Source organism: Exiguobacterium sp. s102 (assembly GCF_018618635.1).
Classification (GTDB): Bacteria; Bacillota; Bacilli; order Exiguobacteriales; family Exiguobacteriaceae; genus Exiguobacterium_A; species Exiguobacterium_A oxidotolerans.
This window is the reverse complement of record NZ_JACSML010000001.1, coordinates 1-230686: the sequence shown is the minus strand read 5'-3', so window position 1 is coordinate 230686 and position 230686 is coordinate 1. Positions and strand designations below refer to the sequence as shown.

Annotated in this window: 211 protein-coding genes, 3 pseudogenes, 2 riboswitches and 1 other annotated feature (1 of these 217 cut by a window edge); of the genes and pseudogenes, 66 read left to right on the top strand and 148 right to left on the bottom strand. The window is 46.5% G+C overall.

The genetic code is table 11. The features are described from left to right. The 6 genes in view from KNQ02_RS01070 to KNQ02_RS01045 are tightly spaced (at most 24 nt apart) and all read left to right on the top strand, a layout consistent with a single transcriptional unit that may run on beyond the window. A protein-coding gene (locus tag KNQ02_RS01070; protein WP_214807197.1) for a hypothetical protein crosses the window boundary here: on the top strand, window positions 1-263 show its 3' portion. Its footprint begins 1582 nt before the window's first position; only the last 263 of its 1845 coding nucleotides appear in the window; its start codon lies beyond the left edge, outside the window; it ends in the stop codon at window positions 261-263. A gap of 9 nt (window positions 264-272) precedes the next feature. After that, the gene (locus KNQ02_RS01065) at window positions 273-560 is read left to right on the top strand and encodes an EscU/YscU/HrcU family type III secretion system export apparatus switch protein (RefSeq protein ID WP_088837768.1); all 288 of its coding nucleotides are present in this window, start codon (window positions 273-275) and stop codon (window positions 558-560) included. Further along, window positions 560-952, top strand: coding sequence for a flagellar export chaperone FliS (locus KNQ02_RS01060; protein WP_214766826.1), 393 nt, complete (start codon window positions 560-562; stop codon window positions 950-952). The genes KNQ02_RS01065 and KNQ02_RS01060 overlap by 1 nt, the downstream gene beginning before the upstream one ends. Then, the gene (locus KNQ02_RS01055; protein WP_214807196.1) at window positions 952-1845 is read left to right on the top strand and encodes a flagellin N-terminal helical domain-containing protein; all 894 of its coding nucleotides are present in this window, start codon (window positions 952-954) and stop codon (window positions 1843-1845) included. Before KNQ02_RS01060 ends, KNQ02_RS01055 begins: the two co-directional genes overlap by 1 nt. Window positions 1846-1863: 18 nt before the next feature. Further along, entirely contained in the window at window positions 1864-2304 is a 441-nt protein-coding gene (locus KNQ02_RS01050) for a YaaR family protein (protein ID WP_029331409.1), read from the top strand. Between the two features lie 24 nt (window positions 2305-2328). Then, window positions 2329-2997, top strand: a complete 669-nt coding sequence (locus KNQ02_RS01045) for a DUF2225 domain-containing protein (protein ID WP_214807195.1) — start codon at window positions 2329-2331, stop codon at window positions 2995-2997. Between the two features lie 44 nt (window positions 2998-3041). Here KNQ02_RS01045 and KNQ02_RS01040 read toward each other — a convergent pair whose 3' ends face one another. From KNQ02_RS01040 to KNQ02_RS00990, 11 genes are all read right to left on the bottom strand, one after another. After that, window positions 3042-3218: a hypothetical protein gene (locus KNQ02_RS01040; protein ID WP_204251403.1), complete on the bottom strand. Its 177-nt coding sequence runs from the start codon at window positions 3216-3218 to the stop codon at window positions 3042-3044. A 27-nt stretch (window positions 3219-3245) separates the two neighbouring features. Continuing rightward, complete coding sequence (locus KNQ02_RS01035) at window positions 3246-3632, bottom strand: hypothetical protein (RefSeq protein ID WP_251135016.1); 387 nt, start codon at window positions 3630-3632, stop codon at window positions 3246-3248. After that, the gene (fliS, locus tag KNQ02_RS01030) at window positions 3596-3964 is read right to left on the bottom strand and encodes a flagellar export chaperone FliS (RefSeq protein WP_214807194.1); all 369 of its coding nucleotides are present in this window, start codon (window positions 3962-3964) and stop codon (window positions 3596-3598) included. The genes KNQ02_RS01035 and fliS overlap by 37 nt, the downstream gene beginning before the upstream one ends. 15 nt (window positions 3965-3979) lie before the next feature. Continuing rightward, window positions 3980-5554 carry a flagellar filament capping protein FliD gene (gene fliD / locus KNQ02_RS01025; RefSeq protein WP_214807193.1) on the bottom strand — a complete coding sequence of 525 codons (1575 nt, stop codon included), beginning with the start codon at window positions 5552-5554 and terminating at the stop codon, window positions 3980-3982. A gap of 18 nt (window positions 5555-5572) precedes the next feature. Further along, window positions 5573-5929, bottom strand: coding sequence for a flagellar protein FlaG (locus KNQ02_RS01020; protein WP_214807192.1), 357 nt, complete (start codon window positions 5927-5929; stop codon window positions 5573-5575). 510 nt (window positions 5930-6439) lie between these two features. Further along, a complete protein-coding gene (gene hag, locus KNQ02_RS01015) occupies window positions 6440-7387 on the bottom strand; it encodes a flagellin Hag (RefSeq protein ID WP_214807190.1) in 948 nt (315 codons plus the stop codon). 226 nt (window positions 7388-7613) lie between these two features. Continuing rightward, window positions 7614-8897 carry a methyl-accepting chemotaxis protein gene (locus KNQ02_RS01010; RefSeq protein ID WP_214807188.1) on the bottom strand — a complete coding sequence of 428 codons (1284 nt, stop codon included), beginning with the start codon at window positions 8895-8897 and terminating at the stop codon, window positions 7614-7616. Window positions 8898-9105: 208 nt separating this feature from the next. Beyond that, a complete protein-coding gene (locus KNQ02_RS01005) occupies window positions 9106-10620 on the bottom strand; it encodes a peptide ABC transporter substrate-binding protein (protein WP_214766811.1) in 1515 nt (504 codons plus the stop codon). A 94-nt stretch (window positions 10621-10714) separates the two neighbouring features. Beyond that, window positions 10715-10951, bottom strand: a binding site (T-box leader). Window positions 10952-11013: 62 nt separating this feature from the next. Further along, window positions 11014-11406: a hypothetical protein gene (locus KNQ02_RS01000; protein WP_214807187.1), complete on the bottom strand. Its 393-nt coding sequence runs from the start codon at window positions 11404-11406 to the stop codon at window positions 11014-11016. 622 nt (window positions 11407-12028) lie between these two features. Then, window positions 12029-12859, bottom strand: a complete 831-nt coding sequence (locus KNQ02_RS00995; protein ID WP_029331434.1) for a GNAT family N-acetyltransferase — start codon at window positions 12857-12859, stop codon at window positions 12029-12031. A 63-nt stretch (window positions 12860-12922) separates the two neighbouring features. Next, window positions 12923-13405: a hypothetical protein gene (locus KNQ02_RS00990; protein WP_214807186.1), complete on the bottom strand. Its 483-nt coding sequence runs from the start codon at window positions 13403-13405 to the stop codon at window positions 12923-12925. A gap of 138 nt (window positions 13406-13543) precedes the next feature. Between KNQ02_RS00990 and KNQ02_RS00985 the strand changes: the two genes are divergently transcribed. After that, window positions 13544-14047 (top strand): hypothetical protein, encoded by a 504-nt coding sequence (locus KNQ02_RS00985; RefSeq protein WP_029331436.1) that lies wholly within the window; start codon window positions 13544-13546, stop codon window positions 14045-14047. Window positions 14048-14095: 48 nt separating this feature from the next. On the opposite strand, the gene KNQ02_RS00980 is transcribed toward KNQ02_RS00985, so the two are convergent. Together KNQ02_RS00980 and KNQ02_RS00975 are read right to left on the bottom strand one after the other, a co-directional pair. Next, window positions 14096-15358, bottom strand: coding sequence for a HAMP domain-containing sensor histidine kinase (locus tag KNQ02_RS00980; RefSeq protein ID WP_214807185.1), 1263 nt, complete (start codon window positions 15356-15358; stop codon window positions 14096-14098). Further along, window positions 15355-16017: a response regulator transcription factor gene (locus tag KNQ02_RS00975; RefSeq protein WP_088837783.1), complete on the bottom strand. Its 663-nt coding sequence runs from the start codon at window positions 16015-16017 to the stop codon at window positions 15355-15357. Before KNQ02_RS00975 ends, KNQ02_RS00980 begins: the two co-directional genes overlap by 4 nt. Before the next feature lie 131 nt (window positions 16018-16148). On the opposite strand from KNQ02_RS00975, the gene KNQ02_RS00970 reads away from it, so the two are divergent. The 4 genes from KNQ02_RS00970 (at window position 16149) to KNQ02_RS00955 (ending at window position 22194) form a co-directional block, all read left to right on the top strand. After that, entirely contained in the window at window positions 16149-17288 is a 1140-nt protein-coding gene (locus tag KNQ02_RS00970; RefSeq protein WP_214807184.1) for a hypothetical protein, read from the top strand. Window positions 17289-17471: 183 nt separating this feature from the next. Continuing rightward, the gene (locus tag KNQ02_RS00965; protein WP_214807183.1) at window positions 17472-20297 is read left to right on the top strand and encodes a sensor domain-containing protein; all 2826 of its coding nucleotides are present in this window, start codon (window positions 17472-17474) and stop codon (window positions 20295-20297) included. 86 nt (window positions 20298-20383) lie between these two features. Next, the gene (locus KNQ02_RS00960) at window positions 20384-21265 is read left to right on the top strand and encodes a YitT family protein (protein WP_088837786.1); all 882 of its coding nucleotides are present in this window, start codon (window positions 20384-20386) and stop codon (window positions 21263-21265) included. Between the two features lie 32 nt (window positions 21266-21297). Further along, entirely contained in the window at window positions 21298-22194 is an 897-nt protein-coding gene (locus KNQ02_RS00955; protein ID WP_088837787.1) for an alpha/beta hydrolase, read from the top strand. 834 nt (window positions 22195-23028) lie between these two features. Here the strand turns inward: KNQ02_RS00955 and KNQ02_RS00950 are convergent. The 14 genes from KNQ02_RS00950 to KNQ02_RS00885 form a co-directional block, all read right to left on the bottom strand. Next, a complete protein-coding gene (locus KNQ02_RS00950) occupies window positions 23029-23853 on the bottom strand; it encodes a squalene/phytoene synthase family protein (protein ID WP_214807181.1) in 825 nt (274 codons plus the stop codon). A 137-nt stretch (window positions 23854-23990) separates the two neighbouring features. Further along, window positions 23991-24215: a carbon storage regulator CsrA gene (gene csrA / locus KNQ02_RS00945; protein WP_214807180.1), complete on the bottom strand. Its 225-nt coding sequence runs from the start codon at window positions 24213-24215 to the stop codon at window positions 23991-23993. Then, complete coding sequence (gene fliW / locus KNQ02_RS00940) at window positions 24215-24655, bottom strand: flagellar assembly protein FliW (protein WP_251135015.1); 441 nt, start codon at window positions 24653-24655, stop codon at window positions 24215-24217. The genes csrA and fliW overlap by 1 nt, the downstream gene beginning before the upstream one ends. Before the next feature lie 4 nt (window positions 24656-24659). Next, entirely contained in the window at window positions 24660-25238 is a 579-nt protein-coding gene (locus KNQ02_RS00935) for a DUF6470 family protein (RefSeq protein ID WP_088837790.1), read from the bottom strand. Between the two features lie 14 nt (window positions 25239-25252). Then, window positions 25253-26212, bottom strand: coding sequence for a flagellar hook-associated protein FlgL (gene flgL / locus KNQ02_RS00930; protein WP_029331458.1), 960 nt, complete (start codon window positions 26210-26212; stop codon window positions 25253-25255). Between the two features lie 7 nt (window positions 26213-26219). After that, window positions 26220-27746 (bottom strand): flagellar hook-associated protein FlgK, encoded by a 1527-nt coding sequence (gene flgK, locus KNQ02_RS00925; protein ID WP_214766797.1) that lies wholly within the window; start codon window positions 27744-27746, stop codon window positions 26220-26222. A gap of 12 nt (window positions 27747-27758) precedes the next feature. Then, complete coding sequence (locus KNQ02_RS00920; RefSeq protein ID WP_088837792.1) at window positions 27759-28166, bottom strand: flagellar protein FlgN; 408 nt, start codon at window positions 28164-28166, stop codon at window positions 27759-27761. Between the two features lie 89 nt (window positions 28167-28255). Then, window positions 28256-28504, bottom strand: a complete 249-nt coding sequence (gene flgM / locus KNQ02_RS00915) for a flagellar biosynthesis anti-sigma factor FlgM (protein WP_088837793.1) — start codon at window positions 28502-28504, stop codon at window positions 28256-28258. A 36-nt stretch (window positions 28505-28540) separates the two neighbouring features. Further along, window positions 28541-28702, bottom strand: coding sequence for a hypothetical protein (locus KNQ02_RS00910; protein ID WP_159173375.1), 162 nt, complete (start codon window positions 28700-28702; stop codon window positions 28541-28543). Window positions 28703-28963: 261 nt separating this feature from the next. After that, the gene (locus tag KNQ02_RS15600; RefSeq protein ID WP_239456913.1) at window positions 28964-29326 is read right to left on the bottom strand and encodes a ComF family protein; all 363 of its coding nucleotides are present in this window, start codon (window positions 29324-29326) and stop codon (window positions 28964-28966) included. Window positions 29327-29598: 272 nt separating this feature from the next. Beyond that, window positions 29599-30813, bottom strand: a complete 1215-nt coding sequence (locus KNQ02_RS00900; RefSeq protein WP_214766796.1) for a helicase-related protein — start codon at window positions 30811-30813, stop codon at window positions 29599-29601. Between the two features lie 140 nt (window positions 30814-30953). Next, window positions 30954-31799: a DegV family protein gene (locus tag KNQ02_RS00895; protein ID WP_088837797.1), complete on the bottom strand. Its 846-nt coding sequence runs from the start codon at window positions 31797-31799 to the stop codon at window positions 30954-30956. 134 nt (window positions 31800-31933) lie between these two features. Further along, the gene (locus tag KNQ02_RS00890; protein ID WP_088837798.1) at window positions 31934-32629 is read right to left on the bottom strand and encodes a response regulator; all 696 of its coding nucleotides are present in this window, start codon (window positions 32627-32629) and stop codon (window positions 31934-31936) included. After that, window positions 32626-33798 (bottom strand): sensor histidine kinase, encoded by a 1173-nt coding sequence (locus KNQ02_RS00885; RefSeq protein ID WP_088837799.1) that lies wholly within the window; start codon window positions 33796-33798, stop codon window positions 32626-32628. Before KNQ02_RS00885 ends, KNQ02_RS00890 begins: the two co-directional genes overlap by 4 nt. Before the next feature lie 88 nt (window positions 33799-33886). Between KNQ02_RS00885 and KNQ02_RS00880 the strand changes: the two genes are divergently transcribed. From KNQ02_RS00880 to KNQ02_RS00870, 3 genes are all read left to right on the top strand, one after another. Beyond that, the gene (locus tag KNQ02_RS00880) at window positions 33887-34525 is read left to right on the top strand and encodes a YigZ family protein (protein WP_214768858.1); all 639 of its coding nucleotides are present in this window, start codon (window positions 33887-33889) and stop codon (window positions 34523-34525) included. An 86-nt stretch (window positions 34526-34611) separates the two neighbouring features. Continuing rightward, window positions 34612-35649, top strand: a complete 1038-nt coding sequence (locus tag KNQ02_RS00875) for an LCP family protein (protein ID WP_214768860.1) — start codon at window positions 34612-34614, stop codon at window positions 35647-35649. After that, window positions 35624-36064, top strand: a complete 441-nt coding sequence (locus KNQ02_RS00870; protein ID WP_214807178.1) for a GNAT family N-acetyltransferase — start codon at window positions 35624-35626, stop codon at window positions 36062-36064. The genes KNQ02_RS00875 and KNQ02_RS00870 overlap by 26 nt, the downstream gene beginning before the upstream one ends. A 687-nt stretch (window positions 36065-36751) precedes the next feature. Here the strand turns inward: KNQ02_RS00870 and chrA are convergent. From chrA to KNQ02_RS00850, 4 genes are read right to left on the bottom strand one after another with little or no spacing between them, the layout of a single operon-like run. Beyond that, window positions 36752-37918 carry a chromate efflux transporter gene (chrA, locus tag KNQ02_RS00865; RefSeq protein WP_214807177.1) on the bottom strand — a complete coding sequence of 389 codons (1167 nt, stop codon included), beginning with the start codon at window positions 37916-37918 and terminating at the stop codon, window positions 36752-36754. A 54-nt stretch (window positions 37919-37972) separates the two neighbouring features. After that, window positions 37973-39094, bottom strand: a complete 1122-nt coding sequence (locus tag KNQ02_RS00860) for a DUF418 domain-containing protein (protein ID WP_088837804.1) — start codon at window positions 39092-39094, stop codon at window positions 37973-37975. A 59-nt stretch (window positions 39095-39153) separates the two neighbouring features. After that, window positions 39154-40197 (bottom strand): glycosyltransferase family 4 protein, encoded by a 1044-nt coding sequence (locus tag KNQ02_RS00855; protein WP_214766783.1) that lies wholly within the window; start codon window positions 40195-40197, stop codon window positions 39154-39156. Window positions 40198-40254: 57 nt separating this feature from the next. Then, window positions 40255-40656, bottom strand: coding sequence for a Rok-like winged helix domain-containing protein (locus KNQ02_RS00850; RefSeq protein WP_029331484.1), 402 nt, complete (start codon window positions 40654-40656; stop codon window positions 40255-40257). Window positions 40657-40947: 291 nt separating this feature from the next. Here KNQ02_RS00850 and KNQ02_RS00845 point away from each other — a divergent pair, with 291 nt between their 5' ends. Then, window positions 40948-42441, top strand: coding sequence for an N-acetylmuramoyl-L-alanine amidase (locus KNQ02_RS00845; protein WP_214807176.1), 1494 nt, complete (start codon window positions 40948-40950; stop codon window positions 42439-42441). 696 nt (window positions 42442-43137) lie between these two features. Here the strand turns inward: KNQ02_RS00845 and pgmB are convergent. After that, the gene (gene pgmB / locus KNQ02_RS00840) at window positions 43138-43800 is read right to left on the bottom strand and encodes a beta-phosphoglucomutase (RefSeq protein WP_214807174.1); all 663 of its coding nucleotides are present in this window, start codon (window positions 43798-43800) and stop codon (window positions 43138-43140) included. A 295-nt stretch (window positions 43801-44095) separates the two neighbouring features. Between pgmB and secA the strand changes: the two genes are divergently transcribed. After that, the gene (gene secA / locus KNQ02_RS00835; RefSeq protein ID WP_214807172.1) at window positions 44096-46456 is read left to right on the top strand and encodes a preprotein translocase subunit SecA; all 2361 of its coding nucleotides are present in this window, start codon (window positions 44096-44098) and stop codon (window positions 46454-46456) included. Further along, window positions 46440-47198, top strand: coding sequence for an SLAP domain-containing protein (locus KNQ02_RS00830; RefSeq protein WP_214768868.1), 759 nt, complete (start codon window positions 46440-46442; stop codon window positions 47196-47198). The genes secA and KNQ02_RS00830 overlap by 17 nt, the downstream gene beginning before the upstream one ends. A 47-nt stretch (window positions 47199-47245) precedes the next feature. Here the strand turns inward: KNQ02_RS00830 and KNQ02_RS00825 are convergent, their stop codons facing one another. Next, a complete protein-coding gene (locus tag KNQ02_RS00825) occupies window positions 47246-47578 on the bottom strand; it encodes an Asp23/Gls24 family envelope stress response protein (protein ID WP_235195173.1) in 333 nt (110 codons plus the stop codon). 51 nt (window positions 47579-47629) lie between these two features. Continuing rightward, window positions 47630-48697, bottom strand: coding sequence for an acyltransferase family protein (locus KNQ02_RS00820; protein WP_088837812.1), 1068 nt, complete (start codon window positions 48695-48697; stop codon window positions 47630-47632). Window positions 48698-48740: 43 nt separating this feature from the next. Between KNQ02_RS00820 and KNQ02_RS00815 the strand changes: the two genes are divergently transcribed. Together KNQ02_RS00815 and KNQ02_RS00810 are read left to right on the top strand one after the other, a co-directional pair. Continuing rightward, on the top strand, window positions 48741-49481 hold the full coding sequence (locus KNQ02_RS00815; RefSeq protein WP_088837813.1) for an SGNH/GDSL hydrolase family protein: 741 nt from the start codon (window positions 48741-48743) through the stop codon (window positions 49479-49481). A gap of 424 nt (window positions 49482-49905) precedes the next feature. Continuing rightward, a complete protein-coding gene (locus KNQ02_RS00810) occupies window positions 49906-50373 on the top strand; it encodes a hypothetical protein (RefSeq protein WP_088837814.1) in 468 nt (155 codons plus the stop codon). A gap of 52 nt (window positions 50374-50425) precedes the next feature. Here KNQ02_RS00810 and KNQ02_RS00805 read toward each other — a convergent pair whose 3' ends face one another. Continuing rightward, a complete protein-coding gene (locus tag KNQ02_RS00805) occupies window positions 50426-51034 on the bottom strand; it encodes an alpha/beta hydrolase (RefSeq protein ID WP_088837815.1) in 609 nt (202 codons plus the stop codon). 324 nt (window positions 51035-51358) lie between these two features. Between KNQ02_RS00805 and KNQ02_RS00800 the strand changes: the two genes are divergently transcribed. From KNQ02_RS00800 to KNQ02_RS00790, 3 genes are all read left to right on the top strand, one after another. Beyond that, a complete protein-coding gene (locus KNQ02_RS00800) occupies window positions 51359-52252 on the top strand; it encodes an ABC transporter ATP-binding protein (RefSeq protein ID WP_088837816.1) in 894 nt (297 codons plus the stop codon). Further along, window positions 52242-53444 (top strand): ABC transporter permease, encoded by a 1203-nt coding sequence (locus KNQ02_RS00795; RefSeq protein ID WP_088837817.1) that lies wholly within the window; start codon window positions 52242-52244, stop codon window positions 53442-53444. Before KNQ02_RS00800 ends, KNQ02_RS00795 begins: the two co-directional genes overlap by 11 nt. Before the next feature lie 64 nt (window positions 53445-53508). Continuing rightward, the gene (locus tag KNQ02_RS00790; protein ID WP_088837818.1) at window positions 53509-53943 is read left to right on the top strand and encodes a hypothetical protein; all 435 of its coding nucleotides are present in this window, start codon (window positions 53509-53511) and stop codon (window positions 53941-53943) included. A gap of 57 nt (window positions 53944-54000) precedes the next feature. Here the strand turns inward: KNQ02_RS00790 and KNQ02_RS00785 are convergent, their stop codons facing one another. The 8 genes from KNQ02_RS00785 to KNQ02_RS00750 form a co-directional block, all read right to left on the bottom strand. Beyond that, window positions 54001-54630 (bottom strand): helix-turn-helix domain-containing protein, encoded by a 630-nt coding sequence (locus KNQ02_RS00785; RefSeq protein WP_214767127.1) that lies wholly within the window; start codon window positions 54628-54630, stop codon window positions 54001-54003. Between the two features lie 25 nt (window positions 54631-54655). Further along, window positions 54656-56497: an FtsX-like permease family protein gene (locus KNQ02_RS00780; protein WP_251133054.1), complete on the bottom strand. Its 1842-nt coding sequence runs from the start codon at window positions 56495-56497 to the stop codon at window positions 54656-54658. Between the two features lie 55 nt (window positions 56498-56552). Continuing rightward, window positions 56553-57317 carry an ABC transporter ATP-binding protein gene (locus KNQ02_RS00775; protein ID WP_088837820.1) on the bottom strand — a complete coding sequence of 255 codons (765 nt, stop codon included), beginning with the start codon at window positions 57315-57317 and terminating at the stop codon, window positions 56553-56555. Continuing rightward, window positions 57310-58302, bottom strand: coding sequence for a sensor histidine kinase (locus KNQ02_RS00770; RefSeq protein ID WP_214807171.1), 993 nt, complete (start codon window positions 58300-58302; stop codon window positions 57310-57312). Before KNQ02_RS00770 ends, KNQ02_RS00775 begins: the two co-directional genes overlap by 8 nt. Then, window positions 58299-58985, bottom strand: a complete 687-nt coding sequence (locus KNQ02_RS00765; RefSeq protein WP_214807170.1) for a response regulator transcription factor — start codon at window positions 58983-58985, stop codon at window positions 58299-58301. The genes KNQ02_RS00770 and KNQ02_RS00765 overlap by 4 nt, the downstream gene beginning before the upstream one ends. Before the next feature lie 81 nt (window positions 58986-59066). Continuing rightward, the gene (locus KNQ02_RS00760) at window positions 59067-60983 is read right to left on the bottom strand and encodes an ABC transporter permease (protein WP_214807169.1); all 1917 of its coding nucleotides are present in this window, start codon (window positions 60981-60983) and stop codon (window positions 59067-59069) included. Then, complete coding sequence (locus KNQ02_RS00755) at window positions 60970-61731, bottom strand: ABC transporter ATP-binding protein (RefSeq protein ID WP_214767119.1); 762 nt, start codon at window positions 61729-61731, stop codon at window positions 60970-60972. Before KNQ02_RS00755 ends, KNQ02_RS00760 begins: the two co-directional genes overlap by 14 nt. Before the next feature lie 489 nt (window positions 61732-62220). Next, entirely contained in the window at window positions 62221-62724 is a 504-nt protein-coding gene (locus KNQ02_RS00750) for a PTS sugar transporter subunit IIA (protein ID WP_088837825.1), read from the bottom strand. Window positions 62725-62900: 176 nt separating this feature from the next. Here KNQ02_RS00750 and KNQ02_RS00745 point away from each other — a divergent pair, with 176 nt between their 5' ends. After that, a complete protein-coding gene (locus tag KNQ02_RS00745; RefSeq protein WP_214767117.1) occupies window positions 62901-64607 on the top strand; it encodes a M3 family oligoendopeptidase in 1707 nt (568 codons plus the stop codon). Between the two features lie 183 nt (window positions 64608-64790). On the opposite strand, the gene KNQ02_RS00740 is transcribed toward KNQ02_RS00745, so the two are convergent. Next, on the bottom strand, window positions 64791-67589 hold the full coding sequence (locus tag KNQ02_RS00740; protein ID WP_214767115.1) for a putative bifunctional diguanylate cyclase/phosphodiesterase: 2799 nt from the start codon (window positions 67587-67589) through the stop codon (window positions 64791-64793). A 128-nt stretch (window positions 67590-67717) separates the two neighbouring features. Then, window positions 67718-68140 (bottom strand): CBS domain-containing protein, encoded by a 423-nt coding sequence (locus KNQ02_RS00735; protein WP_029331512.1) that lies wholly within the window; start codon window positions 68138-68140, stop codon window positions 67718-67720. A gap of 174 nt (window positions 68141-68314) precedes the next feature. Between KNQ02_RS00735 and KNQ02_RS00730 the strand changes: the two genes are divergently transcribed. Both KNQ02_RS00730 and KNQ02_RS00725 read left to right on the top strand, forming a co-directional pair. Then, a complete protein-coding gene (locus KNQ02_RS00730; protein ID WP_214768880.1) occupies window positions 68315-70564 on the top strand; it encodes a methyl-accepting chemotaxis protein in 2250 nt (749 codons plus the stop codon). A gap of 120 nt (window positions 70565-70684) precedes the next feature. Continuing rightward, window positions 70685-71842 (top strand): helix-turn-helix domain-containing protein, encoded by a 1158-nt coding sequence (locus tag KNQ02_RS00725; protein WP_214768883.1) that lies wholly within the window; start codon window positions 70685-70687, stop codon window positions 71840-71842. 89 nt (window positions 71843-71931) lie between these two features. Here KNQ02_RS00725 and KNQ02_RS00720 read toward each other — a convergent pair whose 3' ends face one another. The 10 genes from KNQ02_RS00720 to KNQ02_RS00675 form a co-directional block, all read right to left on the bottom strand. Continuing rightward, window positions 71932-72441 carry a DUF6933 domain-containing protein gene (locus tag KNQ02_RS00720; protein ID WP_214807168.1) on the bottom strand — a complete coding sequence of 170 codons (510 nt, stop codon included), beginning with the start codon at window positions 72439-72441 and terminating at the stop codon, window positions 71932-71934. A gap of 38 nt (window positions 72442-72479) precedes the next feature. Further along, entirely contained in the window at window positions 72480-73838 is a 1359-nt protein-coding gene (gene rlmD, locus KNQ02_RS00715; protein ID WP_029331518.1) for a 23S rRNA (uracil(1939)-C(5))-methyltransferase RlmD, read from the bottom strand. 30 nt (window positions 73839-73868) lie between these two features. Continuing rightward, on the bottom strand, window positions 73869-74831 hold the full coding sequence (locus tag KNQ02_RS00710; RefSeq protein ID WP_029331519.1) for a diacylglycerol kinase: 963 nt from the start codon (window positions 74829-74831) through the stop codon (window positions 73869-73871). Window positions 74832-74987: 156 nt separating this feature from the next. After that, entirely contained in the window at window positions 74988-76421 is a 1434-nt protein-coding gene (gatB, locus tag KNQ02_RS00705) for an Asp-tRNA(Asn)/Glu-tRNA(Gln) amidotransferase subunit GatB (RefSeq protein WP_088837831.1), read from the bottom strand. A gap of 12 nt (window positions 76422-76433) precedes the next feature. After that, window positions 76434-77876 (bottom strand): Asp-tRNA(Asn)/Glu-tRNA(Gln) amidotransferase subunit GatA, encoded by a 1443-nt coding sequence (gene gatA / locus KNQ02_RS00700; protein ID WP_214807167.1) that lies wholly within the window; start codon window positions 77874-77876, stop codon window positions 76434-76436. 16 nt (window positions 77877-77892) lie between these two features. Then, entirely contained in the window at window positions 77893-78183 is a 291-nt protein-coding gene (gatC, locus tag KNQ02_RS00695) for an Asp-tRNA(Asn)/Glu-tRNA(Gln) amidotransferase subunit GatC (protein WP_088837833.1), read from the bottom strand. Window positions 78184-78384: 201 nt separating this feature from the next. Next, complete coding sequence (locus KNQ02_RS00690) at window positions 78385-79605, bottom strand: Nramp family divalent metal transporter (RefSeq protein WP_088837834.1); 1221 nt, start codon at window positions 79603-79605, stop codon at window positions 78385-78387. A 446-nt stretch (window positions 79606-80051) separates the two neighbouring features. Then, window positions 80052-81563 carry a sodium/proline symporter PutP gene (putP, locus tag KNQ02_RS00685; protein WP_285800494.1) on the bottom strand — a complete coding sequence of 504 codons (1512 nt, stop codon included), beginning with the start codon at window positions 81561-81563 and terminating at the stop codon, window positions 80052-80054. Between the two features lie 79 nt (window positions 81564-81642). Further along, window positions 81643-83187, bottom strand: a complete 1545-nt coding sequence (gene pruA / locus KNQ02_RS00680) for an L-glutamate gamma-semialdehyde dehydrogenase (RefSeq protein ID WP_029331525.1) — start codon at window positions 83185-83187, stop codon at window positions 81643-81645. 130 nt (window positions 83188-83317) lie between these two features. Next, the gene (locus KNQ02_RS00675; protein ID WP_088837836.1) at window positions 83318-83605 is read right to left on the bottom strand and encodes a HesB/YadR/YfhF family protein; all 288 of its coding nucleotides are present in this window, start codon (window positions 83603-83605) and stop codon (window positions 83318-83320) included. 126 nt (window positions 83606-83731) lie between these two features. Between KNQ02_RS00675 and KNQ02_RS00670 the strand changes: the two genes are divergently transcribed. The 4 genes from KNQ02_RS00670 to KNQ02_RS00655 all read left to right on the top strand — a co-directional run bounded on the left by KNQ02_RS00670 (window position 83732) and on the right by KNQ02_RS00655 (window position 88281). Continuing rightward, a complete protein-coding gene (locus KNQ02_RS00670; protein WP_214807166.1) occupies window positions 83732-84574 on the top strand; it encodes a hypothetical protein in 843 nt (280 codons plus the stop codon). A gap of 14 nt (window positions 84575-84588) precedes the next feature. Continuing rightward, complete coding sequence (gene bcp / locus KNQ02_RS00665; protein WP_214807164.1) at window positions 84589-85038, top strand: thioredoxin-dependent thiol peroxidase; 450 nt, start codon at window positions 84589-84591, stop codon at window positions 85036-85038. A 664-nt stretch (window positions 85039-85702) separates the two neighbouring features. After that, window positions 85703-87352: a peptide ABC transporter substrate-binding protein gene (locus KNQ02_RS00660; protein ID WP_214807162.1), complete on the top strand. Its 1650-nt coding sequence runs from the start codon at window positions 85703-85705 to the stop codon at window positions 87350-87352. 278 nt (window positions 87353-87630) lie between these two features. Next, window positions 87631-88281 carry a homing endonuclease associated repeat-containing protein gene (locus tag KNQ02_RS00655; protein WP_088837840.1) on the top strand — a complete coding sequence of 217 codons (651 nt, stop codon included), beginning with the start codon at window positions 87631-87633 and terminating at the stop codon, window positions 88279-88281. A 207-nt stretch (window positions 88282-88488) separates the two neighbouring features. On the opposite strand, the gene KNQ02_RS15780 is transcribed toward KNQ02_RS00655, so the two are convergent. Then, window positions 88489-90183 (bottom strand): GGDEF domain-containing protein, encoded by a 1695-nt coding sequence (locus tag KNQ02_RS15780; protein ID WP_214807160.1) that lies wholly within the window; start codon window positions 90181-90183, stop codon window positions 88489-88491. Between the two features lie 123 nt (window positions 90184-90306). On the opposite strand from KNQ02_RS15780, the gene KNQ02_RS00645 reads away from it, so the two are divergent. After that, window positions 90307-90915 carry a YktB family protein gene (locus tag KNQ02_RS00645; RefSeq protein WP_029331532.1) on the top strand — a complete coding sequence of 203 codons (609 nt, stop codon included), beginning with the start codon at window positions 90307-90309 and terminating at the stop codon, window positions 90913-90915. A 33-nt stretch (window positions 90916-90948) separates the two neighbouring features. Here the strand turns inward: KNQ02_RS00645 and KNQ02_RS00640 are convergent, their stop codons facing one another. The 6 genes from KNQ02_RS00640 to KNQ02_RS00615 form a co-directional block, all read right to left on the bottom strand. Beyond that, window positions 90949-91458: a hypothetical protein gene (locus KNQ02_RS00640; RefSeq protein ID WP_029331533.1), complete on the bottom strand. Its 510-nt coding sequence runs from the start codon at window positions 91456-91458 to the stop codon at window positions 90949-90951. Window positions 91459-91587: 129 nt separating this feature from the next. Further along, complete coding sequence (locus KNQ02_RS00635) at window positions 91588-92649, bottom strand: ABC transporter substrate-binding protein (protein ID WP_371816049.1); 1062 nt, start codon at window positions 92647-92649, stop codon at window positions 91588-91590. A gap of 15 nt (window positions 92650-92664) precedes the next feature. Beyond that, window positions 92665-93468 (bottom strand): ABC transporter permease, encoded by an 804-nt coding sequence (locus tag KNQ02_RS00630; RefSeq protein WP_088837844.1) that lies wholly within the window; start codon window positions 93466-93468, stop codon window positions 92665-92667. Beyond that, a complete protein-coding gene (locus KNQ02_RS00625; RefSeq protein WP_214807158.1) occupies window positions 93465-94274 on the bottom strand; it encodes an ABC transporter permease in 810 nt (269 codons plus the stop codon). The genes KNQ02_RS00630 and KNQ02_RS00625 overlap by 4 nt, the downstream gene beginning before the upstream one ends. Continuing rightward, window positions 94271-95365, bottom strand: a complete 1095-nt coding sequence (locus tag KNQ02_RS00620; RefSeq protein WP_088837846.1) for an ABC transporter ATP-binding protein — start codon at window positions 95363-95365, stop codon at window positions 94271-94273. The genes KNQ02_RS00625 and KNQ02_RS00620 overlap by 4 nt, the downstream gene beginning before the upstream one ends. A gap of 12 nt (window positions 95366-95377) precedes the next feature. Beyond that, the gene (locus tag KNQ02_RS00615) at window positions 95378-95923 is read right to left on the bottom strand and encodes a helix-turn-helix domain-containing protein (RefSeq protein WP_088837847.1); all 546 of its coding nucleotides are present in this window, start codon (window positions 95921-95923) and stop codon (window positions 95378-95380) included. Window positions 95924-96115: 192 nt separating this feature from the next. On the opposite strand from KNQ02_RS00615, the gene KNQ02_RS00610 reads away from it, so the two are divergent. The 3 genes from KNQ02_RS00610 to KNQ02_RS00600 are packed head-to-tail and all read left to right on the top strand — an operon-like array spanning window position 96116 to window position 98148. Further along, entirely contained in the window at window positions 96116-96961 is an 846-nt protein-coding gene (locus KNQ02_RS00610) for a DegV family protein (RefSeq protein ID WP_214807155.1), read from the top strand. A 59-nt stretch (window positions 96962-97020) separates the two neighbouring features. Further along, the gene (locus KNQ02_RS00605; protein WP_214767096.1) at window positions 97021-97749 is read left to right on the top strand and encodes a tryptophan-rich sensory protein; all 729 of its coding nucleotides are present in this window, start codon (window positions 97021-97023) and stop codon (window positions 97747-97749) included. A gap of 51 nt (window positions 97750-97800) precedes the next feature. Continuing rightward, window positions 97801-98148 (top strand): iron-sulfur cluster biosynthesis family protein, encoded by a 348-nt coding sequence (locus KNQ02_RS00600; RefSeq protein ID WP_088837850.1) that lies wholly within the window; start codon window positions 97801-97803, stop codon window positions 98146-98148. 263 nt (window positions 98149-98411) lie between these two features. Here KNQ02_RS00600 and KNQ02_RS00595 read toward each other — a convergent pair whose 3' ends face one another. Continuing rightward, entirely contained in the window at window positions 98412-100454 is a 2043-nt protein-coding gene (locus tag KNQ02_RS00595) for a putative bifunctional diguanylate cyclase/phosphodiesterase (RefSeq protein ID WP_214768905.1), read from the bottom strand. Between the two features lie 202 nt (window positions 100455-100656). Between KNQ02_RS00595 and tnpB (KNQ02_RS00590) the strand changes: the two genes are divergently transcribed. Next, window positions 100657-101829: an IS200/IS605 family element RNA-guided endonuclease TnpB gene (gene tnpB, locus KNQ02_RS00590; RefSeq protein ID WP_214807154.1), complete on the top strand. Its 1173-nt coding sequence runs from the start codon at window positions 100657-100659 to the stop codon at window positions 101827-101829. A 159-nt stretch (window positions 101830-101988) separates the two neighbouring features. Here the strand turns inward: tnpB (KNQ02_RS00590) and KNQ02_RS00585 are convergent, their stop codons facing one another. Beyond that, a complete protein-coding gene (locus KNQ02_RS00585; RefSeq protein ID WP_214767092.1) occupies window positions 101989-102747 on the bottom strand; it encodes an anti-sigma factor in 759 nt (252 codons plus the stop codon). Then, window positions 102747-103292: an RNA polymerase sigma factor gene (locus tag KNQ02_RS00580; protein ID WP_088837853.1), complete on the bottom strand. Its 546-nt coding sequence runs from the start codon at window positions 103290-103292 to the stop codon at window positions 102747-102749. Before KNQ02_RS00580 ends, KNQ02_RS00585 begins: the two co-directional genes overlap by 1 nt. 229 nt (window positions 103293-103521) lie before the next feature. Here KNQ02_RS00580 and KNQ02_RS00575 point away from each other — a divergent pair, with 229 nt between their 5' ends. The 3 genes from KNQ02_RS00575 to KNQ02_RS00565 all read left to right on the top strand — a co-directional run bounded on the left by KNQ02_RS00575 (window position 103522) and on the right by KNQ02_RS00565 (window position 105643). After that, window positions 103522-103785: a metal-sensitive transcriptional regulator gene (locus KNQ02_RS00575; RefSeq protein ID WP_088837854.1), complete on the top strand. Its 264-nt coding sequence runs from the start codon at window positions 103522-103524 to the stop codon at window positions 103783-103785. 239 nt (window positions 103786-104024) lie between these two features. Beyond that, on the top strand, window positions 104025-104828 hold the full coding sequence (locus KNQ02_RS00570; protein ID WP_214768907.1) for an SMP-30/gluconolactonase/LRE family protein: 804 nt from the start codon (window positions 104025-104027) through the stop codon (window positions 104826-104828). Between the two features lie 107 nt (window positions 104829-104935). Further along, entirely contained in the window at window positions 104936-105643 is a 708-nt protein-coding gene (locus tag KNQ02_RS00565) for an MBL fold metallo-hydrolase (protein WP_214807153.1), read from the top strand. A 650-nt stretch (window positions 105644-106293) separates the two neighbouring features. Here the strand turns inward: KNQ02_RS00565 and KNQ02_RS00560 are convergent. Further along, entirely contained in the window at window positions 106294-107901 is a 1608-nt protein-coding gene (locus tag KNQ02_RS00560) for an alpha-glucosidase (RefSeq protein ID WP_214807152.1), read from the bottom strand. A gap of 166 nt (window positions 107902-108067) precedes the next feature. Between KNQ02_RS00560 and KNQ02_RS00555 the strand changes: the two genes are divergently transcribed. The 4 genes from KNQ02_RS00555 (at window position 108068) to KNQ02_RS00540 (ending at window position 112025) form a co-directional block, all read left to right on the top strand. Next, complete coding sequence (locus KNQ02_RS00555; RefSeq protein WP_214807151.1) at window positions 108068-109255, top strand: aminotransferase class I/II-fold pyridoxal phosphate-dependent enzyme; 1188 nt, start codon at window positions 108068-108070, stop codon at window positions 109253-109255. A gap of 62 nt (window positions 109256-109317) precedes the next feature. Continuing rightward, window positions 109318-109424: riboswitch (SAM riboswitch) on the top strand. Window positions 109425-109507: 83 nt separating this feature from the next. Continuing rightward, window positions 109508-110521, top strand: coding sequence for a methionine ABC transporter ATP-binding protein (locus tag KNQ02_RS00550; protein WP_214807150.1), 1014 nt, complete (start codon window positions 109508-109510; stop codon window positions 110519-110521). Continuing rightward, on the top strand, window positions 110511-111176 hold the full coding sequence (locus tag KNQ02_RS00545) for a methionine ABC transporter permease (protein ID WP_214767083.1): 666 nt from the start codon (window positions 110511-110513) through the stop codon (window positions 111174-111176). The genes KNQ02_RS00550 and KNQ02_RS00545 overlap by 11 nt, the downstream gene beginning before the upstream one ends. 33 nt (window positions 111177-111209) lie before the next feature. Beyond that, a complete protein-coding gene (locus tag KNQ02_RS00540; RefSeq protein ID WP_214768917.1) occupies window positions 111210-112025 on the top strand; it encodes a MetQ/NlpA family ABC transporter substrate-binding protein in 816 nt (271 codons plus the stop codon). A gap of 797 nt (window positions 112026-112822) precedes the next feature. On the opposite strand, the gene KNQ02_RS00535 is transcribed toward KNQ02_RS00540, so the two are convergent. Continuing rightward, window positions 112823-113701 carry a CAP domain-containing protein gene (locus KNQ02_RS00535; RefSeq protein WP_214767081.1) on the bottom strand — a complete coding sequence of 293 codons (879 nt, stop codon included), beginning with the start codon at window positions 113699-113701 and terminating at the stop codon, window positions 112823-112825. A gap of 359 nt (window positions 113702-114060) precedes the next feature. On the opposite strand from KNQ02_RS00535, the gene KNQ02_RS00530 reads away from it, so the two are divergent. Then, complete coding sequence (locus KNQ02_RS00530) at window positions 114061-114417, top strand: hypothetical protein (protein WP_214807149.1); 357 nt, start codon at window positions 114061-114063, stop codon at window positions 114415-114417. Window positions 114418-114439: 22 nt separating this feature from the next. Here KNQ02_RS00530 and KNQ02_RS00525 read toward each other — a convergent pair whose 3' ends face one another. Beyond that, window positions 114440-117187 carry an FN3 associated domain-containing protein gene (locus tag KNQ02_RS00525; RefSeq protein ID WP_214807147.1) on the bottom strand — a complete coding sequence of 916 codons (2748 nt, stop codon included), beginning with the start codon at window positions 117185-117187 and terminating at the stop codon, window positions 114440-114442. A gap of 765 nt (window positions 117188-117952) precedes the next feature. On the opposite strand from KNQ02_RS00525, the gene KNQ02_RS00520 reads away from it, so the two are divergent. Continuing rightward, on the top strand, window positions 117953-119986 hold the full coding sequence (locus tag KNQ02_RS00520; RefSeq protein WP_214807146.1) for a thioredoxin domain-containing protein: 2034 nt from the start codon (window positions 117953-117955) through the stop codon (window positions 119984-119986). Window positions 119987-120186: 200 nt separating this feature from the next. Then, complete coding sequence (locus KNQ02_RS00515) at window positions 120187-123768, top strand: SH3 domain-containing protein (protein WP_214807145.1); 3582 nt, start codon at window positions 120187-120189, stop codon at window positions 123766-123768. Between the two features lie 74 nt (window positions 123769-123842). On the opposite strand, the gene KNQ02_RS00510 is transcribed toward KNQ02_RS00515, so the two are convergent. Continuing rightward, on the bottom strand, window positions 123843-124037 hold the full coding sequence (locus tag KNQ02_RS00510) for a hypothetical protein (RefSeq protein WP_088837867.1): 195 nt from the start codon (window positions 124035-124037) through the stop codon (window positions 123843-123845). Window positions 124038-124221: 184 nt separating this feature from the next. Between KNQ02_RS00510 and KNQ02_RS00505 the strand changes: the two genes are divergently transcribed. Continuing rightward, window positions 124222-124701, top strand: a complete 480-nt coding sequence (locus KNQ02_RS00505) for a glutathione peroxidase (RefSeq protein WP_214807144.1) — start codon at window positions 124222-124224, stop codon at window positions 124699-124701. Between the two features lie 57 nt (window positions 124702-124758). Here the strand turns inward: KNQ02_RS00505 and KNQ02_RS00500 are convergent, their stop codons facing one another. The 3 genes from KNQ02_RS00500 to tnpB (KNQ02_RS00490) form a co-directional block, all read right to left on the bottom strand. Further along, complete coding sequence (locus KNQ02_RS00500) at window positions 124759-125328, bottom strand: hypothetical protein (RefSeq protein ID WP_088837869.1); 570 nt, start codon at window positions 125326-125328, stop codon at window positions 124759-124761. A gap of 102 nt (window positions 125329-125430) precedes the next feature. After that, window positions 125431-126480: a glycerate kinase gene (locus tag KNQ02_RS00495; protein WP_214807407.1), complete on the bottom strand. Its 1050-nt coding sequence runs from the start codon at window positions 126478-126480 to the stop codon at window positions 125431-125433. Between the two features lie 76 nt (window positions 126481-126556). Further along, a complete protein-coding gene (gene tnpB, locus KNQ02_RS00490; protein ID WP_214807143.1) occupies window positions 126557-127729 on the bottom strand; it encodes an IS200/IS605 family element RNA-guided endonuclease TnpB in 1173 nt (390 codons plus the stop codon). A gap of 268 nt (window positions 127730-127997) precedes the next feature. Between tnpB (KNQ02_RS00490) and KNQ02_RS00485 the strand changes: the two genes are divergently transcribed. Together KNQ02_RS00485 and KNQ02_RS00480 are read left to right on the top strand one after the other, a co-directional pair. Beyond that, the gene (locus tag KNQ02_RS00485; protein WP_088837871.1) at window positions 127998-128699 is read left to right on the top strand and encodes a zinc ribbon domain-containing protein; all 702 of its coding nucleotides are present in this window, start codon (window positions 127998-128000) and stop codon (window positions 128697-128699) included. Further along, a complete protein-coding gene (locus KNQ02_RS00480) occupies window positions 128696-129334 on the top strand; it encodes a hypothetical protein (RefSeq protein ID WP_214807142.1) in 639 nt (212 codons plus the stop codon). The genes KNQ02_RS00485 and KNQ02_RS00480 overlap by 4 nt, the downstream gene beginning before the upstream one ends. Before the next feature lie 92 nt (window positions 129335-129426). Here the strand turns inward: KNQ02_RS00480 and KNQ02_RS00475 are convergent, their stop codons facing one another. Further along, window positions 129427-130326, bottom strand: a complete 900-nt coding sequence (locus KNQ02_RS00475) for a Gfo/Idh/MocA family protein (protein WP_214768933.1) — start codon at window positions 130324-130326, stop codon at window positions 129427-129429. A gap of 159 nt (window positions 130327-130485) precedes the next feature. Between KNQ02_RS00475 and KNQ02_RS00470 the strand changes: the two genes are divergently transcribed. After that, entirely contained in the window at window positions 130486-131736 is a 1251-nt protein-coding gene (locus tag KNQ02_RS00470) for an SH3 domain-containing protein (protein ID WP_088837874.1), read from the top strand. Window positions 131737-131879: 143 nt separating this feature from the next. Further along, on the top strand, window positions 131880-132491 hold the full coding sequence (locus tag KNQ02_RS00465; RefSeq protein WP_251132058.1) for an AmiS/UreI family transporter: 612 nt from the start codon (window positions 131880-131882) through the stop codon (window positions 132489-132491). Window positions 132492-133714: 1223 nt separating this feature from the next. Here KNQ02_RS00465 and KNQ02_RS00460 read toward each other — a convergent pair. From KNQ02_RS00460 to KNQ02_RS00400, 13 genes are read right to left on the bottom strand one after another with little or no spacing between them, the layout of a single operon-like run. After that, a complete protein-coding gene (locus KNQ02_RS00460; protein ID WP_214807140.1) occupies window positions 133715-134605 on the bottom strand; it encodes an LCP family glycopolymer transferase in 891 nt (296 codons plus the stop codon). 28 nt (window positions 134606-134633) lie between these two features. Beyond that, window positions 134634-135377, bottom strand: coding sequence for a hypothetical protein (locus tag KNQ02_RS00455; protein ID WP_088837877.1), 744 nt, complete (start codon window positions 135375-135377; stop codon window positions 134634-134636). A gap of 23 nt (window positions 135378-135400) precedes the next feature. Then, window positions 135401-136555, bottom strand: a complete 1155-nt coding sequence (locus tag KNQ02_RS00450) for an aminotransferase class I/II-fold pyridoxal phosphate-dependent enzyme (protein ID WP_159173133.1) — start codon at window positions 136553-136555, stop codon at window positions 135401-135403. Further along, on the bottom strand, window positions 136552-137619 hold the full coding sequence (locus tag KNQ02_RS00445) for a lipid II:glycine glycyltransferase FemX (RefSeq protein WP_214767057.1): 1068 nt from the start codon (window positions 137617-137619) through the stop codon (window positions 136552-136554). Before KNQ02_RS00445 ends, KNQ02_RS00450 begins: the two co-directional genes overlap by 4 nt. Beyond that, a complete protein-coding gene (locus tag KNQ02_RS00440) occupies window positions 137600-138220 on the bottom strand; it encodes a sugar transferase (RefSeq protein ID WP_088837880.1) in 621 nt (206 codons plus the stop codon). The genes KNQ02_RS00445 and KNQ02_RS00440 overlap by 20 nt, the downstream gene beginning before the upstream one ends. Window positions 138221-138235: 15 nt before the next feature. Then, on the bottom strand, window positions 138236-139345 hold the full coding sequence (locus KNQ02_RS00435) for a glycosyltransferase family 4 protein (protein ID WP_088837881.1): 1110 nt from the start codon (window positions 139343-139345) through the stop codon (window positions 138236-138238). Then, window positions 139333-140676, bottom strand: coding sequence for a nucleotide sugar dehydrogenase (locus KNQ02_RS00430; protein WP_088837882.1), 1344 nt, complete (start codon window positions 140674-140676; stop codon window positions 139333-139335). The genes KNQ02_RS00435 and KNQ02_RS00430 overlap by 13 nt, the downstream gene beginning before the upstream one ends. A gap of 12 nt (window positions 140677-140688) precedes the next feature. Then, window positions 140689-142038: a phenylacetate--CoA ligase family protein gene (locus tag KNQ02_RS00425; RefSeq protein ID WP_214767053.1), complete on the bottom strand. Its 1350-nt coding sequence runs from the start codon at window positions 142036-142038 to the stop codon at window positions 140689-140691. Further along, the gene (locus KNQ02_RS00420; RefSeq protein ID WP_214804267.1) at window positions 142028-143065 is read right to left on the bottom strand and encodes an NAD-dependent epimerase; all 1038 of its coding nucleotides are present in this window, start codon (window positions 143063-143065) and stop codon (window positions 142028-142030) included. Before KNQ02_RS00420 ends, KNQ02_RS00425 begins: the two co-directional genes overlap by 11 nt. Further along, complete coding sequence (locus tag KNQ02_RS00415; RefSeq protein WP_214807138.1) at window positions 143055-144347, bottom strand: hypothetical protein; 1293 nt, start codon at window positions 144345-144347, stop codon at window positions 143055-143057. Before KNQ02_RS00415 ends, KNQ02_RS00420 begins: the two co-directional genes overlap by 11 nt. 13 nt (window positions 144348-144360) lie before the next feature. Continuing rightward, window positions 144361-145623 (bottom strand): oligosaccharide flippase family protein, encoded by a 1263-nt coding sequence (locus KNQ02_RS00410; protein WP_088837886.1) that lies wholly within the window; start codon window positions 145621-145623, stop codon window positions 144361-144363. A gap of 12 nt (window positions 145624-145635) precedes the next feature. Then, entirely contained in the window at window positions 145636-147498 is a 1863-nt protein-coding gene (locus KNQ02_RS00405) for a polysaccharide biosynthesis protein (RefSeq protein ID WP_214804265.1), read from the bottom strand. Between the two features lie 21 nt (window positions 147499-147519). After that, on the bottom strand, window positions 147520-148161 hold the full coding sequence (locus tag KNQ02_RS00400) for a YveK family protein (protein WP_251133099.1): 642 nt from the start codon (window positions 148159-148161) through the stop codon (window positions 147520-147522). Window positions 148162-148495: 334 nt separating this feature from the next. Here KNQ02_RS00400 and KNQ02_RS00395 point away from each other — a divergent pair, with 334 nt between their 5' ends. Both KNQ02_RS00395 and KNQ02_RS00390 read left to right on the top strand, forming a co-directional pair. Next, window positions 148496-149785, top strand: coding sequence for an O-antigen ligase family protein (locus KNQ02_RS00395; protein ID WP_251135013.1), 1290 nt, complete (start codon window positions 148496-148498; stop codon window positions 149783-149785). Between the two features lie 31 nt (window positions 149786-149816). After that, window positions 149817-150575, top strand: a complete 759-nt coding sequence (locus KNQ02_RS00390) for a homing endonuclease associated repeat-containing protein (RefSeq protein ID WP_088837889.1) — start codon at window positions 149817-149819, stop codon at window positions 150573-150575. Window positions 150576-150905: 330 nt separating this feature from the next. Here KNQ02_RS00390 and KNQ02_RS00385 read toward each other — a convergent pair whose 3' ends face one another. Further along, complete coding sequence (locus KNQ02_RS00385) at window positions 150906-151898, bottom strand: ATP-grasp domain-containing protein (RefSeq protein WP_214807134.1); 993 nt, start codon at window positions 151896-151898, stop codon at window positions 150906-150908. 91 nt (window positions 151899-151989) lie between these two features. After that, window positions 151990-152487 carry a VanZ family protein gene (locus KNQ02_RS00380; RefSeq protein WP_088837891.1) on the bottom strand — a complete coding sequence of 166 codons (498 nt, stop codon included), beginning with the start codon at window positions 152485-152487 and terminating at the stop codon, window positions 151990-151992. 339 nt (window positions 152488-152826) lie between these two features. On the opposite strand from KNQ02_RS00380, the gene KNQ02_RS00375 reads away from it, so the two are divergent. Continuing rightward, window positions 152827-153246, top strand: coding sequence for a helix-turn-helix domain-containing protein (locus KNQ02_RS00375; protein WP_214767037.1), 420 nt, complete (start codon window positions 152827-152829; stop codon window positions 153244-153246). A 61-nt stretch (window positions 153247-153307) separates the two neighbouring features. Here KNQ02_RS00375 and KNQ02_RS00370 read toward each other — a convergent pair whose 3' ends face one another. From KNQ02_RS00370 to KNQ02_RS00355, 4 genes are all read right to left on the bottom strand, one after another. After that, window positions 153308-153625: a hypothetical protein gene (locus KNQ02_RS00370; RefSeq protein WP_088837893.1), complete on the bottom strand. Its 318-nt coding sequence runs from the start codon at window positions 153623-153625 to the stop codon at window positions 153308-153310. Window positions 153626-153821: 196 nt separating this feature from the next. Next, window positions 153822-154565 (bottom strand): hypothetical protein, encoded by a 744-nt coding sequence (locus tag KNQ02_RS00365; RefSeq protein WP_214807132.1) that lies wholly within the window; start codon window positions 154563-154565, stop codon window positions 153822-153824. Next, entirely contained in the window at window positions 154558-155769 is a 1212-nt protein-coding gene (locus tag KNQ02_RS00360) for a hypothetical protein (RefSeq protein ID WP_214807131.1), read from the bottom strand. Before KNQ02_RS00360 ends, KNQ02_RS00365 begins: the two co-directional genes overlap by 8 nt. An 87-nt stretch (window positions 155770-155856) precedes the next feature. After that, window positions 155857-156003, bottom strand: coding sequence for a hypothetical protein (locus KNQ02_RS00355; protein WP_157898498.1), 147 nt, complete (start codon window positions 156001-156003; stop codon window positions 155857-155859). A 147-nt stretch (window positions 156004-156150) separates the two neighbouring features. Here KNQ02_RS00355 and KNQ02_RS00350 point away from each other — a divergent pair, with 147 nt between their 5' ends. Continuing rightward, a complete protein-coding gene (locus tag KNQ02_RS00350) occupies window positions 156151-157038 on the top strand; it encodes a helix-turn-helix domain-containing protein (protein WP_214807130.1) in 888 nt (295 codons plus the stop codon). Here the strand turns inward: KNQ02_RS00350 and KNQ02_RS00345 are convergent. Together KNQ02_RS00345 and KNQ02_RS00340 are read right to left on the bottom strand one after the other, a co-directional pair. After that, a complete protein-coding gene (locus tag KNQ02_RS00345) occupies window positions 157035-157397 on the bottom strand; it encodes a hypothetical protein (RefSeq protein ID WP_214807129.1) in 363 nt (120 codons plus the stop codon). The genes KNQ02_RS00350 and KNQ02_RS00345 overlap by 4 nt on opposite strands. 302 nt (window positions 157398-157699) lie before the next feature. Then, on the bottom strand, window positions 157700-157873 hold the full coding sequence (locus tag KNQ02_RS00340) for a hypothetical protein (RefSeq protein ID WP_167331091.1): 174 nt from the start codon (window positions 157871-157873) through the stop codon (window positions 157700-157702). 129 nt (window positions 157874-158002) lie between these two features. Between KNQ02_RS00340 and KNQ02_RS00335 the strand changes: the two genes are divergently transcribed. Next, window positions 158003-158584: an LOG family protein gene (locus tag KNQ02_RS00335; RefSeq protein ID WP_088837898.1), complete on the top strand. Its 582-nt coding sequence runs from the start codon at window positions 158003-158005 to the stop codon at window positions 158582-158584. Window positions 158585-158628: 44 nt separating this feature from the next. On the opposite strand, the gene galU (KNQ02_RS00330) is transcribed toward KNQ02_RS00335, so the two are convergent. The 4 genes from galU (KNQ02_RS00330) to KNQ02_RS00315 form a co-directional block, all read right to left on the bottom strand. Further along, a complete protein-coding gene (gene galU / locus KNQ02_RS00330) occupies window positions 158629-159507 on the bottom strand; it encodes a UTP--glucose-1-phosphate uridylyltransferase GalU (RefSeq protein WP_159172349.1) in 879 nt (292 codons plus the stop codon). Between the two features lie 133 nt (window positions 159508-159640). Then, window positions 159641-160594 (bottom strand): ABC transporter ATP-binding protein, encoded by a 954-nt coding sequence (locus tag KNQ02_RS00325; RefSeq protein WP_159172348.1) that lies wholly within the window; start codon window positions 160592-160594, stop codon window positions 159641-159643. A gap of 15 nt (window positions 160595-160609) precedes the next feature. After that, entirely contained in the window at window positions 160610-161419 is an 810-nt protein-coding gene (locus tag KNQ02_RS00320; RefSeq protein ID WP_088837901.1) for an ABC transporter permease, read from the bottom strand. 291 nt (window positions 161420-161710) lie between these two features. Continuing rightward, window positions 161711-161866 carry a hypothetical protein gene (locus tag KNQ02_RS00315; RefSeq protein WP_214802609.1) on the bottom strand — a complete coding sequence of 52 codons (156 nt, stop codon included), beginning with the start codon at window positions 161864-161866 and terminating at the stop codon, window positions 161711-161713. Between the two features lie 373 nt (window positions 161867-162239). On the opposite strand from KNQ02_RS00315, the gene KNQ02_RS00310 reads away from it, so the two are divergent. Then, window positions 162240-164336 carry a 5'-nucleotidase C-terminal domain-containing protein gene (locus KNQ02_RS00310; RefSeq protein WP_214807128.1) on the top strand — a complete coding sequence of 699 codons (2097 nt, stop codon included), beginning with the start codon at window positions 162240-162242 and terminating at the stop codon, window positions 164334-164336. A gap of 53 nt (window positions 164337-164389) precedes the next feature. On the opposite strand, the gene KNQ02_RS00305 is transcribed toward KNQ02_RS00310, so the two are convergent. Further along, entirely contained in the window at window positions 164390-165811 is a 1422-nt protein-coding gene (locus KNQ02_RS00305; protein ID WP_251135011.1) for an ankyrin repeat domain-containing protein, read from the bottom strand. Between the two features lie 386 nt (window positions 165812-166197). Between KNQ02_RS00305 and KNQ02_RS00300 the strand changes: the two genes are divergently transcribed. Beyond that, window positions 166198-166392 carry a hypothetical protein gene (locus KNQ02_RS00300; RefSeq protein ID WP_214802606.1) on the top strand — a complete coding sequence of 65 codons (195 nt, stop codon included), beginning with the start codon at window positions 166198-166200 and terminating at the stop codon, window positions 166390-166392. Between the two features lie 59 nt (window positions 166393-166451). Here KNQ02_RS00300 and KNQ02_RS00295 read toward each other — a convergent pair whose 3' ends face one another. From KNQ02_RS00295 to KNQ02_RS00265, 7 genes are all read right to left on the bottom strand, one after another. After that, on the bottom strand, window positions 166452-166964 hold the full coding sequence (locus tag KNQ02_RS00295; protein ID WP_214807127.1) for a VanZ family protein: 513 nt from the start codon (window positions 166962-166964) through the stop codon (window positions 166452-166454). Between the two features lie 113 nt (window positions 166965-167077). Continuing rightward, on the bottom strand, window positions 167078-168097 hold the full coding sequence (gene desA, locus KNQ02_RS00290) for a Delta(5) desaturase DesA (RefSeq protein WP_088837905.1): 1020 nt from the start codon (window positions 168095-168097) through the stop codon (window positions 167078-167080). A 262-nt stretch (window positions 168098-168359) separates the two neighbouring features. Next, window positions 168360-169889 carry an FAD-dependent oxidoreductase gene (locus tag KNQ02_RS00285; RefSeq protein WP_214807126.1) on the bottom strand — a complete coding sequence of 510 codons (1530 nt, stop codon included), beginning with the start codon at window positions 169887-169889 and terminating at the stop codon, window positions 168360-168362. A 211-nt stretch (window positions 169890-170100) separates the two neighbouring features. Further along, entirely contained in the window at window positions 170101-170544 is a 444-nt protein-coding gene (locus KNQ02_RS00280; protein WP_088837907.1) for a hypothetical protein, read from the bottom strand. Then, entirely contained in the window at window positions 170541-171152 is a 612-nt protein-coding gene (locus tag KNQ02_RS00275) for an ABC transporter ATP-binding protein (protein WP_214807124.1), read from the bottom strand. Before KNQ02_RS00275 ends, KNQ02_RS00280 begins: the two co-directional genes overlap by 4 nt. Beyond that, the gene (locus tag KNQ02_RS00270; protein ID WP_214802600.1) at window positions 171149-173107 is read right to left on the bottom strand and encodes a hypothetical protein; all 1959 of its coding nucleotides are present in this window, start codon (window positions 173105-173107) and stop codon (window positions 171149-171151) included. Before KNQ02_RS00270 ends, KNQ02_RS00275 begins: the two co-directional genes overlap by 4 nt. Window positions 173108-173129: 22 nt before the next feature. Next, window positions 173130-173456 (bottom strand): mediterrocin family bacteriocin, encoded by a 327-nt coding sequence (locus KNQ02_RS00265; RefSeq protein WP_088837910.1) that lies wholly within the window; start codon window positions 173454-173456, stop codon window positions 173130-173132. Window positions 173457-173984: 528 nt separating this feature from the next. Here KNQ02_RS00265 and KNQ02_RS00260 point away from each other — a divergent pair. Further along, entirely contained in the window at window positions 173985-174419 is a 435-nt protein-coding gene (locus tag KNQ02_RS00260) for a sigma factor (protein WP_029331656.1), read from the top strand. Then, complete coding sequence (locus tag KNQ02_RS00255; RefSeq protein ID WP_214767004.1) at window positions 174416-175267, top strand: tyrosine-type recombinase/integrase; 852 nt, start codon at window positions 174416-174418, stop codon at window positions 175265-175267. Before KNQ02_RS00260 ends, KNQ02_RS00255 begins: the two co-directional genes overlap by 4 nt. Here the strand turns inward: KNQ02_RS00255 and KNQ02_RS00250 are convergent. Together KNQ02_RS00250 and KNQ02_RS00245 are read right to left on the bottom strand one after the other, a co-directional pair. Next, window positions 175227-176054 carry a tyrosine-type recombinase/integrase gene (locus KNQ02_RS00250; protein WP_214807122.1) on the bottom strand — a complete coding sequence of 276 codons (828 nt, stop codon included), beginning with the start codon at window positions 176052-176054 and terminating at the stop codon, window positions 175227-175229. The two genes, KNQ02_RS00255 and KNQ02_RS00250, sit on opposite strands and share 41 nt — an antisense overlap. 92 nt (window positions 176055-176146) lie before the next feature. Then, the gene (locus tag KNQ02_RS00245) at window positions 176147-176833 is read right to left on the bottom strand and encodes an EcsC family protein (protein WP_251135010.1); all 687 of its coding nucleotides are present in this window, start codon (window positions 176831-176833) and stop codon (window positions 176147-176149) included. Between the two features lie 146 nt (window positions 176834-176979). On the opposite strand from KNQ02_RS00245, the gene galE (KNQ02_RS00240) reads away from it, so the two are divergent. Further along, window positions 176980-178002 (top strand): UDP-glucose 4-epimerase GalE, encoded by a 1023-nt coding sequence (gene galE / locus KNQ02_RS00240; protein WP_214807120.1) that lies wholly within the window; start codon window positions 176980-176982, stop codon window positions 178000-178002. Window positions 178003-178066: 64 nt separating this feature from the next. On the opposite strand, the gene pelG is transcribed toward galE (KNQ02_RS00240), so the two are convergent. Genes pelG through KNQ02_RS00215 form a run of 5 tightly spaced genes read right to left on the bottom strand, consistent with a single transcriptional unit; the run spans window position 178067 to window position 184889 of the window. Next, complete coding sequence (pelG, locus tag KNQ02_RS00235; protein ID WP_214802582.1) at window positions 178067-179527, bottom strand: exopolysaccharide Pel transporter PelG; 1461 nt, start codon at window positions 179525-179527, stop codon at window positions 178067-178069. Next, the gene (gene pelF / locus KNQ02_RS00230) at window positions 179508-180926 is read right to left on the bottom strand and encodes a GT4 family glycosyltransferase PelF (RefSeq protein WP_214807118.1); all 1419 of its coding nucleotides are present in this window, start codon (window positions 180924-180926) and stop codon (window positions 179508-179510) included. Before pelF ends, pelG begins: the two co-directional genes overlap by 20 nt. Continuing rightward, window positions 180923-182761, bottom strand: a complete 1839-nt coding sequence (locus KNQ02_RS00225) for a DUF2194 domain-containing protein (protein WP_214807116.1) — start codon at window positions 182759-182761, stop codon at window positions 180923-180925. The genes pelF and KNQ02_RS00225 overlap by 4 nt, the downstream gene beginning before the upstream one ends. After that, window positions 182758-183666 (bottom strand): hypothetical protein, encoded by a 909-nt coding sequence (locus tag KNQ02_RS00220; protein WP_214807114.1) that lies wholly within the window; start codon window positions 183664-183666, stop codon window positions 182758-182760. Before KNQ02_RS00220 ends, KNQ02_RS00225 begins: the two co-directional genes overlap by 4 nt. Further along, the gene (locus KNQ02_RS00215; protein ID WP_214807112.1) at window positions 183663-184889 is read right to left on the bottom strand and encodes a hypothetical protein; all 1227 of its coding nucleotides are present in this window, start codon (window positions 184887-184889) and stop codon (window positions 183663-183665) included. The genes KNQ02_RS00220 and KNQ02_RS00215 overlap by 4 nt, the downstream gene beginning before the upstream one ends. 79 nt (window positions 184890-184968) lie before the next feature. Next, window positions 184969-185053, top strand: a riboswitch (cyclic di-GMP riboswitch). A gap of 107 nt (window positions 185054-185160) precedes the next feature. Between KNQ02_RS00215 and KNQ02_RS00210 the strand changes: the two genes are divergently transcribed. Then, window positions 185161-185952: a glycoside hydrolase family 191 protein gene (locus KNQ02_RS00210; RefSeq protein WP_251135009.1), complete on the top strand. Its 792-nt coding sequence runs from the start codon at window positions 185161-185163 to the stop codon at window positions 185950-185952. 627 nt (window positions 185953-186579) lie between these two features. Here the strand turns inward: KNQ02_RS00210 and istA are convergent. After that, on the bottom strand, window positions 186580-187800 hold the full coding sequence (istA, locus tag KNQ02_RS00205; RefSeq protein WP_371816391.1) for an IS21 family transposase: 1221 nt from the start codon (window positions 187798-187800) through the stop codon (window positions 186580-186582). A 294-nt stretch (window positions 187801-188094) separates the two neighbouring features. Here istA and KNQ02_RS00200 point away from each other — a divergent pair. Then, window positions 188095-188334: pseudogene (locus tag KNQ02_RS00200) on the top strand (ATP-binding protein); the annotation flags it as partial. Window positions 188335-188369: 35 nt separating this feature from the next. Here the strand turns inward: KNQ02_RS00200 and KNQ02_RS00195 are convergent. Together KNQ02_RS00195 and KNQ02_RS00190 are read right to left on the bottom strand one after the other, a co-directional pair. Then, window positions 188370-188567, bottom strand: a pseudogene (locus tag KNQ02_RS00195) (IS3-like element ISBsp3 family transposase); the annotation flags it as partial. A 539-nt stretch (window positions 188568-189106) separates the two neighbouring features. Continuing rightward, on the bottom strand, window positions 189107-189955 hold the full coding sequence (locus tag KNQ02_RS00190; protein WP_214807108.1) for a hypothetical protein: 849 nt from the start codon (window positions 189953-189955) through the stop codon (window positions 189107-189109). Window positions 189956-190198: 243 nt separating this feature from the next. On the opposite strand from KNQ02_RS00190, the gene KNQ02_RS15775 reads away from it, so the two are divergent. Continuing rightward, a complete protein-coding gene (locus KNQ02_RS15775; protein ID WP_214807107.1) occupies window positions 190199-191212 on the top strand; it encodes a transposase in 1014 nt (337 codons plus the stop codon). Window positions 191213-191228: 16 nt separating this feature from the next. Further along, on the top strand, window positions 191229-191690 hold the full coding sequence (locus KNQ02_RS00180; RefSeq protein ID WP_214807402.1) for a transposase: 462 nt from the start codon (window positions 191229-191231) through the stop codon (window positions 191688-191690). A 160-nt stretch (window positions 191691-191850) separates the two neighbouring features. On the opposite strand, the gene KNQ02_RS00175 is transcribed toward KNQ02_RS00180, so the two are convergent. The 19 genes from KNQ02_RS00175 to KNQ02_RS00085 form a co-directional block, all read right to left on the bottom strand. Beyond that, window positions 191851-193017, bottom strand: a complete 1167-nt coding sequence (locus KNQ02_RS00175) for a nucleotide sugar dehydrogenase (protein WP_214807106.1) — start codon at window positions 193015-193017, stop codon at window positions 191851-191853. A 19-nt stretch (window positions 193018-193036) separates the two neighbouring features. Beyond that, complete coding sequence (locus tag KNQ02_RS00170; RefSeq protein WP_214807105.1) at window positions 193037-194764, bottom strand: phospho-sugar mutase; 1728 nt, start codon at window positions 194762-194764, stop codon at window positions 193037-193039. A 28-nt stretch (window positions 194765-194792) separates the two neighbouring features. Then, a complete protein-coding gene (gene manA / locus KNQ02_RS00165; protein ID WP_214807103.1) occupies window positions 194793-195746 on the bottom strand; it encodes a mannose-6-phosphate isomerase, class I in 954 nt (317 codons plus the stop codon). Window positions 195747-195770: 24 nt separating this feature from the next. Then, window positions 195771-196742, bottom strand: a complete 972-nt coding sequence (gene galE / locus KNQ02_RS00160) for a UDP-glucose 4-epimerase GalE (protein ID WP_214807102.1) — start codon at window positions 196740-196742, stop codon at window positions 195771-195773. A gap of 4 nt (window positions 196743-196746) precedes the next feature. Beyond that, a complete protein-coding gene (locus tag KNQ02_RS00155) occupies window positions 196747-197820 on the bottom strand; it encodes a hypothetical protein (RefSeq protein WP_214807101.1) in 1074 nt (357 codons plus the stop codon). Window positions 197821-197877: 57 nt separating this feature from the next. Continuing rightward, on the bottom strand, window positions 197878-199269 hold the full coding sequence (locus KNQ02_RS00150; protein ID WP_214807100.1) for a sugar phosphate nucleotidyltransferase: 1392 nt from the start codon (window positions 199267-199269) through the stop codon (window positions 197878-197880). Between the two features lie 61 nt (window positions 199270-199330). Continuing rightward, a complete protein-coding gene (locus tag KNQ02_RS00145) occupies window positions 199331-200632 on the bottom strand; it encodes a flippase (RefSeq protein ID WP_214807099.1) in 1302 nt (433 codons plus the stop codon). A gap of 38 nt (window positions 200633-200670) precedes the next feature. After that, entirely contained in the window at window positions 200671-201504 is an 834-nt protein-coding gene (locus tag KNQ02_RS00140) for a glycosyltransferase (protein ID WP_214807098.1), read from the bottom strand. A gap of 2 nt (window positions 201505-201506) precedes the next feature. Further along, window positions 201507-202244, bottom strand: a complete 738-nt coding sequence (locus tag KNQ02_RS00135; protein ID WP_214807096.1) for a WecB/TagA/CpsF family glycosyltransferase — start codon at window positions 202242-202244, stop codon at window positions 201507-201509. Beyond that, window positions 202241-203461 (bottom strand): O-antigen ligase family protein, encoded by a 1221-nt coding sequence (locus KNQ02_RS00130; protein WP_214807095.1) that lies wholly within the window; start codon window positions 203459-203461, stop codon window positions 202241-202243. Before KNQ02_RS00130 ends, KNQ02_RS00135 begins: the two co-directional genes overlap by 4 nt. Window positions 203462-203474: 13 nt before the next feature. Then, the gene (locus KNQ02_RS00125; RefSeq protein WP_214807094.1) at window positions 203475-204713 is read right to left on the bottom strand and encodes a glycosyltransferase family 4 protein; all 1239 of its coding nucleotides are present in this window, start codon (window positions 204711-204713) and stop codon (window positions 203475-203477) included. 2 nt (window positions 204714-204715) lie between these two features. Then, complete coding sequence (locus tag KNQ02_RS00120; RefSeq protein ID WP_214807093.1) at window positions 204716-205870, bottom strand: glycosyltransferase family 4 protein; 1155 nt, start codon at window positions 205868-205870, stop codon at window positions 204716-204718. Between the two features lie 53 nt (window positions 205871-205923). Beyond that, window positions 205924-207003 carry a GDP-mannose 4,6-dehydratase gene (gmd, locus tag KNQ02_RS00115; RefSeq protein WP_214807092.1) on the bottom strand — a complete coding sequence of 360 codons (1080 nt, stop codon included), beginning with the start codon at window positions 207001-207003 and terminating at the stop codon, window positions 205924-205926. A 17-nt stretch (window positions 207004-207020) separates the two neighbouring features. Next, a complete protein-coding gene (gene fcl, locus KNQ02_RS00110; protein WP_214807091.1) occupies window positions 207021-207965 on the bottom strand; it encodes a GDP-L-fucose synthase in 945 nt (314 codons plus the stop codon). Between the two features lie 21 nt (window positions 207966-207986). Continuing rightward, window positions 207987-208739 (bottom strand): sugar transferase, encoded by a 753-nt coding sequence (locus KNQ02_RS00105; protein WP_251135007.1) that lies wholly within the window; start codon window positions 208737-208739, stop codon window positions 207987-207989. A gap of 14 nt (window positions 208740-208753) precedes the next feature. Next, a complete protein-coding gene (galU, locus tag KNQ02_RS00100; protein ID WP_159173348.1) occupies window positions 208754-209641 on the bottom strand; it encodes a UTP--glucose-1-phosphate uridylyltransferase GalU in 888 nt (295 codons plus the stop codon). Between the two features lie 189 nt (window positions 209642-209830). Then, the gene (locus tag KNQ02_RS00095) at window positions 209831-210595 is read right to left on the bottom strand and encodes a tyrosine-protein phosphatase (RefSeq protein ID WP_214807088.1); all 765 of its coding nucleotides are present in this window, start codon (window positions 210593-210595) and stop codon (window positions 209831-209833) included. Window positions 210596-210606: 11 nt separating this feature from the next. After that, entirely contained in the window at window positions 210607-211302 is a 696-nt protein-coding gene (locus KNQ02_RS00090) for a CpsD/CapB family tyrosine-protein kinase (protein ID WP_214807087.1), read from the bottom strand. Further along, the gene (locus KNQ02_RS00085; RefSeq protein ID WP_214807086.1) at window positions 211295-212026 is read right to left on the bottom strand and encodes a YveK family protein; all 732 of its coding nucleotides are present in this window, start codon (window positions 212024-212026) and stop codon (window positions 211295-211297) included. The genes KNQ02_RS00090 and KNQ02_RS00085 overlap by 8 nt, the downstream gene beginning before the upstream one ends. Before the next feature lie 197 nt (window positions 212027-212223). Between KNQ02_RS00085 and KNQ02_RS00080 the strand changes: the two genes are divergently transcribed. Then, a complete protein-coding gene (locus KNQ02_RS00080) occupies window positions 212224-213384 on the top strand; it encodes a hypothetical protein (RefSeq protein ID WP_214807085.1) in 1161 nt (386 codons plus the stop codon). Window positions 213385-213428: 44 nt separating this feature from the next. On the opposite strand, the gene KNQ02_RS00075 is transcribed toward KNQ02_RS00080, so the two are convergent. From KNQ02_RS00075 to KNQ02_RS00045, 7 genes are all read right to left on the bottom strand, one after another. Beyond that, window positions 213429-214355, bottom strand: coding sequence for an LCP family glycopolymer transferase (locus KNQ02_RS00075; protein WP_371816390.1), 927 nt, complete (start codon window positions 214353-214355; stop codon window positions 213429-213431). Between the two features lie 464 nt (window positions 214356-214819). Continuing rightward, window positions 214820-215512, bottom strand: coding sequence for a hypothetical protein (locus KNQ02_RS00070; RefSeq protein ID WP_214807084.1), 693 nt, complete (start codon window positions 215510-215512; stop codon window positions 214820-214822). A 31-nt stretch (window positions 215513-215543) separates the two neighbouring features. After that, window positions 215544-217112, bottom strand: a complete 1569-nt coding sequence (locus KNQ02_RS00065; protein WP_214807083.1) for a S8 family peptidase — start codon at window positions 217110-217112, stop codon at window positions 215544-215546. Between the two features lie 171 nt (window positions 217113-217283). Then, window positions 217284-219965: a glycoside hydrolase family 70 protein gene (locus KNQ02_RS00060; RefSeq protein ID WP_214807082.1), complete on the bottom strand. Its 2682-nt coding sequence runs from the start codon at window positions 219963-219965 to the stop codon at window positions 217284-217286. A gap of 210 nt (window positions 219966-220175) precedes the next feature. After that, entirely contained in the window at window positions 220176-223475 is a 3300-nt protein-coding gene (locus KNQ02_RS00055; RefSeq protein WP_214807080.1) for a hypothetical protein, read from the bottom strand. Window positions 223476-224064: 589 nt separating this feature from the next. Beyond that, the gene (locus KNQ02_RS00050) at window positions 224065-224475 is read right to left on the bottom strand and encodes a hypothetical protein (protein ID WP_251135006.1); all 411 of its coding nucleotides are present in this window, start codon (window positions 224473-224475) and stop codon (window positions 224065-224067) included. Window positions 224476-224534: 59 nt separating this feature from the next. After that, window positions 224535-225779: a UDP-glucose dehydrogenase family protein gene (locus KNQ02_RS00045; RefSeq protein ID WP_214807078.1), complete on the bottom strand. Its 1245-nt coding sequence runs from the start codon at window positions 225777-225779 to the stop codon at window positions 224535-224537. A gap of 110 nt (window positions 225780-225889) precedes the next feature. Between KNQ02_RS00045 and KNQ02_RS00040 the strand changes: the two genes are divergently transcribed. Further along, window positions 225890-226141, top strand: coding sequence for a hypothetical protein (locus KNQ02_RS00040; protein WP_251132259.1), 252 nt, complete (start codon window positions 225890-225892; stop codon window positions 226139-226141). 97 nt (window positions 226142-226238) lie between these two features. Here the strand turns inward: KNQ02_RS00040 and KNQ02_RS00035 are convergent, their stop codons facing one another. From KNQ02_RS00035 to KNQ02_RS00010, 6 genes are all read right to left on the bottom strand, one after another. Next, a complete protein-coding gene (locus tag KNQ02_RS00035) occupies window positions 226239-226682 on the bottom strand; it encodes a helix-turn-helix domain-containing protein (protein WP_088837940.1) in 444 nt (147 codons plus the stop codon). 117 nt (window positions 226683-226799) lie between these two features. Continuing rightward, a complete protein-coding gene (locus KNQ02_RS00030; RefSeq protein WP_214807077.1) occupies window positions 226800-228299 on the bottom strand; it encodes an SdrD B-like domain-containing protein in 1500 nt (499 codons plus the stop codon). Between the two features lie 157 nt (window positions 228300-228456). After that, window positions 228457-228783, bottom strand: coding sequence for a four-helix bundle copper-binding protein (locus KNQ02_RS00025; RefSeq protein WP_214807076.1), 327 nt, complete (start codon window positions 228781-228783; stop codon window positions 228457-228459). A 131-nt stretch (window positions 228784-228914) separates the two neighbouring features. After that, entirely contained in the window at window positions 228915-229337 is a 423-nt protein-coding gene (locus KNQ02_RS00020) for a hypothetical protein (RefSeq protein ID WP_214766941.1), read from the bottom strand. Window positions 229338-229344: 7 nt separating this feature from the next. Next, the gene (gene fabZ / locus KNQ02_RS00015; RefSeq protein ID WP_088837944.1) at window positions 229345-229767 is read right to left on the bottom strand and encodes a 3-hydroxyacyl-ACP dehydratase FabZ; all 423 of its coding nucleotides are present in this window, start codon (window positions 229765-229767) and stop codon (window positions 229345-229347) included. A gap of 26 nt (window positions 229768-229793) precedes the next feature. Next, window positions 229794-230093, bottom strand: a complete 300-nt coding sequence (locus KNQ02_RS00010) for a DNA-directed RNA polymerase subunit beta (protein ID WP_214807075.1) — start codon at window positions 230091-230093, stop codon at window positions 229794-229796. Between the two features lie 405 nt (window positions 230094-230498). Here KNQ02_RS00010 and KNQ02_RS00005 point away from each other — a divergent pair. Then, window positions 230499-230686: pseudogene (locus tag KNQ02_RS00005) on the top strand (copper amine oxidase); the annotation flags it as partial.

Sequence of the window (230686 nt, the reverse complement as noted above, 5' to 3'; positions counted from 1 at the left end):
ATGTCCAGCTTGAGACACCGCGGCTCGGCGATATCGGCGTCCGCGTCGAAACGGTCAACCGAAAGATGCAGATTACGATTGAAAATGATGTGCCGATTCTCGAGCGACTGGCCACCCCGTTCCTCGAGCGGACGACCGAGGCGTTAGCAGCGACCGGCTTCCAAGATGTCCGGATTCGCTTCAGTCCATTTACAAAAGAACAGGCGACGCCAGAACCTGCCAAACCGGCAGAGACACCAGCTGGCTACGATTACCGGATTTAAGGAGGAGTCATGTATCAAAAAATTGATTTAAAACATCGGAAATCAGCTGCCGTCCTGCGGTATGATGAACATTCAGGCAACGCTCCCGTCGTCGTCGCCCGGGCGACCGGGCAAGCCGCCGACCGGATTTTACAGGAAGCGCGCGCCAGTGGTGTCGCGATTGAACAGGATACATCGTTGCTCGGTCACTTACTCGACCTCGATCTTGGAACGGCGATTCCGCCACAACTCTACGACGTAATGGCCGAATTATTGTTATTGATTGAAGAACTCGATCACGCGAAAGGACGAGACTGATGACAGAACAAGAACTGTTTCAAATGACACCGCAACAATTGACGGAAACGATGCTCCAGGGACTCGTCCTCCAATATGACCGGTCGTTGCTCGCCCGCGACGACAACCGGTTCGATGAAATCAACGAACGGTTGCAAAAAGCCTATCAACTCTTAACGAAACTACAAGCAGGGCTCCATGACGACGGTGGCATCATCACCGGTCAACTCGACGCCCTTTACCAGTACTTAGCAGACCAGACGTTACAGGCCTATCGGACGCCACTCGTGTTAGACGAACTGCTTCAACTCGCAGAAGAACTGCTCGTCACGTGGCAAGCCGCAAGTCTGAAAAAAGAACGACCGCTCGTCCGGGCGGCACACCATGAACGGTATGAAGGGATGGATTATTAATGCGGATCACCAATAACGTACAGGCACTGAAGGCGTACCGGAATTTAAGCGCTAACCAACTGAACGTCAAGACGACGATGGATAAGCTATCGAGCGGACAAAAAATCAACCGCGGAGCAGACGATGCAGCGGGTCTCGCCATCTCGGAGAAGATGCGGAACCGTCTCAAAGCGCTTGATAAAGCGGAACAAAACGTCCTCGACGGAATCTCGATGGTCCAGACACTTGAAGGCGGGATGAGCGAAACCCATAACTTATTACAACGGATGCGCGAGCTTGCCGTCCAGGCCGGAAACGGGACACTGGCGATCGAGGACCGGACGGCCATCCAGGAAGAAATCAACCAGTTGACGAATGAAGTCTCACGGATTGCGCAAACGACGCAGTTCAATGGCAAAGACTTATTGACGGGTAACTTCAGCACGGAAGACAATGCGATCTTCATCCAGACGAATGCCGGGGCGAACGAAGGGATTTCCTTGACAATCGACGATGTCCGCGCTCTGAGCATCGGCATCAGCTCGACCGTTCAACCGAACGCCGACGTCCGCAAGCTCGATGTCCCGAGCGTCGACGGTACACCGGAGTATGCGCTCAGCATGATGACGGAACAGGACGCGAATGATGCCATCAGCCGTTATACGCAAGCAATCGACACGATTTCAGCGCAACGGTCGAAACTCGGTGCCATCCAAAACCGCTTTGAAGCGATGTCGTCCGTCCTCAGCGTCAGTAAAGAAAACTTAACGGCGTCAGAGTCGCGGATTCGTGATACGGATATGGCGCGTGAGATGATGGAATATGCAAAATACAACATTTTGAACCAATCCGGGATGGCAATGATTGCTCAAGCGAACGCTTTACCGCAAGGCGTCTTGCAACTACTCAACTAATCAAGGAGGACGACAGCTATGGACATCCGGCGCATCCAAGAAACGAGCCGCCTGCAGACACCGAAGACCGGACCACGCGAGGTCGAGGCGTCGACGACGTTTTCTGCGTTGATGCAAGATAAACGCGAGCATAAAGGCTACGAACGGCTCCAACAAAAATTGACGCTCGTCGAAGAGCACGGACAATTGCTCGCTGAGAGCCAGACGATTGAGAACCTCGAGAGCTACAAAGAGAAAATCAAGGACTTCTTAAAAGATGCCCTTGATCAATCGCAACAACTCGAGGAAAAACGCGGCTTCAATCGCCGCGGACGGACGAAAATCTACAAAGTCGTCGAACAGGTTGACGCGAAGTTGCTCGAACTGACGAACACCGTCATCTCCGGTGAGTCGCGCCGTCTCGACATTCTCGACCAAGTCGGAGAAATCAAAGGGATGCTCGTCAACGTCTTTGTCTAAATCGATTCCGAGGAGTTTTATCTAATGCCTGCTATCTACTCAAAAAAATGTAAATGCCCGTATTGCTTGAAGGAAACGGAAACGAAGCGTGTCTTAAGTCGGCATATCCGTGTCGCGAAGACCGACTTCGACGGTTTCATTCACTATGACGGACCAAATGTCTATTATTACGAACCGGTTCAATGCACGCATTGCCGCTTCATCTTCCATGAAGCGTTCGAGAAGCTCCGTCCGGATGTCCGGGAACGACTGACGACGGACATTCTTCCCGCTTTACCGGTGTTAGCGTTCGCTACGACTGAGCGGACAGCGGAGCAGGCAATCCAGCTTTATAAGCTTTGTCTTTATAGTGCTCAAGTGACACTCCAAAAAGAGAGTATCCTTGCGATGCTCGGCGTCCGAATCGCCTGGTTAAATCGTTTGCTTGCAAACAAAGAGCAGGAAGTGCTCTGGATGGAGCGGTCGGTCGAGAAATACGAAGCGCTTTATCTCAATTATACCGATGCTGTCCGGACCGGGATTCCGCATGATGTTTTATTGTTACGAATTGCCGATCTCTATGCGAGTTTGGAGCGGACGGATGACGCGAAGCAATGGTATAGCCTCATCTTCCAAAGTCAAAAAATATCTGACCGCATCAAAAAAGATGCCCGGGAACATTGGGAACTGTATCGGGAACGGCACCAAATCTAAATATCATAACAAAAAAGGACATCCATACAGGATGCCCTTTTTTGTTACGACTCGCGTCGATACTTTTCTTCTTCGTAGACGTCTGGCCCGTCCGAGATCGGGCGTTCCGCCTCTTCCCAAGATTCGGACTCGACGTCCGGTTCGATGAATTGATCATACGAACCATCTGATCGGTAAAACGGTTTCGGCACGGTACGTTTTTTCTCTTCACGTTTAGTCACGCAAGATCCCTCCCTAGAATAAGAAAGTTACTGACGAGAATCAAAATATGGTGAAAAACTACCTTCGACTTCTTCATACGGGTCAATATACGATTTCCGGCTGACTTTTGCCTGTCGGAGTTGATTGATTTGTACCCCTAATTTAGCGGTTTCTTCAGATAATTTCAAGTCCAGTTTCCGACTTTCGGCGACGAGCTCTTGAATGACCGCTTGATTGGCCCCGGCAAGTAAGTTCGAATGAGCGGCAATAAACGCTTCCCGTTCATTCAGTAGGTTTTGAATCTTGACGACCCACTCATCGTAAACTTCTTCCTCCGGTGTCTGCTCAAGCAATTCCATCAAGTGTTTCGTCTTCAGACGCAGCGGATCGAGTGGACTCATCGTTGACGGGCGAGCTTCATCGCTTCTTTCCATGTTTCACGAAATTCTTCCGCGAATCCAATCACTTCATCGATTGCCGTCACATCATTTTTGATGTTTGCGTCAATCAAGCGTCCCTGCATGTAATCATATAAGTTATTTAAATCGGTTGATAAACTGATTGATTTATTGAGTGTCAGTTGAAGCTCCATAATGATCGCTTGTGCTTTTTGAATGTACGTATTTTTATCTTGAATGTTTCCTTGTTCGATATTGCGCTTCGCCATCATCGCAAACTTAATCAGTCCTTCATAGAGCATCAACGTCAAGTCTTGCGGTAATGCTGTCGTCACCGAGTTCGTTTGGTACGTCGCATATGGGTTCATCGTCAGAAGCCCTCCTTATTGTCCTAAGTATGAAGCGAGTGTCGCTGATTGGCTGTTCGCTTGGTTCATCGCTTGTTCCATCGCCGCGAAACGACGGTAATAGGCATTTTCTTTAGCTGTCAATTTGTCTTCCCAAGACAGGATACTCTTATCGACGTCAGCAAGTGATTTTCCGAGCCGGTACGTTGTCGCGACGGCGCCATCAAGTCCAGCGACTTGTGAAATTTTACTACGCATCGTAGTGGCAAACCCTTGAATTTGGCGCGCAAATCCATCAAGTCCACCAGGATTCGGAGTAACAGAACCATCAGGATTGGTAACTGGGTCTGGTGCATCCGCTGTAAACAGCTTGTAGACACCTTCAGGTTGTTCCTCAAGCATTTTCTTCAGCTTTGTTTCGTCAATTTTAAGCTTTCCGCCGTCACGGAAATCACTCGTCGTCGTAATTCCGATTTGCGACATATAGTTCAAAGCAATCGTATCCGTCCCTGATTGGTACGTATAACCTGTATCGATTTTTGACGAAATGGCACTGCGGAATTGGTTCATTCCGCTTTGTAAGTAACTATCGTTTTTCAGAACCCCACTCATCGCTTTTTCTTCCCACTTCTTGACTTCATCTTCACTTAGTTCTTTGCGCTGGGCATCCGTCAACGGTTGGAAATCACGATACTTCTCTTCTCGCACTTTAGAATTCATTTTATCAATCATATCGTTGTATTTATCGACAAATTTTTTGATTGAGTCAAAGTTGGCTTGCGTGTCAACTTTTGTATTTAAAGTGATTGGTGAGTCCGACGTATTATTTAATGTAATTGTTAAACCATTTTGTGAAAACGTATTCGTCGTTTGTTCGAGTTGTGTTCCACCGATTGTATAAATTGCATTTTTTCCAGCAACGCCAGTCATTACAGGTTCAGCACCAGCGACTGGTGTGTTCTTATCCGTCCAAGAAATTTCATTGGATGCTCCAAGTTGTCCCGTACTTTGTCGTGTTACGACTAGTTTTCCTGTAATGTCATTAAAGACAGCATTCAACCCTAGCGATTTGTCACTATTGATTTTTGAGACGAGGTCGCCAACTGTTGCCGTTCCATCAAAGTTCATTGTCACCGGTGTCGCAAGCATGCTTCCATCTGCTTGGTACGTATTTAGCTCAAGTGAGACGTTACCAGAAGCATCTTTAGCGACGAGACCACTGTCAGCGAGTTTCGTTAGACTTGTTATCTTTTCGGTAGCAGAAGCATTCCGAGCAATCGTTAAAGACGAAGCAGAAGCAAGCTGATTCACACGATCAATTGTGATACTACCTGAAGTCGCAGCTGCGCTTGCTGTTACTGAGATTTTCGACGAATCAGAACTCGTGACAGTCTTTGACATATAGTTTTTTGATAACAACATGTCGCTCGCTGCTGTCCGTAAATCAAGTAATCCCCGATTCATCTCGCGGTAGGCATCGCGTTGCCACGTTAAGGTTTGTTTCTTTTGCGCTAAGCGATCGACAGGTGCACGTTCCACCTGCATCAATTGTTTAATCATCGTTTCTGTATCGATCCCGCTCGCGAGACCACTTATTCGAATCCCTGCCATCCAATCAGTCCTTTCCCATTAAATCCGTTTATCGATCAGTTGATTAAATTCCATGAACGCCGCAAAGAAATCAAGTTCTTTTTTACTCGGGATTTCTTGCACGACATGATTGTTCGTATCAACGACCTGAATATAAAATTCATTCAGTTTTTCATGTTTGACGAACTTTAGACCGGTGCGTTGCGTTTCTAATTGTATATTTGCTTTATCAATCGCCGTCTCAAGTTTCGTTACGTGTTGCGGTGTCGGTAAGATGACGATCCCTTCTTGCGCCAGTTCTTCTTGATTCGCTTCAACGAAGACGTTCCGCGTTGCTTCGTAAGGTAAGACATTTGCAGGCAGGTGAAGCCGAATTTCCGTATTGATGGAATTCATAGACAAACACTCCTTATTTATTCTCTATGTAGTATATCGGCATCTTCTGTTAACTTGTAATACCTGTTGATAAATTACATAAAAAAAGGCCATGGAACGAGTCCATGACCTTGAAGTAAAAAGTATGACCAATTACGATTAACGGAGTAATTGGAGAACGCCTTGCGGCTGTTGGTTCGCTTGCTACGCGCATTAACTTTCGCTAATGATAAGACTATATCTTCATCCTAGTTTTTACTAGGAGCTGGGCGCTTCCCCCGCCGTTTACGGAGTACGGATTTCATAACCATCGGACATGTCCATTAGGTCGTCTATCCTAGTCGTTGAACCTTCACCAAGGTTTCCCTACAGGTGCTTGGCTGCTGATTGTCCAATCCTTGACGTTTTTCAGAACGGTCACGCTCGCCGTTTCCAGCCACGTTGTCGTACATCAAGGCTCTAAAGGAGTTCCAGCAATTCACCCAGTCATGCTCTGATCAGTTGCCCGATCAGACGCCCGGTGGAATCAAATTACCGAAGGAGTTGAAGCACGCCTTGGGGTGTTTGATTCGATTGAGCCAACATTGCTTGTGCAGCTTGTCCAAGAATCGAGTTCTTCGTTTGGTTCATCATTTCTTTCGCCATATCAACGTCACGGATACGTGATTCCGCAGCTGTTAGGTTTTCAGAAGATGTTTTGAGGTTGTTGATTGTGTGCTCGAGACGGTTTTGGTTTGCACCGAGCTTCGAACGTTCAGCAGAAACACTATCGATTGCTGTCTGGATTTTAGTCACAGCAGAACCAGCAGTAGCTGAGGTAGAAAGATCTAATGCCATTTCGGCTGGTGTATTATTTGTTCCATCTGTTACCGTATTAGCTCCCGTAAATCCTGTACCAGTTCCTGTAATGCCAAGTGCTGCCGCACGCATATCAGTAAACTCTAGCGTCATCGTTTGGTTTTCGTTCGCACCAATTTGTGAAGTGAAAGATGATTTGGCTGGAGCTGCGGCAACAGCTGGAGGTCCAGCTGCTGCGGCAACTGCTGGAGTAACAGTACCTGCAGTTGCATTCAACAGTTTTTGACCATTAAACTCAGCTGTGTTACCAATGCGGTTGATTTCACTTGTTAATTGGTTAACTTCTTTTTGAATTTCTCCACGATCCGAAGTTGTGTTTGTATCGTTACCAGCTTGGACAGCCAATTCACGCATCCGTTGAAGGATATCGTGCGTTTCGTTCAAAGCACCCTCAGCTGTTTGAATCATTGAGATTGAATCTTGTGCGTTACGTGAAGCTTGGTCGAGACCACGAACTTGACCGCGCATTTTCTCAGAAATTGCAAGACCAGCAGCATCGTCGCCTGCTTTGTTGATGCGAAGACCTGAAGCCAGTTTCTCCATTGATTTCCCTTGAGCAGCAGTTGCGCTCGAAAGTTTGTTGTGTGTGTTAAGTGCTGTAATGTTGTGATTGATAATCATTGTAAGTTTCCCTCCATAGGAATAATTTTTTTGTCTCTTTGAAGATCCTTCTTCTCCGAGATGCGCCCCCTGGCCGGCCCAAGAGTAGCGCGGTGGTTGTAGTCGATGACTGCTTCCACTCTATATATCGTCGCCGTGCCGAAATCTTTAACAGTTTCACTCAAAAAAAAAATAAAAAAATTCAAAAGAAAAATCGCAGACGGGACTTCCGCCTGCGATTTCTAAATTAGAGACGCGTTGCTCCTGTTTCTTCCTGCAGTTGTTCTGCGACTGCGACCAGCTCTTCCATCGCGCCGTTGACTTCACTGAGTGACGCCGCCTGATGACTAGAAGCCTGCAAGACTTGCTCCGCATGTTTTGACGCTTCTTCGACCATCGCCAGGATATTCGCCGTCGTCAAACCGACTTGGTCAATCTCTTTGTCCGATTTCACGACAAGCTGGTCAACCGATTTAACGCGTGAATAAACATGTTCTGTCGAATGGTGAATTTCTTCGAATGACGACCCTGCCTGTTCGACGAGTCCGACACCGGTCGCGACTTCTTTTTGGACGTCCGTCATTGCATTCGCCGTATCATTGACAAGACGTTTAACACCGGAAATCAAATCGGTGATTTCTTTTGCTGACGTCGCTGTTTGTTCAGCCAGTTTCTTGACTTCCGCCGCAACGACGGCGAAACCACGACCGGCTTCTCCGGCACGTGCTGCTTCAATCGAGGCATTCAAACTGAGTAAGTTCGTCTGTGCTGAAATGTCACTGATGACGTCCGTGATTCGTGAAATTTCACCCGTCATATCCGTCAAACGACCATTGAGTGTCGCGGATTGTTCCATTTTACTTGAAATCATATGCATCGCTTCAACGGAATCCGTCGCGAGCGTCTTACCGTTCTCAGCTTCTGTCTGCATGACCGTCGCGGATTTCAAGGCTTGGTTCATTTCTTGTGCGACTTCATCCATCGTTCGTTTGACCGTACCGAGTGCATCCATCGAGAGGTACGCTTGATCGACGTTTTCGTTCATCTTCGTCGAGAGCTCCGCCATTGCAGTCCGGATGCTTTCACCTGACGCGTTGCCTTCCTGGACGGCTGCCGCGATTTCCTGAGCAGACGCCGTCAGCTTATCGCTTGAGCTGCCCATCTGTGTCGCTTGCTTGCGGATATGTACTACCATCACTTCAAGTTCATGCATCAATTGATCGACTTCGTCGCCACGCTTCGCTTCTTCGAAATCCACATCAAAGTTACCGCTCGCGACTTCGCGTGCCGTTTGTGTCGCTTTTTCGATTGCTTTGATCGGCTGACGGAGAATCAATTGAATCAACAATGAACCGAGAATCGACAAAACTAACCCGATGCCAGCTCCAAATAAAATCGCCTGGTTTTCTGCGACGTCGACTCCACGCGTGAGGAATAATGTCAGCTGGGCAGAAATTCCGCCTGTAATGATTGAAATCACGAGAACCCATACAAATAACCGAATCTTTAAATTGCTACGTAACTTGCTCATATCCGTAACTTCCCTTCCTGATTCTTTTCTCAACATTCTCCTTATCGGCAAGATATGAGAACGCTTTAATAGGATTGACCTGATTTCAAAGTCGGTTATAGGATTTACTTGTCACAAAATAACAATTTGATTTGTGACAATGACAGATCGACACAAAAAAACCGTCCGCTTTGTCATCTGAACATGACAAGGCGGACGGCTGATCTTTTTACTTCCGGTCAATTTCGACGTACTTATAAGAGATGTCTGTCCCGACGTTGTGTCGGGCGAGGTGCGTGACTTCCGTGTTTTGCAAGAAGGCGTTTTTGCGTTGGTAGACCGGCGAAATCGCTTGATCGTCGAGTAACAGCGATTCAGCCTGACTCAACAGTTCCAACCGTTTATCTTGATCGAGTTCTTTTTCTGCCTGTTGCAAGAGACGGTCATACTTTTTGTTCGAGTAATCCATCATGTTGAACGGATTTCCCGTCATGAACAAGTTCAAGTATGTCGTCGCGTCTTGATAATCCGGTGCCCAGCTTGCAAGTGACAAATCATAGTCCCCTCGTCCTTCACGGGCAAGACGTTCCTTCTTCGGCAATGGCAAGAGTTTGACGTCGAGGTTTTGACGCTTTAACGTTCCTTGAATGTACTCCCCAATTTTTTTCGAGACGTCATCGTCCTCGATGATCATCGTCAATTCTAGATTTTGCGGTTCGAGGACTTTCTTCGCCTGCGCTTCGTCGAATGATGACGTGATTTGACGTGTTTTATCGTACTGCGGATCAAGCTCTTGCGGGACGATATAGTCGGCCGGTAACGAGCCGTTTCCGAGTAACGTTTCCGTCAACGCTTCTTTATTATAAGCAGCGTCAATCGCTTGGCGGGTCTGCTTGTCTTTTAAAGCGTCCGTTTTTTGATTCATCCGGATGAAGAACATCCGTGAATCACTGAACGTGTTGTACTCTTTTTTATCTTTATAGTTGATGACGTTTTCCGAGTTGAGCGGTGCGACATCGAGTTCGCCTGTTTCAAACAAGTTGATCGCAAGCATCGGGTCCTTGATGATTTTGACGTCGACTTCGTCAATCTTGACTTGTTTTTGGTCGGCGTAGTCAGCATTTTTCGCGAGCGTGTAGCCTTGCTCCGCTTGATACTTCTTGAACGTGAACGGTCCGTTGTAGACATTCGTCTCCGGATCCGTCCCGAACTTGTCGCCTTGTGCTTTGACGATGTCTTCACGGACCGGCATGTACGTCCCGAACGTCGTCATGCTGAGGAAGTACGGCGTCGGTCGTTTCAGTTCGATTTGTAACGTTTCGTCGTCGATGACTTTCGTTTCTTTGACGGGCTCAAGCAAGTACGCAAACGGGGAGTTCGTCTCGATGACGCGCTCATAAGCATAGCGGAAGTTTTCTGCCGTGACGGGTTTTCCGTCAGACCATTTCGCCGTCGGGTCGAGCTTGAACGTATAGACTTTACCGTCTTCCGATACGCTGTGTGACGCAGCAGCTGCCGGGACGAGTTCATTGTTTTCATCGAAGCGGTACAGTCCTTCATAAATTTGGTTGAAGATGTTCGACGTGATGGCATCTGCCGGGTCAACCGACAGGAGATCATAACTTTCCATCGTGTGCAGGACTTTCTTTTCGTTTTCATTTGGTGCTGCCTGTTCTGTGTCTGTCGTCGAGCATCCTGCGAGTAGGAACGCCGTGCTTGCCGCCGCGATCAATGTCTTCTTCATAAAAAATTCCTCCTAAAGATAATGTGCGTTGGATGATTCGGCGTTCCTTGACGTAAAACAAAAGGCGCCCTCTATGCATAGCAAAAGCTGCTGCATAGAGGACGCCTATATCCGCGCGGTGCCACCTCTAGTTGAGATTAAAAATCTCCTCTTGTCGCTGGTCCAACAACCAGCTAGCCTTGTAACGGGGGCAACCGTCCTGTCTACTGCAATCGTTCAACAGGCTCTCAGCGGTCCATTCCCTAATCAGCTTACCGCGTCAGGCTCTCACCTTTCCTGACTCGCTTTGTCGGCAGTGTTGACGGTACTTACTCCGCGTCGTTGATTTGTTTGATATGGCTTAACTTGGTCTTTACTTTACACGGCTCGGATTTCACTGTCAATCAAAAGTGCTCAAAACGGATGATCTTCCTGTTTCTCCTGTTCTTTCCGGACCGGACGGGGACGAATCGGTTCGACCCGCTCGACGTGGGTCCGTGTAATAATCCGGTTACCAAATGCCGCGTCAAGTAAAATCGTGATGGCCGCTACGATGTGCAATAACATCCCGACGATCGGAATGACACCGACTGTCGATGCGACGATTCCGACGATGTTTCCTTTTGAGACAGTGCCGGCCCGCGCCGTCAACACGACAACCACGATGTGAAACGCAAGCATCAACCATAAGGCGTTATAACCTGACCCGATAACAATCAATCCACCGAGAATCGGAATCCCGAGGATGGCCTCTAAACCACCTGACATCCACTTCAACGTCCGTAATGATTCCTGTCGATCATTCATGTCGTCGCCTCCTCTATTTTTCCATATGTCTAGTATACGACAAAACACGGGAGAGGTTTCAGACTTCCTTTAGATTATGAACTTATTTTTTTCAGCGGTTTCCTTCTCTCCTTATCACTGGATTCCTAACAAAACAGTTTCCGTCGTCCGGGCGCGACTCCTACGGGAAAAGGAAGGGCTCGTCCCTTCCGTCAGGAACAGGCAAGACACGGTCGGCTGCAAGTCGATCGCGGCTTGCGTTCCGCCCGAGGAAAGCGCGCCAACGGACAATAGGAAACGATACTCTATTTTTTTAAAAGAGTAGTAAGACCTAAGGTCTATGCTTACTATACGAGTTCATAAAAAAAGCCCGGTCATTAGACTTTACGTTAAGCTGCTTATGCTCCTATCGTCCGGGCGCGACTCCTGCGGGAAAAGGAAGGGCTCGTCCCTTCCGTCAGGAACAAGCGAGACCCGGTCGGCTAAAAGCCGATCGCGGCTTGCGTTCGGCCCGAGGAAAGCGCGCCAGCGGACGATCAGAAACGATATTCTATTTTCTTAGAGAGTAGTAAGACCTAAGGTCTATGCTTGCTATACGATTTCACAAAAAAAGCCCACTCCCGTGGACTTTCGTTCAACCTTCTTATAATTCAAGCACGTGGAACTGATAACCGCGGCCAACGACGAATCCGGCATCTTTATAGAGATCCAGTGCCCGTGCGTTATCCGTCTCGACATCGAGTTCAAGCTGCGTTCGACCTGTCCGGAACATCGCTTGGACCATCAGTTTCAACATCTTCTTCCCGTAGCCATTGCCCTGCGCTTCCGGACGAACGGCGAACGCATGGATGCTCGCTTGTGTCTCGGATGCTAAATATGCACGGACGACACCGACCGGCTGACCGTTCGCCACACCGACATACGTGACGCGATCCTCTGTCTCAATCGCTTGATAAATCGCTTCCGCCTCGTCCGCTGTATTTCCGAACGACTGTCCGAGCGTCTCGACGATGAACGGACGGTCCGATGCCGTCGCTTCGCGTAATTCGAAATCAGGGTCTGCTTTTAAGAACAATTGCGCTTTTTTCAGCACCATATTGTATTCCGTCATCCGGTACTCTGCCCCAAGCTTGCCCAAGACTGCTTTACCGGATTGACTTGCATCATCAATCACGAACGTAAAGGCTTCCGCGCCCGTTTCGCGCGCTACGCCAGCCGCCGTTTCGACGAGCGATTTAAAAATCCCTTGCTGCCGGTAATCGGGATCAACGAAGACGTTGACTTCCCATTCTGTCGGTAGATACGCGAAGGCTTGCAGGTAGCCAATCAATTTTGAGCCGTCGTAGACAGCAAAATCATTCTCGCCGACATAATCTGCCGCCACCTTCAATTCAATTCCATCATGATCGTTGACACATTTCTCAAGTTGCAAGACATCTGTCGTTTGTAAGACTTTCGTTACTGTAAATTCCATCTCTCTTCACCTCAATCTTTACTATAGCGAACCACTAAAAGAAGCACTAGCAAAAGCTAATGCTTACTGCAGTTTAAATGTTTTCATCATCCGCGGAACGTGATATGTGATCAAGCGTTCGATTGTTTTGTTCCCGACCGCACCTTTAACGGCTTCCGTCGGTTGGACATAATAGTACGTTTTATTGCCCTTCGTCCCAAGATACGTGCCGTACCCGACTTGACGGTCGAACTGTTTTTCCGACAGTTTCTTCGGTTCATAGTTCAAGTTGACGAGCAACTGATCTTTTCCCTTCACCTTATAATAGAGCGAAAACGTTCCACTTCGCGTGACGGTACCGTACTTCGTCTTGACCGTCTTGTTTTTGATCAGCTCGACTTTGTCTTGCGCGATCGCTTTCTTCAGCGTCTCTGTCGCCTTGACGGTATAACCAAGCTGTTTGTTTTGAACCATCCCTTTTTGATAAGAGACGTTCGTCGCACCAAAGGCCGTCACCGGAATCAGACATGCCCCGATTAATAGTCCTGTCATTGCGATTCGTTTCATGCTGATTCCTCCTTTATGTATGCGATAATAGTAAAATTCCCTTTCGTACAATAGGTAAACCTTATTCTCGAAAAAGATTTGACGGAATTGTCTAAATTTCTTACGATAAGAGTAACGAAACGAAATGGGGTTAAAAGGATGGCTGAACAAGAACAATTAACACAAGAACAGCTCGATAATCTGCTCAAGAACTCATTCGCGATGCAGGTACCAATCCTCGAGAAGTTCATGAAAGATACACATGACCGCTATGCACTCGCAACGACTTCTTTCAAACGGGATATGGACGCGATGAAAGAATCGGAATGGCATCAATTCTTCGCCGGCAAATTGTTACCGCACTTCTTCCTCGAGCATCTTGGATTCGGCGCTTCGTTCCGCTTCAACGGACACGATAAAGAAGTCGACCTCCCGGAAAACGTCGTCCCTGTCCGTAATGATGCAGATGACCAAATCGCGAAAGTCGTCCTCGGCGTCGAAAAAGCGATGAAAGACATGCACATCAAAAACCACAGCCTCGTCGCGAAATTTTACCAAGAGACACTCGAACTCGCTTGCCAAATGGGCAGCCGTGTCGGCATGAGTGATGAATTCTATACACTCGTCAAACCGAGTCTCGTCCACGAAAACGAATCAAAATAAGCACTGACAGCCCCGCTCCTCTCGACGAGGAACGGGGCTGTTTTTACATTATAGACGAATAAAGAAACACGCTCCGCCTTGCGGACTCGTTCGAACGCCATAGACCAGTTCATGGCTGTCGAGAATCAAGCGGCTAATCGCAAGCCCGAGCCCGTGCCCGGAACTGCCGTCTTGTTTGACGTATAAATCCCAAATCGTCGCCCGGTCGGACTCCGGGACACCATGCCCCGCGTCCTCGACCGTCAATTCAGTCTCCGTCAGCCGAATGATGACCCGGCTATCAGGCGGAGCTGCCGCGTGGGCATTCATCAGGAAGTTGACGAGGACCCGTTCGAACATGTGCCTGTCAACACGACGCGTGACGGGCACAGCTTCAGCGAAAAGTGCCACCCCCTCCTTCGCAAACGTCGCCTCTAACCGTCCGACCGTATCGAACACCAGGTCATCTAGTCGCGTCTCAATCCGTTCGAGCGGCATCATCCCTCCGGCAAGCTTCGAGTAGACGAGCGTCTCATCAATCAATAGGCCGAGGCGATCCGTCTCCTCGATGATGCTGTCCGTGACATCCGGTAGTTCGTCTAGCGGAATCACTCCTGCTGCGAGCGCCTCCGTTTCGTTGCGGATGATTGCGAGCGGCGTCCGCAAATCATGGGTGATACCGGCGATGAATGACTTTTGCAACGTTTCTTTTTGGAGGAGTTGTTCCTGCATCTCATCGACGGCAGCAATTAACTCACCGACTTCATCATTCGGTCGTTCGGGTAGCGGGACGCTTTTTTTTCCTGCTCCGATTTGCTGGGCGACGGACCGTAAGTTGACGATCGGCCGCGTGAACTGTCGTCCCATATAATAAGCAAGTCCTGTCGCAAGCAACAAGGTCACGAGGAGCGCGACACCAATCGCCAAGTAGACACCGTTCAACGCACTACTCGCGAGCGGTGCATTCCGAATCGTCGTGATGACCGTGTCCCCCTCCTTCAGCTGATAGGTCAACAAACGTTGATTCTGGACATCAATCACGTCTTGTTGCTGCAACTTCTCGAGCGCCGGTAAGTTGACCGGTTGCGGTCCTCGTCCACCGAGGCGTTGCGTTTGTCCGTCGATCGTGATGAAACCTTGAATGTCACGGGGAAGCGGTTGATTGCCGTCGATCGCTTCTTGAATGATATTTGCTTCACGTGCGAGTTGACTGTAGCGTTCGTCTTCCGCAAACCGATTGACGAGCACCGCCGTCAAGACAAAACTCAAGCTACCCATGACGAGGAGCGGTGCGACGACCGCCAGTAAAAACTTCCGCATCAATTTACTCATTCCATCGCCTCCAGTCGATATCCGACCCGGTGGACCGTCTTTAACTGTTGTTTGATCGTCGGTAACTTATCACGCAATTGTTTGACGTGCGTATCGACGGTCCGGGTATCGCCACCGAATGTATATCCCCAGACATCATCCAGGATTTGATCGCGACTGAGTGCTTCACCGATATGTTCGACGAAGTATGTCAACAGCTCAAACTCCATCTTCGCCAGACTGAGCGACTGCTCGCCGTTTTTGACGAGACGCGCTTTCGGATCCAGTGTTAAATCACCCAACCGGAAGGCGGTGTCTTTCGGACGCTGGTTCAGCGCCCGCTCGAGCCGAATCGTCAGTTCTTTCAAGACGACAGGTTTGACGAGGTAATCGTCTGCTCCGAGCTCAAGTCCGAATACACGGTCATCCGCTTCACCACGCGACGTCATCATGAAGACGACGGGCGGCATAGCGACTGCTTTAATCGACGGGACGAGCGACCAGCCGTCCCCATCCGGGAGTCGAACATCGACGAGGACCGCGTCAAACGTCGTTTTGCTTAAGGCGTCCTTCGCTTGTCCAATCGACATCGCGAGTGTCACTTCATATCCGTGGTGCCGTAAAAAACGTTCTGTCACGTGCGCTAACTTTACTTCATCTTCAATCAATAAAATATTCATCGTTATCCCTCCACATGCTTAGTGTACCGCCTTTTCCAGCCGATTTGCTTTTCTTGGCAATTTCTTTGCAACTTCCTCACAACTTCGTTTTCGATCCACGCTAACATACAAGGTGAAAGGAGTGATCAACCATGAAATTCAAAAAACAATGGATCACCGCACTTACAATCAGCGCATTAACAGTAGGAGGAGCTTCTGCTCTCGCTGCAACAAATGATAGCGATGCATCGAAAACGAAATCCGAGCGTCATCACTTCGAAGGTATGAAAAAAATGGACGTTACAATCCTCTTAGATAAACTCGGCATCACAGAAGACGAGGCACAAACAGCACGGGAAGCGAAGACATCGATCGCTGAGCTTGCAGAAGAAAAAGGCATCTCGTTCGCCGACTACAAAGCCGCTGAACTTGCAGCAACAAAAGAACAACTTGCTAGTCTTGTCGCGTCAGGGGATCTTACGAAAACACAATCCGCTGATATGTTAGAACGTCAAACGGAGCGCTTCAGCAAAGTCTCGAGCTATGACGAATTGAAAGAACAGCAGCCTAAAGGGCAACGTCACGGTAACAAGGGCGGTTTCTTTAATAAAGAACTCGTCGCAGATGTCCTTGCCGCACTTAACTTAAATCAAGAGGACTTCGATGCTGCAAACCAATCACTCGCCGCGTTCGCGAAAGCCCAATCAATCCAGTTCGCCGACTACAAAAAAGCGGTCATCGCCTCACAATCAGAACAACTTGACCAATTCGTCAAAGACGGTAAGATGACGGAAAAACAGGCGACGACGATTAAAGAACGGATGACGGAAGAGTTCTCAGACATGACGAGTTATGACGAGTTGCCGGATCGGGAAAAACAAGGACAAGGCAAACGTGACGGCGGAGCACGCGACGTCTTCGGTGACACGACTGCAACGGTCTTAGCGAGTCTCAAACTCGATGAAGCGCAATTCGAAGCTGCCGATCAAGCACTTCCTGAATTTGCGGAAGCGAACGATATCGCCTTCGACGACTTCGAGCAAGCAGTCCTCACCGCTCAAACGGCTGCAATTGATGCGAAACTAGCAGACGGTTCCATCACAGAAAAACAAGCGACGTCGATGAAGGAACGGATGCAAGAACGTGCGGATCAGGTCTCAAGTTATGACGACCTTAAGCAAGGACCACGCGATGGTAGACAAGGTGGTCGTCACCACGGAATGAACGAAAAGAATACGGATCAATCAACGGACCCGAATGCAAGCGAGACATCTGTCGATCTTGCCATTTAATCCATTCAAAAAGAACAGGTGCTTCTGTACCTGTTCTTTTATTTGTTTTTTGATATTCCGATTCTCTTTTTTTGAAAAAACAGTCTATTTTTCGAACTTTAATTGCAATTGTCGCCACTTAGAACCGATACTAGAAATAGGATTACAGATTCTTGAATTACATTCTAGTGAGGAGATATAGCTATGACTTTTTTCGACGCTATGCAACGACTAAGTCGTTCATCGACATCCCCTCTATTCATTGGTGGATTAGAACTCTCACATCCCGATAGCGCAGAATTCTTTTTCCATCAAAACGCGGATGCGATTTTCTTTTTTAACCATCTTGGTGAAATCATATATTTCAATGAAAAATTGCCTGCAATGCTTGGGTATTCCACGGAAACACTGTATGAACACTTTGGAGTATTTAATCCCCCTGAACAAATTGATGCAGTCACAGCATTTTTTGAACGTGCTCTTACAGGAGAGACCGTTCACTACACCGCCCAAGGCCTCCATAACGATCATTATCGGCTGACCTTAAAGATTACGAACATGCCCATTCTTCAAGATAATCGAGTCATTGGTGTATACGGGATCGCACGTGATATCACTCGAGAAAAACAACTTGAAGAAGATGTTGTTCAAATTCGATCACAGCTCGAACTAACGGAACACATTCCAGAACTTGTTGTCTTCCATTACGATCCTTCTACGAGGAGCATCGAACATTCCGCCTCTTTGATAAATTACTTAGGCGTTTCATCTGACGAGTTGGGGACATTATCACGCGAACAGTTACATAACCTCATTCACCCGCGCGATTTTGACCCGCTTCTGTTTAATATGGAGCGACTCATTGATTGTGAAGTGGAGATGTTTGAACAAGAGGTTTCTGTCTTAAATGCCTCAAACGGATATCAATTATTACGCTTAAAAGCATTTCGCCGCCCGGAAAACAATGAACTAATTTCCGTTATCCTGTATGACTTATCGGAAGTCAACGAAGCGCGACGCCAATTAACGCTTGAACGGGAACAGACACGTGAAATTTACGAAGCGCTTGATGCAGCCATTTCGCAAATCGACCCTTCTACTGGCCGAGTCCTCTTCCACTCCCAGGGGTTTCTTCAAATTTTTGAAGAATTGCCAGAGGATTTGTGCTTAAGTCAAAAATGGCTATTCGAGCGAATAGACGAACGGGATCACCTGGCGATGAAACATTTTATCCAACAACTGCTTTCTGGAAAATCCGGAACGATTCAATATCGTCTCCGCTTTCCAGATGGACGACGGAAATGGATTGAAGATCAACAGTTACCTGTTTTCCACCTGGATGGGAACATTGCCTATTCAAACAGTATCATGCATGACATCACGCTTCAAAAAGAGTATGAGGAACGGCTGCAGCAACTCGCATTGATTGATGCAATCACCGAATTGCCGAACCGTCAATTATTAACGGACACCATTGAGGAATGGATGAAGAACGATCAATCTTTCTCCGTTCTTTCGGTTTCCTTCAACCGGATTTCTGAAATCAATAACGCGTTCGGCCATGCATCCGGTGATCAATGGTTACAAGCGACGAGTCGCATTCTGTCGATCACTAAACCGGAAGAAGTATTCCTTGGCCATCTTGGGGGAGATGAGTATGCCATGCTCGTACCCTCCAGTTACAGTGATGACATTACTTCCTGTGCGGAAAAACTGCTCGCACTCTCGGCAAATCCGATTTTGATTGAACCGTATGAATTGTTCGCCCGTATTTCTGCTGGGGTTAGTCGTTTCCCGGGAGACAGTCAGGATGCGATTGAACTGCTAAAACATTCCTACACTGCTTTACGCCGTTCACGACGGGAAGATCACAGTACGTTTCATCATTACGCTTCGAATCTTGACATCGATTACTACAGACGTTACCGACTCGAACAAGACTTACACTATGCCATTGAACGCAACGAGCTATTCCTTGAATACCAACCGAAAGTCGATAGCTGGACCGGAAAAATCATTGGACTTGAAGCTTTAATCCGTTGGCAACATCCAGAATGGGGACGGATTCCGCCAAATGACTTCATCCCCCTTGCTGAGGAAAGCTCACTTCATCTTGCAATTGGCGACTGGGTCATTGAGACCGCATGCCAAGCAATGAACTCTTGGGCACGGGCCGGTTCAAATCTTATTCCAATTTCAGTGAACGTCTCACCAAAACGTTTCTTGATTCCCGGTTTTGAACATCAGATTGAGCAGGCATTGCTAAAATACAATTTATCCCCTCATTTATTTGAACTCGAAATCACGGAAGCAGCACTTATTATGGAAGACCCGAACACGAACCGTATGCTCGAACACTTAAGTCACCTCGGTGTTCGAATTGCATTGGATGACTTTGGTAAAGGTTACTCATCGATGGTTTATTTACAGCGATATCCGATTGATGTCGTCAAGATTGACCGTCAGTTTGCAACGCACATTGCTGATGACGCAAAAGCACAGGCCATTGTTAAAAGCATTCTTTATATGGCGTCCGTCTTCAATCTTTCCGTCGTTGCAGAAGGTATTGAAACGATACGACAGCTGGAAACGTTCCGTGACCTCAATTGTCCGAACATTCAAGGATATTTGTTCAGTCGTCCTGTTTCAACAGAAATCATGCAAAGTTATTTGTTACGGGAAATTTTGTATCCGATTGAAGCCTGCGCCCTGACAAGTGAAGGTACTCCCAGTTTTTCGATTGAAGGGAAAATTAAGATGTTGACGCACCATGAAATGGCGCTGGATTTCGATTATTCGGACATTCATGCGCATCAGACGGATACACGCCACCTCTATTTCACAACAGAAGTCCCGCTGCCTTTAAACACAGCGACCTTCGAAGTCCGTTTATCCGAAGGGTTACAACTTGTCAGCTGCACACTGACCGTCATCGGTTTCGAACATGGACAATATATCGGTGCCTATACGAACACTTCGGAAGCAGAACTCGTTTTACGGTTTTTCCAATCAATTCGACCGTTTATCTAATTATTCGCACTAAGGTTGCTCTCGCATGCCTTAGTGCTTTTTTGTTATAGTAAACACAGAAACACTTTTCAAAAAGGGGGAATTCGATGAGTGGTGCGATCCAAACGAAAGCTCACCGACGAACGACGAAATGGCAACTTATACGCCGCCTTTTGTTATTGACGATTGGTGCCATCGTCTTCGCAATCGGTTTGAAAGGATTCCTTGTTCCGAATAATATCATCGATGGTGGGATTGTCGGAATTTCCATCATTGGGTCAAAACTGACGGATACGACACTTGCATTATGGCTCTTCTTTTTAAATATCCCGTTCATCTTTTTTGGTTATAAACAGATTGGTAAGACCTTTGCCCTGTCTACGCTTTATGCAATTTTCATCATGGCGGTCGCGACGAAATTACTCGAAGGCATCGGACCGATGACGAACGTCGATCTCCTTGCGACCGTCTTCGGTGGTTTAATTCTCGGAATTGGCGTCGGTATCGTCATCCGGGCCAGTGGATCGCTCGACGGAACGGAGATTCTTGCTGTTTCCTTCAGTCGCTCGACCCCCTTTTCCGTCGGTGAAATTGTAATGTTCTTTAACGTCTTCATCCTCGGAGCAGCCGGATTCGTCTTCGGTTGGGACCGGGCGATGTACTCGCTGATTACGTATTTCATTGCCTTCAAGACAATTGATGTCGTCATTGACGGACTCGATCAATCAAAGAGTGTATGGATCATTTCTGAGAACTACGAAGAAATCGGCCTTGCCATCATGGACCGGCTCGGTCGGAGCATGACGTACTTACACGGAGAAGGATCCTTTTCCGGAGATGATAAGAAAGTCATTTTTTGTGTCATCAGCCGGCTCGAAGAAACGAAATTAAAAGAAATCGTCCGCGACTTCGACGAACAGGCCTTCATCGCCATCGGCAACATTCATGACGTCCACGGTGGCCGCTTCAAGAAAAAAGATATTCATTAATTCACAGTTGTTCGAGAAAGGGAGTCGCGCCGTTGTTGAAGAAACATCGCAAGAAAATCATCGGGGGATTGATCCTCGTCATCGTTCTTTTGTTGATTGCTCTCGTCGGAATTTCTGCTTATGTCGGTTCGTCCTTAACGAAACCGGAACGGGAAGCATTGACGACGAATCCTAAAAAAGCAGAAAAACTGGCTTATGAAGACGTCTCCTTCCGCTCGCTAAAAGATCGCACGCGGCTATCCGGCTGGTGGATTCCGAGTGAGGATGCGAAACTGACAATCGTCTTTGCTCACGGCTATGGGAAAAACCGGGAACAGACGGATGTCCCCATCTTCCCGCTCTTCAAAAAATTTCATGATGCCGGCTATAACGTCTTAACATTTGATTTCCGCGGGTCCGGGATCTCGGAAGGAAAACGTGTCACGGTCGGGGCAAAAGAACAAGATGACTTGCTGACAGCTGTCAGCTATGCCAAATCACGTGCTTCAGAGCCGGTTGTTCTTTATGGTATCTCAATGGGCGCTTCGACTGCCCTTGTCACGGCTCCAAAAGCAGATGTCGCCGGTGTCATCGCGGATAGTCCGTTCAGTGATTTAGAAAATTATTTAGAAACGAACCTCCCCGTCTGGAGCGGGTTGCCGAACTTCCCGTTCACACCCGTCATCCTGCAAGTGACGCCTCCACTGACAGGGCTGAACCCGGAACGTGTCAAACCGATTGAAGCGATTCGACGGATTGATCTTCCCATCCTGATGATTCATGGCAAGGACGATGATGCGATTCCGGTCACGGAAAGCATGCGCCTTCAAAAAGCGGCGCCACATTCTGAGCTTTATGTGACGGAAAACGGCGGACATGTCCAGTCTTATGCCCATGACCGCAAAGCCTATGAAGACAAGGTCCTATCTTATTTAGAAGACATCAAATGATTTCACATCAATAATCGCAGCAACTCTTTAATTAAGGAACAGTCGCTGTACCTTCAATCTCTTAATCCAGAAAAAAGAGTCAATCCAAGCTGATCTTGTATCAGTAGGTTAGACTCTTTTTTGTTTGGGACGACTTCACTAAAATGATTCGAAGTAGAGAAAAACACGGCGACTACGCTCAGACCTTAGACAAATGCTTATGAAGCGTGAACATGCTATAACGAGATGCGATCCGTTCGCGCTTCCCTGTCTCGCCTCGTCTTCAAAGCGGCAATCTTCCGCGCCGCTACAGCAAAGCTGCAGGGTCGCGACCGATTGCTTTTCGCGGTTCTAAGCGATTCGAGACGGATTGCGCTCTAAACCGCCTGCATGCCTGGATTTCTGTCACGGTATTACCTAAAAAGCGTCACGTTTCGTTGACTCCTACGGGAAAAAGTGCGTTTTTAACGCACTTTCAGAGGCAGGCAAGACCCTGCTCGTTGTCCGTAAGGACCAAAGAGCAACGGCTTGCGCCTCGCCCGAGGAAAGCAACGAAAAAAGAGACGCTTTCTCTCCCGATTACACGTTGTCTACAGTCTGAGTACGTTTTTAACGCACTTTCAAAGTCAGACAAGACCCTGCTCGTTGTCCGTGGGGATTAAGGAACAACGAACAAGGAAGACGCCTTCTCTCCCGATTGCACGTTGTCCACACGTTTAAACCCAGCTACTACACTGTTCAGAAACCGCGGCAGAACATTAAAGTTCTGGACTCCTGCTAACGACAAAAAACACTTACCCACACGCCTCATCCTGCCAAGCGTCATGTGTAAGTGTTTCTCTTTTAGTCAGTTCATTATCGTTTTAAAACCGCACTTCCGACGATTTTCAAGACTTCTGGTCGACTGAGCTTCTCTTTTCCCCGAGCGAGCGCATCCAGCGTTCCATGTGCGAGGGCAAGTGGAATCTTACAAAACTCGTAGATCGTCGTCTCTTTCGGAATCGACGCGAGATACAGGTCCGCTTCTGCCAAGTTATCCTGCGCGTACGTAAACATCGTCTCCGTCGTCCAACCGGGTGGGAAGTACCCGACACCGCGTTCTGCATCTTCTTGTTGATTCCGTAAGATGTTAACTGCTTGGAGTCCCCGACCAAAACCAATCGCCTGTTGTTTATCCGTGACGATACCCGCTTTCCAGTACCAAATATCTGACAACATGACACCGACAAGTCCTGCAACATAATAGGTGTACTCATCAAGATCAGCTTCCGTCTCGACCGTCCAGTCACGCTCTGCCCAGACAGCCATCCCTTCTGCCATCTCTGCCGTTGATTCAAGGACTTTCGCTCGGATACCACTCGGGCAGTAAGCAATCCATTCTGAAAGACGAAGTGTCACTTCCGGCAATTGATTCGCATACGGTGCAATCAATGCTTGATAAGCAGCACCCGAAAACGTTCCACGCATCTGGAGGGCCGTCTCCCGAAGGAGCGTCGTCTTGACGTCTGTCGGCAAGTCTTCATGGTCCTCAATCTCATCAATCGCACGCATGCACAGGTAGGCAGACCCGACTGCCTCTTGCAGTTCTTGCGATAGGCGACTGATTGGTATATAAAAGGTTCGGCTCGTCGCTTTTAGTACACGATTCGCATCTTTTTTCAGCTGCTTCGTCTCATTCATTTCTTACACTCCCTCTTTGTCTAAAAAGGTTTCTTTTCTCTACATTACTATACACGATTCGAAAGGAATGAGCATTTTTTTCGTGGAAATGAAAAAAACTTCTTTTGGTCGCGTGCGCACAAAAGAAGTTCACCTCATTATTCAGAACGCTGTTTTAACAACTGACTCATCAATCCGGTACTGCGAGATGCTTCCGCATTTTCATCTTGGATTGCAAGATAAATTTCTTTCCGATGGATGTCGATGTGACGTGGTGCCTCGATTCCAAGTTTGATTTGGTCCCCTTCGATTGCAAGAACCGTCAACTCGATGTCATCCCCGATTTGAATCGCTTCCCCCGTTTTACGTTTTAAGACGAGCATCAGCGACCACCTACTTCCGTTAGACTACCAATCACATGCCGGTTTGAATACGTTTCATCAAGGATGACCTGTTTCGCTTGCCGACGTTTCGTCTCCATGACGAACGGTGCGCGTAAGTTCGTCGTCGACTCCTCGAACCGCTCACGTAACGTGACCGTCGTATAGACAGCGACTTGTGCCGTATCTTGGATACCGAGTTGTTCTTTCGCTGATTCTGGTAATTCAAAGACATACTCCGGATCAATCCAAAACGGATTCGTCACGACGAATGCGCATTCTGCTTGATCAATCGATTGGAAGGACCAGAACGGAATGCCTTCTCCGAACGGTAATAAGATAAAACGACGTGCCTCTGGAAAACCGGGTACTTCGGAAGCGAACGTGATGATTTCACTTTCCTCGATTTGAACCGTTCCAAAAAAATCTGTTTCGATATGCATGTGATTATCCTTCCCCATCGAATATGCCGCCGACCGGCCACATATCCAGTTGATTTTGTTCCCGTAGGTAAATTTCTGTCGTGCCTGGCGTGACGTTTAATTCCGGTCGATGTATCTCAACATCGATTTGCGGTTTTTGCGCCGTATAGTTGACACGCACCTCTGCCGGTGTGTAATTGATTTTGACCCGGTCGAGACTGCGTGGCGTAAAGCCGAGCGTCGTCACTTCTGCCGGTGGCGCTTGCCGGGATGTCGCGATGCGAGCAACGGCATCTCCCCGTTGCTCGATCCGCATCAACTGATCCCCTTCAGCTGCTGCCCGCCCGACTGCCTGTTGTCCCATTTGTCGTCCGTAATCAGCATAACGCTGAACGGATTCAAATGCCGGGATTCGTCCGATTTCAATCCATGCCTGGGATGAATCAATTTCGAGTCGTGCCGCGACCGTTTCGAGCGACAGCTCGCCTTTCGGTTGCTCGATTGACAAGGACGCTTGTTGTTGGTGTTGTTCAAGCGTCGCCCGTGTCGTATTGATACCGATTTTAGCAGACGTTTGACGCATTTCAAGATGCGGAAGGTTCATCTCCCGTCACCTCCTTAACGTAGGAAATCGAGTAGTGTCGGTTGAATGATTCGCGCACCGGCACTGAGTGCGGCCCGGTGAAGCGTCTCGTACGATTTGAGTTCCATGATGACTTTTTCCGCTTCGATGTCTTCGTTATCCGACATGACGGATTTCGCGATGATTTCTTGATCTTCAAGGCGTGACGCATTCAGTTCAAGACGATTGACGCGTGCTCCGAGATCCGCTCGTGTCTCGACCGTTTGATTCAGCATCGTGTCTAAATCCTTTAGCATCCCTGACAACTCGGCTCCATTGTTTGAGCTATCGACGGCTCCCGTGTCTGAGACACCACCAAGCGCATCATATAATTTTTTTAGTGTTGTAAACGTCTCTGCGCTAAACACGCTCGTCGGCGAGACATTGACCTGGACTTCGATTCCTGACGACACTTCATAGCGGATTACTTCGCTGTCTTTACCGGCCGGGTTCCCGTCCGTAAAGACCGTATCGACAGACTTACCAGGCGTCGCTAAATACTCTTTTAGACCTTCCATCGAAACGAACGGTTGATCCGTCTTCGTTCCGTTGAAGATGACTTTTTCATTGTATTTCGTGTTGGCGAGTGTCCCGATGTGTTCAATCAGCTGCCCGACCTCACTTTGAATTGCTTTTCGTTGTGTCGCGTCATACGTATCCGTTGCTGCTTGCGTCGTCAATTCACGAACACGACTCATCGCTGACGTCACTTCGTTCAGTGCCGAATCGGTTAAGTCCATCCAACCTGTCGCTTCGTTGACGTTCTTTTTGAACTGTTCGACTTCACGGACTTCTGTCCGGTAACGGATTCCTTGCATCGCGACGACGGGGTCTTCCGAGGGACGTTGGATTTTTTTACCGCTGATCAATTGCTCTTGTAATGTGCTTAATTTTTGGTAGCTTGACGATAAGTGTCCGATATTCGTTTTCGTCAGCATCGTTTGTGTTACTCTCATTTAGTCATCACCGTCCTACGATTCCCATACCGTTGATGATTTTATCGAGCATCTCATCAACCGTCGTGATATTACGCGCTGCCGCGTTGTAAGCATGTTGGTACTGAATCATCATCGTCATCTCTTCATCGATCGAGACAGCCGAGACTGACATACGGCGCTGTTCTGCGCTTTCCATCAAGACGGCTGAGCTTTTCCCGAGTCGCGCGACTTGGTCGGTCGCGACCGCCATGTCACCGATGACGTTTTGATAAAACGAACCGATTGTCGTTGTCGTACCCGACTGGTCGAAACGAATGCTTGCCGTCTTCATGTTGGCGAGCTTCAAGGCACCGGCGCTGTCCCCGATGTTTCCATCCGTCGACGTCGCGATGTTATCGAGACTCCTCTTGATTTCGCTTCCTAGTGCGATCGTCTTCGCTGTGATCGGACCGTTGGATGAACCGAAAAATTCGTTTGTCCCATTCGTCCCGTCTTTTTTAAGATTCCCTGCGTGGGCTGTGTTGAAGGCTTCGGCAAATGTTGCTGCCATCTCATCGAGGTGCCCTTGCATGTTGACGTATTCGCCCGTTGCTTGACCATTCTCGACATGACCATACATCTCGATCAGACCGATTAACCGCCCTGATGAGAAGCCGCCTGCTGTGTCAAATGAAATCGTTTGTGAATCTGTTTTAAACCCTGTATAGAGTCCGTTCGCATCGGTCGTAAATGTGAGTGTACCGGCCTTCGGTAAATCCGAGTCGACTGCAAGCAACTTATCGCCGTTTGGTAGTTTAATCCGGACATCGATTCGTCCTTCTGCCGTTTTGACGGTATTTCCGAGCTGCCCTTGCTGGATCGCATCGCTGTCGACGGAGACTTTTTCAAAGTCGACATATTCAGCGAGCTCATCAAAGTAACGGTCCCGCTCATCGTATAGCGCATTCGGTAAGACGCCGAGCGGCTCAACCGTATGGATTTCCGCATTGATATTGTGAATTTTTTTGAACAAATCGTTGACTTTTTTCGTCGAGACGTCGATTTCGCTTTTCAGGTCGCCTTGCACTTGATTAAGCGCCTTCGCCATGTAGTTGAACGTTTGCGTCAAGGTTTCTGCTTTTTGACGGACGACACTGCGCGCCCCGGAATCTTGCGGATTCGTCGACAGTGTTTGGAGCGACTCCCAAAATCCATCAAAAGCTTTTGATAGACCGGTATCCGACGGTTCATTGATGATGTCTTCCATTCGGCCGAATGCCGCTTCTTTCGTACCATAGTACGATGTCTTCGTCGCTTCGTCGCGATACTGTTTATCGAGCATCACGTCACGCACCCGTTCAAGCAATTCCCCTTTGACCCCTGTGCCGATTTGCCCCATCTTGCCCGTTCCGATCGACATCGAGAGTTGCTCTGTCGTCGCCATGATTAAGCGCTGACGTGAAAAACCAGCCGTTCCGGCGTTCGCAATATTGTTTCCTGTGGATTGGAGCGCCCATTGGTTCGTCGTCAGTGCCCGACGTCCTGTCTCAAGCCCCATAAAAGTTGATGCCATTCGTCTACCTCCTTAAGCATTCCGGTTAAAGTGTGTGCGGTCGAGTGCGGACTGACCATATGTAAAATCATCGGCTTCCGGGATCAGCAATTGTAAGTGCCAATCGAGATAATGAAGCGATTGTTCGAGTAATTCAGCGTTCAGGTCGTTCAGTCGTTTGAGTTGACCGATCGTCTGTAACAAGCGGCGTAATGAAGCGACATCCTCCGGGTGATCTTGTAACCACTCGGTCATCGTCACCTGTCCCATCCGTTCAAGCCGTTGTTGTTCGAGCTGTTCAATCCGTTTCAGATGTACCGGTTCTTCTTTGACGATTTGTGAGAGTCGCTTCATATCATTTTGAATCAAAATTGTCTTTTTTTCTTTTGCAAGATCCAATAAAGCATCGTGCTCACTTACGAGTTGTTCAAGGATTTCCATCCGATTGCCTCCTCACAGTTTGCTCTTCATATAAAAAGCGACCCGCGCATCCGTGCCCCGAGTCGCCTCTACTGTCATAGTTGTCCCTCTTACAAGTTCAAAAAACGCTCCGCGATTTTTTTCGCGTCTGGTTTATAGGTTCCATCCTGAATGGCTTGACGAAGGGATTCGATTTTTTCGGTCCGTGATGTTGGTGTCTCATTGAAACGCGCACGCGCTTCACTCGAGATCGTCACTTCATCCGGCCGATTCGTACGTTTTGCTTCTGTTCCTTCTACTGCTTGATTTCTTTCGTACGCTTTAGGCATATTCACCCATTTCGTAGAATCAATTCGCATGTGAACACCTGCTTTCTAGATTACAAGATTCTTAATTCATGTTCGATACGTTCTCGGTTTCGAAGGGGCAGAAGAATCTAGCATCGCTTGGGCGAGGTCGCGTCGTAATTTCTCACGACAATCGGCACAGATCGTACCGTCACGGGAAGGTTTCCCGCAACTCTCACACGTGATTTCCATCTGTGTGATTTCTGACATCAGTAAACGCCCATCCCTAATGTACCGGAGGACTGTTTCTCGTTTGACCCCGACCGCTTGCTCAACATCAATAGGTGAGGTTCGGATTTTCCGCCGTTCTCGCAGGAACTCACGCACCTTCTCAAAATCAGTATGATCTTTCCTAATGCAATCGATGCACAGGTCAGAAGATTGACGAACAAATAATTTCCCGCAAGATTTGCAGTTTAACACATCCATTTCCTTCACCTCATTATGAATATCGGCAGAAATGAAGAATTCTTAAACACTTCGAAATAAAGTTACGGCAGAAATTTCTTTTGCACCTGCTTCACGTAGTCGCAAAGCCGCTTGATGCAAGGTCGTTCCCGTCGTATACACATCATCGACGAGTAAAATCGTTTTCCCCTCGACGGAAGTGATCACTTCATACGGATTGGCCCGAGACAGGCGCTCTCGCCTCGCCTTGCGACTTTGCGCCGGACCATCTGAACGTGCCAAACACAATGTGACCTTTCCACGCATCATCCGGGCGATGCCTTCCGCCTGATTGAAACGCCGTTCGCTCAGTCGCTCTCGACTGAGCGGAATCGGCACAATGAAATCCTGTTTCACTTTTACCTTCTTCAGCTCTTCTTTAAACACGTCCAACAGCGCCGTATCCCCTAAAAACTTATAGCGCTTCAAAAAATCCTTTGCGGTTGCCTCATATAAAAATAATGGGTCCGTCTTCAAATCATAACCGAGTCGCCGCCACTGCTGACAATCGCTGCAAAGGGTGAGACCCGGTTTTCCACAATCCGTGCATTCCCCTCTTTTTACAAACTTTATTTTACAGGTTCGACATACCGTTTGCCTAGTCCATACGTTCGACAATGACCAGCTCGGTAAAAAAAATTGTTGGCAAAGCAGACAATTCATCGGAAACCCTCCCGGTTCGCACGCTGAATATCAGCGATTGCTTCGTATAACGCATTCGATCGATCATTTGCGAAAAAGATGATGTCCCCACTCGGGAAATCGACATCTCGCCCGACACGTCCACTGATTTGAATCAATGCCGCTGCCGTAAACGACACGTCTGCATCGACGACCGCGACTTGGACGTTCGAAAAGGTGACGCCACGTTCTAAAATCGTTGTCGTCAATAAAATCGTTGCCGTCGTCCGAAAGCGTTCGACCTTAACGATCCGGCCAGGATCTGCCGCGTGGACCGTTTCAGCCGTTAATCCCGCTTGTTCGAGTCGCTCCTGCCATAACGCGAGTACGGCAACGGTCGGCACAAAGACGAGTCGTGGTTTGTCTGCGTGACTGTGAAGCCATTCAATCAAATGGGCTGGTGTATAGGAAAAGTGGAGTTGCGGAACGGGTAACGGGAAGCCGTGATACCGCCGCATCAGGCGGACGGTCGGCAGGCGTTTGTTCCTAAAGGAAGGGGTTGCACTGAGAAGGATGAGTGATGCCGAGCGGCACATCACCCGTTTGACGTAGCGATGTAGCGTCCGGTCCGTACTATAGGGAAAGGCATCGACCTCATCGATGAAGACGACGTCAAAGCAAGCACGGTAATGAATCAATTGATGGGTCGTACTGATCGTGATATCTCCAAGCTGAAGACGTTCCTCCGAGCCGCCGAACAACGAGACGATTCGCGCGTCCAAAAAAGCACGTTTGACGTGTAACGTTAATTCTCGGACGACATCCGCCCGTGGCGTCGTGATGAGGACACGTTTCTTCAGACGCAGTGCCGTCTCGATGCCGGGAAACAGCATCGGTGTTTTTCCGGCACCGCAGACAGCGTGGACGAGCAAACGTCCTTGTTGCTCAATCGTTCGTTCAATCGCCGTCGCAATCCGTTGTTGGTCGGGTGTTAATGCGAGCACCTCGTGCCGACTCGGCAGGACGGAGTCAAGCGGACGGGCATCCGTGACGAGCGTATCACACGTTCTTAATTTACCGAAGATGAGGCAGTGTCGACAATAGTAACAGCGTTTCCCGCATGTACATGGTCCGCGTGTCGGCAGTCCCCCGCATCGTTGACACCGCCACGTCACAGCAGGGTACCGACGTTCATTCGAACCAAGCGAAACCTTTACTTGATCGCTCGGAATCAGGCGTCCTCGAATATCCATGACTCACTCCCTTTCTTGATGAGACTCCCCTTCCTTTCGTCAGTCTTGCGTGCGCTTCCTGCCGGCAGTGTAAAGACCAGTCAAAAAAGAAAGAACATCCCATTGAAGTGATGTTCTTTCCCGGTGCAACACTTATTTCATTAATCCGCTTTGTACCACGTGATCCCGATCGCACCAGGACCAAGGTGTGTCCCGATAACCGGACCGAACACGCTCATTTCAATTTGCGCTTTCGGGAACCGTTGCTCGAGCACTTCGATTTCAGCGCGTGCTTTGGCATCGTCTTCGGCATGGATGACACCGATGACATATCCTGCACCCTCATTATGAATCGTATCTTCCATCATCTCTTCAATCCGTTTAACCGCCCGTTTGAACGTCCGAATCTTTTCGAACGGAACGATTTTCCCATCGACGAAATGAAGAACCGGTTTAATCTTTAAGAAAGAACCAACGACGGCTTGCGTCATACTGAGACGTCCGCCCCGTTGTAAATGCTCTAAATCATCAACGACGAAATACGCACGAATCATCACTTTAAGATTTTCAAGACGTGCGACGATTTCTGTTGCCGTCGCCCCGGCATCACGCATCCGAACTGCCTCCTTCACTAAGAATGCTTGCGGCATACATGAAATTCGTGAGTCGACCGGGTGAACTTGAACGTGATCAACCATCATATTAATGGTATGTAAAGCTTGATACGTTCCACTAATCCCGCTTGATAACGTAATTCCGATGATATCCGTTCCCGCCGGTAGTCGTTCAAAGGCATCCGTGATGTCACCGATGTTCGGCTGCGAAGTCGTTGGCAGACTTCCCGTTTGAATCTTCGCATAAAACTCAGGGACTGAGATATCGAACCCTTCCCGGTATGCGTCACCATCAAAAATGACGCTGAGCGGTGCGACATGAACATTATTTTCTTCACAATAGGTAGTTGGCAGATAGGCTGTACTATCCGTTAAAATCACAATCTGGCTCATCCGTGAATTTCCTCGCTTTTAAGAGTTCCGTCGTGACTTGTAATTTTCTGACACGTCACAATCGTTATTAAGTGTATCATAGTTCATTTCGATACAAAAACAAAGACGGCGCCGCTTTGGCAACCGTCTTTTTATTATACGACGACGACCCAGCCGCGTCGAATTGCTTCGACGACAGCACCTGTCCGGTCGGGTACATTCATTTTCCGCAAAATTGAGGAAACATGATTTTTAACTGTTTTCTCACTGATATAGAGCGTATCACTAATCGCCCGGTTCGAGAAACCGTCAGCAAGCAACTGCAGTACTTCGCACTCACGACGCGTCAAGACGTGTAACGGCGCTTCCGCGACACGTTTTTCAATCGGTTGGGAAGACATCGTTTGTTTCATCTTCATCAAACGACGGTACTCTTGCAAAAGGTTTGGTGTGACTTTCGGGTGGACGTATCCCCCTTCGCGATAGACGGAACGAATCGCATTCACGAGTTCATCCGTCGCCATTTCTTTCAGAAGATAACCAACCGCTCCTGCGCCTAACGCGTGCATGACGTACGTCTCATCGTCATGAATCGACAAAATGATGACGCGGACATCCGGATGGACCTCCATGAGACGTTTTGTCGCTTCAACACCATTGACTTGCGGCATATTAATATCCATTAAGACGATATCCGGTTGATGGGCTTCGACGAGCGGAATCACTTCCGCTCCGCTCGCTCCTTCCGCGACAACGATGAATTCTTCTTCAAAATCAAGAATCCGTTTAACGCCTTCCCGGAATAACTGATGATCGTCGATGATGACTACTTTTACTTGCTCGTTATTCACTGTGTTTCCCCTCTCGCTTCGGATTCTTCGATCGGAATCCCTACCTTGATGACCGTCCCTTTATCTGGTTTCGTTTCGATTTCAAACGAACCATCAATCAATTCAATTCGCTCACGCATGCCAACAAGTCCGAACGACTCATCGCACGAAGCAAAAATTTCATCAAAGTCAAACCCGATCCCATTGTCCTTCACATGAATACGGACAGAATGTTGATACTGTTCTATGATAATACGAATGTCACTCGCTTTGGAATGCTTAACTGCATTTTGGACGGCTTCTTGAACAATTCGGAAGACAGCGACTTCATACGTCGACTCAATCCGCTCCCCACCGCCAAGATAATTAAAATGAATCGGAATGTTCGAAATTTCCTGCATATGACGAAGATAACGCTCGAGTGTCGGAACAAATCCAAGATCATCGAGTGTCATCGGACGTAAATCATAAATGATCCGGCGAATATCCGCGAGCCCGTCACGAATCAAGATCCGGAGGCGATGTATTTCTTCAAAGGCTGCTTCTGCTCCGTTATGCTGGTGAATCTTTTCAATTAAATCTGCACGAATCAAAACGTGAGCAAGCGTTTGTGCTGGTCCATCGTGCATGTCTCGAGATAAGCGCCGTCGCTCATTCTCAGCCGACTGAAATACTTTTAAACCCATCTCTTGTTTTTGCATCGCCTTTTCATACTTTTCATTCATGACCTGCATATCGTCCGTCAAAAAATTCAGGACAACCGAGACGCGACTGATCAGCATATCGGCTCGCTCAATCGTCTCATCAAGGTGGACTAAGCGACGCTCGAGTTCATCCCGCCGCTTTCGGCAGTTCATTTCATCCCGTTGGTTGATGAACGACTCGAGTTGAAGGGCATTCGCCGTTTCGTAGGCGCTTCTGACGTCTTGTTCGGAGTAATGATCGAAGTTCTTGCTGACGACGACGAGTCGTGCTTTTGAATCCTTGATCAGTCGTTCCAGTCGTTCGGCTTCTTTAATATAGTCATGAACACGCGTCTTCAAATCCCGTAACTCCTGTTGGATTTCTGCGTATTGTTCTCTTGAATCTTCTGTAATTCGAACGATTTCTTCCCGACTTTCTTCTACGACACCAATGATGTTCTGTACGATATCATTCAAGGACAGCCGCTCCCTCATCTCATTCGTCATGCTACTCCCTCCAGTCCCCGTGGTTGTCTCTCTCCCGATTCGTCGTTATGCTAGAAAGAACTAGTTAACGAGGAGGACATTTTTGATTATGTCATTATTTAATTATTATACAGTAAAAGAAAATGGTTTCCATGAAATCATTATACAAAAGTCACGATTTATTACATATTTAGCACGCGCTACCTCTGAGCAAGAAGCACAGGGCTTCATCGCGGCGATTAAAAAGCAACACCATGACGCCAATCACAATTGTTCAGCGTACGTCATCGGTGAACGAAATGACATTCAAAAAGCGAATGATGATGGTGAACCGAGTGGAACGGCCGGCGTTCCGATGCTCGAAGTGTTGAAAAAACGTAATCTCCGGAATACGGTTGTCGTCGTCACCCGCTACTTCGGAGGAATCAAGCTCGGTGGCGGTGGTTTAATCCGTGCTTACGGCACAAGTGTCTCAGAAGGATTGAATACAATCGGCGTCATCGAACGCGTTTCCCACGACCTCCTTGAAGTGACGGTCGATTACACATGGCTCGGAAAATTAGAAAATGAACTCCGGGCGACGCGTCACCTCATCGACCAAATCCATTACCTCGATCATGTTCAAATCGACGTCCTCGTCAATTCAGACGATGTCGCCCCATTCATCGAGTGGATGACGAACTTGACGAATGGGCAAGCGAAGATACACGAAAATGGTTCTCGCTACATCGAGCACGATGTGACCTGACGTGACATTCTGTCTCGACCTGCTATACTGTTTGTAAAGAATTTAAAATTTTTTTAATTATTCAGTAAAGTTAGGGGCAATGAACAGTGGAGGATTCTACACGATCTCGTTCTAATAACCGAAAATCAAAACGCTCTTGGTTTAAGATTTTCGTCACCGTATTTCTCATCGTCTTAGTCACAGGTGGCGCTACGTTCGCCTACGTCGCATATAAAACCTTTCAAACAGCCAACAAAACAGAAGTAAAATTATCCCGTGGTGAAAAATCAGAAAAACGTCCAGCGGCCGTCGATTTGACGAAAGATCATTTCTCCGTCCTGCTCGTCGGGACGGACGAACGCCCTGGTGACACTGCTTCACGATCAGACACGATGATTGTCGCCACCTTCAACAAAGCGGAAAAGAAAGTCAGCATGTTGAGTATCCCCCGGGATTCCCTCGTCATGATTCCGTCTGTCGGCTACGAAGATAAAATTAATCACTCGTATGCGTTCGGAGGAATCGATTCAACGATTGAGACGGTCGAGAACTTGCTCGATATCCCAATCGACTATTATGGCTCAATCAACTTTAATGGTGTCGTCGCGATTGTCGATGCAATTGGCGGAGTCGACGTCGACGTCAAGTTGCCGATCGACACACTCGATTCATCTGATCAACAGAGCGGCGTCAAGCTCGATCCCGGCGTTCAGACATTAACCGGTGAAGAAGCACTCGCCTATGCCCGGATGCGCTACGAAGATCCCGAAGGTGACATCGGCCGTACAAAACGCCAACAACAAATTTTACAAGCCATCATCGATGAATCGACTTCGCTCGGTTCAATCACAAAGTTGAATCAATTGATGCAAGCGACCGGCGATAACTTCCAAACAAACATGTCGTTAACGGAAGCATTCCAGCTGCAGCCGTTCGTCAAGTCACTCGCGACCGTCAACCGGATCGACTTAGAAGGATCGGATGCCCGAATCAACGGCGGCTATTACTACAAGCTGGATGAAGAGTCGCTCCAAGAAGCAAAAAACATGTTAAAAGAACAACTCGCTCTGCCGACGAACCAGGCAAGTGAGGCATCGGCTGACGATTCAGGGACAAAAGATGATACGTCGACTGAAGCAAACTGACTTTGAGGCGTTGTTCGCATTACAAAAACGTGCTTATCAAATAGAGGCGGAGTTAATCGGTACGACCGATTTTCCACCTTTGCGCCAAACATCGGCTGAATTGATGCGAGAAGCTCCGCTCGGTTACGTCTTGACGTCCGAATCTAGACTCATCGGTTGCCTGACGTTTTCCGATCGGACGATTACACGTCTGATCGTCGCACCCGATTTTTTCCGGCAAGGTGTCGCCTCTCGTTTACTGCGCCATGCGCTTGAAGCAGAGGATTTGCAATTCGTCTCAACTGCAAAAATGAACGCGCCGGCGATTGCGCTTTATCATCAATTCAATTTCATCGAAGACGCAACGACCGTCCGGCAAGACATCGTCCTCGCCCACCTCAAGCGTAAGACTGAAAACAATGGAGCTGACTCATAAGTCAAATCAAAATCAATATTTGTGTCGTACGTCTCCGACAACAATCAAACGGCCGATGATTCTGTCTTTTCATGGAATCATCGGCCATTTCTATAACTATTCTTTTCGCTCATGCCGTCTTGAAACCTATCCAAGTCACATATGGAAAAGTTCGCATTCCTTGTCCAAAACGATTACGCGCTGTCTATTAGAAAGACAGCGCGTTCAGGCTGTAGACAAAGTGCCATCGGGAGATCAAGCGTCTTTTTTCGTTGCTTTCCTCGGGCGAGGCGCAAGCCGTTGCTCCTTGATCCTAACGGACAAGAAGCAGGGTCTTGCCTGCCTCTAAAAGTGCGTTAAAAACGCACTTCTCCCCGCAGGAGTCAACGAAACGTGACGCTTTTTAGGTAACACTATGACGGAAATCCAGTCATGCAGACGGTTTAGGGCGCAATCTGTCTCGAATCGCTTTTAAAGCGAAAAGCAATCGGTCGCGACCCTGCAGCTTTGCTGTAGAGGCGCGGAAGATTGCCGCTTTGAAGACGAGGCGAGACAGGGAAGCGCGACCGGATTGTCTCTCGTTATCGCATGTTGACGCTTCATAAGAGTTTGTCTACACGCTGTACGCGCTGTCTATTAGAAAGACAGGGCGTTTTTAGTTTGTATCATACCTAGATGAAGTAACGGCCGGTTAGACACTCCTCTGTGTTAAGCGAGACCAATCCCGCTTAACACCATTCCAATCACTGCTCCAAGTAAAACGATGCGTAACGGCGACTGGTTATAAAAACGAAGTAAACAAAAGAGCCCGAAGGCGACGAAGAAATCGAGACCCGTCTCGACGCTCGATGTAAAGATGGGGTCATATAGGGCGGCTAACAACAAACCAACGACTGCTGCATTGACGCCGATCAACATCCGTCCGACTTGTTTGTTCATCCGGACGCGATCCCAAAACGGGACGACGCCAATCACGAGCAGAAAACCGGGTAAAAAAATCGCCAATGTCGCGAGCAGACCACCCGACACACCTGAAATAACCGTCCCGAGATACGTCGCAAATGTAAAGAGTGGACCGGGAACGGCTTGGGCCGCGGCATACCCCGCCAGAAAGTTCGTTCCGTCCATAAATCCTGGTACGAGTGCCTGGTTGAGAAACGGTAAGACGACGTGACCGCCCCCAAACACGAGTGCACCGGCATTGTACATGATGCTTGCAAGCTGCACGTTTCCCGTCGCCACCGTCGCTAAAATCGGTGTCGCGACTAACAAACCGAAAAAGAGTATGAGCGCACTGATGCTCCACACGCGTGATACGTGAATGGCTAACGGCTGACCAGATTGTGGTTCAACTTTAAACAAGAGTAATCCGAACAATGCCGCCAGTAGTAAGACACCGACTTGCGCAAGCGGATGATCGAAGATTAAGACACCTGCAAGCGCAAGCAACATCAACGCTAACCGCTTCGGTCCAACAGCAAGCTTCATCCCCATTCCGAGTACAGCATCGGCAACAATCGCCACCGCGACGAGTTTCAGACCGTGAATGAATCCCGCATCGGTCAAATCGTAAGTTGTCGCAAGCAGTGCGAACATGATCAATAACAGACTCGACGGTAATGTAAACCCGATAAAGGAAATGATTGCACCGACGACGCCACCACGAATCAACCCGATTCCCATCCCGACTTGACTCGATGCCGGACCGGGAAGAAACTGGCAAAGTGCCACAAGATCGGCGTAGCCTTTCTCGTCAATCCACTTCCTTCGTTTGACGTATTCTTCATAAAAGTATCCGAGATGCGCGACAGGACCTCCGAACGATGTCAAGCCGAGCTTCAAAGAGACGATGAAGATTTCTATCCATCTACTCATTTCTCCACCTCCAACACCTAGTATACGAAACGTTTGTAAATTTTTTGTGACAGCTTACAGTTCAGTCGACTTTTGTTTTCCGTATGTCCCCTTTCTCCACAATGCTTCGATTGGCCCTTGGTGATGGTGTCGCAAATACCAACGCGAGAAAAACGTTTGGCAGGCTAATAAGATGAGAGCTCCTAACGTCCCTTGCCACAGCGGAATCGTGCCGTATGTCCCGGATAAGAAAACAAGGACTGTAAAAACGAGTGTGTGCGTCAAATAATTCGTTAGCGCCATCCGTCCGAGCAAGCGGAACCCTTCCATTCGCAGGCCGGCCCGAACAACCAAGGCGATGGCTGTCGCATAAGTAATGGCGAGCGTTCGTCCGGACAACCAGACGAAAAAGTAATTGATTAGTCCATCTGCAACCTGCCCTTGGTGAACGCGAATAATTTGCGTTAGTGCAGGGAGTGACAAAATCAAGCTTACGAGGAACCCTACGATGAGTAATCGTGTTGTCGGTGGCCGCACTGAAAAGCGTTCCATCAAATAGGCGCCGATTAAAAAGAGAGATAAAATTTCCGGCCAAAGCATCAACGTATTTCCGAGTGCATCCGGCAATTGGACGGTCGCATGATAAATGAAATAACCTCCGAGATCACGTTCGGCAACAAGATCGGTCAATCGACCGTCCGGTTCAATGATGGAACGATCGCCTTCTGATTGAGCAAAGAGATAAATTGAAAGATAGAGAGAGACCGTATACAGTTGGAGGGCAAGACCGATGAAGAGTTTGGTCAGCGGTCGTGTTTTGACGAAGAGCAACAAAAGGAATCCGCAAAACGCATACGTTTGGAGGATGTCACCTTCCCAAAACAATAAATGAATGAGACCAATCGCAAATAAAATCGTCAAACGGCGAACAAAAATCCACAGCGAACGCTTTTTTTGACGGAGCCGGTCGATGAAGAGGATAAAGCCGGCACCAAACAACGCGCTAAACAACGTATAAAACTTCGTTTGAATGAACAAATCAAAGAAAAGCCGGAGCAATCGGTCGACTTGTCCCATATCGGACACGAACCGTTCCCCGAGAAAACTCGGCATGTTGACGAGCAAAATCCCACACAGTGCAAAACCACGGAGGACATCCAAATAAATAATCCGTTCTTTTTCCGCTATCGGATTCATAATAGTCTCCTTAATCGTCAATCAGCCGCCCAAAAATCAAATTTTGAGCGGCTGATTGGTCATTTTGATGTAAGTCGTTCGAGTAAATTCAATAACGGACGATAGCGTTCGCCAAGTAGTCCCAGCGATTCGACTAAGATATCGAGCACAATCAATAACATGATTAACGAAACGAGTGCCCCGACGGAATTCGTTTGTGAAAATAAAATCGCCGTCATGCCGAAAATCGCACACAACCCATAAATCACGAGCACAGCTTGGCGCATCGTAAATCCAAGATCGAGCAGACGATGATGCAGGTGGGCTTTGTCTGGTGCGAACGGTGGTTTCCCTTGAAGAACACGCCGGACGATTGCAAACAACGTGTCGGAGATCGGAATCCCGAGCAAGATGACCGGAACGGCAAGCGAGAACAAGGTCACGTTTTTAAAACCGAGTAACGATAAGACACCAAGCATGTATCCAAGGAACAAGGCCCCTGTATCCCCCATGAAAATCTTCGCCGGATAAAAATTGTGGAACAAAAAGCCGAGCGTGCTCATCAAGAGTAAAATTGCGACGATCGTCACGTAAACATTTCCTTGGATGACAGCGAGGCTGATCAACGTCAACAACACGATGCTCGAGACACCGGCTGCGAGTCCATCCAGTCCATCAATCAAGTTGACGGCATTCGTAATCCCGATGACCCAAAGAAACGTCAACGGCACACTCCACCAACCGAGAAATAACTGCTGGTCAAACGGCAAATTGATGAATTCGATTCGAATACCTCCATTTAAGACGATGACGGCAGCAACAATTTGTCCCATCAGTTTCAACCGGGCATTCAATTGGAATCGGTCGTCGAAGGCCCCCGTCAAAATGATGACGAATCCTCCGACTAGAATATGAGTCGCATAGGGACTCGAAGGTTGCAAAATAAAATAGCCAATCATGAACGCGATATAAATCGCCAAACCACCTAGACGTGGCATGATTCGCACATGTACTTTTCGCGCGTCCGGACTGTCAACGGCACCGACTGCAATCGCAAAGCGTTTTACGACGGGTGTGATCAGTAAGGCCGCGATAAAACAGACGATGGACGCAGTCCATAACATAATAACATCACGCTCCTGCGCGAATTATATCATAAAAAAAAAGAGCCGACGAGCGGCTCACATGAAGATCGGGACTTCAGCAGACGGATCATATGTATAAATCCCACGGCCAACCTTTTTGATCGCCGGGTTCGCTTGCTCGACTTTCGCCATCAATTGATAGATGTTACTGATTTGATGACGGTAACGTAATTCAAGTTCCATTTGAATGTCACGTGCCGACATCGATTCACGTTCACGCATCAAATCACTGATTTGGTGGACGTACACTTCAAGCGGGTAACGCTGATTGACACGCCGTTGTTTTAGAGGGCGTTCTTGTGCTACGGCGATTTCTTTTGAATACTCTCCAGCACCACGACTCAACTCTGCAATCAAGTATTCTGCACGCCGTTGAAGACGGCGGTATTCCTCTTCAATCTCCATCAACTCACGATAAATGTGTTCACTCGTTCCCATGTTTACCCTACCTTCCAAAATTAAACATAAATATTTCAATTATGTTTCAATTGTATGTTTATTGAAATATTACAGACTATAAATTGTCTGTGTAATATATAATTTTTTTAAATATTTAATTATCCTGTAATATTTTCATCAAACACCCGATACAATGGTTACACCTCATATTAACAGAAAGGAGCTAGAACGGAACATATAAATTATAAATTAAACTATCTCAAAAGCACTTATTTTATTCGTAAAGGTGTTCTAACTATTGATTTTACACAAAAGGAGACTGGAAAATTAATGGACAAATTAACTAAAATATTGTCGTTTGCACTAGTACTTTTGCTTCTACTCACGGTTGCGTTTCCGTCTTCTTTAGTATCGGCAGCTAGCGGTACTTCTTTTACGAAAACGACTTATAAAACAACAGATTCTTTAAATCTTCGGACATCCAATACAACCACGTCGAAAAAGTTGACGACGATTCCGAAAAACACACAGATCAGCTCCTCTTATCGTAAAGGGAATTGGTACAAACTGTCTTATCAAGGAAAGACGGGCTACGTGCTAGGAACATACTTAAAGAAAGTCGTCACGGGGACTGCTTTCGCGAAGACAACTTATCAAACAACCGCAGCACTTTCTTTACGCAAAGCAGCGACGACTTCTTCGACACGGCTGTTGACGATTCCAACAGGTAAAAAAATCAGCTCAAGCTATAAAGATGGAAACTGGTACAAAGTCACGTACAGTAATAAAACCGGTTACGTCTCCGGCTCTTACTTAAAAAAAGTCGCGGCTTCGACAACATCGAAAACGACTGCTTATACAACAACCGAACGGTTAAATCTTCGTACCGCACCGAGTGCATCCGGGAAACTGATCTTGACGATTCCGAAAACTCAAGTCGTTCAGTCGCTATCTACAAGTGGCGCGTGGCATAAAGTGACCTATAACGGATCGACGGGTTATGTCATCGGTACTTACTTGAAAAAAGGGACTTCTTCTCCCGCCTTTTCTTCTACGGCGAGCGTCGATTACAGCGGTTCAAAAATGTATGTCCTCATCAGCTCAGGTAGTACGGTCACATTACGCTCCGGTCCGTCTTCTTCAAGTAGCCAACTCGCTCGTCTCGAACGCGGTACGCCGGTCGCCGTCTCAAACAGTACACATAAAACACGTGGTTATGTCGCTGTTAAAACAGCGGACGGACGCTCCGGTTATGTCGAGTCGATGTATTTAACCCTCTTTCAACCCGCTCCTTCGAATCGACCATTGATCGTCCTTGATCCTGGTCATGGTGGTTATGACCCTGGTGCTACACGGGTCGGACTAACAGAACGCGATATCGTCCTCGCCGTCGCGCGTCAGGTCGCAAGCCTTCTCGAAGGAAAAGTCGATTTACAATTAACGCGGTATACGAATGACTATTATCCGACATTGACTGACCGCAGCGTCATGGCGAACTCGCATGCAACTGCTCGCTTCGTCAGCATCCATATCAATGCCTCAAACGCTACGAGCGCTTCCGGTGCCGAAAACTATTACTATAGCGGATCAACATCCATTCAATTAGCAAATGCGATTCAACAACGGCTGGTCAGTTATGCCGGTATGCGAAATCGCGGTGTGGATTTCGGTAACTTAGCGGTCATCCGAGGCACGAATGCTCCCGCCGTTTTGACAGAACTCGGATTCCTTTCAAACAGCACGGATCGTTCGAAGTTAACGAACGCTGCCTACCAGGCACGTTACGCACAAGCGATCGCAGATGGAATTCTCGCGACACTTTAATTTTCCACAACACTTCGAGCCGACTAAAAAATATGACATACAATCACAAAAAAGGATTGCCATCTACCGATGCGCAATCCTTTCAGCGTGTAGACAAACTATTAAAAAGCGTAAACATATGGTATCGAGATGCAATCCGTTCGCGCTTCCCTGTCTCGCCTCGTCTTCAAAGCGGCAATCTTCCGCGCCGCTACAGCAAAGCTGCAGGATCGCGACCGATTGCTTTTCGCGGTTCTAAGCGATTCGAAACGGATTGCGCTCTAAAACGTCTCCATGCCCGGCTTTTTGGTCACGGTATTAGCTAAAAAGCGTCATATTTCGTTGACTCCTACGGGAAAAAGTGCGTTTTTAACGCACGTTCAGAGGCAGGCAAGACCCTGCTCGTTGTCCGTAAGGACCAAGGAGCAACGGCTTGCGCCTCGCCCGAGGAAAGCAACGAATAAAGACGCTTTTTCTCCTGATAGCACTTTGTCTACAGTCTGCACGCTAAAAGGATTGCCATCTACCGATGAATTTTGCGAAAAAAATTTGTTTTGAGAAGAAGCAGGAAAGCAACTTTTCACCATCCGTTAAGATTAAAAACCGCTTAATTTGTCTATACGCGAAAAGGACCGCTCAGGGAAGCGGTCCTTTTCCTCACATGAAAAGAGATCAATCAGATGAAACAACGAACCATCAGGGAATGGAACGTTGTCGTTAGCGACTAGCTAAGATTTGCTCAAGGGAAAGCAAATCTGTCGAATCGACACGATAGTCTGCCTCATGTAACGTCGTTTCCGGTCCAACGCCGACAGCATACATGCCTGCCGCGTGGATGGCTATAATACCGGCTGCTGCATCTTCTACACCGATACAGCGACTCGGATCGACGTCAAGCGCTTCAGCTGCCCGTAAAAACACTTCAGGGTGTGGTTTAGACTGAGCAACTGTTGCCGCATCGACGATATCATCGAAATAGTGTCGGACCTTTAGTGCCTCAACGACCGTCAGCGCATTTTTCGAAGCCGACGCCATACCGATTTTCAGCCCAGCAGCCCGAATCTCATCCAAAAATGAAATAATTCCCGGAAGAAGATCTTGTTCTGAGATATGTTGAATCAACTCGACGTAGTGCTCGTTCTTTTTCGTCGCAAGCTTATTTTTCTCGGCTTCCGTGAAAGCATGCTGCTTTCCACCGAGCGCCAAGATCCGCTCTAACGAATCGGTCCGACTTACACCTTTAAGTGTTTCGTTGAAATCCCGGTCGAACGGAATCTCAAGCTCCTCTCCGAGTTGCTTCCACGCTAAGTAATGATACTCGGCTGTATCGGTAATCACGCCGTCTAAGTCAAAAATAACCGCTTCAATCGTTGGTGCCATCCGACATCCATCCTTTCATCCATCGTACATGAAAGACAAGAAATCGAATGATTTGCGCAAACGATTGCACTTGCCTCAAGAAATATTTTACCTCTTCATACACCTCTTTGCAAGCGTTATCAAAAATTTCTTCATTTAGACCTTTTGAAGTTATCAGGAAAAATTAGTTTGCATTGATAACGCTTTCAAATAAGCATAAATGTTTTCTCTATTTATCTCTTTACTATTCGTTTTACATTTTTTAACTGGTATAATCAGGTTAGTTTTAGAATCGGAATTGAAGGAGTGACTTAGTATGTTTCAACGTGTCAAACAACTACTCGACGAACAGAGCCGTCGGATGCGACGTTATGAAAAAATCGTCCTGTCGATCAATAGTCTAGAAGCGGAAATGCAACAGAAGACCGATGACGAACTCTGCCGCTTAACCGCTTCTTTAAAAGAACGTCTTCAGACGGGTGAGTCGGTCGAAGCGATTACTGCGACTGCATTTGCGCTTGTTCGGGAAGCGAGTAAGCGGACGCTCGGATTCCGCCATTACGATGTCCAGCTGATTGGTGGCCTATCGCTACTTGAAGGACATATCGCCGAGATGGCGACCGGGGAAGGAAAAACCCTCGTCGCTTCGCTCGCCAGTTTTACACAGAGTCTGTACGGGCAAGGCGTCCATGTCATCACCGTCAATGAATATTTGGCCCGCCGTGACGCGGAACAAATCGGACAAATCCATCGCTTTTTAGGACTGACGGTCGGCATCAATCATTCCGACTTATCATTTGACGAGAAGCGAGCCGCCTACGCTGCCGATATTACATACGGAGTCGGAACGGAGTTCGGTTTTGATTACCTTCGCGACCATCTCGTCATGCGCAAAGAAGACCGGTTGCAACGCCCTCTCCGCTTTGCTCTGATCGATGAAGTCGATAGCATCTTGATTGATGAAGCTAAAACCCCTCTCATCATGGCGGAACGTGACACCGTTCACGAAGCGCTACAACAACTCGTCCGTCGTGTCATCGAAGCGTTCCAGCCAGAGGAAGATTATACGTTTGACGATGAAATTAAAGCGGTTGCCTTAACCGACCAAGGCATCGAGACGATTGAGCGAACGTTCGGAGTCGATCAACTCTTTGCGGCAGAACATGCTGTCTTGTTTCATTATGTCATCCAGGCACTTCGCGCGCATGTCGTCTTGACACGCGATATCGACTACATCGTCAAAGATGATAAAATCGCCCTCGTCGACTTATTCACAGGTCGCTTAATGGAAGGGCGCAGTTTATCTGACGGCCTACACCAAGCACTCGAGGCAAAAGAGAATGTTACCGTGACTGAAGAAAACCGGACGACAGCCCAAATCACGATTCAACATTATTTCCGCCTCTACCGTCATGTTTCGGGTATGACGGGAACCGCGTCGACCTCACGCGATGAGTTCCTGAAAACTTACCGGATGGATGTCGTATCGATTCCACCGAATCGCCCGAAAATCCGAATCGATGAACCAGACGTCCTTTTTTCGACGCGTCAGGAAAAATATCAGGCCATCGCACAGGCAACACGACTCGCACATCAAACAGGACAACCCGTATTGATCGGGACGACTTCAATCGAACAATCCCTAAAAGTCGCTCACGTCCTGGAGCGCGAACAGTTGCCTTATGAGATTTTGAATGCAAAGACGGTTGATCAAGAAATCCGAATCATCGAGTCAGCCGGACAAGCCGGCCGGATTACGATTGCGACGAACATGGCCGGTCGTGGAACGGATATCGTCCTCGATGCCTCTGCCAAACAGCAAGGTGGATTGTTGGTCATCGGGACAGAACGCCACGAGTCGGTCCGCATCGATAATCAACTTCGCGGCCGGGCCGGTCGCCAAGGTGATCCAGGATTGACGCGCTTCTATTTATCGCTCGAAGACGAGCTTCCCCGCCGCTTCGCAAAAGACCGCCTCACCCGTGTTCAAAAAAAGCTTCCCGATGTCGCAGGTCCTGTCACGTTAAAAGAGGCGCGTCAGTTGATGTGCTATGCGCAGGAGACATGTGAATCCGTCAACCGGAGCGTCCGTGATGAACTCGTCCAGCTAGAAGATGTCATCAGTGAGCAACGCCTCGCGATCTATCGTCTTCGCAATCAAATTGTTGAGTCCGAGTCACTTGAAGGGTTCGTCCAGTCCTTTGCTGCTCGTGTCATTCATGCCTTAGTCGATGAGCATCTCCATGACGCGCTCGTTCCAGAAGAATGGCCACTGGCATTACTGACATCGGAACTTGAACAGCTCGTCCAACAACCGGTCCTGCTCGAGCGCGTCGAATCGCGTGAAGAAATGAAACAACGATTGACTCCACTCATTGCAGAGACCGAGACCACGATGGCAGACCATCTTGCGTCCCATGAAGAAACAGCACGTCGCTTCATGCTGCTCGCACTCGATGAACAGTGGACGGGTCACTTAACGGCGATGAATTCATTGAAGGAAGGGATTCATCTTCGCGGTTATGCGCAGGAACAACCTGTTCGTATCTTTGAACAGGAAGGAATGGACTACTTCACTTATGCGATTTCTACTTTTGAAAAACAGATTGTCTCTAGTCTTTGTCGCTTCGAAAGTGTTACGACTGAAGGAGGAATGCTTCATGCAACCGTCGACTGATTCACCGGTTATTCAACCTGCGCTCTATTTCACGGACGATATGCCAATCGTCAAAGAAGATGAGTATGTCTTCCGCTACGTCGCGGCACAACTACCTGGACTCGCTCCTGGTCAAATGGCAATCCACCTCTTCCAAAGGTTAGAAAACAAGCCGTTGCGCTTGATTGCCTTGTTCCAAAATACACTTGACCAAGCTTTCCAGCTGAATGATTTAGTCGTTCTTGCACTGTCCGGCGACCAGTTGATTGCCCGGAAAACGCTTAGTATCGAGGAGATACCGGTCCTTTTACCAATGGTAACAATTCCGCTTTGGCTTGAGTTTGCGGAAGAAGATGTGTTTGTCGACCTTGATTTACTTACTGATCCGGTCCAACTTGTCTTTTCGAACGAATTATTGACCGATGTGCTGATTGATTCGTCCTTCTCGGAGACTGAACGCCAACGGATCCGCCAAATCGCTTTTTCTCACCCGATTCCTCCGACAGACGGTTGGTCGCTCCTTCCGGTATCGATTCTAAAAAAAGAGACTTCCGTTGAAGCGATTGTCTTAGTGCGTAATCCAAGTAATCAGCTTTTGACACTCGATCAGTTGGCATTCGAACTCGTGACCGGAGAAACGACGCTTGCGCAGACCGAGCACCCCGCTGTATCTGTTTTTTCGACGAGCGAATATGCCATTCGCCTCCAGTTTGACTATTCGGCAAAGGCAACTGAAACGTTCGCCCTCCGCTACCTCCCCTAATCAACAACGAGGCGCCTCGTCCAATGACGAAGCGCCTCGTTCCTTTTTTATCCTTTTAACAATCCGATGACGCGGACGTCGACTGCTTTCGGTGGGAATGCCAACATGTTTTCCATGTCTTGCACAATCCGTTCTTGCACTTTACCCGCTGTCTTGATGATCGACATACCATACTTGATATGAACAGCCAGGCTGACCGTAATCTCGCCTCCGACATCTTCGACCTTAACGAGTTTGACCATTTGTTTTTCTTGCAGTTTCGAATCATCTTGCGTAAATGCGATACCTTCTGTTTCCTTGACGGCAACTCCGGCGATGACCTCGATTACCTGCTGAGAAACGTTTACGACACCATCCGCGTTGTTTAAGTTATATGACATACTTTCCACGCCCTTCATCTATTAATCCATCTACTTTAAAGTGTATAGCATTTAACCTTTTTTTGAAAGGTCTTCCCGCTTCTCGACAATCGGACGGATGTCAATTTCAATCAATGGGCGTAACATCCGAACAACTGCCGGGTGAACGATGATTCCGACGATTAAAATCGCAACGCCAAAAATGATCAACAAAGCGACCCAAGGTTCTGTTACAAATGCACCCGTTACATATTGTCGCCAAGCCATGACGAAGAAGACGTGTAAAAGATAAACGTAGAGACTCAGCTCCCCTGCCCGGGTCACGAGTGGAAGCCTGCGCATCGGCACAAGCATCATGAACCCGAGTGACGCCGTGATCGATAAGAAATAGATGACGCTATGCTTCAGTACCCCGACCCAGGCATCGCTATCATATTGTTCGACGTAAGGAAAACGGTGTTTAAAGGCATTTGCAAGATCGACGACTTCTTGCGGTGTATCCCGCCAGGCTTGAAACAATAAAAAACCGACGACGGAAGTAAACGCGAGTCCGCCCAGTAAGCGGACGTTCATCCGGCGTTTGAAATTTTTCGGCATCTCGAAAATCCGGATAAACTCGTGTTCCGAGAGATAGTTCCCTAATAAGAAATACGGATAGAACATGATTAACTTCCGTAATGCCAGGAATCCTGTATTCTCAAGTTCGAAGCCGTATAACAGGGCGAACGCTAAACCGAACCAGATATATCCTCTCAAGTGCACGACGTATGGTGTGACAATGTACCAGACGACCATGACGAACAAATACCAAAGCGCCCAGTACGGACGCAACAAGTGCGTCCCGATATTTTGACCGGAAAATAAGGGTAACCCTTCCCCAAAGGTTGCCCACGACCCGATTAAAATTTGCCAGACACAATAGACGGCAAATAATTGAATCACCCGTAAGTACTTGTTTTCGCGAAAGAAGTAGCCACTCAAAATGATGAACAATGGCATGTGGAACGAATAAATAATTAAATAGACCGTCTCGAGTACCTTGCCATCATAGTCGAACCGAATATCAGTCAGCATATGACCAATGACAACGAAAATGACAAGAAATCCTTTAATATTGTCGAACCATGGATTTCGATTCATGTTACACTACCCCTTATACTCCTCTGAAAGGAACGATTGTTTTATGAAAAAAGCACTATTGATTCTCTCGGTTGTCATAAACATCGTTCTCCTTGCACTACTGTTCGGACGTAAACCACTTGATTTAATCGAAGACGTCTTCCCTGCAATGAGTTCGAAACCGGTTACGACATTCCAATACACAAAAAACTCCAACTATGTCCGATTGAATAGTCTCTTCCATACTTATCAATACCCAAAATCTCCGAATGCTGTCATGTTAGGTGATTCGATGACACATTTTGGTGACTGGCGGATTTTGATGAATGATTCATCGATCGTTAATTTCGGGATTCCCGGTGATACAACGGAAGGATTTTTGACACGACTTGACCTAATTCTTGAGTTAGAACCAAAACAAGTTTTCGTGATGGGTGGTATCAATGACATCCGGCACTTCACACCCGTCTCTAAGATTACAGAGAATATGACGACGATCGTGACGACACTCCGAAAAAATAACATCGACGTCGTCATCCAGTCAACGGTCCCCGTCGCACCGAAATATTCCGACTCCGTCCGGGTCAACCGTGAAGTCGAAGCGTTGAACCGTAATTTGAAGCAGCTCGCAGAATCGGTCGATGCCGACTTCGTCGATTTACGGCCGGTCTTGACGAACGATCAAGGATACCTCCAAAATCGGATGACGTATGATGGGTTGCACCTCGTCGGTGGCGGTTACTTGCGGTGGAGCGATGCCTTAAAACCGTATGCAGAAAAGATAGATGTGACGGAAAATAAATAAGCTCTACTCGGCCGACCCGAATGATGCGCTTGTCATTCGGTTGGCTTTGATTGTATTCAAAAATCTAAAAAGGACGATTCCGACAGCGGAATCGTCCTTTGAGCTTGTAAAGATTCGGTGAGGCTGATGCCTGACCAATTCTTAGTCTTCTTGATTTTTAACGCCCATGTACGCAGCAACGCTTGAAGCTGTGAACACAGCGATTGCGACGATACCAACCGCGATCCAAACGACTTGATCCACCATCTGTTTTCCTCCTTTAATGTAACCGCTCACTTTCTTTTTTTAGCGTACACGAAAATCGTCAAGAAAGAAACACATTTTCCATGTCTAATGACTGGACGTTTAGGGAAAAAGTAACTATAGTAGAAGGACAACTATAAATTGTCAGAAAATTCGATTATTTCACAAGGAGGTGATTCTGATGGCCACTCCACTCTTGAAACCGAAACTCATGATGCAACGACGAAGTACACTCAACTTTGGTTATTGGCTCGTCATCGGGCTCATTGGTTGGATGATGCTCAGCTTAGTCACAGGACTTCGCGATGTCCTGACAAGTCTTCCTTTGTATGAAACAATTCCACTGACATTTCTGATCGTCTTTGTTACCGGCGTTACTTTAAAGATGCTTCGCGATGAATGGTGGATTCGTTATCTCAATCGGCAAAAGCAATTCTATATCGGTCAAGAAACCGTCCTGACGTGGTGTTCGATCATCGACAGCATGTGGCTCGTCCGCAAACCGATGCGTCGCGAACTACGGCACCTGTACAAACATATCACACAGACGAAAATTTCTGAAGAAGCAAAAGAGACACTCGCAATGCAACTCGTTGAGCGAGGAATCTTGATTGTTTATTCTCGTCCGAAAAGTGACCATCCAGCTTAATAAAAAAGCATTGAGAACTCAGGATTCTGCCCCTTGAGTTCTCAATGCTTTTTTATTGTGTCAATTGATTGTTTAACCAGGATGCCGCGCTTTCAATCGTCGGCATGACGAGCTGATGTCCGTGGTTTGACCATGTCACGTCGACATGCGCTCCGGCACCTTCAAATAGTGCTTTTAGTTCTTCCGTCTCACTTGCGGCACAAATCGGATCATTTGCCCCCGCTCCGATGAAGACGTTGACGCCTTCACTATTTGGCAACGGGATGCCACGACGCGGTACCATCGGATGGAGCAAAATCGCTTGTGCGAACAGCGCTTCTTCAAACATCATGTTCGCTGCGATATTCGCACCGTTCGAGTAACCGACGGGAATTAATTCCTGAACGGAAAATTGATACGTCTCACTTTTTTCTTTGATGAATGCCATCAATTCTTTTGTCCGTAAGGCTAAGTCGGCTTCGTCAAAGACGCCTTCTGCCAAGCGTTTAAAGAAACGCGGCATCCCATTTTCCGTGACTGCTCCACGAACGGAGAGATAACCGGCATCTGGATGAAGCAATTGGACGAGTCCGATTAAATCTTGTTCCGATCCACCCGTGCCATGGAGAAGCAAGAAAATCGGTGCGCCTTGTTTTTTAGGTTGTTCAAAAAGATGTATCATACGAGTCTCCCCTTCTTGACTGTGATTGGTGCGGCATGTTGCGCGATTTGCACCCGGTGCGCCTCAAATTGTTCCGGCAACTTTAAGTCTTCACCGAGTGCTTCGAATGCTTCATCAATGGCAAAACCAGGATTGTCCGTTGCGCTTTCATGACGATTACCTAGTTACTCCCTTTTATCCTTAATATAATAATAGTAACTAAATTACTAAAAGTAAACAAAAATGCTCAATTATATAAATTTTAAAAATGGAACCTTTAACCAGTTTTAACGTAAGGGTACAATGTAAAGAGAAGTGACTACTTAGTCTACCAAGGAGGTTCACATGCTAGAACTACAGAACATCACAAAACAGTTCGGCGATTTTACAGCCGTCGATGAGCTATCGTTTCAAGTTCCGGAAGGACAGATTTTCGGATTACTTGGCGCGAATGGTGCCGGAAAGACGACGACGTTCCGGATGTTGCTCGGTATCTTACAGCCGACGACAGGATCAATCACCTGGAAAGGAAAAGCCATCCCCCTCTCGCAAATCGGCTATTTACCAGAAGAACGCGGTCTTTATCCAAAGATTCGGGTGGACGAGCAATTAATCTTTTTAGCCGAGCTTCGTGGGATGCGGCGTAAAGAGGCTAAAGCATCTCTAGTGGCGTGGTTGGATTACTTTCAAATTCCTCAATATGAAAAGATGCGTGTCGAACAGCTTTCAAAAGGGAATCAGCAAAAAATTCAATTGATTTCTGCCGTCCTGCACAAGCCGGATCTGTTGATTCTCGATGAACCGTTCAGCGGACTTGACCCTGTCAACGTCGAACAACTTAAAAAAGCGGTCCGGAAACTGACGACGGACGGGACGACGATTGTCTTCTCGAGTCACCGGATGGATCATGTCGAAGAATTATGCGAACATGTCGCGATTTTAGATCACGGAAAACCTGTTGTCGCCGGTTACTTACCAGACATCAAAGCAGGCTACGGAAAAACGCGTGTTTTGTTAGCAACCGATGCCCCACCATTGTTATGGGATGCACTGCCTGGTATTTTACAGGTCGAGACGGAAGGCACCGGCTACACGCTCCAAGTCGAATCGAAAGAAGCCGCCGACGGATTACTTCGCCATTTAATTACAGAAGGTTTCCACGTCGAACGTTTCGTCTGGGATCAACTCTCCCTACAGGACATTTTCATCGAGGAGGTCGGAAAACGTTATGAACCGTAAATTTATGACCCTGTATCGCTTTAGTTTATTACAAAAATTGCGGGCAAAAAGTTTTCTTATCTCAACCGCTTTAATGATTGTTTTTTTGATTGGATTTTCGAATATCGAACGAATCATTGACTGGTTTGCAGGAGACGAACCTAAAATCGCTGTTGTCAGTTCACTGGATGCGGACATCGTTCCTGTTCTAAAAGAAAGTGGGATAAAATCCGAAATCGATCAGAAAGATTATTCATTACAGGAAGCACGAGATGCCGTTAAAGACGGCACATATGAAGTGGTTGCGTTGATGACGAGCGATCCTTACGCTGTCACATTAATTAGTGAGAGTCCGGAACAATCCCTGAAAACTCAACTGTCAACGGCACTAAAACTGGTTCGTGATCAAAAAATCATTTCTGAATCAAATGTTGATCCTGCGATTCTCGCCGCATTGGCTGCTCCTATTACAACAAAACAAGAGTTAACATCCACTGGCGGAAAAAATGAGGACGAACTGTTTGCCGCTTCTGCCCTCGTGTATGTTTTGCTGTTCTTAATGTATTTTACGATTGTAATTTATGGCGGAATGATTGTAACCGAGATTGCCAATGAAAAATCATCACGTGTCATGGAGCTGTTAATCTCTGCTGCCAGTCCGATTCAACATATGCTTGCAAAAATTTTATCCATTGCAACGGTCAGCATCATTCAACTTTCTTTGCTTGTTGGCGTTGGTTACTACAGTGGACAAAAAAGCAGCTTGTTTGACCAACTATCACTCGACTCTTTAAGCATTCAAACAGTTGTCTACTTATTTGTATTCTTCTTACTCGGCTACTTCCTTTATGCAACGTTGCTCGCCGCACTCGGTTCACTCGTCAGTCGGGTCGAAGATGCACAGCAAGTAACGATACCCGTTATCATGCTGATTGTAGCCGCGTTCATGATTTCCATTTTTAGTTTAAACGCTCCAACAAATCAAGCGGTCGTCGTCTTATCATTCATTCCGTTCTTCACCCCGATGTTGATGTTCTTACGGGTCATGCTGACGGACGTCCCGATGTGGCAAATCCTTTTATCCATCGGCTTAATGGGGGTAAGCATCGCCCTTGCCCTGTTCGTCGGAACGAAATTTTATCGAGGCGGTGTGCTGTTCTATGGATCGAACCCGCTCAAGCAACTGCGACGTATTTTAAGTGGTCGTCAGTAGTGGTTTACAAGATGAGACGTTTCCGCTATCGTTAAGTGAGAAAAACTTTAGGAGGAACTACGTTATGCGGTCTCGTTTTTGGGCAGCTATTTTATTCACCGCTGCCGCCATCGTCTCGTCCCTTGTCATGTTTACGAAATTTCCACAAGCGAGCGAGACGTGGAAGCTCGTCCTTGCCTATGGTGGCATGACGTTTGTCGTCAGTCTATTTTTCTGGTCGTTCGTCGCTATCCGCATTCAATCATCTCGCCTCTTCGGAAGTTGGATGGGAATCTTCATCGCCGGCACGACGGTGTTACTCGTTTGTATCGCTCGGTTTGTGATCCGTGGAGATTTCATGATGGTCTTCAAATGGCAAGCTATGCTTGGTAGCTTGACGCTCAACTTTGGATACGTCGGATGGGTTCTCGTCATCGCGAACGCAATCATCGGCTTCATCATCGGGCGGACACGTCAAAAAAGCCGAGTCTCTCATCACCAAGTTCCACGACGATCATAAAACAAATGCCGCCACTTCTTCAGGAAGGGGCGGCATTTTTAATGAAAAGACTTCGCATCACTTTCGATGATAGCGCATTCGTTCAATCTGATTACTATACTGAGTGTAACACGTCGTTCGCTCGGTCGTTTCTCCCTCAGTCAAACGATCTAAATACTCGTCGAGTTGAATCATCGAGGGGAGTTTATCCTCGAACATCTCAAACGTCCCCCGCGCTTCTTCCCGACGAAGCTCTCCGGCCTCCATGACCGACTCGACCAGCTCGTGAAAGATTCGCTGTTCCGTCGTACTCATCGTCTGTTCAATTCGCTTCACGTCATCATCATACATCAAGTCAAACATCCGCATCCGTTCTTCGAGTTGTTCTTCGATGACGGATTCATCCTGACCCAGTGTCTGCTCGTACGCTAAACGCATTTCCTCGAGCGGTGTGCTGTCCTGCATGACGAACTTCAACGATTCCCCTGTCCAAATATGCCGCGCCAAATAACTCGAATCGATTTGTAAAACTTCTGCTAACGACTCGATGTAGGCTTTCGTCGGGTAGACCTCACTTAATTCTGTTCGTCGAATGAAATAAGGTGCGACACCCAGGTTATCTGCTAACTGATCAATCGAGATTCCGGCGCGTTCCCGCAAAATCCGAATCCGGTCCCCGTACCCTCGATATGGTGAATGATTCAGCATATGCTCCCTCCTCGCTATGCTCTTATCATACCCTTGAATCCGGTATCGGATACATCGAACTTTCGCCTGACTTTTGAAGCAGGTGTCGTGGGTATCGAACCCAGAGCGGGAAGATGCTTCCGATATAACAAAACGTGACGATTCCAATCCACATCAAGGAAACACCGAACAGGGGACCCATCTTAAGACCCGCCTCGGAAATGATGGCTTGGAACAACAACCAGGCATGAAATACGGAAATCAAGTATGGAATCATCAAGACCGCTCCATATTTCACAAGTAAAAACGTTCGGACACTTTGACGATCAAAACCGAGGGCAAACAGCGTCTTCAATCGTTTTTGTTCTTGTTCAGCCGTCATCTGCATCCAGACGTGGAGGAAACTCGCGTTGATGACGAAGAGCCAGACCGTCAGTAAAATGACGACGAATGAGACAAGACGGACAATCCGAATCCCATCGAGTTCATCTTCTGTTTCATTGATTAATTGATACGGCGCCGCCGCTTCGTTCGTCATCTTCGATTTCGACTGAATGTCCCGGACGATTGACATCCAGTCATCCCAAGCCCCTGTCCCGTAATCCCGATAGGCTGGCGTTTCAAAAACACGAATCCGGGCGAGGGGTTGTGCCAGTTCGTTGAAGCGCTGATCACTGATGACAAATAGCGTTTCGATGCGATAGTTATAACCGAAAAAGAGGCGGTGTTTAGCCGGGGTTACTAATCTGTATCCAGCTTGTTCCATCGCCTGTCGCGCTTTTTCCATCGTCGGTGTCTGTTCTTTTAACTGAACGGGACGGGCTGGAATTTGAAGCGCCTCACGGTCGTTCAGCTCGCGTCGTTTCTGTCCCAGCTCGTTTAATAATTGATTGTAGTCGGATAAAGGCAACACGTAACGTGTCCCCTTCTTTTTCAGACGAACTTCCTGCTGATATTTGTCCGGGAACGTCTCTTCCATCGTCTCTTCAATCTTTTGCAAGCGTTCGGACTGCTCTTTCGACTCTTCATAATAGACGAGTCCAAAATGATTTTGTGAAGATAAGTCTAACCCGACTACTTGAAAGATGAAGACGAGCCCGACTGCCGTTAGTGCACATGACGTCAAAATCGTCCCAAGGGCAACGAGGGTGCTATTCGTCCGGAGCTGTGTCGCAATTTCAGAAAGGATGAGTTTACGTAACGACAACGTCCGGGGACGATACAATTTCATCAACGTCGGTAACACATTACGGCAGATGAAAAAGGAACCGATAAAAATGACGAGTGGAAACAACAAAACAAATCCGGTTTGTTGGACGAACGCTAATATATAGCCGTACAACAACAGAAGAATCGCCAGGACGCGCAGCGACATACGAAAGCGGCGTTTCCATGTTGAACGTGTCCGAATGGGGCGATCCGGACGGAATCGATAGATTGCGAGTACTGTCGCCGTTAAGAGAACGAGGAGCGCCCCGGCGATGAGTACCAAAAACGACAGTGCAGAGATTTCAATATCGAGTCGTGGTAAAAACATCACTTTTTCGATTGCCAGCAACATTAGTTTCGTCAAGACGACTCCAAGCAACAACCCCGCCGAAATCGCTAGTCCGCCGACAAGGAGAACCTCAATGAGGAAGTACTTTAAAAAGTGCGAAAATCCGCTCCCGAGCGTCCGCATGACACGTAAATCATTTTTACGGTGTTCAAGCATCGTATACGTCGTCGCATAGATGAACAGGATACTGAAAAACAAAATAATCAGTTCCGCGATAAAAACAAAAATCATCGTCAGTTCGATGACTTGATTCAATTGACTTAAGACTTTTGCGACATTTTGGAACGAAGCACTCGTCACTAAGTTCCAGTAGCTCGTCGAAATCGTCATCGCGATGACAATCGTCAGGGCGTACCCATAGTACAGACGCTGATAGCGTTTAATGTTACGTAGGGCGTATTGTAGATAGTTGATGTTCGTCCCCTCCTAATAACGACAGCGACTCGATGACGCGTTGAAAGAAGACACGACGCGGTTCGTCACGAAACAACTCGGTTTGAATATTACCATCCTTCAAAAATAAGACATGGTTACAATACGAGGCGACCGTCGGGTCATGGGTGACGATGACCATCGTCATCCCGGCTGCATTTAACTCAGCAAGTAATTCCATTACATGTTTTGTCGCTTGGAAATCGAGTGCACCGGTCGGCTCGTCAGCCAACATCAAACGCGGAGCATGGATTAAAGCACGCCCAATCGCAGCGCGTTGGCGCTGTCCACCGGATACTTCATCCACCTGTTTGTCGAGTAGCTCATCGATTTGAAGCCGTTTTGCGAGATGCAGCATCTCCTCTCGCGCGAGCTTCGTCTTTTTCCCAGACAGCATCAACGGAACGAGCATGTTTTCACCAAGCGTCAACGAATCGAGTAGATTGAACTCTTGAAAAATGATTCCGAGTGTCTCACGCCGAAAGCGCGTCGTTTCTTTTCGCTTGAAGGTCGATGTATCAATGCCCTCCATCAAAATCGAACCCCAGCTCGGTTGATCGAGCGTCGCCAGTAAGTTGATCAGTGTCGACTTGCCACTTCCGGACGGCCCCATCACCGCGACCATCTCGCCTTCCTCGACACGGAAATTCAAATCCGTCAGCGGTTGTTCCGTTACTTTTCCTGCATATACTTTCCCAAGCTGTTTGACTTCAATCATCCGTTCGTCCTCCTACAAGCTTCAATCGACACGTCGTCCCTTGGCCTTCCAGACTATTCAATTCAATTTCATGCCCGAGCTTCGTACAGACCTGCCAGACGAAATAAAGTCCCATTCCGGTCGACTCTCCGTAACGCCGTCCATTTTCACCCGTGAAGAAGGCGTTGAAGACACGCGGCAAGTCACGCTTCGGAATGCCGACTCCATCATCAATCAATGTCAGCACGACTTGTCCGTCGCGTTCCATCGCCCGAATCAGAACTTCTTTACCATGTCCCGTCGTGTATTTGACGGCGTTCGTCAACAGTTGAAGTAACAAAAAGCGGAACCATTTAGCATCTGTATACACGTATAAGGACGGTTCGATTTCAAGCTTCGGATAGACTTTATTTTTGACAAACAGTCGTTTTTCTTGATTGATGATGTCCATGACGAGAACACGGAGATTAAGTTGCTCCGCCTTCAAATCCGTCTCGATTGCTTCGAGGCGTGACGAATACAACATTTGATCAAGACCTGTCCGTAGTCGTTCGACTTCGTGCCGCAGATCTGTCCGGTAATCTTCACCCGGATGTTCAAGAATCAGTTCGATGACCGAGAGCGGCGTCTTCATTTGATGAATCCACTGATCGACGTACCGGTGCCGTTCTTTTTCTTTCCGCCGTTCGGCAAACAAACTGTTTCGAAAAATCGTTTGTTGCCGTTCTAAAAATTGTTCGACTGCTGCAGCGATTGGTTCCTCACTGCCGGGGCGAATCGGTTCTGCAACCGAGGTAATCGGATTTTGTAATCGTTTAAGCAGTGGCAACATACTAAAAAAGCGATAGCTTAAATAAATGATGAGCGCGATTGTATCAAGTAAGATGATATAGAAAAACGCTGCGGGTTGATAAAGATCGTATAACCATAAGACGAGAAATAAGCCGACCAGTTGAACGATGAAAAACAGCAGTCCTGGAATCGTATAACGAAAAAACAGTTTCATTTTTCAAGCACCAGGCAATACCCGACTCCCCGGACCGTCTCAAGCCCTGACACGCCGATTTCTGCCAAACGTTTACGAACACGCGTAATATTGACGTTCAATGTATTTTCATCGACGAAGGCTTCATCATCCCAAATTCGTTCGAGCAGGTCTCCCCGGCTGACAATCCGCGGGCTAGCCGTCAGTAACATTTCTAAAATCAAACCCTCTTTTTTCGATAGTTCAATCGATTGATCACCATGTTCGACGATATACCGATCTAAATACAACGTGATGCCCGCCTTCACGACGGTCCGTTCATCATTCTCACTTGATAACGTCCCGTACGCCCGCCGAATCTGACTTTTGATTTTCGCGATGACAACGGCTCCTTGGAACGGTTTAACGATGTAGTCATCCGCCCCATATTCAAGTGCCATGACTTGATCCATTTCTCCGACTCGCGCCGAAATGAACAAAATCGGGGCACGTGTTTTTAAGCGAAGCTGCCGGCACCAATAAAAGCCGTCGAACTTCGGAAGGTTCACATCAAGCAAGATGACATCCGGCTTCGTCTCTTCAAAACGTGCCGCGACATCACCAAATCCATCTTCGTGAATGACACGGAAATCATAACGTTCGAGCAACTCTTGAAGTAACTCCGCGATTTTTTGATCATCTTCCACTAATAAAATTGTTTCCATCGAATGATTCATCTCCTTCGTTATCTATCATACCGAACAAAAAAAGGACTGGAAACGATTATTCGTTTCCAGTCACCGTCGTCACATCACAATCCGCCGGTACGCTCGGACCGTCATGATGTAATACACAAGGTAGACGACCGTATAACAGCCAATCGCAAGGACTGTCGGCATGACGATGTTGTAGTTGAGTAGTTTTTGGAGGACTTGCATCGCAAAGATGCTGTGAATGAGTCCAAGGAGGTACGGTAGGGAGAAGACAAATCCGACGAGGCGACGAATGATACTCACCTGTTCGCCTTGCGCCACCCCAACCTTTTGAATGATCGCAAAACGGTGCTTTGATTCTTCTGCTTCCGCAAGCATCTTGAAGTAGATGATTGAACCTGTCGCGAGCAGGAAGACGAGTCCGAGGAACCCGGCAGCAAATGCGAGCAGCCCTGTCGTCGCCGTCGTTATCGCGTAGACCGGATAATAGGCCGCCATGTCCGTTTCCGCCTGCTTTCCGTAAAGTGCCTCGAGTTTCTTCATCAACCCGTCATCCGTCCGTTCATCTGAAAATTGATAATTCGTCAGCATCCATGCACGCTCCGGCATCATCGCGAAGGCATCGTCCGAAACGACGAACGCCAATCGTTGTTTCTCATAGAGTTGAGCGATTGGTAAATCCGTTTCACCCGTGATGCGAAAGGACGAATGGATGTCGTTTATCTTGATTCCAACGGGTGACTTGACTCGTTCCTGCAACAAGTCGTTTCCTTTGAATGTCTCGAGGACAATCGCCTCACCTTGTTGCGGCTCAGGTAAAACACGTTTTCCGTTCGCCTTCGCTAGTCTGCGGTAGTCTGAATAATTGATGTAGCTGAATTGTCCTTTTGAACCGTCCATCGCATATGTCCGGTAGTACTTCGTCAAATATAACGGATTTGGTAACTCTTTCATCTGATGGTCGACATTTTTGACGTTGACCATCGTCCGCTGTTCAATGGTTTGATTCGATTCCTTAATCAATTGCTCTGCCTCCGGTCGTTTACTCGCAACCGATAAACTGTATGGCATTTGTTGCTCGACCGTTCGATCGATGAAATAGTAAATCGATGTCGCTGTTCCGACCGTCGTCAGTGTGACTGCCGTGATGACAGTAATCGTTGATAACATGACAGCATTCGACTTGACGCGTGACAGCAATTGACCATGTAAAATCAAATTCGTTCCTTCGAAGTGACGTGCCTGTTTACTGAGAACACGCAACAAGAAAATCGTAAAGTAACTCATCGTCCCGAATGTTCCGACGATGATACAAACTATCAAGAGTGGCGCGACTACAGTAAAGTGATCGAGCAGCGGCTGCCCCGTCAGGTAATAACCGAATCCAATCAATAGAAGAGAAAGGACTGCGAGAATCGGATGGACTTTCGGAATCACTTCGACTTGTTGGTTTGCTTTGAATAGTTCAATCAAGGTGAAGCGATAAATTGTTCGTGCCGATCGCAGAGCAATCAATAAAAAAATGACCAAGAACACGGCAATCGTCTGACCCATTGCAGCGAGGCTGATCGTAAACGTCGCTTCGATATCGATTGCCATGACATGCGCAAGCAGTTGAACAAAGTATTTTGAAGCAACCGTCCCTAGAGCGGTCCCGATGATCAATCCGACCATTCCATATCCCATCGTTTCAATAAAGATCAGTTGAGCGATTTGTTTTCGCTCGAGTCCAAGTAACGCATATAAACCAAGTTCTTGTTTACGACGTCGTAAGAAAAAGTCACTCGAATACCAAATGAAAATCGTCGAGAACACGGCCAAGATGATACTCGATCCCGTAAAGACCGTCCCGAGCTTACCGTACATCTCATTTGCGTTCAGCATCGCTTCGTTCGAACGAATCGCTAAAAACGTGTAATAAATCAAAATTGCGAATGTGACGGCACCTAGATACATCATATTGTGCCGAATGTTCTTTAAATTACGAAAAGCTAATTTAGACAAACTCACGTGCTGCACCCCCGAGTTCGCGTTGGACTTCCATGATTTGTTCGAAAAATTCCTTTTGCGTCCCAAACCGATGGATTTCTCGGAACAGCTCTCCATCTTTGACAAAGACAATGCGTTCCGCGTATGACGCCGTGACAGAATCATGGGTCACCATCAAAATCGTTGCCCCTTGTTCATTCAGCGTCTCGAGGGCTTCGAGTAACCCTGTCGCTGACTTTGAATCGAGTGCTCCCGTTGGCTCATCAGCTAAGAGGAGTGATGGTTGGTGGATGATTGCACGTGCTGCTGCGACGCGTTGTTTTTGACCACCTGAAAGTTCGACCGGACGTTTCTTCAACAAATCTTCGACTCCAAGTTGCCGCGCCACTTGTTCAACACGCAACACAATCATCGCTTTCTCGACACGTGCCAGCGCAAGCGGAAGGGCAATGTTTTCTTCGACCGTCATCGTGTCGAGTAAGTTAAAGTCTTGGAAGATGAAACCCAGTCGTTCCCGACGAAACCGTGCCAATTGTTTTTCAGTCATGCTCGTGACATCTTCACCATTAATCGAAATCATACCTTCACTCGGTTGATCAATCGTCGATAAAAGATTCAACAGTGTTGATTTACCAGCTCCTGAAGGACCCATGATGCTGACAAACTCCGCTTCATGTACAGTCAATGATGTCGGTTTTAGTGCTTCATGCCGCGCCATCTTCGTTTGGTATACCTTCGTGATATTTTCTGCATTCAAAATTGCTTTCATATTCTGTTCCTCCTGAAGTCGATTCGTTACCTTCAGTCTACCGAGCAATCGTACTTCAAGGGATGGAGTTGACTTTCAATTCACTTACAAAACAGTAAGGTTTGGGTGGAGAACAAAAAACTCCCTCATCTCGTAAGATGAGGGAGTCGTGTAGACAAACTCTTATGAAGCGTGAATATGCTATATCGAGACGGATTGGGTTCTAAACCGTCTGCATGCCTTGATTTCCCTCACGGTATTACCTAAAAAGCGTCACGTTTCGTTGACTCCTACGGGGAAAAGTGCGTTTATAACGCACTTTCAGAGGCAGGCAAGACCCTGCTCATTGGCCGCTAGGATCCAAGGAGCAACGGCTTGCGCCTCGCCCGAGGAAAGCAACGAAAAAAGACGCTTGCTCTCCCGATAGCACGTTGTCTACAGTCTGAAACTCCCTCATCTCGTAAGATGAGGGAGTTTCAGGAGAAGCGCAAAATTTCGCGCGTAATCAGATTATTTATGTGTTGCCTTGAACAATTCTGTTTCGCCTGCCACTACTGAAGTACCTTCAGCAGGAACAGCAGAAAGTGTGAATTGGTCGTGGTTCGTGACGATGATTGGTGTAACCGTCGATGGTGCATTCGCACGGATGTAATCTAAATCGAACTCAACGAGGACATCGCCCGCTTTGACTTTATCACCAGATTGAACATGTGCTGTGAAACCTTCACCTTTAAGGTTAACTGTATCTAAACCAACGTGAATTAATAGTTCGAGACCATCTTCACCTTTAAGACCGATTGCATGTTTTGTTGGGAAAATCGTTTCGACTGTTGCGTTAATCGGTGCGACCACTTTACCTTCAGTCGGTTCGATTGCGACTCCGTCTCCCATCATTTTTTGTGAGAAGACTTGATCGGGTACGTTCTCGATGCTGACGATTTTACCTGTAAGTGCAGAAGTGATTTTTGCGTTTCCTGCTTCGTTGCCACCAAACAATTTTTTAAAGAATCCCATGATACTATCCCTCTACTTTCTTGATCGTTTTTCTTCATTGAAGAAGATTCGATTTTTTTATAGGAGCGTGTTTATGAACGACTCGCTCACGTTCTCACAAAAAGCATACGTTTGTCCCTCTAGTTTTGCAAGTATTTTTGTGTGATAATAGTTAGAAATCAAAAGGAGGCGCTTACATGTTACCATTTTCAGAACTTACATATGTCCGTCCTGATCTGAATGTTTTAGAAACCACCATGCAAAACGCAATTTCTCGTTTAAAAGAAGCCACACAAGTCGAACAGGCAAACGCAGCCATCACTGAGATTAATACCCTTAGAAACCAATTCGAAACAGCGAGCCAAATCGTCGAGATTCGTCATACGATTGATACGCGCGACGCATTTTACGAAACGGAACAAGGCTTTTTTGATGAAGCAGGCCCCGTCTATCAGGGCTACGTCTCGAGTTACTATCATGTGTTGACGGCGCATGCGCTCCGTGAACAGCTCGAAACGACTTGGGGCAAACAACTCTTCCTCTTAGCAGAAGCCAGCTTAAAAACTTTTTCAGAAGCAATCATTCCGAAGCTTCAAGAAGAAAATCGTCTCTCGAGTGAATACACGAAGTTGATGTCTTCAGCAGAAATCGAATTTGATGGCAAAACGTTGAACTTGTCTCAGTTCGGTCCTTACTTACAGTCACCTGACCGCGCGGTTCGTAAAGCGGCTTCAGAAGCACGTTACGGTTATTTAGCAGAACACGGCGAAGCGATTGATACGATTTACGACAAACTCGTCCATGTCCGGACTGAAATCGCCACGACGCTCGGATTCCCATCATTTGTCGAACTCGGTTATGCCCGGATGCTTCGCGTCGACTATAACCAGTCGATGGTCGAGGATTACCGCCAGCAAATCCTTGACACGATCGTTCCGATTGCGACGTCACTAAAAGAACGTCAACAACGCCGGATTGGTGTCGATTCACTCTACTACTACGATGAAGGATTCGCTTTCAAATCAGGAAACGCGACACCGCAAGGCGAGGAAGCTTTCATCATCGAAGGCGGAAAAAAAATGTACCGCGAGATGTCGCCTGAAACAAATGAGTTCTTTGATTACATGATCGAGCGTGGTGCCCTTGATTTGACGGCGAAGCCAGGTAAAGCAGGCGGTGGGTATTGTACCTACATCGCTGACGAAAAACTGCCGTTCATCTTCTCGAACTTCAACGGGACGTCGGGAGATATCGACGTCTTGACGCATGAAGTCGGTCATGCTTTCCAAGTTTATGAGAGCCGTCACTTCACGACACCGGAGTACGGGTTCCCGACATATGAGGCATGCGAAATCCATTCGATGTCGATGGAATACTTCGCGTACCCATGGATGGAAGAATTCTTCGGTGAAGAAACATCGAAGTATAAATTCAGTCACTTGGCTGGCGGTGTTACCTTCTTACCATATGGAGTCGCAGTCGACGAGTTCCAACACGTCATCTACAGCAAACCGGAGCTAACACCGGCTGAACGTCGTCAAGCGTGGCGGACGATCGAGAAGAAATACCTCCCGCATCGCAACTACGAGGAGAATGACTACCTCGATTCAGGTGCTTGGTGGCATCAGCAAGGACACGTCTTCGGCAGCCCGTTCTATTACATCGATTACACGCTCGCTCAAGTTTGTGCCTTCCAGTTCTATGCGTGGATGGAGAAGGACCGCGAAGCCGCTTGGAAATCGTACCTCGCGCTCTGTAAAGCAGGTGGATCAGAAAGCTTCCTTGCACTTGTCGAACGCGCCGGCTTGAAGTCACCTTTCGCTGACGGGACAGTCGACGAAGCGGTCGCACCAATCAAAGCCTATCTCGAACAAGCAGACGACTTAGCACTCGATCGTGTCTAACTAAAACATGCCTGACAGCAACAGGAATCACTCGTTCGCAAGTGTGCTGTCCTCAAGCAAAAAACATAAGCCCCGTTTTCCTGTCAGTTCAATGGACAGGAAAACGGAGCTTTTTTTGTGTACGCGTAGTTTACGTTAAGCCAACCGAAACGAACGAGGTACCCACTCTCCGCTTCGATTGTCTCATGAAGATTTCAATGTTTCCTGATGCTGCATGAACCAAACTTCAAATTCATCTGCCGGAATCGGACGGGAATAGTAGAACCCTTGTCCATATTCACAGTCGAGCTTTCGTAAACTCTCGCTTTGTTCCAACTGTTCAATTCCCTCTGCGACTACGTCGTACTTCAACGTATGCGCAAGCTTGATGATTGTCTCGATCAATGGTGCATTCGAACATGCATCTTCCCCGCTAATGAAGGAGCGGTCGATTTTCAGACGTTGGATCGGAAGGCGACTTAAATAAGACAAAGAAGAATAGCCGGTTCCAAAATCATCGATTGCCAATTGATAACCCATTGCATGTAGCGACTCGAGGGCATCAAAGACGCGTTTATCGGAAAAGACACCAAACGATTCCGTGATTTCTAACTCCATCCGCCGTTCAATTCCCGGATGTTCATTTCTGATATCCGCCAAATAGTCGACGATGCGACCGGAAGCAAGTTCTTTCACTGATAAGTTAGCTGAAACACCAAGCATCGCAAGTGGCGTCTGCTCCCAGCGTCTAATTTGGTTGACCGTTTCCTGAACGACCCACATGCCGACTTCTTCAATCAGCATCGAGCGCTCGGCAATCGGAATGAAGACGGCCGGGCTAATCATGCCTCGTTCAGGATGGAACCAACGGAGTAACGCTTCACAGCCTTCGACCTGTCCTGTCTTTAAGTTAATTTGTGGCTGATAAAATAACTGAAGCTCATTTTTGACGATCGCTTCGCGCAACTCTGCTTCGAGAACGACCGATTCACGGTACTCTTCACTCATCCATGATTCGAACCAAACCGGCTCCCCTGCTTGATCCCGTTTCGCATGTTGCATCGCGATATCAACAGATGACAAGAGCGAGGTCACGGCAACTGCATCGTTCGGATAACGGACCATACTCATACTGATGCTGACATGGATTTCTTCACCTTCGACATAATACGGAAGTTCCATGACTCGTTTTAATTCGTGGTAATCGACGATGCCTTGCTGCGAAATCAAGACAGCAAATTCATCTCCACCGATTCGTGCCGGTGAACCTGTCCCGATGAAGTGACGGCGTAAACGGTTCGCTACTTCTTTTAGAATCAAATCACCCGCGCTATGCCCATACGCATCATTGATGCGTCTAAACTGGCGTACACTGACTGTGACGAGTTCGCCGGGCTGTAACCCTGCCAATGCTTCCGTCATCTTTTGTTCGAAACCATTTCGATTCAATAGCGTTGTCAAGACGTCATACAGTGCCAGTTGCGTAATCCGCTCTTCTCGTCTGTATTGATCCGTTTCATCGTGACACGTTAAATAAAGTGCAATCCCGTTCTCGCTTTTCGTCGGCACATAAATGATGTTGACGAACATATTCCGAATGTCCGCTTCGAAAATCATCTTACAACGAATCGTTTGACTATGCCCTTCGATTGCCCCATTTAAGGCACGACGCACCCGGTTCAAATCAGCCGGGTGAATCAGTTCTTCAATCGTCACGAACTCTGTCGTCTCGACGAGCTTCTGGAACTGGTCATTCCCATGCAATAACTTGAAGTCTGCTGCTAAGGCAATGATTGGATCTGTATTTTGTGAAAACAGGGATTCGATTTCTGCTTTTCTCTGTTTGATTTCGAGCGTTTTTTGGTCATTGTAATCCAGTAGTCCTGAGATAATCGCCGTCATCGTCCGAAAAGCATGGACGACAGGTTGAAAATCATTGCGTTCCGGCACTTGATAAAACGATTGTTGCTGTCCTTCAGCAAATACGTTTGCTTCTTCCTGTAACATGACTAAGTCTTTTCGGAAAGCACGTAACAGCGAGAGCGTCAGTAAGAGTAAAGCGAAAATGATGAAGCACGTCGCAACGAACATCAACCACGCATTTCGAATGACATCATTTCCCCGGTCCGTCATTTCCGTTTGTACGTCTGAAATTGCTCGATTAAACAAACGGTACATGCTGCCTTGATAGCGATCTGAAATACGTTCTAACGTTTCGTATTCGCGAAGTGCGGGTTCACTCAACGTCGTATCGATCACACCAAAATATGCCGCCATCTCACTTTTCATCGTATTAATATCAAGTCTCGACGCTCCGTCTTCAGCATCAATCGTTGCCGAAAGCGTTTTCGTCACCGTATCATTTCTCACTGCCAAATCTTGACGTATTTGCCGTATTCTTGATAACTCGTATGCATCCAATTGTTTGTCTTGATCTGCACTAAGCAGGCTCTGTCCTGCTTTTCCGAAATCCCGTTCCATTAAGAACAGGTTAGAAAACAAGGAATAATATTTCCCGGTATCTTGACTGAGCGATAGCTGATTAAATAAAATTTCACTTTTATAATTTGCTACGGCCGTAAAAAATCGATTGCTCGCGACATAACCGTTTTTTCGAACCTCGTCGATTTCGGTTAGTACGTCCTCTTTCAAAGAACTTGTCGTCGGCATTGTCTCTAAACGTTTGCTCAGCGCCACGAGCTCGTCATCGACCTTTTTCGACCACTCGATTCGTTCCGTCAACGAGTCATCGACCCGTGAACTCAATGATAAGTAATAATAGTATGTAAGATCGCGTTCCGCCTGATTGACTTGTTCAAATACATCCATCACGCCGCTCGCACGTTTATAACTGTAACCTTCTTCTACATTTTTTAAGAGTTGCTGCGTCGCAATTAACACGGCTAACAACCCGATAATCGAAATCATCCATGAGAACGTTTTATAGTAGGAGCGTTTCCGAAATGCTTCTACGATGAAGACTGGTGGTAAAAGTCGCAACACATCGTCCTCCCTAAATTGTCATTATGTCTATATATCGTCTAAAAGAAGCGATTCGTGAAGCGGAAAGAGGTCAATAAAAACGCTTTCGCCCGTTTATTTTCGGGACAAAAGCGTTTTTGATCCATTCTTCAATATTGGACATTCTCTCGCTCTACCTTTTTAGCGAAATAGTCGATGATGTCGCGTCGACGAATGATTCCAATGAAGTGTTTGCCGTCATCAATGACGGGCACGAAGTTTTGATCAGTGATGACCTCAATCATTTCTTCCATTTGTGCTGTGATCGAAACGGGTTTATAACGAACACGTTGTTTAATGTCTGTCAGACGTGTTTGAAGTACATGATCATAATCCGCATGTTCCAGGTTTTTTTCAAGTGCCCAAAGCACATCACCTTCCGTGAGCGTTCCTGCATATTTTCCTTTATCATCAACGAGCGGGACTGACGTGAACCGATGATGTTTCATCTTTTCAAGTGCTTGCCTGACCGTCGACTCAGGATCTAAGTATTTCACTTCATCTTTTGGCAATAAGAAAAAAGCAATATTCATTTCTAAGTTCCTCCCTAGTCACTCTGTGACATCCACTTTATTTTATCATGAACTTCCGTTCGATTCATTTCTCAAATCATGAAAATCTCACCATAATTCCTTCATATTTAACATTACCCGTCCGATAATCAGAATAGACAGATTTTATAGATTATTTAGATAGGAGAATTACATATGCGCCTTCCCATCACACGCCGTCTTTTCATCGGTCTCATTCTATTACCTGCGCTTACGTTAGGTGTCTCAACCTGGTTCTCATACAACCAGACAAGTCAAACTGTTGAAAATCTTGTCGATTCAACGTCTCAAACGGCATTAAAGCAACTCGAGCAATCCTTCTCGCGGATCATCGACGATACAAAAAAAGATACGTCTTTACTCGCCGGACTCCCGTTCACGCGGGCGAGTGGCTCACTGCCGAACTATACTGATCCAAAAGACCTTCCTGATCTGACGGACGAACCGTCTCAAAAAGCAAAAGACATTTACAGCGTCCTCGAAAAATACGGTTCATCGAAAATCGAAAATTCTTTTCTCCAATACGCTGATACGTCAGGCGGCTATTTGAACTGGCCGAAGCAAGACGTCCCTGCCGGCTATGATCCACGAAGCGACCTTTGGTATAAACAAGCACTTGAAAATTCAAGTACGGTCGCCATGAGCGAACCGTATTATGACGAAGCGACGAAACTATCCATCATCAGTTTCTCAAAAGCGACACTTGATGATCAAGCAAACATCAAGGGTGTCTTGTCCGTCTATAAAAGCATCAACCGCCTCTCAGAAGACATGAAGCGAATCGAAATCGGACAGGAAGGTTTCGTATTCAGCTATACAAAAGACGGAAAAGTCGTCACGCACCCGAATAAAAATTACTTCTTTAAAAGTCTCGACCAACTCCGTGAAGAAGGAAAGTCTTATTTCAGTGCACCGAAACAGATGATTGACCAAGAATCCGGTTCCGCCATCATGGATGTTGCGGGGAAAAAATCAGTCGTCATCTGGCAACTCTCTTCTAAAACAGGTTTCAAGCTAGCAGTCGTACTAGATTATGCGTCTCTGTATGCTCCTAAAGATGCCATGCTCGAACAGTCGCTCATCAACTTTGTCGTCGCGATTGCGCTAGCGACATTGATTGCCTGGTTAATTGGACGCTCAATCAACCGTCCCCTCTCGACACTTCGGACGGAAGCCCTCGCGATTGCAAGCGGTGATTTACGGACGACAAAACGTCCAAAACGCTTTATTCGCGATGAACTTTCTGACCTCAATGAGAATTTCGATGCGATGCGTCAAAAGTTGCGTCAAACGATTACGGCCATGACACAATCAGCCGGAACCGTTCGTGATGCGTCACAGGACTTATCAGCAAATGCGACCCACGTCCAAAATGCGTCACAACAAATCGGTCAAACGATGGAAGAAATTGCAGCCGCCGGTGAAACGCAAACGAAACAGGCGGAACGATCTTCGCATGCCGTTTACGGTGTCAAGGAACGCTCCGTCGCGATGCAACAAGCGGCCGCTACGACGTTGTCTGAAGTCGCATCCGTCGCCGATGCCGCAACGCGCGGTAGCTCACTGACGAAACAAACGATTACCGACTTACTACAACACTCCGATTCACTCGAACAGGAAATTCAGAACACGTCCGAATTCCTCGGTAAACGTTCAGGCGAAATCGGAAAGATTCTCGGGACGCTTCAAGCAATTTCAAGCCAGACGAATCTCCTGGCTTTGAATGCCGCCATCGAAGCGGCGCGTGTCGGTGAACAAGGTCGAGGTTTTGCCGTCGTCGCAAGTGAAGTCCGGAAGCTTGCAGAGGAAAGCGATCATTCTGCAAAACAAATTAAACAGCTCCTCGATAATATTCAAAAAGAGACGCACACCGCGATGAGTGCGATGAACCATGTCATGGATGACTTGAAAATTTCCCTTGAGTCCGTCAAAACGACAGGCGTCGACTTCGAACAGATCGCCGGTTCCGTCCATCATGTCTCACAACGGACTGAATCGCTAACCGGTGATATCAGCGCTTTGACGACTGCGACAGAAGAAGTGTCTGACGCGATGGGAACCATTCTCGCGTTGACAGAAGAGAACGCAGCCGGTATCGAAACGAGTGCCGCAAGTATCCAGGAAACGAATGCGACAATCGAAGCCGTCACGACGGCAGCGACGCACTTGGCTCATATCGCAAGTGAACTTCATCAATTGACGTTCGACTTCCAATTAGACGATACACTGCCACCTGAAGAAAGAACCGAAGCTGACGAACTGCCTCATGCCGATGCGTCTGATGAAGTTGCAGACGAAGCAGCCGTGACCGAATTGGAACAGACAAGCGATAGCGACTTGTTTGAACTCGATGCTGAAGAAGTGCTCGATGATTCGACTAATCAGCAGGAATCAGACAATCGTTGATAAGCCTTATTAAAAAAGGAACCTGCCACGCGCAGGTTCCTTCTTTTCGTTCCTCCCTATACAATTTCTTGTACACCCCTTAGACTAGACTTAATGATTTCTACCGAGAGGAGTAGACCCATGAAGCCGCTACAAACAGACGATTTAATCCAGATTGCTGAAAGTATTTATGGGACGACCGGTTTTTTTGTATCGTACCAATCACATGAAAACGATTCACTTCATGTACGACCAACCGCGCCTGTCCATCCCGATCAATTGACGCTTGAAGCCGAGTGGCCGACTGCTGAATCGGTCCCACTCCTCTACACGCTAAAAGATGGAACGGCGTATTTATTCATTGCCGTCGCAGATCAAGGGCAATACCGAATTGGTCCCGTCCTGTTACAATCCGCCTTGTTTCGCGCGCATATTCAGGATGAGTCTTATCACCAATTTTATAAATCGTTACCTCGGACGACTGAAAATCGATTAATCGACTGCGCTCACCTCGTCTATCGGTTATTGAACGGACGACAGCTCCCGTCCCGCGCAATCCGGACGGAGTCTGAAATCGTCGAAGAAGAAATCCCGCTCGTCGCAGACGTACCTGCCCATACAGGAACGACAGCCTACCGCAAAGCTTGGCAACGCGAACAGCAAATCATCGACTGGATTTCCTCCGGTCAAAGCGAGCGCTTGGCGACGACTTATTCCTTACCTGCTTATGGTGAATTCGGCTCGCTCGCACGCCATCAACCACTTCGGGCAGAAAAGAATCTCCTACTTGGAACGGTCCTGCTCAGCGCACGTGCTGCCATTATCGGTGGACTTGAACCGGACGAAGCCTTCTCACTCAGCGACCGGATGATTGATTCGATTGAAGCAGCAAACAGTATCTCTGAACTTCGTAATCGTCACGTCCGGATTACTGTCAGTTTTGCAGAAGCCGTCAAGCAAATCCAAGAGTTACGACACTCGCCACACGTCTTAGCTGCCATCCGTTACATTCAACAGCATCTTTACGATCCGTTGTCCGTCTCTTCAATCAGTCATGCGATTCACGTCTCCTCCAATTACCTATCCGTCCTGTTCAAGGACGAAACTGGTCTACCGCTTGCCCGGTATGTCATCCGGGAGCGAATCCGGGAGGCGAAACGCTTGCTCCGTTCGTCTGATGATTCGTTGCTGACGATATCAAACAAACTGCATTTTTCGAGCCAAAGTCACTTCAGTCAAGCGTTTAAACAGACGACTGGTGAGACACCCACCCATTATCGACAACGGCACTACCTGTAAAACGCAGCTGACGATTTAGTTTTTTTAACCGACAACAGGACCCCTCCGTTTACACGAAGGGGTCCTGTTTTTTGAATCGCCTGATTTAGTTAAAAGGACGAGTCGAACTCTTTTTTTAGAAGATCGATCGGCGCTGCATAGCCGATTGGACCACACAATAAATTTTCTCCGATCCACATACTTAAATCCATCATATGCACTTGTTCTGTCGGTAAAAAGTCCTCAAGCTTCCACGAAATACTAATGATGGCATCATTCAATTGTCCGATGATACTTCGATCATGTGTCTTCGAGTACTGGACGTCACCGCACCGTTCCAGATAACGATCCACGACCGCATTAGAAAATCCTTCTGCTAAAAATGTGTCCTTGATTGCCTTCAAGGCAATGACATCAAATTGTTTGAATTCTTTCATTTTCATGCCGTAGAAGACGATACTATATCTTGTTTTGTTATTCATCAAGACAACACATTTTCTTCGATCAAACGTGAACACATTCGCATGCCATTCATAAAAAGAACCTGCGTGAGTTGTCTCATACGGAGTTAAGTTGATTTTCATCGCATCTGCTAGTTTTTTTGTACATTCGATCAGCATGCTCCAACCCCGCTTTTCCTTTAGTTAGAAAGTTGCTCTTACATTTTTACGAAAAGAGCTACACTCTCGACGTGTGTCGTATGCGGGAACATATCGACAGGTGTGACTTCCATCAGCTTGTAACCAAGTTCAGCAAGCAACTTCGCGTCACGTGCTTGAGTTGACGCGTTACATGAGACATAGACGATTCGTTTTGGTGCCACTTCAGCCGCAGCACGCAGGAATTCTTCGTCACAGCCTTTACGCGGCGGGTCAACGACGATGACGTCCGGTTTGATTCCAGCTTTGACGAGTGCCGGCATGACGGATTCAGCCGTTCCATACTCGAATGATACGTTGTCGATACCGTTCGCAGCTGCGTTGCGACGTGCGTCGTCGATTGCTTGAGGAACCATTTCAATCCCGTAGACATGTTTCGCTTGTTGTGCAAGTGATAATGAAATCGAGCCGATACCGCAATACGCGTCGACGACGATTTCTTCACCTGTCAATTGTGCATACTCCAGTGCTTTACCGTATAGTTTCTCCGTTTGCAACGGATTGACTTGGAAGAATGAATGTGGCGAGATTTCATACGTCAATCCGGCGATTTGATCGCGGATGACAGCTGGTCCGTGCAGGACGATGTTCTTTTTCCCTAAGATGACGTTCGTATCCTCTGGGTTGATGTTGTGTTGAATCGATGTCACGTTCGGGACGGCTTTTAAGATGCCGGCGACGATTTTATCGATACCACGCAATTGTTTGACCTTCGTCACGAGGACGATCATCAATTCATTCGTATGGTACCCGTGACGTGCCATGATGTGACGGATGACACCCGTTTGTTTCTTTTCATCGTAAGCTGGGACTTTTAAGTCAGCGAGGACTTTACGGACCGCTTGGATTGCTTCATCATTTTCCTTGTTTTGAATCAAGCAGTAATCCATATCGATGATGCGGTGGCTCCGTTTTTGGTAAAAACCGGCCATCAACTTGTTCGACTGGAAAGCGACCGGGACTTGTGCTTTATTGCGGTAGCCCCATGGATCTTCCATCCCGATTGTTTCATGGACCGGAATTTCGAGTCCTGCGAGGCGGGCAAATGCATCACGAACACGGTTGTGCTTAAAGACGAGTTCTGCATCATATGATAAGTGTTGCAGTTGGCAGCCCCCACATTGGTTGTAGACAGGACATGGCGGCTCGACACGGTCAACACTCTTCGTCTTTTGACGGATAATTCGTCCGAAACCATATGATTTCGTTGTTTTCGTAATTCTGATTTTGACTTGTTCCGTCGGTAAAGCTCCTGGAATGAAGACCGTATAACCATCGATTCGTGCGACACCTGAACCGTCGTGCGTCAAATCAACGATATCGACGACGTGCTCGTCATTTTTTTGTACTGGGATCATAATTGGGTTCCTCCTAGAAAACCCCGCGCCTTACGCGAGGTTTGTTTCTGTTTCTTGTAGTTGTGTATTAATCAGTTCCATCTCATCGATCCGGAACTTCGGTGTCATGACATCGAAATGCGACTGTAAATTCGTCATCTCCCCTTCACAGGTGCCACCGAACTCACCGTCGATGTTCAAGCTCATCTCAGAAGTATTTTTCATCCGGACGAATGAAGTCGTGACATGCTCGACACAAGGATCCGAGAAGTGATCCCCTTTTAAGGCGAGACGCATGACGCGAATCAGTTCGACAAGATTACATTTTTTTAAGATGAATAAATCAAACCGTCCATCATTGAGTGACGCATTCGGAGATAGCTTCTCAAAGCCACCAACGGAGTTCGTATTCGAAGTCAAAAACAACATGACTTCGCCTTTGAACGTCCCTTTTTCATGTTCGAGTTCGACATACGTCGGACGGATTTGTGGTAGCTTCTCCATCCCTTTGACGTAATAAGCGAGTTGTCCGAGTGCCGTTTTGAGTTTTGACGGAACCTCGTAAGACAACTCCGTCATGATGCCGCCACCTGCGATGTTGATGAAATAATGAACACCCGTCGTTCCTTCAATCTTCCCAATGTCGACAGGCATCGTATAGCCGGTGCAGATGACATCCATCGCGCCTTCAATCGTCAACGGAATCCGCATCGCTCGTCCAAAATCATTCGTCGTCCCGACAGGCAAGACACCCAGTTTAGGGCGAACCTTGTAGGCAGCCATGCCACTGATGACTTCGTTTAACGTTCCATCTCCACCCGCAGCCACGACGAGGTCAAATTCAGCTTCACAGGCCCGTGCTGCTTCATGTGTTGCGTCACCGACCGCTTTCGTCGAATAGACGGAAGTCTCATAACCCGCTGCTTCAAGCCGGTCTAAGATATACGGCAGATTTCGCTTTACCATCTCTTTCCCGGAAGTCGGGTTATAAATCACTCGCGCTCTAGGTCTCATAAGTTTTTCTCCTTTTTAATCAACCGGTCCATTTGATACATAACTGTTTTATTTTACATGAAGTTTTGCTACATTACAAAGCCGAAAAAAAAGATGTTCCCGTTCTCCGCCTGATTACGAGACGAAAAATGGGGACATCTACTACGATTTAAAGGATTATTTTAATTTTTCGAGTTCTTCATGGAAGAGTTGATCGAGGAGGGCCGGATTCGCCATCCCTTTCGTTTTCTTCATGATTTGACCGATGACGAAACCTTTTTTCCGGTCTCGTCCACCCACGAGTTCTTCGACGACAGCCGGATTTGCTTCGAACATCTCGACGATCAGTCCTCGTAAGAGACCCTCGTCAGAAATTTGAGCGAGTCCTTGTTCTTCGACATACTGACGCGGTTCGACACCCTGTTCGATCGTCGCCGCGAAAACTTGTTTCGCGATTTTCGAAGAAATCGTTCCACCGGCAATTAATTCGATCATCTCGGCGAGACGTGCCGGTGTCAGTTTGATTGTTTCGAACGTTTCACTCGACTTGTTCAAGTGTCCTTGTACTTCACCGACTGTCCAGTTCGCTGCCGCTTTCGGTTCTGCACCGGCAGCAATCGTCGCTTCGAAGTACTCAGCCATCTCGCGTGTGACGGTTAATTGTTTCGCGTCATACGCGGATAAACCGAGCGTTTCTTGATAGCGGACACGACGTGCATCCGGAAGTTCCGGAATCGCGGCACGAATCGCTTCTTTCCAGTCTTCGTCGAGGACGAGCTTGACGAGATCCGGTTCTGGGAAGTACCGGTAATCGGACGCGCCTTCTTTCACACGCATCAAGACAGTCTGTTTTTTCGCTTCGTCAAACCGAAGTGTTTCTTGACGCATGACGCCACCCGCTAACAAGAGTTTACGGTGACGGTCTTCTTCGAATTCGAGTCCTTTTAAGACGTTCCCGAACGAGTTGAGGTTCTTCAATTCGGTTTTTGTTCCGAACTTCTCTTGCCCGTAAGGACGGACTGAGATGTTACAGTCGCACCGTAACGAACCCTCTTCCATCTTCACGTCCGAGACGCCTGCGTATTGCAGGACTTCTTTCAAACGTTCGAGGTAGGCGACCGCTTCTTTTGGTGAACGCATGTCGGCTTCACTGACGATTTCAATCAAAGGTGCGCCCGTCCGGTTAAAGTCGACGACAGAATGATTAGCACCCGTATGGTTCATCTTCCCGGCATCTTCTTCTAAGTGGACCCGTTCAATCCGGAAGCGTTTTGTTTCACCGTCGACTTCCGCATCGATGAATCCATCAAACCCGATTGGCTGATCGAATTGTGAGATTTGGTAGGCTTTCGGCGTATCCGGATAGAAGTAATTCTTCCGGTCGAATTTTGTTTGATCGGCGACGTGGCAGTTGAGCGCCATTGCCGCACGAACCGCGAGTTCGACTGCTTTTTCATTGACCATCGGAAGTACGCCCGGGTGTCCGAGACAAATCGGACAGGTTTTCGTATTTGTTTCCGCACCGTACTCACGGGCACAGCCACAAAACATTTTTGTATTTGTATTTAGTTCGGCGTGGACCTCGATGCCGATAACCGTTTCAAAGTTCATAACGCACTCTCCTTATAACTTCGGAAGCGCGAATCCGCCCGTTGCAAGCTCGAAAGCATGCGCCGCACGATAGATCGTCGCCTCGTCAAAGTGTTTTCCGATGATTTGTAGACCGACTGGTAATCCGTCGACGAGACCTGCCGGGACCGAAATCGCCGGAACACCCGCTAAGTTGATTGGAATCGTCAAGATATCATTCGCATACATCGTGACAGGATCATCGTTTTGCGCACTGAGTTCGAATGCAGGTGTAGGTGCCGTCGGTCCGATGATGACATCATAGTTCGCGAGGACGTCATCAAAATCTTTTTTAATCAATGTCCGCGCTTGTTGCGCTTTTTTATAATACGCGTCGTAATAACCTGAACTTAACGCATACGTTCCAAGCATGATGCGGCGTTTTACTTCGTCGCCGAATCCTTGGGCACGTGAATACTTGAAGACATCTTCGAGCGCATCTGCTTCAGCACGGACACCGTAACGGATTCCGTCAAAGCGGGCTAAGTTCGATGAGGCTTCCGATGAAGCGAGTAAGTAATACGTCGCAAGCGCGTACTTCGAGTTCGGAAGGGAGACTTCGTCGACCGTCGCTCCGAGGGACTCGAGTTTTTTGATGGCTGCACGAATGTTGTCTTTCACAGATTCACTGACACCTTCGCCGAAGTATTCTTTTGGAACGGCGATTTTCAAGCCTTTGATATCACCTGTTAGTGCTTTCGTATAATCAATCCGGTCGACGTTCGCTGACGTCGAATCCATGTCACAATGCCCAGCAATCGCGCTAAGCAAATAGGCGTTGTCTTCGACCGTCCGTGTCAATGGTCCGATTTGGTCGAGTGATGACGCGAATGCGACGAGACCGAAACGTGAAACGAGACCATACGTTGGTTTTAAACCGACGACACCACAATAGGCAGCCGGCTGACGGATCGAACCACCTGTATCAGAACCGAGACTGAACAAGACTTCTCCTGCCGCAACAGCAGCAGCTGAGCCACCTGAAGATCCACCTGGAACGTGTTTTGTGTTCCATGGGTTACGGACCGGTTTGTACGCTGAATTCTCATTGGAAGACCCCATCGCGAATTCATCCATGTTCAGTTTACCGATCGTGATGGCACCTGCTTCATGTAAGCGTTCGACGACAGTCGCGTCGTGGGCGGGGACGAAGTTCTCGAGGAATTTCGAGCCGCATGTCGTCGTCATTCCCTTCGTGACGATATTATCTTTCACACCGATTGGTAAGCCGAACAATGGGTTTGCTTCATGTTTTGCGAGCTCATCCATCCGTTTTGCTTGTTCGAATGCGTCTTCATTCAAGGACAAAAAGGCGCCGACCTTCCCGTCAACACGATCGATTTGATCAAACGATTCTTGAACGAGATCCGATACTTTCACTTCGCCATCCTTGACGAGTGTATGCAGTTTTTTGACACCATGCTCAAAAAGTGACATCTCTGTGGTCTCCTCCTTATTCGAACACTGCTGGGACGCGGACTTGTCCGGCTTCCCAATCAGGTGCGAGTCGTTCTACTTCCGTGCGCGGAAGCGATGGACGTACTTCGTCTTTTCGTAAGACGTTCTTTAAATCAAGGACATGCGTCGTAGGTTCGACACCTGTCGTATCAAGTTCATTTAATTGCTCAGCAAAACCGAGAATTTTTTCGAGCTGAACCGTAAATTGTTGTACTTCTTCATCTGTCACGGCAAGGCGTGCCAAATGCGCCACGTGGCGGACTTGCTCTTCATTAATATTTGCCATGTCATTCCACCTCCGGAACTTTTGCAGTATATTTTACACTATTTCTAATCATAGCACTTTTTAGTCAGACAAAAAAGACGATGGTGCATCGGGGGGAGGTCCGCACCATCGTCTTTATAGGGGTAGCAAAGCTTTCGGGCGGAAAGCTTCTAGTAATTCATTACCCGTGCGACTGTTTTACAAAACAAAATAACAGAATATTCAAACTAAAAGATCAACCAGTAAATAGACATTGAAGATGATGACGATCGTCACGATACTCCAGGCAAGGAGTTTCATCTTCATCCCGTTCTTGAAGTCACCCATGATTCGCCCACTCGACGTTGCCCGAATCAATGGAATCAGCGCGAACGGAATCCCGAACGATAAGGCGACCTGACTCCAGATTAAAGCACGCGTCGGATCAAATCCCGATAACAACAATACAATGGCTGGTGCCATCGTGATGCTCCGACGAAGGAAAATCGGAATCTCAATCTTTAGGAACCCACGCATAATCGCATCGCCGGACATCGTCCCGACACTTGATGATGCAAGACCGGAGACGAGTAAGGCGACCCCGAACAGGTAGGGTGCTGTTCCACCGAGCGATGTCCCGAGTCCTGAAAAAATACTTTCAAGTGTCGCTGCTTTTTGATCGGTTCCGAAGAAGACTGTCGCCGCGATGACGAGCATCGCCCCATTGACCGCCCCTGCGATTAACATCGCTGCCCAAATATCAAGTGTCTGAATCTTCATCAATCCTCGTTTATCCGCAATTTTCCCCATCCGGCGTTTCGTCAAATCCGAGTGCAAATAAATCGCGTGCGGCATGACCGTTGCCCCTAACATCCCGGCAGCAAGGACGATACTCGGTGTTCCCTCGAATCCGGGAATCAAGCCCCCTGCCATGTCCCGCACGTTCGGCTCGACCTGAATGACTTGGATCGCGAATGCAACGGCAATGACGAGGACCAGTCCAGCGATGACGGCTTCGAAATGGCGTAAGCCCTTCCGTTCAAAGCCGAGAATGACGAACGACGCGATGGCTGTTAACAGCGCAGCGATTTTCATATCAATATTAAATAACAAATGAAATCCGAGTGCGGCACCAACGAATTCCGCGAGATCCGTCGCCATGGCGACGAGTTCCGCCTGTGCCCAGTAAAACAGTCGGGCGACAGGTGATAACTCGTCCCGGATGACTTCCGCCAAGCTCATATTACTGACGAGTCCAAGTTTTGCTGACAACGTTTGGATGACGACCGCCATCAAGTTCGCTGCGACGATGATCCAAAGTAATAAAAATCCGTACTGGGCGCCGGCCGTCATGTTCGTCGCAAAGTTCCCCGGGTCGAGGTACGCGACGGCGGCAACAAAGGCCGGACCGATAAATTGTCTTTTTTTCAATCGTTCGACCGGTGCTACCGGTTGACTGACCATATTGAACACCTCTCTTTAGTTGCAAGTATACGCTTTTCTTTCCTTCAGGCAACATACATGCTTCACGGAAATACTTATTAACAAAGTAAACTGAATCATTCAGTCCTGAAATCAAGCCATCTACCATTCTTTTTGACCGCGCATTCTAACCACAAAAAAAATCGAAGTTCACATTCAAGTGAACTTCGATCAGATTGTAGACAAACGCTGATGAAGATTGAAGCTTATCTATTCGCATACTGTCTTACTGCGCTTCCCCGTCTTGACTCGTCTTCACGGCAATTCAAGACGAATTGCGCCCTAAACTGCCTGCATACCCGGCTTTCCGTCACGGTATCACCTAAAAAGCATCACGTTTCGTTGACTCCTACGGGAAAAGACGCTTGATTTCCCGATAGCACGTTGTCTACAGTCTGAGTTCAGTCCTTACATGACCTGCTGTTCACTCACACGATTTTCTGCTCTGGTTTGACACCTTTCAACTGCGCCTTTACTTCATCAAACTCACGGTAGACCGCTTCGCTTGGTTCAGCCGTCGCCAGACTGACGACAACGAGTGCAATCGTCGACGCGAGGAATGCAGGAATCATTTCATACATCTCCGAAATATAGAACGGTAAATCCTTCACGTACAGTTTGACTAAAATCCAGGCGATGACGACGACGGATCCCGTCAGCATCGAAGCGAGTGCTCCCGCTTTGTTCATCCGGCGCCACAGTAAGCTGAACAAGACGACCGGACCAAAAGCAGAACCGAATCCTGCCCACGCGTACCCGACGAGTGTCAAAATCGATTTTTGTGCGCCGAACGATAACGCAATGGCAAGTAAGGCAACTGCCAGCACCATGATACGACCGACGAGCATCAACTCTTTGTCTGAAGGCGTCCGCTTCATGAAGCGTTGATAAAAGTCATTGGTCGCAGCACTCGAAGAGACGAGTAGCTGTGTCGAAATCGTCGACATGATGGCAGCGAGTAACGCTGCGAGTAAGAGACCGGTAATGAAGCCCGGGAATAGATCACGCGAAAGCTGAATGAAGACGTTCTCCGGGTTGTTCAGCTCAATCGCCTGTTGCGTAAAGTACGCATAACCGAATAATCCTGTCACCATCGCGCCGATGATGGAGAAGGTCATCCAGACCATCCCAATCCGGCGGGCCGACTTCATTTCACTCAAGTTACGTATCGCCATGAAACGGACGATGATGTGCGGCTGACCAAAGTAGCCGAGTCCCCAAGCGAGTAAGGAGATGATGCCGATAATCGTCGTTCCTTTAAACAGTTCAAGTTTTGAACCATCCGTCGTCCGAATCGTCTCGAGCGTCTCATTGATCCCGCCGCTCAGTGAAAGGGCGACACCCGGAACGATCAAGAGCGCGATGACCATGATCATCCCTTGGACGACATCCGTCCAACTGACGGCGAGGAATCCGCCAAGGAACACGTAGGCGATGACGACACCGGCTAAAATCCAAAGACCCGTCGTGTACTCTAAACCGAAGACCGCTTCAAACAATCGGCCGCCGGCGACAAACCCGCTCGATGCGTACATTATAAAGAATATTAAGATAACTCCAGCTGAAACTGTACGCAACACACCACTTTTGTCATGGAATCGTTTTTCGAAATAGTCGGGAATCGTGATGGCGTCGCCCGCATGCGCGGTATACGCCCGCAGACGTGGCGCAACAAGCAACCAGTTTGCATAAGCTCCGAGCAATAGGCCGATCACGATCCATCCACTGGACAGACCAGTTGCAAACATCGCACCCGGCAATCCCATCAACAACCACCCGCTCATATCGCTTGCTCCGGCTGAGAGTGCAGTGACGACGGGCCCGATCGTACGTCCTCCAAGCATATAATCATTCATGTTTTTCGTCCGGTAATACGCCATCACGCCAAGCGTCACCATCAGACCGAGATACAGTAAAATCGCTAACCACATTCCGTTCATCCTTGCTCCCCCTTTTCTATGGTGTATAAAAAAAACGGATATGCAGGTCGCATACCCGTTTCATCTATTAAACACTAATTCAGAACATTTCTGAAGTCGTTTTTGCTTGCAAGTGGAGTGTTAAATAATCCGGTCCACCGGCTTTTGAATCCGTTCCCGACATGTTGAAGCCGCCAAACGGTTGGTACCCGACGATTGCACCTGTACAACCACGGTTGAAATAGAGGTTCCCGACATGGAAGTTCGCCCGTGCGTACTCTTGGTTTGTCCGGTCTTGTGTGATGACTGCCCCTGTCAAACCGTACTCCGTGTTGTTCGCGATCGCGATTGCTTCTTTAAAGTCTTTCGCTTTCGTGAATGCAACGACCGGTCCGAAGATTTCTTCTTGCATCAAACGATCCGTCGGTTGAACGTCGGCGACGACCGTCGGTGAAACGAAGAAACCGGTTGAATCGTCAGCCGTTCCGCCTGCTGCAATCCGTCCTTCTTGTTTTGCGATATCGAAGTACGACGTGATTTTTTTGAATGCCGCTGCATCGATGACAGGACCGACGTTGTTCGTCACGTCGACCGGGTTCCCGATGCTCAGTTTTGCTGTATTCGCAACAACTTTTTCGAGTAACTCGTCGTAGACGGAGTCGAGTGCGACGACACGTGAACACGCTGAACATTTTTGACCTGAGAAGCCGAATGCTGCTTTTGTGATCATGTCTGCCGCGTAATCAAGATCGGCTGACTCATCGATGACCATCGTGTCTTTTCCGCCCATCTCTGCGATGACACGTTTGAGCCAGATTTGACCGTCATTTAATTTCGAAGCACGTTCGTTAATCCGGAGACCGACATCACGTGAGCCTGTGAAGCTGATGAAACGTGTTTTCGGGTGGTCGACGAGGTAATCCCCGACTTCTGCCCCTGGTCCCGGGATGAAGTTCAAGACGCCAGCCGGAAGACCTGCCTGCTCCATGACTTCAACGAATTTAGCAGCGACGACTGGTGTCGTCGATGCCGGTTTCAAGAGAATCGGGTTTCCGGCGACGATTGCCGCAACCGCAGTCCCTGCCATGATCGCGAGTGGGAAGTTCCATGGTGAGATGATGACCCCGACACCGAGTGGGATGTAATCGTAACGGTTGTATTCACCCGGACGACTCTCGACTTTTTTGCCGTCTTTTAAGACGAGCATCTGACGTGCATAATATTCAAGGAAATCGATTGCTTCTGCTGTATCCGCATCTGCTTCGTTCCATGGTTTCCCAGCTTCTTTGACGAGGTACGCCGAGAATTCATGTTTGCGTTTACGGATGATGTTCGCCGCTTTGAACAGGACGTCCGCACGAACACTCGGATTGACGAATTTCCACGTTTCGAATGCTGTGACAGCTGCCTGCATCGCATCCTCTGCGTGTGCTTGTGTCGCTTTTGAGACACGTCCGACGATTTCTTCTTTGTTTGCCGGATTGACCGAAACGATTTTATCTTCCGTCGTCACATGTTTGCCCCCGATGACGAGCGGATAATCTTTTCCTAGCTCTTGCGATACGAGTGCAAGTGCCTCCTCGAACGCTTTCTTGTTCGCTTCTTGTGAGAAGTCCGTGAATGGTTCGTGTTTGTACGGAATCATCTCTATTCCCCCTTTATACATACTTTTAATCGCTTACATTCTCCATTGTACAGAAGCATGACGCCGCTTACAATTATTCTAGTCAAAAAAAATGAGCAGGCTACGTTCTCCCGCTCACGTTTCGCTCGAATTATTCAGTTGCTTGGGAAAAGACGATCTCTTCGTTTTGGATTGAGACCTTGACGTCCTGCTCCTGGAACAACCACTCATCTTGATCGGAGACGACGAAATGAATCCCGTCCACGACTTCTTCGACAGCTGCCCGTTCGACTTCTTCCATATGGACACCGACCGAAAATCCTTGTGTCAAATCCGTCGATCCGCCGTATTTCGCGAAAAAGCGAATCGTGTCGCCTTCCTTCGCTTCCATCTCATCTTTAAAGTATTGTAATGCTTCATCCGTTACGTGAATTTTCATGTTTTATCCACTCCCCTTTAGACTAGTGTACCTATTTCCTACTCAAAAAAGCGAATATCCTGTATGGTGAAGACAGTAAACACTTCATTCCATCATTCCTGTTGATTCTGATTTAGGAGGTCCTATATGAAACGATTAATCACAGCTCTACTATCAACGAGCATTCTGTTAGTCGGATGTGGGAACGATTCCACTTCCTCTACAGATACTGAATCCCCGAAGACGACGGAAACGAAACAAGTTGCGCAAGCCGATCAAGCCGTTCTTGATGTCTATCAAGCCTATCAAGATACGTTAGGGAAAACGGGATCAGCTGATGCAAAAGCACTCGCTAAGATTGAGTACACGGGTGAGTCCGAACCGTTACGCGCAGCAGCGATTGGTGCTAAAAACCTGAACGTCACGCCTGGCAAGGTCGTTAAAAGCTTCCAACAAGGCGACGTCGCCTATATCATCCATGAATTCAATGATGCGGATGGGTCCCCGCTCCCAAACCGTGCGTCGAAGTTATTCCTGAAAAAAGATGGGGAATGGAAAGCTGTCATCGCACCAACGACCTTTGAACCAGCCGTCTTCACGACGCTCGCTGAGATGTTTGATTCATTTAATGCAGACGAATACGGTGTCAATGCCAAAGCAGCAGAAGCCGTCGGGAACACACCGGAAGATGAACAGGATAAAGTGTTCACACGCGTCAATGCCCAAACCGACTATATGGCACTCGAGATGAACAGTAACATCTTAATGATTTACGGTATGGCACTCGGCAACGAAGGCAATCCCGAAGTATTAGTCGATTATTATTCCGATTACGCGGACTGGTATGTCGATGAACAAGATCTATTACTCAAAACTGCGAAGGCCGGAACAGACTATGAAAAATATTTAATCGCACTTGACCCATTAAAGGAAAGCTTACAAAAGAAATTCGGAAAATACGCTGATCAACTGAACATGGAACTAGGTTAAAGGAGGACTCTTTTATGAACGCACCGACATTTACGTTACCGAACGCTACAGGCGAAGACATTTCACTCGCCGATTATCGTGGTAAGAAAGTCATTCTCTACTTCTATCCGAAAGACTCGACACCGGGTTGTACGACGGAAGCCTGTGACTTCCGTGACGCGACGGACGCCTTCGCGGCTGAAAATACCGTCATCCTCGGGATCTCCGCTGACAGTCAAAAACGGCATCAAAACTTTATCTCAAAATATGAACTTCCGTTTCAACTTCTCTCTGATGTCGATCATACGGTCTGCGAACAGTATGGGGTCTGGCAACTCAAAAAGAACTACGGTAAGGAATATTATGGGATCGTCCGTTCAACGTTTTTAGTTGATGAGGCGGGTGAATTAATCCGAGAATGGCGGAGCGTTAAAGTTAAAGATCATGTTACTGAAGCCTTAAACTACGTAAAATCACTTGATTAAAAAGAAAAACACGCTACTGATGTAGCCTGTTTCAATGTAGACAAACTCTTATGAAGAGTAAATATGCTATAACGAGAGGCAAAGTTCGCGGTTCTAAACGATTCGAGACGGATTGCGCTCTAAACCGTCTCCATGCCCGGATTTCTGTCATGGTATTACCTAAAAAGCGTCACGTTTCGTTGACTCCTACGGGAAAAAGTGCATTTTTAACGCGACTTGCAGAGGCAGACAAGCCCCTGCTCGTTGTCCGTTAGGATCAAGGAGCAACGGCTTGCGCCTCGCCCGAGGAAAGCAACGAAAAAAGACGCTTTCATCTTCCGATATCACTTTGTCTACACGCTGACCACGTTACGGATGTAGCGTGTTTTTTAATTTTACAATTATTTTATCGCTACCAATTTTATCCTTTCAAAAATTTTTTTCACATAAAAAACCTTGGCATTACTCATATTTTTAATGTTTTTGAAATAATCTGAAAATATTCTATTGATTTTTCTGAATATTGTATTTATTATTAGAAACAAGTTGATCCGGTGCTTTCCTTCAACAAAAGTAAAAGGCGATGACCCCTCTTATTTTTTTTCATAGGACACCGGATCGCTCTAACTACCGGGTACTCATTTTATCATCATATATATTTATTCTTGGGAGGGAACTTATCATTATGAAGAAGAAAAAAACACTCGCACTCGTTGGTGCACTAACAATCGCAGGATCAAGCTTGGCAGCTTGTTCATCAACAGATGACTCGAAAGACACATCCGGCTCGAAAGACACTGCAAAATCAGATGACAAGCAAGTCTTGAATTTAACAAGCGGATCAGACATCCCGGCACTTAGCCCGACAGTCGCGACAGACTCTGTTTCTTTCACAGTTTTAAACAACGTTCAAGAAGGTCTCTTCCGTCTTGATGAAAACCAAGAGCCGACACCAGGTGTTGCAGAAAGTGTTGACGTCTCGGAAGATGGACTTACATACACATTCAAATTACGCGATTCAAAATGGTCTGACGGCAGCGATGTCACAGCAAAAGACTTCGAATATGCTTGGAAACGTGTCCTCGACCCTGATAGCGGTTCGCAATATGCTTATATCATGTATGTCATCGATGGAGCGGAAGGCTACAACACTGGTAAAGGGAAAGCGGAAGATGTCGGTGTTAAAGCAGTGGATGACAAGACACTCGAAGTTAAGTTGACACAACCTGCAGACTACTTCAAAGCCTTGACTGGATTCGGTTCATTCATGCCGCTTAAGCAGGAATTCGTCGAAGAAAAAGGTAAAGATTTCGCGAAAGATCCTGAAAACTTCCTTTACAACGGTCCATTCCAACTAACAGACTGGAAAACAGAAGTCGGTTGGTCGTACAAAAAGAACGATCAGTATTGGGATGCTGACGCAGTTAAACTTGAAGAAGTTAACTACAAAGTCGTTAAAGAAGTTTCAACGGCTGTCAACCTGTACGAAAAAGGCGACATCGATACAGTCGGTTTGACAAGCGAATTCGTCGATCAATATAAAGATGATGAAGATTTCCAAACACGTCTCGATGCATCAATGTACTATATCCAAATGAACTTCAAAAACGAATTGCTCAAAAATAAAGATATCCGTAAAGCGATCGACTCAGGATATGACAAAGAACAAATGGCGAAAGTCCTCTTAAACAACGGTTCAATCCCGGCATACTACTATGTCCCGCAAGAATTCGCAAATGGTCCGGACGGAAAAGACTTCCGCGACGGCAACGAAGGCTTCGGTTCATTCGATGCTTCATCTGCAAAAGCATCATTCGAGAAAGGTCTAAAAGCAGAAGGCAAAGACAAAGTTAAACTCGAGCTTCTCTCATATGATGATGACAACTCGAAAAAAATCTCTGAATACCTCAAAGGTGAATGGGAGAAAAACCTTCCTGGTCTTGAAGTAACAATCAAGCAGCAGCCATTCAAAAACAAATTAGATCTTGAATCGAAAGGTGAATTCGAACTTTCATTCGCTGGTTGGGGACCTGACTACCAGGATCCAATGACGTTCCTCGATATGTGGATGACTGGTGGACCGTACAACCGTGGTAAGTACTCAAGCGAAAAGTACGATTCACTCATCAAATCTGCAATGAAAGACGCGAATGCCGAAACACGCTGGCAGTCACTGAAGGATGCTGAAAAAGTCTTACTCGAAGACGATCAAGCAATCTCTGTCATGTACCAACGCGGTGCTTCCCTCTTACGTAAACCTTACGTTAAAGGAATCGTCAACCACAAAGTCGGAGCGGATACTTCGTTCAAATGGACATACATCGAAGGAAGATAAGCATACAAGATCTCTAAAGGCCAGCCTCGCTTTACGCGGGTCTGGTCTTTTTTTCCATATGGGGCGAATGTACTGTTTTTTAAATATTGATTAAAAAGTGGTAACATTCTGTTTTCATTTGTATTACTTCCATTTATACTTATGCAGAAGAAACTAAATTCACTTTTTTTTACAATAATTCGCGGTAATTCTTCAGATTTAATGAAAAAGTGCCGATACATTCTATATAGAGGACTTTTGCCTCAACACTACGATTATTTAGGAAGGAGGACTCATCTTTGAAGCAACGTGTACTGACGAGTCAACAAACATTCACAGAAGAACAAATCGAGATGATTGAAGCCATCCGTGCAGTCGGCGAACTGATTCAAGACCGGCCACGCCGGACGATCTACCGCCGCTATGCCGTTATACATGGTTGGCCATTACCTGAAAACATCATCCGTCAATTCGGTTCGTGGCCGGAAGCTTTATCTGCCGCAGGTTTTGAATGGCATATCGATCAGCAACCGGAAGAGCTGGAGCGGGCACCGAAATATACGAAAGATGAAATTCTGAATTCTTTCCACCGGTATGCGAAAGATGTCGGTTCGACGATTACCTTGAAGAAGTACCAAATTTGGCGGAAGTCGGTTCACCATGCACCGAGCCACTATCATATTGTGAAGATGTTTGGTTCTTGGCATGATGCCTGTACAGCAGCAGGACTCGAAGCAAGCGTCACGTATTCGAAAGCTGAGCTTGCGGCATCACTTCGACAAGCAATTGAAGAAGTCGGATTCTCATTGTCTTTTGAAGCTTACCGTGAGTGGGCGAAGCGAAACAACAAACCCTCTACAAAAGCATTGCTCCATCGCTATGGTTCATGGTCAGCCGCTATTCATGCGATCGAGAGTGAAATCCGTATGAGTAACCAACAAGCGCAATAATCAGTCTAGTGCATTCATTTTCTTCTTGTTTTATAGTTCACACGCTAAACAGACCAGTCGAAACCTCGACTGGTCTGTTTCATGTTTAATAGTAGTGGCCGATGCTTCCGTGAAAAGATGGAAGCATCGGCCACTTGATTTGATGTAGGACGAAAACGTCTGTCAAAAAGATTGTTTGGGCTACACTTATGAGTCAGCACCGTTATATTAAATCACTTTTTCTTTCCATTCTTGGTATGACGCAACGCGGTCACGCCCCTGGAATTTAGCCCCTACGTACATCGCACGGTCTGCATTTCGAATCAGGCTCGCAAGATCGCCTAACTCTTTCAGCGTATCGATTCCGATGCTTGCGGTGATTTCTAACGAATGACCGGATACTTCGATTGGATTGGCGTGTAGCGTCTCACGGATGCGCTCTGCAACGATTCGTGCCGATTCGATGTCCGTATTCGGTAATAACACGACGAACTCTTCTCCGCCGTACCGCGCGACAAGGTCTGTGATGCGTGTTGCCTGCATCAAGAGTTTAGCGACCTCGAACAATACAACATCTCCGATTTCGTGACCATGGGTATCATTGATTTTCTTGAAGTGATCCAAGTCAATCATCAATGCCGAGAACGGATACAAATCCTTTTGCTTGATTCGTCGATCGCCCCACTCTTGCAAGGCACGGTAGTTCGGTAATTTTGTCATGGCGTCTGTCCGGCTATCGATTAAAAGATGTTGTCGTTCTTGGGCCCGTTCAACGGCCCAGGATAACACACGCAATGCACGATACAGCTCATAACCAAAATCTGTCGTGAATTCACCACTTGCTTCCGATGCTAAAAATAACGAGCAATTGATGGTTTCCGTCGCTTCCGGTTTGATGAACAGAATCGATTGTGTTTCTTCAGGAAGACAATCGTAGAGGCGAATGTCCCACTCCTGTTGCATGCCGTAAAGGAGAACTTCCTCTTTTTCAATCAATTCTTCGATGATGATTCCTTCGACGTGATCCGCTTTTAATTTCCGTCCATCTTTCAGCGAATAATAGACTGTCTTTCCTTCTCCAAAATCAAACTTTATCCAGGCGATGTCAGGTTTAACGAATTGATTGAGTTGTTTTAAGTAGCGTTCGATGATGAACTGGGAATCCCCGTCCTGCCACGCTGCTTCTTTTAGACGCTCAATCTGTTCCCAGTGTTCAATCCGGTCACTCGCATGAACTGAACTGCCGAGCGCACGTTTGATGATGAATAATGCAAATGCCGTCATGACCAATGCACTGATTCCATTGTTTTGGGCCATCAAGGTACTAAAAACTCCAAATAACAGTTCTGCCGTAATGACGACTGCTTCAAATCGTAGCAACGGGATCATGACGCTGCTCGGGATATTCTCTCCGAGTAAGAAGTTCGACAATGTATATTGGAACAAAAGGACGACCCACATGATGACGACCATCGTCACGAGCGGTACGATATTCCCGATGAGTGAAAAATCCGGACCGTGTGTTCCACCGAGCGCATTGTAGGCTAAACCTGCCGGCAAAATCAATAAGAGTTCAAGCGTGACGTTGAATGGATAATTGTGCAGCATACGCCGTCGTCCGATTGCCGTATGAAATGAACGCAATTGGTAAATCAGCATCGTCAATTGTCCGACACAAATCGCTGATAACAATCCGTATGTTAAAAAGGTATACAGGACAAAACCAAAGTGGAACGTAAAACTCATATGTCTTCGACGAACCGGGTCGACGACAAAAATCGTCGATAACGCTACTACCAAAAAGAATGTAAAGTAATCGATGCTGAGGCTGTATCCGTCTGCTCTCGCGATAAGATCAATGACAATCACGACGATAAAGAACACGACCCAGCTTCGAAGGAGGTATTGTTGAAAACGACGCACGTTGAGTTCCCCTTCCTAAAAAATTTTTATTTTTTTAAGTGTACTGCATTGCACCTAAGAAAATCTTCAAACGCTCTTTTTCCTAGACAGATTTGTTACAATGTAAACAGAGGTGATGAATACATGAGTACTCAATTTACAAAGGAAGCCTTCGAAGCGTTTGAAATCGAAGGGTTAGAAAACCGGATGGAAGCGATCCGGGAACGGATACAACCTGTTTTTCGGCAGATCGGCGCTGAAGTCTCACCCGATTTGACAGTCAATCTCGCAGAGGATATGTATGTGCACATCGCACAACATGCAAGACGCAAGGTAAACCCGCCTAATGATACGTGGATGGCGTTTTCTCCAAACAAACGTGGTTATAAAAAACATCCGCATTTCCAAGTCGGACTCTTTGATGATCATTTGTTCATTTGGCTCGCTTATATCTACGAGCTTCCTAATAAACAACAATACGCGACGCAACTTCTCGAGCAACAAAATTTGTTACAGGACTTACCGGAGGACTTCGTCATTTCCTACGATCACATGAAAAAAGAAGCAGTTCGTGTGACTGATGCAAACCTTGAACAAGGATTAGTTCGTTTTCGTGATGTAAAAAAAGCTGAATTTTTAATCGGACGGCATGTTTCCGCCCAAAAAGTCAGCACAATGTCCCATGATGCATTACTTGAATTGATTCGAAATACCTACGACCATCTCGTGCCGGTCTATAAAAAGGTTAAATAAAAAGGATGGCCTATAAGGTCATCCTTTTTCTCATTAGTTATATTTTACTAGAATTGACATGACTTGTGTACGGTCAGAATTTAAATTTAGATAAATGTTGACCTTTTTCGCTGAAACGGTCATCGTGTTGAACATTGGATCAAGTTTAGCAGTTGGATACGCTTTTTTTACTTCCTTGACAGAAATCGTGCGTTTGACCATTTTCGGATCATATACGATTGCTGAAACTTTTGCTTTACTGTCTTTTACTCCGTACGTCGAACAATAATGAACGGAACGATCGGGTGTCATAAGCCCGTTACCACTTTGGCACCAGTTCGAATTTTTTTCACCTTTATATGCACTATGTACCTGTGCGAGTGTCGTTCGGTTAAGTTTAACGTTTTTGTCGAGTGACTTAGCATAACCGGCGTTCTTCTTAATATGTTGAAGCCAATTGACATCCGTTGGTTTCGTTGCTTCTGCTGATTGATTATATGAAGTGCCTGACACGACGCTGACGGCAAGAGCTGCTGTTAAGATAAGTCCTAAGATTCGTTTCATGGTGTTACCTCCTAAAAATACTTTGTTAAATAACTCATTCCCCCATTTCTCAAAAAATACTCATCTTCCATACATTTTTTAGAAAAATATTTTAAAAAAGGCTGGTATCCGTGGGATACCAGTCCTGTGTTATTTTTTATGCATTTTAAACTCTAAGAATAATTCATTGTAATGGGCAAGCATCTTTTTCCCCAAGTTTTTGTAGACTTCGAGTGTATCCGTCACAGCTTTATCCGGATAGAACCGTTCGTCTTCCCGTACCTCTGCGTCGAGGAGTTTTAAAGCATCTTTGTTCGGTGTCGAGTAGCCGACATAATCCGTATTCTTCGCAGCGATGTCCGGGCGCAACATGAAGTTGATGAACGCATGTGCCCCTTCGACGTTTTCCGCCGTTTTTGGAATGACGACATTATCAAACCAAACGTTCGACCCTTCTGACGGGATGACGTAGTTCAAGTCTTCATTTTCACTCATGATTTCATTGGCATCACCGGACCAGACGACCCCGATTCCGGCTTCTTCGTTTGCGAGCAGTAGCTTGATTTCATCTCCAACGATCGCTTTGACGTTCGGCGTCAAGTCCATCAAGTTCGCTTTTGCTTCCTGGAGCTTGTCTTCGTCCGTTTCGTTCAAGGAATAACCGAGACTGTTTAGACTCATCCCCATCACTTCACGGGCTCCGTCCGCTAATAAGATTTGATTTTTAAAGGCAGGGTCCCATAAATCTTTCCAACTCGTTGGTTCTTTTCCATCAAGCAGTTTTTGATTGTAGACGATGCCGACCGTCCCCCAAAAATACGGGATCGAATACTGATTGCCCGGGTCGAACGGCAAATCAAGGAAACGATCATCGATATGCTTGAGATTCGGAATTTTCGATTGATCAATCGGGATGACGAGATCTTCTTCAATCATCTTCGCAATCGCATAATCTGAAGGAACGGCGATATCATACGTCGTCCCTCCTTGCTCAATCTTCGTCAACATCGCTTCGTTCGAGTCGAATGTCTGATAGACGACTTTAATTCCTGACTCTTCTTCAAACTGATCGATTAAGTCCGGGTCGATGTAATCCCCCCAGTTGTAAATATTCAAGACATTTCCCCCGGAATAACCTTGTGTCGCGTTTAAGCGGTTCAAAGCAAACAGGATGACGCCCGAGATTAAAAAAATCGTTACGAACAATTGGATTAATTTTTTCAACGGTCATTTCACCTCCGGTCGTGACAACTTCGCTACAGAACGTTGGTTCAAGAAATAGTAGCCGATGACAAGTAAGAACGTAAATAAGAAGATGACGGTCGACAAGGCATTGATTTTCATCGAAATCCCTTGGCGTGCCAATGAATAGATTTCAACGGATAAGGTCGTAAACCCATTCCCCGTCACGAAAAATGTCACAGCAAAATCATCGAGTGAGTACGTCAGTGCCGTAAAGAATCCGGCAAAGATCCCCGGTGTGATGTACGGCAAGATGACTTTCGTCAGGACGTCCAAACGACTTGCCCCTAAATCACGTGCCGCATCGACGAGCGTCGGGCTCATCTCTTGCAGTTTCGGCAAGACGAGGATGACGACGATCGGGACAGAAAACGCGATGTGCGACAGTAAGACGGATGTAAAGCCAAGTTGAATCCCGAGCATCGTAAAGAAGATTAAGAACGATGCACCGATGATGACGTCCGGACTGACAATCAAAATACTATTAAGTGTCAGGAGCGACGTTTCAATCCGCTTTTTCCGAACTGCTTGAATCCCGATTGCACCGAACACGCCGACAATCGTCGAGATCGCTGCTGAGAGCAAGGCGATGACGAGTGTATTCAAGACGATGATCAAGAGGCGTGAATCTTGAAAGACTTCCTTATACCAATCCCACGTGAAGGAATCAAAGTTCGTCATGTTATCTGCACTGTTGAACGAATAGAATGCGAGATAGAAGATTGGAGCATACAAGACGATGAAGACACCAATCAAATATAGGTTTGCCAGTTTAAACCGTTTCATCATGCCGTCGCTCCTTTCTTCCGTTTCGTACTCGTCAAGGCGAGAATGATGGCCATCGCGATGATCAAGAAGACGGCGATTGTCGCACCCATCCCCCAGTTTTGGGTGACAAGAAATTGTTGTTCAATTGCTGTACCGAGCGTGATGACACGGTTCCCGGCAATCAGGCGGGTAATCATGAAGAGTGATAACGCCGGGATGAAGACAAGTTGACAGCCTGACTTCACACCATCAATCGTCAACGGGAAGACGACACGACGAAATGTCGTAAAGTTCGATGCCCCTAAGTCACGTGCCGCAAAGACGAGCGACGGACTTAACTTTTCGATGGCATTAAAAATCGGCAAAATCATGAACGGGATGAAGATGTAGACCGACACGAACACGAAGCTGAAGTCCGTGAACAGGATTTGTTTGCGCCCGATGCCAATCGCTTCAAGCGTTTGGTTCGCAAGCCCATACGTACTGAACAATCCGATGAAAGCATAGGCTTTCAGCAACAGGTTGATCCAGGTCGGCAAGATGATCAAGAGCAACCAAAGTTGTTTATGCTTCGTTTTCGTCAATAAATAGGCCGTCGGATAACCGATCGCAAGCGAAAACAACGTGATTAAAAAAGCATACCAAAATGAACTGAGCGTCATCGTCAAATACGTCGAGGTAAAGAAATTCTGATAGTTGACGAACGAGAAGTTTCCATCTAAATCAAGGAACGAATAATAGATGACAAGCACGATTGGTGCGATGACGAACAAGGCAATCCAAAATGTATAGGGAATCAGGTACCAGTTACGTGTTTTTTGCATCATAACACCCCATCGTACGATTCAAGCCGTTTATCAAAGTCCTCTTCCGTCTCATTCAGACGCATGACATGAATCGCTTCCGGATCAAATGTCAGACCGATATGCTCACCGACTGTCGCTTTTTTCGTGCTATGGACGAGCCACTCATTTCCGACTTCATCGATACAGGCGATTTCATAATGGACGCCGCGGAAGAGTTGTGAATCGACCGTCACCTGTAACTTCCCTTGGGCGACATTCGTGATTTCTAAGTCTTCCGGACGGATGACGATTTCGACTGGCTCATTCAATTCAAGTCCCCGGTCGACACATTCAAATTCTTTTTCAGCGAACGAAACGAGGTAGTCGTTTAACATCCGTCCCGGAATGATGTTCGATTCACCGATGAAGTCGGCGACGAAGCGGTTGATCGGTTCATCATAAATGTCGGTCGGTGTCCCCGATTGTTGGATTGAACCATGATTTAAGACAAAAATTTCATCCGACATCGCAAGCGCTTCTTCTTGATCATGCGTGACGAAGATGAACGTAATCCCAAGACGACGCTGTAAGTCGCGCAGCTCGTATTGCATCTCCGTCCGCAACTTCAAATCGAGTGCTGACAAGGGTTCGTCCAGTAAAATCACTTCCGGTTCATTAACGATTGCCCGGGCAATCGCGACACGTTGACGTTGTCCACCCGACATCTCTGTGATTTCCCGTTTTTCATAGCCCGATAAGTTAACGAACTTCAACGCATCAAGGACACGTTGCTTAATGTCTGCTTCTTTGACCTTTTTGATTCGGAGGCCGAAGGCGATGTTCTCGAAGACGTTTAAGTGCGGGAACAAGGCATAATCCTGGAAAACCGTATTGACTTGACGTTTGTTCGCCGGAACATCGTTAATCCGTTTTCCATTGAAGATGATTTCACCCGCTGTCGCTTCCGTAAAACCGGCAATCAAGCGCAGGACTGTCGTTTTACCGCATCCGGATGGGCCGAGCAATGTGTAGAACTTCCCCCGCTCGATTTCGAAGCTGACACCGTCGAGGACGGTTTGGTCGTCAAACTGTTTTGATACTTCTTTGAATTGAATGATCGTATTCGTTGTCACTTTAGTTCCTCCTTAAAGATACGAGTCGGTTGCTGTGACGAGAAGTTTCGCCTCCGTCGCTGACTCGTTTCGTAGTTGATGGATTTCTGACGCTTTATAGTAGAACGTCTCACCTTGTTTCGCCCGGAATATTTGTCGACCGAGTGCGAGTGTCACGTTACCCTTGAGGACATAAACGAATGTTTCCGATCCGGACGGTTCATAAGCTTTAAATGAACTGTTCGCAGCAAGCGTCAACAGGACCGGCTCCATTTCTTTTTCATTCGACTCCGGAATCAACCAGGTGACGTGGTACCCTCGTTCCTCATCGGCATAACTCGTGACATCGTCTCGTGTATAAACGACTTTCTGATTCAGCGCCTCCTCATCGAAAAAGTCTCTTGCTGAGATGCCTAATACTTCAAGGAGGCTAAATAATGTCTCAATCGAGGGAGAACTGATCTCTCGCTCGATTTGCGAAATATATCCTTTACTTAAATCGGTTCTTTCCCCGAGCTCTTCTTGTGTCAATCCTTTTTGAAGACGCAGGTTTTTAATTTTATTGCCAATCGTACGCACTTTACGCCCTCCTCTCCCATACTGTTGTTGAGTTTAGTATAAGACGACTGAAAGTTTACTAATCACGTACCGATTATAGCGTACTGACTTTTTTTAGCAAGGGAAATTACTCACTTTTTTCAGGAGGGTTTGACACCGATAACGCTTACACCTACAATTAATATCAGGTACTAAAATGAGGAGGAATTCACGATGCGCATTGCTTGGATTACAGACAGTACGACGATTGTGCCAAACTCAATCGTCGACCATCAAGACTTAACGATCGTCCCGTTACTTGTCATGAAGGATGGTGAAAGTTTTATCGACGGTGTCGATGTCAATGCTGAGACTGTCTATAGCTGGATCGATGCCGGTCATAAGGTCACGACGAGTCAACCTTCGATTGGGACTTTTACGGAACACTATGAAAAACTAAAAGCAGACTATGACTTCGGATTTGCCGTTCATTTATCGAGCGAACTGAGCGGTACGTATAATGCTTCCATTCAAGGAGCAGAAATTGCAGGTTTTCGTCTGATTGCGATTGATTCCCGTTGCGGCATCTATCCAGCAGGACAATTACTTGCGGAAGCGATCCAGTTAGCAGAACAAGGAGTTGCGATTGAACAAATCGAACAGATGATTTTAAAACGACGGTTCGATCATCACATCGAATTTACCGTCGAAAACTTAAAACAGTTGCAAGCTGGCGGTCGCATTTCATCGACGAAAGCTTTCGTCGGTAATTTACTTCAATTACGCCCGCTCTTCCACTTCGAGGAGGGCAAAATCGTTCCTTACCAGACGGTTCGGACCTTTAAGAAAGCGCACTCCAAAATTTATGATCATCTCGTCGAAATCCTTGAACGTGGTGACGTAACGGATATTTCACTGTTTCATGCCACAGCGTACGACTTAGCACGGGAATGGAAAGTAAAACTCGAGGCGCGCTTCGATGTCTCGATTCGTATTGACGATCTTACGCCTGTCCTCGGCTCACACACCGGGAATCCGGCGATTGGCATGTCATTCTTGAATCCGACAAGCCGACACTAATGTCTAAAACTGAAAGATTCAGGGTAAACCTTCTTTAGAGATTAAAGGAGGTTTTTCTATTGAAAAATAAATGGATTTGGTTGAACTGGCTTGGTTTCATCTTTGCTGTAACAGTTAACGCACTCGACGGTGGGAAAACCGGTCGTATTTCCGACACGATTCCGACGTTGTTCAAACCTGCCGGGTATGCGTTCTCGATTTGGGGACTCATTTATGGTGTTTTACTTGTTTGGTTGATTTTACAGACCATCCCAAAGTTCAAAGAACATGAAATCGCAAAAAAAATCGGTCCTTGGTTTTTGATTAGTTGTCTCTTTAATGCCGCTTGGATCGTCACATTCGCTTACAAACTTTTCCCATTGACGCTCGTCGTCATGATTGGTCTACTCGCTTCTTTGATGGTCATCTACTCGAAGGTCGATCGCGAAACAAAAGCCCTTCGTTTTAAAGTCCCGTTCTCCCTTTACATCGGCTGGGTCTCGGTCGCGACAATCGTTAACGTCTTCATCGTCATGCAGACGCAAGGCATCACGAAGTTGCTCGGCATCGGTGACGCCGGTTGGACGATGATCATGCTTCCGGTAGGTGTCATTGTCGCACTCATCTTTATGTTTGCGAACCGCGATCCGATTTATCCGCTCGTCTTCGTTTGGGCCTATATCGCGATCAACTTTAAATCAGATGACGGTCTCGTTGATACGGTCGTCCTCGGTAGCGTCGTCGTCCTTCTTGCAGGATACGTCTTCTTACTCGTCCGGATGCGTCGGCAAATCCATGTGAGCAAGTAACGTTATTTCTGTTTGAAACACGCGTATACTGGAGACAAAGGAGTGATTGTCATGAACATCACATTTACACGTCCCGCACTTGACCGGATTGAACAATTGCGCGGTGACATTAAAGGACAGCTTCATCTTTATTACGACACAGAAGGATGCGGTTGTGGAAACTCCGGTATCTTCAGTATCCGTTTCGTCGAGTCGGCGACTGACGAAGATATGACGATTGATTCAAATGTCGGTCCCGTCCTCGTCAAACGTTGGTCGAGTCACTTTCTCGATCAAGACATGACACTCGATTATAAAGAAGAATCAAAATCACTGATTTTAAAAAGCGACGGACAATACTTCAATACGAATGTTCTTGTGACCGATCATACCGGCTGTCAGTTGACACCGAATCGGTAAGTACAAAAAAGGCAGCCTCCCTTGTGGAAGCTGCCTTTTGTAATAGTTGGACAGACAGAGGCTGCGTTGATTACAGAGTCACGGTCATCTATAAAATGTACTAGAGTTCTGTCTGCATCGTACACGAGTCGAGTAGGTTTTTCCGCCCGATTAACCTACTACCAATACGTTTTTCGTCCCCCATATTTTCGCACGCATCGTGCCGGCGTGCTTATCTAGCTTACGTAACCAATCCGTGATTGGATTTAAAAAACAATATTTTTTTAGCCGACATCACGTACTGTGCGCTCAATCGTCTGCTGATCCAAGTCCTTGACGTTCATCGGACGGCTATAATAATACCCTTGTCCATAATCACAGCCGAGGCGTTTTAAAAATTCGTGCTGTTCGAGTGTTTCGACACCTTCCGCCACGACCTCAATTCCGAGACTTTTCGCTAATTGAATGATCATTTCCGTGATGGCCGTGCCCCGCTCGTCATGCGGAACCTCATCGATGAACGATTTATCAATCTTTAAGATATCGATTGGTAAGTGCTTCAAGTGGGTCAGTGAAGATAACCCTGTTCCGAAGTCATCCAAAGCAATCGTCAGACTCAACTGTTTCAGTTCACCAAGCATCATCAGGGCCCGTTCCAAGTTTTCCATGACAGAGGTCTCCGTAATTTCGAGTTGAAGATGAAGCTCTCCCCCGCGTTCGAGTGAATGATGGACAATCTCTTTAATCATTGAATTATGAGACTCCGACCGGAAGTGCATCGCTGATAAGTTGACCGACACTTGACGAATGAAATGATCCTCCTTTTTCCACAACTCCATCTGGTGAACCGTCTCCTTCAGGACCCATTCCGTCAGTCGATGAATCAAACTGTACTTTTCAGCAATCGGAATGAACTCGGCCGGTGAGATGAAGCCGAGTTTCGGATGGTTCCACCGAATCAGGACCTCTGCTTGTTCGACCTTCCCTGTCGCTAACGCAATCTTCGGCTGATAGACGAGATTAAATTCTTTGTAATCGGTCATCGCCTTTCGGAGTGAACCGACGATCAACTGTTCCCGTCGATCCGAGTGAATCAATTCATCATATAAAACAAACCGATCGCGCCCTTCATTTTTTCCGGCCCGTAAGGCACTCTCCATCTGACCAATCCGCATCTCTAACGTTTCTTCTGGATTCGGCAAGATGACACCAATCGTCGCAGTTAAATGAATCTCTTGATTTTCAAGGAGCATCGGTTGACGGATTTGCTCGAGCACTTGATTAAATGAAGCCTCAAGTTGTTCCGTATCGACTTGTTTAATCAAGAAAAATTGTGTTCCGTTATAGCGGATACAGGCTTCCTCTTCGCCGAGGATTTCTTTAATCCGATCTGCGAACTGACGAATGATCGTATCCCCTTGATCAAAACCGAATGTGTCGTTAATCCATTTATAGCCGTCTAAATCAATCAACGCCATCGCCATCGTTTGTTTCGAGCGGTTGTATTGTCCATCCACCTTCATCATGTGATGGTCAAGCCAGCGCCGATTGTGCAGCCCTGTCAAATGGTCCGTATAGGCCATCATTTGAAGTGCACGTCGTTCCAAGTGGATGTAGAGTCCCGTGATCAAGATGATTAAAATAAAGATTGGAATCGCCACTTCACTCAAGATGTTCGACGTGATCGGGTCATTTGACAAAACGGTAGTGGAATCAGCCGGTATACAAAATGTCGTTCCGAGCATGCCTACGTAATGCATCGCTGATACGGCTAAGCCCATCAATGTCGCGACAGGGATTAAAATGCGTTTTTTGTCGACATGGCGCGTCATATAAAGCAATAATAGCGCCACATAGGCAACCGTCACGGCAATCAACACTGAAAGAGTGAAGATGCCGGTGTCATAACGGATATCTCCCCCAAACTGCATCGCGGCCATCCCGAGGTAATGCATCATTGTAATTCCAATCCCGATGAGTGAACCTGCAAGCACGACTTTTTTACGCGTGATTGCAGAATAATATAATAAATAAAAGGCAATCCATGCAGCCGTGATCGCGGGTACGACCGAGAGTAACATCAGGACCCAGTCATAATTGACCGCGACCGATAATTCGAATGCACCCATTCCAATAAAGTGCATGCCCCAAATCGATAACCCCATCGTCAATGATGAAAGAAGCAGTGTTCGTTTTCTTAAGGATGTCGCTTTAGCCAAGCGTCGATTGAGTTCAAGCGAGGCGTAGGATCCGACAATGGCGACGATAACCGATAGGATGACCAGTGCCTCTTCATAGTGTTTCGGTAGTATGATCCATTCATTCATTGTGTAAGTGCCTCTCTTTTTGACTGACATTCCTATTAGTATCGTCTTAATTCGTCATTTCTTTCAGTACTGTTTCGAATTTTTATCAAAATCAGGCGAGAATACGCCCAATTCTAAACAATTCGGATGAAGCCCTAATGAAAGTGGGAGATGAATCGCCACCCTCTCTTTCGGGTATATCCGTTGTAAGGAGGTGAACATCATGTTGACTCACAAGGCCTACAAATTCAGAATCTACCCGACAAAAGAGCAGGAAATCCTGATCGCGAAGACGATCGGTTGTTCGCGCTTCGTCTTCAACCACTTTTTAGCGAAGTGGGATGAGACATACAAAGCGACAGGTAAAGGACTGTCCTACGGGTCTTGTTCGAAAGAACTCCCGTCGTTGAAGCAGGCGTTCGACTGGTTGAAAGAAGTCGATAGCACGCCTGTGCAGACAAGCGTCAAGCATCTTGCCGATGCCTTTGACCGCTTCTTCAAGAAGCAGAACGAACAGCCCCGCTTCAAGTCAAAGTGCAACCCTGTTCAATCGTATAAGACGAACATTCAAGGTAAGTCTCAACTTCCAGAAGTCTCGATTGTCGGCGCAAAAATCAAAATTCCAAAGCTAAAGTGGGTGCGTTTCGCCAACTCGAGGCAGGTCGTCGGACGCATCTTGAACGCGACCATCCGGCGTAACGCTTCAGGAAAATACTTCGTCTCCCTGCTCGTCGAGCAGGAGAGCAACGAAATGCCGAAGACGGGCTCATCCGTCGGCGTCGATGTCGGGTTGAAGCACCGTGCCATCCTGTCGGACGGCACGGTGTACAAGAATGACCGTTACTTCCGTTCGCTTGAGAAAAAGCTGGCACGTGAACAACGTAAACTCTCTCGTCGTCAACGGTTGACCTTGGACAAGAAAGTAACACTTTCCGAGGCGAAGAACTACCAGAAGCAGAAGCGGAAAGTCGCCCGCATCCACGAGAAGATTGCGAACAAGCGAACCGATTTCCTGCACAAGGTATCGATCGAGATCGTCAAAAACCACGACGTCATCGGCATCGAGACCTTGCAGGTGAAGAACATGCAGAAGAATCGCAAGTTGAGCAAGTCCATCTCTGAGGTCAGTTGGTCGGAGTTCTTCCGCATGCTCGGATACAAGGCGGCATGGTACGGAAAGACCGTCGTGAAAGTCGGCAAGACCTTCGCCTCTAGTCAACTGTGTTCCAGTTGCGGACATCAACACAAAGACGTGAAACATCTTGGCTTGCGTGAATGGACATGCCCGAGTTGCGGCATCCACCACGACCGCGATGTGAACGCAGGACTGAACCTCAAACAAGAAGCTGAACGCCTCTTAGCTTCTTCAACCGTCGGTACGACGGGGTTAGCCTGATCAATTTTCGACCGTTAGGTCGGATCACTCAGGAATCCTCCACCTCTAAGCGAAGCCTAGGTGGAGGTAGTTCAAACAGTTTGATGTGTTTTTCGACTATTTTGTACGAAATATACAAAAAAGAGACCCACATTTGTGGATCCCTCGAAATTTCTTCTTTTATAGTGTAGCGGATGCAATGACTGCTCCGGTTGGTTGTTCTAAATCTGGTTCAGGTTCGACCGTAATCGCGACGGCATCAATCTTTCCACTGCCTTTGAGTGCAAAGACTGCTGCTGCTTGACCATCTTGTTCGATGACTCCGTTCGCCTGTACTTGATCGCCTTGAATCGTCCACATCTGATACAACTCGCCTTCTTTAAGCGGTGGCAAGTCTTTCAATTGAACGAGCATGTATTCTTTATCGTCTTTCGTAAAGATCATGCTCGATCCTTGAATCGAAGCCGTACTCTCGAAATTTCCCATGCCGTTCACTTCATCCAGCGCTAACGCTTCTGTTTGTTCTGGTTCATCTTGCGCTAAGAAATAGGCGTTCGCTCCAAGCGATAATAAGAGAACCGCTGCAATGCTCATTAACCAACCGAGTGGGACTTTTCGTCTCGTTTGCTTTTTCGCACGTTTTGTCTCGAGTTCCGAGGCATGTTCCGGTGTCGGCTGTGTTGTTTTCACAATGTTAGGCGCTTCTTGATCCGTCTCGTTTGACGAAGCAAGGACTTCTCCTAAGATTCTTGATTTCATCCCAGCCGGTACCGGTCGTTCTGGAAGTGATTCCGCGATGGGAAGCATCAATTCTTCCATTTCTTGTAGCGCCTGCTTGCAGTCGTCACAAGTCGCAAGATGTGCTTCGAACGCGTCTCGATCGGCTGCAGATAACGTTCCATTAAAGTAATCAATTAAATCATGACAACGTTCTTCCATCAACGTTCCCTCCCTTCCAATAATTTTCGTAACGCTTGAATCGCACTCCTTATCCTCGTCTTCACCGTTCCGAGGGGCAATTCGAGCTGATCTGAGATTTGTTGTTGCGTTAACCCTTTAAAATAGACGAGCTCAATTAATTCTTGTTGCTCCGGTTTCAATGCTTGGACCGCTTCACGTACTTCAGAAGCGGTTTCCCGTTCGACGACCGTTCGTTCGACCGGTTCATCAAACCCACCGTCTCGTTCTTCAATTTCAATTGTCGGTTGTCGCTTTTCACGCCGTAAACAATCAAGCGCAGCATTTCGGGTAATCGTCAACACCCACGAAGAAAACTTTCCTTTCTCCGTATTGAAGTCAACACGTCCATTCCATATCTTCATCCAGACTTCTTGAATAACTTCTTCAGATAATCGATCGTTGTTCGTAAAGCGATGTGCGAATGAAAACAACAGCCTCTCGTATTTATCATATAACGTTTCAAGAGCCTGTTCATCTCCTCCACGCATCTGATGATAAAGCGATTCATCGGATTGAGTATGCATCCTTCTCCCCCTTGTGATTAGTCAGCCTTATCATATAGTATACGCAAGCTGACGCAAAATCGTTTTAGTTTTCTTTCGTTATTTTGATTATTTTTCTCCATCACATCCATATTCCCTGTTCTATCAAAAAATATAGCTGAAAAATCGATTGAATTGACAGAAATACCATGATGGGCATAGCATGAAGGTATCGAGAATACGTGTTGCACCTTAGAATGGAGGAAAACGAATGGATTACGATCAAAAGATGAAAAATCGGGTCAGTCGGATTGAAGGACAACTGCGCGGTATTTTACGGATGATGGAAGAAGGTCAAGATTGTCGTGACGTCATCACTCAGTTATCCGCTGCACGGTCAGCAATGGACCGGACGATTGGTGTCGTCGTTAGCTCAAACTTGATTGAATGTGTCAAAGAGGCTGAAGCCAGTGGTGAGGGACAAACAGAAGACTTAGTTAAGGAAGCTGTCAGTCTTCTTGTCAAAAGCCGTTAATTTAAAGGATGGTCTTCATTTCGGTAAACTTCCGAGCTGAAGACCTTTTTTAATAGAATCGATTGAATTTTCGAGCGGACGTTTTAGATTAAAGTAAAACAGGTACATTTACTGTGGATACTATGATTCATTTTAGATCACGACACAAACGACTCATATCGCTCTCTTCATTAAGATAGCAATGGTAATTTGTCTTTACTTGATTGATTCAAGCAAGACCATACGTAGGAGGAACATATATGACAGTCTCACTTTTTATTGATGTAGCATGTAAAACAGGCGAATCGCCTGTCTATGACGCCAAAACGAAACGCTTTTATTTCGTTGACATTCCAAACAAGCTGTTCTTTTCATATGATTTGACGACTGAGGCCTTGAAGCCGTTCCAGGTACCGAGCGCGATCACTTCAATCGCTTTAACTGATGCCCCTGATTTTCTCCGGGTGACTTCAGAACATGGTTTCGGAACATTCGATCTGAAAGAAGGTCATCTCTCACTCGAAACGAAGTTGACGATGCCCGACTCGGACCGGATGAACGACGGTAAACTCGATCCATCTGCGCAGTATGTAGCCGGTAGCATCAATGAAGAGGACGGGGAAACGGCCAGTCTCTACCGTTTGCGTCACGATGGCTCGATTGATGTCTTGCTCGAAAGCCTCACGAACTCAAATGGTCTCGTCTGGTCAGAGGACGGAACGACGCTGTACCATATCGACACACCGACTAAAAAAGTCTACGCCTTTGACTACGCACCTGATCAGCCCTTGACGAATCGCCGCGTAGCAATCGATTTAGAAGAAGAAGATGGTTTTCCGGACGGCATGACGAAAGACCGGGATGGACATGTCTTCATCGCGCATTATGCCGGTTCTTGCATCACACGTTGGAATCTTGAAACGGGTGAGAAGCTCGCACACATCGAGTTCCCGGTTGCAAATCCGACGTGCCCAATCGCTTATGAAGATCGTCTGCTCGTCACGACAGCGGCAGATGGAGACGATTCTGCGCATGCTGGTGCCGTCTTCGAAGTCACGTATTAATTTTTGTTTACTCCTCGGTCCAGTCGAGGAGTTTTTTTGTAGACGTCTGTACTAAAACAGGTGATACTAAAGTATCGACGATTATTTTAACGAGGGAGTGAAACGCTATGCGGATCTCAACGATTGAACGACTCCATCAATTACAGACGACACCCTCTTTTTTCCCGGTCAACTGTTACCTTTTTGAAGAAGCCGACAGCCTGACCTTGATTGATACCGGGATTTCACTGAACGCCAAAGCAATCCATCGCGTCATCAAGTCCCATCACAAACCGTTACGTTCCATCATCTTGACGCATGCCCACGCTGATCATGTCGGTTCATTCGACTTCTTAGCGAATGCCTTTCCACTCGCCGAAGTGGCAATCAGTTACCGCGACGCAGCGCTTCTTAGCGGTGACGAATCGCTTCGTGAAGGAGAGACGACACCCTTAAAAGGGGGCATCCCGAAAAACATCAAGACACGACCAGACCGTCTGCTTGAAAGCGGCCAACAAGTCGGAAGCCTGAGCGTCATTACGTCTCCCGGGCACACCCCGGGCTCGATTTCCTTATGGCATGAAGGCAGTCGGACGTTGATTGCCGGAGATGCCTTCCAAACACAAGGCGGAATCGCTGTTTCCGGCGATACGCGCTGGCAGTTCCCGTTCCCTGCTCTCGCGACTTGGGATAAAGACGTCGCCTTGAAGTCCGCCCATCAATTGACGGAACTGACGCCCGACATCCTTGCGACTGGACATGGTCCTCTCGTTCTCGCACCGAGCTATGAAATGCGTGAAGCTGTCGATCGGTTTGAACAATTGTTAAAACGCTGATCCCACAACAATCTACCGAACCCTTTGTCTTGCTTAAAAAGCAGGAAGTGCGGGAGATAAAAGCGTAAGTATAGACAATTCATGCAGCCGATTTAGAGCGCAATCCGTCTTGAATCGCATTAAACCGAAAAAAGCAATCGTTCGCGCCCCTGTCGCTTTGAAGACGAGACGAGGAACTGATCGCATCTAGACATAGCGTATTCACTTCTCGCACACGTTTTTCTACACGCTCAAAGGGTCTGACTCAAAAGCGGGAACCACTCTCGATTAAAAGGAATCAGGACTTTTTCCATACGTATCTCAGTCAAACACTCAACTATCTGAAACAATAAACATTTGTACAGATATGGCCGATGATCCCGTCAAAAGTGGGTCATCGGCCATTTACTTAATGGAGGACGGGAACGTTCATCCTCGACCCCTGTGGGAAAAGGTAGCGCGATTCGCGGTGAGGATAACAAAACCGTCCGTCACTCTGATTGATGTTGGAGCGACTCTTGAGTCAGCTCCTTCTTTTTTCATCAGCCCGTTCGAAATCAGCGGGACCTAACTCTTGTCATGACCCTCGATCAGAATGTTCCTCAAAACCACGGCACTTTTTCTAGCGTGTCACTTTCTTGTATTTTCCTAAGATGAGACCCTTCACTATTTCACCGACTCGTTTGGTACAGACGCGCCTCATAGGGCTGTAAGATCTCACTTGCACTCTCTTCATAGTTCGAGAGAAGTAACTGTTCATTCGGTAAGGCGAATGTCGTTTCGACCTGTTCATCATGGACGTTCAAGACGATTCGCCACGTCACCCCTGCGAATTCCCGTTCATATACGTAAAGATAAGGATCCTGAATCGCCAAATCACGATACACGCCATACACCATGACAGGATGTTCTTTTCGTAATTGAATCAACTCCCGGTAAAACGCGAGAACCGATTGCGGATCCTGTTCAGCTGCCTGCACGTTGATTGTTTTATAGTTCGGATTGACCGTCATCCATGGTGCCCCTGTCGTAAATCCGCCTGCCCGGCTATCATCCCATTGCATCGGTGTCCGCGAATTATCCCGCGCCCGTAGCTGCATCGATGACAAGACAGTGCCACTCGGCTCTCCCGCTGCGACGCGCTCCTCGTAACGATTACGGAAGGCGACGTCTTGGTACAGAGAAGCATCCGAGAAACGAATACCCGTCATCCCGATTTCTTCTCCTTGATAGACATACGGGATACCCGGTAACGTGTGTAGCATCAAGCCGAGTAACTTGGCGCTCTCGACACGATAGCACTCGCTACCGAAGCGCGTGACTTGTCTTGTATGATCGTGATTATTCAAAAATTGTGAAGCGACGCCTTTCGGGTACAGCGCATCATACCACCGTTTTTGAATCTGTTTATACCGCAGCAGGTCCATTTCTTCCATGTCATCGGCGACTTCGAAATGAAACAACGTCTGTAACTCCTGACGTTCTTCGCTGACATATAACAGCCCATCTTCGGGACCGACAAACGGAATCTCCCCGACCGTAAACAATTCTTTCCCCGCAAGAACTTCCTGATGCATCTCCTGTAAAAATTCATGGACTCCCGGTTGATTGCCTAAGTAGGACAAGTCAAACGGATCCTCCACATCGTCAAACGCCGCTCGTTTTTTAATCAAGTTAATGACATCCATCCGGAAACCATCGATGCCTCGGTCGATCCACCATCGCATCATCGTGTAGACAGATTGACGGACGGCAGGCTGTTCCCAGTTCAAATCAGGTTGTTCTGAAGCAAACGAATGAAAATAGTACTGTTGCCGTCCTTCATCCCACGTCCATGGACTCGGCGCAAAATACGACCGCCAATTGTTTGGTGGTGTTCCTTTTTCCCCGTCATGCCAAATGTACCAATCTGACTTATCATTCGTTTGATCACGGCGCGACTCCTCAAACCAGTGATGTTGATTACTTGTATGATTGACGACAAGATCGAGAATGATTTTTAAGCCGCGCGCATGCGCCGATTCAATCAGCTGGTCCAAATCTGCCATCGTGCCGGCTTTCTCCATGATGCCGTAATAGTCAGCGATGTCGTAACCGTTGTCGATATCAGGTGATGTATAACAGGGGTTAAGCCAAATGACATCCACCCCGAGTGAGGCGATGTAGTCAAGCTTTTCAATCACGCCCCGCAAGTCCCCCATCCCGTCTCCATTCGAGTCGTTAAAACTCCGCCAGTACACTTGATAAACGACGGCTTCTTTCCACCAGGTCCGATTCATCTTTTCCATCTCCCGTCTAGTAGTCGATCGATTACTTGTCTAGTGTATCAAGAACGTCGTCTGAAATTGGAATGTTCTTCTAATTTTTAAGGGATTTTAAAAAACCTCTTTCATTTTGACTGAAAATTCGCTATTCTTGACGACAATACCCGAAGGAGGAACAGAGATGAAACATTTCGCCCCATCGATCGCCATCGATCGCTTGCCCGATCCCGTCTTCGCAGAACTTGCCCAACGGATCGGTTCCGTCAAAGCCGCAGGACACGACGTCATCACGCTTGGTCAAGGAACACCGGACCAAACGACACCCGTACATATTCTCGATGCTTTAAAACAAGCCATCGATGATGCAAGCAATCTCCAATACCCGCCGTTTCGCGGACATGATTTCTTAAAACAGGCCGTCGCTAATTTTTATGAATCAGAATTTGGCGTGTCGGTTGATCCGGCGACAGAAGTCGCGATTTTACTCGGAAGCAAGGCCGGCATCGTCGCCCTTCCGCAGACGATCGTCAATCCCGGTGAAGGGGTCATCGTCCCGGATCCAGGTTACCCGGATTACTTATCGGGCGCAGCACTTGCCGGTGCGTATCCGATCACGCTTCCGCTTCTCGCTGAAAATAGCTTTTTGCCTGACTATGATCTCCTCGATTCGCTTGACGTCGAACGAGCCCGGATGTTGTTCCTCAACTATCCGAGTAATCCGACCGGTGCGACAGCGACGGCAGCGGCTTTTGAACAGACGGTCGCGTTCGCTGATGCACATGACATTTGCGTCGTCCATGACTTAGCGTACGGCGGGATCAGTTTCGATGGTCCGACGCGGAGTTTCCTCCAGACGGAAGGCGCTAAGCATGTCGGGATTGAGTTGTTTTCACTCTCTAAACGGTTCAACATGTCCGGCTTCCGGATTGCCTTTGCAATCGGTAATCCGTCCGTCATCGCGAGCATCGAAACATACCAGGAACACCTTTACGTCAGTGCCTTCACACCGATCCAGCATGCAGCGACGGTCGCACTTTCAAGCGACCAGACATGTGTCCGTGAACTGAGCGCCTTGTATGAGACGCGACGCGATGCGTTGTTCGGTGCATTAAACGAAATCGGCTGGGCAGGACCGGTTCCGGGTGGTTCGTTCTTCGTCTGGCTCCCTGTTCCGTCCGGCTTCACGTCACAAAGCTTCACCGATCACCTGCTCGACGAAGCGCACGTCGCCGTGACACCGGGTCATTTCTTTGGTACATACGGTGAAGGTTACGTCCGGATCAGTCTGATTGCCGATGTCGACCGACTCGTCGAGGCTGTCAAACGAATCGGGACCCTTCAGCTCTTCCAAACCGCCGTTGCCGAATAATTCTGAAAAAACGTTTGACAGATGGGAATCATTTCCGTTAAAGTAAATCCCAACAGCATAGCTACTTATCGAGAGCGACCGAGGGATTAGGCCCAACGACGTCCGGCAACCACCAGTAATGGAACGGTGCCACATCCTACAGAACTTCTTTTGTTCTGAGAGATAAGTTACGAAATTCTACAATTCGTCGCTTTTTTCTGGTTGCTCTCTAACTGGAAAAAAGCGATTTTTTTGTATAGGGAGGGAAACATCATGATTGAGTTCGCACACATCACAAAACAATTTGTCCGTGACCGTACACCGATTTTTGCATTAAACGATGTCAACTTAACGATTGAACAAGGGGAAATTTTCGGCATCATCGGTGAATCCGGCGCCGGAAAAAGTACACTCTTACGGTTGATTAACGGACTCGAGACACCGACGAGCGGTACGGTCATAGTAGACGGAGCCAATCTATCACGTGTCTCCAAAACGTCTCTCCGCAAACTCCGTCTCCGGGTCGGTATGATCTTTCAACACTTTCAACTGATTCAGTCCCGCACCGTTGCCGACAATATCGCGTTCGCCTTAAAGGCTGCCGGTGTCAAACGGCGTGAGTTCCCGAAACGGATTCAAGAATTAACGGCACTCGTCGGACTCGAAGGATTCGAGACGAACTACCCGAGCCAACTCAGTGGTGGACAAAAACAACGCGTCGGCATCGCACGAGCGCTCGCCAACAATCCAAACGTCTTACTCTGTGACGAAGCGACATCAGCGCTCGATCCCGTGACGACGCTCCAGATTCTCGATTTACTGAAAGATTTGAACGCCCGGCTCGGTTTGACGATCATCCTCATCACCCACGAAATCGACGTCGTCAAACAAATTTGTCACCGCGTCGCCGTCATGGCGCACGGTGAAGTCGTCGAAGTCGCTTCGACTTACGCCATATTTAGTCAAGCCGAACATCCGGTCACAAAACATTACGTCGATACGGCACTCCAAATCGAGTTGCCGGAACGGATTTTACGGACGACACCCGGCAAAGTCATTCGACTTCAGTTCACGGGTGAAAAAACAGGTGAGAGTACCTTATCTGAAGCCATCAAACAATTCGATATCGCAGTCAGCATCCTGCATGGGAAGGTCGACTACATTCAGGACGTCGCGTTTGGCGTCTTAATCGTCAGTTTGACGGGACCGACACTGCACGTGAATCGTGCCTTAACCTGGCTCGAGGGACAGTTGCACGCAATCGAGGTGATTCAAGATGTCGCTTGACCGGTTTACGACAATGCTTCCCGACTTAACGAAAGCACTCGGAGAGACGGCCTTCATGGTCGGCATTTCACTCGCCTTCGCCATCATCATCGGAATTCCACTCGGGATTTTATTATTCATCACCGACCGCGGACTCTTTTTCCAAAACGTTTTCATTCGAACGACGTTGGACTTCGCCATCAACATCGTCCGCTCGTTACCATTCATCATCCTACTCGTTGCTTTGATTCCATTGACGCAACTCATCACGAAGACGACGATCGGTCCCGCTGCCGCCTCGGTCAGCTTGAGCGTCGCCGCGATTCCGTTTCTCGCCCGACTCGTCGAAACCTCACTCCGTGAGATTCCACCCGGCTTGATTGAAGCAGCAGAAGCGTGCGGGGCGAAACCGCTTCGCATCATTATCAGTGTTCTCCTTCCGGAAGCATTGCCCGGAATCATTCAAGGCTTGACGTTGACCTTGATCAGTCTGATCGGATTCTCAGCGATGGCAGGGATTGTCGGTGGCGGCGGAATTGGTGACCTCGCGATCCGGTTCGGTTATTACCGGTACGATAACGTCGTCATGATCATGACGATCGTCGTGCTTGTCGTCATCATTCAAGTCATTCAGGCACTCGGCAACCGGTTCGCACGTGTCGCCGATAAACGATAACTTACAAATAGAGAACGCAAGGGAGAGATTACGATGAAAAAACGCTATGCCTTTTTAGCAACAGGATTATTAGGAGCAAGCATCTTAGCCGGATGCGGTGACAGCAGTGCAAATGAAGAAACGAAGTCCATCAAAATCGGGGCGACGAGTGGTCCGTATAGCGATATGGTCAAAGAAGCGATTCAACCGGGACTCGAAAAGAAAGGCTACAAAGTCGAAATCGTCGAATTCAGTGATTACATTCAACCGAACCTTGCCCTCGGGAGCGGTGATATCGATGCCAACCTGTTCCAGCACTCGATTTATTTAAAAACGTTTGCGAAAGAAAAAAATCTCGATCTCACAGGGTTGATCACTGTCCCAACCGCACCGATGGGATTATACAGCAAGTCCTATAAAACGTTGGACGATGTCAAAGAAGGTGCTGAAGTCGCGACACCGAACGATCCGACGAACCAGGCACGTGCTTTGAACCTGTTAGCGGATCAAGGTTGGATTGAACTAAAAGCAGATACCGATCCATTGACCGTCTCAGAAAAGGACATCATCAAAAATCCAAAGAAACTCGTCATCAAACCGCTTGAAGCCGCTCAGCTCCCACGCGCTGTCGAAAGTGTTGATATTTCAGCTGTTCCCGGAAATTTCGCACTTGCTGCGAAGTTCGACTTACTCGATGCACTCGCACTCGAGACGATGAACGAGCAGTACCGCAACTTAGTCGCTGTTAAGACAAGTGACGAAGACAAACAACTGGCCAAAGACTTAACCGCTGTCGTCAAATCGGATGATTTTAATGAAGTGATCGAAAAATCATTCAAAGGATTCAGCAAACCAGACTGGGCGAATTGAGCAGGAGTGTCTGTCTGACTTTTACGCAAACACCTTCGTCTTGCCACTTCTTAAAAGGGTAAACGCCATAAAAAACCGGACGGCTCCACCTCCTTTCAATAACAGGGGTGGGCCGTCCGTTTTTTCGATAGTATCTCTGTTACTCGTCGCTCCCCTCTTCCCGAATCGCAGCCTTTCTCAGGTCTTCTTCCATTAGAAAGCCTAAAAAGATTTGCTTCCACGTGACTCCTACGGGAAAAAGCGCAAGGCTTGCTTGCGCCTCGCCCGAGGAAAGCACGAGAAGCAGGAATCTTTTCGCCTCTTAACATTCATTTCCACCGACTGACACCACATATTTTCTGATTCGTAGAATGCGTCGCCCATCCTTCCCAAATCGTCTCCGAGCGGCAAGCCTTCGCGCCGCTTCGTTTCACTGCAGGGTTGCGCTTGCTTGCTCTTTCGCTCGAAAGCGATTCGTGTCAGGAAACGCGACGCATCACAGGATTTCTAGTATCTCCTTCTATATAGAAAAGCTAAAAAAGATTCACTTCATCGTGACTCCTACGGGAAAAAGCGCAAGGCTCGCTTGCGCTGTCAGAGGCAGGCGAGACCCTGCATCTTGACCTGTAAGGGAAAGAGGCAACGGCTTGCGCCTCGCCCGAGGAAAGCACGGGAAGTAAGAATCTTTCGTACCACTTATATCAACCACCTACGTTTTTTGATTCGTAAGATATCACGTTTCCCGGGACTCAAGACAAACCAAAAAGCCTAGGTTCCCATTGACGAGAACCTAGGCTTTACTTTAGTTCGTGCTATTTTCACGGTGTTCTAAAGTTAATCGTAAAGTACGGTGCATCTTTTCTAAACGCCACTCCAACATCCGCTTGTTTGAAGCCGCTTTGCATGATGTTCTCACGATGCCCTTTTGAGTTCATCAATCCCCAGTGAGCAGCGAAGACATTTGGATACCCCATCGATAAGTTTTCACCCGCCATCGAGAAGCGAATGCCTTCTGCCTTCATCCGGGCGAACGGGTCACGGCCTTCAGGATCCGTATGCGAGAAAAAGTTATTCTCCGCCATGTTTTCACTGTGTCCGCGCGTGACCGGTTTTAATGCTGTATACGGCGACAATGCAGGTTTCTTGTATTCGGCACGTTCCCAGTTCATCAGGCGTAACATCAATTTCTCATCCGTCGTCCGTAATGCTTTTGAAGCAGCACCATAGAACCCTTCTTTTTTCGCTTCGACGTCCTTCGGAATCGCCAGTGTTGCTTTGACGCGATTTTTATCATATTGATCAAAGAAATACGTCACGTAGTTATCGTTCTTTTCATAGACGGCTGCGTGATCAAGGTTCAGCATGTAGTTCGTATTTCCCTTTCGATAGGACTTGACGACCTTCCAGCCTTTTTTCGCAAGCGTCGCTTCCGTATCTTTATTTAACGTCGCGCCTTGCGTCGTCACGCCGTCCCGGAAACGATACTTCCCGTAATCTTTCCCGTCTTTCGTCAGTGCGACAAACTCCTCTGTCGCTGTCCGTCTGACTTCCCACTTGTATCCCGGGTACTCACTTGTATATGCATCAATCAGCTTTCCCCCACTTTTCGGGTACTCCGCCTCCGCTTGTTCGATTGGAACGCTTTCGCAACCAAAGAAAGCAAATGCTATTACCCCGAGGACTAATACTTTTTTCATCCTGCTGGTCCGCCTCCTTCTTTCTTGCATTACCCTTATTTTAAAAGAAATTGAACCGTTCGAACAGTCAGAGTATCCATTCTAAGAAAATCACATGATTCATTCGACTTGTTCACAACACAGACACATTTTAGTAACATCGCCTTTAAAGGTCTGACAACTTAGTCCGAAGCCATTCTCATTTCATTATCGTACAGAAAATGAACTATTTTCCCCTCTTGTTGAAATGTGTGAACATTCTTTTATTTTCATTCTTTGCAAATCTTATTGCCGTTCTTTCATCACCTAGCTAATATTAGGAATCGTAAGGAAAAAAAATACGTGTTTGTCCATATAATATCCATCAAAAGGAGTATGCCATGATTCTTCTCTACTTTATCTATGAATCGATTACGTTTCTCGCGATTCAGCAGTACTTGTTTTCAGGTTGGATGATTCTCGTTGTGTTGACGGTCTCCTTTAGTCTCGCGAACGCACATGACGAAGTTCACTATAGCCAACGTTTCGGATTCGAACTGCTCGTTCCCGGTGTCGGAAACTTATTACGGAAGAACTTTATCGTCGGTCTCGCCACGATTATTACCTTAATCATCATCCACTTCATGTACATGTTTCGGATCCTTCCTCTTGAAACTGCCCTGCTCCTCACCTTTTCAATCAGTAGCCTTTCCTTCCTATCTCTTTTTATCCGAACACACAAAAAAGCGGACCGCTAAGTCCGCTTTTAAGCCTCTTTACTTAATACTTATCTGTTTCTTTCAATTTATACCCATTCGATAATTCTAACCAAACCGTATTTCCTTTTTTCGTTTTCACCTTGATGTAAGGACGGTCTTTAGAAACACGTAGCTCAAGAAGTTCACCTTGCTGATCAGCGTGTGTCTCACTTGCTTTATCCCAGTTTCCTGCAAGTTTACGCTCGATGAAGATATGTTTTCCTTTTTGAACAGCACGCCATTTCCCGATTTCTGCTTTACCATTAACTGCTTTTGCGCTTTCCATCCCCTGAATCGAAATGATTGCCGGATCGTGGTCGCTCGCGCTTCCGTCTGCTTCCATGTAATCCGAGTTGATGTTGACGATGTCAGAAGACGTATACGATTTTAAGTTTTTCGAGATTAGGATGTGATCGAGTACTTGTGCGTTACCATTATAGACATACGAGTAACGTTCTGATTTCGGAAGATCATCGACCGTGTTCCACAAGTTCTTTCCTTTGAGGATGTCGAGTGTTTTCGAGAACTGGAAGTCATTCAAGTCACCAAGAACAACGACATTCGAGTCTTTGACTTCTGTTTCGAGTTCATTGACGAAATCTTGGACGATTGTCGCAATCGCATGACGCTGTACTTCGCTCTTACGTACGACCGGTTGATTTTTACCGAAGTCTGCTCCGTCGCCACCTTTAGAGTTAAAGTGGTTGACGATGACATGGTACGACTCCCCTTTGAAGAGGAATTCCCCGACGAGTGGCTTCCGTGAACTTGCGAAGTTCGGGTCGAGCGGTTGAATCCGTCCCGGGTTACTCGTCAACTTGCCGTTTTCGACCGAAACCGCTTCTGTTGCCGTTCCTTTTTTACCTGGTGCAAGTGAGACGCGCTCCGGGTTATACAAGAAGCCGACACGGATGTTTCCGCCTGGCTGTCCGCCATCTTTTTTATCTTCTGGTGCGATGTCTGTATACGCATACTTAACGCCAGTTTTCGCTTCAATTGCTGCAATCAATGTTTCAAATGATTTGGATGCATCGACGGTTCCACTATCAACTGCACCATCGTTATCTTGCATTTCTGTCAAACCGACGATGTCCGGTGTTTTGAGGAACGTCGCAATCCCTTCCGAGACACGATCAACTTTCCCGGCGTCTGCTGTCGAAGCAAAGTTTTCGACGTTATACGATGCGACCGTCAAACGTGACTCTCCTGTTTCGATGTTCGTCGGTTGACGATCAATTTCACTCGTGACGAGTTTCGGAAGATCAGCTGCTTTTGACAAGACTTTATAAGCAGAGTAGTTGTAGCTCATGACGCCTTCAATCGTTCCTTCAAAACGGTCACCTGATTTCGCACGGTATGACGAACTGCCCATCTCGACGAAGAGACGTTCCGGGTTGACGTTGTCTGCCGTCAAGATTGGTGTACCACGTTTCGTGTAGACTTTGTCTGCTGTTTGCGTCCGGACCGGAATCGTCCGGTTTGCTTGTGGACCTGTAACGATGGCATTCGGAAGTGCAACACGCATCCCTTCGACACTTTCATACAGGTCGATTGCATCTTCTTCCGGATCAAAGTTCGCGAACGCATCGTTATCGACGACATCCGTCGGAATCAAGACGCCGTCCCCACCGAGGACGATGCTTGCAGGTAATCCTTCGTTAAGTGCTCCTTTAACGAGGTTGACAGCACTGAGCTCTGTTACAGGCAAGTCTGTCTCCGCTTTATCACTATATCCACCTAATAGCCATTCTTTCACATATCCAGTTGTCGCGACCTTTTGTCCGACTGCCGCTCCGTGGTTTTTCGAATACACTAAGATACCTTCAGATGTCTTACTGTTATTATCCGGATTCGGATCCTGCATGTAGAAGTTGTTTGCATCCACGATATACGTGACGACACCTGTCGTCCGAACGAGTTGATCGGCGTATGGAGACAAATGTGCAATTCCTTGGATACTGCTGATTTTCGTGAGGGGTGGTGCGATGTAATATTTGAACGTCGAAACGGCTGACGTTTTATCATTCTTGACGACGACTGCTTGAATCGTCATTTCCTCATTAATTATGATCGGCTCTGAGTAAACCGGACTTTCAACTGTCGGTGTTGATCCATCGACTGTATAGTGAATCGTCCCTTCCCCTGTAAGCGTTACTTTATCACCACGCTCAACTTCGCCGACTGGGTCAGCCGTTGGTGCAACGAGAATATCGCCTGCTACTGCTTTATGTGATCCTAAATCTGTTAATGTATCGACCGGGAAGCTTGTCCATTGTGACGGTTCATATGTTTTTGAACCGGTCGTCACGTTTGTGTTACGGACGAGCGTCGTATCTTTCGCGAAATCCGCACTTGATCCGATCGGTCCGATGATGTCGAGGACGACATCTCCTTTTTTCAGGGCAACGGGATCGTTACCGTTGAAGTTCAGTGATCCTGTCGTTTGTTGTGCTTTTGCTTTAATGTCAGCATTTGCACTTGAGTTTGCAATGACGAATGTTTTCCCCGGGTCAATCGTTCCGGAAAGCGTGATTTTTGATTCAGACGGTCCACCATTCGTATACTGTACGAGTGTGTAGTCAGCGAGATTGATGATTTGTCCCGAACCATTGTAAATCTCGATCGCTTTGTTATTGCTCGATCCTTCTATGTACTCTGACAGGATGACGCCTTCGCCCTCTGCCCCTACGATGATGCCTGCCTGCGGAAGAATACCTGCTGTTAATGCTCCGACCAATGCCCACTTACCAAACGTACTTCCGTATTTCATGATGTTGACCCCCTATTTAATTTTCTGACACTTCTTTATAATATCAGAAATAATTTGGAAAAGTGTATATTTTTCGTAAAAAAACATGTTATCCTTCGTAAATGATAATAATGGTATCGCTTACAAATTTTTATCGTTCGCTTTTATTATAATTATCTTTTGGAGTCACTCTCATCAATGGATGTCTTCCCACCGTTAGCAAGTTAAAAAAGGGCATAAAAAAAACGCCTTCTCAGCGTGTTGGTTTCTTTTACATTAGTTGTCAGTGGAATCGAGGACACAGGTGATCAAAACACCTGAAACGACGAAAGCCCTACCTCTCTTTCGTTGTTACGGCTCCTTGGCCGCGCCAGCTGAATCAAGCGTTTTAGCAAGAATCAAGTTGCGTATTAGGTTACGCATTTACTGGGATTTTTAGAGTTTCGCTCGGATGAGCTGAAAAGTATCGAATGGAAGGTTTATCTTGCTGGGTCAACTTCTTCCCTAAAGAAGAAGGACAAAATAAAAGCGATGACTTATGTCTGACTCGATTGTCAGTTAAGGTCTAAAAATCCTGACCTGATTATTAAATTGTGTATTGTGGGTTAAAGATTCTCACATGAGTGATCATCCCCGATTCATGACATTTCTTAATATAACACAAAATATTTTACAAAGTCAATCTTTTTTTATCTCTAGATTTCTTTGACTAAATCAAGTTGATACAGACCTTAGAAATCGCTATCGTAAAGATACAAATACTATAGAAGAAACGAGGTACACATTATGCCGACAAACCGGTTGATTCACGAAACAAGCCCTTACCTGCAACAACATGCTTCCAATCCGGTTGATTGGTATCCGTGGGGAGAAGAAGCCTTCACTGCCGCCCGGACAGCAAATAAACCGATTTTTTTATCGATTGGTTATTCGACCTGTCACTGGTGCCACGTCCTTGCCCATGAAAGTTTCGAGGATGACGAAACGGCAACGATGCTGAACGAACGTTTCATCTCGATTAAAGTCGATCGGGAGGAACGACCGGATATCGACCAAATCTACATGACGGCAGCCCAAATCATGACCGGTCAAGGAGGATGGCCGCTCAGCGTCTTCATGTCGCCGGAACAAGTTCCGTTTTATATCGGGACGTATTTTCCGAAGACACCCCAGTTCAACCGCCCGAGTTTCCGACAAGTCCTGCTTCAGCTGAGCGAACACTATCAAACGGATCCGCAAAAAATTAAACGGGTCGGTACACAAATCGAACAGGCGTTGCTCGATGTCAGCACGGTCAAGCAGCACGGCACGCTGGATGAGGAGCTGTTACACACAACATTCGACCAAGCGATGCGCCAATTCGATGTCACGCATGGCGGATTTGGCGGTGCACCGAAATTCCCGTCTCCGTCCCTGTTGACGTTCCTGCTCGATTATTACCAGTACGCGGAAGACGAGACGGCACTCCAGATGGTCATGCGGACGCTGACTGCGATGCGTGACGGCGGCATCACCGATCAAGTCGGCTTCGGCCTCTATCGTTATACCGTGGATGCCGCTTGGGTGATTCCCCATTTTGAAAAGATGCTCTACGATAATGCCTTGTTCGCGACCCTTTGCCTCGAGACGTATCAAGCTTCCGGGAATGACCGCTTCAAACAGTACGCGGAAGAAATCTTCACGTATGTCGAACGTGACCTGTTATCGAACGAAGGTGCTTTCTACTCGGCAGAAGATGCGGATAGTGACGGTCACGAAGGACTATTTTATAGTTTCTCCTATGATGAGCTGATACAACTGCTAGGTGAAGAAGCCTTCTTCCCGCGGTATTACGGTGCAACACCAAACGGGAACTTCGAAGGACGGAATGTGTTTCACCGTTCAAATCAAAATCTCCACGCATTCGCTGCTGAAGTAGCACGCCCCGTCGCAGATGTCGTGCGCCAACTTGAACACGAACGGCAACAACTCTTTTCACACCGTGCGCATCGAACTCGACCATTTCGGGATGATAAGATTTTGACGTCATGGAACGCGTTAATGATTTCCGCTTTTGCAAAAGCAGGACGGATTTTAGGAAACCCGCATTATACGACCGTTGCCAAACGCGCGCTCACCTTCATCGAGCACCACTTATTCGATGGTAGCCACTTACGCGTCAGCTATCGAGAAGGACACGCTCAAGGCAGAGGATTTCTCGACGACTACAGTTTTCTCGCGGAAGCTTATCTCGAGTTACATCTTACGACACAAGAAGTACCGTACCTTAAACAGGCTCGTCGCCTGACGGATGTCATGCTTTCAGCGTTCGGCGATCCGTCCGGTAGTTTTTTCTTCACGGCGTCAGAAGCAGAACGCCTGTTGATTCGACCGAAGGAAGTCTATGACGGTGTGACACCGGCTGGTAATAGCACAGCGACCTTGAACTTATTCCGCCTCTCCCAATTGACGGGAGACTCGCGTTACCTCGAGACGGCGCACCGTATCCTTCAATCGGTCGCGGAAGATATCAAGCAACAACCGACCGGTTATGCTTCATTAATGAGCGCTTATTGCCGTATCATGATGAAGCCTCAAGAATTGATTGTGTTAGCAGACGACATGACGAAGGTCGAACCGCATCTCCGGCGCCTCTTCAAACGCCGTCACCCGGAGTTATCCCTTCTCGTCGGCCGAAAAGCAGAACTACTCGAAATCGCTCCATTTATCGAAGACTACCAGTTGATCGCGGGTCAGCCGACAGCCTATCTGTGCCACGACTTTACGTGCGATCAACCGACGACAAACCTCGACGAACTCCTCGCTCAACTGGATCTCTAACAATCATTCCCTTCTGTTTTCTACAAACAGAAGGGTTTTTCAAAAATCTAAACCCCTATTTTCAAAAAAATTCTAATTTTACTTTAGATAAATGTTTTATTGTCGATAGTAGAGATAGGAACACTTATCTTACACCTTAGAATCGACACCCTAGAGCCTGAAACGTCCCCGGACGAATTCTAACTAGGAGGAAATGCTCTTTGAACACGACACTATTCACGAAAACCTTGAAGATGCTCGTCAGCTTCATCATGGTCCTCGGCGTATTGTTTACGTATACTAAAGCACCTGAGGCCGCCACGACGAAAGCGACGACTTATCGCCTGTCTACAGATAGTTATCTGTATGACCGGACGACATCTTCCCGGAAACGCTTGTTGACGATCAAGACCGGAACAATCGTTTCATCCACGTATGAATCTACTTCTGGCTATTTCAGAAGAGTAACGTACGGCGGAAAAACGGGATACGTCGCGTCAAAATATTTAACACCCTACTATCAAAAACAATCGATCAGTGGGCAACGCTTCGCCATTTCAAAACCGATGACGCTCCATCAATCTGCGATGACGACCGCGAAAACAATCGCGACACTCGATGCAAACGATGTCTACTACACTTCTCAAAAGGTCATCAATCCTTACGGTGAAGTGTGGTATCGCGTCATGTACGACGGAAAAACAAGCTACATTCAAGCGCTCAACGCAAATCCGATCAGCTATCAACGTTTGACGGATACGACGTATGAGACGACCGATGCGTACAGCCTTCGTCAATACGCAGGAACAGGCTTCCCGCGTGAACTCGTCGTTCCGAGCGGGACGTCCTTAAAGACGACAGGTCGCATTGGGGATTGGTTCAAAGTATCCTATGCCGGAAAATCCGGTTATATGTACAAAGAGGCATTCCTTGGCGCCTCTAAACAAAACGTCACGACAATCCAAGAAACAACGTTCAAATTAAAGCTCACGACGTCGCTTTATGATGCGACGGACTTAAGTAAAAAATCGCTTTTGACGATCCCAAGCGGTACTCTCGTCAAATCGACCGTCAAATCAGGTCTCTATCACCGTGTTACATACAACGGAAAAACAGGCTATGTATTAACGACGGCACTCACTGAGTATACGTCGACTGCTAAAATCGCTTCTTCTCGTTTCATGATGACGAAGTCGCTTGAAATTAAAGCGACCCCATCCAGTACGAGTTCTACAAAAGCGACATTCCACTCAGGTGATGTCTACTATACAAAATACTTGGTGACGAACGCGATTGGCGAACAATGGCACAAAGTATCAAAAGATGGTCAGACTGGGTATGTCAAAATCAATCAAGGAACGTCGATTGCTTATAAAGCACTGACGGATCTCTCCTTAAAAACGACTGCTCCGACGGCACTTCGTTCCTATGCCGGTCCTTCATATGCGACCGTCAAAACGATTCCGACGGGTACGGTCATCGCAATTAAAGGTCAAATCGGCAGCTGGTACAAAATCACGTATGATGGCAAATCAGGTTATGCAGCAGCTTCGACGTTTGCCGATCATGTCACGACTGAAAAAATATCAGGTGTCCGTTTCAAACTTTCAACTGACGTCGCCATCAAATCTTCACCAAAATCGTCAGCAACGACAGTCGCGACGTTCAGCAAGGATGACATTTATTACACGACTGAAGTCGTCACAAACGGCTCAGCTAAATGGCACCGTGTCACAAAAGACGGTAAGACAGGTTACATCCCTGTCAACCAAGGGACGCCCGTCTCTTATGCGTCAGAAGACTTGAACGTCAAGACGACTGCAACGACGTCACTCCGCTCTTACGCCGGATCTTACGACGTCATTAAAGCAATTCCGGCAGGAACGATCTTAACGATCAAAGGCAAAATCAACGAGTGGTACAAACTCTCGTTCGATGGAAAAACGGGTTATGCCGACTCTGATACAATGACGGAATTAATTACGAAGCAATCCTTGTCTTCTTCACGCTTCATCTTATCGAAATCCGTCGAAATCAAAGCAAGTCATCATTCGACTGCTGATACGATCAAGACACTATCGGCTGGAAACGTCTACTATACGACGCAGCTCGTCACGAATGGACGCGATGAGAAGTGGCACCGTATGTCAATCGACGGACAAACAGGTTATGTCAAGATCAATCAAGGAACACCGATCTTATATAACAGCTTACCTTCACACCAGTATGAAGCGACAGCTGCAACACCAATTCGCTCGTACGCTGGATCATCATACGCAACACTCACGACGATTCCGACTGACACAGTCGTGACGCTAAGCGGACAGATTGGTGAATGGGTCAAAGTAACTTACAATGGCAAAACGGGTTATGCTTCGAGCGCTACACTGAAAGAGCATCTCGAAACGAAAAAAATCACAGGTTCACGCTTCTTGCTGAACAGTGCCATTGCCGTCAAATCATCTCCGGATGATACGGCAACAACTGTCACGACGTTAGGTTTCGGAAATGTTTACTACACGACGACACTCGTCACGACATTCACGAACAGCCAGTGGCATAAAATCACGGTCGATGGGAAAACAGGGTACGTCAAACTCGGTCAAGCGACGTCACCAATCAGCTACACGGCAAAAGACAAGCTGTATGTAAGAGCAACTGCGCCTACGTCACTTCGCTCGTACGTTGGTGATTCTTACAACGTCTTAACGACGATTCCTGCAAACATCGTCCTGACCGTCACTGGTCAAATCGGAAACTGGTATAAAGTCAGCTACGATGGTAAAACAGGCTATGCGTATAATGGCACACTCGTCACGACATCATCGAAATTGAACGTCTACAACTCAGTTGCGACACCGTACACGTTCGACAGTTTCATCAGTGCACAAATGAAATTGTATCCATCACCACAAACAGATCTGTACAAAAATAAGATCATGTATGTCAGTGCTGGTTACGTCCGACTCGGTGGTGGACTCGATCCCGTTTACGGAACGCTTGCAACCGTCACAGCGACGACACCGCTCAACATCCGTTCAGGCGCGACGACAGCGAGTCACATCTATGGTCAGTTCAAACCAAACAATTTAATTAAGGTCTACCAAAACGTCAGCGGTTTCTATACGACGTATCCACGCGTCTACAGTTCATCTTCGAACTACTCGACAATCCAGTGGTTAAATGCACTCGAGTCAGACGTCCGTGATATCGCTGATCCATTGAAGGTCGACCGTAACTCACAATCATTCTATCAATTCCTTGATTTATCGAAGTCGACGGGTGCTTCTGCCGCGACGCTCGATAAAGTCATCGGTTCAAAAGGCATCTTTGCAAAATGTACGACAGGAAGTTGCGGACAAGCTTTCATCGACGCAGGTGCAAAATATGCAGTCAATGAAGCATACCTCATCTCGCATGCGATGCTTGAGACAGGCAACGGCACGTCGACACTCGCGATGGGTGTGACATGGAACGGACGTAAAGTCTACAACATGTACGGAATCGGTGCATATGACTATGATGCAATCAATACTGGCGCAGCTTACGCGTACAGCCAAGGCTGGTTCACACCGGAAGCAGCGATCATTGGTGGTGCAGAGTTCATTAGCACGAAGTACATCCATAATGCCTACGACCAAAACACGCTTTACAAAATGCGCTGGAGTCCGACGCGCCCTGGTTCCCATCAATATGCAACAGACATGGGCTGGGCCGTTAAACAGACGTACCAACTCTATAACCTCTATCAACAGATGGACAGTTATACGGCCGTCTTCGATATTCCAGTTTTTGCACGATAAGCACGACTTTGCTTCGCAACAAAAAAACGCTGTTCCCGTCATTGCGGAAACAGCGTTTTTTCTTTGACCGATGATTATGATTGCTCATTCATTTTAGCTTGGACCGTCAAAGGAGCTAGCATCGTTACCCACAGGGCAACCACTCCAGAAACAAGAATCACAATATCGCGTTCGAATCCAAGGGTCAACAACGTAATACAACTTGCGACCAGTACGAGACAGAGCGTCGCGATCATGACATGACGCGATTGTTTCAACATTTTTCTCATGTGGCATCTCTCCTTTCCTTCCATACTCGCTTACCATTCTAACAAAGATCAGGCCGCTTGTGGGGCAGTGACACGGGATTGACGACGCTTTGTGACGGAACTGTCATCTGAAAGTTTACGTTTTCGGCGCTTCAGACATTCATTTGGTACACTGTTAGGTAAGACAAGTTAAGGGGGAATTTTTTTGTTACACGAACACTCATTCACACGCGTCGACGGTACGACAGCGACGTTAGACGACTACAAAGGACAAGCTTGGCTGATCGTCAATACCGCCAGTAAATGCGGCTTGACGCCACAATTCGAAGGACTCGAACAATTGCATCAAACGTATCGCGATCAGGGTCTCGTCGTTCTCGGTTTCCCGTGTAATCAATTTGCCGGGCAGGATCCGGGCACGGATGAAGAAATCCAAGAATTTTGCCAAATCAACTACGGTGTCACGTTCCCTGTCTTCTCAAAAGTCGAAGTCAACGGCGCGCAGACCCACCCCTTATTCGCCGAACTAAAAGCAGCCGCACCAAACGCAGACGGTGCGGACGACGTCGAATGGAACTTCACGAAGTTCCTCGTCACGCGAGATGGTGAAGTGACACGTTTCTCACCGAAGACGAACCCAACTGATTTGACAGCAGCCATCGAACGCTTACTCGTTCGTGTCTGAACATGAAAAGACCACCGGCCGGATTCTTCAGCGAATCTGACCAGTGGTCTTTTCTATTTAAGGTGTGCCCGGTTCAAGGTGTCCTTTAATCATCTCTTCCGCGAGACGTGTCACGTCCTCGACATCACGCATTTCTGTAAACGAATGTCCCCAGACGTCAAGTCGTTCGATTTCTTCGATCGGCTGCGTGCTGAAACGTTCGCCCGTCGGTTCAAATGAACTGGCGATCGTCGACTCAAACGCGGCATACTTTAATAACCACGGTTTGTCCGTCAACAACTTCACGACCTGCTTCGGTTGTTTGAACGCGACGTCGCCGACCAGTACGACGGGGTCAAATCGCTCATGGAGCGGGTGCGTATATTGGACAGACACGACGAGCGCATGTTGGACATGCTTGTCATTTTGTCGGATGTACGACCGCGTCAAAAAATGTGGGACAAGTGACTCGGCACTATCTTTTGTCTGATGGATGCTTAAGCCATGCTCGGTCTGTACAAGATCAGGAAGAATCGGTTCGTACCCTCGATTCGCCAACTGCTGGTCCAGCTCTTTAAATAATAATAGTGTATGTTCGACGAGTGCCCGCACTTGACGAAATGACAGTTGAATCGATTGATTGATCATGAATGTGACCTGCCTTCCAAATGATATGGTAATATATAGTCTTTTACCCAGCTTAGACAGGCTTCATTCCTATTCTTTGAAAATCGTGCTAAGATTTCGAATTCACGTATTTAATCGACGCGTGATTTGCTCAGCACGACGAGCGAGACGCAAACGGGATAATTCGCTGTCTAACGTGATGCATTCGTCAGCATCATGAATCGATTCACAGATTAAAGCTGGCGCGTATCGACGTTCGACATGACCAGCAAGTATCACGCATGGTACTAAAGCTTCATTCGCCCGCTCGGCGACGATTGCGGGTAACTTCCCTAGTGCCGTTTGCGCATCTACTTTCCCTTCCCCTGTCCAGACGTAATCTGCCGCTTCGAGCCGTTGATCAAACTTAATCTGATTCAACAAAAAGAGTGCTCCAGACAAGATATCCGCCCCTAATGCCGCAGCAGCTCCACCTAACCCGCCTGCAGCACCAGCACCTGCGACTTCGTTGACACTGAGTATGTTACCGATTCGTTCGAGATGAACATCGAGCACATCAATTTCTCGCGCCGTCAATCCCTTTTGTGGTCCGAATACTTTCGCTGCCCCGTGCTTTCCGGCATAAGCAGCTGTTACATCTGCCAACACGTGAAGTTTGACGGCAAGCTTTGGCAAGATGATGTGTTCCGTCTCGAATAAAGGGTTGTCCGTCCAAGTAATCGGTTGACTTCGTCCGTCAAGCAACACTGCACCGAGTTCATACAAAAATCCAAGTCCTCCATCCGTCGTCCCTGTCCCACCGAGTGCCAAAAAAAATTCTGTTGCCCCTGCCTCCATCGCGCGGAGCACGAGTCGCCCGACGCCTCTCGTATGAAGAGTGATCGGCAAATCGGTTGCTCTAACCTGTCCAAGACCACAAACTCTCGCCACCTCGATGATGGCTTGTTCATTTTTCCTGGTATATTGTGCCCGAATCGGACGACCTGCTAAATCGATTGTTTCTGCTTCTGCTTGAACAAAGCCGTTTGCAAACAGCATCTCAAGTGTTCCTTCTCCTCCATCTGCTCCCGGGCTCCAGTCAATCGTCGCCTCTCGATCCCCTTGTAAAATCCCGTTTTGGACGGCCAACGCTACTTCCTCCGATGTCAAACTGCCTTTGAAACTATCGCTGATGTTGAACTACCTCCACCTACGCTTCGCTTAGAGGTGGAGGATTCCTGAGTGATCCGACCTAACGGTCGAAAATTGATCAGGCTAACCCCGTCGTCCCGACGGTTGAAGAAGCTAAGAGGCGTTCTGCTTCTTGTTTAAGATTCAATCCTGCGTTCACATCCCGGTCGTGATGGATCCCGCAACTCGGACATGTCCATTCACGCAATCCAAGATGTTTCACGTCTTTGTGTTGATGTCCGCAACTGGAACACAGTTGACTAGAGGCGAAGGTCTTGCCGACTTTCACGACGGTCTTTCCGTACCATCCCGCCTTGTATCCGAGCATGCGGAAGAACTCCGACCAACTGACCTCGGAGATGGACTTGCTCAACTTGCGATTCTTCTGCATGGTCTTCACCTGCAAGGTCTCGATGCCGATGACGCCGTGGTTTTTGACGATCTCGGTCGATACCTTGTGCAGGAAATCGGTTCGCTTGTTGGCGATCTTCTCGTGGATGCGGGCGACCTTCCGCTTCTGCTTCTGATAGTTCTTCGCCTCGGAAAGTGTTCCTTTCTTGTCCAAGGCCAACCGTTGACGACGAGAGAGTTTACGTTGTTCACGTGCCAGCTTTTTCTCAAGCGAACGGAAGTAACGGTCATTCTTGTACACCGTGCCGTCCGACAGGATGGCGAAGTGCTTCAACCCGACATCGACGCCGACGGATGAACCCGTCTTCGGCATTTCGTTGCTCTCCTGCTCGACGAGCAGGGAGACGAAGTATTTTCCTGAAGCGTTCCGCCGGATGGTCGCGTTCAAGATGCGTCCGACGACCTGCCTCGAGTTGGCGAAACGCACCCACTTCAGCTTTGGAATTTTGATTTTGGCGCCGACGATCGAGACTTCTGGAAGTTGAGACTTGCCCTGAATGTTCGTCTTATACGATTGAACAGGGTTGCACTTTGACTTGAAGCGGGGTCGTTCGTTCTGCTTCTGGAAGAAGCGGTCAAAGGCATCGGCAAGATGTTTGACGCTCGTTTGCACAGACGTGCTATCGACTTCCTTCAGCCAGTCGAACGCCTGCTTCAACATCGGAATTTCTTTCGAACAAGAACCGTAAGACAGTCCTTTTCCTGTCATTTTGTATGTCTCATCCCACTTCGCCAAAAAGTGATTGAAGACGAAGCGCGAACAACCAATCGTCTTCGCAATCAGGATTTCCTGCTCTTTTGTCGGATAGATTCTGAATTTGTAGGCCTTGTGAGTCAACAAGATTTTTCACCTCCTTCAAAAAGAATATACCCGAAAAGCAGGCTGGCGATTCATCTCCCACTTTCACTCGAGCTTCACCCTGATTGTTTAGAAGTGGGCGTATTCTCGCCTGATTTTGATAAAATGATGCATCCGTTATCCCTCCTGACGTTTTTGATTCAATCGGACATCGTTTTTTGATTCCGCTTCCAGTTAATGTTATTATGGACTTAATTTTCATAATATTTATTTGTTTGAAGAAATTATTTTCTTACAGGAGGTCTGTCGCATGGAACGCTGTTCGCTTTGTGGAACACCTTTAAAATCACAGGATACAGCTTGCTCCCATTGCCAGCATCCTGTGACTGAAAAAAAACGATTACATATGTCATCCACTTCATCGTCACACGTATCAAAGAAACGACATCCTCTGCTTTGGACGATTGCTGTCATGACGGTTTTCGTCATCTCTTTCGGTGCCTGGTCTTGGTTTGGTCCGACGACGGCAACGAAGATTGACAATCCGTCGAACGTCCAACCAATCGCCTTATCTGAATGGACAGATGAGGACAGTGCTTATAATCAAACGTATTCAAAAGAGAATCCACCGACTTCATATGAAGTCCTAAAATTCGTTCGCCAATATACACAAACAATTCCGGAGCTCGTGACGTACTCCGCAGCAAATGATTCGCTTGAAACATTTGCTGCGATTCAGTTCACAACGCTTGAGGCATTCCAGTCAGAGTTCGATGCCCTTCGCGCAATCGTCGCCGTAAGCGATCATCCAATCACGCCACTCCCGCATACGATTGATTTCAATCAGTTCCATTCAAAAGGGACGACATTCGAAGTCGAGACGACAGAAACGTATAAGATCGCTACCGTTCCGGAAAATCAGTTCGTGACGTATGACGTTCACTATACGGTTCGTCTGCATACCGACCACCTTCAAATCACGACCATCACGCGAAAGGAGGTCAACACATGAAACGATTGCTCTTATTGGTGCCCTTCTTTTTGATCGGCTGTATATCAGATCCAACAACACAGATTCAAGATGAGCTGGACAACAATCAATATACAAAAGCGGTCGATTTATCGACCGCTCATGACGAGATGAACGAGCCCGCCCGTTTGATGGTGCAGCTCGAACAGGCATTAGCCAGCTATCGTTTGCAGGATGTCGTAACCATCTCAAAAAAAATTGAACAGCTTAATCTTCCGGATGACCATACCGTTCGTGAACGGGCCGTCTCAATCCGTCTCGGTGTCGATGCGTTGTTACAGGACCTGTCGCGCCTCGAAGCGACCTACCGAGTCGATCGCAGTCTGTTGGATACAGGAGTGTCCGAAGAAAAATTTGACGGACAAGGTGACATCGAAATTCGATTCGATGACGAACACTCCCTGATTGCGACCTTCCTCTATGATGACTTCGGCATGAAAGAAGCACCCCGGCAAGGAACAGATGAAATCCGTTTTGAACCAGATTTGACGGCCCGCGTCCCTTTATCAGAAGGTGTCATCTCTTACCGCTTCATCCGCACGACCTTAAAAATCACATATGAAGGCCCCGGCGGAAAACGGATTTATTACTTGAAGCAACTAAAAGATGATGCGTAAACAGACAGATGACAAAATGGGACTATTCCGATAGCTGGAATAGTCCCATTCGTCTGCCAATATAACGCGAACAAGAAATGTCGTGTGATTTTTTATAACTTGGCGACGACTTCCGCACACAATTCATGGGTCGCCAAGCTGTCTTCCGCTGTAACGGACGATGACGGTTCACCATTAACGCTCGCAATAAATGCATCGACCATCTCGACGAATCCGCGCCGCTTGAGTGTCGCTTCCCAGTTGTCAAGCGGACGACGGAGCGTGCCTGCTTTCGTTAATTGATCGACCGACGTCACGTCCGTCGCAATCCGTTTTTCATGTGGTCCCATGACTTCGACACGTTCTTCTGTCACACCATTATTCCGGTTCATGATTCCGATTGCCGTGATCCCGTTCGCTTCGAACTGGATCGTCACGTGATGCAGTAAGTCGTCGACCTTTTTCCCGCGGACACTCAAGTTTTCGATTTTACCGCACCCTGTCAAAAAACGTAACGTATCGACGACATGGACAAAGTCGTCAAAAATGAATGATTTCGCATCTTCAATGAACGAAATCCGATTTTTTTGCATGACGATTAGATTCGGTTGTTCGACTTCTAATAACGTCCGGTGTGCCGACGCGAAACGTCGATTGAATCCTGTGATGAAGTGTAAGCCTTTCTCCCCTGCTAATCGTGTCAGCTCACGAATTTCCTCGATTTCCATCGAAACGGGCTTATCGATGTAGACATGGATGCCTGCTTCGAGCAGTTGTTTCGCTTGCATCGCGTGCACTTTCGTCGCCGAATGAATCATCGCCACGCCAATGCCTGCTTCCGTTAACTGATCAATCGATGTCAGTGTCCCGGCAAAACGATACGCATCACACAGTTGCTTCGCCTTGTCTTGATTTTCCGAGACAAGATAAATGTCTAAGTCGGACCGCTCCGCGTAGACCGGTAAGTACGCTTTTTGTGCAATATCCCCAAGACCAATGACTGCAATTTTCATGAATAAATCCCCCTCAGTTCTTTCTGTTCTACTCATTCCCTATGATACGTAGTTTCATACCTGGCGTGTAGAAAATTCTAGTTTTTTGAAAAAAAAGAGAATTTCCTTTTTTTGTTTTATGCTAGAGACATATTTGAACAAGGAGGGAATGAGATTTTTATGAAAGTATCGCTCAGAATTGGACTGACACTGTTACTGCTCGTCGCCCTATGTCTTCCGGCATTACCCGCACAAGCTGCCAGTTACCAGGTCGTCGTCACTTCGACGATCGGGGCGAACGTCCGAACGAAGCCGAGCACGAGTTCATCAGCGACCATCACGCGTCGCGCTCCGTACAAAGCGAAGTTCACAGCAGTCTCGTACTCAAACGGTTGGTACAAAATCAAAGATGGTAGTGCGTACCGTTACCTTTCGAATCAAGTCGCGAAAAAAGTCACGGCAAGTTCGACGAAAACGTATAAAATCATCGTCTACTCGAAGTATGGTGCGAACGTCCGTACATCACCAAGCACCGCGTCCTCTAAAAATATTAAACGGCTCGCTACATACAACTCGAAGTTTAATGCCGTTTCCTATTCGAATGGTTGGTACAAAGTAAAAGGGAAAGTGAACTATTATTACGTCTCGAGTCAGGTCGCGAAAAAAATCTCGACAAGTGCACCTGCGACTTCAAGTAGTTATCCCGTCGCCTCGATGCGTTATTTCAAACTCGGCTCCTCAAGTTATGAACTGTCAAAAGCCAGTACGACACGCCGTTATCCGGCAAGCACGACAAAACTGTTGACGGCCCTCGTCGCTTATGACGCCGCTGCCAAAAAAGGAACGCTCGATCAAACGTTCACTTTGACCTACTCTATGCTCGCCGTTCCTGCTGGAAGCAGCACGGCTGGATTCCGTTCGGGTGATAAAGTCACACTCCGTCAACTGTTGAACGGGATGTTGATTCGCTCCGGCAACGACGCAGCAAAAGCCATCGCCATCCGTACGGCAGGTTCTGAATCGAAGTTCGTCTCGTTGATGAACAGTCGTGCCAAAACAATCGGTATGGCGTCAAGTCACTTCATGAATCCGCACGGCTTCTATCATGCGAGTCACTATACGACAGCAGCAGACATGCAAAAACTCGCTAACACGTATGCTGAATACAGTTACTTGATGACCGTCAGTGGCCGAAAATCATACAAAACGACCGTCAAAGGACCATACGCCCGGACGTTGACGTGGTACCATACGAACACGTCGCTTCCAAACGAATCGCGTGTCTATGCGAGTAAGACAGGGTATACACCAGAATCTGCCTATACACGTGTCTTCTTCATTAAAAAAGGTTCGACGCGCTACGGCCTCGTTACGTTGAAAGGAACACTTCCACAAACGGAAACGACATTACGCGCTGTCTTAAACCGTTAATCGCCCGTCCCCTAGGAGACTTTCTTCGGAAACGCTTCTAGGGGATTTTTTTGTTCTGATTCCGTTTAAAATTTCACTTGCATTGGAAGCGAATTCATCATATGGTTAAAGCACAATCAGACGTCTGACGTCTCAATGGAGGTATGACCGTGGGAAATGTAAGTTTATTATTTGGGGGCGTTGCGCTCTTTTTAAATAGTTTGTCCTTGTTTGGAAAAGTTGATTTAAAGAGTGCCGGTGTCTTCAGTTTGTTGACAGGATTACTACAAACGTTCGTTGCGACGTTGCTCGTCATCGGTGCAGCAGGTGATCCGATCTTGACGTTCGGCTATGCGAGCATTTATTTGTTTGCCTTTACGTATCTGTATGTCGGCATCACGTTCATCTTCGGACTCGACGGGAGCGGCGTCGGCTGGTTTTCCCTGTTCGTCGCCATCGCTGCATTTTTCTATGCCGGCGTCAGCTTTAGCGCAGGCGACTGGATGAGCGGAACGACGTGGTTGTTCTGGACACTCTTATGGTCGATGTTCTTCATCGGAATGGGACTGAACCGCAATGTCGATGCATTGACGGCACGCGTCGCACTCGTCCTCAGCTGGTTGACGTTGATCGTACCTGCACTCGTCGGACTTCGTTTCGGTACGGCAGGAAGCAGCTACCAACTGTTATGGAGCGCAGCTGCCATCGTGACCGTTCTCTACTTTGTTTACTCGGCCTTGAAATTGTCGCCGCTTCGCCGACCTGTCCAATCATGATGTCCGACACATGCTACTACAAAACGCGCTGTTCCCTTGATGCTTACAGGGAATAGCGCGTTTTTTGGTTCGCAAGATATCCGCGTTTCTCGTCGCGCATTCTCTTCCCGAATCGTCTCCGAGCGGCAAGCTTTCGCGCCGCTTCGTTTCACTGCAGGGTCGCTCCTTCTTGCTCTTTCGCTCGCAAGCGATTCGTGTCAGGAAACGCGACGCATCACAGGCTTTCTAGTATTTCCTTCTATCAGAAAAGCTAAAAAGATTCGCTTCATCGTGACTCCTACGGGAAAAAGCGCAAGGTGACTTGCGCTGTCAGAGGCAGGCGAGACCCTGCACCTTGACCTGTAAGGGAGAGGGGCAACGGCTTGCGCCTCGCCCGAGGAAAGCACGGGAAGCAAGAATCTTTCGCACCATTTACATTGATCAACTACGTTTTTTGGTTCGTAAGGTCTCCTTTTATTCGGAAAGCTAAAAAGATTTGCTTCATCGTGACTCCTACGGGAAAAAGCACAAGATGACTTGTGCTGTCAGAGGCAGGCGAGACCCTGCACCTTGACCTGTAAGGGAAAGGGGCAACGGCTTGCGCCTCGCCCGAGGAAAGCACGGGAAGTAAGAATCTTTCGCACCACTTACATTGATCAACTACGTTTTTGATGTATAAGACATCCCATTTCGCATCACTCAATCCTTGGGTTTCCTTCTATCAGAAAAGCTAAAAAGATTCGCTTCATCGTGACTCCTACGGGAAAAAGCGCAAGGTGACTTGCGCTGTCAGAGGCAGGCGAGACCCTGCCCCTTGACCTGTAAGCGAAAGGGGCAACGGCTTGCGCCTCGCCCGAGGAAAGCACGGGAAGTAAGAATCTTTCGTACCACTTACATCGATCAGCTACGTTTTTGATGCATAAGACATCCCGTTTCGCATCACTCAATCCTTGGGTTTCCTTCTATCAGAAAAGCTAAAAAGATTCGCTTCATCGTGACTCCTACGGGAAAAAGCGCAAGGTGACTTGCGCTGTCAGAGGCAGGCGAGACCCTGCCCCTTGACCTGTAAGGGAAAGGGGCAACGGCTTGCGCCTCGCCCGAGGAAAGCACGGGAAGCAAGAATCTTTCGTACCACTTGCATCGATCTACTACGATCTTTCCCGCCACTTAACTCCACTTTCCGATTCGGAAGATGTCTTGATCCCAAGCAAAAACCCAGACACCGTTCACTTTAAAACCCCGCTCTATCTCAACGATTGTTGCAAACTCGTTTGCACCTCTTTCAGTGACTTCGCCGTCGGATGCCAGTAATAAATCTGATCCGACTCGATTCCACCACTTCCCTCGAGCGATAACGTCTCGACGTTCTTCAAAGCATCACGGTAGTCTAACGCAATTTTCCGGACGACCGGAAACGGGGCGTTCGTCTTGACGTTTTCACCGAGCACGCTGAGTACGTCGTTAAAGCGACTGAGCGAAAAATCTGCCGTCAATTTGTCTGCGACAGCCTGAACGACTTGACGTTGACGGATTTGACGACCGAAGTCTCCTCGAGGATCGTCGTAGCGCATCCGTGCATAGGCCAACGCTTCTTTTCCGTTCAAGTCGAGCTGCCCTACCGGAAACTGCATCTCGTAATACGAAAAATCGATGTCGTTCGTAACACGGACACCGTCAACTGCGTCAACAAGATCTGTAAAACCCTCGAGATTGATTTCAGCAAAGTAATCGATTCGGATATCGAGTAGGTTCTCGACCGTATCGATTGCCATTTCAGGCCCCCCGAAAGCATAGGCATGATTGATTTTATCGCGTGAGCCATTTCCGATGATTTCTGTTTTCAAGTCACGAGGTATGCTGAGCATCTTACTTTCCCCACTCGCAGGATCAATCGTTGCGACGATGATTGTATCGCTCCGTCCCGCCTCATCTCCATGCTGGTCGACCCCGAGCAAGAGAAAGGAAATCGTTCGTTCTTGTTCGACCGCTTCAATCGCTTCGACACTTGCCTCGACCGGCAACTGGACGTCTTCGAGCGTCTGACTCGCTTGATGGTAGACATACCCACCTGATCCGAAGAGAACGAGCAGTCCGATGCCAATGACCGTCAAGACAATCCACTTCCATTTTTTCATATCTCCATCCCCTTCGAATCAAGTCGATTTACGAATCTTGTTGGTTCATAAGCACCATGATTGCATTGCTCCAACTCCCGAACAGGGATGTGATGACACCAATACTCGGTACGTCTTGTCCTTCGCTAAAACGTTGGTAGCTCGCAATCGTCAAATGCTCCGTCTCGTATCTGGCTCGCCCTAGCACGAGCAATACTTCCTCTTCCGTCCACCGTTTTCGCGGAAGTTCGATGCCGATGATTTCTAGCGCATTCGTCCATGAACCGTATCGTCGTGCGATTGTCGCTACCGTCGGCCGATTTTTTCCGACCGCCCATTTCGTATAGGCTTGACTCGTTAATGTAGGTAATGCTTCCTGCGCTTCCAGTAATGATTCGATGATCCGACGCTCCATCTCCTGGACCCGTTCCTTCAAAATGTCTGCTTCTGATAATGCCTGCTGCCACGAGTTGAATTGATGGACGATATCGGTCAAGCTCGGCGCCTGATGCCGTTGCGCCCACTCACGATATGTCGCACTCGTGAATGGTTCGAGTTCCGCTTTCGCCGCTCGTAATGCCTCGATGATGTCGGATTTTGTATAAACCACTCGGATTTGCCCGATTTCAGCGCGTTCCAGCGCGATTTGCCAAGACCCAAATAACATCAGGATTTCCGCGACGGTCGGATACTGGGTATTCAGTTGCCAACGAAAATAGGTATTTGCCGTCAGTTCATTCTTCCCGTTCGCAGCGAGACGGAGTGCTTCGATCGCTTCCTCCAGATCGCTCATCACGATGTCTCCCTCCCACACATTCATAGCCGAACGTTGCGTCGAACATCCTCAACAATACCTTGACGAACGGAGCGAATGACGAGTGCTTGTTCCGTAAACGTCATCTGTGAGGCGGACGGCAGACAAAGTCCTTCAGCAAACAAGCGACCGCTGACATCAATCCCGTCACTTGTAATGAACGGGACATCCCGGTAGACCGGTTGCAAGTGCATCGGTTTCCAGACCGGTCGTGACTCGATGTGATCCTGTTGTAAGCGGATGATCAATTGATCCCGTTGTTCCATTCCTCCCGGTAATGTCAGAGCCGTCAACCAGCGATTGGCGCGACTCCCTTCAATCTCTGCTTGGTACTGTGTGGCGTCGAGCATGTCGAAAGCCCGCGTATATCGCTGAAAGATTTTCCGGCGTGCCGCGACGCGGTCTTCGATGACTTCGAGTTGTCCGCGTCCGATGCCGGCTGAGACATTACTCATCCGGTAATTAAACCCGACTTCTGTATGTTCATAATGAAGGACCGGTTGCCTAGCTTGCGTCGAGAGATAAAACGCCCGTTCAATCAAATGCGGATCGTTTGCGACAAGCATTCCGCCACTTGATGTCGTGATGATTTTGTTACCGTTGAACGAATAAATTCCGAACGTCCCGAATGTCCCAGTCATTCGACCGTTGATCGTCGAACCGAGTGATTCAGCTGCATCCTCAATCAACGGAACGTCATACTCGGCGCAAATCGCACTCAACTCTTCAATCTTTGCGACGACCCCGTATAAATGGACGACGATGACGGCTTTCGGCAGGCGTCCGCGTGTCGCGGCTTGAATCATGGCTCGCCGGAGTGCCGCGGGTGACATGTTCCACGTCTCCTCTTCCGAATCAATCAGGACAGGGCGGGCACCGACGTAACGAATCGGATTGACGGAAGCAACGAACGTCAACGACTGACAGAAAACATCGTCGCCCGTCGTCACACCGAGTGTCGCCAAGGCGAGGTGAATCGCTGCCGTTCCACTACTTGTCGCGAGGGCGGCCTCTGTTTTGGTATATGCGCGCATCCCCGCTTCAAAGGCTTCAACGTTCGGTCCGAGTGGTGCAACCCAGTTCGTTTCGAGTGCTTCCGTGACATAGCGTGCTTCTTGGCCACTGAGGTGCGGGATCGATAGTGGGATTTGCTTCATGATGTTTCCTCCCCTCTTGATGACAAGTGACGGATCGGTGTGCGATAGACGGGAAACCACTTACAATCGTTCGCTGACGGGTACTGCGTTAAAAACGTCCGATTCAATTGTTCATACGCCACTTCGTCAAGAATCGACGTCCCGATCGAAAAGAACGTATGCGCTCCTTCACTAAAGGAACGTTTATATAATAAAAGACTGTCTGATGCATCTTGTGAAGTACCGCCCCCAAGATGCATCGCAACCATACCTTTCTCCTTTGCACGTCGCATCATCTCTGCGAATAACAACTGATTCGGCCGAACCTTTAACTGGCTCGGATCGGACGCCCCGAGGTGATAATGGGCGAAACGACTTCCATATAAGACGATGCACCCGGCGATGATGTGACCATTTAATTCTGCAACCAATACTTCGGCGTCGAGTGTTCCTGATAACAGCTGTTTAAAGTATTCATCCGTAAAGTAATACCGTGGTGCTGCCTCGTGCTTATCCATCGTCAAGCGGTAGAGGTGTTTAAATTTCTCGTACTCTGTCGGTGCGGCGACACGGATCGTGACGCCTTCCCGGACTGCTTTTCGTACATTGCGCCGTGTCATTTTTGAAAAGTCACCGAGAATCGCTTCATATGAATCCGTCAGCTCCACCGTCACGGTCGCTTGGAGTCGCTGCGTCGAACGGCACCAATGCTTTCCCAGTTCGACGTTTTGTAAGAGTGGATGGAACCGAATCGTTTCGGTGATGATCTGTTCCGCACGACAATAGTCGAGAAAACGTTGACGGACTTCGCGGATTTGATCGAGTGACCAAAGCCCAACGAAAATCGGTCCCCCGTATCCGTAGGGTGTCGTGATGTCGTGATATGACGTTCCATCGATTGGTCGTTTCAAATAAGGGTAGATCAATGTCCCGAATTCTGTCGGATAGAAGAACATTTCCGGGATGCCTACTTCTTCAAGTGCGAAGTAGGCATGTTCGTAATAACAATCGAGGCGATACTGACTGACGAGTGCGTCCCATTCGGTCGGATCATGGATGAGTCGTTCATCGCTTAGCGACATCATGGGGAACACCTCCGTCAAGTCCTTTGAACTCGCCCATCCCCGTCTGATGTTCCGTCGAGTTCCCTTCTGAGGAGACGACGATTTTTACTGTCTTCATGAGAATATAGAGATCGAGACGAAACGTCTGATGTGCCGCGTACCATTGGTCTTGTTCGAGCCGCTCTTGCCACGTCGTCGCGTTCCGCCCATGAATTTGCGCCCAACCGGTTAGTCCAGGCAACACATCATGCCGCGTCATCTGCTCTTTCGAATAGTGGTTCAAGTAACTGACGAGGAGCGGACGCGGTCCGACGAAACTCATCTGACCGCGGACGATATTGAAAAATTGTGGGATTTCATCCAGGCTGAGCCGCCGAATCCATTCCATCGCGTGCGGGATCCGTTGTTCGTCTGGGAGTAAGAGGCCATCCGCATCCGTCTCGTTCGACATCGTCCGGAATTTATAAATTTTAAATAACTGTCCGTGATAACCAGGACGAACTTGATTGAAGAAGATCGGTCGACCGAGCTTCGTATAAATGAACAAGGCGACGAACAGGTAAACGGGGAGTAAGATGAGAATCGCGACTAGGCTGATTGTGAAATCGAATGTCCGTTTCATGATGACTTCCTCCTTTTACATAGTCGAAAAGAGATCGAGTTGTCGTTTGATGACATCAGCTTCGTTAAAATGTTTCATTGCCCGTTCGAATCCGGCCCGTCCCATCTCTGACGCCTGTTGCGGGTGTTTGACAAGATCGGTCATTCTTGCTGCCAACTGCGTTTCGTCATGGACTTCGACTAAATAACCGGTCGTGCCATCGATGACTTCTTCCCGGCAGCCGCGGATGTTCGTTGCGATGACCGGTTTCGCCGTCGCCATCGCCTCGATGATTGAGCGCGGGACCCCTTCTCGGTGCGATGGCAGGACAAAGGCATCGACTTGTTGTAAAAGTCGTGGCACATCTTCAACGAACCCTCGATACTCGATATTCGGAATCTCGCGTAGACGTTCGAGGAAACGATGTTTCGTCGTTTGATCCCGTTCGCTCTCCATCATTTCACCGGCGATGATCAAGCGGACATCCGGGTCTTGCGACACGACGTTTTCAAAAGCATTCAGAAGTTCGAGCACTCCTTTTTCCTCGACGATCCGTCCGATGAACAGGAAGGTGAAAGCTTCGTTTCCTTGCCGCGCCTGTGGATAGAATCGGGTCAAATCGATACCGTTCCCTAAATGCATCAACCGTTTCGTCGCCTTAAAACGTTTCCGGTTTGCCAGTTCATAATCTTCCCCGCTTTGGAGCAGGAGGTAATCCGTCGCGAAACGGGCGAGCCATTTTTCGACGGAATAGGTCAATTGATACGTCACCCGTCCCATCTTTTCATGAAAGTAAAAGCCGTGTGCCGTGTAGACGATATGCTTCGTCCCCGCTCGTTTCGCTGCGACCCGTCCGAGCGCTGCCGCGACCGGTGTGTGGACATGGACGGCGTCATAGCGACCCGTCTTTAAAATGTGAACGATCGAGCGGACAGTCTTCCAATTACTCGTCCAGTCAATTTTCCGTTCAATTGGAATGTCATGCATCGCAAAGCCTTGTGCTGCCAGCTTGTCAGAGGCTCCCGTGTCGGCACAAGCAATCCCGACATCATGCCCTGCGTCGCGCAGCGCAAGCAGTAACGGTTGCAGCATCGTTTCAGCTGTCGTATCAAGCGCGCAAACTTGGAGAATTCTTAAAGACGCCATAAGTGCACCCCTTCCGGTTTTTCAGCTGGTGCGAGCATCCCTTTGATGTCGACGACGACACCACGCCCCACTTTGAGTAAGTGTTTCGCGAGTAGCCAGTTTCCTTCGACGTACTCTTCATGACTGACGGCGAAGATGACGACGTCGGCTGGTTTAAGCTCTGTCATGTCGAGCAAATCGATTCCGTATTCGCGTTTCGCTTCATCCTTCGAGACAAGGCGATCGGTCACTTGGACTTCAATTCCGAATTCTTCGATCTCCTTGATTAAATTCGCGACTTTCGAATTCCGGATGTCACTGACGTTCTCCTTGAATGAAAGACCGAGGACAGTAACGCGTCCGCCGAGGACCGGCATGTTTTGTTTGATTAGATTTTTGACGAGTGATGTCGCAATGAAGCGCCCCATCGTATCGTTGATGCGTCGCCCGGCAAGGATGACTTCCGGATGATAACCGAGCGATTCAGCCTTCATCGTCAAGTAGAAGGGATCGACCCCGATGCAGTGTCCTCCGACGAGGCCTGGTCGAAACGGAAGGAAGTTCCACTTCGTCCCTGCTGCTTCGAGGACCTCGAGCGTATCGATGTCCATCCGGTCGAAGATGATGGCAAGTTCGTTCATCAAGGCGATGTTTAAGTCACGCTGCGTATTTTCGATGATTTTTGCCGCTTCTGCGACTTTGATCGATGATGCCCGGTGGACCCCCGCCTCGACGACGGCTTCGTACACTTCTGCGACAACATCGAGCGTTTTTTTATCCTGTGCTGAAACGATTTTTTTAATGGTCTTGAACGTATGTTCATGATCCCCCGGATTGATCCGTTCCGGTGAGTAACCGACGAAGAAGTCGACGCCTGCTTTAAGACCCGAAGATTCCTCAAGGACCGGGATACAATCTTCTTCCGTCGCCCCCGGATAGACGGTCGACTCGTAGACGACGATGTCGCCTTTATTAAGCTGGCGTCCGACAAGTTGTGACGCCCGTAAGAGCGGCGTCAAGTCCGGTTGATTTTGCGCATTAATCGGTGTCGGTACGGCGACGATGATGAAGTCACTCGCTTGAAGTGCCGCAGCATCCGTTACATAATTGACGTCCGCATTTTTTAAAGTGAACGGTGTCAGTTCGAGCGTCGCATCGACTCCTTCACGAAGTTCCTGGATGCGCTGTTCTTTAATGTCAAAACCGACGACACCTGTCTTTTCACCGAAAGCGATGGCGACCGGGAGACCGACGTAGCCGAGGCCGACGACGGCAATTGAACGGTTGGCGATGGGAAGTGATCGTGTTTCGGCTGCTGTCGTATCTGTGATGTGTTTGACTGCCTTATTCATGATGGACTCCTCCTATTTCATCGACTGTTTGATGATCAATGTTTTTCCATTCGGTTCTTGTTTAACTTGTTCGACGGACTCGAGCGTAATCAACATATCCGGTCCAAGCAATTTGCGCATCTCGTTCAATAAAATCTTTTCATGTTTCGGTTGGAAACGCTGATTGTCTGGAATGTAACGCAGTGTGACACGATTGAATGCGTATTGTTCGACTTGAAGTCGTAAGACCGAGTTTGGTAATTCGCGGGCAATTGTCGTAATATCACCTTCAAAGACTTTGCCCCGCTTCTCACTGACGATGAAACTTGTCCCCCGTCCGTCTATCGAGGCGATGACCGGTCCGTTCAATCCACATCCACACGTCTCATGACTGAGGGTCATGCGGTCACCAATCCGGTAACGGATCAGCGGGGTCCCGCGTGTCGTAAAACACGTCACGACGACTTCACCATCCGGTCCGTATGGTTCGATGATGCCTGTTTCGTGGTGCAGGTGCAGCTTCCGGTGCGTGCATTCAGAAATGATCGGAGCGCCTTCTGACGAACCGTATTGATCGAAGACCGGTGCGACGAATGCCTCCTCAAGAATCGATCGCATTTCTTCTGTCACTGTTTCTGACGTCGGAAAGATGGCAACGATTTTGAAATCGAGTCGAATCTTATTTTTGAGTAAATAACGGGCGATTTCGACCATCGCCGTCGGCGTCCCGTCTAACGCGACTGGTCGGAAACGATTCAATTCCTCGATATAGGCGGGAAAGTTTTCTTCTTTCATATGAAAAATCGAGAGCAGCAATTGATTGAGCGGACGATTCATCCGCCAAAAGATCGGCTTTTTCTGATCGACTGCCGTCAAGGTCCGTCCTGTGAAACTAGCCCGTGGCATCCCGCCGTAAAACCCGTGCTGTTCCTTAAAGTAATCGAGATGTGCCATTCGTTCTTGAATGTCCTCGCGCATGAAAGCAACCTGGAGTGACTTCCCGCTCGTTCCGCCTGTCCGTCCTCGGACAGGCGCGTCGACTTCCGACATGAATTCGTCGTTTTGCTGCCGTAACGTTTCTTTTTCAAGGACCGGAATCAGCGCCAACTGATCGAGTGACGTCAGCGGAAGTTTTATGTCGAGCTGTCGAAACAGCTCCCGGTAGTACGGGGTATGCTGGTGCACGAACAAGAGAAACGCATTCAAACGTTCAAGTTGTTCGACGCGATAGTCAAGCGACCGGTCTTTTTCGCGTAATTGCATCAGTTTTTGTTCATAACGGGCCCCGTACCGTTCATGCATCAGCTTTTTGCCATAAATGGATGTCAAAATATTCTGAATAAATATCGGAGACTTATAATAAAGATCTTCCTTAAGCGCCATCTTGGACCTCCTCCTTCAGCTGGTAATGACGTTCATACCAATCGATGAATGCATTGACGCCAGCTTCGACCGTCGTCCGTGGCCGGTAACCGATCGTCTCGAATAACGACGTGACGTCAGCGAAGCTTTCCGGGACGTCTCCTGCCTGGAGCGGCATACCATGTTTGATCGCCGTCTTCCCGAGCCGCCGTTCGATCAAGGCGACGAATTCGTTCAGGCGAATCGGACTGTGACTGCCGATGTTGAAGACCCGGTATGGAACGAAGCTCCGGTCTGGCTGTGGCGCCGCTTTATCAAAGGACGGATCAGCGACCGGCTCTGTCTGTAACAACCGATAGATGCTCTCGATGATGTCGTCGACATAGGTGAAGTCGCGTCCCATCTCACCGTAGTTGTATAAATCGATCGGTTGACCGTTCGCGATTGCTTCCGTGAATTTGAACAACGCCATATCCGGGCGTCCCCACGGACCATAGACGCTGAAGAATCGAAGCCCCGTCGTTTTGATGCCGTATAGACTGCTGTAGGTGTGGGCCATCAACTCGTTCGCTTTTTTGGAAGCGGCATAGAGACTGAGCGGATGGTCGACCGCGTCCGTCACGGCGAAAGGCATCTTCGTGTTCGAGCCGTAAACGGAACTGGAAGAGGCATAGACGAGTTGTTCGACCGGATGATGGCGACAAGCTTCGAGAATCGACAGGAAGCCGACGATGTTCGATGTGATATAGACGTCCGGTCGATCGATGCTGTAGCGGACACCCGCTTGTGCTGCGAGATGAAGCACGAGATCAATCTGTTCCTTCGCGAAGATGGCGTCGACGGCTGCTGTATCCTCGAGCGATACACGATAAAAGGTATAGCGTCTCGGATCGAGTTCGACTAAGCGCGCCTCTTTCAACGCCGGGTCGTAGTAATCGTTGACTTCGTCGAGTCCGATGACACGGTACCCTTCCGCTAAAAATCGACGAGCGGCATGAAACCCGATAAACCCTGCGATACCGGTGATTAAAATCGTTTTATTCTGCACGTTGTTCGACCTCCTCAAAGTGGTGAAGCGCCTGGTAGCGAATATAATGAATCGATGTGTAGACGATCAGGAGCATCGGAAACAATTTGTAGCGGTGACGGATTGCCGTTCCGACGTTTCCTGTCCCAAGACCAAAGATGAGTGCATTGACGATGAAGAGGAGCAACATGAACAATAAAACAGCAGCGTAAGGATGGTGTTTCAAATAGCGGAAGTGCCGGATTGTCAGTGCGAACAGCAGGAGATAAACGGCGGCGTCGAAGAAGAAGATGGCGATGTTCGTCACACTGGACCATTGCCACGGGAACGGTGAGAAGAGGAAATAAATCATCCGAAGCGGTGAATAGAGAATCATGTCAAGTGGTCCCGTGACAGTCAACCCGTTCAAGTAAGCCGATCCACCACGGTCATAACTCATCCCGCTAAACAATTGACCGTTTTCCGAGACGTGTGTGAATTTTGCGAACAAGACATCCTGAAAACTGTAGACGATGAAGCCGACGATCAGGACTTGCATGACCAACCGCTGTACTTTGGAAGCTTCGAAATCCATCCGACCGGTCGCATGATTATAAAAGGAGAAATAAACCAATAAGACGACGATTCCAATCGCGAGACCGGAATGGAAAATCGTACTGACGAAGTAAGCGAGGTAGGCCAGTGCCAAGGAAGCACCCGACTTATCAATCGTCCAGCGCACCATGTAATAGAGCGTATAGACAATACCGAGTGCGACGAGTTGATCGCGTAACAGGATCGGCGAAAGCAACAATCCTTGGGCGAAGAAGGCAAATAACAGCGTCGACAGGAACACGACCCGCATCGGCAGACCGAGCAGCCGAAGCGTTTTCGCGAGAATGACGACGGCGACGACGCCGAGGATGACGTTAAAGTATTGTGCCAAGATCCGTTCAGGTCCGAATGCAAGATAGAAGATGCCGAGGAACTTCGAGTAACTTCCGCGAACGACTTCGTTGAACATCGCTGGATCGAGATAGATTTGCAGCCCTTCGAGATGGAACGCCTCCGTATCATCCCCACTGTGTGGCGGGAGCCGAAACAGCTCAAGATCGACGAACATCAATCCGAGACGCACGATGAAGGCGGTGACGAAGACGAGAAATAATGGCGTCGTCTCCGAGTTTTTGAGCAAATACCAGAGCATCAAGATGGAATTGCCGACTAGCATCAACGTGATATAACTTTCCGGTGTCGAAAAGAGCGGCCGCAACAGTTGACTGAGCAATGCTTCGATGATCAGTAGAATGAGGATTGGCCGCATCTTTTTCCCTCCTTTAGCTACTTTGTTCAATCGCGAGCGGCAAGTTCCGCGGATAGAGCGCCCGGTAGAGCGCTGGCACCAACAAGACGATTTGCGTGACGGCGCATAACGCATAAGCTGTCGTCGCACCGTATAACCCATACAGTGGAATCAAGAAACTGCAGGCAATCAGATTGACGGCGACACTTCCGAAAATCGCAAGCGTCTGGATACGAAATTGCTGGAATCCCGTTAGTAACGCTTGGATGACGGTCGAATTATAGAAAAAGAGCGAAGCGACCATCATCAAGACGAAAATCGTATGGTACTGCACGAATGAAGCATTGTAGAAAATCGTCAACCCCCACTTTCCGAAGAAGATGGCCCCGATGATCAACAGGACACCGACCGCGTTTGTCATCAGCAGCATCGAGCGTGTCAGCTTTCGGAGTGCCGGGAGACTTTGTCGTTCGCCCGTCTCTGACGAAAAATTCGGTAAGAGCACGGCGACGAGCGAGTGGATGAACAAGCTACCTAAAACGAGCAAGTAAGCGATACTCGCGTAGTAACCGAGTTCTTCCGTCCCGATGGTTTGACCGACGAAGAGACGCGGGATGTTGGCATTCAAGGCAACGAGTAAGGCAACAAATCCGAGCGGGACGGCCTTGAAAAACAATTGCCGGCCCGTTTGGTAGCGATCGCTCATCGTGATATTTTCAAACCCTTGTCCAATCCGGCGGACGGTCGGTAAATCGTAGATGATCAGCATGATTAAGTTCCCAGCAATCATCGCGAGGACGAATCCGTGAATCGAATGAGTCGTAAAGAGGATCAAGGCTGCACCCGAGACGTTGATCAGACTTCTGAAAATCTTCGATAACGCGACTTCTTTGAACGCCATGTGTCCTTGGAGGAAGCCGTACGAGAGATCGGCGAACGATTCCATGTATTTATTGAGATAAACGAGTAACGTCAACAGTAAGATATCCGCTTCACCGAAGAAATAATAGACGATCAGTAAGACGAACACACCGAGCGTCAAGAGGAAGAACCGTGTTTTGATGAAAAGGGTGAAGTTCTTCAGCCCGGCCCGTTCCGCCGTCAAAATCGTGCTGGCATTGAGCCAACAAAACATGACGATCGGGGCCGTCAAGGCGAGAGCGTAATTGAAATAACCGATGTTGAGTGGCGTGCTCCATTTGATTAAGAGCGTCAAAATCATCCATTGGTGTAAGGAATAGGCCGTATCGGCAATGAAGATCAAGTTAAAGCGTGATAACTGCCGCGGTGCTTTCATTTATCTCACCTCTCATTCTCGCGCGATCCGGACGACTTCTGGCATCGCGACCGGGCGGCTGTCATTCGTCGCACCGAGCAGGTACGTCCGAAGCGCCTCTTCATCGTCGAGGCAACGATTGATTTCCCGAAGATACGGTTCGACGGAGCCGAAGGGCCGGGTCTTCCCAACTAGAATTTTCTCGAAAACCCGTTCGTCATGGACTTCTTCTTCTGCGAGTAACTCCTCATAAAGCTTCTCGCCTTTTCGAATGCCGCTGTAGACGATCGGAATCTGTTCTTCCGTAAAACCGCTCAAGTGAATCAAATTTTTCGCAAGCGTCGTGATGTTGACCGGTTTTCCCATGTCGAGGACGAACACCTCTCCTCCGCTTGCGAGGACGCTTGCTTGGATGACGAGCCGACTCGCTTCCGGAATCGTCATGAAGTACCGCGTCATCGCCGGGTCCGTCACGGTGATCGGTCCGCCTTTTGCGATTTGTTCCTTGAAGAGCGGGATGACGGAACCACGGCTGCCGAGTACGTTTCCGAAACGGACGACGGCGAACGTCGTTTCACTGTTGCGGGCGATTTGCTGGATGACCATCTCGGCAATCCGTTTCGTCGCCCCCATCACGCTCGTCGGATTGACGGCCTTATCAGTCGAGATCATGACGAATCGTTTGACGTGTGCTGCTTCCGCCGCAAGCGCGACGTTGCGTGTCCCGTAAATATTATTTTTGACGGCTTCGCGTGGATTATCTTCCATCAACGGGACGTGCTTATGGGCTGCCGCATGATAGACGAGATCTGGTTCGAACCGTCCCATGACTTCATTCAGTCGTTCTAAATCCTGAACGTCCGCGATAACGGAATGAAGGACCGTACCATCGGTCATACATTCGAGCTCCCGGCGAATCAAGTAGATGCTGTTCTCGCCATGTCCGAGGAGGATGAGCCGGTCGGGCTTAAATTTAATCAACTGACGACAAATCTCTGAGCCAATCGATCCACCGGCTCCCGTCACGAGGACGGTCGCCCCGCTGACGCTTCGTTCGATTTCCGTGATGTCGAGTTCGACCGGTTCACGACCGAGCAAGTCAGCGATGGAGACTTCGCGGATTTGATTGATTGATACTTTTCCTGACGCCAGTTCGACGAGCATCGGTAACGTGTGGGCTTCGACCTTCGTCTGTTTGATGCGATTGAGTAAAGCGACCCGCTCCGTGTAGGATAAGGAAGGAATCGCGAGCACGACCGCTTCGATTTTCTGTTCTTCGATGATGAATTCGAGTTGCTCGATCGTTCCGATGACGGGGACGCCGTGGATGCGCATCCCTTTGAGTTCTGCGAGGTCGTCGAGTAAACCAACGACGTTCAAGATGTGCGCTTTTTTCTGCTTTAACTCTTTCGTAATCATCTGTCCGGAAGCTCCGGCACCGATGATTAACGTACGTTTACCGAGCGTCCGGTCCCGTTTCAGTTGAAGCGTCCGTCCGCGAATCGCTAAGCGGACAAATAAGATACCGTTCAGGACAAGTCCCGTTTGCAGGAAGACGGCGCGCTCGACGGCGAAGTCGAACAAGGCATACTCGAGTCCGAGTAAGACAAAGCTGCTGGCGACGACGACAAACAGGAGGACACCTAAATCCCTCAGACTCGCATAACGCCAAACGATTTGATAAAAGCGCATCCAGTGGGCGACGAGTGTTAGGGCGACCCATTGAATCAATGCGATTTCAATCGCATTCCGTAAATCGAACTGGACGGTCAGGTGAAGGGGATTGAAGAAGTAGAAGGTGACGACGGTTGCGGCGGCGATGATCAGTGCGTCGACCCCGCGTAAAAGTCCGATTTTCATATGGCGACGATACTGATGCAATGGTGGTGCTTGCATGACTGCTCCTCCTTCCCCGAATCATGAGTGTGGACGGCTGACGGCTTGTGGATAGGGTGCATCATCTTTCGTTGATTCAGTTGCTGACTTCTTTCCTAGTACACGGGAATAGACGATCAGTAAGCCGAACATCAACCCGAGTACACCGCCGATTGCCGTGTTCATCAAGATGTTCGGAGACATCGGTTTCGTCGGAATCCGTGCCGTCGAGAAAACTTCCGTACTGCTCGTATCAATCAACTGAGGCAGGTAATCTTGGAACACTTCTGTCATCGTGTTCGCTTGGATGGCAGCTTGTTCAGCTGATCCATCTGTAATGGATAAGGCGATGACTTGAGAATCAAGGTTACTCGACACCGTCAAGCGATCGGTTAAATCGAATAGACGCTTATCGGTCACACCCATCTTTTGGGCGACTTGATCGACGACTTCCGGACTTCGAAGAATATCTTGATAGGTACTGACGAGTGACGTCGAGGAAGTCGTGTCACTACTCTTTTGCGGTACGACGAGGATGTAAGCTGTTGCTTCATACGTAGGTTTAATGACGTACGTGCTGATCAGGTAACCGGCACCCGCAAACAAGATGGCACAGACGATGAGGATCCACCAACCCTTTTTCAATGTCATCAAGTGGTCTGCAAATGTTCTTTTTTGATGCATGGTATTCACATGGTTCACCCCTTTCTTACCTTGAACGTCGGAGGGTCATTGGTTATGACTTCACCTTATTTCCAAACGACTACCAAAACAATTAGAGCTTGGTGGAAATGATTAGTTTTTTTTCAGTAGTCGTTGTGCATGCGTATCATTACATCATCGAAAAATATCGTTTCACGAAAAAAAGACGATTCACAGAAAAATAATCGTCGTTCCTTCAAAAACATTCATCTTATCCGCATAAATATCGTTTATTTACGGGTAAATACCAATTTGATGATTAAAAAGTCACATAATCGGTAATAAGTCCTATATGAAGGGTGGATAGACTTTAGAAATGATGTTAAAATCCGTCAATATACCCGAGTCAATTGCCTTATTCATCCTATTGCTATTTGTGACGATTGATTTGTGGACGCGTCCGTTACGCTTTACGGATGAAGTCTTACCGGAGCATTGGAACGTCGTGACCGTCTTTTTATACCCGTTACTCTTTCTCATTTTTTATATCGTGTCCCGTCCGTTATACTTTCCGTTTCGGTCTCGTTCGCATCGACTCATCCTCGTCTTTTTGAGTTATTTGACATTACACACTGTCTTGTTTTTCTCTCGTCCCGCGACGGATGCACCTTTTTCACTCTTCTTTCTTTTGACGACATGGATGTTTCTGATCATCGTCCTATCACTCTCTTCTCCGCTTTTCACTCACTGGCACCGGTTCTTATTTCTCATCCTCTTTTATCAGGCACTATTTTTAGCGAGTTACGCCCTGCTCGTCTCGTTTGGACAATCCTACATCCCAATCGACAACTTGCAGTGGTTACGGATTGGTCCGATCGCGCTTCCACAACTCTATGTCGGGGAGCAAGGTAGCTTTCTACGCTTAGCCAGCTTGACGAACAATCCGAACGCATTTGCTGCTTGGCTTGTTCCTGGTGGATTGATTGCTTGGATTGCGGTCCTCCGTTCCATCACGACGAGTGCCTGGCGCCGTCTCTTCTTCTTTGGCGTTTCGCTGGCATTGATATGCGGAGGGCTGTTGGCAAGTGCTTCGCAAACGGGCATTTATTCTTTTTTTCTACTCACTTTATTGACGACCGTTCTATTGTTACCTTCGCGGCGACTACGTCTTCAGGTCAGCGCCTGTTACATCACCGGAATCGCAATTGTGTTTGGCGCCCTGTCGCTAAAGCCGGGACTCCTCCTCCATTTAGTCAGTTTGAATGGTCGCCTTGATCTTTGGCAGGCGGGACTCGCAGCTTCAGCAGATCGCTTTTGGGTCGGTCATGGTTTTGGCGCCGCAACGACCGGCTTATTTGAGCAATTGGGAGAAGAGACCCTTTACACGTTTCACAGTACGCCGATCGTTTTCCTCTATGAGTTCGGCATCATCGGGTTACTCCTCTACGTTTTATGTTTTAGTTTCATCTTGTTTCGTTTAATTCGGAATTATCGTTTTGACGACGTCGAGTCGCTCACACTTCTACTGCTCATCTTCTGGTTGTTGTTGCTTCAGTTTACAGAAAGCATCCTGATTCGACCGGGCGGCTTTTATTTCATCTGGCTCAATCTACTCGCATACGCGACATTCCGTCGCGACACACCAACAGACAGTACCCACACCTAGACGAACACCGACACGAAAGGGGTATGACATCATGAAGAAATGGACAGAACAACAAGTTATCGATAGTTTGGTCGAGGCAAGTCTTGCTTCACCTGCGTTAGACGCTAAAACATATGCCCGCTGGTCCAGTACTAAAGAAGTACCTTCGATCACGACGATCATCAACGTCTTCGGTTCATGGCGCGAAGCGTTGCATGCAGCAGGACTTTCATCGATTCGTCCCTACTTTTCCGATGAAGAAATCTTGACGTTCATCAAAGAAGCCTCGAACCGCCTTCATCCGTTTCATAGCAACAGTTATCGTGAATGGGCGAAAGCGAAACAGGGTCCTTCCTTAACGTTAATCAACCTTCGTTTCGGGTCATGGTCACGGGCCCTTGAGGAAGCACATATCGAGATGACACGCTCCGTCTGCATGACGGAAGAACGCATCATCAATGCGCTCCTCGAAGCATCGGACGTCCTCCCGCGTCTGACGACCCAAACCTATTCGATTTGGGCGCAAGAAAATGGGCATCCGACGGTCGCGACGATTGCCCGAAAATACGGCTCGTGGGTCGATGCCCTCGCGTGCCTTGATATCGCGCCTCCCCGCCGGAAATGGGTCGAAGAAGATGTTCTCAGCGCCTTAAAACAAGCGCAAGCTGAACTTCCTTCCTTCAGCATCATCCATTACCGGAAGTGGGCTGAAGGAAAATCTGTCCCGAGCACTTCGACGATCAATGCCCTCTTCGGAAGCTGGACGTCCGCTGTTCAGTGCCTCAAGCGTTCCCGTGTCTCGCTCTCATAATTCCATTTAAAAACGGGGCTGGCTCAAAAGAAATCAAAGCTTTCGTATGTATAACGTAAAGACGCATCAAGACATCAGGAACGAGAAAAGACGCATCGAAAACGCCGATGGCTCCGTAGGAAAAACGGAAACATCGGCGTTTTATTTTATATGCGGGACGGAACACGCGTTTAAATATCTGCATGAATTTTCTTCCTTACGGCACAGCTCAAAGATTCGCTTTCAGCATGCTCACGCTTATGACGCGTGAACATGCGATATCGAGATACAATCAGTTCGCGCTTCCATCACTAAGATTTCGGAACGACGTAGGAGCTATCCTCCGTCTTTTTAGTATTTCGTTTGTTCAAACTGTGCCGCCGATACGAGCGTCAGCGTATCGTGCTTCATCATGTAGAGGTTTTCCTGATAGTGACCGATATCCGGTTGATTGACGAGCCCGCATAAATTGCGCCAGACTTGAGCGGGGAAGTTGACACCACATGCATAGGCATGGGGATACCCGCCGCCGAAGCGGGGATTGATCTCCGATAAGTAGAGCGTTCCGTCGACATCGAAAATATCGAAATCGAGCGGACCGACCAGTCCAGAACCGGCGAGGACGTGCTCGACGAGTTCGAATACATCGGTCCGGAGGACGGAGCGACTTTTATCCGTCTCTCCGGCTCGCATCGCCAATTTTTCTTTGATGAAGATGGACGTGACTTCATGAGACAGTAGATCGACGTAGACATCGACGCCGAGTTCAGGCCCATCAAGAAATTCCTGCACAATCAAGCCGGGGCTCTGTTCAAATAATCGTTCGACTTCTTCTAATGTCTCGACGCGTCTTACGGCGATACTCGCACTCCCATTGCGTGGCTTGACGAAGACCGGAAAACCAACTTCCTTGAGTGCGACCGCTTCACGAAACGACGTGAGGGCATGATACGTTTTCGCATGCGGGATGCCTTGCAAGGTACAGTGCTCGAACATCGCGTACTTATCAAAACAAAGCAGACACGACGATGGCGGAGAAACGATGACCGTGACACCGATTGCTGCAAACCGTTCCGTCGCTGTCGCGAGCAACTCGAGTTCAGGGTCGATTAACGACAACAATGCCGTCACCTGCTCGCGTTGACACAATTCTAATAAATGATCGATGTAATCCGGCTGATCAATCTTCGGGACGATATGGTGGTTCGGTGCCATATAGAGTGCCGGTGCAAGTGGATTACAGTCTGCCACGCTGACCGCCCCCTCCTGAAACTCCTGAACGAAGTATTCGACCAGCTTCGCACGACGACCTGCACTCGTAATCAACAGATGAGGTCTCTTCATGTTGTCCGCTCCTTTTATAAGTTGTTCCTAAAGGATTCGCTTTTGCTAGACAAGATTCCTTCCAAAAAAACGTTGAACTGAGACAAAAGTCTCAAGACAGTCTAATCAGTTGCTCCGCTCGACGTTTTCTCCGAATGAATCGATACAATACAATACCAATTAACGCACCTGTACCATCTAATAAGACATCCTGAATCAACCCGGTTCGTCCGCCTGTTACAATTTGATGGAATTCATCAAAGACAGCAATCGTGATTGCCAACGTATAGGCGAATAAACCGGCTAGTACATAGGGACGCAACAAGCGAACGGTCAAGTCGACCAAGGCAAATCCGAGTACAATGAAAATCGATAAGTGCGCTGCTTTTCGAATAAAGAATTCGACAAAACCGGATGCACCAAGCGCTTCAACACTGACTTCTCCGTGATAATCAAATGAGATGAAGCGAAACGCCTCCACAAAGTCCAAATTAAAATAACGGGACAGCCCGGGCTTTAACGATTGCTCTTCATACGGCATCGAACTCGAAATAAATAAAATAATTAGAATAGCCAAGGTGATGTAACCGGACCAAGGAATTTTACGCATATAACTCGTCCTCCTTATTCAATACGCTTCTAGAATACCATGAGTTCTTCTTGAATTTCTCAGTTAATCGATGGAACAATTACTGTTTAGAGACCCTTTTAGTTACATAATTATGTAATTTGAATTACTAAAAAACTTTTTTTTACATTTGATAGGTTTGCGATATAGTCGAAGTGGTTATTTAGTACTATAGCAGTACCGTTAAAAGTAGGAGTTGAGCTTCACAGACCATAAGCTTTATCGTTGGCTGCTCTACCGATAAATCGATTACATTCTAAAAAAGGAGGTGAAGGATGTCCCTCTCCTGACTAACGTCTTGAGCGTCTGACAACCTATAACATGAACCGAGCTCTCGGGAAAAAAATCATGCAACTACGAAAACAGCACAAGTATACACAAAAGTATCTCGCTGAGCGATGCGGTGAATCGACGACCTCGATTTCTGCCTATGAACGCGGACAACGGATGCCAAGCACGCAATCACTTGAACGGCTCGCCATCGCCCTCAACACGACTGTCATTGATTTGGTTGATCCAGAGCACGTCCAGCATCCGACCCTTAGTGATTTTATGAGCCAATCGCTCGAACCATCGAAACCAATCGACTTTAAGCTTGTCCTTGAAGATATACTCGTTCACCTTACACTCTCGAATGAAGTTTACTTTAACGGTCGGTTACTATCACATGAAGTCCGTGAAGAGATGGCTGCCTCTGTCAATCAAGCCCTACAGCAAGGTCTCGAATCAATCGAAGTCTAAAAAACACGATGAGAAGTAGACAGGAACTATTCCCGTGCACTTCTCATCGTGTTTTTTTAGTTCAATCCGGTTTGACGATATGATGAATGTATAATGTTTCCTCTTCATATGTGGCTTCTAACAAACGACTAAAAAAAGAAGACTCTTTACTCTTTTCCGCAAGAAAAACCCGCTCGAACTTTTGGTGGGCTTGTTCAACGAAGCTAAATTTTAGTTCCCGCTCCTTCGATTTAAACGTCAAATATGTGCCGATTTGACCGAATGCATCCGGAAAGGTTTGCTCTTCCATGAATTGAAACGTTTCTTCCGGAAATAAGGTAGAGATGAATTCAAAACAGCTGGCTTGTATAGTCCGTGATTGTGCCATTTTTTTATCCATAACGTATTGATCCTCCGAATTTCATGATGGCTGCCCCTAAGTGATGAACTAGTTTAAATAATACCCTGACTTTAGACCCATTCAAACTAATATTTAAAATATTTTTTTAATCATTCTTCATTAAAAAGTCTAATCCGTACTTTAATCCTTAAACAAAAACAAGGGAGCAGATTATTAATCTGCCCCCTGTTAAAATTCATCCTAATTTATCAAATTCTAAGATGTGTACGGTTTTCCCTGCATATAGAGTACGTCCTGCATATTTCGATAGTTTCGCGAATTCAAAGAGAGTGGTTGGTTCATAGAGATGCTCGACAGCATAACTGACTTTCTCATCCTGATCAGATTTCAGATAAAGATTTAGTATCAACCGCTCCCCCTCCACCTTCTGTCCATAGAATAGAGCACAGTCCTTTACACGTTTTGAAGCGATCGGTTGCGTCTGTTGCTTTAAATGCTTGGCATTATGAACATTCACTAACAGTTGACCATCTGTCGTCAGAAGCTGGCGGATGTTTCGGAAAAATAACAGTAATTCGCCGCGTGAATACCGGGCAACCGTCGTCCCAGGCAAAATCAGCTTCTCAAATGCTTCATACCCGACAGCGTCGATTAAATCATAACTAAGACCGTATACTTTATGCATAAACCGTGAAGAAATTCCATTCAATCGGCCGGCTTCCGGTTCGACGAGATACAAATTATATCCTTCCTCAGATAACGTGTTGAACAAGCCCGGATCAAACGTTCCATAAACGAGGACACGGTCATTCCGATTTAAATACCGGCGATAAAATGTCAATTCATCGATTTCTGCCAGTTGCATCGTTTCCTGATGCAGACGCATGAAACGGTTATCTGCGTTGAAATCATCGAGCACGGTCACTCTCGAATAACTTCCTTTTCGTGAAAATGGTCCAAAGAGTGGTACGTCACCCATGATACATCAACTCCTTATAGGCTTGAATGGCTGTTTCATAATCAGAACCGAGACGTTCCGGCAATACATCGAACCGGTCTTTTTGATCGGCTTCTAAAATCCATAAAAAGACTTCATCTGTTTCAAACAGCTGGTTCGTCGTCAGTTCGAACACGAACGCCCCTTCGCGATTTTGAATGCCAATCATCGTCAAGGGACCGAGCTTTCCGGCCGTCCGAGGTAAATCCAACTGGGTATATGGAGTGACAAACTGACTTTCGGTCAAGAAGGCCGAGGCCAGCTGATACAGTAAAGGATACAATGCGAGTTGAAGGTGTGGCGCGATCGGTGCGAATGTCTCCCGTTGACGATGACGCAACTGACAAATATCAATCTCTTCAAGCCCGCTCAAGCAGATTTGTTTTCCGTAATCTGCACAGACGCCGTCTTTAAAAATAAATAGCCGATGAGACACGGTCATCCCGGTGAGTGTCGCATAATCGAGAATCCCCATATAGTGTCCCGGGTTCGGTACGCGGCTCGTCGTCTGCCACGTTTCGAAGGCAGCTTCTATTGCCGTTCGACTGACGACGGCAAGGTGTGCCTTGATGTCGAACGACAGGGTATCCGAGAAGGCGACCAAGACCGGAACGCGGCTCATCAGTTCAATGACCGGTAAATCGTGCCGTGTCGATTGGTCGATGTACAGTAAGCTGTTGATCGTCATCTGATCGAATAGTGCCGGATTGATGGAATTCAGTAGACTCGTCTCTTCTGCGTAAATATGCCGGAGTGGTTGCGGATGCCGGGACGTCGCGTCCGGATAGACACCTGTGAATAAAGACATCAAGGCATCTTGTAAGGCAATCGGTTGTGAGTCAGCGAGCGGTTCTTCGAACAGTACCGTGATGCCGTCTAAAAAATACGGATCCCCAAACAAAACGTCCCCCCGGTCATTAATCAAATGAAACTGGACATGCAGCATCCGTTGTTGAAGATAGGCGACGAGTCGCATCGTCCGTTCGCCGCTCCCCCGAAGAATGAACAAATAGTGTTCAAATTCTTGAAAATCCATATAATCCAGTAAATCAAGAAACGTGTGCACATTGTAATCGTAATGATCGAACGAAAAACGATGCGACTGACAAAAAGCGATGAAGTCCGATGTCGGTTCAAGCTGGTGGAGCCAGCCTTCACTCTCAGCGAGTACAGTAAGTCCAATCATGTTCATTCTCCTTTCATCTGAGTGTGTAAAAAAATGGCTTCAAACCGTAACGAACGGAATGAAGCCACGCCGTTAATGGACGTTTTTTTAAGATGTTTTAGTGCGACGTTTCGTCACCGGTTTGACGCGTTCCATCTCCCGACTAGCCAAGGGTGCGACCGTAACCGTAGAAGCGTTTAAACACCAGCCACAAGATGAAATCGTACGTCGCGATTCTTTAAAAATGAGATTCATAGGAAATACCCCTTTCTTCCGTTTAGAATGGATAATCAAAATCGTTGACGAATTATCACAGTAAAAAGTTGGTTTTGTCCGGGCATCACTTCTATAATAAGGAGATAGACACGTAGTCGAATCCACTTGATAGAAAGGACCGAACCCATGGATCAATTCACGTCACCCCAGATTGGCCTCGCCCTTCGCCGTCTTCGCAAGAAGCATAACTTGACGCAGAAGGATCTAGCGAACGGGATTTGTAGCCAAGCGGAGATCAGTAAGATTGAGAGCGGCACACATTCACCGACGGTTGATTTGTTGTTTGCGTTATCTCGGAGATTACAAGTTCCGATTACCATGTTTTTAAATATAGATGATCATTCAGACTCAATCAGATTAATCGATGATGAACTTTTAACAAAGTTTCAAAACAAAGATTATAACGAAATCTATATTCAATCAAAAGACAAATTAAAATTTTTAAGTGAGCATGAGGAATTAAACTCTCTTTACTCTTATTATTTACACTTGAGTTCTTATCGTATGGGGAAAATAGACTATCGAACATGTATTGTTGAACTTCAAAGACTTTCACAAAAATATATAAATTTGTACTATTCGCCTAAGATGTTGATTCGTATTAAATCAGCGATTGCGACAATATACTACGAAAAAAATAATTATTTTCATGGTTTAAAAGTATATGAAGAACTACTATCTTTAAGCTTTGATAGCGATGAGTTGTTGGTCGAAAAAATCCGATTATTATATAACATTTCTAAAGTACTAGTAGCTATAAATAAACCTCAAGAAGCTCTTAAGCATATTGATGATGGCATTTATCACAGCTTGAGGTTTAAAGATATGTCTCTTTTAGGACAACTTTATTATCAACAAGCTTATGCATTAGAAATGCTAGACTCAGCTTTAGAAAATATTCAAAGTGCATACACTAAAGCTTATATGCTATTTGATATTTTAGGAATGAACGAATATAAACAAGTACTTTTAAAATATAATAAAGAGTATTTAATTTTACCAGTAAGAAATTAAGCTTTGTTCTTCACTGTGAACTCACCCGGGAGACGGTCGATTGCTACGTTCTTCACTGTGAATTCGCCTGGGAGACGGTCGATTGCTACGTTCTTCACTGTGAATTCGCCTGGGAGGCGGTCGATTGCTACGTTCTTCACTGTGAACTCACCTGGGAGACGGTCGATTGCTACGTTCTTCACTGTGAACTCACCTGGGAGACGATCGATTGCTACGTTCTTCACTGTGAATTCGCCTGGGAGACGGTCTTTGTTTCCTGCTACGTCTACTTTATTTAAAGAACCAATCGATCCTAATCCGATTGAAGCAGTTAAAGTAAGTGCGCCAACAACAAGACCTAATTTATTTTTCAAGTTCATGATTAATGACCTCCTAATATTTTTATATGGCTTATTGATATCATCATATAACCTTAGACCCCCTCCAAATATTCGAATACGAATATTATGCGTATTTTGCACATTATTTACACTTCTCATTACTTTAGTCGCGGGTCATACGTCCCGAAAGTTGTGCAATTTTTACATTTAATCCACTTTTGTGTCGAAAATATGTATAAAAATAGATTTTTTAGAATATTCCTTCATACCTATTGTATTCTTAATCCATCAAAAAAAAGCGATTTCCCTGACTGAAACATCCAGCCAGGAAGATCGCTTGTTCATTTAGAAGATCGACGCAGTGTAATGAAATAACCTACCCCTAACAGCAGAATCACGCCTAATAAAATCGTACTGATCGTCGTCCGTGTCGGTGATTCCGGTATAAAAATGCCAAGCAGTAAATTAATTGCGGCAATGATGAGTACAAGCCAAACAATTGTTTTAGGTCTCACTGTTGTCCCCTCCATTCTAATGGCGTCATCAATGTAAAGTTCCCGCTAAGAAGACGAGGTCGCTTTTCAATTTCCCGCGGCGATATGGTATGTTGAGAAAAGACCAGTCTTGAAGGAGGAACGATTGTCATGAAAAAACTCGCTGTGTTTTGTGGCTCAAAAGATGGAGCATCACCGCTTTTCAAGGAAGCCGCCGCGACGCTCGGCACGGTGCTTGCGAAACAGGATTACGGACTCGTCTATGGTGGTTCGCGTGTCGGAACAATGGGTGCCGTCGCAGATGCCATTTTATCCGCGAACGGACAAGCCATCGGTGTGTTACCACACTTTTTACAGGAAAAAGAAATCGCTCATCCGAACCTGACAGAACTCCACCTCGTCGACTCGATGCATGACCGAAAAGCAAAGATGGCGGAACTTGCGGACGGGTTCATCATCTTACCGGGTGGTCCCGGAACGATGGAAGAATTTTTCGAAGTCTTCACGTGGGCCCAGCTCGGTCTCCATGAAAAACCGTGCGGCATCTTGAACATCGACGGGTACTACGATTCCCTCATCGCGTTGTTCAAGCAGATGGAAACCCAAGGATTCATCATCCCCGAGCATGCAGCGATGCTGCTCGTCGAGTCAACACCTGAAGCCTTACTCGAGCGTTTTCGTCAATACGAAGCCCCTCACGTCAAGTCCTACTTGAATACGGATCAAACGTAAACAATCTTAATCACTGTTTAAAAGAGGGGGAACTCCCTCTTTTTTTAAGTTTCCCACTCCGCGACATACTTCTTCAGTAATGCTTTGACATCCTCTTGAATCTCTTCGTCCTTCAGCGCGAAGGCAAGCGTCGTCTCGACGTACCCCATCTTTTCGCCGACATCAAACCGTTCTCCTTTGATGTCATACGCATAGACGTCCTCGATTCCATTCAAGCGTTCAATCGCATCCGTCAATTGAATCTCGCCCCCTGAACCCGCCTGTTGCGTCTCCAAGTACGTAAAGATCGCCGGTGTCAAAATGTATCGTCCGATGATTGCCATGTTCGACGGCGCCGTACCTTGCGGCGGTTTTTCGACGAATTGCCGGACGTGGTACCGATTCCCGATTTGTTCAATCGGATCAATGATCCCGTAGCGATGTGTATGCTCCGGTGCGACTTGTTGGACGCCGATGACGGAGGACGCTGTCGTCTCATACTGATCCATCAACTGTTTGAGACCGGGACGTTCTGCGACGATCAAATCATCACCAAGTAAGACGGCGAATGGTTCATTCCCAATGAAATGACGGGCACTCCAAATCGCATGTCCAAGACCTTTAGGTTCCTTTTGCCGGATATAATGGATTTCTGCCATCGTCGTCGAGGCGTCGACTTCTTTCAATAGCTCGAGCTTCCCTTTTTGCCGTAATATGTTTTCGAGTTCCGGTGCATGATCGAAGTGGTCTTCGATTGCCCGTTTATTTCGTCCCGAGACGATGATGATTTGTTCGATTCCTGAAGCAACGGCCTCCTCGACGATGTACTGAATCGTCGGCTTCGTCAAAATCGGAAGCATTTCTTTTGGCATCGCTTTCGTCGCCGGCAGGAAACGTGTTCCGAGTCCCGCTGCCGGAATGATGGCTTTTCGAATCTTCTGCATCCCGCGCCCTCCCTTATGCTGAATCGTCTAACGCTGTACTGTCCGTTGTACTACTTCTTTTTTTGATTCGCGTTTCCCTGTTTCCTCGACAAAAAAGACCAGTGACACAAAACGTATCACTGGTCGTTGGTGTTTAAAATAAGTTGGCGATTGCGTCAGTCAGTGATGCAAATGATGGCGTTTCATCGATGACCATCACACTGCCGGCTGCGAGTACGAGCAACCCGAGTCCGGACAAGATCCAGCCTGGATGTTTGACCGTATCTTCAGCATCGACGTTCTGCTTACGCGGTGTCGCGTTTTCTGCTTGTTCCTTTAAGCGATCTTTGCGGTACTGGTGTTGCTCGTCTTTCGACAGTTTCTTGTATGACGTCAAAAACTGCTTATACTGCGGCACGACTTCTTTTGTCGTCCCGTCGAGTTTGACTTGACCGTACTCGAGCCAGATGACACGTTCACAGAAGTTGCGAATCTGTGACAATGAGTGGCTGACGAAGATGATTGTCTTGCCTTCGTCCTTGAATTCATTCATCTTATCGATACACCGGTTATAGAACGTTTGGTCCCCGACCGATAACGCTTCATCGACGATCAAGATATCGGCATCGACGTTGACGGCGATCGCGAAGCCGAGACGCGACTTCATCCCGCTCGAATATTTTTTAATCGGTTGGTCGATGAAGTCCCCGATGTCCGCAAAATCGATGATGCCGGGCATCCGGCGGTCGATTTCTGCGTCGTCCATCCCGAGCATCAAACATTTGAGCCGGATGTTCTCGCGCCCCGTCAAGACACTCTTCAGTCCTTGCGAGACGGCGATGATCGCGACTTCACCATTGATTTCGACGTCGCCTTCGTTCGCATAGATGATACCGGAGATCAAGTTCGATAGCGTCGACTTACCGGAACCATTGATGCCGACGAGACCGACGACTTCTCCTGATCCGATGTCGAGCGTGACGTCACGGAGTGCCGTGAACGTCTTCACGCTCTTGCTTTTACTTTTGAATAACAACTTAAATTTTTCTTTCGTCGTCGTAACCATGTCAAACCGTTTCGTGACATGTTCGAGTTTTATCATAGACATAGCGATTTCCTTCCCTTAAACAAGCTCGGTGAATGATTTACGGAACTTAATGTGTAAGTAAGTTCCGGCTGTGAACAATAGAAGCGTCACGCTCCAGAAGTAAAGTCCCGTCGGCCATTCCTGCCAGACCCAGGCACCGCCCAGTAAACTCGACCGGTAGCCTTCGACTAGGTAGAAGACCGGGTTGAGACGAAGCAGACCATGTAAGACGTCCGGGAATCGTTCAATGTTCCACAGAATCGGTGTTAAATAAAAGAGCATCCGCATCATCGATTGTAAAAAGAGTTGAATGTCTTTGACGAGCGTAATCAATGTCGAGAAACAAAGTGAGAACGCGTAGACGAAGATGTACGTCGCCGCCATGTAGTACGGCAACTGGAGCAGCTTCCACGTCATCGGGATTCCGTTCAGCAAGATGACGACGAAGACGATCAATAACATCGCGAAATGCTGGTACATCCGCGACAAGATGACATACGACGGAATCGCACTCATCGGGAAACGCATCTTCGTCACCATCGCGAGCCGGTTGTTGATCGAGTTCGAACCCCGGAGTAATGCGTCATTGATGAAGAACCAGACGACGATCCCGCAAAGAAGCCAGACGATGAACGGCGTGTCGCCATCAACGTTCTTGTTGCCTTTCAGACCGACACCAAACACGAACCAGTAAATAAAGATTTGTAATCCGGGATTGAGCAGCTCCCACAACAGACCGAGCCGTTGCTCCGCATGCGCCGATTTTATTTCGTACCGTGCCAGGCGCCGAATCAGTGGAAAATTCTCCACTTGTTCGCGGATGATGTTTTTCATTTCTTTCAACATAAGTTAAGTTCCTTCCGATCCGTAGAGGTACATGTATTTTAGTTCAGTTACTTCCAGTCAAAAATGACGGATTCGATTCGCGATCGTTTCAAACGAATGCGATCCGTTAGCAGTGCCTCTCGCCTGCCCGATTCGATTATTCCCCCTCTCTGCTTGAACAAATCTTTCATATTAAAAGTCGTTGATAACGACCATACACTTAGTCAATTCTAGCCATCGTTAAAAATCGTGTCAATGTATTGAGGAAACCGACACTAAACTGTAGCTTTCTAAACGACAAAAAAACTGCCCTCATCGATGTCCTGGGACACGTAACGGAGACAGCTCAAAATCAATTACATGCATACTACCGATCGTCGTCGGCGGTGAAGATAATCCCCATCCGAGTAAGGCAATCATCAAACAGAGGATCAAAACGACTAAACTTCCTCGAATCGCTTCATTCATTTTCAGTTGATCATCCTTTCACACGTTAGTCCATTACTTTATATGATACAAGAGAGAGGCACTAAAAACTACAAGCAAATTATCAAAAAATGGGAATGACACATAAATTTCTCGCAGTTTTTTATTTCCTTTTGAATCAATCCGACATATAATGAAAGCGTTATCATTTGTTTTTCACTCACTTTTTCAGTGTCTGCAGTCTAACAAGCAAACCTCTCCAATCGGTTGTCCCGTCGTCCGACCTAAGAATTTACGTTTTTTACAAAACATTATCCGCACAGTGCTTTCTAAAACACTTATAGTAGAAGAAGAGGTCAACGATCGCATTTTGACCTTGCATTCATATACCCACTTTGAAGGAGGATTTTTACGTATGTACAAATCAAAACCGCTTTACGCGGCAGCTGTCGCTGTCGCCTTGACGACATCGGCAATCGTGCCGGTTGCGCAAACTACTGTCTCTGCTGCAACCCATGTCAAAGTCAAAACGGTCAAACTCAAGTCACTCGTCTTCAAGAAAGGTGCCTCGGTCAAATTACCCGCTACATACAAGGGCGAAAAAATCACGTGGAAGAAGTATGACCGTCACATCTTTAACCGTTTCCAAACGGTAAAAGGGACATACGGGAAGAAGAAATCACCAATCGAAGTGAAGATTTATATCCAAAACTATGCCGTCAAGTTCGTCGAGAGCGTGAAAGAACAGACGATCTACGTCGGTGAAAAACCGGTCTTACCGAAAACACTGGCTGTTCTTTACGCAACAGGCCGTGTCTATGACAAACCGGTCCATTGGACAAAAGTCGATACAGATGAAGCAGGCGTCAAATATGCGGTCGCAAAATACACACGTCTCGGTAAAACAATCACACTCAAAGCAAAAATCAATGTCCTCGACGTCAACAAGGATGATTTCTCAATCGGTTTACTCCACACGAATGACACACACGCGAACCTCGACAAAGCAGCGAAACGTGCAACTGTCATCAAGGAGCTCCGTGCGAGCTACAAAGCAGCCGGCAAACCGTCACTCTTACTTGACGCAGGAGATGTCTTCTCAGGCTCACTCTACTTCAATAAATTCCGTGGTCAAGCTGACCTCGAGTTGATGAACTACATGAAATACGATTTGATGACGTTCGGTAACCATGAGTTCGATCTCGGGGACCAGGACAACCATCAAGCCCTTCAGGATTTCGTTACGAACGCGAAGTTCCCGTTCATCTCAGCGAACGTCGATTTCAGCAAAAACGAACTGCTTGCGGGACTCCAATCGAAAACAATCACAGCCGGTCCTGACAAAGGACGGATTTACCAAGGTGTGATTAAAGAATACAAAGGACAAAAAATCGGCTTCTTCGGGTTAACGACAGAAGAGACTGCGGAAATTTCAAGTCCGGGTACGGTCGCTTTCGCGAACTACATCGAGAGCGCAAAAACAGCCGTCAAAAAACTTGAAGACCGTGGCGTCAATAAAATCGTCGCGTTGACACACATCGGTTTCGATGACAATGCCGCAGTCGACAATGATCAACTGCTCGCACGTAACGTTGACGGCATCGACGTCATCGTCGGAGGACACTCGCACTCGAAACTTGAAGCGCCAGTCGTCGTCGACGGAGAAGACGTTCCAGGTAAAACAGAACCGACAATCATCGCGCAAGCGTATCAATACGGTGATTTCCTCGGAAATCTCGATTTGACGTTCGACTACAAAGGGAAATTAACAGAGTACAACGGTTCGCTGATCGACGTCTCAAAAGCAGCAGAAGACGCGAAAGCTGCTGAGATCCTCAAACCATATGCGGATCAAATCGCTGAACTTAAAAATGAAGAAGTCGGTGCGAACATCGTCAATGAACTCACAAACCCGCGTGGCGAAGTCAGTGTGCGTAACAGCGAGACGGCACTCGGTAACTTGATCACAGACGGCATGCTCAAAAAAGCTAAAGAATACAACAAAGATGCTGTCATCGCGATGCAAAACGGCGGCGGTATCCGGGCAGCAATCAATGCCGGACCACTCACAGTCGGTGAAGTCTTAACGACACTCCCGTTCGGTAACACACTCGCGACTGCGAAAATGACAGGTGCAGAAATCAAGGACCTCCTTGAAATCAGCGTCGGTGTCGCTCCAGTCGAAAACGGTGGGTTCCTCCATGTATCGGGTATGAAATTCGAGTACAACAGCAAAAATGTTAAGGGCGAACGTGTCACGAAGATGGAAGTCGACAACAACGGGACACTTGAAGCAATCGATCCTGCGAAGACGTACGTCATCGCGACGAATGCTTTCACTGCGAAGGGCGGCGACGGTCTCACACCATTCGCAACTGCTTATGCAGATGGACGCGTCACGGATCTCGGTCTCTCGGACTGGGAAAACCTCCGCGACTTTACAGCATCACTTAAAGAAGTCGATTACAAAATTGAAGGACGCATCGTCGATACAGCAACGATGCTCAAATAAGAGACAAGACACAACGAAAAGACGCTTTCCCTTTACCGGGAGAGCGTCTTTTTTCATAACGTTTGCGGTACATTTTGTTTCAGTAAAAGAATGATGTCGTCGAGTTCATATTCTTCCGCAAGCATTAACGGTGTATAGCCTTCCTCGTTTTTAATCGTCGGGTCGGCCCCTTTCTCAAGCAACAGCTTTACGGTCTGCTTGCCTTCGCCTTCGACGGCATGGTGGAGCGGCGTATAGCCGTCCTCATCTTGCTGATCAATTTTCTCACCTTGTTTCAAGTACAAGGCGACGAGTTCCTGATTGTTACTGTAGACGGCCGTGATGAACGGTCGCTCCCCGAAGTCGTTAATCGCATCGACGTCGCTGCCGGCTTTAATCAAAGCGTCAAACACACCTTCAAGCCCCTTACTCGACTTTCGGTATCCGAGGTAATGCAGGGCCGTATCACCGTCAGCATCGACGGCCTGCATATCACTCGTCGGTAACAGCTGTTCGATTTCCTCGAGCGTCCCCTTTTGAATCGCCGCCATCAGTTCCGTTTCACCTAAGTCCTGCTCGATTCCGGCTTCTTGTTCGACGAATGTCGTCAAGTCAGCAAACAGTTGCGGGACTTGTCGACCGACGACAGCAAGCCCGAAGAGCGCGACCAGCGTTCCGCTCATGACGAGCCCTCGGACGATCCAACGCATCGTCTGCCGATGTGCAGCATCGATTCCGGTCGCTTGTAGACGCCGTAAGACGTCCGGTTGCTTCCGAAACAGTTGTGCGATTTCTGTCGCGAGTGATGCCCCTGCTTGTTTTTCTGTTATGTAGACGTTCATATCAAGATTTTCCACTATCGTCCGACCGACCGTCGAACTGATGATGCCACGTACGGCAACGTCACGCGGGACCCGTCGAAGCGCCATCCGGTCGACCGTTTCCTCACAGGCACGTACATAGGCCGCGCGTAAAAAGGGCACCCAGCTTCCGAGCAGGAGGACAAGACGTTTTTCAAGATGATTCCGTTTGACGTGCGCGAGTTCTCGGATGATCAAAAATTCACCGGTATCGTCAAGCGACTGGTACGATGCCGGAAGCAACAGCGTATACTTTTGCAAAAAATAGACGATTCGTGGCGTCGTCAGCTGTGGATGGTCGATCAAATAGGTCTCCGGCATCCGCCAAAGTCCGAGTTCTTTCGCCTGATGCGCGACTCGAGATTGAAGATCGTAAAACAAGACGTCACTCACACGAACTTGTTCACTCCGTAACGCCGTCAGCTGGATCCACTTTCTCATCACAACCAGTCCGAGTACTACAACCACTCCACTTACTATCATCAGTCCAACCATCGGAAATTCGATGACGAGAACGAGTATGCCGCATGCCGTCACGATTGACGTCAGGAGCAACAACCAAAAATACACATGCTCGCGTCTTACAACCGGTTCCTTTTGACGGATTGATTGATTCGTTTCATTGATGTCGTGCATGGTCAGTCTTCGACCCCTTTCTTCACGAATGGCCTCTTCACCACTCTTCCCTATCATACCGATAATCCCAAACGGATTCCAAGTTAATTATTGTTAATTCTCAAACAAACTATCTAAATATATCTTCCACTTAGATTACGAGACTTTCTGAATGGGTCAAATGATTCATGATTTCATTTCAAAAAATATTCAAAAAATAATAATTTTCAGAATAATCCTGCATTTAACAACACTTTTTATCGTCATTCTAATCGAAAAAATTAATAAACCATTCGACCCATATACTATTTATTATAGGGTGAGACGAAAGTCTCTCTTTTAAATTGCCATTCATTTGTAAATACCATATAATAACTACTAGAATGAAGAATATGGGAGTGAATATCATGGGATTACTGAATCGGTTCAACAAAGAATATACCATCCAATACCATGTCATCGAACGCGAAGAAATCATCGAAACCGATCGCCTGATCATCCGGGCGAGTGATCACACGACTGCCCGCAAAAAAGCAGACAACATGCTTCGAAAAGAGTACGGTCGGACACAATACAAAATCGAGTGGGTCCAACGCTTTTAACTGAATCAAAACATCCCCCGTCTTTTCAACTGTTGTTGAGGGAACGGGGGATGTTTTGGTTAGCTCGTTCGTTGATAGTCCCTTTTGACGATCCGGTCCGCCTTCAGGAAAAGCCGGAGTCCCGTGTAAAGCAGGATCCCGACGAACGCCCCGCTCCCGTCAATCAAGACGTCACCGACGAGCGGCGTCCGGCCACCGGTCAAGAGTTGATGGAACTCATCGAGCACGCCGACGGTCATTGCTGTCGTAAAAGCAAAAAAGGCAGCAGGGACCGGGCGATAACGTCGCATCCGCAACAAGTGGACCAGACTGATACCGAAGACGAAAAACAGACCCGCGTGCATGCCTTTACGGATGAAGAACTCGACGAATGCGGCCGATCCGAGTGCTGCGACACTGATCGGGACTTCATAATGAAACGAGACGAACGAAAACGCATCGACCCAGCCGAGCGGGACATGGTTCGTCAAAAATGGAATCAAGGATTGTTGTTCATACGTCATCGAGCTAAAACCAAACAATGCTAACAGGATGGCACCTCCTGTGACATAGGCAATCGGTATCCGACGCATGTAGCATCCCTCCTTCTACTATCGGAATAGCTTACCATGAAAAACGACTTGGAACCTACGCCTAAAGACGGAGACAAAAAAGCGCTCACCCGTTTAACAGGTGAGCACTTTGCTTAGGATATAGATGTTTTCGGTTCACGCAACAGATGTTTGACTTCGCGAAACGTCACGAACGTTTTATTTTTAGCATCATATAGTTTATAACGAAGCGACTTGAGACTCGAGAATAAGCCGATCGTCGTTGCTTTTTGAAGGGGTGGTGTCGCCGTATGGGCTTTTTCGAGATGATAGTTCGGGACACGCGGACTTAAGTGATGGACGTGGTGGAAGCCGATATTTCCTGTCACCCACTGTAAAACTTTCGGCAACTCGTAGTACGAGCTTCCTTCGATCGCTGCTTTGACGTAGTCCCATTCGCTTTCATCCTCGAAATACGAGTCTTCGAACGTATGCTGGACGTAGAACAACCAAATCCCGAGCACGCCCGCTGTGAACATCGTTGTTCCTTGGATGATCAAGAAGGCCTGCCAACCGACGACATAAATCATGACCGCATACAAGACGACGAGTGACGCATTGATGACGTGTGTGTTGATACGTTCTTTTTTCCGTGCGTCCTTGCGATTGAAGCGGCTGACGACGAGAATCAACAACAATGGTCCGAGACCGAACATGACGAGCGGGTTCCGGTAGAGACGATACTTCAACCGTGTCCATTTCGATGCTTCGACATACTCTTCGATCGTCATGACCCAAATGTCACCGACGCCACGTTTATCGAGGTTACCACTCGACGCATGGTGAATTGAATGCTCGCGTTTCCATTTTTCATATGGGAATAACGTCAAGATTCCTGTGATTGTCCCGACGATCGCATTTGCTTTCTTGTTTTTGAAGAATGACCCGTGCGTACAGTCATGGAAGATAATGAATGTCCGGACGACGAACCCGGCTGCGACGATCGCAAGCGGAACCGCAAGCCATACTGAGATTTTGAGTGCTTGGTAGGCGAGAAACCAAGCGACGAGAAACGGTAGGATCGTGTTGATCATCTGCCTGACACTCGCTTTGATGTCTGCCTTTTCAAACGGCGAGACATGTTTACGAAGCTGGGCGATTTTTTCTTTACTCATGTGTTGCTTCCTCCTCGAATTCGGTTACAGCGTTCACGACGCTAATGAGATGATGTGCTTGAATGAAACCAGGAAACGGCGTTCGTGACGGTGAATTCGTAACATCCACATGATACTCGACCCGACCGATATAGTTATACGCTTAAATATTTTTTATACCAGGTAATTATAGCACATGTTATAAAAAATAAAGCAGGAATTCTTAAATTGATGAAGATACGAGCAAAAAGCCCACGACGCATCGTGAGCCTTTTGGCTGTCGTTACATTCTTTTCAGCGGCTTAACGGCTGGCCCTTCGAGCACATTTCCTTCGTAATCGAACCGGGAGCCATGACACGGACAATCCCATGACCGTTCCCCGTCGTTCCATTTGACGTCGCAACCGAGATGCGTACAGGTCGTCTTGACGAGATGCAGTTCACCCGTCTCGTCCCGGTACCCACCGACCGTCTTCCCGTCGTGGCGGACGAGCCCACCTTCGTCGCGTGCTAACGCCTCCGCCTCTTTCTCGCCACGTGCGACTTTCCCTTTGACGAGTTCGAGCGCGACATCGGCATTGTTTTTGACGAACTGTTTCGCATCCTGCTTGCTCAACTTCGACCGGTTCGGATCGAACAAGGACAGGTAGCGGTTTGATTTCCCGGTCAATAGATCGGCTAAGAGACGACCTGCCGCGATCCCGTTCGTCATCCCCCACTTGGCGAATCCTGTCGCGACGAACAGGTTCGAGTCGTCACTCGTCATTTGACCGACATACGGGACTTTATCGAGCGAAATCAAATCTTGTGCCGACCAAAACTGTTCGATTGCTTCGACCCCGAACTCGGCTTCCGCGAACTGCGCCAACGTTTGATAATTGGCTTTCGTATGTGTCTCGTGTCCCGACAAATGGTTTTCCCCACCGAAGAAACCGAGTGTTCGTCCATCTGCCGTCTTTGCATGCCGGAGTGAGCGACTCGGTTGATCGGCACTCATGAACATACCGTCCGGAAACGTTGCATCAACGAAGCCAGAGACGATATACGATCGGTGGACTTCGAGTTTTGAAAAATAGAGCCCTTTTAAATCATTGAACGGGAAATGCGAGGCGACGATAATCTTTTTCGCTTCGATGTTACGTCCGTTCTCAACGACGACGGTCGGCGTCCGTTTTGTCTCGACCGATACGGCTCGTGTCTGTTCGTATAACTTACCGCCCTTTGCGGTGAAGTACCGGGCGAGTCCTTGTAAGTACTTGACGGGATGGAACTGGGCTTGATGACGTAAGACGACTGCTTTTTCAACCGGATAGGGCAACTTCGCTTGCACTTCCGCCGTCGCCTCTCCCCCGTCCATTCCGAGTCGGGCATAGGCTTCGATTTCTTTTTCGAGTTGACTGGCCTTTTCTTTTGAGGACGCGACGTACAGGTACGCATCCTGCGTCTCAAGCTCGCAGTCGATGCCGAGTCGTTCGACCTGCTCACGTAAAAACTCAATCGCCTCTTCATTCGCCTGAAAATAGAGGCGTGCTTTCTCTTGGCCGATTGTCTGAATCAATTGATCATAAATCAAACCGTGTTGCGATGAGACTTTTGCCGTCGTATACCCGGTCGTCCCGCTCGCGACTTGATCCGCTTCAAGCAGTGTCACGGCATATCCGGAATCAATCAACTGGACCGCTGCGACGAGTCCTGCAATGCCGGCACCGATGATGACGATGTCCGTCGTACTGTCTGTTTCTAATTTCGGATAAATCGTATGTTCAATCGAAGTGCGCCAGTATGATGTTGGAAATCCGTCAAGTCGCTTCATTTTTTCCGCCTCCGTAAGTGTTGGTTTCTTTTCATATAACTAACATTTACTTTTACCCTCACATCACAAAATCATTCATATTCTATATTTTTAAAGAAAATAAACTATCTAGTACAGCGCTATCTTCTTTCGCGTTATATACGATTATTCGTTTTCTCTCGCCGATTTCATACAAAAAAACTGCTCCCCTCATCAGGAAACAGTTCACTAATCAATCAAGTGGAAATACGGTCTTCGCGTGTTCCACAAGACGCGTGATTTCTGGTTTATTTCGATCCAAGATGGCTTGTAGTTCCGCGTCCGGTTCGAGCAGTTTCAATTGATCGTTAACCATCAGTTCATAACCGGTTTGCTTGTCTTGAATTCGTACACCGTATTCGTCATCTCCGAACAAGGTCGGCCAAATGATAAGCCAAATACCTGCTTTATCGTCCGAAACCGCTAAGTTTCCGACATACGATAAATAATCAGGTGTTTTGACATTATACGATAGACCATTCTTCGTCATAGCATGAACACCTGTAACGTGCTCCGGAACTGCTGCTAAAAACGGTTTGTACTGAATCGTCGTCACCCCGTACCAGACAAGATTCAGCAATAGGAATCCGGCCACTAAACCAAACGCAATGCGCAAACCTTTTTTCTTTGGATTCATCCGAGTTCCACCAACCTGTTCCCCTGTTTTTTGATTGCTTCATCGTGCGTGACGAGAATGACGGTCTTGCCGCTTGCATTCAACTCCTGCAAAATCGTCATGACCCGTTCTGCATTCGCTTGATCGAGTGAGCCGGTTGGTTCATCAGCAAGAATGATGTCACATTTCTTTAGCATCAGTCGAGCCAGTGCGACCCGTTGTTGCTCGCCTCCAGACAGCATATAGACTTTTTTATCGATCTTTTCCTCAAGACCGACGGCTGACAAGACCTCTTCAATCGTTCGCCCAGAGCGGTAACTCTTTTGGACGATGTCCAGATTTTGTCGAACTGTCTTCTGGTCGACCAAAGCAAAGTTTTGAAACAAGAATCCAATCTTCGTTCGGAAGTAGTCCAGTTGATTCCGTTTTTTTGTGATGTCCTGTCCATCAACAAGAATTTTCCCCGCATCAAGCGGTTCCAAAGCGCCCACCATGTTTAACAACGTCGTTTTCCCGCATCCGCTCGATCCGGAAAATATGACGAAATCCCCTGCCTCAATCTGTAACGACAGATTTTCAAACAAGCTTTTACCTTCAAATGTTTTTGATACGCCTTGAATCTGAATCATACATTTCCCCCCTTTAGGATCCGCTGGATGTTAGCTCGTTCAATCTTACGGATCAGCCCGACCAAAACTATTCCTTCAAGTAAGGCCAACAGACCGCCTCCGCTCAGCAACCACAAGGGATGGCCGATTGCAAAGAAGTAGGCCGCAAGCGTCACGATTAAAGTGCTGAACGACGTAATACCAAGTGTATAGAGGACCAACCGTCGATTTTTTTGCCAGATGCTGTAACCGATGACTTTTTTGACGGATAACTCGAGCGCGTTGACTTGGTACTCGAGTTTCAAGACAGTTACGATAATCAACAGTTCCAGACTGATGATCAGTGCAGCAAAAATCAGATTCATGTTCATTAACCGTTTGGCCGTTTCCCAGGCACCGATGTACTTATCCCAGACATTCGTCCGGATGAACAATTCATCCGTCATCGCCTGTTCCTCAACGAAACGATCAAACGTCGGTGGATTGACGTCGTACATGATGTCACTCAACAAAACAGAGGACAACTGCTTCAGTTTCATCCGTGTCTTCGCATCATCATTCAAGACAATCAGCGTCGGTTCGTCGACGAGTAGGCTGCCACTCACGAGGTTTTGATCAATCGCCGTCAGTTCGAGCGGTGTCGTATAGCGGATTGTCTCATACTGTTGTTCGATGAACGGGCCTAATCCAAGTGATTGCAGGGTATTATCGAGCTCTTCTTTACTTGGTGGTGTCGCTTGCTCCGGTGCAATAATCGTCAACTTATTCGTGAAGACATCGGTTACTTCCGGAAGTCGCTCTTTAATCTCTTCGAATGCTTGCCGGTTCAAGATCAAGGCCGTCTGATCACGTGTCGAAAAGTTCGCAAGTGGTGTCACGAGTGTTCCCGAGAAATCGGTTTGATAGCGTCGATACAGCTCAGTCTGAATCTGTTCCGACAGTGCAGGACTCGTTTCGTCCGAATAATTCGGAGAAGTGATCTTGTGACCGATATAGGTATAGTCATAGGTCTGTTTCGTTTCAAAAAAGTCCCGTTGCTGATAAAGCGCCACAGCTTCCGTAATAACTGTGATAGTACTCGATAACATTAAGATTGTCAGCAACGCCGTGATGAACTTTAACCCATAGGTCATCGACAGGAGCGTCCGTGAACGATAACTGTTGGCAAACGCTTCTTTGATCTGCAAGCGACCGATCAACAGATAAACGAGTCCATTGCAGACGAGCAAGATAAACACTAACAGCAACAGGAACTGCCAATAAGGGTCAAGTGGCGTGACTTGACGCAACAGACCGAAGCTGAAAGCGAAAATACCAAGCACAATCACGGAATCAAAGGCGATGGACTTGCCAATCATCAGCGACAGCCGTTCTCCCATCGATAAGCGAACCAACAGTTCTTTACGATTCATAGATAGTTCATAAAATGTCATTAGGACGGTGATAATGATGACGAGCGACCAGATGCCAAGGACGCGATTTCGCTCAGTATGTTCGTTGTAACCAAGTTGCGGGTGATTTCCCGCATATGTATCAATCAAGTCCATCTTAAATGCTTTTACGGCATCGGAAGATCCGATCCCGTAAAAGTTAGGTGTATAGGCAAGACGAGGATGCTCGTATAAAGGTTTGAACGTGAAGGTGATGTCACCAAGGAAAACACTGTCGTATGTTTCGCTTCGAATCTGTTGGTTCGCAAGGTGTTTCTCCACACCTTCCGTTCCATAAATTGTCTTTGTACTTGAGAAACTGCCATTCGGCGTCTCTTCATACGTAAAGACATCCATCTGATTTCGCTCGGCAGCGGCATAGATATCAGCAATCATCTGTTTCTCCGATTTTTTCGAATTCGGGTATAGTGTCGTCGTATCGAACGGATCAGAAAATCCTTCCAGTTTCAGCATTCGACTTTCACCAATGATGAACAGACTCAACGCGAGAATCAACGTCACCATCAACACTTTTAATTGCTTCACGTTCATTCCCCCACTTTTTCACTCACTTGATGTAATAGTAAATCGTACTTCCCTTATGTGTTACTTCAATGCCAGCCCAGTTTCCAGCCTTATCACTATCTGCATGTGAACCATTACCATTCACAACTTGTGCTATGTGTGAACGTGTCATGTGTTTTGTATGTGTGTAATCTTCATTGATGAACAAGTCATTGAAACCGTAATTAATGACCCAGTTTGTACCTGTTGAACTTTTTTCCCATGACTTTGTAAACGTTTGACCAGAACTTGAATAAGCGAATGCTGTTGAGTTAGAGGCAAGAAGACCTAGCGCAAGGACTCCTGCTGCGATTGTTTTAAACTTGAACATGTTGAATGACCACCTTTTAATTAGAGTAGGTCATCGGCCGATCACCGGTGTGTTGTTAACAACCTTATAATAACGTAATATTTTACCAATTTTATTTATCTGAATATTCGCTTAATTACTAAGTCGGTTTTTATTGAAAAAGATTAATTAACTTTTAAAAAATCATGCAGTTTGATTACTTTTTTTATTATAGAATTTATTTTCGATTTCAAATCAGGTAGAAAGAGATAAATATTTATAACAATTTCCCCTACGAATGACCTATTCCTAAAACAAAAAAGTAATTTTCTTTCGAACACCCCCGAGGATAAGTAGAGTTATCCTGAAGCGACGCGCGACAAGGCAAGGGTTTGCCTCGGTCAATCGTCGATATTTAGTTGGAAAACGAGACGAACGGCGTTTGAAAGCTCAGAAAACCGTTGGCATGATTCAAAAAAGATGGTTTGAAAAGAGAGGATAACTCTACTTATACTAAAACTACCGCGGAATACCCTTCGATATGCATATCCGAAAGATTGGATCCTTCCCATGAATGAAGCCTTACACCACTGGCTCCCTCTGATCAATTCACTCCTGCACCGCCTCTCGATCCACCCGAACGAACACGATGAATGCCGACAAGCAGCGTTGCTCCGCCTCTGGACATCCATCGAATCCGGCAAGGAATTATCAATCACGTTCGTCCGCATTCGGGCGCGCGGCGCGATGCTCGACTATCTCGCCAAACGGACTCGCACACTGACGACCGAAGTCGCCGTCGAAACCCTGCCGGAATTGCCTCGTCAACAAACTGTTTCCTTCCCTTACTTGCTGAACGAACTCGAACACGCCCTCTCCCCGAAAGAATTCACCTTCCTTCAGGCAATGATCGCTGGAACGGAAGGAACACTCGGCTACTCCGACGCCCGTCTGCGCTCCCTCAAGTCAGACTTGAAGCGGAAAGTCGAAGGTATCCTCCTATGATGACGTTCTACCTCGACCGCTTACTCGCCTTGATTGAGGATTCCCCCACCTACAGCCGTCTGACCAAAAAAGCCTATCGCTCGGACGTCCGCCACCTCTGTCGTCATGCGACGGCCCTCGATATTCCGTCACTCCGAAGATACGTCACACTGCTTCACACGACCTATGCCCCGACGACCGTCGCCCGTCGGATCCATGCCTTAGCGACCTTGTTCGATGCCCTCGTCGCGGAGCGGTCACTTGCGAAAAACCCTCTCAAGCAGATTAAGAAACCGGCTCGTCCGAATCCGAAACTGCGAACAGCCTTCAGCTATCCGGATGCCCATCGTGTCATCGACACGCTGACCGATGAAGCGACGTATGCGTTTTACTTTTTACTGCTCCATACCGGACTCCGGTTCAGTGAAGCCCACCAATTGACGTGTGCCGATCTTGATTTTACGGAGCGCCACCTGTTCGTCCGCCACGGTAAAGGCGACAAATCCCGTTTCGTCCCGTTGAACGACGAATTGACAGACGTCCTGTTGCGGTACATTGAGACGGAACGACCGGACGGCGAGTACGTGTTCCTGACCGATCATGGGCGACGGTTACGTCCTGACACGACACGGAAACAATTGCGCCAAGCAAGTGAGTTGTTGCTCGGCCGGACGTTACGTCCGCACGACCTCCGGGTGACGTTCGCGACGACCCTTTATCGGGAACACCAGACCGACTTGCTGACGGTCATGCGATTGCTTGGTCACAGTGACGCGAAGACGACGCAACAGTACATCTTGCCGTCGGCTGAAGTCGCCCGTTCGTCGATCAACCGTCTGACGCCGACAAGGCATCGACGACTTGTCTGAGTTTTGTCTCCCGGCTCAAGATATAGCCTTCCGTCGTCTCCGACCGGGCATGTCCGAGCAGGCGTTGAATCTCGAGTAACTTACAGCCCGCCGTCTGGTACAGGTAGGTCGCGTAGCCGACACGTAAATCATGCGGACGGAGTACATGACCCGACCGGGCGAGCGATTGGTTGCGTAATGCATCCCGTGCCCCTTGTTCATGGATCGCCTTGCCGCGGCCGGAGCGAAAAACGTACCCTGTCACGCGATCTCCAATGAACGCTTTTAGCTTCGTGACCAAATGGTTCCCGAGCGGTACGGTCCGCAAGCGTCGTCCTTTTCCATGCCGGACGAGTAACGTCGCCGTTGTAAACTGAATGTCCTCGATCGACAACAAACGGGCCTCCATGAAGCGGAGGCCCGTTTGGCTGATGAGTTCAAAAAAGAGACGGTACGTCGGATGCTTGATTTGCCGGATGACATCGATTGCTTCGAGCAACGGATAACCGTCCCGTTGCCGAACGTGCTGATGGACGATCGGTCGAACTTGTTTCATTGGATTGACCTTAAGTCGTTTCACTCGGACAAGTTCATTTCCGAGTGCCATCAACGCATGATATCGCCGCAATGCCGTCGCCGGTTTATACTGTCCGATGACATGATTAAAATACGTTTGGAGGGACTTGACCGACCACTCGACACACGCTTTCTTCAGCTGCCGTAAATCACTGCGGTAGGCTTTGATCGTCAACGCCGAATACGTCGCGTGCGTCTGGAGATACTGCTCGAGATAGTCGAAGTGGGTCATGGTTGGTCCTCCTCTAATTGTAGTAGTAGAAGAATTCCCTATTTAGGAGCTTTCAAGCACCAAACAGCTTGATTTCCAATTCAGCGTAACAATCAAGATTCGTTCTCGAGTATTTCTTCGTAGTCCTCGTAATCTTCTACTTCAACTGTTCCTTCGACCTGTACGAACATCACTTTCGCTACCTTTGCGATCGTTTTAGTTGATCCAACATCAAATACTCCTCCGATAATTCCACCGACTAATGGGACCATCTTACCCAGATTAACAACCCCCGTTTCACCAAATTTTGTAACAAGACGCATACCGACAGCAGCATTGATTCGTTTAATGACCTCACCAGGAATTTTTTTAATTAAGTTGACTGACACTTTGTTACCGACTTTAATGCCAGCACTTTTTAAAATATCGGCCGCCGCTTGTCCAGTCAATGAAGTGTAAACGAATGTCCGAACCTCATCACTTTTTAAGTCATAGCCTCGAAGATGGGCAATTGCTGCAATCATGCGGAGTTGGATGAATATAACTGAAAAGACATTAGCCGGAACTGCAATCGGTAATGTCATAATCCCACCTAGTCCACTTAAAAAACCGCTAGTGCCACATTTTGTGATTTGGACAGTAATCAGTTTGTCGATGCCTCTTTCAACCCCATATTTTTCACGGTATTCTTCAGCAAGTGTGTATGCAGATTCAATCCCCATACCACCCTTTGTTGCTTTCTCATACCCCCAGTCGAGTAACTCGCTTACTTTAATCAAATCAAAATTCGGTTTCTCCAATCTTCATCGCCCCTTCTTTTCTAACAGTTTTTAACGGAAATAATCGAAGTAGTATTCTTCATAGATCGTTCGCTTATTCAAGCATGGAACAGACAATCATTTCATGCTATGCTTATCCAATAATTGTAACAAAAAGGAGAATCTTTATGGAAATCTTAGTAACAGGAGGCGCCGGTTATATCGGTAGCCACACGTGTCTTGAACTGCTCCAAGCAGGATATGAAGTCGTCGTCATCGACAATTTGAGCAACAGTCAAAAAATCGCTCTCGACCGGATCGAGCAGCTCGCGGGAAAATCGGTCACGTTTTATGAAAACGACGTGATGGACATGAATGCGCTCGAACAAATCTTTACGCAGCATGATATCGAAGCCGTCATCCACTTCGCCGGTTTGAAAGCCGTCGGTGAGTCTGTCGCCTTACCGCTGTCGTACTATAAGAATAATCTCGTCAGTTCACTCGTCTTGTTTGAGGTCATGGCGCGACACAACGTCAAAAAACTCGTCTTCAGTTCATCCGCGACCGTCTACGGTGTGCCGGAAACGACACCGATTGACGAGTCGGCGCCACGCTCGACGACGAATCCGTACGGCGCGACGAAATTGATGATTGAACAGATGCTCGAAGACGTCGCGGCGTCCGACACGGACTGGAAGATTTCCCTGTTACGGTACTTCAATCCAATCGGTGCCGATATCAGTGGATTGATCGGGGAAGACCCGAACGGCATCCCGAACAACTTGATGCCGTACGTCACGCAAGTCGCAGCCGGACGTTTGGATGAACTCAGTGTCTACGGACAGGATTACGATACGCCGGACGGGACAGGGATTCGGGATTACATCCACGTCGTCGATCTCGCAAAAGGGCACCTCAAAGCACTCGAATATAAGCACCCAGGCATCGAAGCGTTCAACTTAGGAACAGGGACCGGCTCAAGCGTCCTCGATTTAGTGACGACGTTCGAGTCAGCGACCGGCATCGACGTCAAACGCAAGTTCGTCGACCGTCGTCCGGGTGACGTCGCCGCCTGTTATGCGGATGCGTCAAAAGCCGAACGCCTCCTCGGCTGGAAAGCTGAAAAAACGTTATATGACATGTGCCAAGATGCTTGGCGCTGGCAGTCACAAAATCCGGAAGGCTATCCGCGTGAAATGAACCGCCGCTGATGACCATCTACAAAAAAGCCTGAACCCGAGTAGCGAGATGCTACTTCGGTTCAGGCTTTTTATATTAGGCCGAGCGTCGGTTCAACCGTTCCCCGACGCGGGTGAAGCGGGTTGAGCGCTCGCGCGGCTCATAGCGGCAAAACGTATGGTAATCGATCTCATTGACGTACTGAATCAAGCGAATCAAGGCGTAGGCGAACGTCACCGTCGACCCTAACGCGAAGCTCAGACCGAATCCGTCATATCCGAACGGTGCTAACGCAACCGCGAAGACGCCGTTGACGGCGAAGAACAGCAGTGACGTGATACAGGCCCCACGCTGATCTTCAAAATAGAGCAACAGCAGCGTCAGGACGAGGACCATCGCGTTCGAGAAAGCACCGATCGTCGTCATCTGGAAGATGCTGATCGTCTCCTTCGACAAGGCGAGACTACTGAGCAAGGTCGAGGCAAAAATCAGGACGAACAGCGTGAACAGTCCCTGATTGCGGACGAGTCGCTGGAGCTCTTGCCGTAAAATCAGCAACATCGCCCCCTTCGCCTTATTGATTTGCTGGAGCGTCCCGCCTTCATTGACGTAACCGTAAAAGACACGGTAGCGCTCGTAAAAACGGGTCTCGACGGAGATGACGAAGATCGTCATCGTCGGGATGACCGTCAAGTACGAGAGGAAGATTGCCGTATCGTAGACGGGGTGATACCGGAACGTCCCGAGATGGACGGCTCCGCCTTCTGAGAACCAAATCACCCAGTTGCTGACCCAGACGCCGATGTTGTAGAGGAAGCTCGTCCAAAACAACGCCGGATGCCGGTCGAAGTAACTGAGGTAACTAAACGGATCTTTCGTCTCGCGGTTCGGGAACGTCAACAACATCGCCGTAAACAGACCGAACAACGTCACGAGCATCCCGAGCGTAAAGCCTGCCGTCAACGCCATGCTCGTCGCGAACGGTGCCGTCAAGTACGGCATTAAGAAGCGGTCGATCAAGAGGACAGAGATGATCGACACTGCCGCTCCCCCTAAGAAGCTGTAGGCGACGGCTTGATAAAACTTCGCCGCACTCAGGAATAAGAACTGCACCCAAATCAGGTTGATCGTCAAAAAGAGAATCAAAATCAACAGGTTCGACAGGAACGGCAACTCGGAGAACGTCAGGAAAATCACGTAGAAGACGGCGGCGATCGCGATCGTCATCTTCGTCATCCCGATGAACGTCGGGAAGATTTCCTTGTAGCGCTTCTCATAAAAACAATCGGCGAGATACCGCGTGACGACGAGCTGCTGAATCCCGAGGATGACTTGCGAAAAGATGAAGCAGTAGGAAATCGTCAAGTTGAACGTCGTCCGTTCCTCGAACGAAGCAATCGATAAGTACGTCGTCAACCACTGCGTCAAGGCAATCGTGACGATGACAATCAACCAGGGACCGGACGTGACGAGCCCTGCGAAGGCATACGCCTTCAGACGTGCTGAAAAATAATCTTCCTGGAACAGCTTTTGGAGCTTAAACCCGATGCCCGCCATATGCCAGCCCCCTCTCTTCATAAAGTGCCACGTACTCGGCGATGAACTGATGTGTCTGATAGTATTTCAAGGCCCGCTTCTTGCCGTTCTCCCCGAGTTTTTTCGCATCCGCGCGATGCGTAGCGAACCAGGCACAGCGCTCGGCAATCCGTCCGGGATTGACCGGCGGGACGACGAATCCGGCTGGTCCGTAAGGGTCGTCTTCACGTCCGTTAATCAATTCGGAGCAAGCCCCGACATCGGTCACGATCCACGGAACACCGGCTGCCATGCCTTCGAGGACGGCGAGCGGTTGTCCTTCCGAGATGCTCGTCAACAAGCAGACGTCAAACGTCGGCAAGTAGGCGGCGATGTCGACCTTGCCGGCGAGCGTCACATACGGATCAAGTTCGAACTGTTCGATCAACTGTTGGCACTCGGTCGCATATTCCTCGTCCTCGTCGAGCGGTCCCATGATCGTCAGCTCGAACGCGACGTCCATCTCTTGCAGGACCTTCGCCGCATGAATCATCGTCTTGATGTCCTTGATCGGGACGACGCGGACGATGGCACCAATCTTCAGGATTGGTCCCTTCTCGACGACCGGTAAACTCGACAGACGGACGGCATCGATACCGTTCGGGATGATCCGCAGCTTCGCCGCTGGTGCCCCGAGTTCTTGTTGCAGTTCACCGTTGCGGTCGAACAGCGTGATGACGTCATCGGCTTCCTGATAAGCTTCCGCCGACAAATGGTGGAAGAAGCGAATCCAGTGCGCCCGATATTCGACCGGAATCCACGTCGCTTGTAACAGTTCCTCTTCCCGCTCCCGCGAGTAGATGCCGTGCTCCGTCAAGATGTACGGCACGCCTTGGCGTTGTTTGATCGCACTCGCGACGAGTCCGGCATATCCGGTCGACGCCGAGTGAATCAAGTCGACTTGCGGTAACTCCGCCTGCAGTAACTCGAGGACCGGCGTATACATGCTCCGCCACATCCAGAGGTAATCGATGAATGAGCCGGATTGTTTTTCCGTCTCATAACTCGTCTTGACGAGCTCGAAGAAGAGCCGGCTCGCGAAGAAGTGCTCCGACGTCCCGACCGCTTGTTCGAAGATCGGGAAGACCGGGGCTTCGACATGTTGGAACGTCATCCATTGTTGAATCAACCGCCCTTGTTCTGCCGACAGGACGTGCTTCGGTTTCGGACGGTCGTATTTGAGATCGAGTGATAAGTTCGTCACACCCGCCACATTGTCCGGTAAGTTGTATTTATAATCCGCTTCCGTCAGTTGCGTCGGTGTGATGGCGATGATTTCAAACTGATGCATCGGCATCTGCTGGATTACCATGTGGACCCAGCTCGCGACACCACCGCTGACGTAGGGATAGCTGCCTTCGACGACTAAACCAATCTTCATTCTGTCCCCTCCTCGATCGGTAGCGTGACCGTTGCTTTCGTCAACGTGACTTGATACAACGTCTCGCCTGCAAGCGCGCGGACCGTTCCGAAATCGAACGTCCCTGTCTTGAGATGTTGACCCGGAGCGACACGGACGAGCATGACCGATGGATTCAACATATTCGTCCCGTTGATTTCAATCGTCTTGTCCGTATAGGTGACGTTGATGTCCGACTGTTGGTACTGGACGTATTTTTCATACGCTTCGTACTGGGTCAAGCTCTCGAGGTACGGATACATCGTCTTGACGTCGCGGAACATCTCTTCCATCGTCTTCTCCATCTCTGCCCAGCCCTTCCCTTTCGACCGGTCTTCGTCTAGCACGTCATCCGGGTGGATGAAGTGGGTAAACATTCCGAAGTTCGCGATGGCGTCCGCCATGACGAACGTATCGTTTGCCGTTTCGTTGTAGCCGCTCGAAATACGCGGGAAGTTATACAGATTTTGATGGACAGGATCCGGTCCGAACTCCTGGATATAGCTACCCATCGAGGGATCACCCGAGTAGAGTGAGGCGACGATCAACTTGTCTTTAAAGACATTGTTGAGTGCTGTCAAACCGGTCTCATTGATGATGTTCGACGGCGGGACATAACTTTGAATCGACTCGTTCGGGAAGTAATAGTCGTGCGTCCCGATGACTTTCTTTAATGCTTCCTCCATTTGATCACGGTTGTTCCACGGGATATAACCGAGGTTCGGGTCAAGCGTCTCACCGGCGACGACGAGTGGCTGGTGATTAAAGCCGTGCAGTCCGATTTCGCCACCCATCTTCAGCAGACCCCGCCCATAGTTGAGCATCGGGGTGCGGATTTTCTCCGACAAGTCTTCCGTCGTCTCTTCCGTCGTATTCTTATAGCTGCCGATGATGAACCCGGTATAGGTAACATCTTGTTCGTCGGCGATTCGTTTCATGTCACGCCACCAGATTTCTTTAAAGAACTCCTTGATCGTCCGGTTATAAGTCTTCTCGATTGCGGCGTTCGTATTCCCGGGGACCGGTGACGGGAAGTCATCAAGATGCGTCACTTTGATCGCCGCCTGTTGACTGACGAATGACGGGAACAATAACGATAACGTCTGGAGCATTAAACCGCGTGAGTTTTTCTCAGCGAGCGATGTCGTGTTCCAGAACAGGACTGTTCCCTTGCCGTACGGTGATGTCCAAAGAATCGGTTCACCGGACGCCGTGATTTTGACGTCCGCTTGCGGTAGCAGCTCGACGTCGGCAATACTGTGGGCGAACAAGTTTGACGAGTCAGGCAAATCGACGAAACCAGGGAAGATTTCTTCCTTGAAGGTCAACCCGTTGATGCCGTCTTTGAAATCACCGAACTGTTTCACCCCGACGAGCTCCGCCCAGTCTTGATTGATGAAACGTCCCGCGATATAGAGTCGTCCGCCGTCTTCAACGAATTGACGAATCGTCTCATACGGCCAGTCGCGCGAATGCTCGCCGGACAGGACAAGCACTGTCCGCTCGGACGGCTCCAATTGCTCGATTTCTTTGATTGAGATATTCGTATACGGGACTTTCGCGTACTTCAGTGCATATTTAAAGTTCGTCAAGACACTTTTTGAGAGCTCGCCTTTATCCTGATGGATATAGACTTGTAACGGTTCTCCGTCCATCTGTCCCTCCTTGCCCGACATCGTCTGAAACGTCTTTTGTTGCGTCTCCTCGGTCGGAATCAGGCGATGTCCATAATCAAGACGTAACAACTGGACGACGCCGATCGTGACGAGCAGAATCGCGAAGACGGCGACGACGTAGGTCGTGATCGATTTTTTCATAGTTCCACTCCTTCCAGCCGGTCCAAAATGTAGCGTTTGTCGTCCGGAATGTCGTCCGGTGCGACGTGTGTTTTTAGTTGTGTCACGAGCGGGGCCAACTTCGTCCAGTCCCCTCTCGTGAAGTGATATTCGATTGCCAGCAGGTAGCCGTCCGCTTGCTCCGGGTAGTGCATGATCAAGCGTTCATAGTAGCCGAGTCCGTCCGCGACGTCGCCTTTTGCGAGTGCGAGCTTGCCGCACGCCTTCAAGCACGTCGCGTCCGTCGGATACTGAATCCGCATGTCTTGTAAATACGATCCGAACCGATCAAAGATCCGTTTTTGCATGCTGTCGTCGAGCAGTCCACTTTCGATGAAGGCTTCGAAGGCGTCAATCAAGTGGTAATACGTCGTGACATGCCCCGGATTAAGTTGTTCCTCGCGACTTTTAATCGTCGCTTCGTACCGGTCATATAACGTATTGCGGACCGTCGCGGCGTAGTGGACCGTCTCCGAGTCGGCATGGTCGAGCCCGAACTGGAGATACTTCCCGGAGTCGGCAATCGATGTCGTCGTCAAGCGGACGATCGATTGTTTCCGTTCCTTCGCGTCCATCGCCATCGCTTCGCCCATCGGCACCAAGTCGATGTTGTCGGCCGCCTGTTGTTGCAGTCCTTCCAGGTTGACGACGTCGAACTCGATGTAGTCATCGTAGTCGAGCAACGTCTTGTCTGACGCGTATTGTCTTGCGATCAGCCAACTGACGAGACCGAACAGTTCACCGAGCAGCGGGACGAAATAACAGATCAGGGCGATCCATTTGACGAGACCGCGCTGTGCCGGATCCATCCGTGCCGTGATCAGTTTCGCGACGAGAAAGACGATGACGGCATGAATCAGAAAAAATAACAGGACGAAGAACATCATCCAAGATTCCCTCCTTTTCGTGCGAACAACTCTTTAATCCGTTGCTTGAATCCTTCAGCGTTCTCTTGCGGTGTTCCCGGTAAGAGGAAGTGGAGCATTTGATTCGTCTCGTCATAGCCGATGATGTCGATTTCCCGCATCGACTGGCGTAAGATTAATTCCATTTCAATCAACGACAGCCGGACCTGTTCGACCGGCAAGACGACCGTACTGTACGGCTGATCGTACTGTTCGGCCCGGTGTTGTTGGAGTGCAACCTTCTTATTGAATGGCTCGATTTGATAAATCCGTGTTCCTTCAATCAAATCTTCACGCGACGCATTCCATTCCATCGTCAACGCTTTTTCGATTCGTGTCCCGGTCCAGTCGAGAATCAACTGCATGATGTTCATCTCGTAACTCGTCAGGCGGTTGAAGTCGATCGCCTGAATGACGACGACCTCCTGAATCTTCCCGTCGTAGCAGATCGGTGCGATCAGTAACGGGACGTCCGTCTCGTCCATCGTCCGGATTGAGATCGCATTCGTCTTGAACATCCGTTGGTAGATGCCGGTCGACGGATCAATGAACAGTGTTTGCGGTAAGACCTCTTTCTCACCGAACCGGACGTGGAGTCGTAACGTCCGTTTTGACCCATCGACGTGATAGATGGCAAGATTCTCTGCCTTGAACGAACGTTTCAAGACATCGACGAGGCGATCGCGGACGATGTCGGCCGCCGTTTGGTCGAGCTCGAGTCCGACTTGGTAGATTTTCGTTAATGTATGATCCGAGTCGAGGACCTTCTTTTGCATTGTCGACTGCGACAGCCGGAGCTTTTCGACCGTCTCGAGCAAGTGGTTGTTTTCTTCGACGACTTCTTCGTGGCGGAGCCGTAACGATAAATAACGTTCCTGGAACGAGGTGCTGAAAATCCCGCAGACCATCGCGACGAGGAAGTGGAAGATGATCCAGCTCAGTTCCGTCCGGTCGTATAAAAATAGAAGAATGTCTGATCCTTCGACCGACAGGAAAAACAGGTGGTACAGCATCGTCATCGTGAAACTGACGAACGCTCCGAGCAGACCATAGCGGAGGGCGAACAATAAAATATAAAAGATTAACGGATCAATTGCCCAATTCGAGACCGAAAGGCTAAACATATAGTCAAAGAAACCGATAAGTAAAATACTAGCTAGCATTTCTATCCATTTGACTGTATTTCTATGCTGTGTGTAAATCATGGCACACTCTCCTTAAAATAGTTATTTACATTTTTGTTAGCAGTGGTAAGATTTAGTCAAACAGGCAATTACAACTAAATATCGAGAAGGGCAAACTTACTGAAAAGTAAGGGCGCAAAGACATGGGTCGTCGATCTTCGGATACCGATCGCCAGTCTGCAATGCCGCAGCCGCTCTCTGATAAAAAATCAGGAGGCTACTAACCATGGGTATTATCTCACTCAAACGCGTGACGTCTTTTTTGTGCATTCTTTTTTTAGGAGTGTTATTAATGACACCAATCACGGGCAAAGCTCAATCAACGAATCCACTCGATTCCGTCAGCTCGTATAAGGTCTACTACGATGCACCGACGAAATCAAAAATCAAGAAGATGCAAAAGTACGATGTCATGATCATCGAACCGGTCTTTTACTCAGCGAAACAAATCGCAGAAATTCAAAAGTACGGCACGAAAGTCTATGGCTACATCAACACGATGGAAGCCGACAACTGGAACACAGACTTGATGGCACAATTAAAGGAATCAGATTTCTTCCACCGTGATGGACAACGTGTTCACTACACGGAATGGGATTCATACTTAATGGACATCAACTCGAAGCATTACCAAGCGGTCCTCATGCAAGAAGTCGAAAAGCAAGTCGTCAATAAAGGACTCGACGGTGTCTTCTTGGATACAGTCGGCGACATCGACAACGAACATGCCGACCAACCAAAGATCCTTGAGCAGCAGCAAGTCGCGATGACGAACTTCTTGAAGAGCGTCAAGACGAAACATGCGGATCTCTCATTGATTCAAAACTGGGGCTTCGGGACATTAAAATACCATACGTACCCGTACATCGATGGCATCATGTGGGAAAGCTTCAACTACTCGACGGTCGCAAAAGACCAATGGTCAAAAGACCGGATGGCAGATCTTCAGGAGTTGAACGAAGAAGAAGACATCAAGACATTGACGATTTCTTCTAAACAAGGTGCGAAAAGTGCGCAGTATGCGAAAAAGAATGGGTTCATTCACTTAAAATCAAACAAAACGCTGAATTACAATAAATTCTAATCCACTTGCATATAATCTCATAACCGATTACTCAATTCCAATTCTGAGTGCTCCTGCATGACACAATTATACAGGATGCACAAAACAAAACCGGTCACTTTTCAGAGGCAGGTCAACGAATTGAAACATCGAACGTAAAAAGAGGTCCAGGCGATGGTTATCGCTTGGACCTCTTCTTGTGTAAAAAACAAACAATAGTTTAGATGAACTAGCTCGTCTATTATTTTTGAGCAAATGAAAATAGTTTTAAAAAGGACTGATTCCTATGTACGAGATCGAAGAACTGGATCCGCGTATTCGCATAATGACGATGAAGAAAGAACGATCACGAGACACACCTTATGGCGCATCTTGTTTCATCCACTAGCGACTGTCCGGACTGCAGTGCACGTTGTGACAGAAGGCATGGTTTCACCTGGAGAAGGATTGGTGACCTGTTCAGAATACAGCATTGTATTCGACTCACGCTTCGAGTTCCGAAATGGTTTTACGATAACCCGAATTGTGAACGCCTCATGTATGGGCGTGCTAACTTTGATCTACTCCGTATTCAAGTGCTTTGTCGCAATCCAGATCCGAAGCGTTATATTGTAAGAAAATGATTGTGTTTAATCAGGAGTACACGTGTCACCGTTCACTAACATTGCGTAAGAACCACAAACCTATTGCAAAATACAGCTGTGTCGTATCAAGGAGGAAATCAGTCACTTTCAACGTATTCGGTCCGACTTCTTCGACCCACTCTTTTGCTGCATTCGCTGGGGTCTGATCAATATAAAGTCTATGATTGTCAGGCATATGATCATGTTGAGTCGAGAGCTGCCCGAATCGACCGTTCATCCGTTTGTGAGAAGCGATTCGCATGTGATTAAAATAGATTTCAATCAGTTGCTCTGTCAAACGTACCTCTACCTGTCGGTTTATATATTCATAGGGGACCGAGTAAAACATGCTGTCAACAGATATGTGATAGTCCGGTCGGACTTTTGCCGTCCGCCAGGTGGAAAATTTGTAAAAACTATCGGGTAGTGGAGATAATGCAAACCTCTCCTCTTGCTCGAAGGCGGTGAAACGGCTACCATCCTTCCTCGTGAATGGACGTTGATTGAACTCTTCTAGTTTTGTCTGAACCTCACGGTTCAGTTCATCGATGCTGAAACAATGTGAATGCCTTAATGCTGCGATGATCCAAGTAGAAATTACTCCGACAGACCCTTCAACGCTCGATTTGTCTTTGGGGGCACTCACACGTGCTGGCATGATAACTGTCCCGTAGTGTTCTACCATTTCCCGATACGTCGGGTTGAGAACGAGCTCACGCGACGTGTTCTTCGTGACACCTGTTTTCAGATTATCCGGGACGACGATTTGAGTGCTTCCTCCAAAATAAGTGTAAGCATGGTTGTGACATGTAATCCATGCAGACAAGTCCATCGAAAGGCTAGCTTCGGCATAAGACAACTGACTGCACGGTAAGGTAGCGACAAATACATAAGCCTTTACCTTCTCACCTGTATCACGATCAATAATGAATGTTGTCGAACCAGCCCAGTCAACTTCCATGATTTCCCCAGGTTTTCGACGAATACGGAGTGTAGCCTTGTGCTTGTTCGCATAAGCACTGTAATGGCGTACGAAACTCCGATAGGAGTATGGAATCTTTTTGTGAGCGCGACACTCGATTTCATATTCATAATGCAAAAGTGATAACGTGACGTTCGGCTTTGCCAATTCTTTATGGACATAGTCAAAATCGATTGGATAGCGACCAGATGATTCAAGTGACTTCTCAGGAAACAAAAACTCTTCAATCCATTTGTCAGTCATCTCATCATCAAAAGGTCCCACAACCCCTTCTGTTTGGCACGTTCGGTCACCTCCGTCACTTTCTGACAGGAGTTGCCAGTGCTAGACGCAATACTTCGTAGACTGAAGCCTTCTTCTTTGAGTTTCAGGATGTCGGAATAACGGAGCATAAAAAAATACCTCCTATGTGACAATGTCACACCCTACGGTGTGCATATCAATCATAAGAGTGTATTATGAACGCTGGTCGGCGCTATGGCACTGCTTGGTAAATTGTTTGTCACTCTTTGGTAAAAAAGATTGCAAGAGTGGTACATTTCGATGGCTGTAATCAATATGGCTATGGATCAGAGAGAAGCTAATCTATTCTTCCGTCTCATCAATTATCTGTATGAACGAAGTTCAATCATCCTGACCTCGAATAAAAGTCCAGATCAATGGGGCGAGCTAATTGATGATCAAGGAATCACAACTGCCATATTGGATCGTCTCTTACATCGTGTCGAAGTGATTCATAGCGATGACGACAGTCATCGCATGAGAAATCGAAAGAATCTATTTTCATCAGAAGTGTAAAAATCAAACGAGCAGAAAACGTCAAATTCTACTTGACGTCGACAACCAATCATGTCCAGGTCAAAGCCGCTTTCCTCAAAGATTTGAATCGGTCGCTTACCAGCTAAATTCTCACGTACAGCGTGAATCTTAAATTCTCCTTTGTATTGAATCGTACGATCTGATACCGAGGCTACGTGAAGATTCGCTTCAAGTTGTCTGATTTGATCTGGATTGAAGGTGCGTCTGTTCATGAATAGTTCTCCCGTCTAAATTGAATAGGTACAGTATATCGATATCTTTAAACACAAAAAACCCCGAATGGGGTCTTTTATCAAGTGTCCACCATTCAGGGTTCAGTTCAGTCTACCACTCCGAAGGTGTTTTATATTGTCTCAAAATTTTAGGTTAGCCCACCCGGTAGAATACCGGACTCAGGTGCTTGAGGTCGCATAGTAAATTATTTATTGTTCAACTTTTTTGGTTCAGTTCAAATATTAACGTGTTTTTTAAAGGACGTTAGTGCTGAAAAAATTAATTAGATGTGTAATTAAAAAATCTATTGTTTAAACAAGATTTAAACTATGAAGAATTAAAATATAATATCAACAATATCATAAAATTTTACCATGATAAATATTAAAAATAGCTAAAGCGACTTGACTCTTTGTTACTCTTACTAAATTTAAAACCCAAGCCGCATAGTTTAGTTCATTTAGTTATTTAAAGTATTTGATTAACAGAATTATATAAATACAAAGCAAAATGAATTGTATTTCTTATTTTGGCTTGGTTAAAAGTAATTTTTAATAATTTTTTTCTGGGTATGTTTTAAAAAATAACTGATATTTGTTTTTAGACCAGAAGTTTTGATTGAAAAATAGAAAAAATTTATCTCTTTTTGTTCGTAATGTTTAAAAAGATTATCGAGTTTGTTTTTGTCTAAATTTATAATGGTTTTTAAACAAGGTAATGTACATGGAATTCCGTGTTTATCAGAAGAAATCTTCAATATTTTTACTTTTTTACAAGACTCAGCGGCTTGTAATTGTGGTCTATCAATTTCACAACGTGATGGACAAAAATAGTAAATCGTTGTGTCGTTGTTGTTTATTAAATTTGACAAATCATAATAATTATTATAATTTGAATTATTTAAGTGTTTAAAAAGAACCGAATCTTTATTAGGATTACTTTTTCTTATCTGCGGATATAGAGTGAATTGTGCTGCAAAGCTTAGTACGTATTCAGCTTTGAGTAGTATTCCAAATAGTATGGCTGCGTACCCTCCTGCTGAACTTCCTACCGTTACAACTTTATATCCTTCAGTTTCGGCTTTTAGAAATTCTTTAACTTTATTAACTGTGTTGTTTTTTTTACTTATTCCACTTATGTACCATTGTTTGAAAATATCTCTAACAAAAATATGTTTTTTTGCATTACTAATTTTATTTCTAGACCACTCAAAACGATTTTTTTCGACTATAGCAGTACTGAATGTATCGATGTCATTAGGATAATAGAGACCATTACTCGAAAAATAGATTACAGCTATATTTTCAGTAGAGTTTTCATTATATTCGATTTTGTAATTTTTTTTAGAATATTCGTTAATAACGACTTCATTTGTAATTAGTTCCATTTTAAGCCTCCAAAATAATATTGTTATTTAATTTTACCATGGATTAATTTGTAAGATCATTTTTTCTCAATAAATTGTAGTACATAATGATTAATAATATTAAGAAGTAGAGGCAACTTCATGTATAGAATTTGGCATACGTACAATCTATTGTGTAATGCAGAATAGGAGTGGTTCTTACGCAATGTTAGTGAGGTAATGCTTTCAATACTATGGGAATAGAGTTAAAAAGGACTGATTCCTATGTACGAGATCGAAGAACTGGATCCGCGTATTCGCATAATGACGATGGAGAAGAATGATCACGAGACACATCTTATGGCGCATCTTGTTTCATCCACTAGCCACTGTCCGGACTGCGGTGCACGTTGTGACAGAAGGCATGGTTTCACTTGGAGAAGGATTGGTGACCTGTTCAGAATACAGCATTGTATCCGACTCACACTTCGAGTTCCGAAATGCTTTTGCGATAACCCGAATTGTGAACGCATCATTTTTACTGAACGCCTCGAGTGGGCGGTACCTTATTCTAGACGGACCAATCGGACCGATCATGTATTGACGACGTTGATGCTTGCCATGAATGCTAAAGAAGCGGCACGTGTTTGCCCAACGATCGGTATACGGATCAGTCACGATACACTTCTCAAGATTTTGAGACGCGTCCCTGTTCCTTCGGAACAGCCAGATATCATCGGGATTGACGACTTCGCCTTCAAAAAAGGACGTCGTTATAGGACAATCATCTGCAATGCACAGAACCATCGTCCAATCGAATTATTCCGTTCACGGAATCCCGACGAGCTGATCGCATGGATGGATCAACTAATCGAAAAGCCTGTTCGAGCTTCTTCAGACAGATTCCCAGGATACCAGGAAACACTTCAGAAAAAAGGCGTCATAGTAGTGAGTGATCGTTTCCACCTGATTCACAATCTGTGGGAGTTGCTCGTTACCGTTTGTAGACGTGTGCTACCTGGTCACCTACCTATCCCTAAGAAACAGTCTATCGGTTCTAATCGTCAAATACTTGTCTCTTCTGTTCAAGCCATGTATCGAAAGGGCATGTCCCTGAATGCAATCGCTCGTTCTCTTCACCTGAATTGGCGAACTGTCAAGAAGTATAGTGAGCCTAATTATCACCCCTCGTCACTACGACGGAAACGTTCCCACTCAATTGATCGCTATATAGATCATTTAAGAGAGTACGTCATGAGCCATTTGACATTGAAGGAGATCGAACGGCTTAGGGTATAAGGGATCTTACGGGGCTATCCGTTATCGGGCTCGAGATATTCGTAGGGGGCTGCTTCTAGAAAGTCCGCTCTTTTTATCGCGTAAAGATGCTTGTCGACTACTCTGGCAATGGCCGAAAAAGAATGAGAAAGACACCGCAGATGTTTCAGATTTGTTATGCGAATATCCGGATCTTTCAATCCCATTCTGCTTCATCCAGGGATTCCGAGAAGCAATACGTGTGCGAGATAGTGATGAACTGCTTCGTTTGATTATGAACCCGAAAGTCACGGCACATCCGAGACTCGCTCGTTTTGTGCGTCGCCTCAAAAAAGACCTTCCGGTCATTTTGGCAGCTTGTCAGTATGAAGAAAACAATGGCTACGTGGAGGGCAATGTCAATCGATTGAAAATGGTCAAACGCCTCATGTATGAGCGTGCTAACTTCGATCTACTCCGTATTCGAGTGCTCTGTCGCAATCCAGATCCGAAGCGTTAATATTGTAAGAAAATGATTGTGTTTAATCGGGAGTACACGTGTCAACGTTCACTAACATTGCGTAAGAACCACAAACCTATTGCAAAATACATCTGATCCACGTTAATCGTTAATTTACTTTTTAATTTATAGCTCAAGTTTTTATATTTTTTTAGCTTACTTAATCTCTACTGTATAAGTCTCGTGTATAAACTTTTTCTTCAACATCACTTAATTCCACATGCATCCGATTTGAGATGATTATATCCGACTCTTGCTTAAACGCTTCAAGATTCCGTACGACACGGGAATTATAGAATGTATCTTCCGTTAAGACCGGTTCGAAAACTGTTACTTCAATCCCCTTTGCTTTGATTCGTTTCATGATGCCCTGAATCGAAGAGGCACGGAAGTTATCCGAGTCCGTTTTCATCGTCAAACGATATACACCGACGACTTTTGGATTCTGTTTGATGATTGTATCGGCAATATAATCTTTCCGTGTCCGATTTGCTTCAACGATCGCCCCAATGATGTTGTTCGGGACTTCATCATAGTTTGCAAGCAACTGCTTCGTATCTTTAGGTAAGCAGTATCCACCGTAACCGAAAGAAGGATTGTTGTAATGATTGCCGATTCGGCTATCGAGCCCGACTCCTTCAATGATTTGTCTTGTATCAAGATTACGGACTTCTGCATACGTATCGAGTTCGTTAAAGAACGCGACACGCATCGCTAAATACGTATTCGAGAACAACTTGATGGCTTCAGCTTCTGTTGAATCGGTCAAAAGAATCGGCACATCTTTTTTGATTGCTCCTTCAAGTAAAAGATCAGCAAATTGTTGTGCCCGTTCTGACTGTTCACCAACGACGATACGTGATGGATAGAGATTATCATGCAGTGCCTGTCCTTCGCGAAGAAATTCTGGTGAGAAGACAATGTTGGGTGTATCGAACTTCTCTTTTAATTCTTGCGTGTAGCCAACTGGTACTGTCGATTTAATGACCATCGTTGCATCTGGATTAATCGCAAGAACTGTCGCAATGACGCTCTCTACCGTACGCGTATTAAAGTAATTCCGTGTTGGGTCGTAATCGGTCGGCGTTGCAATGATGACAAAATTTGCTTCTTTATAGGCCTCATAATTATCAGTTGTTGCTCGCAAATTCAACTCTTTATTTTGAAGAAAGTTTTCAATTTCAGCATCAACGATTGGTGATTTTCGATTGTTAACGAGTTCGACACGTTCTTTAATGATATCAATTGATGTGACTTCATTATGCTGTGCGAGTAAAACTGCCATCGAAAGACCAACGTAACCTGTCCCTGCTACTGTAATTTTCATATGTTTGCTTCTCCTTAGATTAAATCGTAACACCTTGAATCGTGTTCATGAATTCTTCTTTTAACTTTCTCAACACGCCTTTACTTAGGTCAAGCGTATCTTCTTTCACGCTAAAGTAAAATTTGATTTTTGGTTCGGTGCCAGATGGGCGGAGTGTAATCCAAGCATCTCCTTCTAAATACAATTTCAATACGTTCGAAGTAGGCAAATTAATTTGCGAAATTACTCCAGTTTGGTAGTTGTTTCTTTGACCTGAAAGGTAATCCTCGATCACTACTACTTTTTTACCTGCCACTTCGTTCATAGGAGCTTGCCGAACCTGGTCCATCATTTCTTGAATCTGAATCGCACCATCTTTACCTTTCAAAGTTAATGATACAAGATCTTCTTGATAGTAACCGTACCGGTTCATTAAATTGAGAAGTGCAGTGTGTAAAGTGATTCTTTGCTCATGATAATATGCCGCAACTTCTGCAACGAATACCGCCGCTTGAACCGCGTCCTTATCACGTGCAAAATCTTTGATCAAATAACCATAACTTTCTTCGTATCCGAATAAAAATGTATGGGAAGACTGTTCTTCGAATTGTTTGATCTTTTCTCCAATAAACTTAAACCCAGTTAGTGTATCGATCGCCTCTATACCATAATCTTGGGCGATTGTACGCCCAATCTCGGAAGTAACGATTGTTTTGAGTACAACTCCATTCACAGGAAGAGTTCCTAATCGCCTCTTTTGCTCGAGAATATAATGTAGCATTAAAGCACCTGTCTGATTTCCAGTTAGCACTTCATACTGTCCTTGCGCATTTTTGACAGCAACCCCTAAACGATCGGCGTCCGGATCCGTCGCAAGTAACAGATCAGCATCATGCTTTTCTCCGTAACGAATTGCGTATTCAAAAGCAGCATGCTCCTCCGGATTAGGCGAGAAAACCGTTGAAAATTCTGGATCTGGAGTCATTTGTTCTTCTACTAGAATGATATGCTCAAAGCCAAATCGTTTTAATCCTTCTGGAACAAGACGATGCGCTGTTCCGTGTAGAGGCGTAAATACAATCTTCATATCAGATTTTGCAACTTTTCGAAGTTGAAGGGTATCAAGTGCAGCTAGATATGCTTTATCAAACTCTTCACCAATCATCTGCAATAGACCAGCTTTCAAAAGCGTTTCATACTCGACAACTGGAATCAGCAATTCATCTTCCACCTGATTGATATACGAAGTAATGATATCCGCCATCTCAAGCGGCATTTGGCCGCCGTCTTCTGCATAAATCTTAATTCCGTTGTATTCAGGCGGATTATGGCTTGCAGTAATAACAATACCTGCAAATGTATTCAAGTAGCGAATCGCAAAAGATAACTCCGGTGTCGGACGTAGTGCATCAAAGACATATGACTTGATTTGATAATGACCAAGTACTTGAGCAATTTCCATCGCAAATTCTTCTGACTTATAACGGGAATCATAAGCAACGACAACTCCACGTCGCATCGCTTCTTCTCCTTGCTCAACGATATACCTAGCGAGCCCGTCAATTGCTTTTCGTACAGTATAAGTGTTTAAGCGATTCGTCCCAACTCCTAGTTCGCCACGCATACCACCCGTTCCAAACTCTAGAGCTTTATAAAACCGATCTTCCAACTCTTTTGGTTGATCCAAAATTGTATGAAGTTCTGACTTCAATTCCGAATTAAGATTGCTGTATGTAATCCACTGTTGCGATTTTTCAATATAATTCATAGCTTCCTCCATCATGCTCTATCTAATCTTAACGACCGATTTCGCTTGTAATCCATTCCATGTTCCCCGAAGCGACCAAGATATCACTTGTATCTTTCGTAATAATTAAGTGATCACCTTTTTTGACTTCCATTGTTTCTTCATCATTCTGTAAAACGCCAGCACCTTCAATAACAGTTAATAACGAAAACTGTTCGCGACAAGGATATGAGTACCCCTTGCTGACTTGATGATGGTAGACATCAAATTCAGGTGATTTGACGAGTGTTCGAATTGTTCCGGCATATACAGTTTTTTCAGAAGGTCTTGCGAGAACAGGAACGTCAGGAACCGTCGTCACAGTCAGTGCTTTTTCCAGATGAAGTTCACGTTTAGTACCTTTATCATCAACTCGATCAAAGTCATAAACACGATAAGTGGCGTCACAAGATTGTTGTGTCTCGAGAATCATGATTCCTTTACCAATCGCATGGATAGTTCCACTCTCCACAAAAACAAAGTCTCCTTTTTTAACAGGTTGTTTTTTTAGTAAGTTTGACCATTCTTCGTTTGAAACAGCTGTTTCTAGTTCTGCTCTTGTTTGAGCATTATGACCAAGAATCAACTCGGCACCCGGTTCAGCGTCAAGGACATACCAACATTCTGTTTTACCAAATCGTTCTCCTTCCAAGCTGTACGCTTGCTCGTCATTCGGATGGACTTGAACAGACAAATCATCCGTAGCATCAAGAATTTTAACCAGTAAAGGAAACGTCTCATGAGTAAAGTCACCAAACAATTCCTGACGGTGATTGGCCCAGAGATCAGATAAAGCACGACCGCTGTAAGGACCGTTACTAACTTCATTTTCACCGTTTTGATGGGCAGAAATTCCCCAACATTCCCCAATCGATCCACCTGGTATATCGTAGTTAAAATCTGTTTTTAGTCGCTGACTTCCCCAAATGCGTTCTTGAAAAATCGGATTTAATCTTAATATCATCTTTTTCTCCTTACTACTCAAATTTTACTTAACTTTCACTTCATAGTTCCAAGCATGTTGAATGATTTCCTCTAAAGAGTACTTAGGCATCCAACCTAACGCTTCATGAATTTTTTCTGAACTTGCTACTAGTTGTGCAGGGTCCCCTTCTCGGCGAATACCAAAAAGAATCTTTGCTTTATGTCCAGTCACTTTTTCAGAAGCTTGTATGATTTCTTTTACTGAATACCCCTTGCCATTGCCTAAGTTAAAGACTTCTTCTGTGATTGTTTTATTCAGTAGACCCTCTAAAGCTAAAATATGAGCATCAGCTAAATCACACACATGAATATAATCCCGAATACATGTACCGTCCTTCGTATCATAATCTTGACCATAAACAGTGATGTTTTCTCTTCGCCCGTTCAAATGTTGTAAAACAATTGGAATCAAATGTGTTTCAGGATTGTGATTTTCACCGATTGTTTGATCCGGATCTGCTCCAGCTGCATTAAAGTATCTTAATGTTACGTAGTTTAATCCATCTGCATTATGTAAGTCCGAGATTATTTGTTCAATCATCAATTTAGAATGACCGTATGGATTTATCGGTTGAACAGGCGTTTTTTCCGTAATGAGTGCTTCTTGTACTAACCCATACGTTGCTGCGGTAGAGGAAAAAACAAAATTATCTACTTGATGCTCTATCATGACAGATAAAAGAGTTAGAGTAGCACTTACATTGTTCAAGTAGTACTTCATTGGATTAATTACTGATTCCCCTACAAGACTGTTTGCAGCAAAGTGCATAACTGCTGAAATTTCATAGTTAGTAAAAATACTTCTGAGAATATTTTCATCGCCCAGTTCGCCTTGAATAAAAATGGCACGTGAATCAACAGCAAACTGAAAACCAGTTGATAAATTATCTAAAACGACTACTGATTTATCTTGATCAAGCAGTTCTTTCACAACATGACTTCCGATATAGCCAGCTCCGCCTACTACAAGAATCATCCGTTCACCTCTTCAGTTTTTTTTGTAATTCTTCGATACAGAAGTCTATCGTTTTTTTTGTATCTTTTAGTTGAATCTGTTTTTTTAGTTGATTGATTAACTTTTGATCAAATTGAAGTTTTGATAATTCTTTTACTGAATAGACATTACAGTAATTTGAATTTTTTAGTACCTTTATTGTTGATTGATCTTCTAAGAAAGAGTTTCGATTTAGTAGCATTAATCTACTAGACCCGTTCAATGCTTCGCTGATTGTACTCCAACCGGGTTTCGTAATTGTAAAGTCCGAAGCTGCTATATAATTTTGTGTTTCAGTATAATCATATGGAATTCTAAATACATTTGGATGATTTATATCTACGTGCGAAGAGACAATAAATTTACAACCTTCAGTTGACCATAATGGCGAATTATTATCGAACTGATTACTGTGATCCACTTTCATACCTAATCCATAAAAAACCACAGTGTCTGACGAGGTAACTTTTAAATGAAATTTAATCTTTTCAACTTCTGAATGATCAATTTCACGTGAAAAAAAATCATGTTTTTCAAGATAATCGTTTGAATTAATTTGTCCTTCTAAACGTAAGTAATGCGTCATTTTCGCATAGGCATCTCGCATAATTTTGAGCTTAGAATTCGAAATGATATTTTTATAGACATCACTCCATAAAAAATTTGAAATTCCTATACTCGGGATATTCAAATCATATGCAGCTTCAATCGCCGTCGGATAAATATCTGAAATAACATAGTCAATATTTTGTTCAGTTAAAAAATAACTTTCATCTTTTATTTTTCGCTTACGATTGATCAGATATTCTTCATACATTTCTTGAATTTTTAGATGATCCAGTTCTAAAGTATGAGGACTTAATATATAACCGACATCCGTTTCCAAAGTGCGAAAAATAACACGAGAATCTTTAAGTGATTCCTTTAAAAATCTTTGAGCGAAACTGTGACAAATAATAATGTTAAGATTTTTATTATTTTTTAAAAGCTCACGAATGATTGCAACACTTCTTGTCGCATGACCATAACCATAATCTGAAATATAATAGGCAATTTTCATTTATTTCCTCCAAACAAAAACAGGAGAGAAGTATAGCTCCTCTCCCCAAGCAAGCGATTAATAAATGACACGTGACTCGGATTGATTGAAACATGAGAGAACATCCGACCATTTATAATGAATGCGTACAAAGTCTTCTTCTGTAATCTCAAGACCCGTCTGTACCTCAATAAACTCTAATTCAGAAAGTGCATAAATACCGTGTTCTTTCCCGGCTGGCAAATGAACAATATCACCGGCTTTAACTCGAGTAATCCTTCCATCTACCGCCAGATCTCCCTCGCCTCGAACAATCGTCCAGACTTCATCTCTCAGCATATGACGATGGTAAGAAGAGTTACGTCCGGCATAGATACAAATTCGTTTTGTGACCATTTCTTTTTGTTCATCGTATTTAGCGTAATCGAGCGTCCGTGTCCAGCCCCACATCCGTTCTTCATACATGGGTGGTTGGTCATATTGTCCGATGTAGTCTTTGATTTTCGGACTCGCTTCTTTTTCGGCCACTAAAATCCCATCAGGACTAGCTGCAATCACCAGATTCTTGACTCCAATGATTGTGACAGGAATATCAAGCTCATTAATGAGATGAGTGTTTGTACTATCTTCTGAAATGACACCTTTTCCAATTTGAGACGTTGCCATTTCTTCGGTCAGCGTATTCCACGTCCCAAGATCTTTCCAGTATCCATCATAAGGAACAGCAATAATGTTATTTGTTTTTTCAACTACGGCGTAATCAAAGCTGGTTTTAGGTAATGTCGCATACATAGCTAGTAATTCTTGATAATCTAGAGGCAAGCAATTTTCTTCAAGCGTTTTGAGTAAATAGCCTAAACGAAAAGCAAACACACCACAATTCCAAAGAGCTCCTGATTCAATCAGTGTAGCAGCATCTTCTTCAGAAGGTTTTTCTGTGAACTTTTGGACTTGGATATGATTATTAGAAATATTAGAATCTGTTGTAGGAACCATATAACCATATTTAGAAGAAGGATATGTTGGTTTGACACCCATTAGTGCTAAATCAGCATTAGTTGTAATCAACATTTCCTCTAACACCTTAACTTGCTCAAAAAATTTGTCATCCACATAAGGATCGACAGGTAATACAACTACAACCTCATCTTCATCCACATTTTGAACCGAATGTAGATGACTCGCAGCAAGAGCAATTGCTGGATAGGTATCACGACGTTCAGGTTCAATGATTAGAGGAATATGTTCGCCGATTTGAGCATGAATCATGTCACGTTGCATTTTTGATGTCGCAACCATCGCATCGCCTGATAATCCGGTAGCTTCAAGTTGCCCCCATACACGTTGAACCATTGACTGTTCCTGTAAATTATGGCTTTCAAGCACTTTCAAAAATTGCTTCGAACGCGTGTCGTTCGAGAGGGGCCATAGTCTTTTACCGGAACCTCCTGATAATAGTATCAATTTCATAAAATCCCTCTTTCTTATATTTTTTAACACTTCATACAGACTTATATTCTTTAGTACAAATTTATTTATATTTTTGACTATTTTTTAATACATCCAAAAAATTAATTCCTTTAAACATCAAATATACTGATTTTCTAGTATCATGAAATAAGCTTGGAATAATTATCACAGAAATCATTTGAGAAATTAAACTAGCAAGAGCAGCTCCTTCTATTCCAAAAGGAGGTATTAAAAACCAATTTAAAATTATATTTGAAGTTGCTCCTATCCCCGCATAAATTATCGAATAATACTGATAGCCATAAGAAATCAACCATGCGTTTCTCGCTGAACCCAGTAATGCAATTATACCTCCCCAAACTGATATTACTAGCACACCAATGGAATCATCATATTTTTCGCCAAATATTATATGAATTATTGAAGAAGAAAAAACTGTTATTCCAACACAAAAACTAAAACTAATCCAAAAAATAATAGAATAGAGCTCAGTATTTTTTTGATCAAATATTTTTTTATTTTCTTTATGTTTGAGTAGGCTTGGGTTAAATGAAGTTATTAATGCCAAAGGTACGAAATACCACATACTAGATATTTGAAGCGCTGCTGAATAATAACCAACTTCTTTTGGTGAGTTTAGTATATAACCAATCATAATTTGATCGATTTTTGTATATATTGCTATCATTAGCCCGCTTATAATTAATGGCCAACTCATCTTCAATGCAGATTTAGCATAACTAAAATCAAATTCCCAAAATGTAAAAGCGTACTCTGACTTATATTTATACAACATAAATAACCCTATCCCAATCAATAGTGACTCTATAACATACACTAATACAATCATTTCAATTTGAAGACCACTAAAAATAATAATTATTTTTAAAAAAAATACTAATAACGATGAACAGATTTTAATTTTTGTAGAGTATCTTGCTAAGTGATTAGCTTGAACCCAATAATCAATAATATCTAAGGACTTTAAAAAAAGAGAAAATGACAAAATCAAAACCATTGTTTGGATTTTAATGTCGTTAGGGTTTAATATATTTATCAGAATGTAAGAGATTAAGATCAGAAATGCAGAACTTGTTAATCTCATTAGCATTGAAGTTTTTAAAACTTTCCCTTCATCCATTGATTTGTCTACTATAATTTTAACTGAAATAGTTTCAAGACCTAGAGTTGATACACTAGTAAATAATATAATAAAAGATAAAGAGTAGTTTAAAACCCCATAATCTTCTGGTCCATATACTCTTGCTAACTGAGATACAATTATTAGATTTAGGGACATTGAAACAATTCTTTCTGTCATTAGCCAAAAACTATTGCTTACTTCTTTTCCCAATAAAAACATAGTGAATATTTTTTTTATTTTTCTGTTATTGTAGGTATTCATAATTTTTTAAAGATGTTTTTTTTATTTTTAATTTCACTTAATTTGTAAGATTTTATCCACCCTAAAAGATCGATAAGTATTAATGGAAACATAAAAATATTAGGTTTCTTACTCATAATTGAAACTTCACTCTCATACGATTTACGATTACTACTTAATTGATTATCATGAATTTTAAACTTACCTATTTTTTTATCTATAATTTTTAAATCAATATCTTTTTGTGCGAAGGAACTCCAAATAAAGTAATCACCCGCAAGTTTAAATTTAGACAGTTCATTCAAATTTATGTATTTATTTATCTCTTTTCTCCAAAAGGTAGATTCTTGCTGTATGAAAGGCAGTTTCAAAAAAACAAAAATTTTTTTTCCATATACGCCACTCAACAAAAGATTATTTCTATATTTATAAGGTAAATTATTTCTGATTTCAATATTTTCTTCATTGATTAAAATTCTTCGTCCTGTTACCCAATCCACTTCAATTTGCTTAAATTCATTTAATATACTAATGAAGCTTCCTTTCTCATATAAATCACCTGCATTTAAGTAAGAAATAATATCACCCGAAGCTCTTTTTAATCCTTTCGCAAGTGCGTCATACATTCCCTTATCTGGCTCAGATATAATAATCGATTTGTATCTATCATTTTTTGATTCTATAAATCTTTCAGCAATTTCAACAGTTCTGTCTTGTGAACTACCATCACAAATAATATGTTCAATATAATGATTACCCAATGAATCGTTACATTGATTGATTATTGAAAGAATCGTATCTTCTATATAATCCTCCGCGTTATAACATGGAGTTATAATTGTTATTTTCATTTTTATTCCTTCTTTCTAAGACGTGAGAGAACGATAAACAAAATGTATAGACTATTATTTATTAAATATCTTTTCCATAATCTTTTTGGATCTTGAAGCAATCTATACATCCATTCCATCCCTACTTTTTGTATAATACTAGGAGCTCTTTTTATTTTCCCGGTATGAAAATCAAAAGCTGCACCTACTCCAATTAAAATACTATTCATTGATTCATAGTTTTTATTCATCCAAATTTCTTGTTTAGGACAACCTAAACTTACAAAAACTATATCTGCATTGCTGTCATTTACTATGTTAACAATTCGCTTATCATCTTCCGAGTCTAATGTTTTAAAAGGCGGTGAATATGATCCTACTAGCTTAATTTCAGGATTCAAATTTCTTAATTTTGTTTCTAATACACTCAAGTTTTCGTCTGTACTTCCTAATAAAAAAATTTTATTTGTTTTACTCTCGCATAACTTTTCCATCAAACTTGGTCCATCTACTCTATCTTGATTCTTACTTTTCTTGCTTTTATTAATCTCCCAAACTAATGGCATCCCATCTGGAGTACAAATACTTGCTTCTAACAAAGCCTTTTTGTGCATATAATTTTTTTTACTTTCTACTAAAGAGTGCGTATTACAAATACATATATATTTTTTTTTGAAATTTTGGACTATCCAATCATTTATTGTATTAACAGTTTCATCGAAAGATAAATCCGAAATTTTAACATCTAATATTTTTTTCATGCTAGCTCCCTGTAATCTGATATTTTAGATATATATATAATGGAACAAAAAACAAAAACTATACTTAAACTATTGTACGAAATAAACAAGCTTTCAGAAAAATTATAAGGAATCATACATATTAGAATAAGTATTGGCCATAGTGTATAGACTTTTAAATTATAAGATGTAAAGTTATAAATATATCCAACTAACGAAATTATAAGGAGGATAATAAATAAAAATAATCCAACATACCCTAAGTCCAAAATTATATCTATAAAACCATTGTGAGCAGTAGTTGTTACAAATCCTATTGCGTTGTAAAACCTATATAAACTCTCATTGAAGTTCGACCAATAATATCCATAACCATTTCCTATCAAAACTGAAACACCTTTATTTTCATTTAGAAGATAATTCCATATAAATGTGCGTCCTGTAAGAGTTAAATCCTTCCCCGTAAATTCTTTTATAGCAGGCGATATATAACTAATAAAAAAATACGTAGATATTAATATAACCGATGCAAAAATCAAAAAAACTATTCGAACAAGTTTATTACATTTAGTGAACATATAATATGAAAACGAAATAAATATACTCAACAAACATATCATTATTGCGGTTGAAGAATTCGTATTAATTATAAAAATTATTGTTAAAAAAAATGAACCTATATCTATTTTTTTTATTTTAGTTTCAGAAATCATTAACACGATTGTTGTTATTAAGGAATATACTAAAACTATTCCTGCTCTATTTTTTTGACCGAAAACACCATTCCATGATCCCGAATGTACCCCCGATTCTATCCCTATATCTGGGAATAAAATCACTGTTACGTAACTAGAAATCAGAATGAATAAGAAAAATACTCTTAAGAATTTTAATAATTCTAATACAGTGAACCTTTTTATAATAAATAGAGCCACAGAAAAATTTACTAACAATGAAAATATACGAGAAATATTTGAATAGCCAGGTGTCCATAAAACCGATAATGTAACATACAATAAAAAAATAATTAATACTTTATTATCTTTTGCTGTTAATGCTAGAAATTCCCAACTTTTAATCAAATTGTATATAAAAAACAGACCAATAAAGTACTTCATATATTCAAAAAATACTATGCCATTATAAAATACAAATAAATATTCAGAATAAGAAATTAAAATTAAAAATAGAAAAATATACTCCAAAGTATTTATTTTTTTCATAACTACTTCATTCATTTTCCCACCAACTTTACAACTTTTCATTATATAACTCTAAATAACAATCAGATATATATTTTAAATCAAAGTTTTTAAGTACTTTTTCTCTTGCTTTAATAGAAAATTCTAATAAAGTTTTCGGTTCGTTTAATAAATACTTAATTTTTTCAGCGTAAATCTTTGTATCAAAAGGAGGAATTAAATAACCGTTTTCACTGTTATCAATCATATCTCCCATACCTCCAATGTTGTAAGCAAGTACCGGAGTTCCACAAGACATTGATTCGATTACAGTATTAGGTAAATTATCCTCAATAGATGGTGCTACAAAAAGATCAGCAGCAGAATATGCTAAAACTAAAGATATTTGATCTTTCAAGCTTCCAAGGTATGTTATTTTATAGTCACTTATAATCTCATTTTCTGGACGAGATGATCCAAAAACAAGTAACTCAATATTATCATTATGTCCAGAATCTCTTAAATAATCTAATGACTCTTTTAATAAACTAAATCCTTTTCTTTTGTCACTTGTTGCATCTACAGCGCCGAATAAGACTATTTTTTTATTTTCATCTAAATTCAAAATATTTCTTGCTTCTTTTTTGTCTAAAGGTTTGAAAACAGATGTATCAATACCATTTGGAATAACCCTAATGTCAAATCCACTAAATAACTTGCTTTTTTTAGCTTCGTTCGCTAACCACTGACTTGGTGCTACTAATGTAATTTTTTGCGCTGACCAATTCTTTTCTTTTCTTTTAACATTTTTTGAACTTAAGTCATTTATTTTTTTCGATTTTAATTGCGGACATGAACCGCAACCATTCAAAAAATTTTCACACCCACTTGCATAATTACACCCACCGGTAAATGGCCACATATCGTGCATAGTCCAAATAATCGGTTTGTCCATATCTCCAATTTCTTCAATAGATAGAAACCCTTCGCAAGTCCAATGAAGATGAATTACATCTGGATCAAATTCAGAAATCATCTTTTTTTTATTACTAGGAACTATACATGAATGCCAGTCTTTGGGTTTTCCTTTATATAGTATATTTGGAATCTTATCTATTTTATTCAACAGTAATTTCGCCTGATTTTTATATTTATTTTTTTCTGTAATAACTCTATAATCACTACTATTTTTTTTTTGTACAAACATTCTAGAAGTAATTCCATTTTTATTTAATCCTTCATTTAATCTATATGCTGCTACTGCCGCTCCACCATCTATATCATTCGCATTTAACATGGCAATCTTCAAAGTCATTCTCCTAACATTATGTCTTCTAAACGTCTGTGATATTTTTCAGAAATACTTTCAAGCGAATAGTTATTTACAACATAATCTCTTGATTTTGCGCCAAGATCTTTTCGATACTCTTCATCCTCAATTAGTTTACGTAATACTTGAGTCATTTTAACTACATCTCTTTCTTGAATAATCAATGAAGTTTCTACTTCTCTTAAAACAAAAGAAACTCCTCCACTATTACTTGAAATCGTAGGTAGTCCACATGACATTGCTTCGATATTCGCCACTCCAAAATATTCTTCCCAATTCGAATCGTTTAAAGGGTGTGAAATGAAGATATCTGAATTTTTATACACTATTGGTAATTCTGAATGCTTTACATTATTTAAAAATTCTATATTTTCAATCAGGTTCAAGTTTTTCACTATATTCTTTAAAAAAGGAAGTGCATTACCTTGCCCCATAATTTTTAATTTAATTTTGGGATTTTCTCTTATTAATGGTTCTATCGCATAAATGATGTATTGAATACCTTTTTCGTAAATCAGTCTAGAAATACACAAAACTATTATTTCTTGTTTACTTTCATCACTGCTTTTTAAATTAGGTTTAAACATATCAATATCTACAGGATGACCTAAAATAAAAAAATTCTCCGAAATTTTTTTATTCATTATTCTTTCATTATTAAATCTTTCAGCAACTTTAGGAACTGTAATCCATATAGTTTTAGAAGCTTCAACATATTTGGTCATAAAATTTGATATTATTTTTCTTGTATACTTATTTTTATAATTAAAATTTGTAACAGAAGAATCAAAAATATAGGGTATTTTCAATTTTTTAGATATATTATAAACAAGTCTTCCCTGATGATATATTGTTGGATCACATGTAATAATTAAATCGCTTCCCTTAATATTTTCTAAAACATGCTTTTGATAAGATATTAAATTAAAAGCATATGGTATTCTTAGAATATTTTGATACGAACTTTTAGGAATTGAAACTGTTTTTAGCTCTTCATCAAAATAATCATCGTTTTCATCTTTAATTATAACAAACTCATAATTAAAATTTTTTTGAAGATATTTATAAATCATTGCCTGTGCTTCGAAAGCAGATCCATTCGAAATAATTCCAGGTCTAAAAATAGTAATTTTCATATTATTTTCCTTTTTTAAAAGGGATATTTCAACAAATATCCCTTTAGTATTTATTAATCAAACATTCTTACTTTTTCTGTTTCTTTTGAAACTTTTTCTAAATCATGTTTGACCATGATTTCTACAAGCTGCTCAAATGATGTCTTAGTAGGATTCCAGCCTAAAACACTCTTCGCTTTTTCAGGTGTTCCTAATAGTTGTTCTACTTCTGCCGGACGGAAGAATTTCGGATCTACGGAAACAATCAATTCTTTCGTTGCCTTGTTGTATCCCTTCTCTTCTACACCCGTTCCAGTCCACTCAACATCGATACCCGCATGTTTAAATGCCAACTCAACGAATTCACGAACTGTGTGCATTTCACCAGTAGCGATGACGAAATCTTCTGGCTTGTCGTGTTGCAACATCAACCACATGCATTCAACGTAGTCTTTCGCATATCCCCAGTCGCGTAATGAGTCGAGGTTACCAAGTTTCAACTCTTTTTGTTTTCCTTGCGCAATACGTGCTGCTGCAAGTGAGATTTTACGTGTAACGAATGTTTCACCGCGACGCTCTGATTCATGGTTGAAGAGAATACCGTTTACAGCAAACATATTGTACGATTCACGGTAGTTTTTCGTAATCCAGAAACCATACATTTTAGCGACACCGTACGGTGAACGTGGGTAGAATGGTGTTGTTTCCGATTGTGGTACTTCTTGAACTTTTCCATAAAGCTCTGACGTTGAGGCTTGATAAATACGTGTTGTCTCAGTAAGTCCGAGAATTTTAACAGCTTCTAGAATTCGCAACGTCCCTACTGCATCAACGTCAGCTGTGTATTCTGGTACGTCAAATGATACGCGTACATGTGATTGTGCTGCCAGATTATAAATTTCATCTGGCTTAATTTCACTGATTAATCGAATAACGTTTGATGTATCTGTGATATCGCCATAATGAAGGTGGAAGTTTTCATTGTTGTACATTGATTCTGCTTCATTTTCGTTCATGACATCTTCTAAACGCTCTTGGTTGTAAGAAGAACTACGACGAATGACACCGTGGACTTCATAGTCCATCCCAAGTAAAAATTCTGCTAAATATGATCCGTCTTGTCCTGTAACTCCTGTAATCAATGCCTTTTTCATTTGATTCACTCCTATGGTTATACTTTTTTTAATGTCTCTTTATTATTTAAGAACCACTCGTATGCTAATGAAATACCATCTTCTAACTTCACATCAGCTTTCCAGCCCAGCTGGTTAATTTTTGTTGTATCGACTAATTTACGTGGTGTGCCATCTGGTTTTGTCGTATCAAACTTCAGTTCACCTTTAAACCCAACTACCCGTTGCACCGTTTCAGCGAGTTCTTTGATTGATACGTCTTCTCCCACTCCAATGTTGATAATTTCATCCTCATTGTAATGATTCATTAAGTAAACGCAAGCATCTGCTAAGTCATCTGAATATAAGAATTCACGTTTTGGTGTCCCTGTTCCCCATACTTCTACTGAAGATTGATTGGATAACTTAGCTTCATGAAATTTACGAATCAGAGCTGGCATAACGTGAGAAGACTGAAGATCAAAATTATCATTTTCGCCGTACAAGTTTGTCGGCATCGCTGAAATGTAGTTCGTTCCATACTGTTTATTGTATGATTGACACATTTTGATTCCAGCGATCTTAGCTAAAGCATAAGCATCGTTTGTCGGCTCGAGTGGGCCCGTTAATAGATACTCTTCTTTTAAAGGCTGTGGAGCTAATTTAGGATAAATACATGTGCTGCCAAGGAACAATAACTTCTCGACTTGATTCCGGTACGAAGCATCAATCACATTCGTTTGAATCATTAAGTTATCACGGATAAAGTCTGCCGGGAATTCATTGTTCGCAACGATTCCGCCTACTTTCGCTGCTGCCAAGAATACGAATTCTGGTTTTTCAAGTTCGAAAAATGAATCCACTTGTTGCTTATCACGCAAATCAAGTTCTTTACTTGTACGAACGATTAAGTTTTCATAGCCTTCTATTTCTAACTTTCGAAGAATCGCTGATCCTACTAAGCCACGATGTCCTGCGACATAAATTTTAGAACTCTTATTCATTATTCACACTACTTTCTCAAATTAATACGCATCTTTTGAACCAAATAATACTGTAATCGTTTTGACAATGATTTTCAAATCCATCATGAAATTTCTAGTTTTAATATATAAAATATCTAAATCCACCATTTCTTTGAATCCAATATTACTTCGACCGCTCACTTGCCATAAGCCCGTACATCCAGGCACAACCGATAAACGTTGTAAATCATATGAAGTGTATTCTGCCACTTCCCGTGGAAGTGGTGGTCTTGGACCTACAAGCGACATTTCCCCTCTTAGTACATTCCATAATTGAGGCAATTCGTCTACGCTCGTTTTTCGGATGAAGCGACCTACTTTTGTAACCCGGGGATCATTGGCCATTTTAAACATCGCTCCTGTTGTTTCATTATGTTCTAACAGGGCGTTTAAACGTTCTTCCGCATCCGATACCATCGAACGAAATTTGTACATTTTAAACTTTTCTCCGTTTTTCCCAATCCGTTCTTGTGAAAAGAAAATAGAAGAGTCTTTATCTTCGAATTTAATGATCATGGCTAATACAAATAAAAATGGGCTTAAAATCAATAGACCTAATACTGCACCCACAATGTCTAAGATACGCTTTGAAATTAAATAACCTCTCGCTTCATTCAAAGGAATAGGTGTTATCACGAATGTATCCGGAACTTTATTAAAATGAATTTCTTCTACCACAACATTTGTTTTCGTTCGTGGTTCAGTAATTGTCGTAATCGCAACTTCTTCTTGGAGTGAGTTAGATTTGTTCAATGCATACTCTCCTCTCATTCAGTAACTGCCATTTTAAGTTCTAATAATTCATACATCATGGCACGCACATCTTCTCCTAAATCATCGCGCTTTAAAGCAAATTCGAGTGTTGTTCGAATAAAGCCAAGCTTTTCCCCGACGTCATAGCGTTTGCCATCAAATTCGTAAGCAAAGACGCGTTGCATTTCGTTGAGGCGCGTAATCGCGTCCGTTAATTGGATTTCCCCACCTGAACCAACTTCTTGTGTTTCAAGGTACTTGAAAATTTCCGGTGTTAATAAGTAACGACCTAGAATAGCCAAATTTGATGGTGCCGTACCAGGGGCCGGTTTTTCGACAAATGATTTTACCTTATGTAAGTTCTCTGAGATGCTTGTGCTTGGATCAACGATCCCATAGCGATGTGTATCTTTATCGGCAACTGGTTGCACACCGATGATTGAACTATTCGTGATTTCGTATTGTTCAATTAACTGGCGCGTACACGGGACGTCTGCTTGAACAATATCATCCCCGAGCATCACGACGAATGGTTCATTCCCGATGAAGGCTTTTGCTTGAAGAATAGCGTCACCTAGTCCTTTCGGTTTAGATTGACGAATGAAATGGATGTTGATATTTGTTGTTGCTTCGACAAGATACAACAACTCCGATTTGTTTTTTGAAATCAAGTTTGCTTCCAGCTCCGGAACTGAATCGAAGTGATCTTCAATCGCCCGTTTCCCTTTACCGGTAATGATTAAGATATCTTCAATCCCCGATTCAATCGCTTCCTCGATGATATATTGAATCGTCGGCTTATCGACGATCGGCAACATTTCTTTCGGCATCGCTTTCGTCGCTGGTAAAAAACGAGTTCCAAGTCCCGCTGCCGGAATAACTGCTTTTTTTACTCTTTTCACAAAATTCACTCCTGACTATAATTTTCGATTACCATAATATAATCAACTTGGTAGTCTTTATGTAAATTAAGATAACATAGAAAGATACTTTTTTTCCATAAAGATTTCCATTTTTTCATAATGTAAGCGTTAACATAGAAAAAAGAGAGCGCAATTTCACTCTCCTTACTAGCTCTTACAAATATCACCTTATACCCATTGCCCTTTCCAGTTCTTCTCGACTGGACTTGGTGGATTAATCGTCACAAGTTGATTTAATAAAACAGCTTCATTGTTTTCGTACAATTCGTCATACAACCAGTCTTCCAGTTCTTGTGCCAAGTACTTCCGACACTGCTCCCAGTAGAACGGACGTTTCTCGATATGGTGCGCGTCTGACGCTACAAGGTGAGCCAAGCCGTTTTCGAGTAAGGCAACCGCAAACCGTTGAACATCCTTACCATACTTACCAATCAAACTGGCACATGTGACTTGACTGATTGCTCCGTTCGAAATCAATTCGAAAAGGAGATTCGGATTTTGGATGATGGCTTTATTTTTTTCCGGATGGGCGACGATCGGAATGTAGCCGTCGGAAATCAACTCAGCGAAGACTTGCCGCGCATAAGACGGAATGCCGCTTGATGGAAATTCAATCAGTAAGTAACGCGAATCTGCGAGTGGTAACGCCCGACCCGCTTTGATTTCTTCAATCAACTCTCCCGTCAGACGAATCTCGTGTCCCGGGTAGACAGTCAGCGGAATATCGCGTTGCTGCAGTAAGACATTCAGTTCAGCGACTGTCAAGCGGACGTCGACGTCTTCCGTTTCAAACTGCGGGTGGTAGAGGTGCGGTGTCGCGATGATTTGCGATACCCCTTCCGCAACGGCTTGTTCTGCGAGTTGTAATGTATGTTCGACACTCGCCGGACCATCGTCAACGAGTGGTAAGAGATGACAGTGCAAATCAACCATGATTGAACCCCTCACTCATAAGAATAGTAGTATTGGTATGCAGAATCGTCCGTCAGCTCACGACGGTTCAAGACGACACCAAGAATTTTCGCTTCTGCCAGTTCGAGTTGTTCTTTTGCCTTTAAGACACGTTGGCGATCGGAAGTCGTACAGCCGACAACTAACACAACACCATCTGTTAATTTCGATGTAATCCGGCTATCCGCGACTTGGAGTAATGGCGGTGCGTCCAAAATGATGACGTCATACTCTTCACGGAGTTGTAAAATCAAGTTCTCCATCGACCGCGACGATAAGAGCTCTGCCGGGTTTGGCGGAATCGGACCTGCTGTTAAAATTGATAAGTTGTCGACTTTTGTTGGTAACACAGCTTTTTCAAGTTCGGCTTGGCGTGTCAAGAGACTCGATAAACCGAGACCGTTCGCGACTTTAAACGTATAGTGAACGGTCGGTCGACGCATGTCGGTATCAATGATTAAGACTTTTTTTCCTTGCTGGGCATAAGTGACGGCGAGGTTCGACGACGTCGTCGATTTCCCTTCACTTTGAGTCGCCGAGGTAATCAAAATGACTTGAATCTCTTTATCGACGGCCATGAACTCAATGTTCGTCCGAATCGTCCGGTACTGCTCGGCAATCGGTGACTTCGGCTGCGTGACCGTAATCAAGTTCCGTGCGTCTTTATTCATTTTATTTTTCTTAGCCATATTGTTTTACCGCCTCTCGTTTTGCTGCCTTTGCTGACGATTTAAAGACCTTACTATCGATATCCGGGATACTACCTAAGACCGGCAGATCAAGAATTTGTTGGACTTGATCCTCTGTCCGAATCCGGCGGTCGAGGACTTCACGTAAAAACGCAAGACCGACTCCGAGTAAGAATCCGACAACAGCTGCAATCGCCGTGTTCAAGATAATGTTCGGGCTGACCGGTGACGTTGGAATCCCTGAGACGGATAAAACTTTGACGTTGTTGACGTCCATCAGTTCAGTGATATCGTCACTAAAGACGTTCGCGACTGAATTGGCAACGTTTGAAGCCAGGGCTGCATCTGTACTTTGGACAGAAACATTGATGACCTGTGAATTTTGTTCACTTTCGACGGTGATCATTCTGTTTAATGTATCAAGACTATTAGGTGCATTATCAACTTCTGCTTGGACTTTTTCTAAGATAGCTGGACTCTTAATAACGACACGATATGTATTGACGAGCGTGACGGACGATTGCACTTGTGACGCATCGATGACGCTGTTCTCTTGTTTCTGTGGTGTGACGAGGATTTGTGTCCCTGCCTGATAAGTCGGTTTAATCAAGAAACTACTGACAGTAAATGCAATGACCGCTGCGACAATCGTCAGAGCGAGAATCCGCCAAAGCGACTTCCGTAAAACTGAAAATAACTCTTGTAAGCTAATTGTTTCATTCATGGGTTAATTATTCTCCTTTATTTGTCTAATGCAGTGACTTTTTTATCAACTAGGAATCAGTATAACAAAAAATTGGGAAATGGTTACTATTATTTTAGGAAATAACATACGTTTATTGAAAAAGTTTGCGTATAATAGAGAATGACATGTTTCTTTTTACATGAATTACTGGCAATCTACATAGGAGGAATTTCTTTATGCACCGCTCTCTACAAGCACTCCAATACTATACATCACACTCCGAGGACGACATCATTCGTCTCCATGAACGAATCCGTTCGAGTCTCGCTTCGACCGAGTCGTTGACAGACACGATGATTCGTCTGACAGGAGACGCACCACTTATTCCTTTTAAGCAGGACACAGTCACAGTCGACGAATGGCAAAACTTTTTAGCCGGCAAACATCATGAAAGTCTGGCAGATTTTTATGGCATGCTCGTCGCACGTCCGATTCTTACTGAAGATGGTCCCCTTGAGCATGACGAGCCGGAAACACCTGCGACGTTATCACGGTCACAACGTGACGACAACAGTCCGCGCCGTCAAAAAACGAAACAGATTGCTCCACCACGTTCAAAACGTAAACTGCCGTGGGGCTGGATTGCTTTATTGATTCTTTGTTTCTTACTTGGTGCTGCCGGAACGTATGTCTACTCAAACTATCTCGCAAGTCCGAAATCGTCTGCACCGGACGCGACAGTCGAACAACCGGTCGCCGTCGAAGAATCAACAACAGACGATAAAAAAGCAGACGAAAAGCCAGAAGATAAACCGGAAGCAAACATCCTTTATGTTAATACACGCAACAGTAACATCTACCGCGATGAAGCCTTGACGGACGTTTTATACGAAGCTGACTTCGGGGATGGCTACCGAATCCTTGAAGCGTCCGACTCGATCAGTAAAGTTGAACTGACTAACGAATTGACAGGCTATATCAAAAATGCTGATACGACAAAAGAGCTTTCAGATGATGCCATTGCAGATGAAACGTTACTGACATGGGTCAACGATAATCTCGATACGAGCTTCGTTACCGAGACGCTCATTGACCTTATCGGCAAATCAAGCGCAGAGTTGAATAGCCTTTACGCAGCGCCTGACCGAACATTCAGTGACGACGTCAATGATTATCTTTTCTATGGAAATCATTTCTTTACGTTACAAAATGATCGTGTCATCGCCATCGACTGGTCTGAAGCCGATGTGACAAATGACAAGTTAGCGACACTCGCTCCACTGCAACTCGAATCGGAGACGACGGGACTCGTCATGAGTAACTCCTACCGCTTGCAACGGTTCGCAAAAGATGGGACCGACCTCAGTCGCGTCCGACTTGCGGAACAAAATCTTTAAACAAATAAAAGGAGTGAGCCGTTTGTGGCTCACTCCTTTTTGATTCACTCTAATCCTAACGAATAACGTAATGCTGTTTTTGTTTGTTCAAGCGAAGCGTCTGTCGGGTGCCAGTAATAAATACCATCGCCTTCTTTTCCACCCGTTCCTTCAAGCTTCAAGTTTTCCTGATTTTTAAAGGCATCCATGTAGTCGAAGGCGAGCGTCCGCATCGGTTTGAACGAAACGTTCGTCTGCGCATTGTCTCCGACGACGTCCATAATCGCATTGAACTTACTGATTGAGACATCGGAGGATAACTTATCAATCACTTGTTCAATGACCTGACGTTGACGCATTTGACGACCGAAGTCACCCCGTGGGTCATCATAGCGCATCCGTGTGTATTTCAATGCCGATTCCCCATCTAAATTAATTTTTCCAACAGCAAATTTTTTACCTTCATAATCAAAATCAATATCATTGACTACCGTAACTCCACCAACCGCATCGACGAGTGACGTAAATCCTTCCATGTTGATTTCCGCATAATAGTTAATCGGAATATCGAGGAAGTTCTCGACCGTCTTGATTGCCATATCCGGTCCACCGAACGAATACGCATGGTTGATTTTATCGTTCGTCCCTTTACCGATGATGTCGACTTTCGTATCACGAGGGATACTAATTAATCGACTTTCATTACGGGTCGGATTCAGTGTCATGACCATAATCGAGTCACTGCGACCACGTTCGCCGGGACGTTGGTCGACCCCAAGCAATAGAACCGAAACCGGTTTTTGTTTTTCGACGACAGCGTCACCGGTGTTTTTGACCGGTGATTGAATTTTCTTGACCGTCTGATCGACCTGATAATATGTATAGCCGATGAATCCGCCGATTCCGACGACGAGGACCAAGGCAATCAACAGCATGACCTTCAGCGGCGTCCACCGTTTTTTGACTTTACGTTTCTTTTTGACGCGTTCCACTCTATCATTTCTCCTTTTTGTCTTGCGTATTATATCGTACTTATGAGTTCTCATTTATATCGGTTCAGCATGAGCGCTCTTACAGTCGAGTATACAAAAAATAACTCCCTTTTTGTCAAAAACGGAAAAAAATGAAAAAAAGAGCCTGATTGACAGACTCTTTAAACGATTGACGGACCTTCTAAAAGCTTATTTATCCCTTACTCGTCGTTGGTATTATTAACGGGTGTTCCGAATTTTAAAAAAATTGCCCGAAAAACGCATTGCTTCTCGTGACTCCTACGGGAAAAGCGCGTTTCGCGCTGTCAGAGGCAGGCGAGACCCTGCTCCTTGTTCGTCAGAGTCAAGGAGCAACGGCTTGCGCCTCGCCCGAGGAAAGCACGAGAAGAAACATGCGTTTACATTAGCTATAAACTACAACTGTCTATACGCTAAAAAGGCTGCTTACAGACTCTCACGTATCTTTATAACGATGCTTGTCCAGAGACGACATACGTTTTCTTTTTCGCATTGTAATCGAGTATGACGAGTTTTTTTGTTTTCGTTGCCGTCGGGAAGACGTACGTTTTCGATTTTGCTTTAATCGCAAGACCCAACTCAAGTTCTTGTTTTGTTTGAACAGATGTTAAATCAATCGTATCAAGACCCGTCCATTCCCCAAGACCTTTCCCCGATAAAAGCGCATCGAGTTGTTTTTCTGTCATCCCCGTTTTGATTTTCGCACCCTTCGCGAGCTTCATCTTGCTTTCCCGTGCACCTGACGTCGTCGTCCCGCGGTACAAATCAAGCGATTTTGTCGTCAGCCGGTAGACGGAATCATTTTTCTTCGTCATGAACATCAACGTCGTTATCGCGGATGGGAAGTCTGCTTTTCTATCGTAGATGCTGTAGAGCGTCGTCTTTTGTCCTTGTGACGTGCTCGTCGCCTCTGCCTTTTGTTTCAAGACCGTCGAACTGCCCTTTTTCGTCAATTGCTTTTTGTAGTCTTTCCCGTAAATGACCTTTGCTGCCTGGGCAATCGTCATCCCCGGCGTCAATGCATTGTACTGCGTCGTCGCCTTCGTTTCCGTTGTCGTTGCCGCTTCGGCTGTTCCGGCAATCAATGTCGAACCGGCGATCAATGTGGCGAGTGTCAGTTTAGCAAATGTTGTTTTCATGAATCTGTCCCACTTTCTGTTTAAGTTATTTTCATTTGATGTAGCGTACGGCTTTATCGGCGTCAAGTCGTCCGTATCCGTACGCTTTGTCATAACCGGTCTTCCCGAGGTCCTGGGCTGATTTTTTTAGAATCGACTCGACTTCGGTTGCTTTGAGCGTCGGTTTCAGGCTGTAGAGGAGACTTGCGACACCGGCGACATGCGGTGCTGCCATCGACGTCCCGCTCCAAAAGGCCGATTCGCCGTCACTGAGGTAACTCGGAATGTCTTGCCCCGGTGCGACGAGGTCAAGTCCGTCGCCATAATTCGAGAATGTCGACCGGCGATCAAACCGATTCGTCGAACCGACCGACAAGGCATACTTCGACCGTGCCGGATATGACAAACGGCTCGTCCCGTCATTTCCCGTCGCGACGACGACGAGGACACCTTGTTTCTTCGCATAGGCGAGAGCATCTTCAATCGCGAGTGACGAGAAACCGCCACCGAGACTCATGTTGATGACTTTGGCTTTTTTCTTGACGGCATAAATGATGCCTTTCGCGATGTTCGAGTTCGAGCCTGTATTGTTCGCTGCGATGACTTTAATCGGAATGATTGATGCCTTGGCGTTGATGCCCGACATCCCGTACGTATTGTTACTGTTCGCTGCAATGATCGCTGCGACATGCGTGCCGTGACCATGGTCGTCGATCGCAAGCTGCCGTTTATGGACAAAGTCATAACCGAGATCCATCCGAACCCGTCCTGCGAAATCGGCATAGGTCGGATTGATACCTGTATCGATGACGGCGACGCGTGTCGTCGTTTGTTTTTTTCCGGCAATCCGTCGTTTCATCGCCTCAAAGTTGATGTCGGCTCCCTTGACGCCGCCGCGTTGCCCAGTATTGTTCAGCGACCACTGGTATTTCTTGAACGGATCCACTCCGAGTCCCTGCATCTGTCCGTCAAGTTCGACGTAGGTGACGTCCGCTGACTTCGCAAGTTTCGCCTTCGCAGCAAGCGCTTGATAGACGGACGAATACGTGAACTTCTCCATCTTTAGTCCTGCATCAATCGTCTCACTGGCAATTGCCTTCGTATTACGCGACAACTGCGCATGGTCACTATCCGTCGTGCGCATCTTGACGATCAAGCTCGTCGATTGTCCCGTCGCTTTTTTCTTCGCGACCACATCACGCATCGGTTGCAAGCGTTCGAGTTTGAACGGGACCGTGAACGACGTATTTTTTCGTCCATTGATTTCGACGTATTGTCGTCCTTTCCAACTCAGTGGGAAGAATAACGATTCACCGCTCACTGCGTCATAGCGTTCATAAACCAGTTGCTTCAAGTAATCACTTTGCGTTTCGTAGACCGTGACGTCTTCTGTATCGTCCGCTGCGAATTTAATATGTGTTCCTTCATTAACATAGTTCGCTGAGTCGAAATAAAACAACGCTTTTCCGTTTTGGTCGAACGTTCCTTTCAAGTACCCTTTATGCGTTTTCGCACCCGGCGTCGGCATTTTTTTCGCGCCCGTGCCCGCCGCTTCTGTATGTACCGGTAGTCCACTTGCAAGCAGTCCGACAATCGTAAGACCGAGTAACCATTTTTGCATCTCTTCACTCCTTCATTTAGGATCTCCTTCACGTATAATTATAATGGAAAATTTTATAAAATCTATTTATTTTTCTAGCTTATTCTCGCTTTTATTTACATCCATTTGAATATCATTTTTAAATGACTTCATAATAAAAGTCCACCACTCGTAAAAGTGATGGACCATGACTTACTTGACTGTGACCGTGAACGTTTTGACGACTTGGTAGTTACCTGCCGTCGTGTAGGTGACACGGATTGTCGTCTTGCCTGTTTTAATCGCCCGGACATTCCCGCGTGAAGAAACTTGCGAGACTTTTTTATTCGCTGACGTGTATTGAACAGATTTTATTTGATCTGTCGCCGACGCCATCAGGATGCGTGTCGTCTGGTTTTTCTTTAATGTTGCTTTCGTCGCTTTAAGCGTGACGCTGTTTGCTTTCGTTTCGATTGGCAGTGTCGTCGTCAGGACGAAGCCGTCCGTCAACGTGACGTTTGCTGTGACCGTCGTCTTGCCCGTTGCTTTTCCTGTCAGACGTCCTTTGCTGTCGACTGTTGCTTTTGACGTATCGGCTACTTGATAGCTAGTCGATGCGACAGGTGCTGATGCATGGTTAAGCGTCGTCTTCAAGTTGACGGCCTTTCCTTGATAAACATCCGTTTTTGCGATTGTCGCACTCGGTGCCGTTTGTGTTTGCGGAACGAAGACACCGACGTATCCATCGACTTCTGCCGTCTTGATGCCTTTGACCGGAACCGTCAAGATACCATTTTTATCTGTGACGAGTTTCGTCTTGCTGACGCCACTTGCATCAACGAAGACTTGGTTCGCGTGGACTTTCCCCATGTCGACGTTGACCGTCGTGTTGAGGGTCGATTTTTTCCCGATGATCGTCGCGACACCGGTATTGCGGTCTTTTCCGAGACGGACGCTCGAGATGAGGTGCTTCCCGGCATATTTCGATGTGTTCGCCGTATGGTACGCGACTTTTTGTGCGCCGTAAGCATACTGTTTACGGACCTTCAACAAGTTCGTGATTTCATCATAGTACGGTGTCTTCTTCGTCATGTACGAAGCATCCGTCTGGTACAGGTCACCGTAATAGACCGTCGGCACCGTATCTTTATTCGTTAAGAGATACGCATATTGGGCCACGACGTTGTTGACCGAATATTTTTTCGTCGGGCTGGCAAGCTCCGCATTGTAGATCGCAAGCGCTTGTTGCTCTGTTTCTTTATCATACATTTTCTCGAACGATTTCGGTTCTTCACCCTTCGCATACTGAACCCCTGTTTTGATGCCGTACAGGTCGAGCATGATTTGGTTGACCCGGTTTTTCTCTTGGTCATGGTTATTGACGAACGACCAGTTCGCTTGTGCGTTTTTCGTTCCGTCGCCTTCACGGTTGACGGTCGATACTTTCGCAAGATCACTCAACCAACGTGTTGATGTCGCTTTTCCGAGGGCATTCCGAAGTGTGAAGTATAAATCTGCATCCATGACGAGCTGTTCATTGTTGTTCGCTTTCATGTAGGCGTTTTGCGCTTCTTTGTAGCTTTCGATGTAGCTGAGGTGCTCATTTGCACCGAAGTGGGCTTTCGCTACTTCTGCCTCTGCCTTCAAGATTGCCGTATCGTAGTGCGACGCGGCATCAATCCGGAATCCGTCGAATTTATACGTTTCGAGCATCCACTTCATCCAGTTCTTTTGTTCCTTGATGACTTCCGGGTTCGAGTTCGCGAGGTCGACACCAAGCAAGAACTCATCGTTGTTTTCGATTGTTTTATTGTACGGCTGGAGGGGATTACCGGACGCGTCGACGAACAAGAATTGGTCTTCGATGTCGATGCCCGAGTTATCGTTTTGGTACGACCGTTCCTCTGTCCCGTATCCGTACGTCGCCTGCGTCTTCATGTAGTCTTCCGTCAGCTTGGCAATTGTTCCGTTATCCTTCGAACTCAAGATTGCTTCTTTTGTCGCAAAACCATGTTCCTTCATATAGTCGAGGTAACCAGGATCTTTCGCGTATTGCGACAACATCGGTTTCCAGTTTTCCGGTGAGACTTCATACCAGCCGTCCGCTGCGAGATACGTATCGATGACGTTCAAGTTTTGTGTTTTCGCTGCCTCAAGCAACCACTCCGGAAGATAGTTTTTCGCATCGTCTTTGCCAAAGTAACGGTACGGTTTTCCGTCCTTGTCGGTCATGACGCGACCTGTGCCCTGGCCTTGGAGTGATGTTCCGTTCAGATAGGATTTGTTCCATTCTTTGATATATCCGTACTTCGCTTGTCCCATCCCGCCACCTTTTGTATAGGCAAGGTATGGTGTCGCGAGCGTTTTTGTCGTCTCTCCACCTGTATAAGGATTCGTAAACGGCTCGCCCGAGGTGTTCGCACGGCGAACGTAGACCGCTTCCCGCTGGTTCAGTCCGAGCATTTGGTTCGGGACGAGGTCCATCTGTACTTTGATGTTGTCGTCATGCAGCATGTCGACCATCATTTCGAGTTGACTTGCTTTTCCATATTTTGTTGCGACCGCGCCGTTCGGTCCTTGCGGGAATTCGCCGAAGTCATACCGATCGGAAATCGCATAGCCTTCCATGTAACGTGCCATGTCGAATGAGCGATAGGCTGGCGGCATCCAGACATCGGTCACGCCCCATGAGTTCAACAACTCACCTTTTTTCGCAAGTGTCCGGTACATGTTGCTGTCATACGGTTGGTACAGACTGAAGCTTTGGAAAATGACATGATTGTCGAGTTTTTCGCCTGATGTATAAGCATTTACTTGTTGCGGTGCAAGACCAAGTCCACTCGTCGCGACGACCGTCGCGAGTAAACCGGCTGAAACTTTTGTTGTTTTGTTCATCTGATGGATTCCTCTTTCTTTAACTGTATGTATTTTGTTTATTTTTTACTTAAATTTCTAATTCCATAAAATAACTTACCACCTTAATCAAATTAAGCATAGCTTCATTTTCGTAAAAAAAGTCAATAGATTGCCTAAAATGCAATCGATTGCATGAAACAGTCAAAAAGAACCCTCAATCCATTTCTGAATTGAGGGTTCTTGTCGTGATTAGTTTAATCCGAGAAGAACTGCTTTCTCGTAACCACCAGTCAAGACAGAGTTGTCATACGACTGAAGATCTTTGTTGACTGTGATGACGTTCGACAATGTTTTGATCGTCCCTGCTGGAACTTTGATTTTCACGATGTCGAGTCCGTTTGATACGTTGTTATCCGAGTCAGCAAGCGAGATGCTCGTGCCGACCGGAAGGGCTTTTCCATTGAAGATGTATTGCGCCGTGCTCGTCGCATCATACATACCTGCGTACTGGACGCCTTCAGAGAACTTGATGCGGATGACGTCTTTTTCATCCTTCGCGTTCGCTGTCACTTTTTCGATTTCGAATGGTGAAGCGACCGGTGTGACAGGTGTTTTCATGAGTTTGAAGTCATGTGTCGCTGTCGCAACTGTGTTACCGACATCATCTGAAAGTGATTTGACGACGACTTTCCAGTCTTCGCCGTACCCTTTCATGTCGACGAGAGACTGGAGACTCTCGTTCGCTTTAACACGGAAGTTCTTATCTGTTGTATCTGTATATCCGACAACCGAACCGTCGACTGTGACGATTTTGCCGTCTTTGTTTTTCCCGATAAATTCAACCGTCGTCTTCGGCGGGTTGACTAAGCCGTCAGCATTTTTGAGTGGTGTATCTGCTTGATCTTTCCCAAGCAATTTCACCGGCTCACTCATCATGACGTGGAAGTCTGTTGACATCATCACACGATCGATTGCTGTGATTTCAGCACTCTTCACATCCGGTGTGTTGAGTGGCGATCCGTCATAGTTCAAGTCGAGTGCAAGCGCATCGTTTTTCTCACCGTTCGCTTCTGCCTGGATCGCACCTTTTTCGAGCGTGATTTTGAACTTATCGTTGTAGTAGTTCTCTTTCGTATTGACGGTATCGTAGATGACTGTCCAGTCTTGTTTCATCTCGACAACCGCTTCGCCAGTCATTGCATCATACGATGTCACTTCAGCATATTCGCTGATGTCTTCGTATTTTTTAGATGTTGAGTTGTAGCGTTCGAGCTTCATTTTCGAACCATACAGAGCCTTGATGTCTGCTTTTTTCAGGTTTTTGCTGAACATGATGCGGAACTGCTCAGGCGACTCGACGACGACGCCAGCTGTCGGTTTGACTGTATCTGCTGCGACTGTGAAGTCGAGGTTTTGTGTCGTACCGATGTTCATTTCATCCGAACGCGCTGCGAAGTCCATCGTATCCCATACTTGAAGTGAATGTTTGCCGGCTGCGAAGTAGCCTTCTTTCACTCCTGGGTAGTTGTCGTTCAACATGATTTTGACTGTATCGCGACGATCGACACCCATTTTGTTATCGAAGCCGTAAGGAATGACAGTGAAGTACTTACCACCATACTGGCCATCGATTTTAAAGTTCGCTGTATCGATTGCTTCAGAGAATTTCACTTCGAGTTGGTTCAAGCCAATTGCTTTGACAGACGTTACTTCAGCAGGACGTGCATCCGTTAACTTGAAGCTTGCTTTTGATTTCACTTCTGTATCCGTGTTACTCGTGATTTTCGCTACCACTTTAACAACTGCGTTGTCCTGGAGTGGTGTTTCTTTATCAAGAATCAATTCGAACGCTTTTGGATTCGAAGGAATCGCTTTGACGCCGATGACATTTTTCATACCATCGAATTGTTCGATTTGAATGTTGTCGTTCGCCATATACTCTTCTTCATGAAGCGAAGGACGGACTTTATCGAGTCCGAACGATTTGAGGAGTAACTCACGCGAGACGGCTTTATCAAGGAAGATCGTGATGCGATCTGCTTGATTCGATTCCGCTGCGAGCATGTTGATCATTTCGATCGGAGCCGGCGTGACGGCAATCGTGCTGAACTTGACTTTCGCTTCACCAGAAATCTTACCGATGAGGTTTTTGTAGTCGCCGTTCGCTGTTTCGATGATTTCCGCGCTGATCATCGCATCGAGGTCCGTGTTGCTGAACTCAGATGTGAGGATGACCGTTGCTTTCCCGTCCTGGATCGTCACACGTTCTTTTGAAAGTGCACCGAATGACGTCGATAATTTAAGAACGATGTCGTCTGCGTTCATGTCGACTTCACCTGTCGCTTTGTTCTTGAGCAAGAACGTCACTTCCGTGTTGTCGCCACCGTTCGCAACGATTGTCGATGCTTTTGGTGAGACTTCAAGCATCCAGATGTTTTCAACACCTTGTGTCATGAAGCTCATTGAACCGAGGTCACGCGCAACGCCACCGATCATGATGTTTTTCGCATCGACCGTGTAGTCTTTATCATACTCAAGACCTGATACTTCAAGAACCGCTGATTTCTTGTCAGCACTGAGTGTCGCTGAAGTAACCGTTCCACCTGCGATTTTGAAGTTGTCGGCTGAGACACCATCAACGGCACGTGAGAAGGAGACTTCGACTTTTTCTTTGCCCATTGCTTTAGCAGATGTCAACATCGTCTTCGCGACTGTGAATTCCATTGCCGGAGACTTCACATCACCGACTTTAACGACATAACTGTGTGTCCCTTCAGGAATACCCGATTGGGAAGCCATGAATTTACCGTCTTTGAGCATCCCTTTCGCGACGATCGGTGTCGCTGACATGTCTTTACCAGGGTAAATCATGAGTTCTGCCATCGCGTCAGCTGAAGCATACATGACGTCCGCTTTAACAGAAAGTGTCTGATCATCAACGCTACCCATGACGTTCGAGATGTCGGCCGCTTTGACTTCATACTTGATTGAACCGGTTACGACTGAGTTTGCCCCTTTGTACGTATAGGCGATTTTATAGTTACCCGGTTTAGAAGTATCCGGTGTTTTGATGTTGAATTTACTGATTGGACGCTTGACGATGATTCCTGATTTGTAGCGGATGCTGATCGTGCTCGGAAGCACGACTTTTTCGCCGACAGCGACTGGTGCGAGTTCTGGTTCGAGGACGTCGACTGGATAGTTTTGAAGTTCGACTTTGAGGATGGCTTTTTTCGTCGTTCCGGCGACTTTACCGTAGAGGACTTGATATTTGTTGATGTATTTTTTCTCGAACTTGATCGAACCGCTCCATTTGACAGAGCGCATTTCGTATTTACCGTTTGAAAGTTTGACTTTGACTTTCGTCGGTAAGACTAATTTCTTAGTCGCATACTTCGAACCACCTGCATGCTTCATCAAGATGGGAGAGATGTATTTAACAGAGACCTTTGAAGCTGCGTCAGCAGCAACCGGTGCGACGACAGATGCCGTGACTGCGAGGGCAGCGGCAGCAGCGTACAATTTGTTCGATTTTTTCGTGTGAGCCATTTTTACGATTCCTCCTCTTATCTTTCAATACCAAATGTGACAACCCCAACTAGATAACCTACATTTTAAGTAAAATATTTCAATATATTTACTTAAAAACACGCAGTAATTCTCTATTCTTCTTTGGAGGAGTACGTTCTGTTTCACACGTCGATCTTCGCCTAACGTCGAGGCGATCGTCAGTGATTCATATGTATCCAGTTCGGGATGAACAAGAGAAAACTGTTGAAATTGCTTTATTCAAGCAATTCCCCGTGCTGTAGATCCGTGCTCCTTCTCACTGCTTAATATACGTGAGTAAGTAAGCTACAGGTCAAATATACAAAACTCAGAATCAGAGGACAATAGGTTTTATGTAAAAAAAAGGGGAATAGTAGTAACATGATAAATATATTAATAGGTTGTATATGGAAATTAAAAATCTGAACTCCCCTAAATTTGAAAACGCTTACAAAATTAAAAAACAACACTCTCCCTGGTCAAATAATTAGCGAGGGTCACAGACGAAGATGAACCTTTAAACGTAGCCACGCTCAAGCTGGTTTTCAGAGCACGAGCGTGACCGGCTTTTGTCTCAATCTCGTCCGTACTACATCCGCTTCCGGTTTCTGACGTCCATCGCCTCCAAAAAATCTTTTCGATCGAACTGATGTCGCGAATCCGCCATGACTTCAATCCGTTCACCGACTCGTCGGAGCTGAATCGGTAAGCCACGCCCGATCCAGTTCAGTTGCCGCTGCAACAAATGACGCGCCCGCTTCGTTTTTCGTTCCGCTTCGACGAACTGACGGATGTATTGCAAGACATACCCGAACCCGAACTCGATCGGAATCCGGAGCTCGACGCCGTCGTCCGTCACCCGAATCAACCCCGCGCCGTAATGAATCGCCCGCGACCACTCCTCGTCGACATGCTGCTCCCACCCGTTCATCAACGGTACGGTCTCAAGCTTTCCTTTAGGTCCACTCGGTTGCACCGTGAAATACTCAATTTTCATCATCCGTCTCCTCCACAAAAAAATAGGATGAACCCACTGATGGATTCACCCTATATAACAGGTCAGTTAGATGGATTGTTCGAAAATGTGTGGTGCGGTCGCCCGATGCCCTCATACTGGACGCCACCCGGTGCCTCGAGATGTTGCCAGCAGTTCCGTCCGTCAATCAAACGCGGCGTCTGCATGTGTTCCTGCAAGAGTTGCGGTGAGACGTACTTGATGTCATCCCATTCCGTCATGATGACGGCGACGTCCGCTCCCGCCACTGCTTCAGCCATCGTCGTTTTTTGGTCGAGCAGGGTCTTCGCTGCCGGGTCATAGCCTGTCACCTTCACCCCAAGCTGTTGCAGGCGTTCGGCCAATCGTAACGCCGGTGCATCCCGTAAATCATCCGTGCCCGGTTTAAAGGCAAGTCCGAGCAGGGCGACATGCATGCCACGTTCGGGACGAATCTTTTCGAGCACGTATGCGAGCTGGGCTTCATTCGTCCGGTCCGCTGCTTCGATGACGTGAAGGTGCGTATCATGTGTGCGTGCAAGTGTCGTCAAGGCTTTGATGTCTTTCGGGAAACAGGATCCGCCGTAGCCAGCCCCTGCCCGGAGAAAGGCGGGACCAATCCGTGGATCAAGACCAATCCCGTGGGCGATGTCGTCGACGTTCGCCCCGACCTGGTCGGCAAGCCGGGCGATTTCATTGATGAAGCTGATTTTGACGGCCAGGAAACTATTCGCCGCGTACTTCGTCAATTCGGCTGTCGTCGGATCGACATGGACGACCGGTGCGTCCGTCGTCTTGAGTAATTCCTCGAGCCGGGGCGCAAGTAGCGCGTCACGCGTCCCGATGACAATCCGGCTCGGTTGACGCATATCGGCGAGTGCCGTTCCTTCCCGCAAAAATTCCGGGACCATCGCGAAGCGGAGGGACGGATGCTCCGCACTTAACCGCTCCGTCGTCCCCGGAGGAACGGTCGATTTCAAGACGACCGATGCGCCGGGACTAATCGATTCAATCAACCGGACGACGGCTTCGACGGCTGAAAGATCGCAACTGCCATCCGCCCGTTCCGGAGTACCGACGGCGACGAGGTAGAGGTCCGAGACGGGGTACTCCGTCGTGAAGGTCAATCGACTTTGATTTTTTTCGAGTGCCTCGTCTATCCCTTGCTCCGTAATCGGCGCGATACCTCGTCTAAGCTGTTCCATCCGTTCTGTATTCAAATCGACACATGTCACTTCATGTCCCGCGTCCGCTAGTCCAATCGCTGTCACAAGACCGACATAACCGGTCCCAATCACCGTTAGATGCATGCAATCACTTCCTTCGTTAGTTTCTCTGTCTTCACTATACGGGAGGACGAAAGATTTGTGCATCGAAAAAGCTTTTCGAATACGCTATACTAGTCATGGGAATGGGAGGAATGTCCGTGGCGATTATCATCTTTTGCCTCGTCTGTCTCTTCGCATATCGTATCCGGAAGCTTCCTGAAGCGATCCGGACGATCTTACTCATCCTCGGGTTATTCAGTGGATGGTTCGCGCTGTTTGAGATCATCAGTTATCTAGAAGCCAATCCGTATCTAGCCGCGATTCCGATCACACTCGGACTCGGGTATTGGTACTGGCGCCGTAAGAAAAAACAAAACACAGCGACACCGCCATCGTCTTCATGATGGACTAGCCTGCCGGCAAAGCTCACAAGCTCGTGAACTTTGTCTTTTTTTCGTCAAAAAAAAGACTACCTCATGTGTAGAAGGTAGTCTTTCCTGCTTATAAACCGTTCGCTTTATGCTCGAGTGCGGCGATTTTTTCGTCAACATCCAGCAATTTCAGTTCATGTTCAAGCTCAAGGCGACGTTTTTTACGTTTGAGCTGACTGATTTGTTCAGCAATTGATTCAGCCGTCGCTTCCTGTTTTGGTGGCACCGACTCGCTTTGCGTCTGATCCATCGATTGACGGAGTGGGTCGAACAAGTTCGATTTAGCAAACTTCGCCGCTTCCGGACCAAACATGTCATTGATGATCGGGAGGATTTTATTCATCGCCGTCCCCGGGATTTGTGACTTTTCATCGACCAGTCGTTTCAGCGCCAGTTCATCGACCAAGTAACCTTTTCCATCCTGTTCCGCATGCAGTTCGCCTGTCCGGATCCAGCGACGGACCGTCTCTTCCGATACACGTAACAATTCACTGATTTGTTTCGTCGTTAACATCGTCATCCCTCTTTCTGTTCATTTGATACTACAACTATACACACGTGTGTGCGTGTGTGTCAACCGATACACACATGAAAAAGCCTTCCGAACATAATCGTTCAGAAGGCCTTCATTTTATCCGTTTCGGCGTAAGAGGAACCACAGTCCGACAACTGCAAGTCCGGCACCTGTCGCAGCAAACGGGAATGGTGTTTCTTCCCCTGCTTGCGGCAACGTTCCAGACATTTTGGTCGAACGGGTCACGTCCGGCGTCTGCTCCGTTTTCGCTTTGACCGGCGTCGGTTTCGCTTGTTCGACCGGTTCAGCACGGACGACTTCAGCCGCCAAGAAAAAGCCGAGCGTGTCTTCCGTCATCGTAAAGGTGGCTTCGACCGGCTTTCGTTTGAACAACTTCATGAATTCCTCGAGCTCCGGGAATTCTTCGTCGAGTTCTTCGCCCTGATCTTCAGCCATCGCTTTCATGTCCGCTTTCGTGATGGCACCTGAAAAATCTTCGAAGTCAAGCAACGCATCTAAATCCAAATGATGCATCGCTTTTACAAGATACCCTGATTTCACTTCTGTTTTAACCGAGTACGTCCCCGGTTCGAGTTCAATCATCATCGCTTCATTCGCACCGACTGTTTCTTTGTAGACATCTTCTCCGGTAATCGTGTCCGTCACCGTATACGTCGCAGGCACGCCTGTTTCTGTATAGCCCGGTCGTTGATTCGCATCCGCGTCAAAGAAGTTTGTGACGAGCAAGAGGTTTGAGAAGTCTTCCTCTTCCTCACCGCCATACAGTCCTGCATCAATCTCTGCCGTTTGACCGGCTTTCAGCCTTAAATAAAGGTAACCGTCCTCTTCATCTAAATCCGAATCGATCAATCGGTCGTCACCGACGTTTTGAGGCGAGTTGTAGTAATACCCCATGTCGAATCCGTCCATCTCGACGTCGTACTCACCCGGCTTCAGGTTCGAGAACGTGTAGCGGCCTTCCTTCGTATACACTTCGTCGACGACATCTTCATCATGATTCAACAGCAATACAGGAATATCATCGAGTAACAACTCGCCACTTTGACGAATCCCGTCCATGTTCTCGTCATACCAGACGGTTCCACTGATTGTTCCCGTTGTTGCTTTGACAGGCTTTTCTTTTGTCGGTTCTTCTTTAGTCGGCTCTTCTTTTGTTGGCTCTTCTGTTACTGGTTCCTCAGTCGCCGGCTCTTTCGTCGCAGGATCGACTTGTGGTTCTTCTGTTGTCGGTTCTTCCGTTACCGGCTCCTCCGTCGTCGGTTCTTCTGCTGCCGGCTCTTCTGTCACGACACGTCCGAACTCGACGAGAATGTTCTTCGATTGATCGACCGCAACGATATTGATCGTCGGTGCCGTTTCAGCCGTGAACGTCACGACCGGTGTTTTCGCGATATCGATGTTTTTCCCCGTCACTTCGCCTTCGAAGACGAGCATCGTTTCTGATTCGAGATCGACGAGTCCTTCCCCTGTAAAGGTCAGGGTGTACGGATTCGTCCCCGTTCCCGTGACATCCCAACTCACCGGTGCTGCTTGTACCGGAAGAATGACACTAAAGCTCAGTACCAGTGCAATAAGATACATGCTAAGTTTTCGCATTATGTAAGTATTCGCTCCATTCTAAAAATATGTTCTGCCTAAATTTTAAACAATACAGGAAAAATAAACCACCTAAAACTTTAAATTGCATTATCTTTTTTTCAAAAAAAGAGACTGCCCCTTCCCTTCAGGAAGAAAGCAGCCGTTCACTCGACTTTTAGACGAGTCGCTCGCAAGCTGTCGCGCACGCTTCACACGCTTCAGCACATTTTTGACAATGGTCATGATCATGTCCGGCACATTCTTTCGCACACGCACGACAAATCTCGATACAGGCTTTCGCGAGTACAGATACGTTCGAGCTGTTTCGAGCAATCGCTTGACTGAGCAGACCACATATATCGGCACAATCCCGATCGAGTCGGATACAGCCCGTCATATGCGCGACGTGTTCCTCATTCAAACAGGCATCGAAGCACGCGTTGCAGGCAATGATGCAAGCATTCAGTTCTGTTAAGACAGCTTGATGGTTTTCAGACATCATCCAAGTCCTCCCTATACGTATAGTAGGTACTACTCTTATTTAGTTTCCCTATCATCTTCATTACAAACATCAAAAAAGAAGCATGCGAGAACCGGGGAATCCAAGTGGCTCTCGTATGCTTCTCATTTGGTTTAACGGACGATTTCGAGCGGAATCTCAATGCCACGTCCGGCTCCCGCATCAATAATCAACACAGGGAGTCGCTCTTCATTAAAGATGTCCTCTTCAATCGTCGTATCTGCCGTATAGGTCCGAACTTCGCCCATCTTCTTCGCTTCGAACGAGACGAACGGGAACGGAATCGATTGATTGGCGACATCGAGTCGGATGTCGACTTGTTGATCGTCAAGACGAATGTCATTCGCCGTTCGAATCGTCAAGCGCATCCGGTCCTTTTCCGTCAAGGAGACTTGAGCGGAAATGTTTTCCGTTTGTCCGGCACGTTTGACAGGATCAATGAAGACCGTCGGGGAAGCCGTCTTCACCACGTCAGCACGCTGACAACCCGGAATGATGAGTAAGGATATGGCAAGGGGGATCAACCAGCGTTTCATCAGCAGGTCACTTAATCGCGAAAGTTAGTTCAGCAGTACAGGCGACTTCCCCATCGACCGTAGCTGTAGCACGCCCTTTACCGATCGGTCCACGCAGTTTCGTCAATTCGACTTCCAGTCGGAGCTGATCACCGGGTACGACTTGACGTTTGAAACGGCAATTTTCAATACCTGCGAAAAATGCGAGTTTCCCTTGGTTTTGTTCCATTTTCAGTACAGCGAATGCACCGACTTGCGCTAATGCCTCAACGATCAGTACGCCAGGCATGACGTTGTAATCCGGAAAATGGCCATTGAAGAATTCTTCATTCGCCGTGACGTTCTTGATGCCGACCGCTCGTTCACCTTCCTCGACTTCAAGAATCCGGTCAACGAGTAAAAACGGGTAACGGTGCGGAATCACTTCTTTTATCTGTTCAATCGTATACATATCTACAGCTCCAATCACTGATTAATCTAAGATTTCATCCAAAAATCGGTGATGCGGGTCCACGTATCGAGCTTCAATACATCCATCGCTTCGCCACCACCAAACGTCGCGTAACCAACCATCGCGCCTACGACGAGTGCAATCGCGACGAGAACCAATACGATCAATAGTCGTACAAGAATCGGTACTCGACGAGAAGAATACTCACGAAGACGTTTACGCTGCTTCTGCTCCGGGTTTTCTTGATGTTCCTGATTCGGCTCTTTTTGATGCCGTTTCAGACGTTCACGTGTCGGTTGACCCGTTCCTGCTTGGTTTTGTACCATCTTGATCACCTTTCATTGAGTCAGTCTAAAGAACAGTATAGCACATTAGTACCTGGTATTAAATAGTTCCGATTTAGCTACAAGTTTGCTCTTTTTCCAAGTGTAACATGAGGAATCAAACAACATATAAAAAAATTTCGCATTGTGTATATAAGGAAAGAAAAAACACTTCCCCATATTTTTCGATATTCTTTCACAAATTTTAAATCCAATTCATATCCTTGCGCGTAAGCTACACAGAACGGCAAACAGAACGACTACTGAAACGCATCATAATTACGTTTTAAGATTTTTTCAACTTTTTAAAACTTTTTTAAATCCAAATGCCTCACTCCTTCGTAGGCTTTTCAGAAGGATGAAACAGAAACTACCAAAACTACTAAAAATTGAGAGGAATGATTACAGATGAAACATACTAAAAAATTCGCAGCATCAGCAATGGCAGCAGCACTCGTATTACCAGGAACGGCGGCATTCGCATCAGGCGGCGCATCGGACGACACGATGATGCATGAGGACAAAGCAAAAAACGTCACGGTCAAAACGAAAGCAGCAGATCTTCGTGCGACACTCGACCAATTGCTTTCTGAGCA

Excerpts from the sequence above, each read along its gene's own strand:
- KNQ02_RS01065 (WP_088837768.1), top strand. The coding sequence starts at position 273 with ATGTATCAAAAAATTGATTTAAAACATCGGAAATCAGCTGCCGTCCTG.
- KNQ02_RS01060 (WP_214766826.1), top strand. The coding sequence starts at position 560 with ATGACAGAACAAGAACTGTTTCAAATGACACCGCAACAATTGACGGAA.
- KNQ02_RS01055 (WP_214807196.1), top strand. The coding sequence starts at position 952 with ATGCGGATCACCAATAACGTACAGGCACTGAAGGCGTACCGGAATTTA.
- KNQ02_RS01050 (WP_029331409.1), top strand. The coding sequence starts at position 1,864 with ATGGACATCCGGCGCATCCAAGAAACGAGCCGCCTGCAGACACCGAAG.
- KNQ02_RS01045 (WP_214807195.1), top strand. The coding sequence starts at position 2,329 with ATGCCTGCTATCTACTCAAAAAAATGTAAATGCCCGTATTGCTTGAAG.
- KNQ02_RS01035 (WP_251135016.1), bottom strand. The coding sequence starts at position 3,632 with ATGGAAAGAAGCGATGAAGCTCGCCCGTCAACGATGAGTCCACTCGAT.
- fliS (WP_214807194.1), bottom strand. The coding sequence starts at position 3,964 with ATGAACCCATATGCGACGTACCAAACGAACTCGGTGACGACAGCATTA.
- fliD (WP_214807193.1), bottom strand. The coding sequence starts at position 5,554 with ATGGCAGGGATTCGAATAAGTGGTCTCGCGAGCGGGATCGATACAGAA.
- KNQ02_RS01020 (WP_214807192.1), bottom strand. The coding sequence starts at position 5,929 with ATGAATTCCATCAATACGGAAATTCGGCTTCACCTGCCTGCAAATGTC.
- hag (WP_214807190.1), bottom strand. The coding sequence starts at position 7,387 with ATGATTATCAATCACAACATTACAGCACTTAACACACACAACAAACTT.
- KNQ02_RS01010 (WP_214807188.1), bottom strand. The coding sequence starts at position 8,897 with ATGAGCAAGTTACGTAGCAATTTAAAGATTCGGTTATTTGTATGGGTT.
- KNQ02_RS01005 (WP_214766811.1), bottom strand. The coding sequence starts at position 10,620 with ATGAAGAAGACATTGATCGCGGCGGCAAGCACGGCGTTCCTACTCGCA.
- KNQ02_RS01000 (WP_214807187.1), bottom strand. The coding sequence starts at position 11,406 with ATGAATGATCGACAGGAATCATTACGGACGTTGAAGTGGATGTCAGGT.
- KNQ02_RS00995 (WP_029331434.1), bottom strand. The coding sequence starts at position 12,859 with ATGGAATTTACAGTAACGAAAGTCTTACAAACGACAGATGTCTTGCAA.
- KNQ02_RS00990 (WP_214807186.1), bottom strand. The coding sequence starts at position 13,405 with ATGAAACGAATCGCAATGACAGGACTATTAATCGGGGCATGTCTGATT.
- KNQ02_RS00985 (WP_029331436.1), top strand. The coding sequence starts at position 13,544 with ATGGCTGAACAAGAACAATTAACACAAGAACAGCTCGATAATCTGCTC.
- KNQ02_RS00980 (WP_214807185.1), bottom strand. The coding sequence starts at position 15,358 with ATGAGTAAATTGATGCGGAAGTTTTTACTGGCGGTCGTCGCACCGCTC.
- KNQ02_RS00975 (WP_088837783.1), bottom strand. The coding sequence starts at position 16,017 with ATGAATATTTTATTGATTGAAGATGAAGTAAAGTTAGCGCACGTGACA.
- KNQ02_RS00970 (WP_214807184.1), top strand. The coding sequence starts at position 16,149 with ATGAAATTCAAAAAACAATGGATCACCGCACTTACAATCAGCGCATTA.
- KNQ02_RS00965 (WP_214807183.1), top strand. The coding sequence starts at position 17,472 with ATGACTTTTTTCGACGCTATGCAACGACTAAGTCGTTCATCGACATCC.
- KNQ02_RS00960 (WP_088837786.1), top strand. The coding sequence starts at position 20,384 with ATGAGTGGTGCGATCCAAACGAAAGCTCACCGACGAACGACGAAATGG.
- KNQ02_RS00950 (WP_214807181.1), bottom strand. The coding sequence starts at position 23,853 with ATGAATGAGACGAAGCAGCTGAAAAAAGATGCGAATCGTGTACTAAAA.
- csrA (WP_214807180.1), bottom strand. The coding sequence starts at position 24,215 with ATGCTCGTCTTAAAACGTAAAACGGGGGAAGCGATTCAAATCGGGGAT.
- fliW (WP_251135015.1), bottom strand. The coding sequence starts at position 24,655 with ATGCATATCGAAACAGATTTTTTTGGAACGGTTCAAATCGAGGAAAGT.
- KNQ02_RS00935 (WP_088837790.1), bottom strand. The coding sequence starts at position 25,238 with ATGAACCTTCCGCATCTTGAAATGCGTCAAACGTCTGCTAAAATCGGT.
- flgL (WP_029331458.1), bottom strand. The coding sequence starts at position 26,212 with ATGAGAGTAACACAAACGATGCTGACGAAAACGAATATCGGACACTTA.
- flgK (WP_214766797.1), bottom strand. The coding sequence starts at position 27,746 with ATGGCATCAACTTTTATGGGGCTTGAGACAGGACGTCGGGCACTGACG.
- KNQ02_RS00920 (WP_088837792.1), bottom strand. The coding sequence starts at position 28,166 with ATGGAAATCCTTGAACAACTCGTAAGTGAGCACGATGCTTTATTGGAT.
- flgM (WP_088837793.1), bottom strand. The coding sequence starts at position 28,504 with ATGCGAATTGATTCTACGAAATGGGTGAATATGCCTAAAGCGTACGAA.
- KNQ02_RS00910 (WP_159173375.1), bottom strand. The coding sequence starts at position 28,702 with ATGTCAGAAATCACACAGATGGAAATCACGTGTGAGAGTTGCGGGAAA.
- KNQ02_RS00900 (WP_214766796.1), bottom strand. The coding sequence starts at position 30,813 with ATGGATATTCGAGGACGCCTGATTCCGAGCGATCAAGTAAAGGTTTCG.
- KNQ02_RS00895 (WP_088837797.1), bottom strand. The coding sequence starts at position 31,799 with ATGAGCCAGATTGTGATTTTAACGGATAGTACAGCCTATCTGCCAACT.
- KNQ02_RS00885 (WP_088837799.1), bottom strand. The coding sequence starts at position 33,798 with ATGACGAATGAGATGAGGGAGCGGCTGTCCTTGAATGATATCGTACAG.
- KNQ02_RS00880 (WP_214768858.1), top strand. The coding sequence starts at position 33,887 with ATGTCATTATTTAATTATTATACAGTAAAAGAAAATGGTTTCCATGAA.
- KNQ02_RS00870 (WP_214807178.1), top strand. The coding sequence starts at position 35,624 with ATGATACGTCGACTGAAGCAAACTGACTTTGAGGCGTTGTTCGCATTA.
- chrA (WP_214807177.1), bottom strand. The coding sequence starts at position 37,918 with ATGAGTAGATGGATAGAAATCTTCATCGTCTCTTTGAAGCTCGGCTTG.
- KNQ02_RS00860 (WP_088837804.1), bottom strand. The coding sequence starts at position 39,094 with ATGAATCCGATAGCGGAAAAAGAACGGATTATTTATTTGGATGTCCTC.
- KNQ02_RS00855 (WP_214766783.1), bottom strand. The coding sequence starts at position 40,197 with ATGTTATGGACTGCGTCCATCGTCTGTTTTATCGCGGCCTTACTGATC.
- KNQ02_RS00850 (WP_029331484.1), bottom strand. The coding sequence starts at position 40,656 with ATGGGAACGAGTGAACACATTTATCGTGAGTTGATGGAGATTGAAGAG.
- KNQ02_RS00845 (WP_214807176.1), top strand. The coding sequence starts at position 40,948 with ATGGACAAATTAACTAAAATATTGTCGTTTGCACTAGTACTTTTGCTT.
- pgmB (WP_214807174.1), bottom strand. The coding sequence starts at position 43,800 with ATGGCACCAACGATTGAAGCGGTTATTTTTGACTTAGACGGCGTGATT.
- secA (WP_214807172.1), top strand. The coding sequence starts at position 44,096 with ATGTTTCAACGTGTCAAACAACTACTCGACGAACAGAGCCGTCGGATG.
- KNQ02_RS00830 (WP_214768868.1), top strand. The coding sequence starts at position 46,440 with ATGCAACCGTCGACTGATTCACCGGTTATTCAACCTGCGCTCTATTTC.
- KNQ02_RS00825 (WP_235195173.1), bottom strand. The coding sequence starts at position 47,578 with ATGTCATATAACTTAAACAACGCGGATGGTGTCGTAAACGTTTCTCAG.
- KNQ02_RS00820 (WP_088837812.1), bottom strand. The coding sequence starts at position 48,697 with ATGAATCGAAATCCATGGTTCGACAATATTAAAGGATTTCTTGTCATT.
- KNQ02_RS00815 (WP_088837813.1), top strand. The coding sequence starts at position 48,741 with ATGAAAAAAGCACTATTGATTCTCTCGGTTGTCATAAACATCGTTCTC.
- KNQ02_RS00810 (WP_088837814.1), top strand. The coding sequence starts at position 49,906 with ATGGCCACTCCACTCTTGAAACCGAAACTCATGATGCAACGACGAAGT.
- KNQ02_RS00805 (WP_088837815.1), bottom strand. The coding sequence starts at position 51,034 with ATGATACATCTTTTTGAACAACCTAAAAAACAAGGCGCACCGATTTTC.
- KNQ02_RS00800 (WP_088837816.1), top strand. The coding sequence starts at position 51,359 with ATGCTAGAACTACAGAACATCACAAAACAGTTCGGCGATTTTACAGCC.
- KNQ02_RS00795 (WP_088837817.1), top strand. The coding sequence starts at position 52,242 with ATGAACCGTAAATTTATGACCCTGTATCGCTTTAGTTTATTACAAAAA.
- KNQ02_RS00790 (WP_088837818.1), top strand. The coding sequence starts at position 53,509 with ATGCGGTCTCGTTTTTGGGCAGCTATTTTATTCACCGCTGCCGCCATC.
- KNQ02_RS00785 (WP_214767127.1), bottom strand. The coding sequence starts at position 54,630 with ATGCTGAATCATTCACCATATCGAGGGTACGGGGACCGGATTCGGATT.
- KNQ02_RS00780 (WP_251133054.1), bottom strand. The coding sequence starts at position 56,497 with ATGACGATTTCGACGAGCTACTGGAACTTAGTGACGAGTGCTTCGTTC.
- KNQ02_RS00775 (WP_088837820.1), bottom strand. The coding sequence starts at position 57,317 with ATGATTGAAGTCAAACAGCTTGGGAAAGTATATGCAGGAAAAGTAACG.
- KNQ02_RS00770 (WP_214807171.1), bottom strand. The coding sequence starts at position 58,302 with ATGAAACTGTTTTTTCGTTATACGATTCCAGGACTGCTGTTTTTCATC.
- KNQ02_RS00765 (WP_214807170.1), bottom strand. The coding sequence starts at position 58,985 with ATGGAAACAATTTTATTAGTGGAAGATGATCAAAAAATCGCGGAGTTA.
- KNQ02_RS00755 (WP_214767119.1), bottom strand. The coding sequence starts at position 61,731 with ATGAAAGCAATTTTGAATGCAGAAAATATCACGAAGGTATACCAAACG.
- KNQ02_RS00750 (WP_088837825.1), bottom strand. The coding sequence starts at position 62,724 with ATGGGATTCTTTAAAAAATTGTTTGGTGGCAACGAAGCAGGAAACGCA.
- KNQ02_RS00745 (WP_214767117.1), top strand. The coding sequence starts at position 62,901 with ATGTTACCATTTTCAGAACTTACATATGTCCGTCCTGATCTGAATGTT.
- KNQ02_RS00735 (WP_029331512.1), bottom strand. The coding sequence starts at position 68,140 with ATGAATATTGCTTTTTTCTTATTGCCAAAAGATGAAGTGAAATACTTA.
- KNQ02_RS00730 (WP_214768880.1), top strand. The coding sequence starts at position 68,315 with ATGCGCCTTCCCATCACACGCCGTCTTTTCATCGGTCTCATTCTATTA.
- KNQ02_RS00725 (WP_214768883.1), top strand. The coding sequence starts at position 70,685 with ATGAAGCCGCTACAAACAGACGATTTAATCCAGATTGCTGAAAGTATT.
- KNQ02_RS00720 (WP_214807168.1), bottom strand. The coding sequence starts at position 72,441 with ATGCTGATCGAATGTACAAAAAAACTAGCAGATGCGATGAAAATCAAC.
- rlmD (WP_029331518.1), bottom strand. The coding sequence starts at position 73,838 with ATGATCCCAGTACAAAAAAATGACGAGCACGTCGTCGATATCGTTGAT.
- KNQ02_RS00710 (WP_029331519.1), bottom strand. The coding sequence starts at position 74,831 with ATGAGACCTAGAGCGCGAGTGATTTATAACCCGACTTCCGGGAAAGAG.
- gatB (WP_088837831.1), bottom strand. The coding sequence starts at position 76,421 with ATGAACTTTGAAACGGTTATCGGCATCGAGGTCCACGCCGAACTAAAT.
- gatA (WP_214807167.1), bottom strand. The coding sequence starts at position 77,876 with ATGTCACTTTTTGAGCATGGTGTCAAAAAACTGCATACACTCGTCAAG.
- gatC (WP_088837833.1), bottom strand. The coding sequence starts at position 78,183 with ATGGCAAATATTAATGAAGAGCAAGTCCGCCACGTGGCGCATTTGGCA.
- KNQ02_RS00690 (WP_088837834.1), bottom strand. The coding sequence starts at position 79,605 with ATGGTCAGTCAACCGGTAGCACCGGTCGAACGATTGAAAAAAAGACAA.
- putP (WP_285800494.1), bottom strand. The coding sequence starts at position 81,563 with ATGAACGGAATGTGGTTAGCGATTTTACTGTATCTCGGTCTGATGGTG.
- pruA (WP_029331525.1), bottom strand. The coding sequence starts at position 83,187 with ATGATTCCGTACAAACACGAACCATTCACGGACTTCTCACAAGAAGCG.
- KNQ02_RS00675 (WP_088837836.1), bottom strand. The coding sequence starts at position 83,605 with ATGAAAATTCACGTAACGGATGAAGCATTACAATACTTTAAAGATGAG.
- KNQ02_RS00670 (WP_214807166.1), top strand. The coding sequence starts at position 83,732 with ATGAAACGATTAATCACAGCTCTACTATCAACGAGCATTCTGTTAGTC.
- bcp (WP_214807164.1), top strand. The coding sequence starts at position 84,589 with ATGAACGCACCGACATTTACGTTACCGAACGCTACAGGCGAAGACATT.
- KNQ02_RS00660 (WP_214807162.1), top strand. The coding sequence starts at position 85,703 with ATGAAGAAGAAAAAAACACTCGCACTCGTTGGTGCACTAACAATCGCA.
- KNQ02_RS00645 (WP_029331532.1), top strand. The coding sequence starts at position 90,307 with ATGAGTACTCAATTTACAAAGGAAGCCTTCGAAGCGTTTGAAATCGAA.
- KNQ02_RS00640 (WP_029331533.1), bottom strand. The coding sequence starts at position 91,458 with ATGAAACGAATCTTAGGACTTATCTTAACAGCAGCTCTTGCCGTCAGC.
- KNQ02_RS00630 (WP_088837844.1), bottom strand. The coding sequence starts at position 93,468 with ATGATGAAACGGTTTAAACTGGCAAACCTATATTTGATTGGTGTCTTC.
- KNQ02_RS00625 (WP_214807158.1), bottom strand. The coding sequence starts at position 94,274 with ATGATGCAAAAAACACGTAACTGGTACCTGATTCCCTATACATTTTGG.
- KNQ02_RS00610 (WP_214807155.1), top strand. The coding sequence starts at position 96,116 with ATGCGCATTGCTTGGATTACAGACAGTACGACGATTGTGCCAAACTCA.
- KNQ02_RS00600 (WP_088837850.1), top strand. The coding sequence starts at position 97,801 with ATGAACATCACATTTACACGTCCCGCACTTGACCGGATTGAACAATTG.
- KNQ02_RS00595 (WP_214768905.1), bottom strand. The coding sequence starts at position 100,454 with ATGAATGAATGGATCATACTACCGAAACACTATGAAGAGGCACTGGTC.
- tnpB (WP_214807154.1), top strand. The coding sequence starts at position 100,657 with ATGTTGACTCACAAGGCCTACAAATTCAGAATCTACCCGACAAAAGAG.
- KNQ02_RS00585 (WP_214767092.1), bottom strand. The coding sequence starts at position 102,747 with ATGGAAGAACGTTGTCATGATTTAATTGATTACTTTAATGGAACGTTA.
- KNQ02_RS00580 (WP_088837853.1), bottom strand. The coding sequence starts at position 103,292 with ATGCATACTCAATCCGATGAATCGCTTTATCATCAGATGCGTGGAGGA.
- KNQ02_RS00575 (WP_088837854.1), top strand. The coding sequence starts at position 103,522 with ATGGATTACGATCAAAAGATGAAAAATCGGGTCAGTCGGATTGAAGGA.
- KNQ02_RS00570 (WP_214768907.1), top strand. The coding sequence starts at position 104,025 with ATGACAGTCTCACTTTTTATTGATGTAGCATGTAAAACAGGCGAATCG.
- KNQ02_RS00565 (WP_214807153.1), top strand. The coding sequence starts at position 104,936 with ATGCGGATCTCAACGATTGAACGACTCCATCAATTACAGACGACACCC.
- KNQ02_RS00560 (WP_214807152.1), bottom strand. The coding sequence starts at position 107,901 with ATGAATCGGACCTGGTGGAAAGAAGCCGTCGTTTATCAAGTGTACTGG.
- KNQ02_RS00555 (WP_214807151.1), top strand. The coding sequence starts at position 108,068 with ATGAAACATTTCGCCCCATCGATCGCCATCGATCGCTTGCCCGATCCC.
- KNQ02_RS00550 (WP_214807150.1), top strand. The coding sequence starts at position 109,508 with ATGATTGAGTTCGCACACATCACAAAACAATTTGTCCGTGACCGTACA.
- KNQ02_RS00545 (WP_214767083.1), top strand. The coding sequence starts at position 110,511 with ATGTCGCTTGACCGGTTTACGACAATGCTTCCCGACTTAACGAAAGCA.
- KNQ02_RS00540 (WP_214768917.1), top strand. The coding sequence starts at position 111,210 with ATGAAAAAACGCTATGCCTTTTTAGCAACAGGATTATTAGGAGCAAGC.
- KNQ02_RS00535 (WP_214767081.1), bottom strand. The coding sequence starts at position 113,701 with ATGAAAAAAGTATTAGTCCTCGGGGTAATAGCATTTGCTTTCTTTGGT.
- KNQ02_RS00530 (WP_214807149.1), top strand. The coding sequence starts at position 114,061 with ATGATTCTTCTCTACTTTATCTATGAATCGATTACGTTTCTCGCGATT.
- KNQ02_RS00525 (WP_214807147.1), bottom strand. The coding sequence starts at position 117,187 with ATGAAATACGGAAGTACGTTTGGTAAGTGGGCATTGGTCGGAGCATTA.
- KNQ02_RS00520 (WP_214807146.1), top strand. The coding sequence starts at position 117,953 with ATGCCGACAAACCGGTTGATTCACGAAACAAGCCCTTACCTGCAACAA.
- KNQ02_RS00510 (WP_088837867.1), bottom strand. The coding sequence starts at position 124,037 with ATGAGAAAAATGTTGAAACAATCGCGTCATGTCATGATCGCGACGCTC.
- KNQ02_RS00500 (WP_088837869.1), bottom strand. The coding sequence starts at position 125,328 with ATGATCAATCAATCGATTCAACTGTCATTTCGTCAAGTGCGGGCACTC.
- KNQ02_RS00485 (WP_088837871.1), top strand. The coding sequence starts at position 127,998 with ATGGAACGCTGTTCGCTTTGTGGAACACCTTTAAAATCACAGGATACA.
- KNQ02_RS00480 (WP_214807142.1), top strand. The coding sequence starts at position 128,696 with ATGAAACGATTGCTCTTATTGGTGCCCTTCTTTTTGATCGGCTGTATA.
- KNQ02_RS00475 (WP_214768933.1), bottom strand. The coding sequence starts at position 130,326 with ATGAAAATTGCAGTCATTGGTCTTGGGGATATTGCACAAAAAGCGTAC.
- KNQ02_RS00470 (WP_088837874.1), top strand. The coding sequence starts at position 130,486 with ATGAAAGTATCGCTCAGAATTGGACTGACACTGTTACTGCTCGTCGCC.
- KNQ02_RS00465 (WP_251132058.1), top strand. The coding sequence starts at position 131,880 with ATGACCGTGGGAAATGTAAGTTTATTATTTGGGGGCGTTGCGCTCTTT.
- KNQ02_RS00460 (WP_214807140.1), bottom strand. The coding sequence starts at position 134,605 with ATGAAAAAATGGAAGTGGATTGTCTTGACGGTCATTGGCATCGGACTG.
- KNQ02_RS00455 (WP_088837877.1), bottom strand. The coding sequence starts at position 135,377 with ATGAGCGATCTGGAGGAAGCGATCGAAGCACTCCGTCTCGCTGCGAAC.
- KNQ02_RS00450 (WP_159173133.1), bottom strand. The coding sequence starts at position 136,555 with ATGAAGCAAATCCCACTATCGATCCCGCACCTCAGTGGCCAAGAAGCA.
- KNQ02_RS00445 (WP_214767057.1), bottom strand. The coding sequence starts at position 137,619 with ATGATGTCGCTAAGCGATGAACGACTCATCCATGATCCGACCGAATGG.
- KNQ02_RS00440 (WP_088837880.1), bottom strand. The coding sequence starts at position 138,220 with ATGAAACGGACATTCGATTTCACAATCAGCCTAGTCGCGATTCTCATC.
- KNQ02_RS00435 (WP_088837881.1), bottom strand. The coding sequence starts at position 139,345 with ATGGCGTCTTTAAGAATTCTCCAAGTTTGCGCGCTTGATACGACAGCT.
- KNQ02_RS00430 (WP_088837882.1), bottom strand. The coding sequence starts at position 140,676 with ATGAATAAGGCAGTCAAACACATCACAGATACGACAGCAGCCGAAACA.
- KNQ02_RS00425 (WP_214767053.1), bottom strand. The coding sequence starts at position 142,038 with ATGGCGCTTAAGGAAGATCTTTATTATAAGTCTCCGATATTTATTCAG.
- KNQ02_RS00415 (WP_214807138.1), bottom strand. The coding sequence starts at position 144,347 with ATGCGGCCAATCCTCATTCTACTGATCATCGAAGCATTGCTCAGTCAA.
- KNQ02_RS00410 (WP_088837886.1), bottom strand. The coding sequence starts at position 145,623 with ATGAAAGCACCGCGGCAGTTATCACGCTTTAACTTGATCTTCATTGCC.
- KNQ02_RS00405 (WP_214804265.1), bottom strand. The coding sequence starts at position 147,498 with ATGCAAGCACCACCATTGCATCAGTATCGTCGCCATATGAAAATCGGA.
- KNQ02_RS00400 (WP_251133099.1), bottom strand. The coding sequence starts at position 148,161 with ATGCATCAAAAAAGAACATTTGCAGACCACTTGATGACATTGAAAAAG.
- KNQ02_RS00395 (WP_251135013.1), top strand. The coding sequence starts at position 148,496 with ATGATGTTAAAATCCGTCAATATACCCGAGTCAATTGCCTTATTCATC.
- KNQ02_RS00390 (WP_088837889.1), top strand. The coding sequence starts at position 149,817 with ATGAAGAAATGGACAGAACAACAAGTTATCGATAGTTTGGTCGAGGCA.
- KNQ02_RS00385 (WP_214807134.1), bottom strand. The coding sequence starts at position 151,898 with ATGAAGAGACCTCATCTGTTGATTACGAGTGCAGGTCGTCGTGCGAAG.
- KNQ02_RS00380 (WP_088837891.1), bottom strand. The coding sequence starts at position 152,487 with ATGCGTAAAATTCCTTGGTCCGGTTACATCACCTTGGCTATTCTAATT.
- KNQ02_RS00375 (WP_214767037.1), top strand. The coding sequence starts at position 152,827 with ATGAACCGAGCTCTCGGGAAAAAAATCATGCAACTACGAAAACAGCAC.
- KNQ02_RS00370 (WP_088837893.1), bottom strand. The coding sequence starts at position 153,625 with ATGGATAAAAAAATGGCACAATCACGGACTATACAAGCCAGCTGTTTT.
- KNQ02_RS00365 (WP_214807132.1), bottom strand. The coding sequence starts at position 154,565 with ATGGGTGACGTACCACTCTTTGGACCATTTTCACGAAAAGGAAGTTAT.
- KNQ02_RS00360 (WP_214807131.1), bottom strand. The coding sequence starts at position 155,769 with ATGATTGGACTTACTGTACTCGCTGAGAGTGAAGGCTGGCTCCACCAG.
- KNQ02_RS00355 (WP_157898498.1), bottom strand. The coding sequence starts at position 156,003 with ATGAATCTCATTTTTAAAGAATCGCGACGTACGATTTCATCTTGTGGC.
- KNQ02_RS00350 (WP_214807130.1), top strand. The coding sequence starts at position 156,151 with ATGGATCAATTCACGTCACCCCAGATTGGCCTCGCCCTTCGCCGTCTT.
- KNQ02_RS00345 (WP_214807129.1), bottom strand. The coding sequence starts at position 157,397 with ATGAACTTGAAAAATAAATTAGGTCTTGTTGTTGGCGCACTTACTTTA.
- KNQ02_RS00335 (WP_088837898.1), top strand. The coding sequence starts at position 158,003 with ATGAAAAAACTCGCTGTGTTTTGTGGCTCAAAAGATGGAGCATCACCG.
- galU (WP_159172349.1), bottom strand. The coding sequence starts at position 159,507 with ATGCAGAAGATTCGAAAAGCCATCATTCCGGCAGCGGGACTCGGAACA.
- KNQ02_RS00325 (WP_159172348.1), bottom strand. The coding sequence starts at position 160,594 with ATGTCTATGATAAAACTCGAACATGTCACGAAACGGTTTGACATGGTT.
- KNQ02_RS00320 (WP_088837901.1), bottom strand. The coding sequence starts at position 161,419 with ATGTTGAAAGAAATGAAAAACATCATCCGCGAACAAGTGGAGAATTTT.
- KNQ02_RS00315 (WP_214802609.1), bottom strand. The coding sequence starts at position 161,866 with ATGAATGAAGCGATTCGAGGAAGTTTAGTCGTTTTGATCCTCTGTTTG.
- KNQ02_RS00310 (WP_214807128.1), top strand. The coding sequence starts at position 162,240 with ATGTACAAATCAAAACCGCTTTACGCGGCAGCTGTCGCTGTCGCCTTG.
- KNQ02_RS00305 (WP_251135011.1), bottom strand. The coding sequence starts at position 165,811 with ATGCACGACATCAATGAAACGAATCAATCAATCCGTCAAAAGGAACCG.
- KNQ02_RS00300 (WP_214802606.1), top strand. The coding sequence starts at position 166,198 with ATGGGATTACTGAATCGGTTCAACAAAGAATATACCATCCAATACCAT.
- KNQ02_RS00295 (WP_214807127.1), bottom strand. The coding sequence starts at position 166,964 with ATGCGTCGGATACCGATTGCCTATGTCACAGGAGGTGCCATCCTGTTA.
- desA (WP_088837905.1), bottom strand. The coding sequence starts at position 168,097 with ATGAGTAAAGAAAAAATCGCCCAGCTTCGTAAACATGTCTCGCCGTTT.
- KNQ02_RS00285 (WP_214807126.1), bottom strand. The coding sequence starts at position 169,889 with ATGAAGCGACTTGACGGATTTCCAACATCATACTGGCGCACTTCGATT.
- KNQ02_RS00280 (WP_088837907.1), bottom strand. The coding sequence starts at position 170,544 with ATGAATCCAAAGAAAAAAGGTTTGCGCATTGCGTTTGGTTTAGTGGCC.
- KNQ02_RS00275 (WP_214807124.1), bottom strand. The coding sequence starts at position 171,152 with ATGATTCAGATTCAAGGCGTATCAAAAACATTTGAAGGTAAAAGCTTG.
- KNQ02_RS00265 (WP_088837910.1), bottom strand. The coding sequence starts at position 173,456 with ATGTTCAAGTTTAAAACAATCGCAGCAGGAGTCCTTGCGCTAGGTCTT.
- KNQ02_RS00260 (WP_029331656.1), top strand. The coding sequence starts at position 173,985 with ATGAATGAAGCCTTACACCACTGGCTCCCTCTGATCAATTCACTCCTG.
- KNQ02_RS00255 (WP_214767004.1), top strand. The coding sequence starts at position 174,416 with ATGATGACGTTCTACCTCGACCGCTTACTCGCCTTGATTGAGGATTCC.
- KNQ02_RS00250 (WP_214807122.1), bottom strand. The coding sequence starts at position 176,054 with ATGACCCACTTCGACTATCTCGAGCAGTATCTCCAGACGCACGCGACG.
- galE (WP_214807120.1), top strand. The coding sequence starts at position 176,980 with ATGGAAATCTTAGTAACAGGAGGCGCCGGTTATATCGGTAGCCACACG.
- pelG (WP_214802582.1), bottom strand. The coding sequence starts at position 179,527 with ATGGCGGGCATCGGGTTTAAGCTCCAAAAGCTGTTCCAGGAAGATTAT.
- pelF (WP_214807118.1), bottom strand. The coding sequence starts at position 180,926 with ATGAAGATTGGTTTAGTCGTCGAAGGCAGCTATCCCTACGTCAGCGGT.
- KNQ02_RS00225 (WP_214807116.1), bottom strand. The coding sequence starts at position 182,761 with ATGAAAAAATCGATCACGACCTACGTCGTCGCCGTCTTCGCGATTCTG.
- KNQ02_RS00220 (WP_214807114.1), bottom strand. The coding sequence starts at position 183,666 with ATGATGTTCTTCGTCCTGTTATTTTTTCTGATTCATGCCGTCATCGTC.
- KNQ02_RS00215 (WP_214807112.1), bottom strand. The coding sequence starts at position 184,889 with ATGATTTACACACAGCATAGAAATACAGTCAAATGGATAGAAATGCTA.
- KNQ02_RS00210 (WP_251135009.1), top strand. The coding sequence starts at position 185,161 with ATGACACCAATCACGGGCAAAGCTCAATCAACGAATCCACTCGATTCC.
- KNQ02_RS00190 (WP_214807108.1), bottom strand. The coding sequence starts at position 189,955 with ATGGAACTAATTACAAATGAAGTCGTTATTAACGAATATTCTAAAAAA.
- KNQ02_RS15775 (WP_214807107.1), top strand. The coding sequence starts at position 190,199 with ATGTACGAGATCGAAGAACTGGATCCGCGTATTCGCATAATGACGATG.
- KNQ02_RS00175 (WP_214807106.1), bottom strand. The coding sequence starts at position 193,017 with ATGAAAATTACAGTAGCAGGGACAGGTTACGTTGGTCTTTCGATGGCA.
- KNQ02_RS00170 (WP_214807105.1), bottom strand. The coding sequence starts at position 194,764 with ATGAATTATATTGAAAAATCGCAACAGTGGATTACATACAGCAATCTT.
- manA (WP_214807103.1), bottom strand. The coding sequence starts at position 195,746 with ATGATATTAAGATTAAATCCGATTTTTCAAGAACGCATTTGGGGAAGT.
- galE (WP_214807102.1), bottom strand. The coding sequence starts at position 196,742 with ATGATTCTTGTAGTAGGCGGAGCTGGCTATATCGGAAGTCATGTTGTG.
- KNQ02_RS00155 (WP_214807101.1), bottom strand. The coding sequence starts at position 197,820 with ATGAAAATTGCCTATTATATTTCAGATTATGGTTATGGTCATGCGACA.
- KNQ02_RS00150 (WP_214807100.1), bottom strand. The coding sequence starts at position 199,269 with ATGAAATTGATACTATTATCAGGAGGTTCCGGTAAAAGACTATGGCCC.
- KNQ02_RS00145 (WP_214807099.1), bottom strand. The coding sequence starts at position 200,632 with ATGTTTTTATTGGGAAAAGAAGTAAGCAATAGTTTTTGGCTAATGACA.
- KNQ02_RS00140 (WP_214807098.1), bottom strand. The coding sequence starts at position 201,504 with ATGAAAATAACAATTATAACTCCATGTTATAACGCGGAGGATTATATA.
- KNQ02_RS00135 (WP_214807096.1), bottom strand. The coding sequence starts at position 202,244 with ATGAAAAAAATATTAGATGTTAAAATTTCGGATTTATCTTTCGATGAA.
- KNQ02_RS00130 (WP_214807095.1), bottom strand. The coding sequence starts at position 203,461 with ATGAATGAAGTAGTTATGAAAAAAATAAATACTTTGGAGTATATTTTT.
- KNQ02_RS00120 (WP_214807093.1), bottom strand. The coding sequence starts at position 205,870 with ATGAAAATTACTATTTTTAGACCTGGAATTATTTCGAATGGATCTGCT.
- gmd (WP_214807092.1), bottom strand. The coding sequence starts at position 207,003 with ATGAAAAAGGCATTGATTACAGGAGTTACAGGACAAGACGGATCATAT.
- fcl (WP_214807091.1), bottom strand. The coding sequence starts at position 207,965 with ATGAATAAGAGTTCTAAAATTTATGTCGCAGGACATCGTGGCTTAGTA.
- KNQ02_RS00095 (WP_214807088.1), bottom strand. The coding sequence starts at position 210,595 with ATGGTTGATTTGCACTGTCATCTCTTACCACTCGTTGACGATGGTCCG.
- KNQ02_RS00090 (WP_214807087.1), bottom strand. The coding sequence starts at position 211,302 with ATGGCTAAGAAAAATAAAATGAATAAAGACGCACGGAACTTGATTACG.
- KNQ02_RS00085 (WP_214807086.1), bottom strand. The coding sequence starts at position 212,026 with ATGAATGAAACAATTAGCTTACAAGAGTTATTTTCAGTTTTACGGAAG.
- KNQ02_RS00080 (WP_214807085.1), top strand. The coding sequence starts at position 212,224 with ATGCACCGCTCTCTACAAGCACTCCAATACTATACATCACACTCCGAG.
- KNQ02_RS00070 (WP_214807084.1), bottom strand. The coding sequence starts at position 215,512 with ATGAAAACAACATTTGCTAAACTGACACTCGCCACATTGATCGCCGGT.
- KNQ02_RS00065 (WP_214807083.1), bottom strand. The coding sequence starts at position 217,112 with ATGCAAAAATGGTTACTCGGTCTTACGATTGTCGGACTGCTTGCAAGT.
- KNQ02_RS00060 (WP_214807082.1), bottom strand. The coding sequence starts at position 219,965 with ATGAACAAAACAACAAAAGTTTCAGCCGGTTTACTCGCGACGGTCGTC.
- KNQ02_RS00055 (WP_214807080.1), bottom strand. The coding sequence starts at position 223,475 with ATGGCTCACACGAAAAAATCGAACAAATTGTACGCTGCTGCCGCTGCC.
- KNQ02_RS00050 (WP_251135006.1), bottom strand. The coding sequence starts at position 224,475 with ATGATGAAAATTGAGTATTTCACGGTGCAACCGAGTGGACCTAAAGGA.
- KNQ02_RS00045 (WP_214807078.1), bottom strand. The coding sequence starts at position 225,779 with ATGCATCTAACGGTGATTGGGACCGGTTATGTCGGTCTTGTGACAGCG.
- KNQ02_RS00040 (WP_251132259.1), top strand. The coding sequence starts at position 225,890 with ATGTCCGTGGCGATTATCATCTTTTGCCTCGTCTGTCTCTTCGCATAT.
- KNQ02_RS00035 (WP_088837940.1), bottom strand. The coding sequence starts at position 226,682 with ATGTTAACGACGAAACAAATCAGTGAATTGTTACGTGTATCGGAAGAG.
- KNQ02_RS00030 (WP_214807077.1), bottom strand. The coding sequence starts at position 228,299 with ATGCGAAAACTTAGCATGTATCTTATTGCACTGGTACTGAGCTTTAGT.
- KNQ02_RS00025 (WP_214807076.1), bottom strand. The coding sequence starts at position 228,783 with ATGATGTCTGAAAACCATCAAGCTGTCTTAACAGAACTGAATGCTTGC.
- KNQ02_RS00020 (WP_214766941.1), bottom strand. The coding sequence starts at position 229,337 with ATGAAACGCTGGTTGATCCCCCTTGCCATATCCTTACTCATCATTCCG.
- fabZ (WP_088837944.1), bottom strand. The coding sequence starts at position 229,767 with ATGTATACGATTGAACAGATAAAAGAAGTGATTCCGCACCGTTACCCG.
- KNQ02_RS00010 (WP_214807075.1), bottom strand. The coding sequence starts at position 230,093 with ATGGTACAAAACCAAGCAGGAACGGGTCAACCGACACGTGAACGTCTG.